The 226,837-nt window shown below is 72.4% G+C and carries 199 protein-coding genes, 1 tRNA gene, 2 pseudogenes and 1 riboswitch; of the genes and pseudogenes, 81 read left to right on the top strand and 121 right to left on the bottom strand.

Translation table 11 applies throughout. The features are described from left to right. The 12 genes from IEZ20_RS28825 to uvrC form a co-directional block, all read right to left on the bottom strand. Window positions 1-772 (bottom strand): phosphoglucose isomerase-related protein (locus tag IEZ20_RS28825; protein ID WP_506004962.1); only part of this gene is annotated, 772 nt, incomplete at its 3' end. Window positions 773-823: 51 nt separating this feature from the next. Beyond that, window positions 824-2,092, bottom strand: coding sequence for an MFS transporter (locus tag IEZ20_RS28820; RefSeq protein ID WP_189304040.1), 1,269 nt, complete (start codon window positions 2,090-2,092; stop codon window positions 824-826). 123 nt (window positions 2,093-2,215) lie between these two features. Then, a complete protein-coding gene (locus IEZ20_RS28815) occupies window positions 2,216-2,551 on the bottom strand; it encodes an RNA polymerase-binding protein RbpA (RefSeq protein ID WP_003957010.1) in 336 nt (111 codons plus the stop codon). A 203-nt stretch (window positions 2,552-2,754) separates the two neighbouring features. Further along, window positions 2,755-2,985 (bottom strand): preprotein translocase subunit SecG, encoded by a 231-nt coding sequence (gene secG / locus IEZ20_RS28810; protein ID WP_030752883.1) that lies wholly within the window; start codon window positions 2,983-2,985, stop codon window positions 2,755-2,757. A gap of 113 nt (window positions 2,986-3,098) precedes the next feature. Further along, on the bottom strand, window positions 3,099-3,875 hold the full coding sequence (tpiA, locus tag IEZ20_RS28805; RefSeq protein WP_189304038.1) for a triose-phosphate isomerase: 777 nt from the start codon (window positions 3,873-3,875) through the stop codon (window positions 3,099-3,101). 5 nt (window positions 3,876-3,880) lie between these two features. Next, the gene (locus IEZ20_RS28800) at window positions 3,881-5,092 is read right to left on the bottom strand and encodes a phosphoglycerate kinase (RefSeq protein WP_189304036.1); all 1,212 of its coding nucleotides are present in this window, start codon (window positions 5,090-5,092) and stop codon (window positions 3,881-3,883) included. A 136-nt stretch (window positions 5,093-5,228) separates the two neighbouring features. After that, window positions 5,229-6,236, bottom strand: a complete 1,008-nt coding sequence (gene gap, locus IEZ20_RS28795) for a type I glyceraldehyde-3-phosphate dehydrogenase (RefSeq protein ID WP_023551595.1) — start codon at window positions 6,234-6,236, stop codon at window positions 5,229-5,231. Between the two features lie 298 nt (window positions 6,237-6,534). Further along, entirely contained in the window at window positions 6,535-9,489 is a 2,955-nt protein-coding gene (locus IEZ20_RS28790; protein WP_189304034.1) for a M14 family metallopeptidase, read from the bottom strand. Between the two features lie 342 nt (window positions 9,490-9,831). Beyond that, the gene (gene whiA / locus IEZ20_RS28785) at window positions 9,832-10,821 is read right to left on the bottom strand and encodes a DNA-binding protein WhiA (RefSeq protein WP_030605113.1); all 990 of its coding nucleotides are present in this window, start codon (window positions 10,819-10,821) and stop codon (window positions 9,832-9,834) included. Further along, window positions 10,812-11,879: a gluconeogenesis factor YvcK family protein gene (locus tag IEZ20_RS28780; RefSeq protein ID WP_189304032.1), complete on the bottom strand. Its 1,068-nt coding sequence runs from the start codon at window positions 11,877-11,879 to the stop codon at window positions 10,812-10,814. Before IEZ20_RS28780 ends, whiA begins: the two co-directional genes overlap by 10 nt. After that, complete coding sequence (rapZ, locus tag IEZ20_RS28775) at window positions 11,876-12,919, bottom strand: RNase adapter RapZ (RefSeq protein WP_189304030.1); 1,044 nt, start codon at window positions 12,917-12,919, stop codon at window positions 11,876-11,878. Before rapZ ends, IEZ20_RS28780 begins: the two co-directional genes overlap by 4 nt. Further along, on the bottom strand, window positions 12,916-15,072 hold the full coding sequence (uvrC, locus tag IEZ20_RS28770; RefSeq protein ID WP_189304029.1) for an excinuclease ABC subunit UvrC: 2,157 nt from the start codon (window positions 15,070-15,072) through the stop codon (window positions 12,916-12,918). The genes rapZ and uvrC overlap by 4 nt, the downstream gene beginning before the upstream one ends. Window positions 15,073-15,724: 652 nt before the next feature. Between uvrC and IEZ20_RS28765 the strand changes: the two genes are divergently transcribed. Continuing rightward, window positions 15,725-16,681: a hypothetical protein gene (locus tag IEZ20_RS28765; RefSeq protein WP_189304026.1), complete on the top strand. Its 957-nt coding sequence runs from the start codon at window positions 15,725-15,727 to the stop codon at window positions 16,679-16,681. A 77-nt stretch (window positions 16,682-16,758) separates the two neighbouring features. Here the strand turns inward: IEZ20_RS28765 and IEZ20_RS28760 are convergent, their stop codons facing one another. Further along, window positions 16,759-17,187: a Rieske (2Fe-2S) protein gene (locus IEZ20_RS28760; RefSeq protein WP_189304024.1), complete on the bottom strand. Its 429-nt coding sequence runs from the start codon at window positions 17,185-17,187 to the stop codon at window positions 16,759-16,761. 354 nt (window positions 17,188-17,541) lie between these two features. Here IEZ20_RS28760 and IEZ20_RS28755 point away from each other — a divergent pair, with 354 nt between their 5' ends. Further along, on the top strand, window positions 17,542-18,672 hold the full coding sequence (locus IEZ20_RS28755) for a LacI family DNA-binding transcriptional regulator (RefSeq protein ID WP_189304022.1): 1,131 nt from the start codon (window positions 17,542-17,544) through the stop codon (window positions 18,670-18,672). After that, entirely contained in the window at window positions 18,669-19,589 is a 921-nt protein-coding gene (locus IEZ20_RS28750; protein ID WP_189304020.1) for a carbohydrate kinase family protein, read from the top strand. Before IEZ20_RS28755 ends, IEZ20_RS28750 begins: the two co-directional genes overlap by 4 nt. A gap of 148 nt (window positions 19,590-19,737) precedes the next feature. On the opposite strand, the gene uvrA is transcribed toward IEZ20_RS28750, so the two are convergent. Continuing rightward, window positions 19,738-22,764, bottom strand: coding sequence for an excinuclease ABC subunit UvrA (uvrA, locus tag IEZ20_RS28745; protein ID WP_189304018.1), 3,027 nt, complete (start codon window positions 22,762-22,764; stop codon window positions 19,738-19,740). A gap of 224 nt (window positions 22,765-22,988) precedes the next feature. Here uvrA and IEZ20_RS28740 point away from each other — a divergent pair, with 224 nt between their 5' ends. From IEZ20_RS28740 to IEZ20_RS28720, 5 genes are all read left to right on the top strand, one after another. Continuing rightward, entirely contained in the window at window positions 22,989-23,684 is a 696-nt protein-coding gene (locus tag IEZ20_RS28740) for a maleylpyruvate isomerase family mycothiol-dependent enzyme (protein ID WP_189304016.1), read from the top strand. A 69-nt stretch (window positions 23,685-23,753) separates the two neighbouring features. Continuing rightward, window positions 23,754-24,410 (top strand): MBL fold metallo-hydrolase, encoded by a 657-nt coding sequence (locus tag IEZ20_RS28735; protein ID WP_189304014.1) that lies wholly within the window; start codon window positions 23,754-23,756, stop codon window positions 24,408-24,410. Window positions 24,411-24,828: 418 nt separating this feature from the next. Beyond that, complete coding sequence (locus tag IEZ20_RS28730; protein WP_189304012.1) at window positions 24,829-25,713, top strand: ABC transporter substrate-binding protein; 885 nt, start codon at window positions 24,829-24,831, stop codon at window positions 25,711-25,713. Continuing rightward, window positions 25,710-26,639 (top strand): amino acid ABC transporter permease, encoded by a 930-nt coding sequence (locus tag IEZ20_RS28725; protein WP_189304009.1) that lies wholly within the window; start codon window positions 25,710-25,712, stop codon window positions 26,637-26,639. The genes IEZ20_RS28730 and IEZ20_RS28725 overlap by 4 nt, the downstream gene beginning before the upstream one ends. Before the next feature lie 67 nt (window positions 26,640-26,706). Then, window positions 26,707-27,435, top strand: coding sequence for an amino acid ABC transporter ATP-binding protein (locus IEZ20_RS28720; RefSeq protein WP_189304057.1), 729 nt, complete (start codon window positions 26,707-26,709; stop codon window positions 27,433-27,435). A 12-nt stretch (window positions 27,436-27,447) separates the two neighbouring features. Here IEZ20_RS28720 and aroQ read toward each other — a convergent pair whose 3' ends face one another. Next, on the bottom strand, window positions 27,448-27,921 hold the full coding sequence (gene aroQ / locus IEZ20_RS28715) for a type II 3-dehydroquinate dehydratase (RefSeq protein ID WP_189304007.1): 474 nt from the start codon (window positions 27,919-27,921) through the stop codon (window positions 27,448-27,450). Window positions 27,922-28,100: 179 nt separating this feature from the next. On the opposite strand from aroQ, the gene IEZ20_RS28710 reads away from it, so the two are divergent. After that, window positions 28,101-29,405 carry an MFS transporter gene (locus IEZ20_RS28710; RefSeq protein ID WP_373303984.1) on the top strand — a complete coding sequence of 435 codons (1,305 nt, stop codon included), beginning with the start codon at window positions 28,101-28,103 and terminating at the stop codon, window positions 29,403-29,405. A 28-nt stretch (window positions 29,406-29,433) separates the two neighbouring features. On the opposite strand, the gene IEZ20_RS28705 is transcribed toward IEZ20_RS28710, so the two are convergent. The 6 genes from IEZ20_RS28705 to IEZ20_RS28680 all read right to left on the bottom strand — a co-directional run bounded on the left by IEZ20_RS28705 (window position 29,434) and on the right by IEZ20_RS28680 (window position 37,846). Continuing rightward, window positions 29,434-30,534 carry a calcium:cation antiporter gene (locus IEZ20_RS28705; protein WP_189304005.1) on the bottom strand — a complete coding sequence of 367 codons (1,101 nt, stop codon included), beginning with the start codon at window positions 30,532-30,534 and terminating at the stop codon, window positions 29,434-29,436. A 161-nt stretch (window positions 30,535-30,695) separates the two neighbouring features. Next, window positions 30,696-31,697: a TerC family protein gene (locus IEZ20_RS28700; RefSeq protein ID WP_189304003.1), complete on the bottom strand. Its 1,002-nt coding sequence runs from the start codon at window positions 31,695-31,697 to the stop codon at window positions 30,696-30,698. 229 nt (window positions 31,698-31,926) lie between these two features. Further along, complete coding sequence (locus tag IEZ20_RS28695; RefSeq protein ID WP_189304001.1) at window positions 31,927-33,918, bottom strand: TerD family protein; 1,992 nt, start codon at window positions 33,916-33,918, stop codon at window positions 31,927-31,929. 119 nt (window positions 33,919-34,037) lie between these two features. Next, on the bottom strand, window positions 34,038-34,616 hold the full coding sequence (locus IEZ20_RS28690) for a TerD family protein (protein ID WP_189303999.1): 579 nt from the start codon (window positions 34,614-34,616) through the stop codon (window positions 34,038-34,040). Window positions 34,617-34,788: 172 nt separating this feature from the next. After that, window positions 34,789-36,927 carry an excinuclease ABC subunit UvrB gene (gene uvrB, locus IEZ20_RS28685; RefSeq protein WP_189303997.1) on the bottom strand — a complete coding sequence of 713 codons (2,139 nt, stop codon included), beginning with the start codon at window positions 36,925-36,927 and terminating at the stop codon, window positions 34,789-34,791. Between the two features lie 40 nt (window positions 36,928-36,967). Further along, window positions 36,968-37,846: an MHYT domain-containing protein gene (locus IEZ20_RS28680; protein WP_189303995.1), complete on the bottom strand. Its 879-nt coding sequence runs from the start codon at window positions 37,844-37,846 to the stop codon at window positions 36,968-36,970. Between the two features lie 278 nt (window positions 37,847-38,124). Between IEZ20_RS28680 and IEZ20_RS28675 the strand changes: the two genes are divergently transcribed. Both IEZ20_RS28675 and IEZ20_RS28670 read left to right on the top strand, forming a co-directional pair. Further along, window positions 38,125-38,997, top strand: coding sequence for a glycerophosphodiester phosphodiesterase (locus IEZ20_RS28675; RefSeq protein ID WP_189303993.1), 873 nt, complete (start codon window positions 38,125-38,127; stop codon window positions 38,995-38,997). Between the two features lie 41 nt (window positions 38,998-39,038). Continuing rightward, window positions 39,039-39,593: a methylated-DNA--[protein]-cysteine S-methyltransferase gene (locus IEZ20_RS28670; RefSeq protein WP_189303991.1), complete on the top strand. Its 555-nt coding sequence runs from the start codon at window positions 39,039-39,041 to the stop codon at window positions 39,591-39,593. Window positions 39,594-39,597: 4 nt separating this feature from the next. On the opposite strand, the gene IEZ20_RS28665 is transcribed toward IEZ20_RS28670, so the two are convergent. Continuing rightward, complete coding sequence (locus tag IEZ20_RS28665) at window positions 39,598-40,041, bottom strand: VOC family protein (protein WP_189303989.1); 444 nt, start codon at window positions 40,039-40,041, stop codon at window positions 39,598-39,600. A gap of 103 nt (window positions 40,042-40,144) precedes the next feature. On the opposite strand from IEZ20_RS28665, the gene IEZ20_RS28660 reads away from it, so the two are divergent. Together IEZ20_RS28660 and IEZ20_RS28655 are read left to right on the top strand one after the other, a co-directional pair. Continuing rightward, window positions 40,145-41,053, top strand: coding sequence for a pseudouridine-5'-phosphate glycosidase (locus tag IEZ20_RS28660; RefSeq protein ID WP_189303987.1), 909 nt, complete (start codon window positions 40,145-40,147; stop codon window positions 41,051-41,053). After that, on the top strand, window positions 41,050-41,973 hold the full coding sequence (locus IEZ20_RS28655) for a carbohydrate kinase family protein (RefSeq protein ID WP_229896295.1): 924 nt from the start codon (window positions 41,050-41,052) through the stop codon (window positions 41,971-41,973). The genes IEZ20_RS28660 and IEZ20_RS28655 overlap by 4 nt, the downstream gene beginning before the upstream one ends. Before the next feature lie 112 nt (window positions 41,974-42,085). Here the strand turns inward: IEZ20_RS28655 and IEZ20_RS28650 are convergent, their stop codons facing one another. Next, window positions 42,086-42,880: a methyltransferase gene (locus tag IEZ20_RS28650; RefSeq protein ID WP_189303983.1), complete on the bottom strand. Its 795-nt coding sequence runs from the start codon at window positions 42,878-42,880 to the stop codon at window positions 42,086-42,088. Window positions 42,881-43,163: 283 nt separating this feature from the next. Between IEZ20_RS28650 and corA the strand changes: the two genes are divergently transcribed. Further along, a complete protein-coding gene (gene corA / locus IEZ20_RS28645) occupies window positions 43,164-44,291 on the top strand; it encodes a magnesium/cobalt transporter CorA (RefSeq protein ID WP_189303982.1) in 1,128 nt (375 codons plus the stop codon). 204 nt (window positions 44,292-44,495) lie between these two features. Here corA and IEZ20_RS28640 read toward each other — a convergent pair whose 3' ends face one another. Next, entirely contained in the window at window positions 44,496-45,128 is a 633-nt protein-coding gene (locus IEZ20_RS28640; protein WP_189303980.1) for a nucleoside/nucleotide kinase family protein, read from the bottom strand. 294 nt (window positions 45,129-45,422) lie between these two features. Between IEZ20_RS28640 and IEZ20_RS28635 the strand changes: the two genes are divergently transcribed. Together IEZ20_RS28635 and IEZ20_RS28630 are read left to right on the top strand one after the other, a co-directional pair. Beyond that, window positions 45,423-46,121, top strand: a complete 699-nt coding sequence (locus IEZ20_RS28635) for a DUF2293 domain-containing protein (RefSeq protein WP_189303978.1) — start codon at window positions 45,423-45,425, stop codon at window positions 46,119-46,121. 346 nt (window positions 46,122-46,467) lie between these two features. Next, window positions 46,468-47,955 carry a glutamate synthase subunit beta gene (locus IEZ20_RS28630; RefSeq protein ID WP_189303976.1) on the top strand — a complete coding sequence of 496 codons (1,488 nt, stop codon included), beginning with the start codon at window positions 46,468-46,470 and terminating at the stop codon, window positions 47,953-47,955. A 59-nt stretch (window positions 47,956-48,014) separates the two neighbouring features. Here IEZ20_RS28630 and IEZ20_RS28625 read toward each other — a convergent pair whose 3' ends face one another. Further along, window positions 48,015-48,578, bottom strand: a complete 564-nt coding sequence (locus IEZ20_RS28625) for a carboxymuconolactone decarboxylase family protein (RefSeq protein WP_189303974.1) — start codon at window positions 48,576-48,578, stop codon at window positions 48,015-48,017. Window positions 48,579-48,625: 47 nt separating this feature from the next. Between IEZ20_RS28625 and pdxR the strand changes: the two genes are divergently transcribed. Beyond that, on the top strand, window positions 48,626-50,065 hold the full coding sequence (gene pdxR / locus IEZ20_RS28620; protein WP_189303972.1) for a MocR-like pyridoxine biosynthesis transcription factor PdxR: 1,440 nt from the start codon (window positions 48,626-48,628) through the stop codon (window positions 50,063-50,065). 107 nt (window positions 50,066-50,172) lie between these two features. Here pdxR and IEZ20_RS28615 read toward each other — a convergent pair whose 3' ends face one another. Both IEZ20_RS28615 and IEZ20_RS28610 read right to left on the bottom strand, forming a co-directional pair. Continuing rightward, window positions 50,173-50,427, bottom strand: coding sequence for a DUF397 domain-containing protein (locus tag IEZ20_RS28615; RefSeq protein ID WP_030348027.1), 255 nt, complete (start codon window positions 50,425-50,427; stop codon window positions 50,173-50,175). Then, window positions 50,428-51,288, bottom strand: coding sequence for a Sco1979 family transcriptional regulator (locus IEZ20_RS28610; RefSeq protein ID WP_189303970.1), 861 nt, complete (start codon window positions 51,286-51,288; stop codon window positions 50,428-50,430). 270 nt (window positions 51,289-51,558) lie between these two features. Between IEZ20_RS28610 and IEZ20_RS39910 the strand changes: the two are divergent. The 3 genes and pseudogenes from IEZ20_RS39910 to IEZ20_RS28595 form a co-directional block, all read left to right on the top strand. Next, window positions 51,559-52,161: pseudogene (locus IEZ20_RS39910) on the top strand (ATP-binding protein); the annotation flags it as partial. A 380-nt stretch (window positions 52,162-52,541) separates the two neighbouring features. Next, window positions 52,542-52,982 (top strand): hypothetical protein, encoded by a 441-nt coding sequence (locus IEZ20_RS28600; protein ID WP_189304052.1) that lies wholly within the window; start codon window positions 52,542-52,544, stop codon window positions 52,980-52,982. A gap of 378 nt (window positions 52,983-53,360) precedes the next feature. Beyond that, the gene (locus IEZ20_RS28595) at window positions 53,361-55,505 is read left to right on the top strand and encodes an ABC transporter ATP-binding protein (RefSeq protein ID WP_229896294.1); all 2,145 of its coding nucleotides are present in this window, start codon (window positions 53,361-53,363) and stop codon (window positions 55,503-55,505) included. A gap of 34 nt (window positions 55,506-55,539) precedes the next feature. Here the strand turns inward: IEZ20_RS28595 and IEZ20_RS28590 are convergent, their stop codons facing one another. The 5 genes from IEZ20_RS28590 to IEZ20_RS28570 all read right to left on the bottom strand — a co-directional run bounded on the left by IEZ20_RS28590 (window position 55,540) and on the right by IEZ20_RS28570 (window position 60,409). Then, complete coding sequence (locus IEZ20_RS28590) at window positions 55,540-55,716, bottom strand: DUF8839 family protein (protein ID WP_189303966.1); 177 nt, start codon at window positions 55,714-55,716, stop codon at window positions 55,540-55,542. A gap of 174 nt (window positions 55,717-55,890) precedes the next feature. Further along, window positions 55,891-56,535 carry a DUF899 domain-containing protein gene (locus IEZ20_RS28585; protein ID WP_189303963.1) on the bottom strand — a complete coding sequence of 215 codons (645 nt, stop codon included), beginning with the start codon at window positions 56,533-56,535 and terminating at the stop codon, window positions 55,891-55,893. A gap of 153 nt (window positions 56,536-56,688) precedes the next feature. Continuing rightward, complete coding sequence (locus tag IEZ20_RS28580) at window positions 56,689-58,578, bottom strand: FUSC family protein (protein WP_189303961.1); 1,890 nt, start codon at window positions 58,576-58,578, stop codon at window positions 56,689-56,691. Window positions 58,579-58,760: 182 nt separating this feature from the next. Further along, a complete protein-coding gene (locus IEZ20_RS28575) occupies window positions 58,761-59,582 on the bottom strand; it encodes a nucleotidyltransferase domain-containing protein (protein WP_189303958.1) in 822 nt (273 codons plus the stop codon). 131 nt (window positions 59,583-59,713) lie between these two features. Beyond that, entirely contained in the window at window positions 59,714-60,409 is a 696-nt protein-coding gene (locus tag IEZ20_RS28570) for a uracil-DNA glycosylase (RefSeq protein ID WP_189303956.1), read from the bottom strand. Between the two features lie 240 nt (window positions 60,410-60,649). On the opposite strand from IEZ20_RS28570, the gene IEZ20_RS28565 reads away from it, so the two are divergent. Beyond that, the gene (locus IEZ20_RS28565) at window positions 60,650-61,438 is read left to right on the top strand and encodes an RNA-binding S4 domain-containing protein (protein WP_189303954.1); all 789 of its coding nucleotides are present in this window, start codon (window positions 60,650-60,652) and stop codon (window positions 61,436-61,438) included. A gap of 63 nt (window positions 61,439-61,501) precedes the next feature. Here IEZ20_RS28565 and IEZ20_RS28560 read toward each other — a convergent pair whose 3' ends face one another. Both IEZ20_RS28560 and IEZ20_RS28555 read right to left on the bottom strand, forming a co-directional pair. Beyond that, complete coding sequence (locus tag IEZ20_RS28560; protein WP_189303952.1) at window positions 61,502-62,194, bottom strand: class I SAM-dependent methyltransferase; 693 nt, start codon at window positions 62,192-62,194, stop codon at window positions 61,502-61,504. A 62-nt stretch (window positions 62,195-62,256) separates the two neighbouring features. Further along, window positions 62,257-63,165, bottom strand: coding sequence for an acyltransferase domain-containing protein (locus IEZ20_RS28555; RefSeq protein WP_189303950.1), 909 nt, complete (start codon window positions 63,163-63,165; stop codon window positions 62,257-62,259). Between the two features lie 47 nt (window positions 63,166-63,212). On the opposite strand from IEZ20_RS28555, the gene IEZ20_RS28550 reads away from it, so the two are divergent. Then, the gene (locus IEZ20_RS28550; protein WP_189303948.1) at window positions 63,213-63,509 is read left to right on the top strand and encodes a DUF6343 family protein; all 297 of its coding nucleotides are present in this window, start codon (window positions 63,213-63,215) and stop codon (window positions 63,507-63,509) included. 305 nt (window positions 63,510-63,814) lie between these two features. On the opposite strand, the gene IEZ20_RS28545 is transcribed toward IEZ20_RS28550, so the two are convergent. The 4 genes from IEZ20_RS28545 to rpsA all read right to left on the bottom strand — a co-directional run bounded on the left by IEZ20_RS28545 (window position 63,815) and on the right by rpsA (window position 67,548). Then, the gene (locus tag IEZ20_RS28545; protein WP_189303946.1) at window positions 63,815-64,195 is read right to left on the bottom strand and encodes a tetratricopeptide repeat protein; all 381 of its coding nucleotides are present in this window, start codon (window positions 64,193-64,195) and stop codon (window positions 63,815-63,817) included. 49 nt (window positions 64,196-64,244) lie between these two features. After that, window positions 64,245-64,862, bottom strand: coding sequence for a dephospho-CoA kinase (coaE, locus tag IEZ20_RS28540; protein WP_189303944.1), 618 nt, complete (start codon window positions 64,860-64,862; stop codon window positions 64,245-64,247). 45 nt (window positions 64,863-64,907) lie between these two features. Then, complete coding sequence (locus IEZ20_RS28535) at window positions 64,908-65,846, bottom strand: PAC2 family protein (RefSeq protein ID WP_189303942.1); 939 nt, start codon at window positions 65,844-65,846, stop codon at window positions 64,908-64,910. 205 nt (window positions 65,847-66,051) lie between these two features. Next, on the bottom strand, window positions 66,052-67,548 hold the full coding sequence (gene rpsA / locus IEZ20_RS28530) for a 30S ribosomal protein S1 (RefSeq protein WP_189303940.1): 1,497 nt from the start codon (window positions 67,546-67,548) through the stop codon (window positions 66,052-66,054). Window positions 67,549-67,914: 366 nt separating this feature from the next. Here rpsA and IEZ20_RS28525 point away from each other — a divergent pair, with 366 nt between their 5' ends. Continuing rightward, the gene (locus IEZ20_RS28525) at window positions 67,915-68,751 is read left to right on the top strand and encodes a class I SAM-dependent methyltransferase (RefSeq protein ID WP_189304048.1); all 837 of its coding nucleotides are present in this window, start codon (window positions 67,915-67,917) and stop codon (window positions 68,749-68,751) included. A gap of 61 nt (window positions 68,752-68,812) precedes the next feature. Beyond that, the gene (locus IEZ20_RS28520) at window positions 68,813-71,518 is read left to right on the top strand and encodes an ATP-dependent RNA helicase (protein ID WP_189303938.1); all 2,706 of its coding nucleotides are present in this window, start codon (window positions 68,813-68,815) and stop codon (window positions 71,516-71,518) included. On the opposite strand, the gene pgfA is transcribed toward IEZ20_RS28520, so the two are convergent. From pgfA to IEZ20_RS28505, 3 genes are all read right to left on the bottom strand, one after another. Beyond that, window positions 71,508-72,500 (bottom strand): cell envelope lipid trafficking protein PgfA, encoded by a 993-nt coding sequence (gene pgfA / locus IEZ20_RS28515; protein ID WP_189303936.1) that lies wholly within the window; start codon window positions 72,498-72,500, stop codon window positions 71,508-71,510. The genes IEZ20_RS28520 and pgfA overlap by 11 nt on opposite strands. Window positions 72,501-72,526: 26 nt before the next feature. Continuing rightward, window positions 72,527-72,661, bottom strand: a complete 135-nt coding sequence (locus tag IEZ20_RS28510) for an SPW_0924 family protein (RefSeq protein WP_189303934.1) — start codon at window positions 72,659-72,661, stop codon at window positions 72,527-72,529. 184 nt (window positions 72,662-72,845) lie between these two features. After that, window positions 72,846-74,615, bottom strand: a complete 1,770-nt coding sequence (locus tag IEZ20_RS28505) for a lytic transglycosylase domain-containing protein (RefSeq protein WP_189303932.1) — start codon at window positions 74,613-74,615, stop codon at window positions 72,846-72,848. Window positions 74,616-74,932: 317 nt separating this feature from the next. On the opposite strand from IEZ20_RS28505, the gene IEZ20_RS28500 reads away from it, so the two are divergent. Next, on the top strand, window positions 74,933-75,817 hold the full coding sequence (locus tag IEZ20_RS28500) for a DUF4184 family protein (RefSeq protein WP_189303930.1): 885 nt from the start codon (window positions 74,933-74,935) through the stop codon (window positions 75,815-75,817). On the opposite strand, the gene IEZ20_RS28495 is transcribed toward IEZ20_RS28500, so the two are convergent. After that, entirely contained in the window at window positions 75,708-76,136 is a 429-nt protein-coding gene (locus IEZ20_RS28495) for a hypothetical protein (protein ID WP_189303928.1), read from the bottom strand. The genes IEZ20_RS28500 and IEZ20_RS28495 overlap by 110 nt on opposite strands. Before the next feature lie 154 nt (window positions 76,137-76,290). Next, window positions 76,291-79,017 carry a DNA polymerase I gene (gene polA / locus IEZ20_RS28490; RefSeq protein WP_189303926.1) on the bottom strand — a complete coding sequence of 909 codons (2,727 nt, stop codon included), beginning with the start codon at window positions 79,015-79,017 and terminating at the stop codon, window positions 76,291-76,293. A 275-nt stretch (window positions 79,018-79,292) separates the two neighbouring features. On the opposite strand from polA, the gene IEZ20_RS28485 reads away from it, so the two are divergent. From IEZ20_RS28485 to IEZ20_RS28445, 9 genes are all read left to right on the top strand, one after another. After that, on the top strand, window positions 79,293-81,605 hold the full coding sequence (locus IEZ20_RS28485) for an FdhF/YdeP family oxidoreductase (protein ID WP_189303924.1): 2,313 nt from the start codon (window positions 79,293-79,295) through the stop codon (window positions 81,603-81,605). Window positions 81,606-81,652: 47 nt separating this feature from the next. Continuing rightward, complete coding sequence (locus IEZ20_RS28480) at window positions 81,653-82,144, top strand: hotdog fold thioesterase (protein WP_189303922.1); 492 nt, start codon at window positions 81,653-81,655, stop codon at window positions 82,142-82,144. 300 nt (window positions 82,145-82,444) lie between these two features. Then, window positions 82,445-82,852, top strand: a complete 408-nt coding sequence (locus IEZ20_RS28475) for a hypothetical protein (RefSeq protein WP_229896293.1) — start codon at window positions 82,445-82,447, stop codon at window positions 82,850-82,852. Further along, window positions 82,849-83,466, top strand: a complete 618-nt coding sequence (locus IEZ20_RS28470; RefSeq protein ID WP_189303918.1) for a Tat pathway signal sequence domain protein — start codon at window positions 82,849-82,851, stop codon at window positions 83,464-83,466. Before IEZ20_RS28475 ends, IEZ20_RS28470 begins: the two co-directional genes overlap by 4 nt. Window positions 83,467-83,756: 290 nt before the next feature. Next, window positions 83,757-84,992 carry a branched-chain amino acid ABC transporter substrate-binding protein gene (locus IEZ20_RS28465; protein ID WP_189303916.1) on the top strand — a complete coding sequence of 412 codons (1,236 nt, stop codon included), beginning with the start codon at window positions 83,757-83,759 and terminating at the stop codon, window positions 84,990-84,992. 112 nt (window positions 84,993-85,104) lie between these two features. Continuing rightward, window positions 85,105-86,034 (top strand): branched-chain amino acid ABC transporter permease, encoded by a 930-nt coding sequence (locus tag IEZ20_RS28460; RefSeq protein ID WP_189303914.1) that lies wholly within the window; start codon window positions 85,105-85,107, stop codon window positions 86,032-86,034. Window positions 86,035-86,039: 5 nt separating this feature from the next. After that, window positions 86,040-87,866 carry a branched-chain amino acid ABC transporter permease gene (locus IEZ20_RS28455; RefSeq protein WP_189303912.1) on the top strand — a complete coding sequence of 609 codons (1,827 nt, stop codon included), beginning with the start codon at window positions 86,040-86,042 and terminating at the stop codon, window positions 87,864-87,866. A 5-nt stretch (window positions 87,867-87,871) separates the two neighbouring features. Further along, complete coding sequence (locus tag IEZ20_RS28450; protein ID WP_189303910.1) at window positions 87,872-88,933, top strand: ABC transporter ATP-binding protein; 1,062 nt, start codon at window positions 87,872-87,874, stop codon at window positions 88,931-88,933. Further along, window positions 88,930-89,646, top strand: coding sequence for an ABC transporter ATP-binding protein (locus tag IEZ20_RS28445; protein ID WP_189303907.1), 717 nt, complete (start codon window positions 88,930-88,932; stop codon window positions 89,644-89,646). Before IEZ20_RS28450 ends, IEZ20_RS28445 begins: the two co-directional genes overlap by 4 nt. A 69-nt stretch (window positions 89,647-89,715) precedes the next feature. Here the strand turns inward: IEZ20_RS28445 and IEZ20_RS28440 are convergent, their stop codons facing one another. Next, window positions 89,716-90,375, bottom strand: a complete 660-nt coding sequence (locus tag IEZ20_RS28440) for an ANTAR domain-containing response regulator (RefSeq protein ID WP_189303905.1) — start codon at window positions 90,373-90,375, stop codon at window positions 89,716-89,718. A gap of 93 nt (window positions 90,376-90,468) precedes the next feature. Here IEZ20_RS28440 and IEZ20_RS28435 point away from each other — a divergent pair. Then, window positions 90,469-90,552 (top strand) — tRNA-Leu (locus IEZ20_RS28435). An 86-nt stretch (window positions 90,553-90,638) separates the two neighbouring features. Here the strand turns inward: IEZ20_RS28435 and pyk are convergent. Next, window positions 90,639-92,075, bottom strand: a complete 1,437-nt coding sequence (gene pyk / locus IEZ20_RS28430; protein ID WP_189303903.1) for a pyruvate kinase — start codon at window positions 92,073-92,075, stop codon at window positions 90,639-90,641. A gap of 219 nt (window positions 92,076-92,294) precedes the next feature. Here pyk and IEZ20_RS28425 point away from each other — a divergent pair, with 219 nt between their 5' ends. Continuing rightward, window positions 92,295-94,100: a bifunctional metallophosphatase/5'-nucleotidase gene (locus IEZ20_RS28425; RefSeq protein WP_189303901.1), complete on the top strand. Its 1,806-nt coding sequence runs from the start codon at window positions 92,295-92,297 to the stop codon at window positions 94,098-94,100. An 86-nt stretch (window positions 94,101-94,186) separates the two neighbouring features. Here the strand turns inward: IEZ20_RS28425 and IEZ20_RS28420 are convergent, their stop codons facing one another. The 6 genes from IEZ20_RS28420 to IEZ20_RS28395 all read right to left on the bottom strand — a co-directional run bounded on the left by IEZ20_RS28420 (window position 94,187) and on the right by IEZ20_RS28395 (window position 102,045). Continuing rightward, entirely contained in the window at window positions 94,187-95,590 is a 1,404-nt protein-coding gene (locus IEZ20_RS28420; protein ID WP_189303899.1) for a lysine N(6)-hydroxylase/L-ornithine N(5)-oxygenase family protein, read from the bottom strand. Then, entirely contained in the window at window positions 95,587-96,990 is a 1,404-nt protein-coding gene (locus tag IEZ20_RS28415) for a pyridoxal phosphate-dependent decarboxylase family protein (protein WP_189303898.1), read from the bottom strand. Before IEZ20_RS28415 ends, IEZ20_RS28420 begins: the two co-directional genes overlap by 4 nt. 172 nt (window positions 96,991-97,162) lie before the next feature. Continuing rightward, window positions 97,163-97,987, bottom strand: coding sequence for an NAD(P)H-binding protein (locus IEZ20_RS28410; protein ID WP_189303896.1), 825 nt, complete (start codon window positions 97,985-97,987; stop codon window positions 97,163-97,165). Between the two features lie 107 nt (window positions 97,988-98,094). Next, on the bottom strand, window positions 98,095-100,596 hold the full coding sequence (gene pepN, locus IEZ20_RS28405) for an aminopeptidase N (protein ID WP_189303893.1): 2,502 nt from the start codon (window positions 100,594-100,596) through the stop codon (window positions 98,095-98,097). Between the two features lie 174 nt (window positions 100,597-100,770). Further along, window positions 100,771-101,121, bottom strand: coding sequence for a chorismate mutase (locus tag IEZ20_RS28400; protein WP_189303891.1), 351 nt, complete (start codon window positions 101,119-101,121; stop codon window positions 100,771-100,773). A 33-nt stretch (window positions 101,122-101,154) separates the two neighbouring features. Continuing rightward, window positions 101,155-102,045 carry a helix-turn-helix domain-containing protein gene (locus tag IEZ20_RS28395; protein WP_189303889.1) on the bottom strand — a complete coding sequence of 297 codons (891 nt, stop codon included), beginning with the start codon at window positions 102,043-102,045 and terminating at the stop codon, window positions 101,155-101,157. A 190-nt stretch (window positions 102,046-102,235) separates the two neighbouring features. On the opposite strand from IEZ20_RS28395, the gene IEZ20_RS28390 reads away from it, so the two are divergent. Both IEZ20_RS28390 and IEZ20_RS28385 read left to right on the top strand, forming a co-directional pair. After that, entirely contained in the window at window positions 102,236-103,993 is a 1,758-nt protein-coding gene (locus tag IEZ20_RS28390; protein WP_189303887.1) for a glycoside hydrolase family 35 protein, read from the top strand. Window positions 103,994-104,060: 67 nt separating this feature from the next. Beyond that, window positions 104,061-104,942 carry a hypothetical protein gene (locus IEZ20_RS28385; RefSeq protein ID WP_189303885.1) on the top strand — a complete coding sequence of 294 codons (882 nt, stop codon included), beginning with the start codon at window positions 104,061-104,063 and terminating at the stop codon, window positions 104,940-104,942. A 45-nt stretch (window positions 104,943-104,987) separates the two neighbouring features. Here IEZ20_RS28385 and IEZ20_RS28380 read toward each other — a convergent pair whose 3' ends face one another. Further along, a complete protein-coding gene (locus IEZ20_RS28380; protein ID WP_189303884.1) occupies window positions 104,988-105,893 on the bottom strand; it encodes an SDR family oxidoreductase in 906 nt (301 codons plus the stop codon). 1 nt (window position 105,894) lies between these two features. After that, window positions 105,895-106,671 (bottom strand): SDR family oxidoreductase, encoded by a 777-nt coding sequence (locus IEZ20_RS28375; protein ID WP_189303883.1) that lies wholly within the window; start codon window positions 106,669-106,671, stop codon window positions 105,895-105,897. Window positions 106,672-106,892: 221 nt separating this feature from the next. Between IEZ20_RS28375 and IEZ20_RS28370 the strand changes: the two genes are divergently transcribed. From IEZ20_RS28370 to IEZ20_RS28355, 4 genes are read left to right on the top strand one after another with little or no spacing between them, the layout of a single operon-like run. After that, the gene (locus tag IEZ20_RS28370) at window positions 106,893-107,645 is read left to right on the top strand and encodes an enoyl-CoA hydratase family protein (protein ID WP_189303882.1); all 753 of its coding nucleotides are present in this window, start codon (window positions 106,893-106,895) and stop codon (window positions 107,643-107,645) included. Further along, window positions 107,646-108,497, top strand: a complete 852-nt coding sequence (locus tag IEZ20_RS28365) for a CoA transferase subunit A (RefSeq protein ID WP_189303881.1) — start codon at window positions 107,646-107,648, stop codon at window positions 108,495-108,497. It begins immediately after the preceding gene. Continuing rightward, window positions 108,494-109,234 carry a CoA-transferase subunit beta gene (locus tag IEZ20_RS28360; protein WP_189303880.1) on the top strand — a complete coding sequence of 247 codons (741 nt, stop codon included), beginning with the start codon at window positions 108,494-108,496 and terminating at the stop codon, window positions 109,232-109,234. The genes IEZ20_RS28365 and IEZ20_RS28360 overlap by 4 nt, the downstream gene beginning before the upstream one ends. After that, on the top strand, window positions 109,234-110,292 hold the full coding sequence (locus tag IEZ20_RS28355; protein WP_189303879.1) for an NAD(P)H-dependent flavin oxidoreductase: 1,059 nt from the start codon (window positions 109,234-109,236) through the stop codon (window positions 110,290-110,292). Before IEZ20_RS28360 ends, IEZ20_RS28355 begins: the two co-directional genes overlap by 1 nt. A gap of 39 nt (window positions 110,293-110,331) precedes the next feature. Here IEZ20_RS28355 and IEZ20_RS28350 read toward each other — a convergent pair whose 3' ends face one another. The 3 genes from IEZ20_RS28350 to IEZ20_RS28340 are packed head-to-tail and all read right to left on the bottom strand — an operon-like array spanning window position 110,332 to window position 112,937. Then, complete coding sequence (locus IEZ20_RS28350) at window positions 110,332-111,489, bottom strand: acetyl-CoA C-acetyltransferase (RefSeq protein ID WP_189303878.1); 1,158 nt, start codon at window positions 111,487-111,489, stop codon at window positions 110,332-110,334. Between the two features lie 24 nt (window positions 111,490-111,513). Then, on the bottom strand, window positions 111,514-112,125 hold the full coding sequence (locus tag IEZ20_RS28345) for a TetR/AcrR family transcriptional regulator (protein ID WP_189303876.1): 612 nt from the start codon (window positions 112,123-112,125) through the stop codon (window positions 111,514-111,516). Between the two features lie 26 nt (window positions 112,126-112,151). Then, a complete protein-coding gene (locus tag IEZ20_RS28340) occupies window positions 112,152-112,937 on the bottom strand; it encodes an SDR family oxidoreductase (RefSeq protein WP_189303874.1) in 786 nt (261 codons plus the stop codon). A gap of 52 nt (window positions 112,938-112,989) precedes the next feature. Between IEZ20_RS28340 and IEZ20_RS28335 the strand changes: the two genes are divergently transcribed. Next, window positions 112,990-114,129 (top strand): acyl-CoA dehydrogenase family protein, encoded by a 1,140-nt coding sequence (locus IEZ20_RS28335; RefSeq protein WP_189303872.1) that lies wholly within the window; start codon window positions 112,990-112,992, stop codon window positions 114,127-114,129. Beyond that, window positions 114,129-115,118, top strand: a complete 990-nt coding sequence (locus IEZ20_RS28330; RefSeq protein WP_189303869.1) for an acyl-CoA dehydrogenase family protein — start codon at window positions 114,129-114,131, stop codon at window positions 115,116-115,118. Before IEZ20_RS28335 ends, IEZ20_RS28330 begins: the two co-directional genes overlap by 1 nt. A gap of 22 nt (window positions 115,119-115,140) precedes the next feature. On the opposite strand, the gene IEZ20_RS28325 is transcribed toward IEZ20_RS28330, so the two are convergent. Continuing rightward, entirely contained in the window at window positions 115,141-115,866 is a 726-nt protein-coding gene (locus IEZ20_RS28325; protein WP_189303867.1) for a vWA domain-containing protein, read from the bottom strand. 126 nt (window positions 115,867-115,992) lie between these two features. Here IEZ20_RS28325 and IEZ20_RS28320 point away from each other — a divergent pair, with 126 nt between their 5' ends. Continuing rightward, on the top strand, window positions 115,993-119,451 hold the full coding sequence (locus tag IEZ20_RS28320) for an NACHT domain-containing protein (protein WP_189303864.1): 3,459 nt from the start codon (window positions 115,993-115,995) through the stop codon (window positions 119,449-119,451). A 140-nt stretch (window positions 119,452-119,591) separates the two neighbouring features. Here IEZ20_RS28320 and IEZ20_RS28315 read toward each other — a convergent pair whose 3' ends face one another. From IEZ20_RS28315 to IEZ20_RS28305, 3 genes are all read right to left on the bottom strand, one after another. Beyond that, window positions 119,592-121,055 carry a glutamate synthase subunit beta gene (locus IEZ20_RS28315; RefSeq protein WP_189303862.1) on the bottom strand — a complete coding sequence of 488 codons (1,464 nt, stop codon included), beginning with the start codon at window positions 121,053-121,055 and terminating at the stop codon, window positions 119,592-119,594. Beyond that, a complete protein-coding gene (gene gltB / locus IEZ20_RS28310; RefSeq protein ID WP_189303860.1) occupies window positions 121,048-125,646 on the bottom strand; it encodes a glutamate synthase large subunit in 4,599 nt (1,532 codons plus the stop codon). Before gltB ends, IEZ20_RS28315 begins: the two co-directional genes overlap by 8 nt. A gap of 409 nt (window positions 125,647-126,055) precedes the next feature. Further along, entirely contained in the window at window positions 126,056-126,787 is a 732-nt protein-coding gene (locus IEZ20_RS28305; protein ID WP_189303858.1) for a VIT1/CCC1 transporter family protein, read from the bottom strand. A gap of 262 nt (window positions 126,788-127,049) precedes the next feature. Here IEZ20_RS28305 and IEZ20_RS28300 point away from each other — a divergent pair. From IEZ20_RS28300 to IEZ20_RS28270, 7 genes and pseudogenes are all read left to right on the top strand, one after another. Beyond that, window positions 127,050-128,236: pseudogene (locus IEZ20_RS28300) on the top strand (ADP-ribosylglycohydrolase family protein); the annotation flags it as partial. 228 nt (window positions 128,237-128,464) lie between these two features. Continuing rightward, on the top strand, window positions 128,465-129,583 hold the full coding sequence (locus IEZ20_RS28295; protein ID WP_189303856.1) for an ADP-ribosylglycohydrolase family protein: 1,119 nt from the start codon (window positions 128,465-128,467) through the stop codon (window positions 129,581-129,583). 8 nt (window positions 129,584-129,591) lie between these two features. Beyond that, window positions 129,592-130,797, top strand: coding sequence for an ADP-ribosylglycohydrolase family protein (locus IEZ20_RS28290; RefSeq protein ID WP_229896292.1), 1,206 nt, complete (start codon window positions 129,592-129,594; stop codon window positions 130,795-130,797). Next, entirely contained in the window at window positions 130,785-132,146 is a 1,362-nt protein-coding gene (locus IEZ20_RS28285; RefSeq protein WP_189303854.1) for an ADP-ribosylglycohydrolase family protein, read from the top strand. Before IEZ20_RS28290 ends, IEZ20_RS28285 begins: the two co-directional genes overlap by 13 nt. Next, on the top strand, window positions 132,143-133,036 hold the full coding sequence (gene rbsK, locus IEZ20_RS28280; protein ID WP_189303852.1) for a ribokinase: 894 nt from the start codon (window positions 132,143-132,145) through the stop codon (window positions 133,034-133,036). Before IEZ20_RS28285 ends, rbsK begins: the two co-directional genes overlap by 4 nt. Continuing rightward, window positions 133,033-134,238, top strand: coding sequence for a CaiB/BaiF CoA transferase family protein (locus tag IEZ20_RS28275; RefSeq protein ID WP_189303850.1), 1,206 nt, complete (start codon window positions 133,033-133,035; stop codon window positions 134,236-134,238). Before rbsK ends, IEZ20_RS28275 begins: the two co-directional genes overlap by 4 nt. Continuing rightward, on the top strand, window positions 134,235-135,047 hold the full coding sequence (locus IEZ20_RS28270; RefSeq protein ID WP_189303848.1) for an HpcH/HpaI aldolase/citrate lyase family protein: 813 nt from the start codon (window positions 134,235-134,237) through the stop codon (window positions 135,045-135,047). Before IEZ20_RS28275 ends, IEZ20_RS28270 begins: the two co-directional genes overlap by 4 nt. Window positions 135,048-135,138: 91 nt before the next feature. Here IEZ20_RS28270 and lgt read toward each other — a convergent pair whose 3' ends face one another. The 11 genes from lgt to hisI all read right to left on the bottom strand — a co-directional run bounded on the left by lgt (window position 135,139) and on the right by hisI (window position 144,031). Then, the gene (lgt, locus tag IEZ20_RS28265) at window positions 135,139-136,134 is read right to left on the bottom strand and encodes a prolipoprotein diacylglyceryl transferase (RefSeq protein WP_189303847.1); all 996 of its coding nucleotides are present in this window, start codon (window positions 136,132-136,134) and stop codon (window positions 135,139-135,141) included. Window positions 136,135-136,216: 82 nt separating this feature from the next. Next, window positions 136,217-136,990, bottom strand: a complete 774-nt coding sequence (locus tag IEZ20_RS28260) for a DsbA family protein (protein WP_189303845.1) — start codon at window positions 136,988-136,990, stop codon at window positions 136,217-136,219. A gap of 120 nt (window positions 136,991-137,110) precedes the next feature. Beyond that, window positions 137,111-137,929 carry a tryptophan synthase subunit alpha gene (gene trpA / locus IEZ20_RS28255; protein WP_189303843.1) on the bottom strand — a complete coding sequence of 273 codons (819 nt, stop codon included), beginning with the start codon at window positions 137,927-137,929 and terminating at the stop codon, window positions 137,111-137,113. Further along, window positions 137,926-139,209, bottom strand: coding sequence for a tryptophan synthase subunit beta (gene trpB / locus IEZ20_RS28250; protein WP_189303841.1), 1,284 nt, complete (start codon window positions 139,207-139,209; stop codon window positions 137,926-137,928). The genes trpA and trpB overlap by 4 nt, the downstream gene beginning before the upstream one ends. 157 nt (window positions 139,210-139,366) lie before the next feature. Then, a complete protein-coding gene (gene trpM / locus IEZ20_RS40765; RefSeq protein WP_373303982.1) occupies window positions 139,367-139,537 on the bottom strand; it encodes a tryptophan biosynthesis modulator TrpM in 171 nt (56 codons plus the stop codon). Window positions 139,538-139,558: 21 nt separating this feature from the next. Further along, window positions 139,559-140,368 carry an indole-3-glycerol phosphate synthase TrpC gene (gene trpC / locus IEZ20_RS28245; RefSeq protein ID WP_189303839.1) on the bottom strand — a complete coding sequence of 270 codons (810 nt, stop codon included), beginning with the start codon at window positions 140,366-140,368 and terminating at the stop codon, window positions 139,559-139,561. Between the two features lie 134 nt (window positions 140,369-140,502). Further along, complete coding sequence (locus IEZ20_RS28240) at window positions 140,503-140,946, bottom strand: DUF2752 domain-containing protein (protein WP_189303837.1); 444 nt, start codon at window positions 140,944-140,946, stop codon at window positions 140,503-140,505. A 109-nt stretch (window positions 140,947-141,055) separates the two neighbouring features. Beyond that, the gene (locus tag IEZ20_RS28235) at window positions 141,056-141,313 is read right to left on the bottom strand and encodes an HGxxPAAW family protein (RefSeq protein WP_189303835.1); all 258 of its coding nucleotides are present in this window, start codon (window positions 141,311-141,313) and stop codon (window positions 141,056-141,058) included. A gap of 135 nt (window positions 141,314-141,448) precedes the next feature. Beyond that, on the bottom strand, window positions 141,449-142,087 hold the full coding sequence (locus IEZ20_RS28230; protein ID WP_189303833.1) for a TIGR02234 family membrane protein: 639 nt from the start codon (window positions 142,085-142,087) through the stop codon (window positions 141,449-141,451). A 52-nt stretch (window positions 142,088-142,139) separates the two neighbouring features. Beyond that, window positions 142,140-143,618 carry an anthranilate synthase component I gene (locus IEZ20_RS28225; RefSeq protein WP_189303830.1) on the bottom strand — a complete coding sequence of 493 codons (1,479 nt, stop codon included), beginning with the start codon at window positions 143,616-143,618 and terminating at the stop codon, window positions 142,140-142,142. A gap of 11 nt (window positions 143,619-143,629) precedes the next feature. After that, complete coding sequence (hisI, locus tag IEZ20_RS28220) at window positions 143,630-144,031, bottom strand: phosphoribosyl-AMP cyclohydrolase (protein WP_189303828.1); 402 nt, start codon at window positions 144,029-144,031, stop codon at window positions 143,630-143,632. A 142-nt stretch (window positions 144,032-144,173) separates the two neighbouring features. Here hisI and IEZ20_RS28215 point away from each other — a divergent pair, with 142 nt between their 5' ends. Then, window positions 144,174-144,809 (top strand): TIGR03085 family metal-binding protein, encoded by a 636-nt coding sequence (locus IEZ20_RS28215; RefSeq protein ID WP_189303826.1) that lies wholly within the window; start codon window positions 144,174-144,176, stop codon window positions 144,807-144,809. 10 nt (window positions 144,810-144,819) lie between these two features. After that, entirely contained in the window at window positions 144,820-145,218 is a 399-nt protein-coding gene (locus IEZ20_RS28210) for a VOC family protein (RefSeq protein WP_189303824.1), read from the top strand. 6 nt (window positions 145,219-145,224) lie between these two features. On the opposite strand, the gene IEZ20_RS28205 is transcribed toward IEZ20_RS28210, so the two are convergent. The 10 genes from IEZ20_RS28205 to hisD all read right to left on the bottom strand — a co-directional run bounded on the left by IEZ20_RS28205 (window position 145,225) and on the right by hisD (window position 153,004). Beyond that, a complete protein-coding gene (locus IEZ20_RS28205) occupies window positions 145,225-146,463 on the bottom strand; it encodes an MFS transporter (protein WP_189303822.1) in 1,239 nt (412 codons plus the stop codon). A 70-nt stretch (window positions 146,464-146,533) separates the two neighbouring features. Further along, window positions 146,534-147,121, bottom strand: coding sequence for a winged helix-turn-helix domain-containing protein (locus tag IEZ20_RS28200; RefSeq protein ID WP_189303821.1), 588 nt, complete (start codon window positions 147,119-147,121; stop codon window positions 146,534-146,536). A gap of 117 nt (window positions 147,122-147,238) precedes the next feature. Continuing rightward, window positions 147,239-147,994 carry an imidazole glycerol phosphate synthase subunit HisF gene (gene hisF / locus IEZ20_RS28195; protein ID WP_189303820.1) on the bottom strand — a complete coding sequence of 252 codons (756 nt, stop codon included), beginning with the start codon at window positions 147,992-147,994 and terminating at the stop codon, window positions 147,239-147,241. Window positions 147,995-148,000: 6 nt separating this feature from the next. Beyond that, window positions 148,001-148,396 carry a RidA family protein gene (locus IEZ20_RS28190; RefSeq protein ID WP_189303819.1) on the bottom strand — a complete coding sequence of 132 codons (396 nt, stop codon included), beginning with the start codon at window positions 148,394-148,396 and terminating at the stop codon, window positions 148,001-148,003. A gap of 16 nt (window positions 148,397-148,412) precedes the next feature. Continuing rightward, on the bottom strand, window positions 148,413-149,135 hold the full coding sequence (gene priA, locus IEZ20_RS28185) for a bifunctional 1-(5-phosphoribosyl)-5-((5-phosphoribosylamino)methylideneamino)imidazole-4-carboxamide isomerase/phosphoribosylanthranilate isomerase PriA (protein ID WP_189303818.1): 723 nt from the start codon (window positions 149,133-149,135) through the stop codon (window positions 148,413-148,415). A 3-nt stretch (window positions 149,136-149,138) separates the two neighbouring features. After that, complete coding sequence (hisH, locus tag IEZ20_RS28180; RefSeq protein WP_373303981.1) at window positions 149,139-149,783, bottom strand: imidazole glycerol phosphate synthase subunit HisH; 645 nt, start codon at window positions 149,781-149,783, stop codon at window positions 149,139-149,141. After that, window positions 149,780-149,944, bottom strand: coding sequence for a CG2302 family histidine operon protein (locus IEZ20_RS28175; protein WP_189303816.1), 165 nt, complete (start codon window positions 149,942-149,944; stop codon window positions 149,780-149,782). Before IEZ20_RS28175 ends, hisH begins: the two co-directional genes overlap by 4 nt. A 4-nt stretch (window positions 149,945-149,948) precedes the next feature. After that, the gene (gene hisB, locus IEZ20_RS28170) at window positions 149,949-150,542 is read right to left on the bottom strand and encodes an imidazoleglycerol-phosphate dehydratase HisB (protein WP_030783530.1); all 594 of its coding nucleotides are present in this window, start codon (window positions 150,540-150,542) and stop codon (window positions 149,949-149,951) included. Window positions 150,543-150,545: 3 nt separating this feature from the next. Continuing rightward, on the bottom strand, window positions 150,546-151,682 hold the full coding sequence (locus tag IEZ20_RS28165; protein WP_189303815.1) for a histidinol-phosphate transaminase: 1,137 nt from the start codon (window positions 151,680-151,682) through the stop codon (window positions 150,546-150,548). Beyond that, a complete protein-coding gene (hisD, locus tag IEZ20_RS28160; RefSeq protein WP_189303813.1) occupies window positions 151,679-153,004 on the bottom strand; it encodes a histidinol dehydrogenase in 1,326 nt (441 codons plus the stop codon). The genes IEZ20_RS28165 and hisD overlap by 4 nt, the downstream gene beginning before the upstream one ends. Before the next feature lie 199 nt (window positions 153,005-153,203). Here hisD and IEZ20_RS28155 point away from each other — a divergent pair, with 199 nt between their 5' ends. The 4 genes from IEZ20_RS28155 to ybaK all read left to right on the top strand — a co-directional run bounded on the left by IEZ20_RS28155 (window position 153,204) and on the right by ybaK (window position 157,255). Further along, complete coding sequence (locus IEZ20_RS28155) at window positions 153,204-154,781, top strand: oxidoreductase (RefSeq protein ID WP_189303811.1); 1,578 nt, start codon at window positions 153,204-153,206, stop codon at window positions 154,779-154,781. A 147-nt stretch (window positions 154,782-154,928) separates the two neighbouring features. After that, window positions 154,929-155,981, top strand: a complete 1,053-nt coding sequence (locus IEZ20_RS28150) for a hypothetical protein (protein WP_189303809.1) — start codon at window positions 154,929-154,931, stop codon at window positions 155,979-155,981. A gap of 11 nt (window positions 155,982-155,992) precedes the next feature. Then, window positions 155,993-156,733 (top strand): LON peptidase substrate-binding domain-containing protein, encoded by a 741-nt coding sequence (locus IEZ20_RS28145; RefSeq protein ID WP_189303807.1) that lies wholly within the window; start codon window positions 155,993-155,995, stop codon window positions 156,731-156,733. Between the two features lie 18 nt (window positions 156,734-156,751). Then, the gene (ybaK, locus tag IEZ20_RS28140) at window positions 156,752-157,255 is read left to right on the top strand and encodes a Cys-tRNA(Pro) deacylase (RefSeq protein ID WP_189303805.1); all 504 of its coding nucleotides are present in this window, start codon (window positions 156,752-156,754) and stop codon (window positions 157,253-157,255) included. A gap of 57 nt (window positions 157,256-157,312) precedes the next feature. Here ybaK and IEZ20_RS28135 read toward each other — a convergent pair whose 3' ends face one another. The 4 genes from IEZ20_RS28135 to IEZ20_RS28120 all read right to left on the bottom strand — a co-directional run bounded on the left by IEZ20_RS28135 (window position 157,313) and on the right by IEZ20_RS28120 (window position 161,210). Further along, window positions 157,313-157,978 (bottom strand): AAA family ATPase, encoded by a 666-nt coding sequence (locus IEZ20_RS28135; RefSeq protein WP_189303803.1) that lies wholly within the window; start codon window positions 157,976-157,978, stop codon window positions 157,313-157,315. A 34-nt stretch (window positions 157,979-158,012) separates the two neighbouring features. Then, window positions 158,013-158,834, bottom strand: a complete 822-nt coding sequence (locus tag IEZ20_RS28130) for an ABC transporter permease (protein WP_189303801.1) — start codon at window positions 158,832-158,834, stop codon at window positions 158,013-158,015. An 82-nt stretch (window positions 158,835-158,916) separates the two neighbouring features. Then, window positions 158,917-159,930 (bottom strand): ABC transporter ATP-binding protein, encoded by a 1,014-nt coding sequence (locus IEZ20_RS28125; protein WP_189303799.1) that lies wholly within the window; start codon window positions 159,928-159,930, stop codon window positions 158,917-158,919. A gap of 59 nt (window positions 159,931-159,989) precedes the next feature. Beyond that, a complete protein-coding gene (locus IEZ20_RS28120; RefSeq protein ID WP_189303797.1) occupies window positions 159,990-161,210 on the bottom strand; it encodes an NYN domain-containing protein in 1,221 nt (406 codons plus the stop codon). 225 nt (window positions 161,211-161,435) lie between these two features. On the opposite strand from IEZ20_RS28120, the gene IEZ20_RS28115 reads away from it, so the two are divergent. Then, window positions 161,436-161,603 carry a hypothetical protein gene (locus IEZ20_RS28115; RefSeq protein WP_189303795.1) on the top strand — a complete coding sequence of 56 codons (168 nt, stop codon included), beginning with the start codon at window positions 161,436-161,438 and terminating at the stop codon, window positions 161,601-161,603. Between the two features lie 142 nt (window positions 161,604-161,745). Here the strand turns inward: IEZ20_RS28115 and dnaE are convergent, their stop codons facing one another. Then, window positions 161,746-165,285: a DNA polymerase III subunit alpha gene (dnaE, locus tag IEZ20_RS28110; protein ID WP_189303793.1), complete on the bottom strand. Its 3,540-nt coding sequence runs from the start codon at window positions 165,283-165,285 to the stop codon at window positions 161,746-161,748. A gap of 170 nt (window positions 165,286-165,455) precedes the next feature. On the opposite strand from dnaE, the gene IEZ20_RS28105 reads away from it, so the two are divergent. The 4 genes from IEZ20_RS28105 (at window position 165,456) to IEZ20_RS28090 (ending at window position 170,185) form a co-directional block, all read left to right on the top strand. Further along, window positions 165,456-166,781: a DUF2252 domain-containing protein gene (locus IEZ20_RS28105; RefSeq protein ID WP_189303791.1), complete on the top strand. Its 1,326-nt coding sequence runs from the start codon at window positions 165,456-165,458 to the stop codon at window positions 166,779-166,781. Between the two features lie 67 nt (window positions 166,782-166,848). After that, window positions 166,849-167,529 (top strand): hypothetical protein, encoded by a 681-nt coding sequence (locus tag IEZ20_RS28100; RefSeq protein ID WP_189303789.1) that lies wholly within the window; start codon window positions 166,849-166,851, stop codon window positions 167,527-167,529. A gap of 67 nt (window positions 167,530-167,596) precedes the next feature. Continuing rightward, on the top strand, window positions 167,597-168,409 hold the full coding sequence (locus IEZ20_RS28095) for a thioredoxin domain-containing protein (protein WP_189303787.1): 813 nt from the start codon (window positions 167,597-167,599) through the stop codon (window positions 168,407-168,409). A gap of 105 nt (window positions 168,410-168,514) precedes the next feature. After that, window positions 168,515-170,185 (top strand): alkaline phosphatase D family protein, encoded by a 1,671-nt coding sequence (locus tag IEZ20_RS28090; RefSeq protein ID WP_189303785.1) that lies wholly within the window; start codon window positions 168,515-168,517, stop codon window positions 170,183-170,185. A gap of 18 nt (window positions 170,186-170,203) precedes the next feature. Here the strand turns inward: IEZ20_RS28090 and IEZ20_RS28085 are convergent, their stop codons facing one another. Then, entirely contained in the window at window positions 170,204-170,776 is a 573-nt protein-coding gene (locus IEZ20_RS28085; protein WP_189303783.1) for a dienelactone hydrolase family protein, read from the bottom strand. 105 nt (window positions 170,777-170,881) lie between these two features. Here IEZ20_RS28085 and IEZ20_RS28080 point away from each other — a divergent pair, with 105 nt between their 5' ends. Then, a complete protein-coding gene (locus IEZ20_RS28080; RefSeq protein WP_189303780.1) occupies window positions 170,882-171,988 on the top strand; it encodes a mechanosensitive ion channel family protein in 1,107 nt (368 codons plus the stop codon). 10 nt (window positions 171,989-171,998) lie between these two features. Here the strand turns inward: IEZ20_RS28080 and IEZ20_RS28075 are convergent, their stop codons facing one another. From IEZ20_RS28075 to IEZ20_RS28050, 6 genes are all read right to left on the bottom strand, one after another. Continuing rightward, complete coding sequence (locus IEZ20_RS28075; protein WP_189303779.1) at window positions 171,999-172,739, bottom strand: SDR family NAD(P)-dependent oxidoreductase; 741 nt, start codon at window positions 172,737-172,739, stop codon at window positions 171,999-172,001. Window positions 172,740-172,857: 118 nt separating this feature from the next. Then, complete coding sequence (locus IEZ20_RS28070) at window positions 172,858-174,444, bottom strand: Na+/H+ antiporter (RefSeq protein ID WP_189303777.1); 1,587 nt, start codon at window positions 174,442-174,444, stop codon at window positions 172,858-172,860. Between the two features lie 103 nt (window positions 174,445-174,547). Further along, window positions 174,548-175,015, bottom strand: coding sequence for a GNAT family N-acetyltransferase (locus IEZ20_RS28065; protein ID WP_189303775.1), 468 nt, complete (start codon window positions 175,013-175,015; stop codon window positions 174,548-174,550). Continuing rightward, a complete protein-coding gene (locus IEZ20_RS28060) occupies window positions 175,012-175,956 on the bottom strand; it encodes an RluA family pseudouridine synthase (protein ID WP_189303773.1) in 945 nt (314 codons plus the stop codon). Before IEZ20_RS28060 ends, IEZ20_RS28065 begins: the two co-directional genes overlap by 4 nt. Before the next feature lie 59 nt (window positions 175,957-176,015). After that, on the bottom strand, window positions 176,016-176,630 hold the full coding sequence (lspA, locus tag IEZ20_RS28055; RefSeq protein WP_189303771.1) for a signal peptidase II: 615 nt from the start codon (window positions 176,628-176,630) through the stop codon (window positions 176,016-176,018). A 67-nt stretch (window positions 176,631-176,697) separates the two neighbouring features. Then, complete coding sequence (locus tag IEZ20_RS28050; RefSeq protein ID WP_189303769.1) at window positions 176,698-177,681, bottom strand: TraR/DksA C4-type zinc finger protein; 984 nt, start codon at window positions 177,679-177,681, stop codon at window positions 176,698-176,700. Window positions 177,682-178,285: 604 nt separating this feature from the next. On the opposite strand from IEZ20_RS28050, the gene ileS reads away from it, so the two are divergent. Beyond that, the gene (gene ileS, locus IEZ20_RS28045; protein ID WP_189303767.1) at window positions 178,286-181,429 is read left to right on the top strand and encodes an isoleucine--tRNA ligase; all 3,144 of its coding nucleotides are present in this window, start codon (window positions 178,286-178,288) and stop codon (window positions 181,427-181,429) included. Window positions 181,430-181,646: 217 nt separating this feature from the next. Here the strand turns inward: ileS and IEZ20_RS28040 are convergent, their stop codons facing one another. The 16 genes from IEZ20_RS28040 to rsmH form a co-directional block, all read right to left on the bottom strand. Further along, entirely contained in the window at window positions 181,647-182,798 is a 1,152-nt protein-coding gene (locus IEZ20_RS28040; protein WP_189303764.1) for a DivIVA domain-containing protein, read from the bottom strand. 54 nt (window positions 182,799-182,852) lie between these two features. Next, a complete protein-coding gene (locus IEZ20_RS28035) occupies window positions 182,853-183,143 on the bottom strand; it encodes a YggT family protein (protein WP_059248823.1) in 291 nt (96 codons plus the stop codon). A gap of 59 nt (window positions 183,144-183,202) precedes the next feature. Then, window positions 183,203-183,844, bottom strand: coding sequence for a cell division protein SepF (locus IEZ20_RS28030; protein WP_055633826.1), 642 nt, complete (start codon window positions 183,842-183,844; stop codon window positions 183,203-183,205). A 128-nt stretch (window positions 183,845-183,972) separates the two neighbouring features. Then, window positions 183,973-184,692, bottom strand: coding sequence for a YggS family pyridoxal phosphate-dependent enzyme (locus IEZ20_RS28025; RefSeq protein WP_189303762.1), 720 nt, complete (start codon window positions 184,690-184,692; stop codon window positions 183,973-183,975). Window positions 184,693-184,698: 6 nt separating this feature from the next. Then, a complete protein-coding gene (pgeF, locus tag IEZ20_RS28020) occupies window positions 184,699-185,427 on the bottom strand; it encodes a peptidoglycan editing factor PgeF (protein ID WP_189303760.1) in 729 nt (242 codons plus the stop codon). Then, window positions 185,424-186,638: a cell division protein FtsZ gene (gene ftsZ / locus IEZ20_RS28015; RefSeq protein WP_189303758.1), complete on the bottom strand. Its 1,215-nt coding sequence runs from the start codon at window positions 186,636-186,638 to the stop codon at window positions 185,424-185,426. Before ftsZ ends, pgeF begins: the two co-directional genes overlap by 4 nt. A gap of 279 nt (window positions 186,639-186,917) precedes the next feature. Next, window positions 186,918-187,712 carry a cell division protein FtsQ/DivIB gene (locus IEZ20_RS28010; RefSeq protein ID WP_189304045.1) on the bottom strand — a complete coding sequence of 265 codons (795 nt, stop codon included), beginning with the start codon at window positions 187,710-187,712 and terminating at the stop codon, window positions 186,918-186,920. Window positions 187,713-187,741: 29 nt separating this feature from the next. Beyond that, entirely contained in the window at window positions 187,742-188,830 is a 1,089-nt protein-coding gene (gene murG, locus IEZ20_RS28005; protein ID WP_189303756.1) for an undecaprenyldiphospho-muramoylpentapeptide beta-N-acetylglucosaminyltransferase, read from the bottom strand. Between the two features lie 6 nt (window positions 188,831-188,836). Further along, window positions 188,837-190,204 carry a putative lipid II flippase FtsW gene (gene ftsW / locus IEZ20_RS28000; RefSeq protein ID WP_189303754.1) on the bottom strand — a complete coding sequence of 456 codons (1,368 nt, stop codon included), beginning with the start codon at window positions 190,202-190,204 and terminating at the stop codon, window positions 188,837-188,839. 67 nt (window positions 190,205-190,271) lie between these two features. Further along, window positions 190,272-191,720 (bottom strand): UDP-N-acetylmuramoyl-L-alanine--D-glutamate ligase, encoded by a 1,449-nt coding sequence (gene murD / locus IEZ20_RS27995; RefSeq protein WP_189303751.1) that lies wholly within the window; start codon window positions 191,718-191,720, stop codon window positions 190,272-190,274. Then, window positions 191,702-192,772 carry a phospho-N-acetylmuramoyl-pentapeptide-transferase gene (gene mraY, locus IEZ20_RS27990; RefSeq protein WP_189304042.1) on the bottom strand — a complete coding sequence of 357 codons (1,071 nt, stop codon included), beginning with the start codon at window positions 192,770-192,772 and terminating at the stop codon, window positions 191,702-191,704. Before mraY ends, murD begins: the two co-directional genes overlap by 19 nt. Beyond that, the gene (locus IEZ20_RS27985; RefSeq protein ID WP_189303749.1) at window positions 192,772-194,187 is read right to left on the bottom strand and encodes a UDP-N-acetylmuramoyl-tripeptide--D-alanyl-D-alanine ligase; all 1,416 of its coding nucleotides are present in this window, start codon (window positions 194,185-194,187) and stop codon (window positions 192,772-192,774) included. The genes mraY and IEZ20_RS27985 overlap by 1 nt, the downstream gene beginning before the upstream one ends. A 28-nt stretch (window positions 194,188-194,215) precedes the next feature. After that, complete coding sequence (locus tag IEZ20_RS27980) at window positions 194,216-195,871, bottom strand: UDP-N-acetylmuramoyl-L-alanyl-D-glutamate--2,6-diaminopimelate ligase (RefSeq protein ID WP_189303747.1); 1,656 nt, start codon at window positions 195,869-195,871, stop codon at window positions 194,216-194,218. Between the two features lie 31 nt (window positions 195,872-195,902). After that, window positions 195,903-197,864 carry a peptidoglycan D,D-transpeptidase FtsI family protein gene (locus IEZ20_RS27975; RefSeq protein ID WP_308434699.1) on the bottom strand — a complete coding sequence of 654 codons (1,962 nt, stop codon included), beginning with the start codon at window positions 197,862-197,864 and terminating at the stop codon, window positions 195,903-195,905. A gap of 5 nt (window positions 197,865-197,869) precedes the next feature. Continuing rightward, window positions 197,870-198,406, bottom strand: coding sequence for a cell division protein FtsL (ftsL, locus tag IEZ20_RS27970; protein ID WP_189303743.1), 537 nt, complete (start codon window positions 198,404-198,406; stop codon window positions 197,870-197,872). Window positions 198,407-198,473: 67 nt separating this feature from the next. Next, the gene (gene rsmH / locus IEZ20_RS27965) at window positions 198,474-199,430 is read right to left on the bottom strand and encodes a 16S rRNA (cytosine(1402)-N(4))-methyltransferase RsmH (protein WP_189303740.1); all 957 of its coding nucleotides are present in this window, start codon (window positions 199,428-199,430) and stop codon (window positions 198,474-198,476) included. A 358-nt stretch (window positions 199,431-199,788) separates the two neighbouring features. Here rsmH and IEZ20_RS27960 point away from each other — a divergent pair, with 358 nt between their 5' ends. From IEZ20_RS27960 to IEZ20_RS27945, 4 genes are all read left to right on the top strand, one after another. Then, a complete protein-coding gene (locus tag IEZ20_RS27960; RefSeq protein WP_189303738.1) occupies window positions 199,789-200,337 on the top strand; it encodes a beta-class carbonic anhydrase in 549 nt (182 codons plus the stop codon). A 300-nt stretch (window positions 200,338-200,637) separates the two neighbouring features. Continuing rightward, window positions 200,638-201,714 carry an AAA family ATPase gene (locus IEZ20_RS27955; RefSeq protein WP_373303979.1) on the top strand — a complete coding sequence of 359 codons (1,077 nt, stop codon included), beginning with the start codon at window positions 200,638-200,640 and terminating at the stop codon, window positions 201,712-201,714. After that, window positions 201,714-203,075 (top strand): DUF58 domain-containing protein, encoded by a 1,362-nt coding sequence (locus IEZ20_RS27950; RefSeq protein ID WP_189303734.1) that lies wholly within the window; start codon window positions 201,714-201,716, stop codon window positions 203,073-203,075. Before IEZ20_RS27955 ends, IEZ20_RS27950 begins: the two co-directional genes overlap by 1 nt. Continuing rightward, window positions 203,072-205,456: a transglutaminase TgpA family protein gene (locus IEZ20_RS27945; protein WP_189303732.1), complete on the top strand. Its 2,385-nt coding sequence runs from the start codon at window positions 203,072-203,074 to the stop codon at window positions 205,454-205,456. The genes IEZ20_RS27950 and IEZ20_RS27945 overlap by 4 nt, the downstream gene beginning before the upstream one ends. 188 nt (window positions 205,457-205,644) lie before the next feature. On the opposite strand, the gene IEZ20_RS27940 is transcribed toward IEZ20_RS27945, so the two are convergent. The 3 genes from IEZ20_RS27940 to IEZ20_RS27930 all read right to left on the bottom strand — a co-directional run bounded on the left by IEZ20_RS27940 (window position 205,645) and on the right by IEZ20_RS27930 (window position 207,817). Beyond that, the gene (locus tag IEZ20_RS27940; protein ID WP_189303730.1) at window positions 205,645-206,028 is read right to left on the bottom strand and encodes an SCO2097 family morphological protein; all 384 of its coding nucleotides are present in this window, start codon (window positions 206,026-206,028) and stop codon (window positions 205,645-205,647) included. Between the two features lie 296 nt (window positions 206,029-206,324). After that, the gene (locus IEZ20_RS27935; protein ID WP_189303728.1) at window positions 206,325-207,095 is read right to left on the bottom strand and encodes a methyltransferase; all 771 of its coding nucleotides are present in this window, start codon (window positions 207,093-207,095) and stop codon (window positions 206,325-206,327) included. Window positions 207,096-207,220: 125 nt separating this feature from the next. Further along, window positions 207,221-207,817, bottom strand: a complete 597-nt coding sequence (locus IEZ20_RS27930; RefSeq protein WP_189303726.1) for an SAV_6107 family HEPN domain-containing protein — start codon at window positions 207,815-207,817, stop codon at window positions 207,221-207,223. A 160-nt stretch (window positions 207,818-207,977) separates the two neighbouring features. On the opposite strand from IEZ20_RS27930, the gene IEZ20_RS27925 reads away from it, so the two are divergent. The 5 genes from IEZ20_RS27925 to IEZ20_RS27905 all read left to right on the top strand — a co-directional run bounded on the left by IEZ20_RS27925 (window position 207,978) and on the right by IEZ20_RS27905 (window position 214,179). Continuing rightward, on the top strand, window positions 207,978-208,826 hold the full coding sequence (locus IEZ20_RS27925; protein ID WP_189303724.1) for an ATP-binding cassette domain-containing protein: 849 nt from the start codon (window positions 207,978-207,980) through the stop codon (window positions 208,824-208,826). Then, window positions 208,798-210,882 (top strand): YhgE/Pip family protein, encoded by a 2,085-nt coding sequence (locus IEZ20_RS27920; RefSeq protein WP_189303722.1) that lies wholly within the window; start codon window positions 208,798-208,800, stop codon window positions 210,880-210,882. The genes IEZ20_RS27925 and IEZ20_RS27920 overlap by 29 nt, the downstream gene beginning before the upstream one ends. 47 nt (window positions 210,883-210,929) lie before the next feature. Next, window positions 210,930-211,559 (top strand): TetR/AcrR family transcriptional regulator, encoded by a 630-nt coding sequence (locus IEZ20_RS27915; protein WP_189303719.1) that lies wholly within the window; start codon window positions 210,930-210,932, stop codon window positions 211,557-211,559. A 450-nt stretch (window positions 211,560-212,009) separates the two neighbouring features. Further along, window positions 212,010-212,612: a DUF4126 domain-containing protein gene (locus tag IEZ20_RS27910; protein WP_189303718.1), complete on the top strand. Its 603-nt coding sequence runs from the start codon at window positions 212,010-212,012 to the stop codon at window positions 212,610-212,612. A 58-nt stretch (window positions 212,613-212,670) separates the two neighbouring features. Further along, the gene (locus IEZ20_RS27905) at window positions 212,671-214,179 is read left to right on the top strand and encodes a phytoene desaturase family protein (protein WP_189303716.1); all 1,509 of its coding nucleotides are present in this window, start codon (window positions 212,671-212,673) and stop codon (window positions 214,177-214,179) included. Window position 214,180: 1 nt separating this feature from the next. Here IEZ20_RS27905 and IEZ20_RS27900 read toward each other — a convergent pair whose 3' ends face one another. From IEZ20_RS27900 to IEZ20_RS27875, 6 genes are all read right to left on the bottom strand, one after another. After that, on the bottom strand, window positions 214,181-215,125 hold the full coding sequence (locus IEZ20_RS27900; protein ID WP_189303714.1) for an SCO2102 family sporulation regulator: 945 nt from the start codon (window positions 215,123-215,125) through the stop codon (window positions 214,181-214,183). A gap of 56 nt (window positions 215,126-215,181) precedes the next feature. Further along, on the bottom strand, window positions 215,182-216,105 hold the full coding sequence (gene metF / locus IEZ20_RS27895; protein ID WP_189303712.1) for a methylenetetrahydrofolate reductase [NAD(P)H]: 924 nt from the start codon (window positions 216,103-216,105) through the stop codon (window positions 215,182-215,184). A 96-nt stretch (window positions 216,106-216,201) separates the two neighbouring features. Next, entirely contained in the window at window positions 216,202-216,852 is a 651-nt protein-coding gene (gene thiE, locus IEZ20_RS27890) for a thiamine phosphate synthase (RefSeq protein ID WP_189303710.1), read from the bottom strand. A gap of 94 nt (window positions 216,853-216,946) precedes the next feature. Next, window positions 216,947-217,312, bottom strand: coding sequence for an Rv2175c family DNA-binding protein (locus IEZ20_RS27885; RefSeq protein ID WP_059248849.1), 366 nt, complete (start codon window positions 217,310-217,312; stop codon window positions 216,947-216,949). A 37-nt stretch (window positions 217,313-217,349) separates the two neighbouring features. After that, window positions 217,350-218,609: an NAD(P)/FAD-dependent oxidoreductase gene (locus tag IEZ20_RS27880; RefSeq protein ID WP_189303708.1), complete on the bottom strand. Its 1,260-nt coding sequence runs from the start codon at window positions 218,607-218,609 to the stop codon at window positions 217,350-217,352. A gap of 32 nt (window positions 218,610-218,641) precedes the next feature. Beyond that, a complete protein-coding gene (locus IEZ20_RS27875) occupies window positions 218,642-218,992 on the bottom strand; it encodes an avidin-fold protein (RefSeq protein ID WP_189303706.1) in 351 nt (116 codons plus the stop codon). Between the two features lie 53 nt (window positions 218,993-219,045). Then, a riboswitch (TPP riboswitch) is annotated at window positions 219,046-219,157 on the top strand. On the opposite strand from IEZ20_RS27875, the gene thiO reads away from it, so the two are divergent. The 6 genes from thiO (at window position 219,155) to IEZ20_RS27845 (ending at window position 225,034) form a co-directional block, all read left to right on the top strand. Beyond that, window positions 219,155-220,324, top strand: coding sequence for a glycine oxidase ThiO (thiO, locus tag IEZ20_RS27870; RefSeq protein WP_189303704.1), 1,170 nt, complete (start codon window positions 219,155-219,157; stop codon window positions 220,322-220,324). Its footprint overlaps the riboswitch before it by 3 nt. Further along, window positions 220,321-220,533: a sulfur carrier protein ThiS gene (gene thiS, locus IEZ20_RS27865; protein WP_189303702.1), complete on the top strand. Its 213-nt coding sequence runs from the start codon at window positions 220,321-220,323 to the stop codon at window positions 220,531-220,533. Before thiO ends, thiS begins: the two co-directional genes overlap by 4 nt. Before the next feature lie 3 nt (window positions 220,534-220,536). Next, on the top strand, window positions 220,537-221,331 hold the full coding sequence (locus tag IEZ20_RS27860) for a thiazole synthase (RefSeq protein WP_189303700.1): 795 nt from the start codon (window positions 220,537-220,539) through the stop codon (window positions 221,329-221,331). 199 nt (window positions 221,332-221,530) lie between these two features. Then, window positions 221,531-223,468 (top strand): Stk1 family PASTA domain-containing Ser/Thr kinase, encoded by a 1,938-nt coding sequence (pknB, locus tag IEZ20_RS27855; RefSeq protein WP_189303698.1) that lies wholly within the window; start codon window positions 221,531-221,533, stop codon window positions 223,466-223,468. Between the two features lie 57 nt (window positions 223,469-223,525). Then, the gene (locus IEZ20_RS27850) at window positions 223,526-224,416 is read left to right on the top strand and encodes a deoxyribonuclease IV (RefSeq protein WP_189303696.1); all 891 of its coding nucleotides are present in this window, start codon (window positions 223,526-223,528) and stop codon (window positions 224,414-224,416) included. Between the two features lie 75 nt (window positions 224,417-224,491). Beyond that, a complete protein-coding gene (locus IEZ20_RS27845; RefSeq protein ID WP_229896296.1) occupies window positions 224,492-225,034 on the top strand; it encodes a DUF4396 domain-containing protein in 543 nt (180 codons plus the stop codon). A gap of 12 nt (window positions 225,035-225,046) precedes the next feature. Here the strand turns inward: IEZ20_RS27845 and IEZ20_RS27840 are convergent, their stop codons facing one another. Then, window positions 225,047-225,679 carry a sulfite oxidase-like oxidoreductase gene (locus IEZ20_RS27840; RefSeq protein ID WP_189303693.1) on the bottom strand — a complete coding sequence of 211 codons (633 nt, stop codon included), beginning with the start codon at window positions 225,677-225,679 and terminating at the stop codon, window positions 225,047-225,049. 174 nt (window positions 225,680-225,853) lie between these two features. Between IEZ20_RS27840 and bfr the strand changes: the two genes are divergently transcribed. Further along, complete coding sequence (gene bfr, locus IEZ20_RS27835; protein WP_189303691.1) at window positions 225,854-226,333, top strand: bacterioferritin; 480 nt, start codon at window positions 225,854-225,856, stop codon at window positions 226,331-226,333. A 22-nt stretch (window positions 226,334-226,355) separates the two neighbouring features. On the opposite strand, the gene IEZ20_RS27830 is transcribed toward bfr, so the two are convergent. Both IEZ20_RS27830 and IEZ20_RS27825 read right to left on the bottom strand, forming a co-directional pair. Then, a complete protein-coding gene (locus tag IEZ20_RS27830; RefSeq protein WP_189303689.1) occupies window positions 226,356-226,580 on the bottom strand; it encodes a (2Fe-2S)-binding protein in 225 nt (74 codons plus the stop codon). Between the two features lie 143 nt (window positions 226,581-226,723). Next, window positions 226,724-226,837: 3-deoxy-7-phosphoheptulonate synthase (locus tag IEZ20_RS27825; protein ID WP_189303687.1), on the bottom strand; the 114-nt coding region annotated here is incomplete at its 5' end.

Below are 226,837 nucleotides of genomic sequence, written 5' to 3'. Positions count from 1 at the left end.
TGCCGAACTCGGCGACCTTCTCGGCGTTCGTGGACAGCGCCACGAAGTGCTTGGCCACCGCGGACTCGTCGCCGAGCGCGGCCAGCAGCCACTTCCGGGCGGAAGTCGCGTTGGTGATGGTCTCGATGGTGGTGAAGGTCTTGGAGGCGATGACGAACAGCGTCTGCGCCGGATCCAGGTCCCGGGTGGCCTCGTGCAGGTCGGCCCCGTCCACGTTGGAGACGAAGCGGACGGTCAGGTCGCGGTCGGTGAAGCTGCGCAGCACCTCGTACGCCATCGCCGGGCCGAGGTCGGAGCCGCCGATGCCGATGTTGACGACGTTCCTGATCCGCCTGCCGGTGTGGCCGGTCCACGCGCCGGAGCGGACCCGCTCGGCGAAGTCGCTCATCCTGTCGAGCACGGCGTGCACGGCCGGGACCACGTTCTCGCCGTCGACCTCGACCACCGCGTCGCGCGGGGCGCGCAGCGCGGTGTGCAGCACCGCCCGGTTCTCGGTGACGTTGATCTTCTCGCCGCGGAACATGGCGTCCCGGAGGCCGAAGACGTCCGTCGCCGCGGCCAGGTCCCGCAGCAGCCGCAGCGTCTCGTCGGTGACCAGGTGCTTGGAGTAGTCGATGTACAGGTCGCCGACCCGGAGCGTGTATCCGGTGCCGCGCGCGGGGTCGGCGGCGAACAGCTCCCTCAGATGGGTGTCGGCCAGCTCCTCCCGGTGCTTGGCGAGAGCGGTCCATTCGGGCGTCTGGTTGAGCCTGGTACGGCCGTCTGCGTTCATTCGGACTTCAGCCTTCTTTCGTGCCTGTCCCAGCTGTTCCAACCTAATTGATCACCGTGCGGCGTGAGCCGTCGTGACGCCGTCGTCCGGCGCACCCACAGGTACGTCCTCCGCGCGGACCGGTATCAGGCAGAGGACGGACAGGACGAAGAACGCGGCCGTGAGCAGGGCCGGTGTGCCGGGGCCCCAGGCCGTGGCCGCGGCACCGCCGAGGAGCGCGCCCAGCGGGGCCCCGGCGACGGCCAGGGTGCGGAAGGCGGAGCCGACCCGGCCGAGCATGCCGGCGGGGGCGCGTTGCTGCATCAGGGTGGTGCTGCTGACGTTCCACAGCATGCCCATGAACCCGAAGACCGCGAGCGCCGCCACCAGCGCGGCCAGGCTGCGCACGGTGCCCATGACGACGAGCGCGCCGGTCTGCACGGCGCCGGCGAGCAGCACGGTCCGCAGTGCGCCGAGCGGGGCTGTGATCCACCGGTTCGCCACTCCCCCGGCCAGGCCGCCGAGGGTGTACGCGGTGATCGCCGCCGCGTATCCGCCGCTGCCCGCGTCCAGCCAGCCGGTCACGAGGACCACCAGGGTGGCGATCAGGGCGCCCATGCCGGTGTTGCACAGGGCGGTGGAGGCGCACAGGCCGCGCAGGGCCCGGTCCCGCCCCAGGGTGCGCAGCCCGTCGGTGATGTCCCGGCGCAGGGTGCCGCCCGCGGGTCCCGGCGTGCGCTCGGGTGGGGTGGTCCGCAGGGAGGCGACCAGTGCGGCGGCCACGAGGAAGGTGGCCGCGTCGGCCGCGAAGGGGACGGCGAGCCCCGCGGCGGTCAGGACCGGCACGGCAGGCGCCCCGAGCAGGCCCCCGGTGACCTTCTGCCCGGTCATCAGCCGGGCGTTCGCGCTGCCGAGGGCCTCCCGGTCCACCAGCGCCGGCAACAGGGCCGTGGCGGCGTTGTCGAACAGCGTCTGGAGCGTGGTCAGCGTGAAGGCGAGGGCGATGAGGAGGGCGATCGAGGCGTGCCCCAGGGCGACGGCCGCCGCGAAGGAGGCGACGAGCAGCCCGCGTACCGCGTCCACCGTCCACATCGCCCGCCGTTGGTCCACGCGGTCGGCGACCGCCCCGCCGAGCAGTCCGAAGACGATCCAGGGCAGGTGGCCGCAGGCGGTCACGGCGGCGATGAGCAGCGGCCGGTCGGTCAGCGAGGCGGCGAGCAGCGGCAGTGCGGCCGTCCGCAGTGCGTCACCGAAGCCGGAGAGCACGGCAGCGCTCCACAGCCGCCCGAAGCCCCCGCGCCACGCGGGCGCACGCCCGTCCCCTGCCCCGATCGACGTCACAACTCCCCCTCGCGGTTCCCGCCTTCGCGAAAACCGTAGAGGGCACCACTGACAATCGGTCGGCGGCGAACGGCGGATACGGCTCCGGCCAGGCGCCCGCGGGCACCCGGCCGGTGAGAACTCCTAGATCTCGCCCCTCAGTTTGGCGAGCGCCTCGGCGAGGATCGCCTCGCCGTCCGCGTCGCTGCGCCGCTCCCGGACGTACGCGAGGTGCGTCTTGTACGGCTCGGTGCGCGGCGGGTCCGGCGGGTTGTCCCGGTCCTGGCCGGCCGGGAATCCGCAGCGCGGGCAGTCCCAGGTGTCGGGAACCTGCGCGTCGCTGGCGAAGCTCGGCTGCGTCTCGTGCCCGTTGGAGCACCAGAAGGAGATGCGCAGACGCGGCGCGGACTCGCCGCGCTCGGCCTCGCCCATCGGCCCCGCCCCGACCCGGCTTCCTCGGATCGCGTTGCCACTTGCCACGGTCGTAACTCCCTGCGTGATGGTGCCGCGAAGCTAGTCGGCGTTTCGCTTCGCTGCGAGCGCCTCAGTCTACGTAAGGCCCAACGCGCGTCCAGTGATTGGAGTTACCGGCCCCCATATCCAGACGCAAGCCCCATGATAGGCCGCGCTCAGGAGCGCGTACCGAACATGGGGCTTTACGAGCGGAATGTGCGATTCGGGTGTCAGCTGTTCGTCTTCATCAGCATGCCGAGGACGATGATGCACGCGAACCACAGCAGGCCGATCACGATGGTGATCCGGTCGAGGTTGCGCTCGGCGACCGAGGAGCCGCCGACGGAGGACTGCATGCCACCACCGAACATGTCGGAGAGACCGCCGCCCTTTCCCTTGTGCATCAGCACCAGCAGCATCAGCAGCAGGCTGAAGACGATCAGGGCGATCGAGAACCCCAAAACCACGGCTGGACCAACTTCCTCGGATTCGGATGGACGACGGGGGCACAGCGCCTCGGCTGTGCCCCCGCAAGAGTACGACGTATCGCCGCTACCGCCTACTCACGGCAGCGTCACTGATCGCGGAAACGCACGATCTTGACGAACTCGTCGGCGTCCAGCGAGGCACCGCCGACCAGGGCGCCGTCGATGTCGGCCTGGGCCATGATCTCGGCGACGTTGCCCGACTTCACGGAGCCGCCGTACTGGATGCGGACCTTGTCGGCCACGTCCTGCGAGTACAGCTCGGCGATCTTGGCGCGGACGGCGGCGCAGACCTCCTGCGCGTCCTCGGCGCCGCAGACCTTGCCGGTGCCGATGGCCCACACGGGCTCGTAGGCGATCACGACGGTCTCGGCCTGCTCGGCCGGGATGTCCTTCAGACCGCCCTCGACCTGGGTGAGGGTGTGGGTGACGTGGTTGCCCGCCTCGCGGACGTCCAGCTCCTCACCGACGCACAGGATCGGGGTGAGGCCGTGCTTGAAGGCGGCCTTGACCTTGGCGTTGACGAGTTCGTCGCCCTCACCGTGGTACTGGCGCCGCTCGGAGTGGCCGATCACCACGTAGGTGCACTTCAGCTTGGCCAGCATGGGGCCGGAGATCTCGCCGGTGTAGGCGCCGGAGTCGTGCTGGGAGATGTCCTGGGCGCCGTACTTGATCTTGAGCTTGTCGCCGTCGACCAGGGTCTGCACCGAGCGCAGGTCGGTGAAGGGGGGCAGGACGGCGACCTCGACGGCCTCGTAGTCCTTGTCGGCCAGGGCGAAGGCGAGCTTCTGGACGTGGGCGATGGCCTCCAGGTGGTTGAGGTTCATCTTCCAGTTGCCCGCCATGATCGGCGTGCGCGTGCTCATCGAGGTCAGTCCTCCAGTGCGGCAAGGCCGGGGAGCGTCTTGCCCTCGAGGTATTCGAGGGAGGCGCCGCCACCGGTCGAGATGTGGCCGAATGCGTTCTCGTCGAAGCCGAGCGTACGCACGGCAGCGGCGGAGTCACCGCCGCCGACGACGGTGAAGCCGTTCGAGTCGACGAGTGCCTGGGCGACCGCCTTGGTGCCCTCGGCGTAGTCGGGGTGCTCGAAGACGCCCATGGGACCGTTCCAGAAGACGGTCTCGGCGTCGGCGAGCTTCGAGGCGTACAGCTCTCGGGTCTTGGGGCCGATGTCCAGGCCCTCCTGGTCGGCGGGGATCTTGTCCGCGTCGACCACGGTGTTCTCGGTGGGCGCCTTGGTCTTCAGGTCCGGGAAGGTCCGGGAGACCACGACGTCGACGGGGAGCAGCAGCTCCACGCCCTGCTTCTCGGCGCGCCGCATGTACTCGGTGACGGCCGGGACCTGGTCCTCCTGGAGGAGGGAGATGCCGACCTCGTAGCCCTTGGCCTTGAGGAAGGTGTAGGCCATGCCGCCGCCGATGAGCAGGCGGTCGGCCTTGTCGAGCAGCTGGTCGATCACGGCGAGCTTGTCGGAGACCTTGGCGCCGCCGAGCGCGACGACGTAGGGGCGCCGGACGTCGTCGGTGAGCTTCTTCAGGACGCCGACCTCGGCGGCGATGAGGTGGCCGGCGTAGTGCGGCAGCTTCTTCGCCAGGTCGTAGACAGAGGCGTGCTTGCGGTGCACGGCGCCGAAGCCGTCGCCGACGTAGACGTCGGCGAGGGCGGCGAGCCGGTCGGCGAAGTCACCCCGCTCGGCGTCGTCCTTGGACGTCTCGCCGGGGTTGAAGCGGAGGTTCTCCAGGACGGCGACCTGACCCTCGCCGAGGCCGGCGACGGTGTCCTGCGCGGACTGCCCGACGGTGTCGGTCGCGAAGGCCACGGCGGAGCCGAGGAGTTCACCCAGGCGAGAGGCGGCCGGAGCGAGGGAGAAGGCGGGGTCCGGGGCGCCCTTGGGGCGGCCCAGGTGCGAGGCGACGACCACCTTGGCGCCCGCGTCCGCGAGGGCCTTGACGGTGGGCAGGACGGCGCGGATGCGGCCGTCGTCGGTGATCGTCCCGTCGGACAGCGGCACGTTGAGGTCGGCGCGGACGAAGACCCGCTTGCCGCTCACGCCGTCGGCGAGAAGTTCGTCGATCGTCTTCATTGAGTGGACTCCTGAGGAGGGCTCGTGGTGCACCTGATCGTAAAAGGACGTGGTCCGTACGTGAGAGCAGGGCCCGGACAGCGCGGCGGTGCGCTGCACGGGCCCTGCTCTCACTTCAAAGGTCCTGCTTCAGCGATCAGAGCTGGTTGCCGACGAAGACCGTGAGGTCGACGAGGCGGTTGGAGTAGCCCCACTCGTTGTCGTACCAGCCGATGACCTTCACGTTCTTGCCCTCCTGGACCATGGTCAGGGAGGAGTCGAAGGTGCAGGACGCCGGGGCGTTGACGATGTCGGAGGAGACGATCGGGTCCTCGGTGTAGTCGAGGAGGCCCTTCAGCTCGCCCTCGGCGGCCTTCTGGAAGGCGGCGTTGACCTCTTCCTTGGTCACCTCGCGGCCCAGCTCGACGACCAGGTCGGTGACGGAGCCGGTCGGGACCGGGACGCGCATGGCGATGCCGTCCAGCTTGCCCTTGAGCTGGGGCAGGACCAGGGCGGTGGCCTTGGCGGCACCGGTGGTGGTCGGGATGATGTTCTCGGCGGCGGCACGGGCGCGGCGCAGGTCCTTGTGCGGGAAGTCCAGGATGCGCTGGTCGTTCGTGTACGCGTGCACCGTGGTCATCAGACCCTTGACGATGCCGAAGTTCTCGTCCAGGACCTTCGCCATCGGCGCCACACAGTTGGTGGTGCAGGAGGCGTTGGAGATGACGTGGTGGTTGGCCGCGTCGTACTTGTCCTGGTTGACGCCCATCACGATGGTGATGTCCTCGTCCTTGGCCGGAGCCGAGATGAGGACCTTCTTGGCGCCGCCGGCGAGGTGCTTGGCCGCGTCCTCGCGCTTGGTGAAGATGCCGGTGGACTCGATGACGATGTCGACACCCAGCTCGCCCCACGGGATGTCGGCCGGGTTGCGCTCGGAGAGCACCTTGATGGTGTGACCGTCGACGGTGATGGTGTCGGCGGTGTGGGAGACCTCCTGCTTGAGGCGGCCCAGGATCGTGTCGTACTTGAGCAGGTGCGCGGTGGTCGCGGTGTCACCCAGGTCGTTGACAGCCACAACCTCGATGTCCGCCCCCTGCTCCAGCAGGGCGCGGAAGTAGTTACGACCGATGCGGCCGAAGCCGTTGATGCCTACGCGGATCGTCACGAACCGATCTCCTCGTTGGTACGCCGGCTATGCGGTGCCGGCGAGCTCTATTTGGGATGTCCCCGACCACCACCGACCCTACCTCTCTGAGGGCCCCGGAGTGACATCGAGATGCCGCATACACGGGCAGGCAGTCCGTACCCGCCAGTAGGGGTACGGACCGCCAGGGATCGACAATGGCTTCACCCGTATTTGTTACGGAATGCCGCCCGGCAATGACGCTGTTTTCACTCGTACGTGAGCGGGTCGGCTCACCTGTCGAGTGCCGTGTCCGTGCACCGTTGAGAGGGGGCTCCGCTCACCTGTCGAGCGAGCGGAACGCCTTCCTCAGCAGAGCCGCCCGGTCGGCGGCCGACGGCACCTGTTCCAGGCCGAAACCGAGCAGCACGGTGTCGTCGGTGGTGACCGCTCCATAGGTCTGGAACAGGGTCCCGGTGCGCGTCCAGTCCTTCAGCACCGCCGGGCTGCCGGCGGGCGGTCCGGCCACCGTCCAGGCACCCAGGGACGACTCGAAGCCCTCGGTCTCCTTCGCCGCGCCGCCCACGGTCAGCGAGGCGTCGTCGACGAGGACGCCGTGCCCGCCGGTGCCGGGGTCGGTGACGTAGCTGATCGAGACCTCGACGGACCTCCCGGCGTACGCGCTCAGGTCGAAGCCCACCTGCTGCCAGCCGCCGGAGCTGCCGGTGAGGCTGTGCCAGGAACCGGTGGTGCCGGTCGCGGTGCAGGTGGTGCCCGTGAGCGTCAGATAGTGCTTCAGCCACGGGTGCTCACCGATCAGGAAACCGGCCCCGCAGTCCTCCGGCACGGCCGCCTTGGTGGCACCGCCGGTCTCCGGCAGGGTCGTCCAGTCGTCGGCGCCCACGGTGTGCGCCTCGACCACCGCGTGGTCGTAGCCGGGCTCGGTGTCCCACAGCAGGCGCGCGCTCAGGGCCGGTTTGTCGGCCGCGCTGACACCGGTGAGGTCGAGGGTGCGGGTGAGGCGTTTGTAGGCGTCGTCGGTGTGCACGGCGGCGGCCATGGCGGAGCCCCTGTACGGCCCGTACGGGTTGACCGTCCCGGCGAAGGTGCCCGCGCCCGCGCTCTTGAACTGCGGGTACGAGGCGGCCGGCAGCTCGTCGGAGGTGACGCCGTAGGTACCGGCCTTGTCGAGCGGGTTGCCGGGCGCGTCACCGAGGGCACCGGTGAAGCCGTCGAGCGCTCCGGAGCCGGTGAAGCCCGTGGCCCCCTTGGTCGAGGTACGGCTGTAGGCGCCCAGGTAGTACTGGCTGAAGTCGTCCGACAGGGTGCCGTCGCCGAGGTCGACACTGCCGCCGGCCAGCTCGCCGGCCTCGATCAGCCTGCCACCCTCGTTGAGGTAGGCGCGCAGCTGGAGCTGGGTGGCGTTGCCGGGGCCGTTCGCGCCGGAGTAGTGCACGACCGTCCGGAAGTGCTTCAGCACGCCGAGCGCGTCCGGGGCGCCCTGCGTGGCCACGTCCCACACGAGCACCCGGTGCCCGGCGGCCTTCGACGCGTCCGCGTACGTCCGTGCCCACGCGGCGGCCGTGCCCTCCTCGGCGACCACGAGGGTGTCCGCCTTCGGGCGCTCGGCGACGGTGTAGGCGAAGTGCTCGCTGGAGACCTTCTTCCCGCTCCGGGTCAGGCCGCTGAACCACACCTCGACCCTGTCGCCGGGCTCGCCGTGCCGCACCTTGGCGCGGTACTCGTCGAAGTAGAGGTTGTCGTCACCGCCGTAGGTCTTGCCGCCCTTCCAGGGCCTGAGCGCCCGGCCGACCGTACGGCCGCCGTTGACGCGGTACTTGAGCTCCTTGTCCCGGAGCGCCTTGCGGACGACGACCGAGACCTCCTGGTCCGCGCCGCGCGCGTACGACGTGGAGAACGCGGCCGGGGTGAAGTCCGCGGCGCTCAGGCCGACCGAGGAGGCCGGCTTGTCGGGGTGTACGGCGGTCTCGGCGACGGACAGCGCGAACGGGACGTTCTTGGCGAACTCCTGCTGGATCAGCTTCTCGTCGTCGGGGAAGTTGAAGACCGACTGGCAGTCCTGGCTCTTCCAGGCGTCGTCCGGTACCAGGTCCGACGCGGTCTGGCAGGTCGACATCTCCGGGGTGAACATCGCCGTCCCGTTGACGTTCGACGCGTGGCCGTCCGCCTCGCCGTTGGTGGTGTACAGCTCCGAGGAGACCTGCGGGTGGTAGCCCGGGACGGCGGAGTTGCCGGGGGTGCCGGCCAGCGCCTTGTAGAGGACGTCGTCGGGGGTCGGGGTGGCCACCTGCCAGCCGACGCCGTAGAGGAGGAGTTCGGCGGCGGAGTGGTAGTTGATGGCGTAGGTGAAGCCGATGCGCTTCTCGAAGGCGTCCAGGGCCTTGGTCTCGGGCTCGGAGGCAGGGCTCGCGCCGCGGTAGGTCTGGCTGGTGGGGTTGGGGGACGAACCCTCGTCGTCGTAGCCCCACTTGTAGGCGAAGTTGCGGTTGAGGTCGACACCGTCGCCCGTGCCGATGACGCCGTCGCCGTTGACGTCCCGCAGGTTCTTGCGCCACAGGCGGGTACCGGAGTCCTTGAAGGTGTAGTCGTAGCCGTCCGGGTTGGCCGAGAGGACGAACCACAGCTCCGTCGAGTCGACGATCTTCCTGATCCGCTGGTCGCTCGTGTACCGGTCCAGGTAGTAGTGCATCAGACGCCGGGTCATCTCCGGTGTGATCCACTCGCGCGCGTGCTGGTTCGACATGTACAGCACGGCCGGCTTGGAGCCGTCCTTGGATTTCTTCGCGTTCCTGGTCAGTTTGAGCGCGAGGATGTCCTGGCCCTTGATGGTCCTGCCGATGGACTCGACCTTGGTGAGGCCGGGGTGGGCCCGGGCGGTGCGGAGGATCTCCTCCTTGAGTCCGCCGCTCCCGCTGTACGGGCGGAACACGCCCTGGCCGGCGTCCTCGACCCTCGCCTCCGCCTTGGCCGACAGGGTGTGCTCGGTGAGGGTGACGCCCTGCTTGCGCAGGTGCGCGGCCTGCTTGTCGGTGAGGTAGACCTCGACCCGGGTCCTGCCGCCCCCGGCCGTCTGCTCACCGAGTTCGTGACCGTCCTGGCCGGCCTCGAGCAGCAGGGGTACCTGCTTCTTGGTGACCTCGGCGCGGAAGACCTTGACCTCGTCCGGCCCAGTCGGCGCCGGCGTTCCGTTCTGCGCCTGGGCGCTGGGTGCGAGGCTCGCTCCGCCGATCAGAAGCGCGCCGACAGCGAGGATCGATCTCGCTCTGTGTCTCATGAACCCCCCTAGCGGTGGTCCGCCACAGCGACGAACAGGTTGCCAGGCTCATGTCACTCGATGATCGAGTCAAGAGCGCCTCACGGACACGCGAACGCCGGTGCGAACCACCCGATGGGAGTACGGCACAGGCGAGTTGACAGGCCGTGGGGCAGGGGAGGGGAGGGAAGGGGGGAGAGAGAAGGGGGGAGAGAAGGGGCAAGGGGGAGGGGGAAAGAGGGACGCGCGTCCGGACCGCGGCGGCGGTGCGGGCGCGCGTCCTGAACGGGCGGTGCGGGCGCGCGTCCTGAACGGGCGGTGCGGGCGCGCGTCCTGAACGGGCGGTGCGGGGCGCGCGTCCGGTCAGCCGGCCAGGTTCTCGGCCAGCTCCTCGGTGAGGTTGGCCTCCGTGCCCGGGATGCCCAGGTCGGCGGCGCGCTTGTCGGCCATCGCCAGCAGCCGGCGGATACGGCCCGCGACCGCGTCCTTCGTCAGCGGCGGGTCGGCGAGCGCGCCCAGCTCCTCCAGCGAGGCCTGCTTGTGCTCCATGCGCAGCCGGCCGGCGGCGGCCAGGTGCTCGGGCACCTCGTCGCCGAGAATCTCCAGCGCACGCTGCACCCGAGCCCCGGCGGCCACGGCGGCACGGGCCGAACGGCGCAGGTTGGCGTCGTCGAAGTTGGCGAGCCGGTTGGCCGTGGCCCGCACCTCGCGGCGCATCCGGCGCTCCTCCCAGGCCAGTACCGACTCATGGGCGCCCAGCCGGGTGAGCAGGGCACCGATCGCGTCACCGTCCCGGACGACGACCCGGTCCACCCCGCGCACCTCACGGGCCTTCGCGGCGATCGACAGTCTGCGGGCTGCGCCGACCAGCGCGAGCGCCGCTTCCGGACCCGGGCAGGTCACCTCGAGCGAGGAGGAACGGCCGGGCTCGGTGAGCGAGCCGTGCGCCAGGAACGCCCCGCGCCAGGCGGCCTCCGCGTCACAGGTGGCCCCGGAGACCACCTGCGGGGGCAGCCCGCGGATCGGCCGGCCCCGGCCGTCGACCAGACCGGTCTGCCGGGCCAGCTGGTCACCGCCCGCGACGACCCGTACGACATACCGCGAGCCGCGGCGCAGCCCGCCGGGCGCCATCACGATCAGCTCGGAGCTGTGCCCGAAGATCTCCAGGATGTCCCGCTTGAGCCGGCGCGCCGCCATCGCGGTGTCCAGCTCCGCCTCGATCACGATGCGCCCGCTCACCAGGTGGAGGCCGCCGGCGAACCGCAGGATGGCGGAGACCTCCGCCTTCCTGCAGCAGGTCCGGGTGACGGGGAGCCGGGAGATCTCGTCCTTCACCGCTGCCGTCATCGCCATGGGCCGATCCTTCCATGCATCCGAAAAATACGGTCGTACGCGGCGGCCAACAGCTCCGGATCGTGCCGGGGTGATCCGTCGGTCCGGGCCACCGGGGCCAGCTCGACCGCGGCTCCCAGCCGCTTGGCGGCCTCGGTGAGCGAGTCGCGGTCGGGCACGGCGGCCTCGTCGGCCAGCACCACGTCCAGGGCGAGTTTAGGGGCGTGTCGCCCCAAAACCTCCAAATGACGCTGCGGGGAGAAGCCCTCGGTTTCTCCCGGCTGCGGCGCCAGGTTCAGCGAGAGCACCCGGCGCGCCTTGGTCTGCGTGAGGGCGTCCAGCAACTCGGGGACGAGCAGGTGCGGGATGACCGAGGAGAACCAGGAACCGGGACCCAGCACCACCCAGTCCGCGTCCAGGACCGCCGCCACCGCCTCGGGGACGGCCGGCGGGTCGTTGGGCACGAGGTGCACCGACTGCACCTCGCCGGGCGTCAGGGCGACGGTCGCCTGCCCGCGCACCGTGTCCACGTCGTCCGGCCGCTCCGGGTCGTGCCCCTTGACCAGGGCCTGCAACTCCAGCGGTACCGCCGACATGGGCAGCACGCGCCCGTGCGCGCCGAGCAGCTTGCCGACCAGGTCCAGCGCCTGCACGTGGTCACCGAGCTGCTCCCACAGGGCGACGATCAGCAGGTTGCCGACCGCGTGGTCGTGCAGGTCGCCCTGGGACTGGAAGCGGTGCTGGATGACCCGGGCCCAGGTCTGGCCCCAGTCGTCGTCGCCGCACAGCGCGGCCAGCGCCTTGCGCAGGTCGCCGGGCGGCAGCACGCCCAGCTCGTCCCGGAGCCGGCCGCTGGAGCCGCCGTCGTCGGCCACGGTGACGACGGCGGTGAGATCGCCGGTGATCCGGCGCAGCGCGGCCAGCGACGCGGACAGGCCCATGCCGCCGCCGAGGGCGACCACCTTGGGCTGGGCGCCGCGTCGCCGGGGCCGGCCCCCGCGGGCCTCGGCCGGGCGGCCGGCGCGCGCGTCGGGCACCATCCGGCGCAGCCGGCTCAGCCGCGGTGTACGTTGCGTCATTCCCGTCCCATGTCCCGGTGCACGACCACCGTCTCCACGCCCTCGGCCGCGAGGCGCGCGGCGAGCTTCTCCGACATCGCGACCGACCGGTGCTTGCCGCCGGTACAGCCGATGGCGATGGTCACGTACCGCTTGCCCTCGCGCCGGTACCCGGCGGCGATGAGCCGCAGCAGCTCGGCGTACCGGTCGAGGAACTCCTTCGCGCCGGGCTGGTTGAAGACGTAGGCGGCGACCTCCTCGTTGAGGCCGGTGTACGGGCGCAGTTCCGGGACCCAGTGCGGGTTGGGCAGGAACCGCATGTCCGCGACCAGGTCGGCGTCGACGGGGAGGCCGTACTTGAAGCCGAAGGACATCACGGTGGCCCGCAGCTCGGGCTCCTCCTCGCCGGCGAACTGGGCGTCCATCTTGGCCCGCAGCTCGTGCACGTTGAGGCTGGAGGTGTCGATCACCAGGTCGGCGTCGCCGCGCAGTTCGCGCAGCAGCTCCCGCTCGGCGGCGATGCCGTCCACGATGCGGCCGTCGCCCTGGAGCGGGTGCGGGCGGCGCACCGACTCGAAGCGGCGGACCAGGGCCTCGTCGGAGGACTCCAGGAAGACGATCCGCCGGGTGACGCCCCGGGTGTCCAGATCGGCGAGGGACTCGCGCAGGTTGTCGAAGAAGCGCCGGCCGCGTACGTCGACGACGACCGCGATCCGCGCCACGTTGCCCTGGGAGCGGGCGCCCAGCTCCACCATGGTGGGGATGAGGGCGGGCGGCAGGTTGTCCACGACGAACCAGCCGAGGTCCTCCAGGCACTTCGCGGCCGTGGACCGGCCTGCCCCGGACATGCCGGAGATGATCACCAGCTCGGGGATGGCCGCCTCGGGGACCCCGGCTGTCTCGCTGCCCGTACTCACCTGTGCTCCGTTGTCCTGACCCGGGTCCTGCCCGGCGTCCTGCCCACCGGTTTCCCGGCCGGCGTCCTGCCGGACGACATCGTCGCCCGTGGCGCTGTGCGCCTGATCTCGCTGTGCCGTGGGCTGTGCGTCGTGCTCGGTCATCTCTCCTGCCCCCGTCGTTCGTCCGGGGCGCCCGCGGTCACGGGCTCCCCCGAGGAACCCCCCGTCGTGTCGGGTTCCTCGTCCTCAATGATCTCTCCGGTAGCCGTGTTCACGGCGGGTGCGGCCGGGGCCGCCTGGGCGAGGGCCACGGCGATGGTCTCGGCCGTCTTCCGGCCTATCCCGGGCACTTCCTGGATCTGCTCGATTGTCGCCGACCGCAGCTTCTTCACCGAGCCGAAATGCTTGATGAGCGCCTGTTTGCGGGTCTCACCGAGACCCGGTACGTCGTCCAGCGGGCCCGCGCGGAAGCGCTTGGCGCGCTTGGTGCGCTGGTAGGTGATCGCGAAACGGTGGGCCTCGTCGCGGACGCGCTGGAGCAGGTAGAGGCCCTCGCTGGTGCGGGGCAGGACCACGGGGTCGTCCTCCCCGGGCACCCAGACCTCCTCCAGGCGCTTGGCGAGGCCGCAGACGGCGATGTCGTCGATGCCCAGCTCGTCCAGGGCCCGCCGGGCCGCCGCGACCTGCGGCTGACCACCGTCGACCACCACCAGCTGGGGCGGGTAGGCGAACTTCCGGGGACGGCCGTCGTCGTCCTTGAGGGAGTCGGTGATCACCTCCGTACCGGTGAACGCGTCGCCGGCGTCGGCGACGGAGCCCTCGGCGGCGGGGCCGTCCGGGGCGGAGCCGTCGGCTCGGGAGCCGACGGTGCCGGGGCTGTCGGCGGCGGAGCCGTCGGCCCACTCCCCCGTGCGCTCCTTCTCCGCGAGGTACCGCTTGAAGCGGCGGGTGATCACCTCGTGCATGGAGCGGACGTCGTCCTGGCCGGCGAAGCCCTTGATCTGGAAGCGGCGGTACTCGCTCTTGCGCTGCAGGCCGTCCTCGAAGACGACCATGGAGGCCACCACGTCGTCGCCCTGGAGATGCGAGATGTCGTAGCACTCGATGCGCAGCGGGGCGCTGTCCAGGTCGAGGGCCTCGGCGATCTCCTCCAGCGCACGCGAGCGCGTGGTCAGGTCGGAGGCGCGCCTGGTCTTGTGCAGCGCGAGGGCCTGCTGGGCGTTGCGCTGCACGGTCTCCATGAGCGCCTTCTTGTCGCCGCGCTGCGGGATGCGCAGCGACACGTTGGACCCGCGGCGGGCGGTGAGCCACTCCTGGACCGGTTCGACCGGTTCGGGCAGGGCGGGGACCAGCACCTCCTTGGGGACCGCGTCCCCGCTCTCCTCGCCGTACAGCTGCTGCAGCGCGTGCTCGACCAGGGCTCCGGTGGTGACCTCCTCGACCTTGTCGGTCACCCAGCCGCGCTGACCGCGGACCCGGCCGCCGCGCACGTGGAAGATCTGCACGGCCGCCTCCAGCTCGTCCTCGGCGACGGCGATGAGGTCGGCGTCGGTCGCGTCGGCGAGCACGACCGCGTTCTTCTCCATGGCCTTCTTCAGGGCCTCGATGTCGTCGCGCAGACGGGCCGCCCGCTCGTACTCCATCTCCTCCGCCGCCTCCCTCATCTGCTTCTCCAGACGGCGGAGGTAGGTGCCGGTACGGCCGGCCATGAAGTCGCAGAACTCCTCGGCCAGCTCCTGGTGGTCCTCGGGGGTGATCCGGCCGACACAGGGGGCCGAGCACTTGCCGATGTAGCCGAGCAGGCAGGGGCGGCCGGTGCGGGCGGCGTTCTTGAAGACGCCGGCCGAGCAGGTGCGCACCGGGAAGACCCGCAGCAGCAGGTCGACGGTGTCCCGGATGGCCCACGCGTGCGCGTACGGCCCGAAATAGCGGACGCCCTTCTTCTTGTGACCCCGCATCACCTGCACGCGAGGGAACTGCTCGTTCATCGTCACCGCGAGGTACGGGTAGCTCTTGTCGTCGCGGTACTTGACGTTGAACCGGGGGTCGTACTCCTTGATCCAGGAGTACTCCAGCTGCAGCGCCTCCACCTCGGTGGACACCACGGTCCACTCCACGGACGCGGCGGTGGTCACCATGGTCCGGGTGCGGGGGTGCAGGTTCGTCAGGTCCTGGAAGTAGTTCGCCAGGCGCTGGCGCAGGCTCTTCGCCTTTCCGACGTAGATCACCCGGCGGTGCTCGTCACGGAACCTGTACACCCCGGGAGAGTCCGGGATGTCTCCCGGCCTGGGGCGGTAGCTGGAGGGGTCGGCCATGCTTCACACCCTACTGGCGAGCACCGACACCGCGTCGTGCCTGTGGACAACGCCCCCACCCGTACGGCGCCCACCCACAACCCGCGCCGCCCCTCCCGTCCCACCGGCCCACCGGCCCACCGGCCGCACGGCATGCCCCGCGACGGACGACGCCCCCTTCCGGGTGTCCTCGGCCTCCCCGGCCCCGGAGTCTCAGGGAACTGGCAGGACTGTCAGGGCTCCGGGGCTCCGGGGCTCCGGGGCTCCGGGGCTCCGGGGCTCCGGGGCTCCGGGCGGCATGCCCGTTCGTGGAGGGTCCTCCCGTGATCCTCGGCACGACCGACGATCGCGTTCCGGCCAGACCGAGGGCGCACCGGGCGTCACCGTCCCCCCGGACAGGCCCTGGACCAGGCCCGTGGCAGCCCGCGCCGGTCCCCTCGGCCGTCCACGGAACAGCGACGTCCGGCCAGTGGTCGGCAACAGCCGGGTCAGAGGTGTTGTCGGGTTCTGGTCAACACGCTTCAATGCGGGGGAACTCGGGGCCGTGCACACGTGCATCCGGGCGCCCCATGCCCGGCGACGGGCGCCCACCGGCGCCCACGGGGGTGGCCCCGCACACCCGCACAGGCGGTCTGACCAGCCGTAGTGACACCTCACAGAAAGGCCCCTCGGCATGCGGCATGCCACAGAGCACGCGGACGTCCCCACCGCGGAACTGGACACGGCCCTGCGCGGCGGCCCGTTCCACGTGGCGCTGCGCGCCGCGATCGCCGCCCGCGGACTGCCGCTCCAGCGCGTGCAGCACCATCTATCGCGCCACGGGGTCAAGGTGGGCGTCACCAGCCTGAGTTACTGGCAACAGGGCGCCCGCCGCCCGCAGCGCCCCGAGTCGCTGCGCGCCGTCCGGGCACTGGAGGAGATCCTCCAGCTGCCGGACGAGTCCCTGATCCGGCTGCTCGCCGACTCCGACGAGTCGGGCGAGGGCGCGGGCACCGGCCGACCGACGGGCCGCTCCTACCGCTCCCTGACAGAGGCCTCCGGCGTCGTGGACCGGCTCACCGCCGACCTCGGCTGGTCCCTGGACGGCGGGCTGCACACCCTGGGCCACCACGAGTGCGTCCGGATCGGGGCCCGGCGCGAGCTGGCGAGCCGCGAGGCTCACCACATCGTGCGCGCCCACCGCGACGGCGTCGACCGCTTCGTCGCCGTCCACCAGGGCGACCCCGGCTGTGACCCGCGCCGCATCACCGTGCACGCCCTGGAGAACTGCCGCACCGGTCGCCTCCGCTGGGACCAGGGCACCGGCGTCCTGGTGGCCGAGCTGCTCTTCGGCACCCGGCTGCGCTCCGGCGACACCTTCCTCTTCCGGTACCGCATCGACGACGGCACGGCCGGGACCTCCCGCGAGTACCTCCAGCGGTTCGGCTTCCCCGGCGGCCAGTACGCGCTGCAGGTGTGCTTCGCCCCCGCCGCCCTGCCCGTACGCTGCCACCGCTTCTCCCAGCCCTCGGCGGCGGCCCCGCGCAGCGGTCGGCAGGACCTGTCGGTGACCGGCCCGCACCACTGCGCCCACGTGGTCGAGCCGCGGATCCGGGCGGGCATTCTGGGGATGGCCTGGGACTGGGAGTGAGCGGCCCCTTCCGGCCCACCCAACGAGCGGCGGGTCCCCGGACACCGGCTCCCCGGATCCCGGTCGTCGGTCGTCGGTCAGTCCGCCGGGCCGGCCACGATCCTGCCGTTCGCGGCCTTCACCGACAGCTCCGTCAGCGGCACGGTGGCCGGCGCCTGGACGACCTTTCCCGTCACCGCGTCGAACTCGCTCCCGTGGCAGGGGCAGATCAGCGTCGTCCCCTGCAGCTTGTTGATGGGGCACCCCGCGTGCGTGCAGACCGTGCTGTACGCCTTCAGCTCGCCGTCCTCGCCACGGCTGACCACGACGTTGTGGTCCCGGTAGAGCTTGGCCGCACCCTTGACGACCTCGGTCTCGGCACCGAGGTCGACCGGCGCGGTGGGGGCGGCCGCAGCCGAGCCGCTGCCGTCCGGCGCGGAGCACGCTGCCAGGCCGAGCCCGGCGACCGGGGCCGCTGCGGCCCCTCGAAGGACGGTACGGCGGCTCGCGGAGGAGCAGGCGGGCATCTGGAACTCCAGTGGTCAAGGGGTGTGCAGGGCGACCATACCCGGACAGAGGGACGGTCCCGGGGCGGGGCCGGGGGCTCGGGCCGGTAGCTCGGCTCGGGGCCGGGCGGGTCCCCGGTGAGGCGATCGGCGGACGTAAACGCTTACGTAAGCGTTTACGCGAGGCCGTGCCATGGGATAGCGTCCCGCCGGAAGACGGTGAGACCGGGAGGCCGGAAGACCGCCGGAGTGGGCGCCCGGCAGACCGGGACGCCGCAGAAGCGGGCGATCCGGAGGCCGGGAGACCGCAGGCACGGGAAGACCTGAAGGCGGGCTCCACGGCCGTGCCCGCGGCGGCTGAGGGAAGGGAACGAGATGGCCACCATGGCGGACGTCGCCCGGCACGCCGGGGTTTCCGTGGCCACCGTCTCCCACGTCCTCAACGGCACGCGTCCGGTGCTCCCCCACACCCGTCAGGCCGTGCTCGACGCCGTCGACTCCCTGGGCTACACCCCCAACACCCTGGCCCGCTCCCTGGTCACCTCGCGCACCCGCTCCATCGGCCTCGCGGTGTCGGCCATCAGCAACCCCTACTTCACCGAGATCCTCCAAGGCGTCGAGGCGGCTGCCCTGGACGCGGGCTACAGCCTGCTCATCGCCGATCCGCATGACGACCCCCGGCACGAGCGCAAGGTCGTGCAGCTCCTGCACGAGCGTCGGGTGGACGGCATGATCGTGGCCCCGTCCGCCGAACCGGCCGACCTCGTCGGCTATCTGCGCCGCCACGCGGTACCGACGGTGTTCCTGGACCGGCTTGTCGACCCACGCGTGACCGAGGACGCACCGCCGGGCGACGGCTCGGGCGCCGTCTCCGGCCCGAACGCGCCGGGCTTCGACCAGGTCTGCGCCGACAGCGCCGCGCCGACGGCCCGGCTCGTCACCCATCTCGCCGGGCTGGGCCACCGCCGGATCGCCCTGGTCGCCGGCCTGCCCGGGCTCAGCACCACCAGCGAGCGCGTCTCCGGCTACCGGGAGGGCCTCGCCGAGGCCGGTCTGGCCTACGACGACCGTCTGCTCGTATCAGGCAACTCCGAGTCCGACGGTGCCGAGCGGGCCACGGCCGCCCTGCTCGGTCTGCCCGACCCGCCCACGGCGCTCGTCACCGCCAACAACGCGATGACCATCGGCGCCCTGCGCGCGCTGCGCCGGCACGGCCGGTCCGTGCCCGGCGACATCGCCCTGTGCTGCTTCGACGACTTCGCCTGGGCCGACCTCTTCTCACCCCGGCTGACCGCCATCGCCCAGCCGAGCCGGGAGCTGGGCGCCCAAGCCGTCCGGGTGCTTCTGGACCGGCTGGCCGAGCCGGGGCGGCCGGTCCGGACGGTCCGGCTGCCGTGCACGTTCGTCCACCGCACGTCCTGCGGCTGCCCGGAGGAACCGGGCCCCGCCCAAGCGGCCGGGCACACCGCATCATCCACGCTGTCCGAGAAGGGAACCGCCACGTGATCGTCGTTGCCGGTGAGGCACTGATCGACCTGGTACCGCAGGGCCCCGGAGCCCTCGCGGACCTGAAGCCGGCGCTCGGCGGCGGCCCCTACAACACCGCCGTGGCCCTCGGCCGGCTCGGCTCCCGCACCGCCTTCTGCTCCCGGACCTCGGTCGACGCCTTCGGCGAGGCCCTGCTCGACGGGCTGCGGCGGGCCGGGGTCGACGTGTCCGGGGTGCAGCGGGGCCCGGAGCCGACGACCCTCGCCGTAGCCACGATCGACGCGGCGGGATCGGCCGCCTACTCCTTCTATGTCGACGGCACCGCCGACCGCCTGTTCACCGCTCCCACCGCGCTCCCCGCCGGTACGCGCGCGGTGTCCTTCGGCACCTGCTCGCTCGTCCTGGAACCGGGGGCGAGCGCCTACGAGGAGCTGATGCGCGCGGCTGCCGGGCAGGGGCTGTTCACCGCGCTCGACCCCAACATCCGGGCGGGACTGATTCCGGACGCGGACGCCTACCGGGCGCGTTTCAAGAGCTGGCTGCCCTCGGTGACCCTGCTGAAGCTGTCCGCGGAGGACGCGGCGTGGCTCGGCGGCAGCCCGCGTGAGTGGCTGGCCGCGGGACCGGCGGCCGTGGTGGTCACCCGGGGCGGTGACGGCCTGACCGTGTTCACCCAGGACGGCGGGGAGTACTCCGTTCCGGGCGAGAAGGTCGATGTCGTGGACACCATCGGCGCCGGTGACACGGTGAACGCGGCCCTGCTGCACGGGCTGGCCGTCCGCGATGCGCTGTCCGCGGAAGCGCTCGCCGCCCTCGGGGCGGAGGGCTGGACACGGCTGCTGCGCTTCGCGGCACGGGCGGCGGCGATCACCTGTTCGCGGGCGGGGGCCGAGCCGCCGTACGCGGCGGAGCTGGGTGAGCCGACCGCGCTGTGAGCGGCTGATCTCCCTGTGCTGTTGACAAGGTGCGACCGGGCCTGCGGCGTGCGGGGACCTGGCGGACCGCTGGACCGGGCTGGCTGATGGTGGAACGAACGGCGCCCCGCGGGGAGTTCCCACGGGGCGCCGGATCTTTGACGGGATGTCAGGCCTTGCGGGCCCGCGTGGTCTTCTTCGCGGGCGTCGCCTTCTTCGTGGCGGTGGCGGCCTTCTTGGCCGGGGTGTTGTTGGCCTTGGCCGTCACCGTCTTCTTCGCCGTCGCCGCAGCCGCGGCCGTCTTCCGGGCCGTGCCGCCGCGCTGGGCCTTGACCGGTTCGGCGTCGCTGATGCGGTCGGCGCCGAGGATCTCGCGCAGGAACTTGCCCGTGTGGCTCGCCGGAACCCCGGCGACCTCCTCCGGCGTGCCCTCGGCGACCACCAGGCCACCGCCGGCGCCGCCCTCCGGGCCCATGTCCACGATCCAGTCGGCGGTCTTGATCACGTCGAGGTTGTGCTCGATGACGATGACCGTGTTGCCCTTGTCGACCAGTCCGCCGAGGACCTTGAGCAGCTTGCTGATGTCCTCGAAGTGCAGACCGGTGGTCGGCTCGTCCAGGACGTAGACCGTGCGTCCGGTGGATCGCTTCTGCAGTTCGCTGGCGAGCTTGACGCGCTGCGCCTCACCACCGGAGAGGGTGGTGGCGGACTGGCCGAGGCGGACGTAGCCGAGACCCACGTCGTTCAGCGTCTTCAGGTGACGGGAGATCGCGGGGACGGCCTCGAAGAAGTGCATGGCCTCCTCGATCGGCATGTTCAGGACCTCGGCGATGGACTTGCCCTTGTAGTGGACCTCCAGCGTCTCCCGGTTGTACCGGGCGCCGTGGCAGACCTCGCACGGGACGTAGACGTCCGGGAGGAAGTTCATCTCGATCTTGATCGTGCCGTCGCCGGCGCAGTTCTCGCAGCGGCCGCCCTTGACGTTGAAGGAGAAGCGGCCGGGCAGGTAGCCCCGGACCTTCGCCTCGGTGGTCTCGGCGAACAGCTTGCGGATGTGGTCGAAGACGCCGGTGTACGTCGCCGGGTTGGACCGCGGGGTGCGGCCGATCGGCGACTGGTCGACGTGCACGACCTTGTCGACCAGGTCGTCACCGTCCACGCGCGTGTGCCGTCCGGGGACGGTCCGGGCGCCGTTCAGCTCGCGGGCCAGGTGCGTGTACAGGATGTCGTTGACCAGGGTCGACTTGCCGGAGCCGGAGACGCCGGTGACGGCCGTGAACACACCGAGCGGGAAGGACACGTCGATGTCCTGCAGATTGTTCTCGCGGGCGCCGTGCACGGTGAGCCGCCGGGACGGGTCGCGGGGGCGCCGTACGTCCGGGAGCGGGATCGACTTGCGGCCCGAGAGGTAGGCGCCGGTCTGCGACTCGGCGTTGGCGAGCAGTTCCTTCACGGAGCCGCTGTGCACGACCTTGCCGCCGTGCTCGCCGGCGCCGGGGCCGATGTCCACGATCCAGTCGGCGACCTTGATGGTGTCCTCGTCGTGCTCCACGACGATGAGCGTGTTGCCCATGTCGCGCAGCCGGATCAGGGTCTCGATCAGACGGTGGTTGTCCCTCTGGTGCAGGCCGATGGACGGCTCGTCCAGGACGTACAGGACGCCGACGAGGCCGGAGCCGATCTGGGTGGCCAGGCGGATGCGCTGGGCCTCGCCGCCGGAGAGGGTGCCGGCCGCGCGGTTGAGCGAGAGGTAGTCCAGGCCGACGTCGACCAGGAAGCGCAGCCGCTCGTTGACCTCCTTCAGGACCCGCTCGGCGATCTTCTTGTCGCGGGCGTTCAGCTTCAGTTCGCCCAGGAAGTCCGCGCAGTCGCTGATCGACATCGAGGAGACCTCGGCGATCGACTTCCCCATGATCGTGACCGCGAGGACGATCGGCTTCAGACGGGTGCCCTCGCAGGAGGGGCAGGGCACCTCACGCATGTAGCCCTCGAAGCGCTCGCGGCTGGCGTCGCTCTCGGCCTCGCTGTGCCGGCGCTTGACGAAGGGCACCGCGCCCTCGAAGGGGGTGGTGTAGACACGCTCCCGGCCGTACCGGTTGCGGTAGCGCACCTCGATCTGGGTCTTGTGGCCGTGGAGCAGGGCCTTCTTGGCACGCTGCGGCAGACCCGCGAAGGGGATGTCCGTGCGGAAGCCGAGGGCGTCCGCGAGGGCGCCGATCAGACGGCCGAAGTAGTCCTTGGTGTGCCCGTGCGACCAGGGGTGGATCGCACCCTCGTCCAGCGACTTGTCCTCGTCCGGGACGATCAGCTCCGGGTCGACCTCCATGCGCGTGCCGATGCCGGTGCACTCGGGGCAGGCGCCGAAGGGCGAGTTGAAGGAGAAGGAGCGGGGCTCCAGCTCCTCGAAGGACAGGTCGTCGTACGGGCAGTAGAGGTGCTCCGAGTACATGCGCTCGCGCTCGGGGTCGTCCTCGGGGAGGTCCACGAAGTCGAGCACGACCATGCCGCCGGACAGGCCGAGGGCGGTCTCCACGGAGTCGGTGAGGCGACGCTTGGCGGTCTCCTTCACCGTGAGGCGGTCCACGACCACCTCGATGGTGTGCTTCTCCTGCTTCTTCAGCGCCGGCGGATCGGACAGCTGGATGGTCTGCCCGTCGACGCGCGCGCGGGAGTAGCCCTTGGTCTGCAGGTCGGCGAAGAGGTCGACGAACTCGCCCTTGCGCTCGCGGACCAGCGGGGAGAGCACCTGGAAGCGGCTGCCCTCGGGCAGCTCCAGGACCTTGTCCACGATGGCCTGCGGCGACTGGCGCGAGATCGGGCGGCCGCACTCGGGGCAGTGCGGCTTGCCGATGCGCGCGAAGAGCAGACGCAGGTAGTCGTAGACCTCGGTGATCGTGCCGACCGTCGAGCGCGGGTTGCGCGAGGTCGACTTCTGGTCGATGGAGACCGCCGGGGAGAGGCCCTCGATGAAGTCGACGTCGGGCTTGTCCATCTGGCCGAGGAACTGCCGTGCGTACGAGGAAAGCGACTCCACGTAGCGGCGCTGGCCCTCCGCGAAGATCGTGTCGAAGGCCAGGGAGGACTTGCCCGACCCGGACAGGCCCGTGAAGACGATGAGCGAGTCACGAGGCAGGTCGAGCGAGACATTCTTCAGGTTGTGCTCGCGCGCGCCACGGACGATGAGACGGTCGGCCACGCCGGTCCGCACCTTTCTTGAGAGAAGTGACAGGGGCGGGGCCCCCGTGCTTCTTCAGACTAGGGGGAGCCACTGACAACGCCGGTCAGATTGCCCGGTTGCATAACAACCTCCGGCTCTCCAGCATGCCCGACGCCGCCATCGACCATATAGCACGTGCATTCGATTTGCGGGCGAGGTTCACCACCTTCACCCGAAGGTGTGGCCGGACTAGGGTCAGCACCATGATTGATCACGCTCATGACCTGGCCTGTGTACGGGAAGCAACCGATCGGCTGCTCAACGCGGTCGCCGAACTGGACAACGCCGCGCTCGCCGAGCCGTCACGGTTGCCGGGCTGGAGCCGCGGGCACGTCCTCGCCCACCTCGCCCGGAACGCGGACGCGCTCCTGAACGTCCTCCAGGACCGTCCCATGTACGCGAGCGCCGAAGCACGGGAAGCCGACATCGAGCGGGACGCGCCGCGGCCGCTGGAGGCCCAGCTCGCGGACGTCCGGGAGAGCGCGGCCCGCTTCCAGGCGGCCGGGGACGCGCCCGCGGACTGGACGCGGACGGTGGAGCTGCGCAACGGGGTCCTCGACTCCGCGGCCGGGGTGCCGTTCCGCCGCTGGGCCGAGGTGGAGCTGCACCACGTCGACCTCGGGATCGGGTACGAGCTGGAGGATCTTCCGGCCGAGTTCCTGGAGCGGGAGACCGACTTCCTCGCGGACCGCTTCTCCGGGCACCCGGACGTCCCCGCGACCCGCCTCACGGACGGCACGCGCGCGTGGACCACCGGGCGGGCGGCGGAGGATCCCGGGGGGCCCGAGATCACGGTCACCGGCCGGGCGGCGGACCTGGTGGGCTGGCTCGCCGGGCGCCGTGACGGTTCCGCGCTGGAGGTGCGGGGCGGGGCGCTGCCGAAGCTGCCTCCCCTGTAGGGCGAGAGCCGTCGGCGGGCCCGCGCGGGCGGCCGCCCACCGGGGGCTCCCCCGCTATAGGCTGCCGTCATGACGTACTCCGGAGAGGTCAGGGTCGGCGGACCGGCGGATGTGCACGAGCTGAAAGACCTGATGATCACCAAGATCGCGGTCGGCCCGATGGACAACAACGCCTATCTGCTGCGCTGCCGGGCCACCGACGAGCAGCTTCTGATCGACGCCGCCAACGAGGCGCAGACACTCCTCGGCATGATCGGTGACGACGGCATCGCGTCCGTCGTCACCACGCATCAGCACGGCGACCACTGGCAGGCGCTCGCCGACGTGGTCTCGGCCACGGGCGCGCGTACGTACGCCGGCCGGGACGACGCCCCCGGCATCCCGGTCCCCACCGACGTCCTCGTCGACGACGGTGACGTCATCAGGGTGGGCCGGGTGGAGCTCACCGCACGCCACCTGGTCGGGCACACGCCCGGTTCGATCGCGCTGGTCTACGACGACCCGCACGGCCACCCGCACGTCTTCACCGGCGACTGCCTCTTCCCCGGTGGTGTCGGCAACACCCGCAAGGATCCCAAGGCGTTCGCCAGCCTGATCCACGACGTGGAGACGAAGATCTTCGACGTCCTGCCGGACGAGACCTGGGTCTACCCGGGCCACGGAAACGACACCACGCTGGGCTCGGAACGGCCGCATCTGCCGGAGTGGCACGCGCGCGGGTGGTGAGCGGCGCCTGCCGATCGCATAGTTGCCGATCGCATAGTCCGGCGCGCGTGCCGTAGGCGGCCCCGCGTAAGGCCGTTGAGCACGCGCCGGGCGCACGACTCGTGCACATCCCCGGCGCGCACCACCCCTGCGCGCGCCCCGTGTGAACCTTTCGCACGCAACGAGCCCTCGTGCGCACTCGCGGACAGCCGTCGGCCGCAGTCAACTGGTAAGGGCCCCGCGCAGGATCGACGGCTCCTGAGCGGTAGGGCCGCCGGTCTCCAACCCCGCCCTCGGCCGGCGGCCCAGGCCACACCCCGGGCACGCGCGCGTGAGCTGCGCGCTCACCAGTTCACACGATGGCAACACCCGTTCCCACCATGCGGACAACTACCGCTGTGACCTGGACAGACGCGGCGTTCGCTGCCACTCTCCCGCCATGCACCCTGCTCCTCGCGCCGTGCGCCGCGCTCTCGCCGCCGTCACCGTAGCCCTGCTCGCCACCGCTGTCGGCTGTGCTCCGCAGCCCGAGGAGAAGGCATCGGCCGCCCCGTCGGGTTCCGCCGCGAAGAGCTGCGCCAAGGGCGGGCTCGCCACCAAGACGTCCGGGAAGCTGACGATCGCCACGGACGAACCGGCGTACGAGCCCTGGTTCAAGGACGACAAGCCCGCCAACGGCAAGGGCTTCGAGTCCGCGGTCGCCTATGCCGTGGCGAAGCAGCTGGGGTACGGCAAGAGCGCGGTCGTCTGGCAGAGCGTGCCGTTCAACAAGGCGTTCGCGCCGGGCGCGAAGACCTTCGACTTCGACATCAACCAGGTGTCGATCAGCGACGAACGCAAGAAGGCCGTGGACTTCTCCTCCGGCTACTACGACGTGCGCCAGGCCGTCATCGCGCTGAAGGGCAGCAAGGCCGCCGGGGCGACGAGCATCGCGGATCTCAAGAAGCTCAAGCTGGGCGCCCAAGTGGGCACCACGAGCCTCGACTACATCAGCGACGTCGTGAAGCCGGAGCAGGAGGCGGCCGTCTACGCCAAGAACGACCAGGCCAAGTCCGCGCTGAGGAACGGTCAGGTGGACGCCGTCGTCACCGACCTGCCGACCGCCTTCTACATCACCGCGGCCGAGGTGACGAACGCGAAGATCGTCGGCCAGTTCGAGAACCAGGGCGGCACGCCCGAGCAGTTCGGCCTGGTCCTGGACAAGGGCAGCGCGCTGACCCCCTGCGTGACCGCCGCCGTCGACGCGCTGCGCAAGGACGGCACGCTGGCCGGTATCGAGAAGCAGTGGCTCTCGGACGCCGTCGACGCCCCGGTGCTCAAGTGACGGTCACCAAGGACGAGTCGGCCCGGGAGGGGGCGGACGACAAGGGCGACATGACGGGCGGCGCCGGTGTGCCCGGCGACGACTACACCCCCTCCGAGCGACGGCTGGCGCGTGAACGCTACACACGCGCGCGTGCTCGCCGCGCCACGGCGATCGCGGCCCTGTCGACCCTCGTCACGGCCGCGGTGCTCTACCTGGTCGTCGTCGACGCACCGGGCTGGCCGCGCACCAAGGAGACCTTCTTCAGCGCGCACTACGCGCGCGAGGCGTTCCCGAAGGTCCTCGAAGGGCTGTGGCTGAACGTCCGCCTGCTGCTGGTCTGCGGTGCCGCCGTGCTGGTCCTCGGCATGCTGATCGCCGTCGCGCGCACGCTGCGGGGCCCGGTCTTCTTCCCGCTCCGGGTGCTGGCGGCGGCGTACACCGACTTCTTCCGCGGTCTGCCGCTGATCATCAACCTGATGATCGTGGTCCTGGGTGTGCCGGCCCTGCGGCTGCAAGGCGTCACGGTCGATCCCGTGCTGCTTGGCGGTACGGCGCTGACACTGACGTACTCGGCCTACGTGGCGGAGGTGTTCCGGGCCGGCATCGAGTCCGTCCACCCCTCGCAGCGCGCCGCGGCCCGCTCGCTGGGCCTGACCAACCGGCAGGCCCTGCGCTACGTCGTCCTGCCGCAGGCGGTCCGCCGGCAGGTACCGCCGCTCCTCAACGACCTGGTGTCGCTGCAGAAGGACACCGGTCTGGTGTCCATCGGGGGCGCGGTGGACGCCGTGCGGGCGGCCGACATCATCGTGGGCCGCAGCCTGAACTACACGCCGTACATCGTCGCGGGGCTGGTGTTCGTGGCGCTGACCATCCCGATGACCCGGTTCACCGACTGGGTGACGGCACGGATGGACCGGCGGCGGGCCCAGGGAGGATCCCTGTGAGCACCCGGGGAGGAGCCCTGTGAGCACGCCTGAGAGCACACCCGTGAGCAACGCGCCCGTCCTGCGGATGGAGTCCGTCCGCAAGACCTTCGGCGGCTCGGTCGTCCTGCGGGACGTCGATCTCGAGGTGGCCCCGCACACGGTGACCGCGCTGATCGGCGCCTCCGGGTCGGGCAAGTCGACGCTGCTGCGCTGCGCCAACCTCCTGGAGGAGATCGACGACGGCGCCATCTGGCTGGACGGTGAGGAGATCACCGACCCGCGCGTGGACCAGGACGCGGTACGGCGCCGGATCGGCGTCGTCTTCCAGGCGTACAACCTCTTCCCGCACATGACCGTGCTCGACAACATCACGCTGGCGCCGCGCCGGGTGCACGGCGTCTCCCGCGCGGAGGCCGAGGAACGGGCCAGGGCGCTGCTGGAGCGCCTCGGACTCGGCGGCAGGGCCGACGCCTACCCGGACCGGCTCAGCGGCGGTCAGCAGCAGCGTGTGGCGATCGTACGGGCCCTCGCGGTGCGGCCCCGGCTGTTGCTGCTGGACGAGATCACGGCCGCACTCGACCCGGAACTCGTGGGCGAGGTGCTGGACGTGGTCCGCGGCCTGAAGGACGAGGGTATGACCATGGTGCTCGCGACGCACGAGATGGGCTTCGCGCGGGACGTCGCCGACCAGGTGTGCTTCCTGGACGGCGGGGTCGTGCTCGAGCGTGGCTCCGCCGAGCAGGTCTTCGGCGACCCGCGGCAGGAGCGCACCCGGCGCTTCCTGCGGCGGATCGTGGAGGCGGGCCGGCTGTAGGCCCGCGCGGGGTCACGCCTGCGTCCGCGCCGCCCCGGCCAGCGCGGCGACCCGCTCCACGCCGAACACGTAGCCCTGCACTCCGCATCCGGCGATCACGCCGTCGGCGCGCAGCGAGACGTAGGAGTGGTGCCGGAACGATTCGCGCTGGTGGATGTTGGAGATGTGCACCTCCAGCACGGGCATGCCGTCGCAGGTGTTGAGCGCGTCCAGGAGGGCGACCGACGTGTGCGAGTAGGCGCCGGGGTTGATGACGATCCCGCAGTGGTTCAGCCGCGCCTCGTGGATCCAGTCGACCAGTTCGCCCTCGTGGTTGGACTGCCGGAAGTCCACCGTGCCCCCGTGCGCCGCTGCCGCCTCGGCGCACAGCGCCTCCACGTCGGCCAGCGTGTCCTTGCCGTAGATCTCGGGCTGGCGCTGGCCGAGCAGGTTCAGGTTGGGCCCGTTGAGGATCATGATCGGGGCGTTGGCCAGGGTGCGGGGCACGGTTCCTCCGGTCCGTTGGGGGCGGTGCGTCGACGACCGCTGCTCTCGCCCCCGGTCTATCACGCCGGTCAGGGCGGACACCGGGCCCCGCGCCCGGGTCGCCCGGGCGTGCGCTCCGTACCTGTGATCACCTCCGTACGCCCCCGTAACTCCCGATCACGGCGGGTAGTTGACGCGGCATGCACCGCGTACGCACCGTGAGCACCCCGTCCATGCCGCGACTCGCGGCGGCCTCCCTCGCCGGGACAGCGATCGAGTTCTACGACTTCTTCGTCTACGGCACCGCGGCGGCCCTGGTTCTCGGACCGCTGTTCTTCCCGACCTTCTCACCGGTCGCGGGAACGCTGGCGGCGTTCGCGACGTTCGGGGTCGGGTTCGTGGCCCGGCCACTGGGCTCGGTGGTGTTCGGGCACCTCGGGGACCGGCGCGGCCGGCGTCCGGTACTCGTCCTCTCGCTGCTGCTCACCGGCGCCTCGACGGTGGCGGTCGGCTGCGTGCCGTCCTACGGCACGATCGGTGTCGCCGCTCCCGTGCTGCTGCTCGTGCTGCGCTTCCTGCAGGGGCTGGGACTCGGCGGGGAGTGGGGCGGGGCGGTCCTGCTGACCGCCGAGCACGCTCCCGCCCGGCGTCGTGCCCTGTGGTCGAGCTTCCCGCAGGTGGGACCGGCGCTCGGCTTCCTCCTGGCCAACGGGGTGATGCTCGTGCTGTCCGCGGCGCTGTCCGACGCGGAGTTCGCTCGCTGGGGCTGGCGCGTGCCGTTCTGGGCGGGTGGCGCGCTGGCGCTGGCCGGTCTGTGGCTGCGCTCCTCCCTCACCGAGAGCCCGCGCTTCCTGGAGATCGACGACCACGCGCGCGTGCCGTTCTTCGAGGTCGTACGGCACCACGGGCGACTGGTGCTGCTGACGGCGGGGGCGCTGGCGGTCGGCTACGCGGTGTTCTACGCGGTGACGACCTGGTCGCTGTCGTATGCGACGGAACGGCTCGGGGTGAGCCGGACGGTCATGCTGCTGTGCGTCATGGGCGCGGTGGCCGTGAAGGGCGCCCTCACGCCGCTCATGGCACTGTTCGGCGACTGGTACGGGCGGCGGACGATGTGCCTGACGGGCTGCGGGGCCTGCGTGCTGTGGATGCTCCCGATGGTCGCGCTGCTGGCGACCGGCGAGCCGCTGCTGATGTTCCTCGCGATCCTCGGCGCCCTGCTCGCCTTCGTCATCATGTTCGCGGTGATCGCCGCCTACCTGCCCGAGCTGTACGAACCCCGGGTGCGCTGCACGGGCGCCGCCGTGGGCTACAACCTGGGCGGGGTCCTCGGCGGCGCCCTCACCCCGATCGTGGCCACGGCGCTCGCGGAGCGGGGCGGGCGGGTGCCGTGGGGTGTGGGCGTGTATCTGACGGGCATCGCACTGGTCAGCCTGGTGTGCTTCGCGCTGCTGCCGGAGACCCGGCCGGTGCCGGTACCGGCGGTGGAGCCGGTCGGCGGCTGACCGGCCCCACCGCCGGGCCGGCCGTCGGCTACGGGTTGATCGCCAGTTCCAGGTAGGCCGCGAACAGCACGAGGTGGACGCCGCCCTGCAGGGGGGTGGCCCGGCCCGGCACCACGGTGAGGGAACTGACCACCACGGTCAGCGCGAGCAGCACCATGTGGGTCGCGCCGAGGCCGAGTACGAGCGGCCCGGACAGCCAGATGGAGGCGAGCGCCACGGCGGGGATGGTCAGGCCGATGCTGGCCATCGCGGAGCCGAGCGCGAGATTGAGGCTGGTCTGCACCCGGTCACGGCGGGCGGAGCGCAGCGCGGCGATCGTCTCGGGCAGCAGGACGAGCAGGGCGATGATGACGCCGACGACGGCGTGGTGCAGGCCGGCCGCGGCCACGCCCGACTCGATCGTGGGTGACACGCCCTTGGCCAGGCCGACCACGCCGACCAGGGCCAGCGCGAGGAGGCCGAGGCTGGTCCAGGCGGTGCGCGCGGACGGGGGCTGGGCGTGGTCGTCGGCGGTGATGACCTCGCCCTGTCGGGTGATGGGCAGGAAGTAGTCGCGGTGGCGCACGGTCTGGGTGGCCACGAACAGCCCGTACAGGATCAGTGAGGACAGCGCGGCGAAGGTCAGCTGGACGCTGGAGAACTCGGGTCCGGGCTTGCTGGTGGTGAAGGTCGGCAGCACCAGGCTGAGCGTGGCCAGCGTCGCCACTGTCGCCAGCGCGGCGCCGGTGCCCTCGGGGTTGAAGACGGCCGTGCCGTGCCGCAGGGAGGCGACCAGCAGGCTCAGTCCGACGACGCCGTTGCAGGTGATCATCACGGCGGCGAAGACCGTGTCCCGGGCGAGGGTGGAACTCTTGTCCCCGCCGTCGGCCATCAGTGTGACGATCAGGGCCACTTCGATGATCGTGACGGCGAGGGCGAGCACCAGCGAACCGAAGGGCTCGCCGACCCGGTGGGCGACCACCTCGGCGTGGTGCACGGCCGCGAGGACGGACCCGGCGAGGACGACGGTGACCAGCCCGACGACCGCGCCGGGCAGGTCCCGGCCCCAGGTGAGGACGAGCAGGACGACCGCGAGCACCGGCACGAGGATCGTCCATGAACGGGTGAGCGACCGGAGCCGAGTGATCATGCGGCGATGGTCGCAGAGGCCTACAGGGTTCGCATTCCGTTCTTTTCGGATACCTTTCATCCTTTCCGGTGCGGGGCCCGTGCCGGTGGGACCGGGCCCCGCGTCGCGACGAGACCCCGCTGGGGAGCTGTGCGGGATCGCGGGCTTCCGCGTCGTCGCCGTCAGACGTCGACGCTGTCCTTCCGAGCGCCCTCGCCTCCGGCCCGCGCCGCCTCGACGGCCGCCTGCTTCCTGGAGGCCAGCAGGCTGGTGAGCGTGGTGGCGGCGAGGACCGCGCAGATCACGCCGAGCGAGACCGGGATGCTGATCTCGGGCACGTGGACCCCGGACTCGTGCAGGGCGTGCAGCACCAGCTTCACGCCGATGAAGCCGAGGATGATCGACAGGCCGTACGAGAGGTGGACCAGCTTCCTGAGCAGGCCGCCGATGAGGAAGTACAGCTGCCGCAGACCCATCAGGGCGAAGGCGTTGGCGGTGAAGACGATGTACGGGTCCTGGGTCAGTCCGAAGATCGCGGGGATGGAGTCCAGGGCGAACAGCACGTCGGTGGTGCCGATGGCGAGCATCACGACCAGCATCGGGGTCATGACGCGCTTGCCGTTCTGCTGGATCCACAGCTTGGTGCCGTGGTACCGGTCGGCCACCCCGAACCTGCGCTCCGCGGCCTTCAGCAGCTTGTTCTCCTCGTACTCCTCGTCCTCCTCGTCCGCCCGGGCCTCCTGGACGAGCTTCCAGGCGGTCCAGATCAGGAAGGCGCCGAAGAGGTAGAACACCCAGGAGAAGCTGGCGAGGATCGCGGCTCCGGCGGCGATGAAGACGGCTCGCAGTATCAGGGCTATGAGGACGCCAACGAGCAGCACGCGCTGCTGGTACTGGGTGGGCACCGCGAACTTCGCCATGATCAGGACGAAGACGAAGAGGTTGTCGACGCTCAGCGACTTCTCGGTGATGAAGCCCGCGAAGAACTCGCCGGCCGGCTGTCCGCCGCCGTAGACGAGCAGACCGAGCCCGAAGAGACCGGCCAGGGCGATCCAGACGACCGTCCAGATGCCCGCTTCCTTGATCGACACCTCGTGCGGCTTGCGGCCGATGAAGAAGTCGACCGCGATCAGGGCGGCGAGACCAACGATGGTGAGGACCCACAGGCCCATGGAGACTTCCACTGCACCTCCGGCATTACGTGACGGCAAACACATCAGCGTTGTCGCTGCCGGAGGTCTCTTCCACCCGCGATGGGCCGGCGCCCCGGGACCCTGAACGGTCCGTACTGACGGGTGCGCCGCAGTCAGGGAGTACTCCCCTCCGTACGGACGAGAGTACCCCAATCACCAAGGAAAGGTAAAGAGCAAAGTAAAAGAATCTCCAAACAAGCAGCTCAGAATGACTTTACCGTTACTTGGTGTGAGCCCTGGCCACCTCGGCGAGCACCTGTTGCAGGATCCCGCTGCCGGCCGGGACGGGTGAGGGTTCGTACGTCCAGGCGTGACCGACCCACGGATCCGCCAGGTGGTCGTCGGGCAGCGGAGTGAGTCGCAACAGCGAACGCCACAACGGATCGAGCAAGGGGCCGTAGGCGGCGGCGTCCCCGCGGTCGGCCACCAGCAGGAGGTGCACGCCGACGAGCGGGCCTTCGTCGGCGAGATAGCGCAGCCGCGTCACCGACCGGTCGTCGAACCCGTGCGGGAAGTCGTTGACGATCAGGAGTTGCTGAGCGGTGTCCACATCGGCCGGCAGCGACTCGGCCGCGCCGCCGCGCACCGCCATCTGCATCAGGTCGACCCGCCGGGTGAGCCGCTCCAGCGTCTGCGCGACCCCCACCGCCCCGGTCGCGGGCGGCGCGGCCAGCACTCCGGACCGCGTCAGCGGGAGCAACGCCGGTGACCCGCCACCGGCCGGATCGATGACCTGGACGGCGAACGCCCCGGGCGGGTGCACGGCGAGCAGACGCGCAGCGAGCGCGACCGCCGCCGTCATGGCCAGGTGCCGTAGCTCGGCGGAGTCGGGCACGCCGTCGTCGGTGGCCTCCGTCGGACCGCTGTCGATCCACAGACCACGTTCCAACGGCATCCTGACCAGCAGTGGGATACGCAGGGGCACGCTCTCGGGCAGGTGGAGATCGCCGAGCCGCAGGGCCATCGGCGGCTCGGCGGGGACGCGGTAGGCGTGCCAGACGGGGTTCTCCCAGCGGGCGAAGGCGGGTGGGAGCGCCGGTTCCACCACCTCAGCCTCGGCGGTGAGCTGGGCCAGATCGCGGTCGAGGGCCGCACGCGCCTGGTCGGCCAGCTGGGTCCGGCGAGCGTGGGCCGCGTCGCGGGCGGCACCGCCCGCGGTGCCGAGCCGTAGGCGCGGGTCGGCGAGGGCCTGGTCCAGCTCTTTCTCCAGGCGGGAGTCGGCGAACTCCACGGCACCGCGGTAGGCGGCGACGGTGCGGGCCAGGTCCTCGAACATGCCCCAGACCTGGTTGTACAGCCGCTCCTCCATCGACCAGCCCACGGCGTCTCCGGCCACGGGCCGAGCGGGCCGCCCGTCGGCCGGTGCGGGCGCCGGGGGTGGCGGTGGCGGTGGCGGTGGCGGTGGCGGTGGCGGTGGCGGTGGCGGTGAGGACGGAACGCTGTGGGTGCGGCGAGGATGTGTGTAGTCGACCGGCCCGCCGGGATGCCGGGGAACGGGGGCACCGTCGCCGTCGTCGCGGCTCTGCGGGTCGTACGGTCGCGGTGGCTGTGGGAGACCGGCAGCGGAGGCGGTCTGGGAGACGGAGCCGGTCCGGGAATCGGACCCGGCGGTCCGCGGTCCCGGGTCGGGGCGGGTCACCGGCACGGATGCCGGGCCGGGCAGGCTCTGGGCTGCCGCCTCCTGGACGGCCTTCGCGAGGTCGGTGGCGTCGGTCAGGCCCTTGTCGGCGAGGAGCGCGGGGAGACCGCCCGCGTAGCCCTGGCCCATCGCACGCACTTTCCAGGCGCCCTGCCTGCGGTACAGCTCCAGGGTGATCACGGCCGTCTCGGCGTCCAGGCCGGTGAGGGTGTAGGAGGCGATTTCGGTGCCGTCCGGGCCGTTCACCGTGGTGTGCGGGGCCGGAGCGGCGCCGAAGCGGCGCGGGCCCGCGGTGTGGGCGGGCAGGGCGAGGAACACGTCGACCCTGTGCACGGCCTCGGGCAGGGCGGCCAGGTCGACGGCCAGGCGGTGCTCAGCGGCGACCGGGCGGGGCGCCTCGACGGCGGGCGGTGGTGGGGCGCCGGGGCCGGCCGTCCCTTCCCGGCCGTGCACCCTGCCGTGCTCGTCGCCGAATGTGACCCCTGCCAGCACCGGCACCCCGGCCGAGATCCGGATCTCCAGTCGGTCCTGGGGCAGCGGGTGGTTCTGCCCCCGCACCAGCTCAGCCGCCATCGCCGTCGCCCCCCTGTGTCGTTCTGTCGTGCGTATCACCCTGATCGGCGCGCCGGCCTTCGCCACCGTGCCGTCGCCGCGGAGGCACCACCGCGCCGGCTGAGAGCGGGCGGTACGTCCTAGAGGTGCGGCACGATCGCCGGCATCAGGTCCTGGAAGGTGCGTCCGTTGGCCGGGGCGCCGATGGCGGTCATCGTCCAGCCGGTGCCCGCCCGGTGGACCTTGGCCATGATCTGGGCGGTGTACTCGCCGCCGCCGGCCAGCGTGTAGCGGGCGAGTTCCTGGCCGTTGGACTCGTCCAGGAGCCGGCAGAAGGCGTTCTGCACCTCCTGGAAGGTCTGGCCGGTGAAGGAGTTCACCGTGAAGACGATCTGGTCGATGTGGACCGGGACGCGCTGGAGGTCCACCAGGATCGCCTCGTCGTCACCGCCCTGGCCTGCTCCGCCGACGAGGTTGTCGCCGGTGTGACGCACGGAGCCGTCGTCGCTCACCAGGTGGCGGAAGAAGACGACGTCCCTGGGGTCCGCGCCGGCGAAGAGGATCGCCGAGGCGTCCAGGTCGATCTCACGGGTGCGGGAGCCGAACAGCCCGCGCCGCTTCGCCGCCTGCCAGCCGAGCCCCATACGGACCGCGGTCAGGGTGCCCCCGTCCTTCTTCTCCAGGCTGATGGCCTGACCCTTGGACAAGTTGACGGACACGGCTGAATCCCCTCTCGACGGTCCCCTGTTGCCGCGCCGAGCTGTCGCTGCGCACCGCGCGGTTGCCAAAACCCTACGCAGGGCCACTGACAGTGCCGACCCCCGACTCGCGCTTTGTGTCGGTGTTGCAACACTTGGCGCTTATGCCGAGGGCCGGCACTGCCGCGCGGGTTCAGGCGAGGCCTGCCTCCCGCATCTGGCGCAGTTCCTTCTTCATCTCGGCGACCTCGTCGCGCAGCCGGGCCGCGACCTCGAACTGCAGCTCCGCGGCGGCGGCGCGCATGCGCTCGGTCATCTCCTCGATCTGCTCGGCCAGTTCGGCCGCCGGACGGTCCGTGGGCACCGCCTTGCCCTTGGCGGTCTTGCCGGCCTTCGCTCCCTTGGCCGCCTTGTCACCGAGCGACGGGACGGGGGCCTTCGCGCCCTTGCCGTCCTTCGCGGTGCGGTAACCGGAGCCGAGGAGTTGCTCCGTGTCGACCTCCTCGCGGGCGATCTGCGCGACGATGTCGTTGATCTTCTTGCGCAGGGGCTGGGGGTCGATGCCGTTCGCCTTGTTGTAGGCGATCTGCTTCTCCCGGCGGCGGTTGGTCTCCTCGATGGCCTTCTCCATCGCCGGGGTGATCTTGTCGGCGTACATGTGGACCTGGCCGGAGACGTTGCGCGCCGCACGGCCGATGGTCTGGATCAGCGAGGTGCCCGAGCGGAGGAAGCCCTCCTTGTCGGCGTCCAGGATCGCCACCAGGGACACCTCGGGCAGGTCGAGGCCCTCACGCAGCAGGTTGATGCCGACCAGGACGTCGTACTCACCGGAGCGCAGCTCGCGCAGCAGCTCGATACGGCGCAGGGTGTCGACGTCGCTGTGCAGATAGCGGACCTGGATGCCGAGCTCCAGGAAGTAGTCGGTGAGGTCCTCGGCCATCTTCTTGGTCAGCGTGGTGACGAGGACCCGCTCGTCCTTCTCGGTGCGCTTGCGGATCTCGTGCACCAGGTCGTCGATCTGGCCCTCGGTGGGCTTGACCACGACCTCCGGGTCGACCAGGCCGGTCGGGCGGATGATCTGCTCGACCGCGCCGTCCGAGCGGGACATCTCGTAGGTGCCCGGGGTGGCCGACAGGTAGACGGTCTGACCGATGCGCTCCTGGAACTCCTCCCACTTCAGGGGGCGGTTGTCCAGGGCGGAGGGCAGGCGGAAGCCGTGGTCCACGAGGGTGCGCTTGCGGGAGGCGTCGCCCTCGTACATGGCGCCGATCTGCGGGACGGTCACGTGCGACTCGTCGATGACGAGCAGGAAGTCGTCCGGGAAGTAGTCCAGCAGGGTGTTGGGCGGGGAGCCGGGCAAGCGGCCGTCGAAGTGCATCGAGTAGTTCTCCACGCCGGAGCAGGTGCCGATCTGGCGGAGCATCTCGATGTCGTAGGTGGTGCGCATGCGAAGCCGCTGGGCCTCCAGGAGCTTGCCCTGCTTCTCCAGCTCGGCGAGGCGCTCCCCCAGCTCCTTCTCGATGTCGTTGACGGCCCGCTCCATGCGCTCGGGGCCTGCGACGTAGTGGGAGGCGGGGAAGACGTAGAGCTGCTGGTCGTCGCTGATGATCTCGCCGGTGATCGGGTGGAGCGTGGAGAGCGCCTCGATCTCGTCGCCGAACATCTCGATGCGGACGGCCAGCTCCTCGTAGACCGGGAAGATCTCGATGGTGTCGCCGCGGACCCGGAAGGTGCCGCGGGTGAAGGCCATGTCGTTGCGCGTGTACTGGATGTCGACGAAGCGGCGCAGCAGCTCGTCCCGGTCGATCTCGTCGCCGACCCGGAGGGGGACCATGCGGTCCACGTACTCCTGCGGCGTACCGAGGCCGTAGATGCAGGACACCGAGGCGACCACGACGACGTCGCGGCGGGTGAGCAGCGAGTTGGTCGCCGAGTGGCGCAGGCGCTCGACCTCCTCGTTGATCGAGGAGTCCTTCTCGATGTAGGTGTCCGACTGGGGGACGTAGGCCTCGGGCTGGTAGTAGTCGTAGTACGAGACGAAGTACTCGACCGCGTTGTTCGGCAGCAGCTCGCGGAACTCGTTCGCCAGCTGGGCGGCCAGCGTCTTGTTCGGTGCCATCACGAGGGTGGGACGCTGGAGCTTCTCGATCATCCACGCGGTGGTGGCGGACTTGCCGGTGCCGGTCGCGCCCAGGAGGACGACGTCCTTCTCACCGGCCTCGATGCGCTTGGCCAGCTCGGCGATGGCCGCCGGCTGGTCACCGCTGGGCTGGTAGGGGCTGACGACCTCGAAGGGCGCCACCGTGCGTTCGATGTGGGAAACGGGCCGCATGACATCAACCGTACGACCCCCCACTGACAACGGGCTCCGGTCAGCGGTTCTGGGGGGTGCGGGAGCCGTGGTGCTCGGGTCGGCGGGCGGGCCGGCGCCCCTCGTGCAGGGCGGGACGGCGCTCCGTGTGCGTGGCGACGGCGGCGGCCGGGACGCCCGGTTTGTGCTCGCCCTGACTCCCGTCGGGCCGGCCCATGATCATGAGCGGATCGAAGACCGCGACGACGCCCGCGAGGAGCAGGAAGGCGAGCGGGCCGATCAGCATGGGCGCGAGCACGGACGCCTCCGGCACACCGCCGGCGGTGTGGGAGGCGCCGTCGAGGTGGACGCTGAGGGCGGCCATCCCGGTGTAGTGCATGCCGCTGACCGCGAGTCCCATGACGAGACTCGCTCCGACGCTCCACAGGAAGCCCCGCACCTGTCCGGCGGCCCACAGTGCGGCGGTGGCGGCCACGACCGCTATGACGACGGAGGCGGCGACGGTGAGCGTGTTGTAGGTGAACCGGCCGTGGAAGCGGACGCCCGCCATGCCGAGGTAGTGCATGGAAGCCACACCCAGGCCGGTGATCGTGCCGCCGGTGAAGAGGGGCGTACCGGTGGCACCCCGGTAGCCGACGATGAAGATCCCTACGCCGACCATGACGACGGCCAGCCCCAGGCTCGCGTAGGTGATCGGCTTGTCGTAGTGGATCGGCGCCTCCTCGATGCTGAAGCCCATCATGGCGACGAAGTGCATGGTCCAGATGCCGGAGCCGATCGCCCCCGACCCCAGGGCCAGCCAGGCGGGGCGCCGCGATTGGGTGACCAGCAGGGAGCGTGTGGTGCAGCGCAGGCCGAGGGCGCCGCCGAGGCACGCCATCAGATAGGCCACCAACGGGGTGACGGCCCCGTAGCTGAATCCGTCGACCGTGCCTTGCATCCGCGGCTGCCCTTCCGCCTTCTTGCGTCCCGGAATACCTGAATATGCCCCCGTCCCAGGACCGCACGGGCGGTCAGGGTTGTCGCTGAGAGTATGACCCCCACCGGAATGGTCGAACGACTTTCCGGCAAAGAAACACGTCCTAGCCGCAGATGTGCGGCACCGGTGAGCGGTCCTGGACATCACCAGTCAATCTGTGGTCATGGTGCGCCCGGGTGCCGTTGACCCACTGCTGTCAGTCTTGTGCTGTCGGTATTCGCTCGACGCGAGGAGTACGCATGTACGCACGCGTGGTCGCCGCCACCGTCGCCGCGGCCCTGGGCACGGCCGTGGCCCTGCTGAGCTCCACCTCGGACGCACGCGCGCGCGAGGTCCACGTGCCCACGGTGATCGCCCACCGGGGCGCCTCCGCCTACGCCCCGGAGAACACGCTGGCCGCCATCGACAAGGCCGCCCAGCTGGGCTTCTCCTGGGTCGAGAACGACGTCCAGCGCACCAGGGACGGCGAACTGGTCGTTCTGCACGACGAGAGCCTGCAGCGGACCACGGACGTCGAGGACGTCTTCCCCGGCCGTGCGCCCTGGAAGGTGGGGGACTTCACCGCGGCCGAGATCGCCCGGCTGGACGCGGGCAGCTGGTTCTCCCCCGCGTACGCGGGCACGCGCGTGCCGACGCTGAGGCAGTACATGCGCCGGGTCGAGCACAACCACGAGAAGCTGCTCCTGGAGATCAAGAGTCCCGAGCTGTACCCGGGCATCGAGCGGCAGACGCTGAGGCTCCTCGGCAACGAGGGCTGGCTGGACCGCCCGCACCTCGGACGGCTGATCGTACAGAGCTTCAGCGCCGACAGCGTGCGGACGGTGCACGAGCTGAGGCCCGCGGTGATCACCGGCTACCTCGGTACGCCCACCGTGGCACAGCTGCACGGGTTCGCTCGTTTCACCGACATGGTCAACCCGTCGTACGGGTCGCTGTCCCCGGAGTACGTCGCGACCGTGCACGCCTTCGACGGGCCGCACGGCAGGCCGCTGGGGTTGTTCGCCTGGACGGTGGACGACGCGGCCACCGCCCGCAGGGTCGCCGGGTACGGGGGTGACGGGATCATCTCCAACAAGCCCGACGTGGTGCGGGCGGCGCTGGACGGGGACTGAGCCGGGCGGGCGTTGTCAGTGGCGGGTCGTACCGTGGGCGCATGGACAGCCATGGGCAGGATGAGCAGCGGGTCGTGTGGGCCGTCGTGGGCACGGACATCGGCCCGCTGATGCTGGCGGCGACCCGCGACGGCCTGGTCAACGTCGTCTTCCACGCCTCGGACGCGGTGCGCGAGCGGGCGCTGGAGCGGCTGGCGGCCCGGCTGGGCGGCGAGCCCGTGGAGGATCCGGGATCGCCGTTGCTGGCGGAGGCGATACGCCAGCTGCGGGCGTACTTCGCGGGCGAGCGGCACGGCTTCGACCTGCCCCTGGACTGGTCGCTGATCTCCGGGTTCAACCGGCAGGTCCTGCGCGAGCTGGCGTCCGGTGTGCCGTACGGCACCGTGGTGGGGTACGGCGATCTGGCGGGGCGGGTCGGGCAGCCCGGCGGGGCGCAGGCGGTCGGTGCGGCGATGGGGGCCAATCCGCTGCCGGTCGTGGTGCCGTGCCATCGGGTGGTGGAGAGCGACGGCGGCATCGGCGGTTTCGGGGGCGGGCTGGAGACCAAGCGGAAGCTGCTCGCGCTGGAGGGCGTGCTGCCGGAGCCGCTGTTCTGACGGGTCAGGGACGCGGCTGCTCGTCGTAGTGCCGGGCCTCGAAGACGTTGCCGTCGGGGTCGCGGAAGTAGAAGCTGCGCGTGGCGTTGCCGCGGGCGCCGGACAAGCCGTGGTCGATGTCCGACACAGGGACGTCGTGGTCCTCCAGGCGGGAGCGCAGGGCGTCGAAGGCGTCGGCCGGCAGGGACAGGCAGACGTGGTTGACCGGGTGGCCGGCGCTGTCGTCGGAGCCGGGCAGCATCCGCATCCGTTCGGCGAGGGTCTTCGGGGCGAGGTCGAGGATGGTCTCCTCGTTGACACGGGCTGAGGGGAAGGACACCGTGCCCTGCACGAACTCGGCGACGTGGATCGGTTCCAGGCCGACGGCCGTGTCGTAGAAGACCGCTGCGGCGACCGGGTCGGTCACCCACAGGACGACGTGGTCGAGGCGCGTGGTGTTGTTCGTCATGTGACCCAGGCTGGTGGCCTCCCCCACGGGCCACAAGCGTTTAGCGGCGGCCGGTGCCCGCCAGAGATGAGGAAGGACGGACCGGCGGACAGGAGGCGGGCACGTGGTGCTGGTGGTGTCGGAAGAAGTCCGGGAGGCGCTCGACGCGGGACGGCCGGTGGTGGCCCTCGAGTCCACGATCATCGCGCACGGCCTGCCCCGCCCGCGCAACCTGCAGGTGGCGCTGGAGCTGGAGGAGGCGGTGCGGCGGGAGGGCGCCGTACCGGCGACCATCGCCGTGCTCGACGGCCGGCCCCGGGTCGGCCTGGACAAGCAGCAGCTGGAGCGGGTCGCGAACGAGGACGGCATCCGCAAGCTGGGCCACCGTGACCTGCCGCTGGCGGTGGCGGCGAGGGCGAGCGGTGCGACCACCGTGTCGGCGACGGCGCAGCTGGCGGCACTGGCGGGGGTCCGGGTGTTCGCCACCGGCGGGCTGGGCGGTGTGCACCGGGAGTGGACGGTGACCCAGGACGAGTCGGCCGACCTGGGACTGCTGGCGCGCACCCGGATCACGGTGGTGTGCGCGGGCGTGAAGTCGATCCTGGACGTGCCGGCGACGCTGCAGCGGCTGGAGACGCTGGGCGTGGCCGTCGCCGGGTACGGCACGGACCGGTTCCCCGGCTTCTATCTGTCGGATTCGGGGCATCCGGTCGACTGGACGCTGGACACCCCGGAGCAGGTGGCCGCCGTCATGCATGCCCAGGACACGCTGGACGCACCGGGCTCGGCGCTGATCGTCGCCCATCCGGTACCGGAGGCGGAACAACTCGATCCCGCACTGCACGCGCGCGTGCTCGCCGACGCGCTGCGCGCCTGCGCGGAGCAGGGCGTCACCGGGCAGGCGGTGACACCGTTCCTGCTGGACTACCTGGTCCGGCACACCGACGGGGCCTCCCTGAGCGCCAACCTGGCGGCGGTGCGCGGCAACGTTCGGCTGGCGGCGCGGATCGCCACGGCGTGGACCAGGGGGTGACCGCGAGATGGAACGGAGCGCTGCTGGTCGTCGGGGACGTGGTCACCGATGTGGTGGCCCGGCACCGGGGCCCGCTCGCGGTCGGCACCGATACGGCCTCTGTGATCCGGACGCTGCCGGGCGGCGCCGGCGCCAACGTGGCCTGCTGGGCGGCTCACGCGGGCTGCGCGGACGTACGGCTGCTGGGGCGGGTGGGTGCGGACGCCGCCGCGTGGCACGAGCGTGAGCTGGTCGCGGCCGGGGTGCGGCCCCGGCTCGTGGTGGACCCGGACGCGGCGACGGGGACCGTGATCTGCCTCGTCGACACGGGTGCGGCTGCGGAGCGGACGTTTCTGACGGACAGCGGGGCGTCCCTGCGGCTGGACCCGGCCGACTGGTCGGAGGGGCTCCTCGACGGGGTGGCCCGGCTGCACCTGTCGGGGTATCTGCTGTTCACGGAGCCGAGCCGGGCGCTCGCCGAGAAGGCGCTCGCGGCGGCACGCGCGCGCGGTGTGCCGGTGAGTCTGGACCCGGCGTCGTCCGGCTTCCTGGTGGAGCTGGGGGTGGACCGTTTCCTGGCCTTCGCGGAGGGGCTGGATCTGCTGCTGCCCAGCCGGGACGAGGCGTGTCTGCTGACCGGGCTGCCGGATCCGGTGGACGCGGCGGCCAAGCTGAGCCGGCTGGTGCCGCTGGTGGTGGTCAAGGCCGGTGCGGACGGGGCGCTGGTGGCCCGCTCCGGGGCCGTGCCGGCCCGGGTCCCGGCTGTGCCGGCGGTGCCCCGGGACACCACGGGCGCGGGTGACGCCTTCACCGGCGCCTTCCTTGCCGCGCTGCTGGCGGGCGCAACCGTGGAGGAGGCGGCGGAACGGGGCTGCGGGGCGGGGGCCGAGGCGGTAGGACGGGTGGGCGGCAGGCCGCCGCATCCGGGGAACGGGGGCTAGGCCGGCGAGTGCCCGGTCTCTTCGGTGCGCGCCAGGGGCTCCAGGGGGCTCGGGGCAGCATTCGGCCACGCCCGCGGAAACGGTCCGGCGCGGCCGGCGGCCCCCGGGTCGGCTACCCCTTGCGGCCCCACGCGGAGATCATCGGGGCGGTGGTCAGGTCCATGGTGCCGGACTCCACGTTGGCGAGGTGCCGGTCGATCTCAGCGTCGGTGGCCAGGCCGGCGGAGACGAGCCGGTGCCGGATCTGACGGACCGTCGCGGCCTCCAGGGCGGTGCAGGCGGGTGAGGTCACGGGGAAGTACGCGTCGGCCTCCACGTCGTGCAGTCCCGCCTGCCGGAGCAGCCGCGGGAGTGTACGGCCGTAGGACAGGGCGGCGCCGCGGTCGGCGAGCAGCGCGCGGAACCCCTGGCGCAGCCGGTTGGCGAGCCGCTGCTCCGGGCCGTACTCGTCGGGGCAGGTGAGGGGTTGGAGGGCCGGGTCGGCGTCCTCGACCAGCAGTCGGCCGCCGGGGCGCAGGGCCTTGATCATGGACCGCAAGGCCCGCTCCCGCTCGGGTACATGGACGAGGACCAGCCGGGCGTGGACGAGGTCGAAGCCCTCGCCCGGCGGCTCCTCGGCGCCCACGTCGTGCACCCTGGCCTCCACCGGGGGGCGGGCCGCGGGGGTGAGCCGTGAGGTGTCGATGTCGGTCGCGACGACCTGACCGGCCGGCCCCACCTTCTCGGCGAGCCAGGACACGACGGAGGTCCCCCCGGCCCCGACTTCCCAGCAGCGCCAGCCGGGCCCGATCCCGAGTCCTTCGAGGTGCCGGAAGGTCGTGGGGTCGAAAAGCGCGGTGAAGGCGTCGAAGCGCTCGCCCGCCTCTTTTTGCCTGTTGTCGAGGAGGTATCCGTCCGATCGCGTCATGCCCCGATCCTCGCAGCCTCCCGGTCCTCCCGCCCGACCCTCGCGGCCTCCCGGTCCTCCCGGTCCTCCCGGTCCTCCCGCCCGATCCTCGCAGCCTCCCGGTCGTCCCGCCCGAGCCTCGGACTCTCCCGGTCGTCCGGCCTGGTCGCCGCTTCGTCCACAGGCGGGAACCAAGCGGAACTCCCTGTTCCCACAGGCTCGCCCGCGTTGTGCCGGGGACTGGCACACTTGCCGGGCAAGGCGCGAAAGCGTTGCGCAAGGAGATCCATGCGAGGAGATCCAGATGTCGATGGCAGGGAATCTGCGGAAGGTCACGGGGCTGGGCAGGGTCGGCGGCCTGCGCAAGGTGGCGCGGCTGGCCCGGCGCCGGCCGCGCGTGGACCTGAGCCATCCCGCCAGATCGCCGCTGGGCTCGTCGGTGGTGAACTGCGTGACCTATCAGGACGGGGTGCGCGTGCCCGGGTGTGCCGACCTGGTGGATGCGGTGCGGCTGGTACGCAAGGCCGGTGAGGGCTTCGTCTGGCTCGGGCTGCACGAGCCGACGGACCGCGAGTTCGCAGGTATCGCCGAGCTGTTCGACCTGCATCCGCTGGCGGTGGAGGACGCGGTCGAGGCACATCAGCGGCCGAAGCTGGAGCACTACGGGGACACGCTCTTCGCGGTGTTCAAGACGGTCTGCTATGTGGAGCACGAGCAGCTGACGGCGACCAGCGAGGTGGTGGACACCGGCGAGATCATGGTGTTCGTCGGCAAGGACTTCGTGATCACGGTGCGGCACGGCCGGCACGGCTCGCTGGGTCCGCTGCGCGAGGAGTTGGAGGCGGACCCGCATCAGCTCGCCAAGGGACCGGCCGCGGTATTGCACGCGATCGCCGACCATGTGGTCGACGACTACCTGACGGTCACGGACGCGGTGCAGGCCGACATCGACCAGGTCGAGACGGAGGTGTTCTCGGAGAACGGCGCGCGGCTCGACCCGGGCCGCATCTACCAGATGAAACGTGAACTGCTTGAGCTGAAAAGGGCGGTGGTGCCGCTGGGCCGCCCGGTGGAGGATCTCGCCACCCGGCCCATACGGGCGGTCGCCCCCGAGATACAGGCCTACTTCCGGGATGTGTTCGACCATCTGATCCGGGTCAAGGAGCAGATCGCCGCGTTCGACGAGCTGCTGAACTCCATCCTGCAGGCGCATCTCGCGCAGGTGACCGTCGCGCAGAACGAGGACATGCGGAAGATCACGGCCTGGGCCGCGGTGGTCGCCGTGCCGACGATGGTGTGCGGGGTGTACGGCATGAATTTCGACCACATGCCGGAGCTGCACTGGCGATTCGGCTACCCACTGGTCATGACGGTGATGGCAACGGCGTGTCTGGCGCTGTACCGGGGTTTCCGGCGCAACGGCTGGCTGTGAGCAACGGGGCCGCGGGACGCCGCTCCCGGCAGCCGCGCGAGCTCGGCGGTGCGTCGGTCAGGGCGAGAAGGACACGACCTGCCGCGGGACGATCCTGACGATCACGCGGACCTCGTCGTCCTTCTCGGCCGGCGGGTCGATGCCGAGTGCATACAAAAGGGGTTCGCCGGGCCGTCTCACCGGATCCCCGGAGGCGCGACCGGATCAGCCGCTCCAAGCGGGGTGGCGCGGGTCGTCGGCGCGGACCAGGACGTCCGCCGTCCCGGCGGGGTCGATCTCCGCCTCGTAGCGCTCGAAAGCGGGCAGGGTCCAGTGGTCGGCCTCCGGGGTACGGCGGCGCAACGCGCCCGGGGAGAGAAGGAGGTGCACGGTGAGGTCGAAGGGGAACCAGTGGCGCAGCAGGAGGGGGCCGTGGAGCAACAAGATGCCGTCGGGCGGGAGTTGCACGTACGGGCTGCGGGTGGCCCGGTCCGTGACCGGATCCCACAGGTCGGGCAGGATCCTCCCACTGCCCCCGGGGTCGAGCGGGCCGAAGACCTCGCGCCACAGGGCGCCCGTGTCGAACCATCCGCTGTAGTACGACTCCGTGTCCCTTCGCCCGTGCTCCAGGCGGAGCGAGGCGGGGCGCAGGAAGCCCTCGGTGCCGATCACCAGCGAGGGCCGGCCGCGCACCCGCAGCGCCTCGCCGACCCGAGCGGCGAGGGCTCCTGGATCGGCGGCCGGCGCACCGTCGAAGCCGACGCGCTGCCAGGCCCCTCCATCGGCCGGCGCCGCACCGGCCAGCCGATCGGCGAGCTGCTCGGCCAGCCGGTCCCAGGTGATCGGTTCGAGTCGCACAGGGCCCATGATGCCGGGTGGCCGGGCCGAAGGGTGGGGGTGGTGCCGGGGAGACGGTGGCGGGGGGCGATGGCGTGGTCCGGTGGAGACGGGGGCGTGGGGTGGAGAGCCGCAGCCGGAACGGCGGGGCGTAAGCAACCGGGGGGAGGGAGTGATGTACGGGAGGGAGTGACGTGTCGCGGGCCGGGCGAAGGAGGGAGAGGCGGGAGGGGAGGTGCGAAGACGTGCTCGAGGGGGTGAGGAAACGCAGGGCGGGCGTGGGAGGCCCGGACGGTGGCGGGGAAAGTACCGCGTATGGCGCTTTCCCCAACTCCCCACTCCCTTGGTCGGCTTGTCGTCGTCCAGCCGCTCAAGCGCAAGCGGTGCGCCCGCTGCCATCGTGGTCCGCTGTCGCTGCTGATGCTGGAGGACGGGGTGCCGCGGTGCCTGGACTGCGTCGACCTCGGCCACCTGGTGTTCCTGCCGCGTGGCGACACGGCGCTGACCCGCAGGGCGCGGGAGGAGAGCACGTTGTCGGCGGTGGTGGTGCGGTTCAATCGGCGCAGGAGCCGCTACGAACGCCAGGGCGTGCTCGTGGAGGAGGCCGCGCTGGCCCGGGCCGAGGCCCGCTGTCTGGCGGACGCGGAGGCGCGGCGTCGGCGGCGGGCGCGGGACGCTCGGCGCAGAGCGGCGGAGGACGAGCGGTTCGTGACGGCGTTCGCGGCCGAGATACTCCGGCTGTTCCCCGGTTGTCCGGCCGACCGGGCCCGGGCGATCGCAGCCCATGCGGCGGTGCGGGGCAGCGGTCGCGTCGGGCGCAGCGCGGCCGGGCGGGCGCTGACCGAGGGGGCGGTGATCTCGGCGGTCGTGGCGGGCGTACGGCACGTGGACACGCCGTACGACCAGCTGCTGATGAGAGGGGTGCCGCGGCACGAGGCGCGACGCCGGATCGCCCCGGCCGTGGAGGGTGTGCTGCGGGGGTGGCAGGAGACCGGGGAGGAGGGGGCGGGCTGAGATCATGACCGGTTCCGGGTGCCGAGCTCATCCCCCTCGGTGCCCGCCGCCCCCTTGCCGCCCTTCGCCCCTCGGCGCCTCCCCCTCGGTGCCCGCCACCCCCTTGCCGCCCTTCACCCCTCGACGCCCCCGCCCACTGGGTGCCCTTCGGGTGCCCTTCGCCCCCTCGATGCATCCGCCTCCTCGGCTCCCCGGCCGAGCACCGAGGCCTTCCGGAAGAAAGCGCTGTCCGCAGGTCTGCGCCGTCGCCGGTGGAGACGTATCGTGGCCGAAAGAGTGCCGCCCGATGACGAACGGCCCTTCGTACACCCGGTGCCTCCGGCGCCCGTACGCGAGGAAGACGCCCATGGCCGATCCCAAGGGGTTCATGACCACGCCGCGCCAGGAGTGGCCGCGGCGGCCCGTCGAGCAGCGGGTGCGGGACTGGGACGAGGTGTACGTCCCGGGCGCGCTGCTCCCCATCATCAGCAAGCAGGCCGACCGCTGCATGGACTGCGGCGTCCCGTTCTGCCACCAGGCCTGTCCGCTGGGCAATCTCATTCCCGAGTGGAACGACCTGGTATCGCGGGAGGACTGGCGGTCCGCGAGCGACCGGCTGCACGCGACCAACAACTTCCCGGAGTTCACCGGGCGGCTGTGTCCTGCGCCGTGCGAGGCGGGGTGTGTGCTGGCGATCAACCAGCCGGCCGTCACCATCAAGAACGTCGAGTGCGCGATCGCCGACCGGGCGTGGGAGGAGGGTTTCACTCCGCCCCGGCCGCCCGAGCGGCTGACCGGGAAGACGGTCGCCGTCATCGGCTCCGGGCCCACCGGGCTGGCCGCCGCGCAGCAGCTGACCCGGGCCGGGCACACGGTCGCGGTGTACGAGAAGGACGACCGGATCGGCGGGTTGATGCGGTACGGCATCCCCGAGTTCAAGATGGAGAAGCGGCACCTGGAGCGGCGGATCGAGCAGATGCTCGCCGAGGGGACGAAGTTCCGTACCTCGACGACGGTCGGCCGGGACGTTCCGGCGGACGAACTGCGGTCCCGGTACGACGCGGTGGTGATCGCCACAGGAGCGACGGCGTGGCGGGAACTTCCGGTGCCGGGCCGCTCGTTGAACGGGATACACCAGGCGATGGAGTATCTGCCGCTCGCCAACCGGGTGTGTGAAGGGGACCTGGAGGTTTCGCCTCTGTCTGCCGCCGGCAAGCACGTCGTGATCGTCGGCGGCGGGGACACCGGGGCGGACTGTCTGGGGACCGCGGTGCGCGAGGGGGCCGCGTCCGTGACCCAGCTGGACATCTACGCGCAGCCGGGTGCCGAGCGCGACGAGGACACCGAGCCGTGGCCGACGTACCCGAAGATCTACCGGTTGTCGGCCGCACACGAGGAGGCGCGGGAGCTGCGTACGGCGCCGGCGGCGGACGCGGACGCGCGGCTGTTCGCGGCGTCCACGCTCCGCTTCACGGGAGACGAGAGGGGGAATGTGCGCTCACTGCATCTGGTGGAGGTCGACGAACAGCGGCTTCCGGTGCCGGACACCGGACGGTCGCTCCCCGCCGACCTGGTGCTGCTCGCCCTCGGCTTCTCCGGGCCGGACCAGGAGGACGGGCTGATGGAGCAGTTGGGGCTGGCGCTGCAGCCGCGCGGCACGATCGCCCGGGACGACGGCTTCGCGACCAACGTTCCCGGGGTGTTCGCCGCCGGGGACGCGGCGCGCGGGCAGTCGCTCATCGTGTGGGCGATAGCGGAGGGGCGGGCGGTCGCGGCGGCGGTCGACCGCTATCTGACCGGGAGTTCCCGGCTCCCGGCCCCGATCAGGCCGACGGACCGGCCGATGGTGGTCTGAAGCGGCGGCGCCACCGGCTCCGCCCTGTGGGCGCCCGCCCGACGACGGGTGGGCGCGAGTCAGCCGGTGCGCTCGTCGGTGCCGGCGACCTTTCCCGTGGCCAGGGCCACGCGGTTCCACGTGTTGATCGTGAGGATCAGGGCGAGGACGTGGGCCAGTTCCTGGTCGTCGAAGTGGGCGGCGGCCTCGGCGTAGACGGCGTCGGGGACGCCGCCGTCGGCGACCAGGGTCACCGCCTCCGTCAGGGCGAGGGCGGCCTGTTCCTTCGGGGTGAAGAAGTGCCGGGCCTCGCGCCAGACGGCGACCATGTGGAGCCGGTCCTCGTTCTCGCCGGCCTTGCGGGCGTCGTTGGTGTGCATGTGCAGGCAGTAGGCGCAGTGGTTGAGATGGGAGGCGCGGATCTGGATCAGTTCGACCAGGGCCGGGTCGAGGCCCTGACGGGCGGCGGCGTCGAAGCCGATGATCGCGCGGAAGACCTTGGGTGCGGCCTTCCCGAAGTCCAGGCGGGTGCGGGCGGCCTCGGCGGCGGCGATCCCGGTGGTGAGGTCGGTCGTGAGATCGGTGGTGTGGGAGTCGGTGGCAGCGGCGTCGGTGGTGGCGGTGGTCGTGTGCGTCGTCGTCATGTGCTCCACCGTAGGAGGCGGAAAGACCGGTTGTAGGGTGCATTTCCATGACGGAATCGTGGGTCAATTCCGCCGAGCGGATCGGTGCGGACCTGCATCTGGAGCTGTCCGGGCCGGGAGGCCGGCGGGCGGCGCTGACCAGGGCGCTGCGGGAGGCGGTGCGCAGCGGCCGGCTGGCGCCGGGCACCCGGTTGCCGCCGTACCGGTCGCTCGCCGCGGACCTGGGCGTGGCACGCAACACGGTGGCGGACGCGTACGCGGAGCTGGTCGCGGAGGGCTGGCTGACCGCCCGGCAGGGTTCCGGAACCCGGGTCGCCGAGCGGGCGGAGCCGCTGCGCCGCTCCGTACGCACGCCCGTGAAGGCGCCCTCACCCGCAGGTGGGCCCCGGCACGACCTGCGGCAGGGCAGGCCGGACGCGTCGGTCTTCCCGCGCACGGCCTGGGCGGCGTCGTACCGCCGGGCGTTGCAGGCGGCGCCGAGCGAGGCGTTCGGGCCGGGCGACCCGGCCGGGCGCCGCGAGCTGCGGGAGACGCTGACGGAGTACCTGGCCCGCGCGCGGGGGGTGCGGACCGAGCCGGACCGGATCGTGGTCTGCTCGGGCTTCGCCCACGCGCTGCGGCTCCTCTTCGGCCGGAGTGCCCAGGAGGGTCCGGCCGGCGGCGGGGTGCTGCGGGGCCCGCTGGGCGTGGAGGCGTACGGGCTCGGCTTCCACCGGGAACTGCTCGCCGCGGCCGGCGTGCGCACCGTACCGCTGCCGCTGGACGAGCACGGGGCGCGGGTGGAGACGCTCGGGCGTGAGCGGGCGGTGCTGCTGACGCCCGCGCACCAGTTCCCGACCGGCGGCCCGCTGCACCCGGAACGCCGGACCGCGGTGATCGACTGGGCACGCACACAGGGAACGGTGGTGCTGGAGGACGACTACGACGGCGAGTTCCGGTACGACCGCCGGCCCGTCGGCGCGCTGCAGGGGCTCGATCCGGAGCGGGTGATCCACATCGGGTCGGTCAGCAAGAGCCTGTCACCGGCGTTGCGGCTGGGCTGGATGGTGCTGCCGCAGCGGTATGTGGAGCCGGTGCTGGCGGCGAAGGGCGAGCGGGAGGGCTGGGCGAGTGTGCTGGACCAGTTGGCGCTCGCGGACTTCGTCGCCTGCGGGTCGTACGACCGTCATGTGCGGCGGATGCGGCAGCGGTACCGGCGCCGGCGTGACCGGCTCGTCGCCGCGCTCGCCGCGCAGGCGCCGCACATCGAGGTGACGGGAATCGCGGCCGGGCTGCACGCGGTGCTGCGGCTGCCGCCGGGCACGGAGCGGTCGACGGTGAAGGCCGCCGCGTGGCAGGGCATCGCCCTCGACGGGCTCGCCGGGTTCCGGCATCCACGGAGTCCGACGGTGGCCGGCGACGGGCTGGTGGTGGGGTACGCGGCCCCGGCCGAACACGCCTACGGGGCGGCGCTGGAGGCGCTGTGCGGGGTGCTGCCGCCGGAGTGACGGACGGGGAGATCGGGCAGGGGGACCGGGCGGGGAGACCGGACGGTGAGGGCCGGGAGGGAGGGCCGAGAGGGGGATCGGGCGTGCAGTATCGGGCGGACGGGGGGTCAGGACAGCAGGAAGTCCGCCTCCCCCGCCTTGGCGCCCTCTATGAAGGCGGTCATCTCGTCCATGGTGTAGATCAGCGCCGGCCCGTCCGGGTCGGTGGACTGGCGTACGGCGATCCGGCCGTCGGCCAGCTTCATCGCTTCCAGGCAGTTCCCGCCGTTCCCGCCGCTCCAGGGCTTGTGCCACCCCTCGCTGCCCAACTCCCGCGCGGGCATGCCGTTGTAGACGCGTCCGCGCGGCTTGATGCGATCCATTCACAGCTCCTTGCGGAGATCCCGGAGGATCTCCTTCGTGCGTTGTGCCGTAGCGGCCTGGGCCGCCATGCGGTCCATGACCTCCAGGTGGGTCGCCACCTCGGTGCGCGCGTCCAGGTAGACGGCGCCGGTCAGGTACTCGCTGTAGACCATGTCCGGCAGTTCTGACATGGCAAATCGGAACAGCACGAAGGGCCCGTACGTCCCCGGGTGCGGCCCGTTGGCGAACGGGGCGACCTGAAGCGTCACATGGGGCAGCTTCGTGGCCTCAAGCAACTTGTCGATCTGCGCGCGCATCACCTCCGGGCCGCCGACCGGGCGGCGCAGGGCGGTCTCGTCCATCACCGCCCAGAAGCGGGGGGCGTCGGGACGGGCGAGCAGTTCCTGCCGTTGCATGCGCAACGCGACGTGCCGTTCGATGTCGTCCGGGCTCGTCTGGCCGACGGCGCCGGACTTCAGCACGGCGCGTGCGTAGTCCTCGGTCTGCAGCAGGCCGGGGACGAAGTGCGGCTCGTAGGAGCGGATGAGGGCGGCCGCTCCCTCCAGGCTGACGTACATCGAGAACCAGCCCGGCAGGATGTCGTGGAACCGCTGCCACCAGCCGGGCCTGTTCGCCTCCTCGGCCAGTTGGACGAAGACCTCGGCCTCGTCGTCGGGGACGCCGTAGGCCTTCAGCAGCAGTTGCAGGTACGGGATTTTGAGGGCTACCTCGGCCATCTCCATGCGGCGGACGGTGGCGGGGGCGACCCGGAGGACGCGGGCGGCCTCCTCGCGCTTCAGTCCGGCGCGTTCCCGCAGGTCCAACAGGCGCCGGCCGAGGACCACCTGGCCCACCGTCGGCGCGGACCGCGGCTCGCTCACACTCCCACCTCCACCGAATGCCGCTCATCGAAGCGTTGCGCCGAAGCCCGCCGCCGAAGCTCCTGGCAGGAGCCCCTTTTCCGAAAGTTTCCCGACAGCCCTGCGGCGCCATTCGAAGGTTCATTCGAAGACCGCCCGGGTCTCCGACGACTCTCAATTGGCGCCGCGCGAGGTGCTGTTGCGAGCAGTGTGCCACGGCCGCCGACCGAGTCACACAGCACTCTGCAATTTTCAGAGTGACTCTTGCCAAGTGTCCGCGGCGGGGAGATAGTGGCAGGCGTGATTCCGTCCGCGCCCTTAGGAACAGACGCGGCCGCAGGCCCTTCCGGGCTTGCTGCCGTGGCGGGAGCAACCCCCCAGGGGAGTCCTGCCGAGCGCAGGTTCCGTTTCGAGCTGGCCGCTCATCCGGGTTCCGTCGCCCAGGCGAGACGCCTGACGCACGCCCGGCTGTCCGGCTGGGCGGTCTGCGCGGACACCTGCGACAGCGCGGCCCTGGTCATATCCGAGCTGGTCACCAACGCGATCGTGCACACCGCGAGCAGCCGGGTCGTGTGCGAGCTGCACGACCACGACGGCATGGTGCGCATTGCCGTACACGACGAGGGCTGTGCTCCTGACGCACCCCACCCGTCCCCACAGCGGCCCGACGAGGAGCACGGGAGGGGGTTGCTCCTCGTGGACGCGCTGTGCCGGGCGTGGGGTGCCCAGGAGCACGGCCCCGGCCTGCTGGTGTGGGCCGAGCTGCCCCGGCAGACCGACACCGCCGACGAGACCGCCGAGCCGCGGGGCGACCTGGGCTGGGGCGCCCGTTCCAAGCCCGGCCGCCCGGACGGCACCGACGAGGACCGTCCGGCGGAGGCCAGCGGAGGAGCGCCGGAGGAGCGGGAGCGGGCGGAATCCGGGCAGCACAGGGACGGCGAGCCGGGGCGGCGCGGGCGCGGGGAGCCGGAACAGCGGGAGCGGGAGCGCGGGGAGCCGGAACAGCGCGGGCGCGGGGAAGGCGAGTACCGTCGGCATGTCCCCGCCGGTCAGCCGCTGCGCCGGGCGCCCGAGCAGCACCGGCACACCAGGCACCCGGACCAGCACCGGAACGTCGCGCACCCCGACCAGCACACCTACCGTGCCCCCGGGCAGCACCTTCCCGAGGAGCGCCCGTGACCGGCCCCGGTCGCCTCGGTGGGGCCGACGGTACCGGTGGGATCACTGGTACCGGTGGTGCCGCCGACGGGGTGCTCGGTGCAGGGGCTGGCGGGATCTCAGGTACTGCCGGGACCGGTGCCGGGCAGGACCACGCCCTCGGCCTCAACACGCTCGTCCGGCTGCAGCGCCGGCGGTCGGCCCCGGAGCCGGGGCGCCGGTTGTCGATCCCGGACGGCATGACGGCGCCGCTCGGCTGCGACGCCGTGGCCGTGCCCGATCGCCTCGGTCCGCTCGTCGTACCGCGGCTGCCGCGTGTGGGCTGCGTGTACACCGACGGCTCGCACTGGTGGTGGATCGTTCCGTCGGACTCCGACTACGCCCTGCCCTGGCCGTCCCCGGCCCGCTATGCCGCCGGCGCCCTGGTCGACGGGTCCGCCCGGCTGATCCACCGCCCAGAGGGCACGGTGCCGTACACCCCGCCGATCCCGCTGTACCTGGCCCTGTGCCGGGTGACGGGTACGGCCCCGGACTGGTCGCGGGCCGTCTCGGCGTAACCGCCCCGCTCACCGCCACCCCGTTCACCACCCACCGCCATCCCGCCCACCGCCATCCCGCCCACCGCCCCACCGGTCACCGCCACCCCCGCTCAGCGCCGCCACGCTCAGCGGGGGTGGCGGCGCTTGGCAGGGCGCCGCTGGGCGGGGCGGAACGCTCAGCGCCGCCTCGCTCACCCTCGCCCGCCTCCCCGCCCGCCTCCCCGCCGGCCTCCCCGCCGGCCTCCCCGCCGGTCACCCCCGCCCGTGCCCGTCGCACACCCCGCGACCGACCGCTGCCGACCGCGCTCCTTCCGCGCCCCTCGTACGTCACCTCGCGCCCTGCCGGGAAGCGGCTCCGACGGCGATAGTGGCCGTTCCGTCCGGGTCCGGGAGGTCATGGTGGGAAAGAGACGGGAGGCCGCCGAGCCCGTGGTGTCGGCGTCGGAGCGGCTGCTGTTCGGCGGCCCACTGCGGTACGACATGGGCTGGAACCAGCACGCGGACGCCTTCCTGACGCTGAGCTTCCGGGCGATGACGACGCAGCTGCCCGGCATGCTGGCGTCCAGTCTCCGGCTGGCCAGGCAGGCCGACACGCGGGCCGCCCGGGTGCTGCTGGCCGCCGAGGTGGGCCGGGGCGCGGCCCAGGCGGTGAGCCTGCTGGCCGTGAACACCGCGCTCGGCAGGCTGCTCACCGGCCCCGACATCGCCCAGCGGCTGCGTTCGGCCGCCCCGGCCCTCACCGCGCTGGCCGTCGTGATGCTGGTCGCCGCCCTGCTGCGGGCCGCCTCCACCTATGCCACCGGACGGCTGGAGCCCAAGGTGGAGCGGGTCGCGACCGAGCTGTACCTGGAGCGGGCGGCCAACGTCGAGCTGGCCGCGATCGAGGACCACGCCTTCCACAAACTGCTGGACACGGCCCAGTACGGCGCCCGGTCCGCCCGGCACATGATCGGCTACGGCGCCCGCGTGATCAACGCGATGATCTCGCTGGTGGCCGCGGCGAGCGTGCTCACCGTGCTGCACCCGGCGCTGCTGCCCCTGCTGGTCACCATGACCCTGCCCAGCGCCTGGAGCGCGCTGACCAACGCCAGGCGCCGCTACGAGTCCTTCCACACCTGGGTGCAGCACGCCCGGGCCGGCCAGCTGATCAGCAGTCTGCTCACCGAGCCGGCCGCCGCGCCCGAGATCCGGGTGCACGGGGTGGGTCCGTTCCTGCTGCGCCACTTCCGGTCCATGTCGGAGACCGCGGAGGCGGAGCAGGCCCGGCTGGCCCGGCTGGCCGCGCGGACCGGTCTGATCGCGGCGGCCTGGACGGGCGTGGCGACCCTCGCGACGTACGCGACGCTGGGCGCGCTGCTGCTGGCCGGCGCGATGGCCCTGTCGGTGGCGGGTACGGCGGTGATCGCGATCCGTACGGGTGCGGCGAACCTCGACACGCTGGTGCTGGAGATCAACCAGCTGCACGAGGAGGCACTGTTCGTGGGCGATCTGCAGCGGATGTACATCGCGGCGGCCGAGCGGGCCATCCCGGCGGGCGGGGAACCGCTGCCGGAGCATCCGAAGGAGATCCGCTTCGAGAACGTCACCTTCAGCTACCCGCACGACGTGCACCCGCCCGATGAGCAACCGCCCCGCGAAGAGACGCCCCACGAACAGCCGCCCCACGAACAGCCGACGCACGAACAGCCGACGCACGAACAGCCGACGCACGGACGGTCGACGCACGAACAGCCGACGCACGGACGGTCGACGCACGAACAGCCGAGGCCCGAGCAGTCGACGGACCGGCCCGCGGGCGGCGCCCCGCACCGCCCCGCCCTCGACAACGTCACCCTCACCCTCCCCCTCGGCCGGATCATCGCGCTCGTCGGTGAGAACGGGTCGGGGAAGACCACGCTGGTCAAGCTGCTCGCGGGGCTCTACACGCCGGACCGGGGCCGCATCCTGTGGGACGGCGTCGATGCCGCGCGCGCGGACCGGCGGCTGCTCGCGGAGCGCATCGCCATGGTGGCCCAGGACTTCAAGCGCTGGCCGTTCACCGCCCGGGTGAACGTGGCCGTCGGCCGCTCCGCCGCACCGATGACCGAGGAGCGGCTGACCGCGTCCATCGCCGAGGCCGGTGCGGAGGAGGTGGTCGCGGATCTGCCGCGCGGCCTGGACACGCTGCTGGCCCGGAACTTCAGCGGCGGACACGAGCTGTCCGGCGGCCAGTGGCAGCGGCTCGGCATCGCCCGGGCCGCCTACCGGCGCGGCAGCATCCTGATCGTGGACGAGCCGACGGCGGCGCTGGACGCGCGGGCCGAGCTGGAGGTGTTCGAGAAGATCCGGGCACTGGCGGGCGGCGGTCAGACGGTCGTCCTGATCACCCACCGGTTGGCCTCGGTCCGGCACGCCGACCTGGTGCACGTGCTGGAGCACGGGAAGCTGGTGGAGTCCGGCACTCCGGAGGAACTGCTGGCCAAGGGCGGTGTCTACGCCGACCTGTACACGCTCCAGGCGCAGCAGTTCACGACGCGGCTGCCGGCCCCCAGACCGGCCTGAGCCCAGCGGACCGGCCCCAGCGCCGCGGGCAGCCTCACTCGGCGGAGTCGCCGCCGCGGACGATCACCAGGAAGGCGTCCGTCGCGAGGTCCATGACGACCTCGGCGGGCAGGCCTTCCAGACGCCGCGCGTGCGCGAACTCCTCCGCGGGCCGGGAGCCGCGCGGGCCTCCGGCGGGAAAGCGTTCGAGCACCGTTCGCCCGTTCACCATCTCGCACCTCCAGAAAGCGTCGTCCGTGTAGGAGTTAACGCCTTGGAGACGGCGAACGCCTCGCTCGGTGACGCTACTGAGACATTGCCGACACGGGTTCGGCGCGGACGGTGAGGGTCCGTTCACCTTGTGACACGAACCGCACCGTCCGTATCACTTCCGGCACCGTATGCGTCAGGAGTCGTACTCGTCGTGCAGGCGGAGCCGGTCGCTGCCCGCCGGGCTGGGACCGAGCGCGGTGAGGTCGAGCAGGGCCGAGGTGGTGCCCAGTCCGTCCAGCCCGTCGTCGTAGACCGAGTAGGTGTGGAAGACCCGGTCGTGGTCGCGCAGGAAGCAGCTGAGGCCGGGGCGTTCGACCAGGTCGCCGCCCGAGTCGACGGTGGCTTCGAAGTCGCGGTTGAAGTCGCTGTGCGCCGAGGAGTACCAGGGCACCGCCCAGCCCATCCGCGCCTTGAAGGGCAGGATCCGGGTGAACGGCGCCCGGGAGACGGCCGCGAAGGACGTGTTCCGGGCGCGCAGGTGGGCGAGGTGGCCGACCTGGTCGAGGAAGGCCGCGCAGCAGGGGCAGCCGGTCTCCGACTCCGGGGCGAACATGAAGTGGTGGACGACGAGCTGGCTCCGCCCCTCGAAGAGGTCGAGCAGCGTCGCCTTGCCGTCGCCGCCCTCAAAGACGTACTCCGGGTCGACCTCGACCCTGGGCAGCCGCCGGCGCTCGGCGCCCAGGATCTCCTGCGCTCGTCTGACCGCCTCCTCCTTGCGCAGCAACTCCTCGCGCGCCGCGCGCCACTGCTCGCGCGAGACGATCTCCGGAAGCGACATGTGCCCTCCTGCCCGGCGGTTCTGGTCGGTTCGGAGTGGTGACCGCCGGCGTACGCGGAACTCATCGCAGGGCGCGGAGATTTTTTCGGCCAGCCTCGGCAGGGCACGGACCGGCCGGCACGGCTACGCGGCGGGGCGCACCGGCCGGTACGGCTACGCGGCGGCCGGCAACGGCACGCGCATCCCCCGCTGTTCCAGTTCCCCCAGCGCCTCGCGCAGTCGGGCGAGGTGCCGGGGGGTGAGCCGGCCGGTGTCGTCCAGGTGCACGGCGCAGGCCGTGGTGGTGTCCACGAGCCGTTCCAGCACTTCGGCGACGGCGTCCGTGCCCGCCGTGTGCCGGGCGAGGGCGGGCAGTTCGGCGGAGGCGACCGCGATGGCGGTGCGGGCCTCGGCGAGGGCGCGGTAGGCCTCGCGGCGCAGCGCCCACCGCTCGGCGCGGTCGCCGGACTCGCCGAGGACGTGCAGGAGATAGGCGTGCGCGGCGCCACCGGCAGCCGTGAGCCGGGACCGGACCCCGCCGCCCCTCTGCCCCGGTATCGGCAGATGGCCCACGACCAGGACGAGCGCGCAGGCCAGCAGGGTCTCGCCGATCCGGCTGACCGAGGCCTGCGGCTCCCCGCCGGCCATGACCAGGGCGAGGACGAGGACGGTGACGACGGCGGTGAGCGCGGCGAAGTGGCGGGTGGCGACCGGTACGAGGGCACCGCACACCGCGACCAGCGCGACCAGGCCCGCCGGGCGGGGCAGCAGCGCGGCGAGGCCGGCGAAGACCAGCGCGCCGAGCACGGTTCCGGCGGCCCGGCACAGCACGCGCGAGGCGAGCGGGCCGAGGTCGGGCTTGACGAGGAAGACGGCGGTGGCGGGCAGCCAGTACCAGTGGGTGTGCGGCCCGTACCAGCGGGTGTGGTGCAGGGCCTGGGCGATGGCTGCACTGGCGCCGAAGCAGAGGGCGACGCGCAGCCCGTACTCGCGTCCGCCGGCGCCGAACGCGGCCCGCAGCGCGTGCCGGACACCCCGGCGCCGGCCGAGGAGCCCGCGCTGGGCGCCCTCGCCGCCGTCGAAGGCCTCGGCGGCGCGCAGCAGGGCGTCGTCCAGGGCGCGCAGCGCGGGCACCATCGGCGTGCCGCCGCGGGAGCGCAGCCGGGCGTGCGGGAGGTACGGGGCGGGCAGCGGGCCGGTGCCGGTGTCACCGCGCACGGCGGCGGCGAGCCGCCGGGGCCCCTCCGCCGCCCGTGCCGGCACGGGCTCCCCGGCCCAGTACAGGGCGGTGGCGGCCTCGGCGAGGGGCAGCGCCGCCGCGAACCGGGCGTGCAGCCGTCGCTCCGCGGCCGAGCCGGCGTGGCGGCGCAGCCGGGGCCCCGCGAGGGCGTCCTGGGCGTGGTCGAGCGCGGCGGTGAGCGCGGCCCGCCGGGCGGTGGCGTGCTCCCCGCCGACGGCGGCGACGAGCGCGGCGATCGCCTCGTACACGTCGGCGACCGCCTGCCGCTCCCCGTCGAACCGGAAGTCCCCGGCGAGCGAGCCCGGCGTGGGCAGGACCAGCCGCAGCACCAGCAGCCAGCCGGCGCCGGCCAGGAAGGCCAGGGCCCGCTGCCAGCCGCTCTCGGCGGCCGGCGTCCCGGCGCCGACGGCCGCGGCGACGAGCAGCTGGATGCCGGCGGCGGAGGCGACGGGTCCGACGGCGCTGATGCCGCCGGCGACCAGTCCCAGCGCGGTGAGCACCAGGGTCAGCGGTACGGCGGCCAGTCCCTGCCCGGCGTACGTCCCCAGGAGCAGGCCCAGCGCCCCGGCCGCCGCGGGCGCCCCGAGCCGCTTCACGGAGGCCCGCCGGCTGCCGGGCCGGTCGTTGATCCCGGCGAGCATGGCGCCGATGGCGGCGAGCACCCCGAAGGCCGGCAGGCCACCGAGCAGCCCGGCCAGCAGCAACGGCCCGGCGGCCAGCGCACCCCGGCAGACCGCGTTCCAGGGAACGGGACCGCGCTGGGCACGGAAGGCATGGGCGAACCAGAGGGGTACGGCGGGCCGGGACACAGGGCTCCTGTTCATACGAGGGCGGGGTGGGCCTTCGGACGACGGTGGCCGGTGGATGTGCTTCCACGGTAGAGCGCGTTCCCCGGGCGAACGGGACGATCACGTTTCGCCCGTGTGAAAGCTGCCGTGACGGGCGGTTTCATTATGAACGCAATGCCCGGTCTCCCGATGCGACCACCTCACGGACGCGACGCCCCTCATGAACGCAATGCCCTGGCGATGATCTCCTCCGCTTCGGTCACGGCGGCGATGAGGGCGCCGGGCTCGGGCCGCAGCGCGCCCACGACCGCGTCGATCCCGCGCAGCCCGGCCCGCTCCAGCAGTCGCTTCTCGTTCGTCACCCATTCACCGCGGGCCGCGAGGACGGCGTGGGCGGACTGGGTGGCGGCTGTGGCGAGGGCTCCGGCGGTCTCGGTGAGGCGGGCGCGCGGGGCGTGGTTGGCCTTGGCGTAGGAGAGGGTGGCGTGGGCGGTGCCGGACCAGCGGTCGAAGGCGGTGCGGCGGAGTGGGGGCGGGTAGAGGGCCGGGCGCGGGAGGTCGCCGCGCAGCACCTGGTTGAGGGCCAGTTCGGCCACGATCAGGTAGGTGGGGATGCCGGCCAGGTGGAACAGCAGTGGCTCCACGCGGAAGCGGCCCTCCTCCGCCTCGGCCAGCTCGTGCTCGACGACGTCCAGGTCCCGGTAGTGCACGTCGACCCGGCGCCCGTCGATGGTCAGCCAGGCTCCGCCGTTGAAGACGCCGCCGCCCCAGCCGCCGATCTCGGACACCTCGCCCGGCCAGCCGAGGGCGCGCAGGTCGTCGGGGTCGAAGGGGCCGCGGTAGTAGACGGCCAGGTCCCAGTCGCTGTCCGGACGGTGGGTGCCCTCGGCACGGGAACCGCCGAGGGCCACGGCCCGGACGGCGGGCAGGGCGGCCAGTCGGTCGGCGGTGCCGGCGAGGAATTCGGCGTCGGAAGAGTGAGCGCCTGGGGACTGGCTGCCAGGGGACCGGGTGTCGGGATCGGAAGAGGGACGATGCATGCGCTCAGCCTCGCGCGCACACCCATGGGTCCGCTCCCGAAATTCCCTCGGAGCATTCCCGTGGAACCGAACAGGCGCCGCCGGCGCCGGGACGGACGCCGGCTGAGGTGGCCGCCCGCGTCCGCGGGGCCCTACGACAGCCCGGCCGCCTCCGCCGCCGTGCGCAGCACCTCGCGGAGCATGTCGGCGGTGAGCCGGCCGGTGAAGGTGTTGCGCTGGCTGACGTGGAAGCAGCCGAAAAGGTCCAGGCCGTCGAGCGCGACCCGGCTACCGTGGGCGAAGGCCGGGCGGGGGCGGGGCACGCGCCAGCCCGCCTCCGCGAACGCGGGCAGCGCGGCCTGCCAGCCGAAGGCGCCGAGCACGACCGCGGCCCGCAGCGTCGGCCGGAGCAGCGTCAGCTCTCGGACCAGCCAGGGGCGGCAGGTGTCGCGCTCTGCCGGGGTGGGCTTGTTCGCGGGCGGCGCGCAGTGCACGGGCGCGGTCACCCGCACGCCGTACAGCTCCAGTCCGTCGTCGACGGCGACGGAGGTGGGCTGCGAGGCGAGCCCCACGTCGTACAGCGCCTGGTATAGCACGTCTCCCGAACGGTCGCCGGTGAACATGCGGCCGGTACGGTTCCCGCCGTGCGCCGCCGGGGCAAGCCCGATGATCACCAGCCTGGCGTCGGCCGGACCGAAGCCGGGCACCGGCCGTCCCCAGTACGTCCAGTCGGCGAACGCGGCCCGCTTCGTACGGGCCACCTCCTCACGCCACTCGACCAGCCGGGGGCAGGCCCGGCAGTCGGCGACGCGCCCGTCCAGCCGGGCGAGGGCACTGCTGTCGTCCATACGGCCACGGTATGCCCCGGGGGCGGTCAACCCCTGGGCGGGAGTGGGCGGTGCGGGAATGGGCGGTGCGGGAGCCGGCCGGGTGGGAGCCGGCCGTGCGGGAGCCGACCGTGCGGCAGCCAGCCGTGCGGGAGTGGGCCGTGCGGGAGTGGGCGGTGGGCTCCGGCGGTGCCGGAGTGAGTGGTGGGGCGCCGCGAAAACGCTTCCGGGTCGGTGGCCCCGGGGCGTTAAGGTCGGGGCATGGCTTCCGAGGATGCGGACGAGAACGTGGACCGTGCGACCGGTGGGGGAACCGGCGCGCCGGATGGCACGAGCCCCGCCGCCGACCAGCCGCTCGACCCGAAGATCACCGCCGCGGTGGCCGCCGCCGAGGCCGCCGGGCCCGCCAACGGCGAGACCGTCCGCATCGACAGCTGGATCTGGGCCGTCCGCCTGATCAAGACCCGCTCCCTCGGCGCCACCGCCTGCCGGGGCGGGCATGTGCACGTGAACGGCGAGCGGGTGAAGCCCGCCTACTCCGTGCGCATCGGCGACGAGGTACGGCTCCGGCACGAGGGCCGGGAACGGGTCGTGATCGTCAAGCGCCTGATCCGCAAGCGGGTCGGCGCTCCGGTGGCCGTCCAGTGCTACATCGACAACTCCCCTCCGCCCCCGCCTCGCGAGGCCGTAGCCCCCGTTGGTCTGCGCGACCGCGGTACCGGCCGCCCCACCAAGCGGGACCGCCGCGAACTGGAACGCCTGCGCGGCCTCGCCGGCCCCGGCACCCCTACGGGCTTCGCCGGCCTCCCCGGTTCCGCCGAGTCCGACGGTGCTGATGGGGCTGGTGGGTCCGGTGGGGCTGGTGGATCTGGCGCTGGCGGGTCCCGAGATCGGGGTGGGCGCGGTAGGCCGGGGGCTTCCGGCGGCTCCCGCGGTTCCGGTGGGCGCCGTGGCTCGGGTGGTCAGGGCGGCCCGCGTGGTCACGGTGGCTTCGGACCCGGTGGTTCCGGTGGTTCCGGTGGTTCCGGTGGGCGGTCCCGCGGGCGGTGAACGGGCCGGCGGGGGCCGAGCACGCATGGCCGGCGTCGGCGCGACGGGAACGAGCGCGTGCTCCTACGCCCTCGGTACCGCCCTCACCCACATCCCGTCCGGTGTCAGATACGCGTCCACCTCCAGCCCCGCCTCCGCCAGCGCCGACTCGAACTGCTCCTTCGTCAGGGGTCTGGTCAGGAACGTCTGGGTCCAGACCGCGTCCGGGAACACGTACTCCGCGTGGACCGAGTCCACCCCCTCCCCGGCCGGCTCCACCGAGGCGATCCGCACGGTGAAACCGCTCGGGTCCACCCGCTCCCTGGGCACGTTGGTGTGGTAGTCGGGGCCCTCCCGCTGGAGGAGCACACAGCCGCCGTCCGCGACATGCCGGACGCAGGTGCGCAGCAGGCCCCTGCGCACCTCCTCGTCCCCGGCGTGCACCAGGAAGGACGCGAGCATCACCACGTCGAATTTCTCGTCCAGGTCGAGGTCTTCGATGGGGCCGCATATCGTGCGCGCTCCCCGGATCCGGGCCAGCATCTCGGCGGACTCGTCCACCGCCGTGACCGTGAAGCCCTGTTCCAGCAGGGGGTGGGTCACCCGGCCCACCCCGCTGCCCAGTTCCAGGATGTGCGCCCCGGCCGGGACCGCCGCGGCGATGATGTCCGGCTCGTCGCCCACCGGCAGCCGTGCGTACAGCTCGACCGCGCAGCCGTCCGGGGTGATCGCACCGGGTCCCGTGCCCTCGTATCCCTCACGCATCTCGACCGTCATGCCCGATCAACGGACGGCCGCGGCACACCCGTTCCCCTCCAGCCCTGGTTCACTCGTTCGAGTCATTTCTCCGGCAGCGGGAACCATCCGTGCCCGATGTACCAGTGGCCGCCCGCCCTCAGGTGGTCACCGATGGCACGCTCCACGGACGTGCGCCGGGGCAGCCGGGCGACCGGCAGGTCCGGGTCCCCGAAGACGAACCGGACGGGCTCGGTGTCGGCCGGTTCCGTGTCCTGCCGGGCGATGCGGAACCGCTCCTGGAACCGGAGGATGTTGGAGCCGGCGTCCAGGTACTCCTTGAGCTGGGGGTCGAGCAGCCAGGAGTGGCAGGTCGCGAACCCGAACCGCTCCTCCGGAAAGTGCCGGGCGAAGAAGTCCCGGGCCAGCGCCAGGGACCGGTCGCAGGCGGCCGGGGTGAGCGGCCCGAGGAAGTCGGGGATGTGCAGGGTCAGGCAGAGCGCGCCCGGCTCCGCCCCGAGCCCCGCCGCGGCGAGGGCGGCCCCCGTCCGCTGCCCGAGCCGCCTCCGCTCGAACTGCAGCCGCCCCAGCTGGTACAGCTCTCCGCAGAAGTGACGGGTGAGCCATCGCGGAGCCTTCACGCCCGCCCGGCCGTACCGCCTGCGATGCGCGGCCATGTTGCGCCCCAGATCGGCGAGGGTGCGCCGGGAGACGTCGGCCGGGATACCGCGTTCGCGGTGGTACGCGCGCGTGTAAGGCAGCGTCGCGACGAACACGTACGCGGGGAAGCAGCGCTGCAGAGGGCCCGAAGCCCAGTCCAGCTCGGGCAGCTCGACCTCGCCGCCTAGCCGGCCCACCGCGCCGGCCAGCTGCCCGACCGACGCCTCCAGGAGCTGCCGCAGCTCCGGGTCGTCCGTCACCCTGCGGCGCATCCGTACGAGGTCGTTGATGTCCTCGTGAGGTACTCCGAGGTCGAGCAGGACCTCGGCCAGCTCATCGGTGTCCGGCAGCACATGGCCCCCAGGGGAGAGTACGTTGTGAGAGAGGAGTGGTGACCCGGATGCGTACGGGCAGTGAACCGGCGACCGCGCGCAGTGCACTGCGGGCGCGGTTCTGGCTGAGCCTGTGGGGGCTGCTCTGGGCGGCCTTCGGCACAGTGGCGTTCGTACTGGTGGGCCGCCCCGGCTGGGCGGCGGCCTGCGGAGTGCTGTGGCTGCTGGTCACCGTCGACATGGCTGTGATCCTCCGGCACATCCACCAGGGCCCGCACTACCAGCCGGGCCGCGACGTACCGCCGTACCGGCCGCCGGAGGACGGTCCGCCGTATCCGGGCCCGCCCAGGCGCCGTCATCCGTGACCGGCCCGTCATCCGTGACCGGCCCGCCATCCGGGACCTGCCCACCATCCGGGACCGACCCGCCATCCGGGACGGGCCGCCCGGCCGTCCGTCCGTCGAGCACCCCGTTCGGCGTGGGGCCGTGGCGCATCCGCCGCGCGGCCGGCCCGCACGCCGTGCGCATCCGTCGGCCGGTCGACGGCCCAGACGTCATTCCACCTCCCCCGCACCGCTTGACCGCCCCCGTCCCCGCCGTCCCGCCCTCGGGCCGTCCCGCCGTCAGGCCGGCCCGCCTTCAGGCCATCCCGCCGTCAGACGTCCCGCCCTCAGCCGTCGAAGCGGGCCGCCTTGAGGTACTCCGGGTTCGGATCGAGGGCCGCCGCCAGCCGGAAGTGGCGCTTGGCCTGCTCGGGGCGGCCCTGGCGCTCGTAGGTGCGGGCCAGTGCGAAGTGGGCGAACGCGTTGTCCGGCTCGCGCTCCAGCACGATGGTGAACTCCAGCTCGGCGGGCCGCAGTTGCGCCGCGGCGAAGAAGGCGCGGGCGCGCAGCAACCGGGCGGCGGTGTTCTCGGGGTGCGCGGCGATGACTCCGTCGAGCAGTTTCACCGCGCCTCGCGGGTCCCGTGCGTTGAGCAGCTGCTCAGCCGCACGGAAGTCGATGACATGCGTTTCCGGCGTACGTCCGGTGGAACCGCTGGTCTCGGGCACGGCTGAGTCCTTCCCTTGCTGGACCGCTTCAACGCCCCGGACGGGGCAGCTATTCCGTGCCCGTGGCACCCTGCCGCGCCCGGCGGACGAGCTCGTCCCACACCTCGGCGACGCGCTTCCTCAGCGCGTCCAGGGGTACGTCGTTGTCGATCACGATGTCCGCGATCTCCCGGCGCTGCTCGCGGGTCGCCTGCGCGGCCATGCGCGCGCGTGCGTCGTCCTCGGCCATGCCGCGCAGCCGCACCAGCCGGTCGAGCTGGGTCTCGGGGGCGGCGTCGACGACGATCACGACGTCGTAGAGGGAGGCGAGACCGTTCTCGGTGAGCAGGGGCACGTCGTGGACGACGACGGCGTCCTTAGCCGCGGCGCTCTCCAGTTCGCGGGAGCGGGCGCCCACCAACGGGTGCACGATCGAGTTCAGGACGGCGAGCTTCTCGGGGTCGGCGAAGACGATCGAGCCGAGCCGGGGCCGGTCCAGGCTGCCGTCGGCGGCGAGCACCTCCGCTCCGAAGGCGTCGACCACGGCCGCGAGCCCGGGCGTGCCGGGCGCCACGACCTCGCGCGCGATGCGGTCCGCGTCGATCAGCACGGCCCCGTGCTCCACGAGCAGCCGCGACACCTCGCTCTTGCCGGCGCCGATCCCGCCGGTCAGGCCCACTGTCAGCATGAGCGGAAGCTTAGGCCCTGGCTCCGCCGGCGGAACCGGCGGAGGTCAGTTGTCGCCCTCCCGTTCCGCCAGGAAGCGCTCGAACTCCTGCCCGATCTCGTCGGCCGAGGGGATCTCCACGGGCTCCGCGAGCATGTTGCCCCGGGTCTCGGCGCCGGCCGCGGCATCGTACTGGTGCTCAAGGCCCTGGACGAGCGCGGTCAGCTCCTCGTCGCCCTCCTGGATCTGCCGGTCGATCTCGGTCTGGGTGCGGTGCGCGTCGGTGCGCAGGGAGTGGGCGACGCCGGGCAGGACCAGGCCGGTGGCGGCCGTGATGGCCTCCAGGACGGTCAGGGCGGCGTCCGGGTACGGGGAACGGGCGATGTAGTGCGGGACGTGGGCGGCGACGCCCAGGACGTCGTGTCCGGCTTCCATGAGGCGGTACTCGAGCAGCGACTCGGCGCTGCCGGGCACCTGCGCCTCCTCGAAGGGGCTGCGGTGGCCGGGGACGAGGTCGGTCCGGTTGCCGTGCGGGGTCAGGCCCACCGGGCGGGTGTGCGGGACACCCATGGGGATGCCGTGGAAGTTCACGGAGAGGCGCACGCCGAGCCGCTCCACTATCTGCCGCACCGCCGCCGCGAACCGCTCCCACTCCACGTCCGGCTCGGGCCCGGACAGCAGCAGGAAGGGGGCGCCGGTGGTGTCCTGGACGAGGCGGACCTCGATGGCCGGAATTTCGTAGTCGGTCCAGCGGTCCCGCTTGAAGGTCAGCAGGGGCCGGCGGGCCCGGTAGTCCACGAGCCGGTCGTGGTCGAACCGGGCCACGAGCTGGTGGGGCAGTGAGTCGAGCAGCCGGTCGACGATCTGGTCGCCGGTCTCACCCGCGTCGATGTATCCGTCGAAGTGGTAGAGCATGACAAGGCCGGCCGACTCCTGGGCGAGCGCCATGTCCACCACGGCGAGGCCCTTCGGCTCCCATGCGTACAAACCCTGCGGATCAAGCACTGTGACCGCTCCTCCTCGTGTTCCTCATGGACAACGCGCCCTGGAACAGCGGAATTCCCGCGACACGCCGCTGATCAGCGATCTCTTGCCGGATGTCGTGACGACCCGTCACCTGGCGGCCCTTGTCCGGGAAACACCGAGGGGCCGTACCTCGGAAGGTACGGCCCCTCGGGACCAGCTATCGGCTAAGCCTCAGCGGCAGCGATCAGCTCTGGCCGCCGGCCAGCTTCTCGCGCAGCGCGGCCAGCGCCTCGTCCGAGGCCAGCGCACCGGAGGTGTCGGCGCCCTCGGAGGAGTACGAACCGCCACCCGCGGCCGGAGCCGCACCGGCGGCGTCGCCACCCTCGGCAGCGGCCTGGGCGTCCGCCTCGCGGGACTTGATGACCTGCTGCTGGTGCTGCTCGAAGCGGGACTGCGCCTCGGCGTACTGGCGCTCCCACTCCTCGCGCTGCTTCTCGTAGCCCTCGAGCCAGTCGTTGGTCTCGGGGTCGAAGCCCTCGGGGTAGATGTAGTTGCCCTGGTCGTCGTAGGACGCGGCCATGCCGTACAGGGTCGGGTCGAACTCGACCGAGGCCGGGTCGGCACCGAAGGACTCGTTGGCCTGCTTCAGCGAGAGGCTGATGCGGCGACGCTCGAGGTCGATGTCGATGACCTTGACGAAGATCTCGTCGTTGACCTGGACGACCTGCTCCGGGATCTCCACGTGGCGCTCGGCCAGCTCGGAGATGTGGACCAGACCCTCGATGCCCTCGTCCACGCGGACGAACGCACCGAACGGCACCAGCTTCGTGACCTTGCCGGGCACGACCTGGCCGATCTGGTGGGTGCGGGCGAACTGCTGCCACGGGTCTTCCTGGGTCGCCTTCAGCGACAGGGAGACGCGCTCGCGGTCCATGTCGACGTCGAGGACCTCGACGGTGACCTCCTGGCCGACCTCGACGACCTCGGAGGGGTGGTCGATGTGCTTCCAGGACAGCTCGGAGACGTGGACCAGACCGTCGACGCCACCCAGGTCCACGAAGGCACCGAAGTTGACGATCGAGGAGACCACACCGGAGCGGACCTGACCCTTCTGGAGGGTCGTGAGGAACGTCTGGCGGACCTCGGACTGGGTCTGCTCCAGCCAGGCACGGCGGGACAGGACCACATTGTTGCGGTTCTTGTCCAGCTCGATGATCTTGGCCTCGAGCTCCTTGCCGACGTACGGCTGGAGGTCGCGGACGCGGCGCATCTCGACCAGGGAGGCCGGGAGGAAGCCACGGAGGCCGATGTCGAGGATGAGACCACCCTTGACGACCTCGATGACGGTACCGGTGACGATCCCGTCCTCTTCCTTGATCTTCTCGATGGTGCCCCAGGCACGCTCGTACTGGGCGCGCTTCTTCGAGAGGATCAGGCGGCCTTCCTTGTCCTCCTTCTGGAGGACCAGGGCCTCGATCTCGTCACCGACGGCGACGACCTCGTTGGGGTCGACGTCGTGCTTGATGGAGAGCTCGCGGCTCGGGATGACGCCTTCGGTCTTGTAACCGATGTCGAGCAGGACCTCGTCCCGGTCGACCTTCACGATGACGCCGTCGACGATGTCGCCGTCGTTGAAGTACTTGATCGTCTCGTCGATCGCGGCGAGGAAGGCTTCCTCGTTACCGATGTCGTTGACCGCTACCTGCGGGGTGGTGGCGGTGGTCTCGGTGCTGCTCGTCATGTGGGAAAGGGCTCCGGTACGGACATTGAAGTCGTAGGTACTGCTTACGCCGGGAGCCCGTTTCGCTCTGCAGAAGCCGGACAGCCAAGGAAGCGCCTCACCAGGGAACTGGTGATGGCGCCTCGACAACCGAGGGGACATACAACAGATGCGAGCGCAGCCTGCTACGTCTGAGGTGCGCAGGCCCGCAGCGCAACTTGTAGCATACGGGGACGGCCGGACATGGTCAATGCGCGAAGGCGCACACCCGGGGCGGATCACCGCATTCCCGGCAGAAGAATCGTCCCAACAGGCCACACGGGACCGTGGGATCCCCTTCGCGCGGGTCCCCGGCGGGCTGGACGGAAGAGTACGACGAGGGAGCCGATCATCCAAGAGCCGGAAGCGTACGAACCGGAGGGGTCCGAGGGGTTCGAGCCGGAAGCCACCCGGCGTGAGGCGGACGTCACGGAGAGCGCCCGGGCGAACCGGGGCTGGTGGGACCGCAACGCGGACGAGTACCAGACCGAGCACGGCATCTTCCTCGGCGACGACCGCTTCGTGTGGGGCCCGGAGGGGCTGGACGAGGTGGAGGCGGAGCTCCTCGGCCCGGCCGAGGAGCTGAAGGGCAAGGAGATCCTGGAGATCGGCGCGGGCGCGGCGCAGTGCGCGCGCTGGCTGGCCGCCCAGGGCGCGCGGCCGGTGGCGCTGGACCTCTCGCACCGCCAGCTGCAGCACGCGCTGCGGATCGGCGGATCGTTTCCGCTGGTCTGTGCCGACGCGGGCGCGCTGCCGTTCGCGGACGGCTCCTTCGACCTGGCGTGCTCCGCGTACGGGGCGCTGCCGTTCGTGGCCGACCCGCGGCTGGTCCTGCGCGAGGTGCGCCGGGTGCTCCGGCCCGGCGGCCGGTTCGTGTTCTCGGTGACGCATCCGATCCGCTGGGCGTTCCCGGACGAGCCCGGTCCGGAGGGGCTGTCGGTCTCCTCGTCGTACTTCGACCGCACGCCCTACGTCGAGCAGGACGAGCAGGGCCGTGCGGTGTACGTGGAGCACCACAGGACGCTCGGCGACCGGGTGCGGGACATCGTGGCCGCGGGTTTCCGGCTGGTGGACCTGGTGGAGCCGGAGTGGCCGGCCTGGAACGCCTCGGAGTGGGGCGGCTGGTCGCCGCTGCGCGGGAACCTGATCCCGGGCACGGCGATCTTCGTGTGCGAGCGGGACTGAGGCCTGCCGGCCGGGCACGCGCGCGTGGAGGCGGTTCTCACCGTCGTACGACACTGGTGGCGTGATCCGTTACGACGCCCTGGACGCGCTGCCCGTGCGCTCCGCCCTGCCCGCTCTGACCGACGCCCTGGAGGGTGACGGCACCGCCGTCCTGGTGGCGCCGCCCGGTACCGGCAAGACGACGCTGGTGCCGCTGGTGCTCGCGGGGCTGGTCGGGGACGGTCCCGCGCGGCGGGTCGTGGTGGCCGAGCCGCGGCGGATCGCGGCGCGGGCGGCGGCCCGGCGCATGGCGTGGCTGCTGGGCGAGCGGCCCGGCGCGAGCGTCGGCTTCACCGTGCGCGGCGAGCGGTCCGTGGGGCGGCACACGCGCGTGGAGGTCGTGACGACCGGTGTCCTGCTGCAACGGCTCCAGCGCGACCAGGAGCTGGCCGGGGTGGACGTGGTCGTCCTCGACGAGTGCCACGAGCGGCACCTGGACGCCGACACGGTGGCCGCGTTCCTGTGGGACGTACGGCAGGCGCTGCGGCCGGAGCTGCGGCTGGTGGCCGCGTCGGCGACCACGGACGCCGAGGGGTGGGCGCGGCTGCTCGGCGGGGCGCCGGTGGTCGAGGCGGCCGGTGCGGCCCATCCGGTGGAGGTCGTCTGGGCTCCCCCGGCGCGTCCGGTGCGGCCGCCGCACGGGATGCGGGTGGATCCGGCGCTGCTGGCGCATGTGGCGTCGGTGGTGCGGCGGGCGCTGGCCGAGCGGGACGGGGACGTGCTGTGCTTCCTGCCCGGCGTGGGCGAGATCGCGCGCGTGGCGGGTCTGCTGGGGGATCTCGGCGGGGTCGAGGTGCTCCAGGTGCACGGGCGGGCGCCGGCCGCCGTGCAGGACGCGGTGCTGGCGCCCGGGGCTCGGCGCCGGGTGGTGCTGGCGACGTCCGTGGCGGAGTCGTCGCTGACCGTGCCCGGGGTGCGGGTGGTGGTCGACTCCGGGCTGGCGCGGGAGCCGCGGGTGGATCACGCGCGCGGGCTGAGCGGGCTGACGACCGTACGGGCGTCGCGGGCGGCCGGGCGGCAGCGGGCGGGGCGGGCCGGGCGGGAGGCGCCGGGGGCGGTGTACCGGTGCTGGGCGGAGGCCGAGGACGGCCGGCTGCCGGCTTTTCCCGCGCCGGAGATCAAGGTGGCCGATCTGACCGCGTTCGCCCTCCAGGCGGCGTGCTGGGGCGATCCGGACGCCTCCGGGCTGGCGCTGCTGGATCCGCCGCCGGGCGGGGCGATGGCGGCGGCGCGCTCCGCGCTGACGGCGATGGGTGCGGTGGACTCCGCCGGCCGGGCCACGGAGGTCGGAGGGCGCCTGGGCCGGCTGGGAGTGCATCCTCGGCTGGGGCGTGCGTTGCTGGACACGGGCGGTCGGGGCGCGGAGGTCGTGGCTCTGCTCTCCGAGGAAGTGCCCCGGGACTACGGGGATGATCTTGCCGGTGCGTTGCGTCGGGCGCGGCGCGGCGGTGACGCCTACGGTGCGCGGTGGGCCGCGGAGGTGCGGCGGCTGCGGGCCGCGGGGGGTTCTGCGGAGCCTGCCCACCCGGCTGCCCATGACCGTCGGACAGAAGTGACCGTCCAGGCCGGCCCGGACGCCGGAGACGACGAGCCGCCCGCCCTCGGGGCCGGGTCCGGCACGGGGGCCGGCGGGGATGGCGGCCTCGCGCGCCGCGGGGCCGGGTCCGAGGGCGGGGATCGGCTCGTCGGTGGCGGTGCCGGGGCCGGGGCCGGCGGGGGTGATCGGCTCGTCGCGGTTGGCGGAGGGGGTGGCGGAGGTGACCGGCTCGTCGGGGGTGTCGCTGCTCTCGCGTTTCCCGAGCGGGTCGCCAAGCTGGACGGGGGGTCGTATCTCATGGCGTCCGGGACGCGGGCCGAGTTGTCCGAGGGGTCGGCGCTGCGGGGGGCTCCGTGGATCGTCGTCGCCGTCGCCGACCGGCCCGCGGGGAAGGGGCACGCGCGTGTGCGGCTCGGGGCGGCCGTGGACGAGGAGGTGGCGCGGGTCGCCGCCGGGGCGCTGCTCGCCGAGCGGGACGAGGTGCACTGGGCCGACGGGGACGTCGTGGCCCGGCACGTCGAGCGGCTGGGGGCGATCGAGCTGGCCGTGAAGCCGCTGAAGGACGCCGACCCCGCCCTCGTACGCGCCGCCCTGCTGGACGGGCTCCGGGAGGAAGGGCTCGGGCTGCTGCGCTGGTCGCCGGAGGCGGAGGGACTGCGGCAGCGGCTGGCGTTCCTGCGGACGCACCTGGGGGAGCCGTGGCCAAAGGTGTCGGACGAGGCGCTCCACGCGCGCGTGGACGAATGGCTGGAGCCGGAGCTGGGCAGGGCTCGGCGGCGGGCCGATCTGTCCCGGATCGACGCCGGGCAGGCACTCGCGCGGCTGCTGCCCTGGGCGAGCGGGGAGGCCGGCCGGCTGGAGGAGCTGGCGCCCGAGCGGATCACCGTGCCGAGCGGGTCCCGGGTCCGGGTCGACTACCGGGATCCCGAGCGGCCGGTCCTCGCGGTGAAGCTGCAGGAGATGTTCGGGCTGCGGGAGACACCGGCCGTCGCGGGCGTGCCGCTGCTCGTGCATCTGCTCTCGCCCGCCGGGCGGCCCGCCGCCGTCACGGCCGACCTCGCCTCCTTCTGGCAGGACGGCTACCGGGGTGTACGGGCCGAGCTGCGCGGGCGTTATCCGAAGCATCCATGGCCGGAGGACCCGGCGACCGCCGAGCCCACGCGACACACCAACGCGCGGCTCAGGCGTTGAGCGGTTCCCGCTCTCCCGGCTGCGTGGGCTCGGGGTGCTGGGGGCGGCGGGTGCGGGCCTCCAGCCAGAGGGCCAGGGCGAGGAGGAGCAGGCCGAGGGCGAGGGAGGCCCGGGGGACGTAGGAGGTGAGGGCCAGGACGAGGGTGCGGTTGTGCTTGACCAGGGCGACCGTGTGCCCGATGTAGTCCTCGCGCATCTTCACGTGCCCGGCGAACGCGGTGACCTTGGCGCGGCCTCCGAGGAGGGTGCCGCCGCGCAGTTCCTCCTGGTGGATCTCCTCGCCGTAGACGGGCGCCCCGGTGACGGGTTCGACCCAGAACCTGCGGACCGTGGTGTACCAGCGGGTCGTACCGGTCCTGGCGACCGACTCCGGGGTGATGCCCTGGACGGGCATGGTCCGGGGCATGGGGACCTTGGTCCAGGGGACGGTCTGCTCGAAGTAGTAGACCGTCAGCCCGCGGAAGGTGCGGGTGCCCCGGTAGTGGATGGGGCTGGAGGTGCGGGTCTGCGCGTCGAAGTACTCGTAGTCCCGTCTCTGCGTCAGGAAGGGCCACTTGAACTCGATGCCCTCGCGCCTGACCGGGTCGCCGTCGACCATCTCGCCGGTGGCGTGGACGGGGTCCTGGCTGTGGGCGTCGAAGATGTAGCGTTCGGGGACCTTGGAGACCATCCTGCCGTCGGGGCCCTGGACGTAGGAGAGGCTGTCCCAGACGACGACCGGCCGCCCCGCCGTCCTCCCGATCTTCCCGGCGGCCTCCACGTCGCCCTTGAGGGTCTGCACGATGGTGACCTTGGGGACCTTCTTCGCGCGCATGGTGCCGTAGTCGAGGAGGGTGGCGTCGCGGGCCTCCAAAACCATGTCCTGGTACTGGTTCGCGGGGATCCGGGCCAGGCGCGGGAAGGCGTACCAGCGCAACAGCGGGGACAGCGCCGCGCAGAACACGGCGCAGGCGAGCAGGACCAGGCTTGCCGTGCGGCGCATTCCGGCCTCCTCCCGGACGGGCGCGGCTACGGGTGCGCGGGCACCGTCGTCAGCAGCGGCTTGGGGGACGTCCGGCCCGACGGGGAGCCCAGCGCGCTGATCGTGAGGACCAGGGCGAGCGCGAGGGCGAGACCGGTCGCGGCGGCGATCAGGGCGCGCATGCGGGCCTCCCGGCGGACGGTCGGTGTCCTGACTGTGTCCTGACGGTCTCCTGATGGGTCGTCAGGTCCGGCACCGTAGCAACGGGCGGGCGAGATGAGAACAGCGGTGCACGCACGAAGAAGGGCGCCCTCCCCGCCGGGGCGGAGGGGGCGCCCTGTGCCCCGGTTCGTGTACCGGGGTGTGTCAGGAGGCGGTCTCGCTCGGGGCCGGGCTCGCCGAGGTGTCGGCCGCGGCGACCTTCAGCTCCACCGTGAGCGTCGCTCCGCCCGTGGTGGTGATGCGCAGCAGGAAGGTGCCGGTGGTGTCGTCCGCGTACAGCTTCGGCAGGGTGAGCAGGCCCTTGTCGTCGGTCTGGAGGCCGGTGAGGGTGCGGACGGGCTTGCCGTCGGCGTCCTTGAAGGAGGGGCCCTTGTCGTTCTCCGTGGCGTCGGTCGCGGACTTGATCAGGGTGGCGGTGGCCGCGACCTTGCCCGCGACGGCACCCTTGTACGTCGCCTTCACCTGGACCTGGTCGGCGAACTCCCCGCCCGGGGTGCAGGTCAGCGGGGTGTCGCTGGTGCGGACCAGGGTGTCGGCGGCGCGCGCGGTGACCGTGGCGGTGAAGTCGACTCCCTTGACCGAGCGGCCCACGACGGCCGCGGTGACCTTGAAGTCGCCGGTCTTCTCGCCCGCCTGGAGCGCCGGGGCGACCGCGAGGCCCTTGGCGTCGGTGGCGACCGTGGCGACGGTCTCGCCGCCCGCGAAAGTGGCGTCCGTGTCGCCGGTGACGGTGAACCTGATCCGGACCTTGGCGACGGACTTGCCGACCTTGGTCTCGGCGCGGACGCCGACCGGCTCGGCGAAGGCGTCGCCGGCCGCCGCGGTGAGCTTTCCGGTGCCCACGCCCTGCAGGTGGTCCACGAGGTCGGTGGGTGTCTGCGGGGGCGCCGGCGGGACGGGCGGCGTCGGCGGGACGGGCGGCGTCGGCGGCTTGGGGTCGGGCGTCCCGGTGCCCCCGCCCCCGTTGTCGCCGTTGCCGTTGCCGCCGTGGTCGCCGCCGCCGGGCTTGTGGGGCTTCGGGTCCGGCTTGCTCGGCGGGTCCGAGGGCTTCGGGGACGTGGTGTGGTGGGAACCGCCGTCGCTGCGGTGCTCGGGGACCCTGCCGGTGCCGTCGGGGATGGAGTGGCTGCCCTTGCGGTAGTACTCCAGCCAGTTCAGGACCAGGTTGAGGTAGTCCTGCGAGTTGTTGTAGCTGAGGATCGCGCTGTGCAGGCCGCTGTCGGTGGACAGGTCCCAGTCGTTGCGGCACAGGTAGTGCCCCGCGGCGAGGGCGGCGTCGTAGACGTTGTTGGGGTCCTTCTCGCCGTCCCCGTTGCCGTCGCGGCCGGCCCACGCCCAGGTGGACGGGATGAACTGCATGGGACCGACGGCCTGGTCGTAGGTGCTGTTGCCGTCGTAGGCGCCGTGGTCGGTGTCCGGGATGAGCGCGAAGCCGTTGCCGTCGAGCTGCGGGCCCAGGATCCGGCCCACGGTGGTGCCGTCGGCGTCGACCCGGCCGCCGCGGGCGTGGCCCGACTCGACCTTGCCGATGGCGGCGAGCAGTTGCCAGGGCAGGTTGCAGCCGGGCTTGGAGGAGCGCAGTTCGGCCTCGGCCTTCTTGTAGGCGTCGAGGACCGTCGCCGGGATGCCGGCCTCGGCCTCGCCCCGGGCGACGGGGGTGCCGCTGCCGGACGAGGGACTGGGGTTGGGGCTCTTCAAGGGCGGCAGGTCCGTGAAGTAGGGCGAGTTTCCGGTGGCGTTGCCGCCGGCGGGCCCGTCCGGTACGGGGGCGGTGGCGCCGGCCGCCGCCTGTCTGCCGTGGTCGTCGCCGGCCGCTCCCGGAGCCTGGGACGCGGAGAGAGCCGCGACCGCCGCCGCGGCCACGGCGGTGGTCGCCGCTCCCTTGCGCAGCCGCCTGCCGAAATGCGCCGCCATAGAGTGAAACCCCTCCCGTGGACGTCGGTGCGTCCTTCTCCGTCTGTCTGCCTCGCTCTGGTGTGACGGTTGACCCGGTGATCTGGTTGCCCCTGTTCCGCCTTTCGCTGCGTGGGACCTGGGCACGACCGTGCGCCCGTGCGGCGCCGCAGGTGACCCTACGACAACTTGCTTGGAGCGGGCACCCGTTCGCGCCCCGTTTTCACCGGTTGGCCAACTGTCGTTGTCGTGCGTGCGCCCTGACGGCGGTCACGCATACTGGGCGGAGCCGATCACCGGCGCGGGAATCCGGGCCGCCGACCGCTCCGGGGGTTCTGTTGCCGTTCACGCTCAGTCATGCGGCGGCCGTGCTGCCCGCGATCCGCCGGGACGGCGGGGGCCGGGGCCGGCTGGTGCCGGCGGTGCTCGTCGCGGGGTCCTGCGCGCCGGACATGCCGTACTACGCGGCGGGTGTTCTGCCGGGCGGCATGGAGTTCGGCACGGTCACGCACGCGTTCACCGGGGTCGTCACGGTCGACGTGCTCATCGCGTGGGCGCTCGTGGGGCTGTGGCTGCTGGTCCGGGAGCCGTTGCTCGCGCTGCTGCCGCCGGCCTGGCAGGGGCGGCCGGCCGCCCTGTTGCGCTGCGGTGCGCCACGCGCGCGCGTACGGGCCGCGTCGGCGGGGTGGTGGTACGGCTCGGCGGTGCTCGGCGCGCTCACCCATGTGGTGTGGGACGCGTTCACGCATCACGACCGGTGGGGTACGCGGCTGGTTCCGGCCATCGGGCGGGAGCGCCTCGGGGGCATGCCGCTGTTCACCTGGTTGCAGTACGGGTCGTCGGTGGCGGGTGCCGTGGTGCTCGCGGTGTTCGTGGTCCGTGCGCTGCGGCGGGCGCCGGGCGGGGTACCGGCGGGGGCGCGGATGCTGTCCGTGCGGGACCGGTGGTGGGGGCTCGCGCTGATCGGCGGCTGTGCGCTGGCCGGGGCGGCACAGCGGACGGCGCGGTGGCGGGCGCAGGGCAGGGCGGCGGGGCCGTGGGAACTGGTGCCCACGCTGTGCTTCGGTGTGGGCGCGGGGACGGTCCTGGGGCTGCTGCTGTACGCCGCCTGGTTCAGGGCCCGGCGTCCGGCCGCCGGTCCCGGGGGGCCGGGGAGTCCGGCGGGTCCGGGGAGGTCCGGTGAGCCGGCCGGTGCGGGCCGGGGGTGGCCGGTCTCTCGGTGAGGGAGGCGACGAAGACCGTCACGGTGGGCCGGGGGCGGGCGCTGGGGACCAGGGTGAGCACGAGGGCGAGATAGCCGCGGGCCAGGTCGGTCCACTGGCGCCAGTCGGGGGTGCGGGCCGTACGGCCGGTGAGTCTGCCGCGGAGCCGTTCGGTGGCGGTGCGCAGGACCGTGGCCAGGTCGGCGGGGATGCGGGCGGTGCTTGCGTCGGCCGCGAGGGCCGGGACCGGCGCGGCGGGGAGGGCCTGCGCCGAGGCGGTGTCCGCCCAGACCCCGGTGGCTGCCACGGGCGTCCGGCGGTGAAGCATGCGTATACCCATGCCCGCAGTGTTGCGGCTGCGGGGGGTGGGGGGCGTTTTGGCGGGGTCCGTTCGGGTTGTGGCGGGTGCGCCGTCCCGGCGGCGTGAGAGGACCGGGGAGGCGCGCCGGCCTCGGCCGGGCCGAGACGCCCCTCCCCGCTCACGCACCGCCCGGCTAGTGGGCCGCCGATTCCCAGTCCGGGCCCACGCCCACCGAGACGTCCAGCGGGGCCCGCAGGTCCACGGCGCCCGCCATCTCGCGGCGGACGATCTCCTCCGCGGCCGCCCGCTCGCCGGGGGCGATCTCCAGGACGATTTCGTCGTGGACCTGGAGGAGCATGCGGGACTTGAGGTCCGCCTCCCGCAGGGCGCCGTCCACCTTGAGCATGGCGATCTTCACGATGTCCGCCGCCGTGCCCTGGATGGGCGCGTTGAGGGCCATGCGCTCGGCCGCCTCGCGGCGCTGGCGGTTGTCGCTGTTGAGGTCGGGCAGGTACCGGCGGCGGCCGAAGAGCGTCGCCGTGTAGCCCGTGGCCCGGGCCTCGTCGACCGCTCGGCGCAGGTAGTCCCGCACCCCGCCGAAGCGCTCGAAGTAGGCGTCCATCAGGGCGCGGGCCTCGGCCGCCTCGATGTTCAGCTGCTGGGAGAGGCCGAACGCGGACAGGCCGTACGCAAGGCCGTAGGACATCGCCTTGATCTTGCGGCGCATCTCCGCGTCCACCGCGCCGGGCTCGACGCCGAACACCTGGGAGGCGGCGGTGGTGTGCAGGTCCTCGCCGGAGGTGAACGCCTGGATCAGGCCCTCGTCCTCGGAGAGGTGGGCCATCACGCGCAGCTCGATCTGGCTGTAGTCCGCGGTCATCAGGGACTCGAAGCCCTCGCCGACCACGAAGCCCCGGCGGATCGCCCGGCCCTCGTCCGTGCGGACCGGGATGTTCTGGAGGTTCGGGTCCGTGGAGGAGAGGCGTCCGGTCGCGGCCACCGTCTGGTTGAAGGTGGTGTGGATACGGCCGTCGCCCGCGATGGTCTTGATCAGGCCCTCGACGGTGACCCGGAGCTTGGCCTGCTCCCGGTGCCGGAGCATGATCACCGGCAGTTCGCTGTCGGTCTGGGTGGCGAGCCAGGCCAGCGCGTCGGCGTCGGTGGTGTAGCCGGTCTTGGTCTTCTTCGTCTTCGGCAGCGCCAGCTCGCCGAAGAGGACCTCCTGGAGCTGCTTGGGCGAGCCCAGGTTGAACTCGTGGCCGGCCGCGGCGTGCGCCTCCTTCACGGCCTGCTGGACCGCGCCGGCGAACATCTGCTCCATCGCTTCGAGGTGCGGCCGGTCCGCCGCGATGCCGTGCCGCTCCATGCGGGCGAGCAGCGCGGACGTGGGCAGCTCCACGTCCCGGAGCAGGTCGGCGGCGCCCACCTCCTCGAGGCGGCCCTCGAAGGCCGTGCCGAGGTCCAGGACGGCGCGGGCCTGGACCATCAGGGCCTCGGCCTCGGCGCCCTCGTCCGCGCCGAAGGCCAGCTGGCCGTCGGCCGCGGCGGCGGGGGCCAGCTCGCGGTGCAGGTACTCCATCGACAGCGCGTCGAGATCGAAGGAGCGGCGGCCGGGCTTGACCAGGTAGGCGGCGAGCGCGGTGTCCATGCGCACGCCCTCGACGCTCCAGCCGTGCTCGGCGAAGACGCGCATGGCACCCTTGGCGTTGTGGAGCACCTTGGGGCGGTCCGCGTCGGCCAGCCAGGCCGCGAAGGCGTTCTCGTCGGCCTCGTCCAGCTCGGACGGGTCGAACCAGGCCGCCGCTCCCCCGGCCTCGGCGAGGGCGACCTCGGCGACCGAGCCGGTGCCCAGCGCCCAGGTGTCGACGGTGGCCACGCCCAGGGTCGCGGCCCCGTGCTCGGCGAGCCAGGGGGCCAGCTCGCCGGTGCGCAGGATCCTGCCGTCGATCTCCACGCCGTCGGTGGTGACCGGAGTGGTCTCGGCCTCCTCCGTGCCGGGGTCGACGGCGAAGAGGCGCTCGCGCAGGGACGGGTTGCGGATCTCCAGGGTGTCCAGGATCATCGCGACGGCCTTGCGGTCGTACGGGGCCCGCTCCAGGTCGGTGACCGTCCTCGGCAGCTCGACCTGGCGCTCCAGCTCGGTGAGGACGCGGTTGAGCTTGACGGACTCCAGGTGGTCCCGGAGGTTCTGCCCGGCCTTGCCCTTGACCTCCTCGACCCGCTCGACCAGCTCGGCGAACGAGCCGAACTGGTTGATCCACTTCGCGGCGGTCTTCTCGCCGACGCCGGGGATGCCGGGGAGGTTGTCGGACGGGTCGCCGCGCAGGGCGGCGAAGTCCGGGTACTGGGCGGGCGTCAAGCCGTACTTCTCGAAAACCTTCTCCGGGGTGAACCGGGTCAGCTCCGAGACGCCCTTCGTCGGGTAGAGCACCGTGGTGTTCTCGGTGACCAGCTGGAAGGAGTCGCGGTCGCCGGTGACGATCAGCACCTCGAAGCCCTCGGCCTCGGCCTGGGTGGCGAGGGTGGCGATGACGTCGTCCGCCTCGTACCCCTCGACGGCGAAGCGCGGGGCGTGCATCGCGTCGAGCAGCTCGCCGATCAGCTCGACCTGGCCCTTGAACTCGTCCGGAGTCTTGGAGCGGTTCGCCTTGTACTCGGTGAACCGCTCGGAGCGCCAGGTCTTGCGGGACACGTCGAAGGCCACGGCGAAGTGCGTGGGCGCCTCGTCACGCAGGGTGTTGGCCAGCATCGACGCGAAGCCGTAGATCGCGTTCGTCGGCTGGCCCGTCGCGGTCGTGAAGTTCTCCGCGGGCAGCGCGAAGAACGCGCGGTAGGCCAGCGAGTGCCCGTCCATGAGCATCAGCCGGGGACGGGTACCGCCGGGGGTCTTGTCGGTCTGCTTCGATGCTGTCTCTGCCACGTCCCCGATCCTGCCACGAGCCACTGACAACCCGGGCCGCGCTACCGCGGCGCGCGTGAGCACCGCCACACGGGCCCGGCCCGGAGCAGCGGGTGACCGAGCAGGCAGGCTGAAGACAGAGGAGCGGAGGAGGCGGACAAAGGAAGGCGGCAGAGGAAGGCGGCAGAGGAAGCAGGCCGTGCTCCCGCTCCCGTCCACCCGACCGGCACCGTTGTCGGTGACCCGTGGGAGGATCGGCACCGTACTTCTCACACGCAGTCGAAGGGGACCGTGCGATGGCGACCAAGCCGCCCAAGGGTGATCCGGTTCAGGACGCGCCGCAGGTCGCGGAGCCGAAGCACGCGGCGGCGGGGCTGCCGGCCATCGGGCACACGCTGCGCATCGCCCAACAGCAGATGGGTGTGCGGCGCACCGCGCTGACGCTGCTGCGCGTGAACCAGAAGGACGGCTTCGACTGCCCGGGCTGCGCCTGGCCGGAGCCGGACCACCGGCATGCGGCGGAGTTCTGCGAGAACGGCGCGAAGGCGGTGGCGGAGGAGGCCACCCTGCGCCGGGTCACGCCCGAGTTCTTCGCCGCGCACTCCGTCGCGGACCTGTCCGGCCGCAGCGGCTACTGGCTGGGCCAGCAGGGCCGGCTCACCCATCCCATGTACCTCCCCGAGGGCGGCACGCACTACGAGCCGGTCTCCTGGGAGCGGGCCTTCGACATCGTCGCCGAGGAGATCGCCGCCCTCGGCTCCCCGGACGAGGCCGTCTTCTACACCTCGGGCCGCACCAGCAACGAGGCCGCGTTCCTGTACCAGCTCTTCGCGCGCGAGTTGGGCACGAACAACCTGCCGGACTGCTCGAACATGTGCCACGAGTCGTCCGGGTCGGCGCTCAGCGAGACCATCGGCATCGGCAAGGGCAGCGTCCTGCTGGAGGACCTGTACCAGGCCGACCTGATCATCGTCGCGGGCCAGAACCCGGGCACGAACCATCCGCGCATGCTCTCCGCCCTGGAGAAGGCCAAGGCGAACGGCGCGAAGATCATCAGCGTCAACCCGCTGCCCGAGGCGGGCCTGGAGCGCTTCAAGAACCCGCAGACCCCGCAGGGCCTGCTCAAGGGCGCCGCTCTCACCGATCTGTTCCTCCAGATCCGCATCGGCGGCGACCAGGCCCTGTTCCGGCTCCTCAACAAGCTGGTCCTGGAGGCGGACGGCGCGGTCGACGAGGAGTTCGTCCGCGCGCACACGCACGGCTTCGAGGAGTTCGCCGAGGCCGCGCGCGCCGCCGACTGGGACGAGACGCTGACCGCGACCGGCCTCACGCGCGCGGAGATCGAGCAGGCGCTCGCCATGGTCCTCGCCTCGCAGCGGACGATCGTCTGCTGGGCCATGGGCCTCACCCAGCACAAGCACGCCGTCCCGACCATCCGCGAGGTGGTCAACTTCCTGCTGCTGCGCGGCAACATCGGCCGTCCCGGGGCGGGTGTGTGCCCGGTGCGCGGGCACAGCAACGTGCAGGGCGACCGCACCATGGGCATCTTCGAGCGGCCCGCCCCGGCCTTCCTGGACGCCCTGGAGAAGGAGTTCGGCTTCGCGCCGCCGCGCGAGCACGGCTTCGACGTCGTACGGGCCATCCGCGCGTTGCGCGACGGCGAGGCGAAGGTGTTCTTCGCCATGGGCGGCAACTTCGTCTCCGCCTCCCCCGACACCGAGGTCACCGAGGCCGCGATGCGCCGCGCCCGGCTGACCGTGCACGTGTCGACCAAGCTGAACCGCTCGCACGTGGTCACGGGCGCGCGTGCGCTGATCCTGCCCACCCTGGGCCGCACCGAGCGCGACGTGCGGGAGAGCGGTGAGCAGTTCGTGACGGTCGAGGACTCCATGGGCATGGTGCACGCCTCGCGCGGGCGCCTGAAGCCCGCGAGCCCGCAGCTGCGGTCCGAGCCGGCCATCATCTGCTCCCTCGCGCGCCGGGTGCTCGGCGAGCGCAGTGTCGTGCCGTGGGAGGAGTTCGCGAAGGACTACGGCACGATCCGGGACCGCATCGCGCGCGTGATCCCCGGTTTCGAGGACTTCAACGCGCGCGTGGCCCGCCCCGGCGGCTTCGCGCTGCCGCACGCCCCGCGCGACGAACGCCGCTTCCCGACGGCCACGGGCAAGGCGAACTTCACGGCGGCCCCGGTGGAGTACCCGGCGCTGCCCGAGGGCCGGCTGCTCCTGCAGACCCTGCGCTCGCACGACCAGTACAACACCACGATCTACGGCCTCGACGACCGTTACCGGGGCATCACGGGCGGCCGCCGGGTCGTGCTGGTGCACCCCGAGGACGCCCGCGCGCTCGGCGTCGCCGAGGGGTCGTACGTCGACCTGGTCAGCGAGTGGCAGGACGGGGTGGAGCGGCGGGCACCGGGCTTCCGGGTCGTGCTGTATCCGACGGCCCGGGGCTGCGCGGCGGCCTACTACCCCGAGACGAACGTGCTGGTGCCGCTGGACGCCACCGCCGACACCAGCAACACCCCGGCCAGCAAGTCCGTCGTCGTACGACTCGAAGACCACACGGAGGCCCCGGAGCGCCGTCTGGAACAATCGGCGACCGACTGAGCGTTTGCTCAGTGAGCCGACAGCTGACGACGAACGGAGCCGGGCCCATGGGTGAGCAGCAGCAAGTGAAGTTCCCGCAGGAGGTCATCGACGAGTACGCGTCGCTCGGTGTGGACCTGCCCGCCCTGTTCTCGGCCGGGCACCTGGGCACGCGGATGGGGGTGCAGATCCTGGAGGCCGCGGCGGAGAAGGTCGTCGGGACCATGCCCGTGGAGGGCAACACCCAGCCGTACGGCCTGCTGCACGGCGGCGCCTCCGCGGTCCTGGCGGAGACCCTGGGCTCGGTCGGCTCCATGCTGCACGGCGGCGCCTCGAAGATCGCGGTCGGTGTGGACCTGAACTGCACCCACCACCGCGGGGTCCGCTCCGGCCTGGTGACGGGCGTGGCCACGCCGGTGCACCGGGGGCGGTCGACGGCGACGTACGAGATCGTGATCAGCGACGAGGAGGGCCGCCGGGTCTGCACCGCCCGGCTGACCTGCCTCCTCCGGGACGTACGGCCGGGCGACGGCGCCTCCGCGGAGCCCACCGCAAGCTGAACCCGGGCCCACCGGGAACCGGGCCCTCCGAAAGCCAGGACCGGCGCGCGGACCGGGACGCGGGACCGGGCGCGGGCGCGAGCGCGGACCGGGGCGCGCCACAAGCTGAGCCCCGATCCGCCGCGAGCCGAGTCCAGGCTCACGCGAAGCCGGTCCCGGACCCACCGCCACCCCAGCCCCGGACCCACCGCAGCCTCAGCCCGGGTCGGAACCTCACCACGGGCCCGCCGGAGCGTTGCCCCTCGCCCTCCCTCCCCTTAGCTTCGGCACATGGGACGGCGAGGAGGCCTCCGTCGAGGGGTGAGGTTCCTGGTGTTCTGGCTGGCGCTGCCGGCCGTGTGGTGCGCGACGGGCTGTGACGGGCCGAGCCACACCCCCGACCGCACGCGCTCCTCCCCCACTTCCGCCCCCACCCCCGTCTCCACCACCACCTCCGCCGCCACACCCACATCCGACGCCGACCTCTGTGCCGCCCTCGTCACCCACTGGTCGCGCAAGGCGCTCGACGGCGACACCTACGGCGACTACCAGTCGATGGGGCTGTCCCACGGCCAGTACCAGATCCTGCGAGACGTCGTGGACGCCGCCCGGTCCGTGAAGCGACGTCAAGGACGCGAAGCGGCCGATGAGTTGATCGACCGTCAGGCGCATAGGGCGTGCACCGAGCGCTACCGCCGCGGGACCCCGAGCGGAGGTCCCTGGACATGAGCGGCATCGGTCCGCCGGAGCCCGGTGAGGGCACGCGCGCGTGGGAGAGCCGGCGGGAGGAGGACGCGCCCGCACCCCTGGCGGCCCGGTACGCCCGCCGGCGGCGGATCGCCGCCGCGCTCGCCGCCGCGGCCGTCCTGCTCTCGGGCGGCGGCTATCTCTACGCCACCCGCCCGCAGCAGCCGACCGCGCACGCGAGGCGCCCGTACCCCCAAGTGCCGTACCCCGCCCAGGTGGTGGACCTGACCTATCTCGACGCCCGGCCCGCTCCGGCGGGCGCCCCGCCGCACAGTTTCAGCTTCGCCGTTCTGGTGAGCGTGGCGTCCGGGCCGCCGGTCACCGTGACCCGCGTGATCCAGCCGTACGCGGGGCTGTCCGTGACCACGGATCCGCCCGCGCCGTTCCGGATCCGGGTGGATTCGGCCCGCAAGATCACCATAACGATGCACGTGACCGAATGCGGAAAAGCCCCCAGGAACGCCGGACTGCCTTTCCTGGACGTAACTCTGCGTAATACACGCGCAATACAGGAGCAGAGCTTCATCCCGGGCCCGCACTACGCACAGGACCTCTCCCACGCCCTGGAAGTAGCCTGCAGCAACAGAAATCGGTAATCACCAAAACCGTCGAGACGCCTGGAATGATCATGGCAGGTCCTGCACATTCTCAGAATGTGGACAGCGCGAATCCACCTGAATTCCACCTACCACCCCACCCGGTACCGCTCTGCATTACGTCGTGTCATAACAAGAGCGTCACAGCCTCGGTCAGACACTCCTCCACGTTCCCCACACACGCTTAGAGTCACGGCCAGTCACCGCGCCTTCGGATTGTCCAATTCAGCGCGGCGCGCGACTCGACCGCTTCCACGGGGAAGCGGTTGTGCCTGGGGAAAGGACTGATCGTGCGTCAACGTTCGCTTATCGCCATCACCGCCGCGCTGGCGGCGGGAGCACTCACCCTCACCGCCTGCGGCTCGCGCGACAGCGGCGACAAGGGCTCGGACTCCGGCAACGGTGGCGGCTCCACCGTCGTCATCGGCGTCGACTCCCCCCTGACCGGCGACCTGTCCGCCATGGGCCTCGGCATCAAGAACTCGGCCGACCTCGCCGTCCAGAAGGCCAACAAGCAGAAGTTCGTCAAGGGCGTCACCTTCAAGATCGAGGCCCTCGACGACCAGGCGCAGCCGTCCGCCGGCCAGCAGAACGCCTCCAAATTGGTCTCCGAGCAGGAGGTTCTGGGTGTCGTAGGCCCGCTGAACTCCTCGGTCGCCGAGTCGATGCAGAAGGTCTTCGACGACGCCAAGCTGGTCGAGGTCTCCCCGGCCAACACCGGCCCGGCGCTGACCCAGGGCCAGGACTGGCAGAACAAGAAGGTCCGCCCGTACAAGGCGTACTTCCGCACCGCGACGACGGACGCCATCCAGGGTCCGTTCGCCGCCCAGTACGTCTTCAACACCGCCAAGAAGAAGAAGGTCTTCGTCATCGACGACAAGAAGACCTACGGCTCCGGCCTCGCCGCGACCTTCACCGAGGAGTTCAAGAAGCTCGGCGGCAAGGTGGTCGGCACCGAGCACATCAACCCCGACGCCAAGGACTTCTCCGCGGTCGCCACCAAGGTGAAGAACTCGGGCGCCCAGGTCGTCTACTACGGCGGCGAGTACCCGCAGGCCGGCCCGCTGAGCAAGCAGATCAAGGCCGCCGGCGCCAAGATCCCGCTGGTCGGCGGCGACGGCATCAAGGACGACACCTTCATGAAGCTGGCGGGCGCCGAGGCCACCGGCGACCTGGCCACCTCCGTCGGCGCCCCGGTCGAGGACCTGCCCTCCGCCAAGCAGTTCGTGAGCGACTACAAGGCCGCCGGCTACAAGGAGGACTACTCGGCCTACGGCGGTTACGCCTACGACTCCGCCTGGGCGATCATCGAGGCCGTGAAGAAGGTCGTCGACGCCAACGGCGGCAAGCTGCCCTCCGACGCCCGCGCCAAGGTCACCGAGGCCATGCAGAACGTGTCCTTCGACGGCGTGACCGGCAAGGTCTCCTTCGACGAGTACGGCGACGCCACCAACAAGCAGCTCACCGTGTACGCCGTGAAGAACGGTGCCTGGGTTCCCGTCAAGTCCGGTACCTACACCGGCTGATCCACGCCTGACCCACTCATGAGCCGCGCGGGGCGCTGTTCCACTGGCGCCCCGCGCGGACTCGCATCCGGCCACATCCCTCGCACTTTCCGAACGTCTCGGAGGACATGCGGTGAACGAACTGCCGCAGCAGCTGGTCAACGGCCTGCTACTAGGATCCATGTACGGGCTGGTCGCCATCGGCTACACAATGGTCTACGGCATCGTCCAGCTCATCAACTTCGCCCACGGCGAGATATTCATGACGGGAGCGTTCGGCGCTCTCACGGTCTGGCTCTGGCTCCCCGGCGGCACCAGCATGTGGATCGCGCTGCCGCTGATGATCATCGGTGCCGTCATCGTCGCCGTCGCCATCGCCGTCGGGGCGGAACGGTTCGCCTACCGGCCCCTGCGCAACGCCCCGCGCCTCGCGCCCCTGATCACCGCCATCGGTCTCTCCCTCGCCCTCCAGCAGGCGGTGTGGGCCTGGTACCCGGAGGCGAAGTCCGCGCGCACCTTCCCGCAGATCGCGGGCGGCCCCTTCGAGATCGGCAGCGTCACCATCCAGACCGGTGACATCTTCCTCGTCGTCGCGGCTCCGATCAGCATGGCGGTCCTCGCCTGGTTCGTGATGAAGACCCGCACCGGCCGCGGCATGCAGGCCACCGCGCAGGACCCGGACACCGCCAAGCTGATGGGCGTCAACACCGACCGCATCATCGTGATCGCGTTCGCGCTCGGCGCCGCGTTCGCCGCCGTCGGAGCCGTCGCCTACGGCCTGAAGTACGGCGAGATCAACTTCCGCATGGGCTTCATCCTCGGTCTGAAGGCGTTCACCGCGGCCGTCCTCGGCGGCATCGGCAACATCTACGGAGCCATGATCGGCGGCGTGGTCCTCGGCGTGGCCGAGACCCTGGCCACCGCCTACATCGCTGACATCCCGGGCATGGACAAGTTCGGCAGCCAGTCCTGGGCCGACGTCTGGGCCTTCGTACTCCTCATCCTCGTACTGCTGTTCAGGCCGCAGGGCCTGCTCGGCGAGCGCGTCGCGGACAGGGCGTGAGACCGATGACCACACAGACCACCGCACCCGAGACCCCCAGCGCCCCCAAGGCCGGCGCCCCCTCCGGCCTGCTGCCGCTGCCGGAGAAGGCCGCCCGCGCCCTCGCCCTCGGCGGCAGCGCGCTGACGATCGTCTCCACCTTCCTCGCCTGGACCTGGACCGCCGACTTCCCCGGCGACCTCACCGTCTACGGCTACCCGGGCGGCCTGCAGGTCCTCGTCCTCGTCGGCGCGGCCCTCGCCACCGTGTTCGCGCTGGCCTCCTACGGCGTGCGGGGCCTCGGCTGGCTGACGCCCGCAGGCCCCGACGCGGCCCTGAAGTTCGCCACCCTGGCCACCTTCGCCACCAGCTGGTACACGGTCCTCGCGATCAGCGTCGACCTCGGCGGACTCGTCAACCTGGAGCCCGGCGGCTTCCTCGTCGCCGTCGCCAGCCTGGCCGCCCTCGCCGGCGCCCTGTCCCTGCCTTTCCGGCGGCCCGAGCCCGAGCCGATCGACCCCGACGACACCGGCTGGGAGAAGTTCAGGCACGGCGCCGCGTACAAGTGGGAGACCACCAAGGCGGTCTTCACCGCCGGCTCGCCCCGGCCCGCGCCCGCCCTCCCCTCGTACGCCGAGATCCTGGTCATCGTCGCGATGCTCGCCCTCGGCCTGGTCGTCTTCACCTACGGCATCGGCACCGAGTACGACGAGCTGTTCATCGGCTTCCTGATCACCGCCGGCCTCGGCTTCGCCGCCCTCAACAAGGCCGGCCTGATCGCCCACGCCTCGCAGATCGCCTCCCGGCACACGAACATCACCATCTGCGGCGCCTTCGTCGCGGCGGCGCTGTTCCCCTTCACCCAGACCAACGACCAGTACGCGACCCTCGGCGTCTACATCCTCATCTTCGCCACCGTCGCCCTCGGTCTGAACATCGTCGTCGGCCTGGCCGGCCTCCTCGACCTCGGTTACGTCGCCTTCCTCGGCGTCGGCGCCTACGCGGCCGCCCTGGTCTCCGGCTCCCCCAGCTCGCCGTTCGACGTGCACTTCCCGTTCTGGGCGGCCGTACTCGTCGGCGCCGCCGCCTCCCTGGTCTTCGGTGTGCTGATCGGCGCCCCGACGCTCCGGCTGCGCGGCGACTACCTCGCCATCGTCACCCTCGGCTTCGGTGAGATCTTCCGCATCACGGCCAACAACCTCGACGGCACCTCCGGACCCGACATCACCAACGGTTCCAACGGCATCTCCTCGATCCCGAACCTCGACGTCCTCGGCTTCGACTTCGGCGCCCAGCACGACATGGGCGGCTTCACCATCGGCCGGTTCGCCAACTACTTCTTCCTCATGCTGGTCATCACCGCGGTCGTAGTGCTGGTCTTCCGCCGCAGCGGCAACTCCCGCATCGGACGCGCCTGGGTGGCCATCCGCGAGGACGAGACCGCCGCGCTCGCCATGGGCATCAACGGCTTCCGGGTCAAGCTCATCGCGTTCGCCGTCGGCGCCTCCCTCGCCGGACTCGCGGGCACCGTCCAGGCCCACGTCACCTACACCGTGACGCCCGAGCAGTACCTGTTCGCCGGCCCCATCCCGCCCAACTCCGCCTTCCTGCTCGCCGCGGTCGTCCTCGGCGGCATGGGCACCATCAGCGGCCCGCTGATCGGCGCGGCCCTGCTCTTCCTCATCCCGAACAAGCTCCAGTTCCTGGGCAACTACCAGCTCTTCGCGTTCGGACTCGCGCTCATCCTGCTGATGCGCTTCCGCCCCGAGGGCCTCATCCCCAACCGCCGCCGCCAGCTCGAATTCCACGAAGAGGCGGAAGCACCCACCCTCCTGACGAAGGCGGGGGCCTGACCACCATGACCACCGACACCACCACCAAGGACACCGCCCCCGGCACCGCCGTGCCCGGCGAGACCGTCCTCGACGCCCGCGGCGTGACCATGCGCTTCGGCGGCCTGACCGCCGTACGCGGCGTCGACCTCACCGTCGGCGCCGGCGAGATCGTCGGTCTCATCGGCCCCAACGGCGCCGGAAAGACCACCTTCTTCAACTGCCTGACCGGCCTGTACGTCCCCACCGAGGGCGAGGTCCGCTACAAGGGCGCCGTCCTGCCGCCGAAGTCCTTCAAGGTCACCGCGGCCGGTATCGCGCGCACCTTTCAGAACATCCGGCTGTTCGCCAACATGACCGTCCTGGAGAACGTGCTCGTCGGCCGGCACACCCGCACCAAGGAGGGCTTCTGGTCGGCCGTCCTGCGCGGCCCCGGCTTCCACAGGGCCGAGAAGGCCTCCAGGGACCGGGCCATGGAACTGCTCCGGTTCGTCGGCCTGGACCACAAGGCCGAGCACCTCGCCCGCAACCTCCCCTACGGCGAGCAGCGCAAACTGGAGATCGCCCGCGCCCTGGCCAGTGAGCCCGGTCTGCTGCTGCTCGACGAGCCGACGGCCGGCATGAACCCGCAAGAGACGCGGACCACCGAGGAACTGGTCTTCGCCATCCGGGACATGGGCATCGCCGTCCTCGTCATCGAGCACGACATGCGCTTCATCTTCAACCTGTGCGACCGCGTGGCCGTGCTCGTGCAGGGCGAGAAGCTGATCGAGGGCGACAGCGCGACCGTCCAGGGCGACGACCGCGTGGTCGCGGCCTACCTCGGCGAGCCCTTCGAGGACGCGCCCGGCGCCGAGGAGGTGGCCGAGGTGGAGGCCGCCGAGGCACACGCCGAGGCCACGGCCCAGGCAGCCGCCGACACCCCGGCCGAGGACTCCGACACCACGGCCGAGGACTCCGACACCACGGCCGCGGACTCCGACACCACGGCCGCGGACGCCGAGACCACGGCCGAGGACTCCGGCACCACGGCCGAAGGCACGGACACCACGACCGACGCCGCGCCCGGCAAGGAGAACGACCGATGACCGCACTGCTCGAAGTCGAGGACCTGAGGGTCGCCTACGGCAAGATCGAGGCCGTCAAGGGCATCTCCTTCAAGGTCGAGGCCGGTCAGGTCGTCACCCTCATCGGCACCAACGGCGCCGGCAAGACCACCACCCTGCGCACGCTGTCCGGGCTGCTCAAGCCGGTCGGCGGACAGATCAGGTTCAACGGCAGATCGCTGAAGAAGATCCCCGCCCACCAGGTGGTCTCCCTGGGCCTCGCCCACTCCCCCGAAGGGCGGCACATCTTCCCGCGCATGAGCATCGAGGACAACCTGCGCCTCGGCGCGTTCCTGCGCAACGACAAGCCCGGCATCGAGAAGGACATCCAGCGCGCCTACGACCTCTTCCCCATCCTCGGGGAACGGCGCAAGCAGGCCGCGGGCACCCTCTCGGGCGGGGAGCAGCAGATGCTGGCGATGGGCAGGGCGCTGATGTCCCAGCCGAAGCTGCTGATGCTGGACGAGCCGTCGATGGGCCTGTCGCCGATCATGATGCAGAAGATCATGGCGACGATCGCCGAGCTGAAGGCCCAGGGCACCACGATCCTGCTGGTCGAGCAGAACGCCCAGGCGGCGCTCTCCCTCGCCGACCAGGGGCATGTCATGGAGATCGGCAACATCGTCCTGTCGGGAACGGGACGCGACCTGCTGCACGACGAGTCGGTCCGCAAGGCGTACCTCGGCGAGGACTGATCCGCCCGTGAACGACGACGAGGCCCGCGCCCCCTTCTCCGGGACGCGGGCCTCGTCGTACGAGAGGTCTCAGCCCTTCTTGGCCGCCTTCTTCTCCTGGTTGTCCGCGATGACCGCCTCCGCGACCTGCTGCATCGACAGGCGGCGGTCCATCGAGGTCTTCTGGATCCAGCGGAACGCCGCCGGCTCGGTCAGGCCGTACTCGGTCTGCAGGATGGACTTCGCGCGGTCGACCAGCTTGCGGGTCTCCAGCCGCTGGGTGAGGTCGGCGACCTCCTTCTCCAGCTGCTTCAGCTCGGTGAACCGCGAGACGGCCATCTCGATCGCCGGGACGACGTCGCTCTTGCTGAACGGCTTCACCAGGTACGCCATGGCACCGGCGTCCCGGGCCCGCTCCACGAGGTCGCGCTGCGAGAAGGCGGTGAGCATCAGGACCGGCGCGATGGACTCCTCGGCGATCTTCTCGGCCGCGGAGATACCGTCCAGCTTGGGCATCTTCACGTCCAGGATGACCAGGTCCGGCTTGTGCTCACGGGCCAGCTCGACGGCCTGCTCACCGTCCCCGGCCTCGCCGACGACGGTGTACCCCTCCTCCTCCAGCATCTCTTTCAGGTCGAGCCGGATCAGGGCCTCGTCCTCGGCGATGACGACACGGGTCGTCAGCGGAGGCACGTGCGACTTGTCGTCGTCGGGCACGTCTACGGGCTGGGGCGACTCGGGGGCGGTCACGGAGGCTCCTTGGTCCAGGGCAGGGCACTGCTTCCAGCAGGGTACCTAGCTGCGGTGGGAGGCGGTGAACCGGTACACTCCCGGAAGTGCCTCGCCGGGTTGGCGGAACAGGCAGACGCTGATGTCTCAAACACATCTGTCCGAAAGGACGTGCGGGTTCGAGTCCCGCACCCGGCACTCTCCGAAGCGGAGGATCACGCGCGCGTGATCTTCCGCTTTTCGCTGTTCAGGGCCACGATCGGCTACGCAGGGCGTGCGCACCGTCACTGGGGGCTGTCGTCCTCCCCGATGTGGTGGACCCGGACCATGTTGGTCGAGCCGGAGACGCCGGGCGGGGAGCCGGCCGTGATCACCACGATGTCGCCCTTCCGGCAGCGGCCGTACTTCAGGAGCAGCTCGTCCACCTGGTCGACCATGGCGTCCGTGGAGTCCACGTGCGGGCCCAGGAAGGTCTCCGCGCCCCAGGTGAGGCTGAGCTGGGAGCGGGTGGCCGGTTCGGGGGTGAAGGCGAGGAGCGGGATCGGCGAGCGGTAGCGGGAGAGCCGGCGGGCGGTGTCTCCGGACTGGGTGAACGCGACGAGGAACCTCGCGCCGAGGAAGTCGCCCATCTCGGCGGCGGCCCGGGCGACCGCACCGCCCTGGGTGCGCGGCTTGCTGCGCTCGGTCAGCGGGGGCAGTCCCTTGGCCAGCATGTCCTCCTCCGCCGCCGCGACGATCTTCGCCATGGTGCGTACGGTCTCGACGGGGTACTTGCCGACGCTGGTCTCGCCGGAGAGCATCACCGCGTCGGTGCCGTCGAGGACCGCGTTGGCGACGTCGGAGGCCTCGGCGCGGGTGGGCCGCGAGTTCTCGATCATCGAGTCGAGCATCTGGGTGGCGACGATCACGGGCTTGGCGTTGCGCTTGGCGAGCTTGACCGCGCGTTTCTGGACGATCGGGACCTGCTCCAGCGGCATCTCGACGCCCAGGTCTCCGCGCGCGACCATCAGCCCGTCGAAGGCGGCGACGATGCCGTCGAGGTTCTGCACGGCCTGTGGCTTCTCGATCTTGGCGATCACCGGGAGGCGACGGCCCTGCTCGGCCATGATCCGGTGCACGTCGGCGGCGTCGTCGCCGCTGCGGACGAAGGAGAGGGCGATCACGTCGAAGCCGGTGCGCAGCGCCCAGCGCAGGTCGTCCTCGTCCTTCTTGGAGAGGGCGGGGACGGAGACGGCGACACCGGGGAGGTTCAGGCCCTTGTGGTCGGAGACGACTCCGCCTTCGAGGACCCGGGTGTGGACGCGGGGGCCGTCGACGGCGGTGACCTCCAGGCAGACCTTGCCGTCGTCGACGAGGATGCGTTCGCCGGGCGTGACGTCGGCGGCGAGGCCGGCGTAGGTGGTGCCACACTGGTGGCGGTCGCCCTCGGCGCCGTCCTCCACGGTGATGGTGAAGGTGTCGTCGCGTTCAAGGAGTACGGGTCCTTCGGTGAAGCGGCCGAGCCGGATCTTCGGGCCCTGAAGGTCGGCGAGGATTCCGACGCTGCGGCCGGTTTCGTCGGCCGCCTTTCGCACGCGCTGGTACCGCTCCTCGTGCTCGGCGTGGGTGCCGTGGCTGAGGTTGAACCGGGCGACGTCCATTCCGGCCTCGACCAGTGCCTTGATCTGGTCGTACGAGTCGGTGGCGGGCCCCAGAGTGCAGACGATCTTTGCTCGGCGCATGGGTCGAGCCTATGGCTTACCCACGGGTAGAGAATCGGCCTCGTATGACTACTCAACAGACTTTGGGCAAAGGCCAATTGACAACTGTTGAATTGTGCGGTGGTTCGCTCTTCTGAGCGATGGTCACCAGATCGCAACCTCCCGGACCTGTTGCCGGAAGTCATGCTCAGGTCAGAATCTACGCGCGTTGTTGACCATTCGCCAAGGAGACCGAGAGACATGCCGCTGAACCGCCGGAAGTTCCTGAAGAAGTCCGCCGCCACCGGAGCGGGAGTGGCGGTCGCCGGCGCGGCGGCGGCCCCGGCGGCCGAGGCGGCCGAGGCGAAGAAGCCCGGGCACCCCGTGAAGCGGTACGCGCTGACCGTCATGGGCACCACCGACCTGCACGGTCACGTCTTCAACTGGGACTACTTCAAGGACGCGGAGTACGCCGACAAGGCGGGCAACGCCATGGGCCTCGCCCGCATCTCCACCCTGGTGGAGCAGGTGCGCAAGGAGAAGGGCCGGTGCAACACGCTGCTGCTGGACGCCGGTGACACCATCCAGGGCACCCCGCTCACCTACTACTACGCCAAGGTCGACCCGATCACCGCCAAGGGCGGCCCGGTGCACCCGATGGCGCAGGCGATGAACGCGATCGGCTACGACGCGGCGGCCCTCGGCAACCACGAGTTCAACTACGGCATCGAGACCCTGCGGAAGTTCGAGGACCAGCTCGACTTCCCGCTGCTCGGCGCCAACGCGGTGGACGCGAAGACGCTGAAGCCCGCCTTCCCGCCGTACTTCATGAAGACGTTCCACGTGCCGGGCGCCAAGCCGGTCAAGGTCGCCGTCCTCGGTCTGACCAACCCGGGCATCGCCATCTGGGACAAGGCCTACGTCCAGGGCAAGCTGGCCTTCCCGGGCCTGGAGGAACAGGCCGCGAAGTGGGTGCCGAAGCTGAAGTCCATGGGCGCCGACGTGGTCGTCGTCTCGGCGCACTCGGGTACGTCGGGCACCTCGTCCTACGGCGACCAGGTGCCGTACGTGGAGAACGCGGCGGCCAACGTGGCCCGGCAGGTGCCGGGCATCGACGCGATCCTGGTCGGGCACGCGCACGTGGAGATCCCGGAGCTGAAGGTCGTCAACGAGCAGACCGGCAGGACGGTCGTGCTGTCCGAGCCGCTGTGCTACGCCGAGCGGCTCACCCTCTTCGACATCCAGCTGGTGTTCGGCAAGGGCCGCTGGGAGGTCGAGTCGGTCTCCGCCTCGCTGCGCAACTCCAACGCGGTCGCCGACGACCCGAAGATCACCAAGCTGCTCACCGACGAGCACAAGAAGGTCGTCGCGTACGTCAACCAGGTCGTGGGCCGGGCGACACAGACCCTGACGACCGTCGAGGCCCGCTACAAGGACGCCCCGATCATCGACCTGATCACCAAGGTCCAGGAGGACGTGGTCAAGGCGGCGCTCGCGGGCACCGCGTACGCCTCGCTGCCGGTGATCGCCCAGGCCTCGCCGTTCTCCCGGACCTCGCAGATCCCGGCCGGCGACGTGACCATCCGGGACCTGTCGAGCCTGTACGTCTACGACAACACGCTGGTCGCCAAGCTGCTGACGGGCGCCCAGGTGCGCGCCTACCTGGAGTACTCGGCGGAGTACTACGTCCAGACGGCGGCCGACGCCACGGTGGACGTGGAGAAGCTGACCAACGCCGGCGGCCGCCCGGACTACAACTACGACTACGTCTCGGGTCTGTCGTACGACATCGACATCGCCCAGCCGGCCGGTTCGCGGATCAGGAACCTGACCTTCAACGGGGCCGCGCTGGACGACGCTCAGCAGTTCGTGCTCGCGGTGAACAACTACCGCGCGAACGGCGGCGGTGCCTTCCCGCACGTCGCCACCGCGAAGGAGCTGTGGTCGGAGTCGACGGAGATCCGCACCCGGATCGCGGAGTGGGTGACCGCGAAGGGTGTCCTGGACCCGAAGGACTTCGCCTCGGTGGACTGGAAGCTGGTCCGCGACGGCAAGCCGGTCTTCTAGCGCCCGGCAGGTCCTCTACCGCCGCAGGAGCGACAGGTCGACGGCGCCGGCGATCGCCTTCGCGTCGGCGTCATCGACGTGCAGGCTCACCTTCCGTCGACGAGCGGGGTGAGCTGTCGGGCCTGCGGCACCCTGGCCGGGGGGTCCTCCAGGCCGAAGGAGGTGAACGCCGTTCGGGACGGCAGCGGGTACGGGGCCTTGCCGGTGAGGGAGTTGAGGATGGTGGCGCTGCGCCAGGCGGCCAGGCCCAGGTCGGGGGCGCCGACGCCGTGCGTGTGCAGTTCGGCGTTCTGGACGTAGACCGAGCCGGTGACCGAGGGGTCGAGGACCAGGCGGTACTCCTGGTCGATGCGGGGGCGCTCGCTGCTGTCGCGGCGGATGTAGGGGTCGAGCCCGGCGAGGATACGGCCGAGGGGGCGGTCCCGGTAGCCGGTGGCGAGGACGACGGCGTCGGTGGTGAGCCGGGAGCGGCTGCCCTGCTGGAGGTGTTCCAGGTGCAGCTCGATCCGGCTGGTGGCGATCCGGCCCGCGGTGCGGACGCGGACGCCGGGGGTGAGGACGGCGTCGGGCCAGCCGCCGTGCAGGGTGCGCCGGTACAGCTCGTCGTGGATGGCGGCGAGGGTGCCGGCGTCGATGCCCTTGTGCAGCTGCCACTGGGCGGCGACCAGCCGGTCGCGGACGGCCTCGGGGAGGGCGTGGAAGTAGCGCGTGTAGTCCGGGGTGAAGTGCTCCAGGCCCAGCTTGGAGTACTCCATCGGCGCGAACGCCTCGGTGCGGCCGATCCAGTGCAGCTTCTCCCGGCCGGCCGGGCGGCGCCGGAGCAGGTCCAGGAAGACCTCGGCACCGGACTGTCCGGAGCCGACGACGGTGACGTGTCCGGCGGCGAGGAGGCTGTCGCGGTGGCCGAGGTAGTCGGCGGCGTGGACGACGGGCACGCCGGGGGCGTCCACCAGGGGCTGCAGGGGGTCGGGCACGTAGGGGACGCTGCCGATGCCGAGGACGATGTTGCGGGTGTGGGTGCGGCCGAGGGCCTCGGCCTCGCCGTCGGCGTCGAGCTGGGTGAAGTCGACCTCGAAGACGTCCCGTTCGGGGTTCCAGCGGACGGCGTCGACCTGGTGGCGGAAGCGCAGCCCGGGGAGTGCTTCGGCGACCCAGCGGCAGTAGGCGTCGTACTCGGCGCGCTGGATGTGGAAGTGCTCGGCGAAGTAGAAGGGGAAGAGCCGCTCGCGGTCCTTGAGGTAGTTGAGGAAGCTCCAGGGGCTGGTGGGGTCGACGAGGGTCACCAGGTCGGCGAGGAAGGGCACTTGGACGGTGGCGCCCTCGATGAGCAGCCCGGGGTGCCAGTCGAAGGCGGGGCGCTGTTCGTAGAACACGGCGTCGAGTTCGGGCAGCGGGTGGGCGAGGGCGGCGAGGGAGAGGTTGCAGGGGCCGATGCCGATGCCGACCAGGTCGCGTGGGGAGGCCGGCTCGTGGCTTGGGGGGTGGGTCATCCGGGGGTGTTTCCTTCGGCGAGTTCGGCGAGTTTGAGCAGCTGGGACAGGTCGTCCGGCCGGGTGTGGGGGTTGAGGACGGTGGCCTTGAGCCAGAGCCGGCCGTCGAGCCGGGCGCGGCCGAGGACGGCCCGGCCCTCGTGCAGCAGTCCGCGGCGGACGGCGGCCACGGTGTCGTCGTCGGCTCCGGCCGGGCGGAACAGGACGGTGCTGATGACGGGCCGGTCGTACAGCTCGAAGCCGGGGTGCTCGCGGATGAGGGAGGCGAACTCGCGGGCCCGGGCGCAGACCTGGTCGACCAGGGTGCCGAGGCCGCCGCGGCCCAGGGTCTTCAGGGTGACGGCGATCTTCAGGATGTCGGGGCGGCGGGTGGTGCGCAGCGAGCGGCCGAGCAGGTCGGGGAGGCCGGCCTCGGTGTCGTCGTCGGCGTTGAGGTAGTCGGCGCGCTGGTGGAGTGCGGCGAGTTCGTGCGGGCGGGCGACGGCGAGGAGTCCGGCGGCGACGGGCTGCCAGCCGAGTTTGTGCAGGTCGAGGGTGACGGTGTGGGCGGCTTCGAGGCCGGCGAGTTTGTCGCGGTGGCGGTCGCTGAACAGGAGGCCGCCGCCGTAGGCCGCGTCGATGTGCAGCCGGGCGCCGTGGGCGGTGCACAGGCCGGCGATCTCGGGCAGCGGGTCGATGAGGCCGGCGTCGGTGGTGCCGGCGGTGGCGGCGACCAACAGGGGGCCGGGGATCGCGGTGAGGGCCTCGTCGAGGGCGGCCGGGTCCAGGGTGCCGTTGGGCGTCGGGAGGACGACCGGGTCGGGCAGGCCGAGCAGCCAGGCGGCGCGCGGCAGCGAGTGGTGGGCGTTCGCGCCGCAGACGAGGCGCACGCCGCCGTGCGCCTCGCGGGCGAGGAGCAGGGCGAGTTGGTTGGACTCGGTGCCGCCGGTGGTGACGAGGGCGTCGGCGAGGCCGGCGGTGCGGGCGAGGGTGCGGGCGACGGCGGCCTCCAGGGCGGAGGCGGCCGGGGCCTGGTCCCATGAGTCCAGGGAGGGGTTGAGGGCGCTCGCGGCGAGGTCGGCGGCGGTGGCCACGGCGAGCGGCGGGCAGTGCAGATGGGCCGCGCACAAGGGGTCGGCGGGGTCGGCGGCGCCCGCGGCGAGGAGGTGCACGAGGGAGCGCAGGGCGTCCGGGTCGCCGGTGTCCGGCAGGACGTCGCCGAGGGCGTCGGCGACGCGTTCGGCGACGGCCTCCGGTCCCCCGGCGGGCAGGGGGCCGCCGCGCTCGGCGCCGCCGGCCGCGAGCGCGTCGAGGACGGTGCCGATCAGGGGCCGCAGGGCGGTGTGGCCGGACGGGCCGGAGGCGAGGGGCGGCAGGGCGGTGTGGCCCGACGGGCCGGAGGCGAGGGGTGGCAGGCTCATGGGCTCTCCTCCGGGCAGGGGACGTCCGGCGGGCTTCCGGGCCCGGGCTTCCGGCTGTGGGTGGAGTTCCAGCTTGTACCGGAAGGGAGCCCTGTGTCCCGGAAGCCAGGCGAACGGAACCCGAAAGTGTGTACTGCCGGGCCGGGAGGAGCCGTTGGGCGGTGCTCGGGGCCTATCCGCGGAAGTCGCCGGCGTGGTCCCGGGCCCACTGCGCGAACGTGCGGGCCGGGGTGCCGGTGAGCCGCTCCACCGTGTCGGTGATCTCCGGGGGCACGCCGACGGTCTCCGCGAAGCTCTGCAGCAGCCGTTCGAGCATCTGCGGCGGCACGTGCGGGAAGAGTTCCGGGCCCGCCTCGGCCGGGTCGGTCTCCTCGAACGTCAGCCTGCGGCCGAGGGCCTCGCCGATCGCCGCGACCTGGTCGGCGTTGCTGAGCGCGCCGGGCCCGGTCAGCCGGTGCACGGCGCCCTCGTGGCCGCCGTCGAGCAGGACGCGTTCGGCGACGGCCGCGATGTCGTCCTCGTGGACGGGCGCGGAGAGCCCGTCGGCGAAGACGCCGCGGACGGTGTCGCCGGCGCGGATCTGCGGGGCGTACTGGAGGGCGTTGGTGGCGAAGGCACCCGGCCGCAGGAAGGTCCAGGCGAGTCCGCTCTCGCGGATCTGCCGCTCGGCGGTGGCGTGCATGACGTGGATGGGGTGGGTCTCGTCGGCGCCCTCCCGGACGATGGCGCTGGAGAGCAGGACGACGTGCCGGACGCCCTGCTCGCGGGCCGCGGCGAGCAGCGGGGCCGCGTCGGGCAGCGCGTACAGGAAGAGCCGGGTGGCGCCGGTGAACAGGGCGGCGGGGGCGTCCGGCCGGAACCGCACCACCTCGGCCCCTGCGGGCAGCGCGGCCCGCTCGGGGTCGCGGGTCAGTGCCCGGACGGGCTGTCCCGCGGCGAGGAGACGGTCGACGAGGGCTCGGCCGACGTTGCCGGTCGCGCCGGTCACTACGATCACGGTGCCGCCTTTCGGGGCTGGGTCGACAACTGACCGTCCGAGCCTGGGAACGGCGGCCGGTCCGCCGCGTCGTCGGCGGGGACCGGCCGCGTCCCAGGTCACCGGACCTACTCCGTCCGCTGTCCCGCCCGTACCCGCAGGGCTCGGGACAGGTCGTCCAGACGGTCGGCGAGGGTGCGGCGCAGCGCCGGGGTGAGGTCGCCGTCGCGCAGGCAGGCCTCGCCGAGCGCCAGGTTCTCGGCGTCGACGGCGTGGGCCGGGAAGCACCAGCGGCCGGCGGCGACGGCGATGGCGGGGCCGCGGCGGGCGGCGAGCGCGACCGCGTCCGGGTAGAAGCGCGGCACGTACTCCCGTACGAGATCGGCCTGTTCGAGCTGCCAGAAGCCCTGGGCGGTGGCCGTGAAGAGGTAGTTGGACAGGTCGTCGCCGGCGAACATCGCCTCCCAGGCGGCGCGCTTGGCCTCCGGGTCGGGCAGGGCGGCGCGGCAGCGGGCGGCGCCCTCCTGGCCGGTGGCGCTCGGGTCGCGCGCCAGCTCGGCGGCGATGGCGTCCTCGTCGGTGGCGCCGAGCGCGGCGAGCCGGGCGAGCACGCGCCAGCGCAGCTCGGGGTCGAGTTCCGGCCCGCCGGGCACCGTGCCGTCGGCGAGCCAGGCGGCGATGGTCTCCGGGTGGGCGGCCACGGAGATCAGGTGGCGTACGGCGATCAGCCGCAGGCCGGGGTGGTCGCCGTCCTCGGTGCGCCGCAGCAGGTCGCGGCAGAGCGAGGTGAGGGTGGCCAGGGCGGCCGGGCGGTCCCCGGGCGTCAGGTACTGCTCGGTGAGCTGGCCGGCGGCGAAGGCGAGGACGCCCTGGGCGACGGCCAGGTCGGTCTCGTACGGCAGGTGGGCTCGGGCCGCGTCCAGGTAGGCGGCGGGCGGGAGTTCGCCGTCGCGGACGGCGTCCCGCAGGGCGTTCCAGACGACCGCGCGGGTGAGCGGGTCGGGCAGTCCGGACAGGCTGGTGCGGACCGTCTCGAAGGAGGCGGCGTCGAAGCGGAGCTTGGCGTAGGTGATGTCGCCGTCGTTGAGGAGGACCAGCGCGGGGCGCTTGCCGATGGGCTGCGGTGCGCTCTGCGGGACGTCCAGGCCGACGCGCTCGCGCAGCACCAGGCGGCCCTCGTCGGCGACGTCGTGGTCGTACAGGCCGGCGCTGAGGCGGTGCGGGCGGCTGCCCGCGCGGTCGGCGGTCAGGGTGCAGGTGCCGCCGGCCGAGGCGATCACCGGGGTGAGCGTGTCGACGCCGGTGGTGCGCAGCCAGCTGTCGGCCCAGGCGTGCACGTCGCGGTCGGTGGCGGAGGCGAGGGAGTCGATGAAGTCGGCGAGGGTGGCGTTGGAGAACTTGTGCCGCTCGAAGTGGGTGTTGATGCCGGCGAGGAAGTCCTTCTCACCGAGCCAGGCGGCCAGCTGGCGCAGCGCGGAGGCGCCCTTGGCGTAGGAGATGCCGTCGAAGTTGAGCAGGGCGGAGGCCGTGTCGTCGACGTTCTCGGGGGCGACCGGGTGGGTGGTGGGGCGCTGGTCGGCGTCGTAGCCCCAGGCCTTGCGGGTGACGCCGAACTCGGTCCACGGGTCGGTGAAGCGGGTGGCCTCGGCGGTGGTCTGGTAGCCCATGTACTCCGCGAAGGACTCGTTCAGCCAGATGTCGTCCCACCACTTGAGGGTGACGAGGTCGCCGAACCACATGTGGGCCATCTCGTGCGCGATGACCATGGCGCGGGTCTGCCGCTCGGTGTCGGTGACGGCGGAGCGGTAGACGAAGTCGTCGCGGAAGGTGACCAGGCCCGGGTTCTCCATGGCGCCCGCGTTGAACTCGGGCACGAACGCCTGGTCGTAGGAGTCGAAGGGGTACGGCTCCTGGAACTTCTCGTGGTAGCGGTCGAAGCACGCGCGCGTGACGTCGAGGATCTCGTCGGCGTCGGTGTCGAGGTGGGGCGCGAGCGAGCGGCGGCAGTGGAGGGCGAAGGGCAGTCCGCGGTGTTCGGTGCGCACCGAGTGCCAGGGGCCTGCGGCGACGGCGACCAGGTAGGTGGAGATCAGCGGGGTGGGCGCGGCCTGCCAGGCGCCGTCGTCGCGGCGGGCGGTGACGCCGTTGGCGAGGACGGTCCAGCCCGCGGGCGCCTTGACCGAGACCTCGAAGACGGCCTTGAGGTCGGGCTGGTCGAAGGCGGCGAAGACGCGCTGGACGTCGTCCATGAACAGCTGCGTGTAGACGTACGTCTCGCCGTCGCTGGGGTCGGTGAAGCGGTGCATGCCCTCGCCGGTGCGGGAGTAGCGCATGGCCGCGTCGACGCGCAGCTCGTGCTCCCCGGCGGTGAGGTTCTTCAGCGGCAGCCGGTTCTCGCTGAGCGACTCCGGGTCGAGGGGCTGTCCGTCGAGCGTGACGCTGCGCAGCTCGGCGGGCTTCAGCTCGACGAACGTGTCCCCGTCGGCCCGCGCGGTGAAGCGGATCGCGGTACGGGAGTCGAAGGTCTCCGCACCGGTCGTGAGGTCCAGATCGACCGTGTACCGGTGGACGTCGAGGAACTGTGCTCGGAGCTGCGCTTCGTCGCGCGTGAGTACGGACATGCACGCCATGCTGCCTGATGGGACCGACAGCGCACAGAGGCGGATCGGTACACGGCTTTTGTCCCCCGTGCGCGCCCCGGCCGCCCGCCCGGCCGGTCCCCCGGTGAGCTACCGGCCTTCCCGGGGTCAGCCGCTGGTCAGCCGCGTGCCGGGAGGCTGGTCGGCCGTGTGCCGGTCCGTTGTTCAGGCGTCGTGCGCCCGGTGCCCGTTGTGGGTGTCCTCGGCGATCCGCTCGTGGTGCCGGATCACCTCGGCGATGATGAAGTTCAGGAACTTCTCGGCGAACGCCGGATCGAGCTTGGCGTTCTCGGCGAGGGTGCGCAGCCGGTCGATCTGCCGGGCCTCGCGGGCCGGGTCGGCGGGCGGCAGCTGGTGCAGCGCCTTGAGGCGGCCGACCTGCTGGGTGGCCTTGAAGCGCTCGGCGAGCATGTGGACGACGGCGGCGTCGATGTTGTCGATGCTGTCGCGCAGCCGCTCCAGTTCCTGGCGGACCTCGGGATCGACGGCACCGGGGCCGGTGTTGCTGGTGGTCATGAGGGCCAACCTTATGCGCTGGACGGACCTGCCTCAGGGGGTGTCCGGGGAGTGGATCACCGGCGGGTCGGCGGGGTCCGGGACGCGGTCGCTCCAGCCGCCGGGGACGGTACGGCCCTGCTGGGCGCGGAACCGGACGGGGGCGAGGCCGACGCGCCGGGTGAACAGCCGGGAGAAGTAGGCGGGGTCGTCGTAGCCGACGCGGCGGGCGACGGCCGCGACGGGCAGCTCGGTGGCGGCGAGGAGTTCCTTGGCCCGGGCGAGCCGGACACCGAGCAGGTAGTCCTTCGGGGTGCACCCGGCCGCCCGGCGGACCGCACCGCGCAGCTCGGCGGTGGTCATCCCGTGCCGCGCGGCGTGGTCGGCGACGCTCAGCGGGGTGCAGGCGTCCCGGGCCAGGGCGGCCAGCACCTGCTCGCCGTCGGGGGCGAGGTCGGCGCGGGCGCGGCGCAGGGCGACGAGGAGTTCGTGGACGGCGGCGGCGGTCTCCACCTCCAGCAGGGGGTTGCCGCGGCGGGCGGCCCGGACGATGCGGGCGATGACCGCGCGGGGGCCGGAGGCGTCGGAGAGCGGGACGACGGGCCGGTCGGGTTCGATGTAGCCGAGTTCGCCGTAGGCGGCGGTGGCGGGACCGGCGAAGTCGACGAAGCCCTCGTCCCAGCCGGTGTCCGGGTCGGGCGCGTAGTGGTGGGGCACGCCGGGGGTGAGCCACAGCAGGGCGGGCGCGGTGACGGTCGTACGGCGGTCGTCGGCGCCGCGGTACCAGCCGCCGCCCGAGCTGACCACGACGGCCACGTGGTGGTCGAGGGTGCGCGGGCCGACCGCGGGCAGCGCGCCGTGCTGCAGGCCGACGCCGAGACAGACCAGACCGAGGCGGTGGTGGGCGGGGCCGGGGCTGAAGAACCGCATCCAGGTCTGGTACATCGGCGCTCCTCCCGGTGTTCCGTGCGGCGTGTTGACGTGCGGGCGACGGAGTGTCGTGCGGGCGGCGCGTTTCGTCCGGGCGGTGCCGTCCTCCTTTTGTCCAAGCAGCGCCGATCTTCGTCCATGGCGCCGGCCACCGGAAGGGGGCGAGGCTGGAACGCATGGTCGGGATCACGGTGGGGGCGGGCGTATGAGCGCGTTTTCGGTGGGGGACTCGGACTTCCTGCTGGACGGGCGGCCGGTGCGGCTGCTGTCGGGTGCGCTGCACTACTTCCGGGTGCACGAGGCCCAGTGGGGGCACCGGCTGGCGATGCTGCGGGCGATGGGCCTGAACTGCGTGGAGACGTACGTCCCGTGGAACCTGCACCAGCCCCGTCCGGGGACCTTCCGGGACGTGCAGGCGGTGGGCCGGTTCCTGGACGCGGTCCGGGAGGCGGGCCTGTGGGCGATCGTGCGGCCGGGTCCCTACATCTGCGCCGAGTGGGAGAACGGCGGGCTGCCGGCGTGGCTGACGGGCGAGCCGGGCACGCGCGCGCGTACGCGGGACGAGCGCTACATGTCCCGTGTCCGGAGCTGGTTCCACCAGCTGCTGCACGAGATCGTGCCCCGCCAGCTGGACCGCGGCGGCCCCGTGGTCATGGTCCAGGTGGAGAACGAGTACGGCAGCTACGGCAGCGACACCGGCTATCTGGAGGAGCTGGCCGGCCTGCTGTGCGCGAAGGGGGTCACGGCCGCGCTGTGCACCTCGGACGGGCCCGAGGACCACATGGTGACCGGGGGCTCGCTGCCCGGGGTGCTCGCCACGGTGAACTTCGGCTCCCACGCGCGCGAGGCGTTCGAGACACTGCGCCGCCACCGCCCCGACGGCCCGCTGATGTGCATGGAGTTCTGGTGCGGCTGGTTCGACCACTGGGCCGGCGAGCACGTCGTACGGGATCCCGACGACGCCGCCGGGGCGCTGCGGGAGATCCTGGAGTGCGGGGCGTCGGTGAACCTGTACATGGCGCACGGCGGCACGAGTTTCGGGGGCTGGGCGGGCGCCAACCGGGGCGGCGGCGCACTGCACGAGGGCCCCCTGGAGCCGGACGTGACCTCGTACGACTACGACGCGCCGGTGGACGAGTACGGGCGCCCCACCGAGAAGTTCTGGCGCTTGCGCGAAGTGCTGTCCGCGTACCACCCCGGCCCGCTGCCCGGCCTGCCGCCGCCGCCCGCCGCGCTCGGCACCCCGGCCGAGGCCGTGCTCACCGGGTGGGCGCCCCTGGCGGACGTACTGGAGGCACTGGGCGGCCCCGAGACGGCAGCCCCGGTGCCGCCCACGTTCGAGGAGCTGGGCGTCACCCGGGGCCTGGTGCGCTACGCGGTGGACGTGCCCGGGCCGCGCCGGCCGTACCCGCTGACCGTACGCGGGCTGCGGGACCTCGCCGTGGTGTACGTCGACGGGGAGCGGGCCGGGGTGCTCACCGAGGAGGAGCCGGTGCTGGAGGAGCCCGTCGCGGGCCCCGCGCGCGTGGAGCTGTGGGTGGAGTCGCTGGGGCGGGTGAACTACGGGCCGCGGCTCGGCGAGACGAAGGGCGTGACCGGCGGCGTCCTGCACGAGCGGCAGTACCTGCACGGGGTACGCGCGCGTGGGCTGGATCTAGACGCGTTCGCGGGCGGTGTGGCCGCGGTGCCCTTCGGCGGGCCGCCCGGGGAGGGGGCGCCGGGGCTGTACCGGGGCACGGTCACGGTCCGCGGGGCCGGGGACGCCCGGCTGGAGCTGCCGGGCCACACGCGCGGCTTCGCCTGGGTCAACGGCTTCGAGCTGGGCCGTTACTGGTCGGTGGGCCCCCAGCGGTCGCTGTACGTGCCCGGGCCGGTGCTGCGGGAGGGCGCGAACGAGGTGTGGCTGCTGGAGCTGGACGGGGGCCGGGCGGACCGGTCGGCGCCGCGTCTGCTGCCCGTGTGACCGGGCGTCCGCCGCGGGCCCGCGGCCTACAGTGGAGAGGAGTTCCGGCGTCTTTGGGGGTGCCGAGGTGGCGAACGGCGGACCGGTCGAGCACGGCTACCCGCACCTGGAGACGGTGCGGGCCGCCGTCACCGCCCTGTACCGGCGGCTCTCGCGGGACACCATCGAGACGTTCTCGGCCAGCGTGGCCCCCGCCGACGTGGCCTTCTGCGACACCGACGACCTGCATCTGGGCGCGCAGCGCGTGGCCCGGGAGATCGTGCGGCACTTCCGGCTGCCGGACGCGCGGCTGATCGTCGGCTTCCGGGAGATGACCCACGCGGCGAACGTGGAACTGGCGGCGGGCCCCGAGTACTTCGTCGAGCTGAACGACCGGTTCCGCACCCACCGCAGGGACATCGGCGCGGCCCTCGCCCACGAGGTGGCGCACGTCTACCTGCACCGCCTGGACCTCTCCTTCCCCACCACGGCGGAGAACGAGATCCTGACGGACACGGCGACGACCTACCTGGGCGCGGGCTGGCTGCTGCTGGACGCCTACCGGGAGGACGGGGTCTCCTCGCAGAAGCTCGGCTACCTCACCCCGGAGGAGTTCGGGTACGTCCTGGCCAAGCGGGCCCTGCTCTTCGGTGAGGACCCGTCCGTGTGGTTCACCAGCCCGCAGGCCTGTACGGCCTACGCCAAGGGGATGGACCGGGCCCGCCGGGACGGGCAGCAGCCGCCGCTGACCGGGGCCGGCTGGGCGGGCCGCCGCCGCTACGCCCACGACCGCCGGCACGCCTCGCCCGCCCCGCCCTCCGCCGTGTACTCCTTCACCCCCGACAGCGGTGGCCGGCTCCGGGTGAGCTTCCCGTGCCCGACCTGCCACCAGCGGATCAGGGTGCCGGTGCGGGGGCGGGTACGGGCGCGGTGCGGGTTGTGCCGGACGGTGCTGGAGTGCGACACGTAGCGCCGCTGCCGCCGCCCGGCTCACCTCGCCGGAGGACCGCCGGGCCTACACCCCGTACACCCGCCCCGGCGGCTCCGCCTCCGCCAGCAGTCCCCGGGCTGCCTCGCCCGCCTCGGCCGGGGTCCAGCGGGCCCCCTTGTCCAGGGTGGGGCCGGGGCGCCAGCCCTCCATGACGGTGATCCGGCCGCCCTCCGCCTCGAACACCCGCCCGGTCACCCCGGCGCTGCCGGCCGAGCCGAGCCAGACCACGAGCGGGGAGACGTTCTCGGGCGCCATGGCGTCGAAACCGGCGGCCGGTGCCGCCATGGTCGCGGCGAAGGTACGTTCCGTCATGCGGGTCCGGGCGGCCGGCGCGACGGCGTTGACCTGGACGCCGTACCGGGCCAGTTCGGCCGCCGCGACCAGGGTGAGGCCGATGATCCCGGCCTTCGCCGCGCTGTAGTTGGCCTGCCCGACCGAGCCCAGCAGGCCCGCTCCGCTGCTGGTGTGGACGACCCGGGCCTTCGGGGTACGCCCGGCCCTGGCCTCGGCCCGCCAGTGCGCGGCGGCGTGCTTCAACGGCAGGAAGTGGCCCTTGAGATGCACCCGGACCACGGCGTCCCAGTCGTCCTCACCGAGGTTGACCAGCATGCGGTCGCGGAGGAACCCGGCGTTGCTGACGAGGGTGTCGAGCCGGCCGTAGGTCTCCACGGCGGTGCGGATCAGGTCCGCCGCCCCCGCGCTGGTGGCGATGTCCCCACCGTGCGCGGACGCCTCGCCGCCCGCCGCCCGGATCTCCGCCACGACGGCCGCCGCCGGACTGTCCGCGTCCGGCGCCCCGTCCAGCCCCACGCCGAGGTCGTTGACGACGACCCGGGCGCCCTCGGCCGCGAAGGCGAGGGCGTGGGCCCGGCCCAGTCCCCGGCCGGCGCCGGTGACGACGACGACCCGGCCCGCGCAGATTCCGCTCATCTCAGCTCTCCTTGTCGGCGGTCGCGGCATCGAGGAAGGCGGGCCGTTCCCCGCCGCCGTGCACGTGCAGGCTCGCCCCGCTGATGTAGGCGGCGGCGTCGGAGGCGAGGAAGACGGCGGCGGCGCCGACGTCGGCCGGGAGGGCCAGCCGGCCCAGCGGGACGGTGCGGGCGACGGCGGCGACGCCGTCGGGGCCGCCGTAGTGGAGGTGGGCCAGATCCGTGTGGACCATGCCGACGACGAGGGTGTTGACGCGGACCTCCGGCGCCCACTCCACCGCCATGGAGGCGGCCAGGTGGGCGAGCCCGGCCTTGGCCGCGCCGTAGGCGGCCGAGCCGGGTGAGGGGCGGGCCCCGCTGACGCTGCCGACCATCACGATCGAGCCCCGGCTGCGCCGGAGGTGGTCGTAGGCGGCGAGGGACGCGGTCAGCGGGGTGATCAGGTTCAGTTCGACGACTTTGGCGTGCCGTTCGGCGTCGGCGTCGGTGAGGCGCCGGTACGGGGTGCCGCCGGCGTTGTTGACGAGCACGTCCAGCCGGGGCAGTCCCGCGAAGAAGGCCCGGACGGCGGGCGGATCGCGCAGGTCGAGGGGGGTGAACTCGACGCCGGGCACGGGCCGTTCGGGAGGGCGGCGGGCGCAGGTCAGGACGCGTGCGCCCGCCTCGGCGAAGGCCCGGGCGATCCCGGCGCCCACTCCCCTGGTGCCGCCGGTGACGACGACGGTGCTGCCGCGCGGCGAGGTACCCGCAGGGCCGTCGCCGACAGCACCGTTGCCCACGGCACCCCGGCCCGTGGCGCCGTTGCCCCCAGCGCCCCTGCCCGTAGCGCCGTTGTCCACCGCGCCGCTGCCCGTCGGTCCGTCATCCGTCGGTCCGTTGTCCGTCGGTCCGTTGTCCACAGGGCGGTTATCCACAGGGCCTCCCGCTTGTCCGCGCCGGCTGCTAGCTTCGAAGCCTCGTCACCTAACAAATGTTTGGTGGAAAGGTAGCTGATGCGCCCATGGGTGTCTCCCGTTCGTCCCCGGAAAAGGGGATTTCCGTGGTCACCGTCGACTATCCGCCGGTCAACGCGCTGCCGGTGCGCGGCTGGTTCGCGCTGGCCGAGGCCGTGCGCGCGGCCGGACGGGACCCCGGGATCCGGTGCGTGGTCCTGGCCGCCGAGGGCCGGGGGTTCAACGCGGGCGTGGACATCAAGGAGATACAGGCGGCCGGGCACGAGGCCCTGATCGGTGCCAACCAGGGCTGCGCGGAGGCCTTCGCGGCGGTCTACGAGTGCGAGACCCCGGTGGTCGCCGCGGTGCACGGCTTCTGCCTGGGCGGCGGGATCGGACTGGCGGGCAACGCGGACGCGGTGGTGGCGAGCGAGGACGCGACCTTCGGGCTGCCCGAGCTGGACCGGGGCGCCCTGGGCGCGGCGACCCATCTGGCCCGGCTGGTCCCGCAGCACCTGATGCGCGCGCTGTACTACACCGGGCGCACGGCGAGCGCCGCCGAGCTGCACGGGCACGGCTCGGTGTGGGCGGTGGTGCCGCGCGCGGAGCTGCCGGGGGCGGCGCTGGACCTGGCCCGGCAGATCGCCGCCAAGGACGGACGGCTGCTGCGCATGGCCAAGTCCGCCCTCAACGGCATCGATCCGGTCGACGTGCGCCGCAGCTACCGCTTCGAGCAGGGCTTCACCTTCGAAGCGAACCTGAGCGGACTGGCCGGCCGGGTCCGCGACACGTTCGGCGGGTCCGGGACGGAGGGGGTGTAGATGACCGACAAGACGATGACCGCCGAGGAGGCGGTGTCCCGGCTGGCGAGCGGGATGACCCTCGGCATCGGCGGCTGGGGCTCGCGCCGCAAGCCGATGGCGCTGGTCCGGGCGCTGCTGCGGTCCGGCATCGGCGATCTGACGGTCGTCTCCTACGGCGGCCCGGACGTCGGCATGCTGGCCGCCGCCGGCCGGATCCGCAGGCTGGTCACCGCGTTCGTCACCCTCGACTCCATCCCCCTGGAGCCGCACTACCGGGCGGCGCGCGAGGGCGGCGGCTTCGAGCTGACGGAGGTGGACGAGGGGATGTTCCAGTGCGGGCTGCGCGCGGCGGCGCAGCGCCTGCCCTTCCTGCCGGTGCGGGCGGGGATCGGCTCGGACGTCCTGCGGGCCGACCCGCGGCTGAGGACGGTGACCTCGCCGTACGCGGACGGGGAGACGCTCGTGGCCATGCCCGCGCTGCGGCTGGACGCGGCCCTGGTGCACGTCAACCGCGCCGACCGGCTGGGCAACGGCCAGTACCTGGGCCCGGACCCGTACTTCGACGACCTGTTCTGCGAGGCGGCGGACGCGGCCTACGTCTCCTGCGAACGGATCGTGGAGACGGCGGAGCTGACCAAGGAGGCCGCCCCGCAGACGCTGCTGCTGAAACGGCTCGCGGTGACCGGGGTGGTGGAGGCGCCCCACGGCGCGCACTTCACCTCCTGCGCACCGGAGTACGGCCGGGACGAGGAGTTCCAGCGGCGGTACGCGACCACGCCCTGGCCCGAGTTCGCCGCACGCTTCCTCGGCGCCGACGAGACCGCCTACCGGACGGCGGTCCGGGAGTGGCGGAAGGAGCAGGAGCGATGAGGGCCACCCGCGCCGAGTACTGCGTGATCGCCTGCGCCGAGGCCTGGCGGGGCGCCGGGGAGGTACTGGCGAGCCCGATGGGCCTGATCCCGTCGCTGGGCGCGCGGCTGGCCCGGCTCACCTTCGCGCCGGACCTGCTGCTGACGGACGGCGAGGCCCTCCTGGTGCGTCCGGACGGCACCCCGGAGGGCTGGCTGCCCTACCGGCAGCACCTGGAGCTGGTGGCGGGCGGCCGGAGGCACGTGATGATGGGCGCGAGCCAGCTGGACCGGTACGGCAACCAGAACATCTCCTGCGTCGGCGACTGGGCGCGCCCCCGCAGACAGCTGCTCGGGGTGCGCGGGGCCCCGCTCAACACGCTGAACAACCCGACGAGTTACTGGGTCCCCAGGCACTCGCGGCGGGTGTTCGTGGAGCGGGTGGACATGGTGTGCGGGGTGGGGTACGACCGGGCGGCGGAGCTGGGCGGCGCGGCACGTTACCACCACGTCGAGCGGGTCGTCACCGACCTCGCCGTGCTGGACTTCGCCACGCCCGGCCACACCATGCGGCTGGTCTCGGTGCATCCGGGGGTGACTGTGGAGGAGGTGCGGGAGGCGACGGGGTTCCCGCTGGCCGGGCCGGACGAGGTGCCGTGCACCCGGGAGCCGGAGGCGGGGGAGCTGCGGTTGATCCGTGAGGTGCTGGACCCGCGGGGGGCGCGCACCCGCGAGGTGCCGGACCGGGAGGGGGGCTGATGGAGACCGCGCTCACCCGGCTGGTCGGGGTCCGCCATCCGATCGTGCAGACCGGGATGGGCTGGGTGGCCGGGCCGCGCCTGGTCTCGGCGGCGGCGAACGCCGGCGCCCTCGGCATCCTGGCCTCCGCGACGATGACGCCGGACCGGCTGCGCGACGCGATACGGGAGGTGCGGTCCCGTACGGACGCGCCGTTCGGGGTGAACCTCCGGGCCGACGCGGGCGACGCACCGGACCGGGTGCGGATCCTGCTGGAGGAGGGAGTGCGGGTGGCCTCCTTCGCGCTGGCCCCGTCCGCCGAGCTGATCGCCGAACTGAAGGCGGCCGGGGTGGTGGTGATCCCGTCCGTCGGGGCGCGGCGGCACGCCGAGAAGGTGGCGGCCTGGGGCGCGGACGCGGTGCTGGTGCAGGGCGGGGAGGGCGGCGGCCACACCGGCGAGGTGGCGACGAGCGTGCTGCTGCCTCAGGTGGTGGACGCGGTGCGGATACCGGTGGTGGCGGCGGGCGGTTTCCGCGACGGGCGGGGCCTGGTGGCGGCGCTGGCGTACGGGGCGGCCGGGGTGGCGATGGGCACGCGGTTCCTGCTCACCTCCGACTCGACGGTGCCGGACGCGGTGAAGGCCCGGTATCTGGCGGCGACGGTCCGGGACGTCACGGTGACCCGGGCGGTGGACGGCCTGCCGCACCGGATGCTGCGCACCGACCTGGTGGCGGCGCTGGAGCGGTCGGGGCGGATACGGACCTTCGGGCACGCAGTGCGGCGGGCGGCGGGCTTCCGGCGGCTGTCCGGGCTCACCTGGCGGCAGCTGGTCCGCGACGGTCTCGCCCTCCGGCACGGCAAGCAGCTGTCCTGGAGTCAGGTGCTGCTCGCCGCGAACACGCCGATGCTGCTGAGGTCGGCGATGGTGGACGGGCGTACGGACCTGGGGGTGATGGCGGCCGGGCAGGTCGCCGGAGTGATCGACGACCTGCCCTCGTGCGCGGAGCTGGTGGAACGGATCATGGGCGAGGCGGAGGAGGTGCTGACCGGGCTGTCGGGACTCGGGGCGGCCCGGTGAGCGTCGCCCGGTACCCGGTCACGCGCTCCCGATGCCCGGTCACAGCCGTTCGATGATCGTCACGTTGGCCTGGCCGCCGCCCTCGCACATGGTCTGGAGGCCGTAGCGGCCGCCGGTGCGTTCCAGTTCGTGGAGCAGGGTCGTCATCAGCCGGGCGCCGGTCGCGCCGAGCGGGTGGCCGAGGGCGATCGCGCCGCCGTTGACGTTGACCTTGCCGGGGTCGGCGCCGGTCTCCTTCAGCCAGGCGAGGACGACCGGCGCGAAGGCCTCGTTGATCTCCACGAGGTCGATGGCGTCGAGGGTGAGGCCGGTCTTCTTCAGGGCGTGCGCGGTGGCCGGGATGGGCGCGGTGAGCATGCGGATGGGGTCCTCGCCGCGCGCGGAGAGGTGGTGGACGCGGGCGCGCGGGCGCAGTCCGTGGTCGCGTACCGCCCGCTCGGAGGCGAGCAGCAGGGCCGCGGCTCCGTCGGAGACCTGGGAGGAGCAGGCCGCGGTGACGGTACCGCCGTCGAGAACGGATCTGAGCGCGGCCATCTTCTCGGGGGAGGTGTCCCGGCGCGGGCCCTCGTCCACGGTGGTCCCGCCGCAGGGGACCGTCTCGCGGTCGAAGCGGCCGGTGTCGAGCGCCCAGATCGCGCGCCGGTGCGAGCGCAGGGCGAACTCCTCCTGTTCCTCGCGGGAGATGCCCCACTGGGCGGCGATCATCTCGGCGCCGGCGAACTGGTTGACGGGCCGGTCGCCGTACCGGGCGCGCCAGCCGGTGCTGCCGAGGAAGGGTCCCTCGGTCAGGCCGAGGGGGACGGCGGCCTGCCGGGAGGCGAAGGCGATGGGGACCTGGGACATGTTCTGCACGCCGCCCGCGACCACCAGGTCCTGGGTGCCGGAGAGCACGGCCTGCGCGGCGAAGTGGACGGCCTGCTGGGAGGAGCCGCACTGCCGGTCGACGGTCACGCCGGGGACCTCCTCGGGCAGGCCCGCGGCCAGCCAGCAGGTGCGGGCGATGTCGCCGGCCTGCGGCCCGACCGTGTCGAGGCAGCCGAAGACCACGTCGTCCACGGCCGCCGGGTCGATCCCGGAGCGCTCCACCAGCGCGGTCAGCACCCGCGCGCCCAGGTCGGCCGGGTGGACGGCGCTGAGTCCTCCTCCGCGCCGTCCGACCGGTGTGCGGACCGCTTCGACGATGTAGGCCTCGGCCATGGCAACTCCCTCGCGTGGAAAGGGCTATTCGCGTACGGCGATCCCGTCCAGCACCATCGACAGGTACTGGCGGGCGATCTCCTCGGGGCTGTGCTTGCCGCCGGGCCGGTACCAGGAGGCGGCGACCCACACGGTGTCGCGGACGAACCGGTAGGTGAGCCGGACGTCCAGGTCGGCGCGGAAGACCTGCTCGGCGACACCGCGTTCCAACGTGCTGAGCCACGCCTTCTCGAACCGGCGCTGGGACTCGGCGAGGAAGGCGAAGCGGTCCTGGGTGACGAGCTGCTTGCTCTCCTTCTGGTAGATCGCGACGGCCGCGCGGTGCCGGTCGATCTCCCGGAAGGACTCGGTGACCAGCGCCTGAAGCGTTTCGCGGGGCCCGAGTCCGGAGGCGAGGACCGTGTCGTAGCCGTCCCACAGCTCGTCGAGGAAGGTCCGGAGGATCTCCTCCAGCATCGACTCCTTGGAGTCGAAGTGGTAGTAGAGGCTGCCCGCGAGCATGCCAGCGTGGTCGGCGATCCTGCGGACGGTGGTGGCGTTGTAGCCGTGCTCGGCGAAGACCTCGGCGGCGGTGCTCAGGAGTTCTCCGCGCCGGGCTGCTGCCGCGGTCACCTGGGGCTTTTTCTTGGTCGGCACGCACCCATTGTGGTCTGCCCTGCTGCTCAGGGGTGCTGGCTGCTGACGGCGACGACCTCGCCGGTCATGTAGGAGGAGTAGCCGGAGGCGAGGAAGACGATGACGTTGGCCACCTCCCAGGGCTCCGCGTACCGGCCGTAGGCCTCCCGTTGCGTCAGTTCGGCGAGCAGTTCGGCGGAGGTGACCTTCTCCAGGTGCGGGTGCATGGCGAGGCTGGGGGCGACGGCGTTGACGCGGACGCCGTAGGCGGCGGCCTCGATCGCCGCGCACCGGGTCAGTGCCATCACGCCGGCCTTGGCCGCGGCGTAGTGGGCCTGCCCGGCCTGGGCGCGCCAGCCGGCGACGGAGGCGTTGTTGACGATCACCCCGCCGCCGGTCCGGCGCATGGCGCGCAGGGCGGCCCGGGTGCAGCGGAAGGTGCCGTTCAGGGTGACGTCCAGTACCCGGGACCACTGCTCGTCGGTCATGTCGACCAGGTCCGCCGTGCCGCCGAGGCCGGCGTTGTTGACGACGACGTCCAGCCGTCCGTGCGCGGCCACGGCCGCCTCGAACAGGGCGCGCACCTGGTCCTCGTCGGTGACGTCGCACGGCACCGCGGCGACCGCGCCGGGGAACTCCCGGCCCAGTCCGGCCTCGTGTTCCTTCAGCCGGCGCGGGTGGGCGTCGCTGATCAGCACGCGTGCGCCCTCCTCCAGGAACCGGCGGGCGGTGGCTCCGCCGATGCCGGTACCGGCCGCCGCGGTGACGACGGCGGTGCGGCCGCGCAGCAGTCCGTGCCCGGGGACGTGGACCGGGCTCTCGACGCCTGTCATAGGACCACGCTAACCTACCAAACACTTGTTAGGGAAGGGCGGTGACGTCACCGTGGATCTGACCCACTCCCCGGCCGACGAGGAGTTCCGCGGCCAGGCCCGGGCCTGGCTCGACGCGCACGTCCCGCGCACGCCGCTGCCGTCCCTGGAGACGGAGGAGGGCTTCGCGGCGCACCGCGCGTGGGAGGCCGAACTGGCCGCGGACCGCTGGTCGGTGGTGTCGTGGCCGGAGCGGTACGGCGGGCGGGACGCCGGCCTGCTGCGCTGGCTGGTGTTCGAGGAGGAGTACTGGGCGGCGGGCGCGCCGGGCCGGGTCGGCCAGAACGGCATCGGCCTGCTCGCGCCGACGCTCTTCGCCTACGGCACGGAGGAGCAACGCGCGCGCGTGCTGCCGCCGATGGCCACCGGCGAGGTGGTCTGGGCGCAGGCCTGGTCCGAGCCGGAGGCGGGCTCGGACCTCGCCGCGCTCGGCTCCCGGGCGGTGCGCACGGACGGCGGCTGGCGGCTGCGCGGTCACAAGACCTGGTCGTCGCGCGCCGCTTTCGCCGACCGGGCCTTCGGCCTGTTCCGCAGCGACCCGGAGACCGAGAGGCCGCACCAGGGACTCACCTACCTGATGTTCGACCTGCGGGCCCCCGGTGTCACCGTCCGCCCGATCGGGCGGCTCGACGGCAGGCCGGCCTTCGCGGAGCTGTTCCTGGACGACGTGTTCGTCCCGGACGAGGACGTGATCGGCGAGCCGGGCCAGGGCTGGCGGATCGCGATGTCCACGACGGCCGACGAGCGCGGGCTCACCCTGCGCTCCCCGGGCCGCTTCCTCGCCTCCGCCGCCCGGCTGCGGCACCTGTGGCGGGCCCAGGGGTCGCCCGGGCACGCCCGGGACCGGGTGGCCGACGCCCTGATCGCGGCCCGCGCCTACCAGCTGTTCACGTACGCCGCCGCCTCCCGGGTCCTGGACGGCGCCCGGCTCGGCCCGGAGTCCAGCATGAACAAGGTGTTCTGGTCCGAGCTGGACCTCGCGCTGCACGAGACGGCCCTCGACCTGCTGGGCGCGGAGGGCGAACGCGCCGACGGCGCCTGGGCGGAGGGGTACGTCTTCTCCCTGGCCGGACCCATCTACGCGGGCACGAACGAGATCCAGCGGGACATCGTCGCCGAGCGGCTGCTCGGCCTGCCGAAGGGGCGCCGCTGATGCGCTTCCTCCTCGACTCCGGCCAGCGCGCCTTCGCCGACGCGCTGCACGCGATGCTCACCGCCGCCGACACGCCCGCGGTGATCCGCTCCTGGAGCCGCGGCGACCACGCGCGCGGGCGCGCGCTGTGGTCGCGGATCGCCGAGGCGGGGGTGTTCGGCCTCGCGGTGCCGGAGGAGTACGGCGGGGCGGGACCGCACCCGGTGGAGCTGGCGGTGGCCTTCGTGGAGCTGGGCCGGCACGCGGTGCCCGGTCCGCTCGCGGAGACGGTCGGGGCGGCCGTACTCCTCGGCGACCCGCCACTGGCGGAACGCTTCCTGCCCGCTCTCGCGTCCGGCGAGCGACCGGCGACGGTGGCGGCGCCCGGCGGATACGCGCTCGACGGCGACGCGGTCTCGCTGTGCCTGTCCCCCGCCCCCGAGGGCCTCTACCTGTCCACAGTGACCCCCGGCCCGGTGCGCCGCTCCCTGGACCCCGCCCGCCGGCTGGCCCGGTCCGCCCCCGGCGGTGAACTCCTCGCCCGCGAGGCGCCGTACGACCGGGCGCTCACCTGGATCCGCCTTGCCACCGCCGCGCAGGCCCTCGGCGTCGGCCTCGCCCTGCTCGACCGGACCGTCACCCATGTGCGGCGGCGCACCCAGTTCGGGGTGCCGATCGGCTCCTTCCAGGCCGTCAAACACCGGCTGGCCGACGCCAAGACCGCCCTGGAGTTCGCCCGCCCCCTGCTCTTCGGCGCGGCGACGACCCTGCGCCCGGCGGAGGTGGCCGCCGCCAAGCTCACGGCGTGCGAGGCGGCGTACCGGACGGCCCGGACGGCGCTGCACCTGCACGGCGCGATCGGGTACACCGCGGAGTACGACCTGTCGCTGTGGCTCACCAAGGCGCGGGCGCTGCGCTCGGCGTGGGGGGCACCGGAGGAGTGCCGGGACCTGGTGCTCACGGACGGGCTCCAGGAGACGGACGGGCAACCGGAGGCGGACGCGTGGTAGGAGAGGGTGGCGGACCGCCGCGTCAGTCCGGCCGTACGACGCCCGCCGCCCGTGCCGCCACGAGCCACTTCGGGAACTCGCCGACGAGCCGGTCGTACAGCTCGGCGTCGGAGACCCGGCGCGGGTCCTGGCCGGCGTGGAAGAAACCGGCGTTGTCCACGATCCGCTTGGCCGGGACGGCCAGTTCGTCCAGCTTGCGCAGGAACTCGAACTGGCGGCTGCCCGGGTCGCCGAAGCCGACGAACTGCCAGAACAGCGGCAGCCGCGCGGCCTTGCAGAGGTAGCGTTCGGCGGCGAGCTTGTTGATCGGGCCGCCGTCGGTCTGGAAGACGACCAGGGCGGGCGCGGTGGCGCCGCTGTCCAGGTAGTGGTCGATGACCGCGTCCATCGCCAGGTGGTAGCTGGTTTTCCCCATGTGCCCGAGCCCGGCCACGATCCGCTCGACACGGCCCTCGTGTCCGGCGAGGGCGATGTCGGTGACCGCGTCGACGTCCGTGGAGAAGAACACCACGGGCACCCGGCCGTCGTCGTCCAGGTGCGCGGACAGGCCCAGCACCCGGTCGGCGAGCGCCTGCACGCTGCCGTCCCGGTAGTAGGGCTTCATGGAGCCCGAGTAGTCGACCACGAGGTACACGGCGGCCCGCAGCCCGTCCAGGCCGTGCTTGCGCAGGGACACCCCCGCCGACCGGTAGGCGCCGACCAGCGCGGGCGCGGTCTCCTCCACCTTGGTCAGGCTGATCGCGGCCATGCGGGCTCCTTCGGGATGGTCACCGGGCAGGAGTGCCGAGGTTACGGCACCGCGCCGGCCTGCCCGACGGACGGCCCGTCGTCGCCAACACCGGCGCGCACACCGGGTTTTCAGTACGCTGGCGTGGTGGGGGACAACCGGATCTACGACGGTCGGTTCGAGAACGTGGTGCAGGCCCACCACATCGACCACGTCCACTTCCACGTCCCGCCGCCGCGCACCCGGACGCCGGTGTCGAAGCTGCGCCACGCCGTCGCGGCGGCACTCGCGGCCGCCGGGGCCGGGCTCCTCCTCCTGGACCGCTACCGTCTCCCCGTTCCCGCAGACGCGCTTCCCGGTCCCGCGCGGACCACGGTGGTGTTCGCAGGAGCCTCCTGCCTGGTCCTGGCGGTCTTCGCGGAGCTGTCGGCGCTGTGGGAACCGCGCTCGCGAAGACGCCCCGAGCCCGAACCCTCCCGCGCGGACCTCGACCGGGCCGCGGAGGAGCTCGCGGAGACGCTGAAGACCCGCTACGACCGGGACGAGCGGCTGTCGCGCATCCACGACCCCTTCCCCATCCCCGTGCGCTGGACGGCGGCGGACCCGCTGCTCACCGACCACTGGCGGAACATCCGCCGGGCGGGGTCCGCGCCGCCGGAGGACACCGGCGCCGACCGGCCCCTGGAGGTGGACGGCCACTTCGACGAGATCGCCGGCCTGTTCACCTCCCTGCCCGCCCAGCGGCTCGTGGTCCTGGGCAGGCCCGGTGCCGGGAAGTCCGTGCTCGCCCTGCACCTCGCCCACCGGCTCGTGGAGGCCCGCGGCCCCGCCTCCGGGGACCCGGTGCCCGTCGTCTTCCCTCTCGCGTCCTGGGACCCGAAGCGCAGCGGGCTGTGGACCTGGGCGGCCCGCAGGATCGTCGAGGGCCATCCCGGGGCGCTGGCCGGAGGCGGTGGCCGCGCCCACGCCCTCGCCCTGGCGCTGATCACCTCCGGGCGGGTGCTGCCCGTGCTCGACGGCTTCGACGAACTCCCCCGCCCGTCGCAGGCGGACGCCCTGCGGGAGCTGCGGGCCAGTCTCGCGGGGCCCGCCCGCTTCCTGCTGACCAGCAGGACGGAGGAGTACACGGCGGCCGTCGAGGCCGAGAACACCGTGCTTCCGGCGACCGCCGTGGTGGAACTGCAGCCCCTGACCGCCGGCGAGGTGGCGGCCTACCTCCCCCGCACCGCCCGCAGGACGAGCCGCGACGACGGCTCCCGCACCGTCTGGGAGCCCGTGCTGCGGCGGCTGGAGGACCCCGCGGACCAGAGCCGTGAGGTGCGGGTGCTCCGGGCCGTCCTCGGTACTCCGCTGATGATCGGCCTGGCCCGTGTCGTCTACAGCGACGGCGGGGCCGGCGCCGATCCGGCCGAGTTGCTCTCCGCGGGCCGCTTCACCACCAGGGCCGCCGTCGAGCAACACCTCTTCGACGCCTTCCTGTCGGCGGCCTACGGCGGCGCGCTGGACGACCGTGCCGGGCGGCCTCCCTGGAGCGCCGACGACGCCCGGCGCTGGACCGGTTTCCTCGCCCGGTACCTGCGCGCCTCCGGGACGCAGGACCTGGAGTGGTGGCGCCTCGACGAGGCGGTACCGCGCGCCGTCCGCGCCCTGGTGGCCCTGCCGGCGTTCCTGCTGCTCCTGCTCGGCGTCCTGGTCTCCGGGTTCGGCACGCCGTGGTGGCACAAATGGGTGGGACTGCCGTACGGCGCGGCCCTCGTCCTCGGCATCGTCGCCGTCCTGGTCTCCGACTGGGCCGAGCCCGATCCGCTCCCCGGCCCGTACCAGCTGCACGGGCCGTCGGGCGCGCGGCTCCGGGCGGCCCTGCGCAGCCGCCCGCAGTGGATGAGGGGGGCGTTCTGCGTGGGCGCTCTCGCCCTGGGGGTGGTGGCCTCGGCACAGTTCTCACCGGGACTGATCCGCTCGCTGACCGTCATGGCCACGGTCTGCCTGGCCGTGTACTGGACGGCCGATCTCGCCCAGGCCCTGCGCAGACCCGCCGATCCCGCGGAGGCCAGGGAACCGTCGGCTCTGCTGACCGCCGACCGGAAGGCCACGGCCACCGTGGCCCTCTTCGACCTGTTCGGCCCGGCACCCCACGCCGATTTCCCCGCGACGCTGTTCAAGTCCGCCGTGCTGTACGCGGCCTGGTGGCAGTGGGCGGAGACCCCGGACAGCCAGGGGCCCGCGGACTGGGCCCGCGCGGGGGCCTGTTTCGCGGCGGCCTCGCTGTGCCACGGCATCGCCGTCTCCGCCTGGGGCCGGTACACGGTGGCCCGGTGCTGGCTGGCGCTGACCGGCAGGCTGCCCTGGCGGCTCATGGCGTTCCTGCGGGACGCGCACGCACGGGGCATCCTGCGGCAGGCGGGCGGTGTCTACCGGTTCCGCCACATCGAGCTGCGCAACCGGCTGGCGGGCACGAGCGGACTCCCCTCGGCACACGAGCGGCCGGTGCGTGTCGCCCCGCGGGTGACAGCGGTCGCCACGGCGGTCGCGGTGGTCGCCATGTTCCTTCAGATGACGGCCGTGGGTTCCATGGCCCCGCCCCCTCCCTACACGGCCGTGCCCCCAGCGTGCGCGCTGCTCGACGAACACCTGCTGGCCGGGTTGATGGCCGACCCGATGAAGGTCGCGGACGGCGGCACCGCCTGCGGGGCCGGCGAGCAGTCGCCGTTCCACCGCGATGTCAGCCTCACCCTGCGGACCTTCGTGACCGGCACCCAGGCCGGAATGGACCCCGACGTCACCTATATGCACGCGAGCACCGCGCTGCGGGCCCCCCTCTCCGCCAACGAGGAGTTGAAGGGCCTCGGCGACGAGGCGCGCCAGGGGACCCAGGACGGCTTCTCACCACCGATGGAGGGTCTCCAGCACACGGCCGTACTGGCCACCAGGGTGGCCAACGTGGTCCTGAAACTCACCTACACCGAGGAGTTCGCCTCCGCGTCCCGCGCCCGGGAAGTCGCCCGCATCCTCATGCGGGCGGCGCTGCGGCACGCGCACCTCTCGCCGAGGCACCGGCAGTCCGCCGAGCGCCGGCTCGCCGACGTGCCACCCGCCCGGACCCCCGCCGGCACGCGCTTCGCCTACTACCAGCGCCGCGAGCCCAGGACCCTGGTGGGCGCCCACTGGAGGAAGGAGGAGCGGTCCCGTCTCTGGTCGCTGCCCAACTTCGCCTACGTTCTCCGCGCCCCGAAGTACATGAGCTGCAAGACCTCTGCCGACGTGACAGTGACCTGCACCTCCGACGGACCGGACGGCCTGCGTCTCCCCCGCCTCCGTCTGCGGCTCGCCTCCCGCCACTGCGTCAGGGCCTGCGCGGAAGCCACCCGGTTCTGGCTCTCCCGTCCCGGCTTCTCCTCCACGCCCTGGAAGCGGGTCACCTCGTCGCTCTGGTACGCCGAGACCACGCCCGACGCCCGCACGTACCGCATGCTGCTGGCCCGCACCGTCACGTACCCGAAGAGCAAGGACATCTACCTCGTCTGGGCCGAGGCGGAGACCGACGCCTCCCACCGGGCGCCGGCCCAGAAGATCATCAATGATCTGTACACGGGCACCGGCGGGTGAGCGCACCGGACCGGGTGGCCGGGACATGCGACGACGCCTGCCCAGTCGTCCGGTCGGGGACAGGCGGGCAGGCGCCGTTCATGTTCCGTACGCCTTTGTACGGGACGTCTGTGAGGGACCTGGGGTCCCTTGTGGGGGCGTCAGACCGCGAGCGCGCGGTCCGTCGGGCGGATCGGGGCCGGCAGGTCGCTGGCTCCGGTCAGGAAGCGGTCGACCCCGCGGGCGGCCGAGCGGCCCTCCGCGATCGCCCACACGATGAGGGACTGTCCGCGGCCGGCGTCACCGGCGACGAACACACCCGGCACGTTGGTCTGGAAGTCGGCGTCGCGGGCGATGTTACCGCGCTCGTCGAGGTCCAGACCAAACTGCTCGACCAGGCCGTTCTCCCGGTCGGTGCCGGTGAAGCCCATGGCGAGGGTGACCAGCTGGGCCGGGATCTTGCGCTCGGTGCCCGGCTTCGGGGTCAGCCTGCCGTCCACGAACTCGACCTCGGTGAGGTGCAGCCACTGGACGTTGCCGTCCTCGTCGCCCTCGAAGTGGGTGGTGGAGACCGAGTAGACCCGGTCGCCGCCCTCCTCGTGGGCGCTGGTGACCTTGTAGAGCATCGGGAAGGTCGGCCAGGGCTGGTTGGTCGGGTGCCGCTCGTCGCTCGGGCGGGGCATGATCTCCAGCTGGGTGACGGAGGCCGCGCCCTGGCGGTGGGCGGTGCCCACGCAGTCCGCGCCGGTGTCACCGCCGCCGATCACGACGACGTGCTTGCCCTCGGCCGAGATCGGCGCGGTGACGTAGTCGCCCTCCTGGACCTTGTTGGCCAGGGGCAGGTACTCCATCGCCTGGTAGACGCCCGTCAGCTCCCGGCCGGGGACCGGCAGGTCACGGGCGGTCGTCGCGCCGGCGGCGATGACGATCGCGTCGTACCGCTTCTTCAGGTCGCGGGCGTTGATGTCGCGGCCGATCTCCACACCGGTGCGGAAGCGGGTGCCCTCCGCGCGCATCTGCTCGATACGGCGGTTGATGTGCCGCTTCTCCATCTTGAACTCGGGGATGCCGTACCGGAGGAGGCCTCCGATGCGGTCCGCGCGCTCGTAGACGGCGACCGTGTGGCCGGCCCGGGTCAGCTGCTGGGCGGCGGCGAGACCCGCGGGGCCCGAGCCGATGACCGCGACCGTCTTGCCGGACAGGCGCTCGGGGATCTGCGGGGCGACGTCCCCGGTCTCCCACGCCTTGTCGATGATCGAGACCTCGACGTTCTTGATGGTGACCGGCGGCTGGTTGATGCCGAGCACGCACGCCGACTCGCAGGGGGCCGGGCAGAGACGACCGGTGAACTCCGGAAAGTTGTTGGTCGCGTGCAGGCGCTCCTGCGCGGCCGACCAGTCCTCGCGGTAGGCGTAGTCGTTCCACTCGGGGATCAGGTTCCCCAGCGGACAGCCGTTGTGGCAGAACGGGATGCCGCAGTCCATGCAGCGGCTGGCCTGCTTGCTGATGATCGGCAGCAGGGAGCCGGGGACGTAGACCTCGTTCCAGTCCTTGACCCGCTCGGCGACGGGGCGGGTCTTGGCGACCTCACGGCCGTGGTTCAGGAAGCCCTTCGGGTCAGCCATTGATCGCCGCCTCCATCATCTTCTCGGTGATCTCGGTCTCGGAGAGACCGGCTCGCTCGGCGGCGTCCTTGGCGGCGAGCACTGCCTTGTACGTGCTGGGGATGATCTTGCTGAACCGCTCCACGGCCGTGTCCCAGTCGGCGAGCAGCTTCTCGGCGACCGTCGAGCCGGTCTCCTCGGCGTGGCGGCGCACCACGTCGTGCAGCCACTGCCTGTCCGTCTCGTCCAGCGCCTCGACGGACCCGGCGTTGCCGGCGTTGACGTTGTCGCGGTCGAGGTCGATGACGTAGGCGACACCGCCGGACATGCCCGCCGCGAAGTTGCGGCCGGTCGGGCCGAGGACGACCGCGTGACCGCCGGTCATGTACTCGCAGCCGTGGTCGCCCACGCCCTCGGAGACGACCAGCGCGCCGGAGTTGCGGACGCAGAACCGCTCACCGGTACGGCCGCGCAGGAACAGTTCGCCGCCGGTGGCGCCGTAGGCGATGGTGTTGCCGGCGATGGTCGAGTACTCGGCGAGGTGGTCGGCGGCCCGGTCCGGGCGGACGACGATCCGGCCGCCGGAGAGGCCCTTGCCCACGTAGTCGTTGGCGTCGCCCTCCAGGCGCAGCGTGACGCCGCGCGGCAGGAACGCGCCGAAGGACTGGCCCGCGGAGCCGGTGAAGGTGATGTCGATGGTGTCGTCGGGCAGGCCCGCGCCGCCGAACTTCTTCGTCACCTCGTGGCCGAGCATGGTGCCGACCGTGCGGTTGATGTTGCGGATGGCGACCTGGGCGCGCACGGGCTGGGCCTCGGTCGCGTCGCCCGCGGCCAGGGCGTCGGCGGCGAGCTTGATCAGCTCGTTGTCCAGGGCCTTCTCCAGACCGTGGTCCTGGGCGACGATCCGGTGGCGGACGGCGCCCTCGGGCAGGTCCGGGACGTGGAACAGCGGCTCCAGGTCCAGGCCCTGCGCCTTCCAGTGGTCGACGGCGCGCTCGACGTCCAGCACCTCGGCGTGGCCGACGGCCTCCTCGATGGAGCGGAAGCCCAGCTCGGCCAGCAGCTCGCGGACCTCCTCGGCGATGAACCGGAAGAAGTTCACCACGTGCTCGGCCTTGCCGGCGAAGCGGTCGCGCAGGGTCGGGTTCTGGGTGGCGATGCCGACCGGGCAGGTGTCCAGGTGGCAGACGCGCATCATCACGCAGCCGGAGACGACGAGCGGGGCGGTCGCGAAACCGAACTCCTCGGCACCGAGCAGCGCGGCGATGATCACGTCACGGCCGGTCTTCAGCTGGCCGTCGGTCTGGACGACGATGCGGTCGCGCAGGCCGTTGAGCAGCAGGGTCTGCTGGGTCTCGGCGAGGCCCAGCTCCCAGGGGCCGCCCGCGTGCTTCAGCGAGGTGAGCGGGGAGGCGCCCGTACCGCCGTCGTGACCGGAGATGAGCACGACGTCCGCGTGCGCCTTGGACACACCGGCGGCGACCGTGCCGACACCGACCTCGGAGACCAGCTTCACGTGGATCCGCGCCTGCGGATTCGCGTTCTTCAGGTCGTGGATCAGCTGGGCCAGGTCCTCGATGGAGTAGATGTCGTGGTGCGGCGGCGGCGAGATCAGGCCGACGCCCGGCGTCGAGTGCCGGGTCTTGGCGACCCACGGGTAGACCTTGTGGCCGGGCAGCTGGCCGCCCTCGCCGGGCTTGGCGCCCTGGGCCATCTTGATCTGGATGTCGTCCGCGTTGACCAGGTACTCCGAGGTCACGCCGAAGCGGCCGGAGGCGACCTGCTTGATCGCCGAGCGGCGCGCCGGGTCGTACAGGCGCTCCGGGTCCTCGCCGCCCTCACCGGTGTTGGACTTGCCGCCCAGCTGGTTCATGGCGATGGCGAGGGTCTCGTGCGCCTCCTTGGAGATGGAGCCGTACGACATCGCGCCCGTCGAGAACCGCTTGACGATCTCGGAGACCGGCTCGACCTCGTCGACCGGGATCGGCTGACGGTCGGACTTGAAGCCGAACAGGCCGCGCAGCGTCATCAGGCGCTCGGACTGCTCGTTCACCCGCTCGGTGTACTTCTTGAAGATGTCGAAGCGGCCGGTGCGCGTGGAGTGCTGGAGGCGGAAGACCGTCTCCGGGTCGAACAGGTGCGGCTCGCCCTCGCGGCGCCACTGGTACTCGCCGCCGATCTCCAGCGCGCGGTGCGCGGGAGCGATGCCGGAGGCCGGGTAGGCCTTGGCGTGGCGGGCGGCGACCTCCTGGGCGATGACGTCGATGCCGACGCCGCCGATCTTGGTGGCGGTGCCGTCGAAGTACTTCTCCACGAAGGCCTCGTCGAGGCCGACGGCCTCGAAGACCTGGGCGCCGCGGTAGGAGGCGACGGTGGAGATGCCCATCTTGGACATGACCTTCAGGACGCCCTTGCCGAGGGCGTAGATCAGGTTCTTGATGGCCTTCTCGGGCTCCAGGCCATTGAGGAAGGTGCCCGCGCGCAGCAGGTCCTCGACGGACTCCATCGCCAGGTACGGGTTGACGGCGGCGGCGCCGTAGCCGATGAGCAGGGCGACGTGGTGGACCTCGCGGACGTCGCCGGCCTCGACCAGCAGGCCCACCTGGGTGCGCTGCTTGGTGCGGATGAGGTGGTGGTGGACGGCCGCGGTGAGCAGCAGCGACGGGATCGGCGCGTGCTCGGCGTCGGAGTGGCGGTCCGACAGGACGATCAGGCGGGCGCCGTTCTCGATCGCCGCGTCGGCCTCGGCGCAGATCTCCTCGATGCGGGCGGCGAGCGCGTCACCGCCGCCGGAGACCCGGTACAGGCCGGACAGGGTCGCGGCCTTGAAGCCGGGCATGTCGCCGTCGGCGTTGATGTGGATGAGCTTGGCAAGCTCGTCGTTGTCGATCACCGGGAAGGGCAGGGTGACCGAGCGGCAGGAGGCGGCCGTCGGGTCCAGCAGGTTGCCCTCCGGGCCCAGCGACGAGCGCAGGGAGGTGACCAGCTCCTCGCGGATCGCGTCCAGCGGCGGGTTGGTGACCTGCGCGAACAGCTGGGTGAAGTAGTCGAAGAGCAGCCGCGGGCGCTCGGACAGGGCCGCGATCGGCGAGTCCGTGCCCATGGAGCCGATCGGCTCGGCAGCGGTGCGGGCCATCGGGGCGAGGATGACGCGCAGCTCCTCCTCGGTGTACCCGAAGGTCTGCTGGCGGCGGGTGACCGAGGCGTGGGTGTGGACGATGTGCTCGCGCTCGGGCAGGTCGCCCAGCTCGATCTCGCCGGCCTCCAGCCACTCGGCGTACGGCTTCTCGGCGGCCAGGGCCGCCTTGATCTCGTCGTCCTCGACGATGCGGTGCTCGGCGGTGTCGACGAGGAACATGCGGCCGGGCTGCAGGCGGCCCTTGCGGACGACCTTGGCCGGGTCGATGTCGAGGACGCCGACCTCGGAGCCGAGGACGACGAGGCCGTCGTCGGTGACCCAGTAGCGGCCGGGGCGCAGACCGTTGCGGTCGAGCACGGCGCCGACCTGGGTGCCGTCGGTGAAGGTGACGCAGGCGGGGCCGTCCCAGGGCTCCATCATCGTGGAGTGGAACTGGTAGAAGGCGCGCCGGGCCGGGTCCATGGAGTCGTGGTTCTCCCACGCCTCCGGGATCATCATCAGCACGGAGTGCGGCAGCGAACGGCCGCCCAGGTGCAGCAGCTCCAGGACCTCGTCGAAGGAGGCGGAGTCGGAGGCGTCCGGCGTACAGACCGGGAAGATGCGCTCCAGCCCCTTCTCGGAGGAACCGAACAGGTCGGAGACCAGCTGCGACTCGCGGGCGCGCATCCAGTTGCGGTTGCCCTTGACGGTGTTGATCTCACCGTTGTGCGCGACGAAGCGGTACGGGTGCGCGAGCGGCCACGACGGGAAGGTGTTCGTGGAGAACCGGGAGTGCACGAGCGCGATCGCGGAGGCGAAGCGGCGGTCGGACAGGTCCGGGAAGAAGGGCTCCAGCTGGCCGGTGGTCAGCATGCCCTTGTAGACGATCGTCCGGGCGGACAGGGACGGGAAGTACACCCCGGCCTCGCGCTCGGCGCGCTTGCGCAGCACGAACGCCCTGCGGTCCAGCGCGATGCCCTCGCTGGCGCGGTCGGTCACGAAGATCTGCCGGAACAGCGGCATGGTGGAGCGGGCGGTGGCACCCAGCAGCTCGGGGGCGACCGGGACCTCGCGCCAGCCGAGGACGGTCAGGCCCTCTTCGCTCGCGATCGTCTCGATACGTGAGACGGCGTCCTCGGCACCCTCCTCCGGCAGGAACGCGATGCCTACCGCATAGGCACCGGCCGCGGGAAGGTCGAATCCGGCCACCTCGCGCAGGAAGGCGTCCGGCACCTGGGAGAGGATGCCCGCGCCGTCACCGGAGTCGGGCTCGGAGCCGGTGGCGCCACGGTGCTCCAGGTTGCGCAGGACGGTGAGGGCCTGCTCGACCAGGGTGTGGGACGCCTCGCCGGTGAGGGTGGCGACGAAACCGACGCCGCACGCGTCGTGTTCGTTGCGGGGGTCGTACATACCCTGCGCAGCAGGGCGAGCATCCATGAACGACCAGTTCTGGCCGTTCTCGGAATGCTGGGACGGCTGGCGCGGCGTACGCATCGGCTCTCCCGTCGTCGTCATGTGGCATGTGGCAGGTGCCGAGGGACGACGTTGGCCCTCTGCGTGAGATCTGCTAGGAGATCGCGCGAGATCTACTAGGAGATCAAAATTTCGTGCAGGTTACATGATGGAGCGATTCTCGGGAAGCGGATACACCGTTCCAGCATGCGGACGCCGCGGGGTGCGCGGGCGGGGGTGGCGCGCGGCCTCGTGGCAAGAAGTATGAGGGACCAAATCAGGACAGATCAATGCCTGTCGGTCCGCAATTCGGGGCGGGCGTCCTCGCTCGCCCCAGGGGTGCGGCAGGCGTCATTGCCCACAGCGCTTACGGCTCATGCCCGGTGGTCGAGGATTCGAAACCAGCGAGTAACGGGTACGTATGCGGCCCATCGCATAGGTACCGGTCGGGCTATCCTACGGCCGTTCCGAACAACGTGCCCAGGGCGTACGTCACACCGGCCGCCGCACCACCGAGCGCCAGCTGCCGCAGACCGCTGAACCACCAGGTCCGCGCGGTCACCTTGGCCACGACGGCACCGCAGGCGAAGAGCCCGACCAGGGCGAGGAGCACGGCGGGCCACAGCACACTGGCGCCGAGCAGGTACGGCAGGACGGGCAGCAGGGCGCCGAGGGCGAACGCACCGAAGGACGACACGGCGGCGACCAGCGGCGAGGGCAGATCCCCGGGGTCGATGCCCAGCTCCTCACGGGCGTGGATCTCCAGGGCCTGCTCGGGGTCCTTGGACAGCTGCCGGGCCACCTGACGGGCCAGCTCCGGCTCGACCCCGCGCGCCATGTACAGCGCGGCCAGCTCGTCCTCCTCGTCCTGCGGGTGCCGGCGCAGCTCACGGCGTTCGACGTCGAGCTCGGCCTCGACGAGTTCCCGCTGGGAGGCGACGGAGGTGTACTCGCCGGCCGCCATGGAGAAGGCGCCCGCGGCGAGGCCGGCGAGGCCGGTGAGGACAATGGTCTGCTGACCCACGGATCCGCCGGCCACGCCCGTCATCAGGGCGAGGTTGGAGACCAGGCCGTCCATCGCGCCGAAGACGGCGGGCCGCAGCCAGCCGCCGTTCACATCCCGGTGGGTGTGGTTGTCGCGGTGCGCCTCGTGCAGCGCGGCCTCGGTTTCGATGATGGCCATGCGGGCCCCCCAGGGAAGCTTAGCCAAAGCTAACTTTGGACGAGTTCTACTTTTCGACAACGCTGAACTTACGCCTTTCCTTCCCTCCGCGCCAGCAAGGAAAGGCTGGGCTAACCTGCGCTTTTCCTTGCAGGCGCTCACATGCGCGAGAGATGGCTCAGTTGCCGAGCGGGTGACAGAAGAGGTCCTGACGCTCACCCTGCCCCCTCCCGGGGGACACATCCGCAAAGGGTCCCCGCGACCCCGCCGAAGGAGGCCGTCCATGGCATCGATCGCCTGCACTCCCCCGGTCCCGGCGCCCGAGGAGGCCGCCGGACTCCGTGAGCGGGCCCGCGGCGCGCTGCTCGGCCTGGCCGTCGGGGACGCGCTCGGGGCCCCGGCGGAGAACCTCAAACCCTCCGAGATCCGCGCCCGCTGGGGCCGGATCACCGGGTACGTCGCCGAGCGCCCCCAGGGCACGGACGACACCGAGTACGCGATCTTCTCGGGACTGCTGCTGGCCCGGCACGGCTCGGCGCTCACCCCGGCGGATGCGGAGGCGGCCTGGCACGAGTGGATCGCCGACCGGGCCGAGGGTCCCTTCCGCGGCGCGGGCTTCAGCGAGCGGGGCACCCTGGAGAACCTCCGCCGCGGCCTCGCCGCCCCCATCTCCGCCCAGCACCGGCACGCCTGGAGCGACGGCCTCGCCATGCGGGCGGCGCCCTTCGGCGTCTTCGCGGCCGGACGCCCCGCCGAGGCGGCCCGGCTGGTGGCCGTCGACGGCTCGGTCAGCCACGAGGGCGAGGGCATCTACGGCGGCCAGGCGGTCGCGGCGGGGGTGGCGGCGGCGATGACCGGCGCCACGGTACCGGTGGTGATCGCCGCCGCCCTCGCGGTCGTCCCGGACGACTCCTGGACGGCCCGCTCCCTGCGGCGTGCGGTGGCGGTGGCCCACCGCGGCGAACGCGCGGTCCGGTCCGCCGTCGTCATCGGCGGCTACCCGTGGACCGACCTGGCCCCCGAAGCGGTCGCCCTCGCCTTCGGCGCGTACGCGGCGGCCGACGGCGACTTCCGGGAGTCGGTCCTGACCGCCGTCAACATGGGCCGCGACGCGGACACCACGGCGGCCGTGGCGGGTGCCCTCTCCGGTGCGACGCTCGGCCTCTGCGCGATCCCCGCCGCCTGGGCCTCCGCCATCGGCCCGGCCCGGGGGCGCTGCCTACCGTCGATGGCCGGCCACCACGTGCTGGAGGTGGCGGACCTGCTGGTGGAGGCGGCGGAGAGGGAGACCGGGGAGACGGTGGCGGCGGCCGGTCCCCGCCCGTCCCTGCCGGCCACCCCCCAGCCCACCGAACTCCCCCCACCCCCCGCCTCCGCCTCCCGGTCCGCGGACCCGCCGGCGGGAGCGGCGGACAACGAATCCGGGAAGGCGGTGACGCACCCCCTTCCGCCCCCGGTCACCACCCAGCCGAGCGAACCCCTCCCGCCCCCGGTCACCACCCAGCCGGCCGAGCCGCTCCCCCTCCCGGCCGCCACCCCGCCCACGGAACTCCCCCCAGCCCCAGCCCAAGCCCCGGCCCCGGGCCCGGCCCCCGCCTCCCGGTCCCCCGAGCCCCGGGTGGAGGGCCGGGGGGCCGGGAAGCGGAGCCCCCTGGTCGGGGCCGGTAACGCGGGGCAGGGCGACGGTGAGGGGCGGGTATGAGCGCGCGCCGCATCGAGGGACTCCTGCTCGGCCTCGCCGCGGGAGACGCCGCCGGCTGGCCCGCGGCACGCCACCGCGCCGTCCGGATGCCCGAGTGGACCCGCCGCCTCACACGGGAACTGGACACCTTCGCCGAGCAGAACGCCACCACCACCCTCCCGGTGCCGATCGCCCTCAACCAGCCCCCCGAACCCCTCCGCCTCGGCCCCTCCGACGACGCCGAGTGGGCGGCTTTCGCCGCGGAGGCGGTCCTCAGGGCCGGCGACGACGACGTCCTCGGCGACCTCAGCCGGGCCCGCCGTATGCGCGCCGCCATCGACCTCACCTGGACCGCCGTCGCCTCCGAGGTCGCCGCCGCCGCGGACCGCGCCCCGGAGATCGAGTCCGCCGTCCTCCCCCTGCGCGCCCGCATCTCCGTCCGGGCCGGCCTCGGCAACCTCGCCACCGGCCTGCGCCCGCCCGCCACCGGACACGACAACCCGCACTACTTCGACGACGCGGCCTGCGTCCGCGCCTGCGTCCTCGCCGTGGCCCACCCCGGCGACCCGCGACAGGCCGCCGGCCTCGCCGAGTTCGACGCCCGCTACACCCAGGACGGCGACGGTGTGCACGGCGCCCGCGCCATGGCGGCGGCCCTCTCCCTCGCCCTCGCCGACGCGGACACCGACACCTGTGTGACCGCCGCCCTCGCCGAGCTGCCCGCCGACACGGAGATCGGCCGCAACACCCGTCACGCCCTCGCCCTGGCCGAGGACAGCGAGTCCGCCTTCGCCCTCGTCCCCCTCCTGGAACACCAGATCGTCGACCACGTCTACAGCTACGGCATCGCCGCCGCCGAGACCGTCCCCGTCGCGCTCGCCCTGGCCACCGCCGCCCGGGGCCGCATCGCCGAGGCGGTACCGGCCGCCGCCTGCCTGTCCCGGGTCGCCGACTCCGCCCCCGCCCTGGCGGGCGCCCTCACCGGTGCCCTCGGCGGTGGCGCGGCCGTCCCGGAGACCTGGCGGGACGCCTGCCGCGTCCTGCCCGGCTGCACCCTGCCCCGCCTCACCGGCACCGACCTGGTGGAACTCGCCGGACTCCTGGAAGCCGTACAACCGGCCCGCCCAGGAGGATGATTCGGGGCATGGCACCCGAAGAGCCCGCACAAGCCCGACCTCCGAAGAAACTCGGCCAAACCTCCTCGTACACCCTCGCCGACCGCATCACCGCCGCCCTGGTCGGAGCCGCCGTCGGCGACGCCCTCGGCGGTCCGGTCGAGGGCTACACCCCCGAGCAGATCACCGAGCGCCACGGCGGCCGCGTACGCGGCATCGTCGGCCCCTGGCACGGCGACGCCTGGCGCACCGCCCGCCCCATCGCGCCGTACCACAAGGGCGACGGCCACGTCACCGACGACACCCTGATGACGCACGCGCTGATCCGGGTCTACGACCGCGTCCGCGACCACCTCGACGCCTACGCGGTCGCCGACCACCTGGTCCCGGACCTGATGACCAACCCGCGCTGGATCCCCGAGCTGGAGGCGGAGGCCCTGCCCCTGCACCGGCTCTTCCTCGCCGAGAAGTGGCTGGTGGCACGGCTCGCCTACGGTCACACCGACCCCCGGGAGGCGGGCGTCGGCAACATCGTCAACTGCGGCGCCGCGATGTACATGGCCCCGGTCGGCCTGGTCAACGCGGCCAACCCGGCCGGCGCCTACGCCGAGGCGCTGGACATCGCGGGCGCGCACCAGTCGTCGTACGGCCGTGAGGCGGCCGGGGTCCTCGCCGCCGCCGTGGCCGCCGCGGCCGGACCCGGCGCGACCCCGGACTCGGTGGTGGCCGCCTGCCTGTCCCTGGCCAGGGACGGCACCCGCACGGCGATCGAGAAGGTCTGCGAAGTCGCCGCCCGGCACCGGGACTTCGAGTCGGCGCTCGGCCCGCTGCGCGCGGCGGTGGCCCCGTACGACACCGTCGGCCCGGACTACCGCGCCCCCTCCCTCGCCGCCCGCCGCCCCTCCCGGCTGCACTCCGTCGAGGAACTCCCCGTCGCCCTGGGCATGCTGGTCGTCTCCGGCGGCGACTACCGGCACGCCGTGCTCGGCTCGGTCAACTACGGCCGTGACTGCGACTCGATCGCCACGATGGCCGGTGCCCTCGCGGGCGCGCTCGGCTCGCCCCCTCCCGAGGAGTGGGCGAAGACGGTCGCCGACGCCAGCCGCCTGGACCTGTGGGCGCCGGCCCGGACGCTCACCGAGGTCACGCACGAGATCTTCGACCGGGACGTCCGCCGCCGACGCGCCCACGAGGAGGCGTTCACCGCACTCGGAGGCCGCCCGTGCTCCGACTGACCTGGGTCCAGCCGGAGGACCTGCTGGGCCACGAGCTGCGCCAGGCCCGGCTGGACGGGCGCGAGCCGAAGGCGATCGAGGCGCGCTGGCGTGCGGCGGGCGGCCCGGACGCCCCCGAGCGGGCGGGCGCGTCCGCGCACCGGGCGTCCCGCTATCTGCGGCTGCTGGCCGAGGACCTGCTGGACGAACTCGCCGACCTGCCCAGCCGCTTCGCCGAGGACGAACCGACGGACCTGGCCCGCATCCGGTCCCAGTGCCCGCACTGGCCCACCGGACGGTCCGCCACCGCACCGGACCCGCGCGCCCTGGAGGCCGCCTGGCTCGGCCGGGCCGTCGGCTGCCTCCTCGGCAAACCGGTGGAGAAGCTCCCCCTGGACGGCATCCGCGCCCTCGCCCGGGCCGCCGGCAACTGGCCCCTCACCACCTACTTCACCGGCAGAGGAGTCCCCGAAGAGCTGCTGCGCGCACACCCCTGGAACCGCCGATCCGCCGCCACCTCCCTCGCCGAGAACATCGACGGCATGCCCCAGGACGACGACCTCGACTACCCCCTGCTCAACCTCCTCCTGCTGCAGCGCCACGGCAGGGACTTCACCACCGACGACGTCGCCCGGCTCTGGCTCGAGGAACTCCCGCCCGGCCGCGCCTTCACCGCCGAACGCGTCGCGTACCGCAACCTCCTCGCCGGTGTCGAACCCCCGCACACGGCCCGCCACCGCAACCCGTTCCGCGAGTGGATCGGCGCCCTGATCCGCGCGGACATGCACGGCTGGACCAACCCCGGCGACCCGGCCGCCGCCGCCGGACAGGCGCACCGCGACGCGGTGCTCACCCACACCGCCAACGGCGTCTACGCGGCGATGTTCACGGCCGCCGTCATCGCCGCGGCCGCCACCGGCACCCATGACGTCCACGCCTGCCTGCGCACCGGCCGCACGGTGGTCCCGGCCCGCTCCCGCCTGGCGAAGGCGATCGACCACGCCGTCCGCCTGGCCACGACGACCGGTGACTTCGACGACGTGGTGGACGAACTCCACGCCGCCCACGGGCCCGGCCACCACTGGGTCCACGCCGTCCCCAACACCGCGCTGACCGTCGCCGCCCTCACCCACGCCGACGGCGACTTCACCGGCTCCGTCTGCCGTGCCGTGTCGGGCGGCTGGGACACCGACTCCAACGGCGCGACCGCCGGCAGCATCGCCGGTCTCCTCGCCGGCACCCCCGACGCGCTCCCCGACCGCTGGCGGGTCCCGCTGAAGAACCGGCTCGCCACCACCGTCGCCGACTTCGACGGCACCGGCTTCGACACCCTCGCCCACCTCACCCACCTGGAGGCGGTCCGCCCATGACCCACATCGCCGTCCTCGGCAGCACCAACATGGACCTCGTCACCTACGTCGCCAAGGCCCCGCAGCGCGGGGAGACCGTGACCGGACGGGAGTTCCGGACGATCCCCGGCGGCAAGGGTGCCAACCAGGCGATCGCCGCGGCCCGCGCCGGCGCCACCGTCTCGATGATCGGCGCGGTCGGCAACGACGCCTACGGCGCGCGGCTGCGCGACACCCTCGAACACTCCGGTGTGGACACCGACTTCCTGCGCACCGTGGAAGGGCCGTCCGGCACCGCGCACATCGTGGTGGACGACGAGGGCGGCAACGCGATCGTCGTCATCCCCGGCGCGAACGGCACCGTCGACCACCTCTCCCCCGGCGACGAGCGGGTGATCGCCACCGCCGACGCCCTGCTGCTGCAACTGGAGATCCCGCTGGCCGCCGTCGTCGCGGGCGCGGAGGCGGCCCGCCGGCACGGCGTCCGTACGGTCCTCACCCCGGCCCCGGCCCAGCCGCTTCCGCCCGAACTCCTGCGCGTCACCGACCTGCTGCTGCCGAACGAGTACGAGGCCGTCACCCTCACCGGCCGCACCGACCCGCGCGAGGCGGCGGCCGCCCTGCTGGAGGAGGTGCCGGAGGTCGTCGTCACCCTGGGCGCCACGGGCTGCCTGTACCTGGCCCGGGGCACCGAACCGCTCGTCGTTCCCGCGCCCCGGGTGACCGCCGTGGACTCCACGGGCGCGGGCGACACCTTCGCCGGCGCGCTCGCCGTGGCCTTCGCCGAGGAGAAACCGGTACGGGAGGCCCTGTCCTGGGCGGCCGCCGCGGCGGCGATCTCCGTCCAGCGGGAGGGCGCCTCCGCGTCGATGCCGTACCGTCCGGAGATCGAGGCCCAGTACAGCGCATGAGGACGACGACACGGACCCCCCTCGCCCTGGACGGCCTGCGCGTGCTGGACCTGGCGACCCTCTTCGCCGGGCCGATGGCCGCCACCCTGCTCGGGGACTTCGGCGCCGAGGTGATCAAGGTCGAGCACCCCCGCCGGCCCGACCCGTCCCGGGGCCACGGCCCGGCCAGGGACGGCGTCGGCCTGTGGTGGAAAGTGCTCGGCCGCAACAAGCGGACCCTCACCCTCGACCTGTCCAGGCCCGGCGGCCGGACGACCCTGCTGCGGCTCGCCGCCGGCGCCGACGTGGTGATCGAGAACTTCCGCCCCGGCACCCTGGAGAAATGGGACCTGGGCTGGGCCGAGCTGTCCGCGGCCAACCCCCGGCTGGTGCTCGCCCGGGTCACCGCCTTCGGCCAGTTCGGCCCGTACGCGCGCCGCCCCGGCTTCGGCACCCTCGCGGAGGCGATGAGCGGCTTCGCCGCCGTCACCGGCGAACCGGACGCGCCCCCGACGCTGCCCCCGTTCGGCCTCGCCGACTCCGTCGCGGGCCTCGCGACCGCGTACGCCGTGCTGACGGCACTCGCGGCGCGCGAGCGCACCGGCGCCGGGCAGGTGGTCGACATGGCGATCATCGAACCGATCCTGTCCGTCCTCGGACCCCACCCCACCTGGTACGACCAGCTCGGCTACGTCCAGGAACGCACCGGCAACCGGTCCGCGAACAACGCCCCCCGCAACACGTACCGCACCGCCGACGGCTCCTGGGTCGCCGTCTCCACCTCCGCGCAGTCGGTCGCCGAGCGGGTGCTGCGGCTGGTGGGCCGCCCGGAGCTGACCGAGGAGCCGTGGTTCGCCACCGGCACGGGCCGGGCCGCCCACGCCGGCGTCCTGGACGAGGCGGTCGGCTCCTGGATCGCCGGCCGCACCCGCACCGAGGTGCTCGCCGCCTTCGAGAAGGCGGAGGCCGCGGCGGCACCGGTCCAGGACGTCCGGGACGTGCTGGCGGACCCGCAGTACCAGGCCCTGGACACGGTCACCACCGTGGACGACCCGGAGCTGGGCCCGCTGCGCATGCAGAACGTGCTGTTCCGCCTCTCCGCCACGCCCGGCGCGATCCGCTGGGCCGGCCGTCCGCACGGCGCCGACACGGAGGCCGTGCTCACCGAGCTGGGCCTCGCCCCGGCCGAGATCGCGGCCCTGCGCGCGGAGGGCGCCCTGTGACCGGCTTCCCGCTCACCTGGCTGTACGCCCCCGGCGACCGCCCGCACGTCGTGGCCAAGGCCCTGGCCGCGGGCGCCGACGTGGTGGTGGTCGACCTGGAGGACGCGGTCGCCCCGGACCGCAAGGGGTACGCCCGCGCGGCCACCGCGGAACTCCTCTCGGAGCGCCAGCCGGTTCCGGTGCACGTCCGCGTCAACGCCCCGGACACCCCCTGGGCCGTCGCCGACCTCACCGCCGTGGCCGGCCTGCCGGGGCTGTCCGGGCTACGGCTGCCGAAGGTGACGACCCCGGCCCAGGTACGGCAGGCCGCCGTGGCCACTCCGGTCCCCCTCTACGCGCTGCTGGAGTCGGCCCTCGGCGTGGAGCACGCCTACGCCATCGCCACCGCCCACCCGGCCCTGCGGGGCATCGCCCTGGGCGAGGCGGACCTCCGGGCCGACCTGGGGGTACGGGCCGACGCGGGCCTGGACTGGCCGCGCTCCCGGGTGATCGTCGCCGCGCGTGCGGCGGGGCTGGCCCCGCCGTCCCAGACCGTCCACCCGGACATCCGCGACCTCGACGGCCTGTCCGCCTCCTGCGCCCACGGCCGCGCCCTGGGCTTCCTGGGCCGTGCCGCGATCCACCCCCGCCAGCTGCCGGTGATCGAGCGGGCCTATCTGCCCACGGCGGCGGAGATCGAACACGCCGAGACGGTCGTCAAGGCGGCCTCGGCCGAAGCGGGCGCCCAGGCCCTCCCGGACGGCCGCTTCATCGATGCGGCGGTGGTGGCGATGGCCCGGCGCACGCTGTCCCTGGCGGGCAGGGCGTAGCAGTCGACGGATGGGTGTGCGGGCGCCCGGCCGGTTCGCTGTGCGGCCACCGCCGCCTGGCCGGGCGTCCTCGGTGTCGTGGACCGGGCGGTCAGCTCTTCCGGGCCGACTCCGCCTCGTCCTTCGGCGACTCCTCGGGGTCGCCGGCCTTCTCCTCGCCCGAGGCGACAGCCTGCGCACCCCCGGCCGAACCGGCGGAGGCACCGTCGGCCGGACCATCGGAGGCGACGTCGGCCGGACCGCCGGAGGCATCCTCCGCCGAACCGCCGGAGGCACCCGGTTCCACCACTGCTTCCCGGCCCGGCCGCTTCTTCGCCGACATGACGAAGTACGTCACCGCGAGCAGGAGCACGATCACCGCGGTCCAGACGTTGAGGCGCACGCCGAGGATGTGGTGGGCGTCGTCCACCCGCATGTACTCGATCCAGCCGCGGCCCGCGCAGTACGCGGCGACGTACAGGGCGAACGCCCGGCCATGACCCAGCTTGAAGCGGCGGTCCGCCCAGATGACCAGCAGGCCGACGCCGACACACCACAGGGACTCGTAGAGGAAGGTCGGGTGGTAGTAGCCCGGGACCCGGCCGCCCTCGGAGGAGGTGATGTGCAGCGCCCAGGGCAGATGCGTCTCGTGGCCGTACAGCTCCTGGTTGAACCAGTTGCCCCAGCGGCCGATGGCCTGTGCGAAGGCGATTCCGGGCGCGACGGCGTCGGCGTACGCGGGCATCGGCACGCCCCGGCGCCGCGCGCCGATCCACGCGCCGAGCGCGCCGAGGGCGATCGCGCCCCAGATGCCCAGGCCGCCCTCCCACACCTTGAAGGCGTCCACCCAGTCGCGGCCCTCGCTGAAGTACAGCTCGTAGTCCGTGATCACGTGGTAGAGCCGGCCGCCGACCAGGCCGAACGGCACCGCCCACACGGCGATGTCGGCGACCGTGCCGGGCTGCCCGCCACGGGCGATCCAGCGCTTGTTGCCCAACCAGACGGCGACGAAGACGCCGATGATGATGCAGAAGGCGTAGCCGCGCAGCGGGATGGGGCCGAGGTACAGCACCCCGTGCGACGGGCTGGGGATATAGGCAAGGTTCATGGCAGGTCCGACGCTACCGTGCCGGGCCGTGGGGACGGCAAGCAGCCCGGCTACGGGTCCATAACGGGGGCGTGAGAAACGCTTACCCTCGGTCGGCGGCCTCCACCATCTGCTTGAGCTTGGCCGGGGTCATCGTCTGGTCCTGGTAGATGTTCTTGCCGCCGAGCAGGACCGTGGGCGTGCCGGTGAGGCCGCTGGTCCGGAAGGCCTGGTTGGACTTGTCCACCCAGGCGTCGTGGGTGCCGTTCTTGACGCACGCGCGGAAGGCGGGGGTGTCGAGGCCCTTCACCTTGCCGGCCAGTTCGATCAGCTTGTCGTTGTTGGCGAAGGCGTCGTCGGTCTCCTTCGGCTGGTTCGCGTACAGCACGTCGTGGTAGTCGCGGAACCTGCCGGCGTCCTGGGCGCAGGCCGCGGCGTTGGCGGCGCGCAGCGAGCCGCTGCCGCCGAGGTTGCCGTCGATCAGCCGGACCAGGTGGTACTCGGTTCTGAGCTTGCCGGCGTCGGTCAGTTCGTGGAGTGTCGGGCGGTACGCCACCTCGAAGGCCTGGCAGGCCGGGCAGCGGAAGTCCTCCCAGACGGTGAGCGTCGACTTGGCGCCGTCCTTGCCGACCGGGATGGCGAGGCTGTCCTTGCCCTGCGCGCCCGAGGGTGCCACGGCCGGGCCCGCGCCGGTCTCCTTCTTCTTGCCGGCGTTCGCGGCGAGCACGCCGATCACCGCCGCGAGGCCCAGGACGCAGACGACGCTCGCGCCCACGATCAGCGCGCGCCGTCGCCTCTCCGCGGACTTCTGCTTCTCGCGCTCGACCGCCAGCCGCTCCCGGGCGGTGCGCTTTCCGTCACGGTTCTTCTCGCTCACACCCCCAGAACGAACCGGGGAGGCGCAGCGCGCCTCCCCGGCCCGAGGTCCACCCGTTCGAGTGACCGAACCACCCGGAACAGGACGTTCGCGGACGGTGACGCCCGTCCGCCGCAGCGTCTACGCCTGTCCGCGCACGCCCTTCGCCAGTTCCCCGGCCAGCTCGCGGACCGCCGCGATGCCGGAGGCGTGGTCGGGGGCGTCCAGCATCCGCTTCACGAACGCCGAACCGACGATCACGCCGTCGGCGAAGCCGGCGACCTCGGCGGCCTGGGCCTGGCTGGAGACGCCGAGACCGACGCAGACGGGCAGCTCGGTGCCCGTGCCGCGGGTGCGCCGGACCAGGTCCTGGGCCTGCTCCCCGACCGACTCACGGGTGCCGGTGACGCCCATCAGCGAGGCCGCGTAGACGAAGCCGCTGCCCGCCGCGGTGATCTCGGCGAGCCGCTCGTCCCTGCTGCTCGGCGCCACGACGAAGACCGTCGCCAGGCCGTGCTTCTCGGCGTGCTCGCGCCACAGCGCCGACTCCTGCACCGGCAGGTCGGGCAGGATGCAGCCCGCGCCGCCCGCCTCGGCCAGCTCGGCGGTGAAGCGCTCGACGCCGTAGCGGTCGATGGGGTTCCAGTACGTCATGACGAGCACCGGCTTCCCGGTGGCCTCGTACGCCTCCCGGACCGTGCGCATGACGTCGGCGATCTTCACTCCGCCCCGCAGGGCGAGATCGTCGGCGGTCTGGATGACCGGGCCGTCGAGGACCGGGTCGCTGTGCGGCAGGCCCACCTCGACGACGTCGGCGCCGCCGTCCAGGACGGCCTTGATCGCGTCGATGCCGCCGTCCACGGTCGGGAAGCCCGCCGGGAGGTAGGCGATGAGCGCGGAGCGTCCCTCGGCCTTGGCGGCGGCGAGGGTGTCGGTCAGCAGCTGGATGGTCCCGCTCACTTGGCGTCCCCCTCGATCTCGGCGGTGTCGGCCGCGTTGGCGGCCACCTCGGCGTCGGTGTCGTACAGGCCGAAGTAGCGGGCGGCGGTGTCCATGTCCTTGTCGCCGCGGCCGGACAGGTTGACGACGATGAGGCCGTCCCCGCCCAGCTCCTTCCCGACCTCCAGGGCGCCGGCCAGCGCGTGGGCGCTCTCGATGGCCGGGATGATGCCCTCGGTCCGCGACAGCAGGCGCAGGGCCCGCATGGCGGCGTCGTCGGTGACCGCCCGGTACTCGGCGCGACCGCTGTCCTTGAGGTAGGAGTGCTCGGGGCCGATCCCCGGGTAGTCCAGACCGGCCGAGATCGAGTACGGCTCGGTGATCTGACCCTCGTCGTCCTGCAGGACGTACGACCGGGAGCCGTGCAGGATGCCGGGCTCGCCGGCGGTAAGGGTGGCCGCGTGCTCGCCGGTCTCGATGCCGTGGCCGGCGGGCTCGCAGCCGATGAGGCGGACGCCCTCGTCGGGGATGAAGGCGTGGAAGAGGCCGATGGCGTTGGAGCCGCCGCCGACGCAGGCGATGGCCGCGTCCGGGAGGCGCCCGGCGCGCTCCAGGAGCTGGCGGCGCGCCTCGACGCCGATGACCCGGTGGAAGTCGCGGACCATGGCCGGGAAGGGGTGCGGGCCGGCGACCGTGCCGAACAGGTAGTGGGTGTGGTCGACGTTGGCGACCCAGTCCCGGAACGCCTCGTTGATGGCGTCCTTGAGGGTGCGGCTGCCGGACTTCACGGCGACGACCTCGGCGCCGAGCATGCGCATCCGGGCCACGTTGAGGGCCTGGCGCCGGGTGTCGACCTCGCCCATGTAGATGGTGCAGTCGAGGCCGAACAGGGCGCAGGCGGTGGCCGTGGCGACGCCGTGCTGGCCGGCGCCGGTCTCGGCGATGACCCGGGTCTTGCCCATGCGCTTGGTCAGCAGGGCCTGGCCGAGCACGTTGTTGATCTTGTGGGAGCCGGTGTGGTTGAGGTCCTCGCGCTTGAGGAACACGCGGGCGCCGCCGGCGTGTTCGGCGAAGCGGGGCACCTCGGTGAGCGCCGACGGGCGGCCGGTGTAGTTGACCAGCAGATCGTCCAGCTCGCGGGCGAACGCGGGGTCGTTCTTGGCCTTGTCGTACTCGACGGCGACCTCGTCCACGGCGGCGACGAGGGCCTCCGGGATGAACTTGCCGCCGAACGCGCCGAAGTAGCCCTCGGCACTGGGGATGTGACCCTCGGGGTCGGGAATGAAGTAGTCGCTGGGCATGCGGAAACCTCACGGTGAGTGTGGTGGAAAGACACTGATCGCCGTGGGGGCTCGGGTTGTCTGTCGGCCGTCGGCCGAAGGCGGCTCGTCTGCCGGTCGAAGGTGGCTCGTCGCGCTCACGCGGCGGTGGCCGCTGGTCGGACACAGGCCCGCGCCCCTATAGGGCGCGCTGCCATCGACGGCCGTTCACCTGCCCGGGTTCGTCACCGATGACGTACCGCACCCGCCGCCCGTGCACACGCCTCGCGGGCGCACGGCAACCACGGGGCCGGCAGCCGCGCGCGAGGCGGGCGTACGGGTCCCTGGCCGGGTGGGTGTCCGTGGTCATCGTCGGTCAGCCTACCGGGGTTCAGTCCCGTCCGTGGCGCAAAGCGGGATGTTCGCCGGCCGCCACCAGGTCGGCGACCGCCGCCTTCGGGTCGCGACCGGTCACCAGGGACTCGCCGACCAGCACCGCGTCGGCGCCGGCGTTGGCGTAGGCGATCAGGTCGTGCGGGCCGCGCACGCCGGACTCGGCGACCTTGACGATGTGGTCCGGGATCTCCGGGGCGACCCGCTCGAAGGTGCCGCGGTCGACCTCCAGCGTCTTCAGGTTGCGCGCGTTGACACCGATGATCTTGGCGCCCGCGTCCACCGCGCGCTCGACCTCGTCCTCGTCGTGCACCTCGACCAGGGGGGTCAGGCCGATGGACACCGCCCGCTCGATCAGCGACTCCAGGGCCGGCTGGTCCAGGGCGGCCACGATCAGCAGCGCGAGGTCGGCGCCGTACGCCCGGGCCTCCCAGAGCTGGTACGACGTGACGATGAAGTCCTTGCGCAGGACGGGGATGTCCACGCGCGCGCGGACGGCCTCCAGGTCGGCGAGCGAACCGCCGAAGCGGCGCTGTTCGGTGAGGACGGAGATGACGGCGGCGCCGCCCGCCTCGTAGTCCGCGGCGAGTCCGGCTGGGTCGGCGATCGCGGCCAGCGCGCCCTTGGAGGGGCTGGAGCGCTTGACCTCGCAGATCACCTTGACGCCGTCGCCCCTGAGTGCGGCCACCCCGTCCTTGGCGGCGGGGGCCTTCGCCGCACGCTGCTTGAGCTCGTCGAGGGTGACGCGTGCCTGCCGCTCCGCGAGGTCGGCACGGACTCCGTCGATGATCTCGTCGAGCACACTCACGCGAGCGGCCCCCTTCCAGACGGTGGTTCCTTCAGGTTCTGAAAACCCGTGGTCAATGCGATGGTATCCGCACGAACGCCGAGGCTTCGCATCCGGCGGAGGCCGGTCCCACTACCTGGACGTTCGCGGTTCGATCAAGGGTGCAGCCAGCCACCGAACGGCAGGTTCCGGACGACGGTGAACACCAGCAGTGCCGCGCCGAGGGCCCACGCCTGGGCCGTTCCGAGCCCGATCCGCACCGGCCGGCCGCGCGCCGCGCGGGCCAGCCAGAAGGTCCACAGCACGCCGAAGCCCAGGTAGGCCAGTACGGCGGGCGCGTTGTCGCGCAGCGCGCCGGGCAGGTCGCCGTGCACGAAGGCGTGCGCGCTGCGCAGTCCCCCGCAGCCCGGGCAGTACAGCCCGGTGAGCTGGTACAGGGGGCAGACGGGGTAGTGCCCGGGTTCGTTCGGGTCCACGGCCCCCACGTACGCGAAGGCCCCGGCCACGGCCGCGAGCAGCCCCACCGGCACGGCGATCCGCCGCCGCAGGGGGACGGGGACCGGGACGGGGGACGCGGCCGGCCGGCTGGAGACGTTCACGCGGGCATTCTCCCCCGCCGATCGAGACCCCGCCTCACGGGGCGAACGCGAGGGGCGGTCCGCAGCACCCCTCCGGATGCCGGACCGCCCCTCGCGAGAAGGCCGGGACTCAGCCCTCGGCGGCCGCCGGCTCGCGCGTCGCCGCGGGCGCGGTGTGCGGCAGGGCGCGGGTCTGCTTCGGCTGGCCGAGGCCCATGGCGCGCATGACGGCGCCGACCACACCGCCGAGGAGGGTCAGGGCCATGCCGGCCCAGAAGCCGACGGGCTGGGCCATCACCATGAAGGCACCCGCGACGCAGAAACCGATGAAGGCGATGATGACACCGGTCCAGGCGGCCGGGGTGTGACCGTGGCTGCTGCCCGCCATGACTTGCTCCTCGTTGCTGTCTGTGTGTCGTACGAGCCGGACGCTCGCCGTCCATTGTCCCGTACGCGTGCGTGTGCCGGACGCGGGGGTGGCGTCTGGTTCACCACATCCTTCACCACGTCCCGGGTCCCGGGTTCAGGCCCCCGTCGGGTCCTCGCCCCGGTCCAGGGCCTTCCAGATCTCCTCGGGCCGCTCCGGGTCGGCCGGGCGGGAGCCGCGCCGGGGGCGGGCGGTGCCGCGCTCGTAGCGCCCGGACATCGCGGGCCACAGGCCGCCGTAGCGCAGGGCGAGCAGGCCGGCGAGCAGGATCAGCAGGCCTCCGGCGGCCGCGACGTAGGGCCAGCCGGTGTGGGTGAGCGCGTCGACCGTGGCGGAGGTGTCGCCGCTGGCCTTGGCGGCCTGCTCGTCCAGGGCGGAGCCGTCGGCGGCGGCCGCCAGGGCCGCGGCGACGATCCCGGCGCCGGACAGCGTGAGCAGCCCGGAGACGAGGAGCCGGCCGGCGCGGCGGACGGCGAAGACGGCGACGAGGGCGGCGAGGCCCACTATGGCGAGGGCCGCGGGGACGCCCGTGACGTCGCTGCCCTTGGCGGTCAGCGGGAACGCGCCGCCGGCCACCGTCGCGGTGCCCTCCGCCCAGCGCTGCCGGGTCGCGAGCAGCGCCACGGCCGCGCCGAGCGCACCGCACAGGAGGGCCACGGCGAGGCTCCGCCGGCCGGACCGGGCGGTCGCGGCGGCCTGGGAACGGGGGTGAGGTACAGCAGTCACGTACTCCACTATCGCCTGAACCCCGGGCGAACCGTCACCCGGGGTTGGTATGAGAAGCGCCCTACCGCCCCAGGCGGTTCGCCGTGTGCACCGCCCGCAGCACCGCCGCCGCCTTGTTGCGGCACTCCTGGTCCTCCGCGACCGGGTCGGAGTCGGCGACGACGCCGGCGCCCGCCTGGACGTAGGCGGTGCCGTCGCGGAGCAGGGCCGTACGGATGGCGATCGCGGTGTCGGAGTCCCCGGCGAAGTCCAGGTAGCCGACGCAGCCGCCGTACAGACCGCGGCGGGACGGCTCCAGTTCGTCGATGATCTGCATCGCGCGGGGCTTGGGGGCGCCGGAGAGGGTGCCGGCCGGGAAGCAGGCGGTGAGCACGTCGAAGGCCGTGCGGCCGGGGGCCACCCTGCCGGTGACGGTGGAGACGATGTGCATCACGTGCGAGTACCGCTCGATGGACATGAAGTCGACCACCTCGACCGAGCCGGGCTCGCAGACCCGGCCGAGGTCGTTGCGCCCGAGGTCGACCAGCATCAGGTGCTCGGCGCGCTCCTTGGGGTCGGCGAGCAGCTCCTCGGCGAGGGCCTGGTCCTCCTGCGGGGTGGCCCCGCGGTGCCGGGTGCCGGCGATGGGGTGGACCATCGCGCGCCCGTCCTCGACCTTGACCAGCGCCTCGGGGGAGGAGCCGACGACGTCGAAGCCCTCGAAGCGGAACAGGTACATGTACGGGGAGGGGTTGGTCGCCCGCAGGACCCGGTAGACGTCCAGGGCGCTCGCCGTGCACGGGGTCTCGAAGCGCTGGGAGGGCACCACCTGGAAGGCCTCACCGGCGCGGATGCGCTCCTTGACGTCCTCGACGGCCCGCTGGAAGTCGGGGCCGCCCCACCGGGCGGTGTACTCGGGCAGCTCGGAGGGCGGGAGGTGGGCCGGGGGCTGGGCGACCGGGCGGGTCAGGTCCGCCTCCATGGCGTCCAGGCGGGCCACGGCGTCCGCGTAGGCCTCGTCGACGCCGGTGTCCAGGTCGTTGTGGTTGATCGCGTTGGCGATCAGCAGGACCGAGCCCTCCCAGTGGTCCATCACCGCGAGGTCGCTGGTCAGCAGCATGGTCAGCTCGGGCAGCCGCAGGTCGTCGTGGTCGCCGGGGCCGATCTTCTCCAGGCGGCGGACGATGTCGTAGCCCAGGTAGCCGACCATGCCGCCGGTGAAGGGGGGCAGGTCCTCCTGGTGCGGGGTGTGCAGGGCCTGGAGGGTGGCGCGCAGGGCCTGGAGGGGGTCGCCGTCCGTGGGGACGCCGACGGGCGGGACGCCGAGCCAGTGGGCCTGGCCGTCGCGGACGGTGAGCGTGGCGGCGCTGCGGACGCCGACGAAGGAGTAGCGCGACCAGGAACGGCCGTTCTCCGCGGACTCCAGCAGGAAGGTGCCGGGGCGCTCGGCGGCGAGCTTGCGGTAGAGCGCGACCGGGGTGTCGCCGTCGGCGAGGAGCTTGCGCGTGACCGGGATGACACGCCGGTCGGTGGCGAGCTTGCGGAAGGTCTCCAGTTCCATGGCGGCTGTCCTTACTGACCGGATCCGGGTACGCCGGAACCGGCGTCCTTCAGGAGCACGTCGGCGTCGAAGCAGGTGCGCGCGCCGGTGTGGCAGGCGGCGCCGACCTGGTCGACCTTGACCAGCAGGGTGTCGGCGTCACAGTCCAGCGCGACCGACTTCACCCACTGGAAGTGGCCGGAGGTGTCGCCCTTGACCCAGTACTCCCGGCGGCTGCGCGACCAGTAGGTGCAGCGGCCGGTGGTCAGCGTCCGGTGCAGCGCCTCGTCGTCCATCCAGCCGAGCATGAGCACCTCGCCGGTGTCGTACTGCTGGGCGATGGCGGGGACGAGCCCGTCGGCGCTGCGCTTGAGCCGCGCGGCGATCTCCGGGTCGAGGCTGCTGGGCCGGGGTGCACCGGTCGTACTGGTCATGGGTCACATTCTGCCGCGCGGGAACGGCGGCGGGGGCGCGGCGTCCAGGGAATGGTCACGGCGGCGGCGCGAGGCGTCCCCCTGGGGGGTGGTGGCCGGGTGGCGGGTGGGCGGGGCGTATACGTGGTCGTAGGCTGACAGCATGTCGACCTTTGCCAAGCGTGAACGGCTTCTGCTCGCCGACCTCTTGGAAACCGTCGGGCCGGATGCCGGCACCCTCTGCGAGGGCTGGCGCACGCGGGACCTGGCCGCGCACGTCGTCGTGCGCGAGCGCCGCCCGGACGCGGCCGGGGGCGCGCTGGTCAAGCAGCTCGCGCCGCGTCTGGAGAAGGTGATGGCCGAGTACACCGCGAAGCCGTACGAGGAGCTGATCCAGCTGATCCGTACGGGCCCGCCGCGGTTCTCGCCCTTCCAGCTCAAGCAGGTCGACGAGGCGGCCAACATCGTGGAGTTCTACGTCCACACGGAGGACGTCCGCCGCGCCCAGCCGGACTGGGGGCCGCGGGAGCTGGACCCTGTCTTCCAGGACGCGCTGTGGTCCCGGCTCGAACGCATGGCACGGCTGATGGGCCGGGGTGTGCCGACGGGTCTCGTGCTGCGCCGGCCGGACGGCCAGACGGCGGTGGCGCACCGGGGCACGCCGGTGGTCACGGTGACCGGTGAGCCGTCGGAGCTGCTGATGTTCGCGTACGGCCGGCAGCGCGCGGCCAGGGTGGACCTGGACGGCGACGCCGAGGCGATCGACCGGCTGCACGAGTCGAGGCAGCTGGGCATCTGAGAGGACCGGCATGATCAAGGTGGCGATGACCGGCGTGTACGTGGACGACGTGACGAAGGCGCACGCCTTCTACACCGGCGTCCTCGGCTTCGAGACCCGCACCCGCGTGGACCTCGGCGACGGCACGCCCTTCGTGACGGTCGGGGCACGGGAGGGGGCCCAGCCGGATCTGGAGCTGCTGCTGGAGCCGGGCCAGGGGCCGATCGCGGAGCCGTACCGCCGGGCGCTGCACGAGGCGGGACTGCCGTGCATCGTCTTCTCCGTGGACGACCTCCGGGGCGAGTACGAGCGGCTGAGCGGCCTCGGTGTCCGGTTCACGCATCCGCCGCAGGAGCAGGGACCGGTGCTGGCGGCGGTGTTCGACGACACGGTGGGCAACCTGGTGCAGCTGGTTCAGCCGAAGGGGTGACGGCGGTCAGCCGGGGAGTTCCGCGCGGCGCAGTCCCGGTACGGCGAGGGCGACGATCCCGCCGAGCCCGCAGACGGCCGCGCTGACGGCGAACACCGGGCCGAGGCCCCACGCCCCGATCGCCGCGGCGGCGAACGGCATGCTCAGCGGGGTGAGGCCGAGGCTGACCAGGCTGGAGACGGAGGTGACCCGGCCGAGGTAGGCGGGGTCGGCCTGGGTCTGGAGCAGGGCGCCGCACATCGCGCCGCTGAGACCGGTGAGCAGTCCGACGACCGCGGCGGTGCCGACGGCGGCCGGGAGGGCCGGGACGTGGGCGAGGGTGCCGATGGCCACCGAGCCGGCGATGACGGCGCACCCGGCGACCAGTCCGGCCCGCGGCAGCCGTCCGCGGACGGCGAGCAGCAGCGAGGCGGCGCCCGCGCCGGCGCCGAACCCGGCCAGCACCCAGCCCATGCCGGAGGCGCCCCAGCCGCGCCGGTCGGCGAGCAGGGTCAGTCCGACGTTCAGGGGGCCGACGAAACCCAGGTCGCCGAGGGCGATGGCGAGCATCAGCGGTCCGAGGACCGGATGCCGCCGGACGTACCGCAGGCCCTCGCCGAGGTCGCTCCAGGGGGTCCGCGCAGCGCGGGGGGTGCCGTCGTCGGGCAGGTCCCGTACGCGTACCGAGACCAGCAGCGGCACCGAGACGGCGATGAGCGCGCCGGCCAGGGCGAAGGCGGCCGGGGCGCCGCCGAGCGCCACGCCGAGGCCGCCGAGGGGGGCGCCCACGACGCCGGCGCAGCGGATGGCGAGGCCGCGCATGCCCTGGACGCGGGCGAGCTGGTCCTTCCCGGTGATCCTGGCCGGCAGGGCCCCCACGGCGGGCATGAAGACGGCGTCGACGGCACCGAAGACCACCGCCAGCAGGGCGAGCGGCCACAGCCCGGGGCTGGTGAGGAACAGCAGGAGGGCCACGGCGAGGACGGCGCCGCACCGGACGGCGTCGCTGCCGATGACGACGCGTCTCGGTCCCAGCCGGTCGGCGATCACGCCCCCGCCGAGCATCAGCACGGCCCTGGGGACGGCGCTCGCGGACATCACGAGCCCGGCCTGGGCGGGGGTGCCGGCCTGGACGGCGGCCCAGGACAGGGCGAGGTAGTAGACGCTGTCGCCGAGCATCGAGGCGGTGTAGGCGCCGAGCCAGCGCAGGACGTTGGGGTCGCGGTGGGCCTGCGCGGTCGCCGGCGGTACGAGTGTGGCGGTCACGGGAGGGTGTCCTCTCAGACGCTCGAACGTCGAACGTCGAACGTCGAACGTCGACGGCGGGCGTCGGATGTCAGACGCGGAACGGGAAGCCGTACACGTGCAGCGCGACGTGTTCGCGCCCCTCGGTGTCGCCGGCCTCCGCGCGGGCGCGGCCCTGCTCGTCGTACCGCCTGAGCAGCTCGTCCAGGTCCTTCTTCAGCTCGGCGAGTTCGCCGGCGGTGAGCCGCAGCAGGGACTCGGAGTCGTGTGCCGCGGTGTTCCACTCGGGCCCCCAGTGGGCGCGCTCGTCGAGGTACCTGAGGTACATCTCGGTGCGCTGCTCCAGGAACAGCCGCGACGCCGCCAGGTGCGCGGCCACCTTCTCGGGGGCGCCCTGGAAGTCCGCGTCGCGGATGGAGACACCCTCGGACGCCGGCTGCCACCACCGCTCGCGCGCGTCCGAGCTGCGCGGTTCGGCCTCCTCCACCAGTCCGTGCGCGGCCAGCTTGCGCAGGTGGTAGCTGACGAGGGAGACCGCCTCGTCCACCTGCTCGGCCAGCTGGGAGGCCGTGGCGACCTCGGCGACGAACAGCAGGCGGTACAGCTTCATGCGCAGGGGGTGGGCGAGCGCCTTGAGCGTGCCGATGTCCGTGATCCGGCGGTTCTCCTCGCGTGGCATGCCACCGACCCTAGATAGGAAAGAGAAACTGCGCAATATGCGTTGCGCAACTTTTCTTGTGCGTCCGGCCGAAGAGAAGGCCCCGGCCCTCACCGGCCGGGGCCCGCACGGGGCGGTTCACCTCACGGGGTGCCCCGCCCTCCGCAGCGTCTCCTTCACCTCGCCGATCCTCAGGTCGCCGAAGTGGAACACCGACGCGGCCAGGACCGCGTCCGCGCCCGCCTCGACGGCCGGGGGGAAGTCGGCGAGCCTGCCGGCTCCGCCGGAGGCGATCACGGGGACGGTGACGTGCTTGCGCACCGCCGCGATCATCTCCAGGTCGTAGCCGTCCTTGGTGCCGTCCGCGTCCATGGAGTTCAGCAGGATCTCCCCCGCGCCCAGTTCGGCCGCCCGGTGCGCCCACTCCACCGCGTCGATGCCGGTGCCGCGCCGCCCGCCGTGGGTGGTGACCTCGAAGGTGCCCTCAGGGGTGCGGCGGGCGTCCACCGACAGCACGAGGACCTGGCGGCCGAACCGCTCGGCGATCTCGCGGATCAGGTCGGGACGGGCGATCGCGGCGGTGTTCACGCCCACCTTGTCGGCGCCGGCCCGCAGCAGCTTGTCCACGTCCTCGGCCGTGCGGACGCCGCCGCCGACCGTCAGCGGGATGAACACCTGCTCGGCGGTGCGGCGCACCACGTCGTACGTCGTCTCCCGGTTGCCGGAGGACGCGGTGATGTCCAGGAACGTCAGCTCGTCGGCGCCCTCGGCGTCGTACACCTTGGCCATCTCGACGGGGTCGCCCGCGTCGCGCAGGTTCTGGAAGTTGACGCCCTTGACGACCCGGCCGTTGTCCACGTCCAGGCAGGGGATGACTCGGACCGCCAGGGTCATGACTGCTCAGGCTCCTCTGAATGCTTCAAGTTCTACTTCGACCAGGATGCGCGGGTCGACGAAGCCCTCCACGACCAGCAGGGTCGAGGCCGGGCGGACGGTGTCGAACAGCTCCTTGTGGGCGCGGCCCACCGCGTCCACGTCCCGCACATGGGTCAGGTACATCCGCGTACGGATCACGGACTCGACGCCGAGCCCGAACTCGCCGATCGCCTCGATCGCGCTGGTGAAGGCCACCTTGGCCTGTTCGTACGGGTCGCCCTCGCCGTAGAGCACGGTGCCCTTGAAGGACGTCGTGCCCGCCACCAGCACACGGTCGCCCGCCGCGACGGCGCGTGCGAAACCGAAGGACTCTTCCCAGGGACTTCCGCTCTGCACCCGCCGCACGGCTTCGGACGTCATGACGCTGTGTCCCCTCTCACGACGTGGCCTCCAGGGCCTCTTCCAGGGTGAACGCCTTCGCGTACAGCGCCTTCCCCACGATGGCGCCCTCGACACCGAGGGGTACCAGCTCGGCGATGGCACGGAGGTCGTCCAGGGACGACACGCCGCCGGAGGCCACGACCGGGCGGTCCGTCGCCGCACACACGTTCCTCAGCAGCTCCAGGTTCGGGCCCTGGAGCGTGCCGTCCTTGGCGATGTCGGTGACGACGTACCGCGCGCAGCCCTCCTTGTCGAGGCGCTCCAGCGTCTCGTACAGGTCGCCGCCGTCCCGGGTCCAGCCGCGGCCGCGCAGGGTGGTGCCGCGCACGTCCAGGCCGACGGCGATCTTGTCGCCGTGCTCGGCGATGACCTTGGCGACCCACTCGGGTGTCTCCAGGGCCGCGGTGCCGAGGTTGACCCGGGTGCAGCCGGTGGCGAGGGCCGCGGCGAGGGTGTCGTCGTCCCGGATGCCGCCGGACAGCTCCACCTTGATGTCCATGGCCTTCGCGACCTCGGCGATCAGGGCGCGGTTGTCACCGGTGCCGAACGCGGCGTCCAGGTCGACCAGGTGCAGCCACTCGGCGCCGGAGCGCTGCCAGGCGAGGGCGGCCTCCAGCGGGGAGCCGTAGGAGGTCTCGGTCCCGGACTCGCCGTGCACGAGGCGCACGGCCTGGCCGTCGCGGACGTCGACGGCGGGGAGGAGTTCGAGCTTGGCCATGGTCTACAGGGTTCCGATCCAGTTGGTGAGGAGCTGGGCGCCGGCGTCGCCGGACTTCTCGGGGTGGAACTGGGTGGCCCACAGGGCGCCGTTCTCCACGGCGGCGACGAACGGCTTGCCGTGCGTCGCCCAGGTGACCTTGGGGGCCTCGATCACGGGGTTGTGGGTCTCCAGCCGCCACTCGTGGACGGCGTAGGAGTGCACGAAGTAGAAGCGGGCGTCCGCGTCCAGGCCGGCGAACAGCCGCGAGCCGGCCGGGGCGTCGACGGTGTTCCAGCCCATGTGGGGCACGACGTCCGCCTGGAGCGGCTCGACCGTGCCGGGCCACTCGTCCAGGCCCTCGGCCTCGACGCCGTGCTCGATGCCGCGGGCGAAGAGGATCTGCATGCCGACGCAGATCCCCATGACCGGGCGCCCGCCGGACAGCCGGCGGTCCACGACCCAGTCGCCGCGCGCCTCGCGCAGGCCCTTCATGCAGGCGGCGAACGCGCCGACGCCGGGCACCAGCAGGCCGTCGGCGTTCATCGCCCGGTCGAAGTCACGGGTGATCTCGACGTCGGCGCCCACGCGCGCGAGGGCGCGTTCGGCGGAGCGGACGTTGCCGAAGCCGTAGTCGAAGACGACGACCTTCTTCGAAGCGGTGCTCAATTCCACACCTCCAGCCGCATGACGCCCGCCACCAGGCACAGGCCCGCGCCGATCGAGAGCAGCACGATCAGGCTGGTGGGCATCTTCTGCTTGACGAAGGAGATGATGCCGCCGACCAGGAAGAGGCCGACGACGATCAGGAGGGTCGACAGACCGTTCATGGGGTTACAGCGCGCCCTTCGTGGAGGGGAGGATGCCGGCCGCGCGCGGGTCGCGCTCGGAGGCGTAACGCAGCGCCCGGGCCAGCGCCTTGAACTGGCACTCCACGATGTGGTGCGCGTTGCGCCCGTACGGCACGTGCACGTGCAGCGCGATCTGCGCCTGGGCGACGAAGGACTCCAGGATGTGCCGGGTCATCGTCGTGTCGTACTCGCCGATCATCGGCGCCATGTTCTCGGGCTCGGTGTGCACGAGGTAGGGCCGGCCGCTCAGGTCGACCGTCACCTGCGCCAGCGACTCGTCCAGCGGGACCGTGCAGTTGCCGAAGCGGTAAATGCCGACCTTGTCGCCGAGGGCCTGCTTGAAGGCGGCGCCGAGGGCGAGGGCGGTGTCCTCGATGGTGTGGTGCGAGTCGATGTGCAGGTCGCCGTCGGTCTTCACGGTCAGGTCGAACAGACCGTGCCGGCCGAGCTGGTCGAGCATGTGGTCGTAGAAGCCGACACCGGTGGCGATGTCGGTCCGGCCGGTGCCGTCGAGGTCTATCTCGACCAGCACCGAGGTCTCCTTGGTGGTGCGCTCCACGCGTCCTACGCGGCTCATCGCTCAAGCTCCTTCGGGGGCGTGGGGGGTGTCCCCCACCAAACACAGCACTTCACGGACCGCGTCGAGGAACGCGTCGTTCTCCTCCGGGGTGCCGGCGGACACCCGCAGCCATCCCGGTACGCCGTTGTCCCGGACCAGGACGCCCCGGTCGAGGATCTTCTGCCAGGCCTCGTGGGCGCTGGCGAACCGGCCGAACTGGACGAAGTTCGCGTCGGACTCGACGACCTCGAAGCCGATCGCGCGCAGCTCGGCGACCAGCCGGTCCCGCTCGGCCTTCAGCTGCTCGACGTAGCCCAGCAGCGTGTCGGTGTGCTCCAGCGCGGCCAGCGCGGTCGCCTGGGTGATCGCCGACAGGTGGTACGGCAGCCGGACCAGCTGCACGGCGTCCACGACCGCCGGGTCGGCGGCGAGGTAGCCGAGCCGCAGGCCGGCCGCGCCGAACGCCTTGGACATCGTCCGGGAGACGACCAGGTGGGGGCGGCCCTGGAGCAGCGGCAGCAGCGAGGCGCCGTGGCTGAACTCGACGTACGCCTCGTCCACGACCACCATCGACGGCTTGGCCGCCTGCGCCGCCTCGTACAGCGCGAGGACCGTCTCCGGCGGGACCGCGTTGCCGGTGGGGTTGTTGGGGGTGGTGATGAAGACGACGTCCGGCTTGTGCTCGGCGATGGCACGCTCGGCGGCGGGCAGGTCGATCCCGAAGTCCTCGCCGCGCGGGCCGGAGATCCAGCCGGTGCCCGTCCCGCGCGCGATGAGCGCGTGCATCGAGTACGACGGCTCGAAGCCGAGCGCGGTACGGCCCGGTCCGCCGAAGGTCTGCAGCAGCTGCTGGATGACCTCGTTGGAGCCGTTGGCGGCCCACACGTTCTCGACGCCGAGGGGGTGACCGCCGGTCCTGGTCAGGTACGCGGCCAGCTCCGTGCGCAGCTGGACCGCGTCCCGGTCGGGGTAGCGGTTCAGGTCGCGGGCGGCCTCCCGCACCCGCTCCGCGATCCGCTCGACCAGCGGCTCGGGCAGCGGGTAGGGGTTCTCGTTGGTGTTCAGCCGTACGGGGACGTCCAGCTGGGGGGCGCCGTAGGGGGACTTGCCCCGCAGCTCGTCCCGTACGGGGAGATCATCGATCCGCACGTCGCTCACTTGCTCTCGGGTACCTTCCAGCCGAACCTCGCCTTGATCGCCGCGCCGTGCGCCGGGAGGTCCTCCGCCTCCGCCAGCGTCACCACGTGATGCGCGACCTCGGCCAGCGCGTCCTTGGTGTAGTCGACGATGTGGATGCCGCGCAGGAAGGACTGCACGGACAGGCCCGAGGAGTGGCAGGCGCAGCCGCCGGTGGGCAGGACGTGGTTGGACCCGGCCGCGTAGTCGCCGAGCGAGACGGGGGCCCAGGGGCCGATGAAGATCGCGCCCGCGTTCCTGACCCGGTCGGCGACCGCGGCGGCGTCGGCGGTCTGGATCTCCAGGTGCTCGGCGCCGTAGGCGTCGACCACCTTCAGGCCCTCCTCGACGCCGTCCACGAGGACGATCGCGGACTGCCTGCCCCGGAGGGCGGGCACGATCCGGTCCTCGACGTGCCGGGTGGCCGCGACCTGCGGCTCCAGCTCCTTCTCCACCGCGTCCGCCAGCTCGACGGAGTCGGTGACCAGGACGGCCGCCGCGAGCGGGTCGTGCTCGGCCTGGCTGATCAGGTCCGCGGCGACGTGCACCGGGTCGGCGCCGGCGTCCGCGAGGATCGCGATCTCGGTCGGGCCGGCCTCGGCGTCGATGCCGATCCTGCCGGTGAAGTAGCGCTTGGCCGCGGCGACCCAGATGTTGCCGGGGCCGGTGACCATGTTCGCGGGCGGGCAGGACTCGGTGCCGTACGCGAACATCGCGACGGCGGTGGCGCCGCCCGCGGCGTACACCTCGTCCACGCCGAGCAGGGCACAGGCGGCGAGGATCGTCGGGTGCGGCAGGCCCCCGAACGCGGCCTGGGCGGGCGAGGCCAGCGCGATGGACTCGACCCCGGCCTCCTGGGCGGGGACCACGTTCATCACCACGGAGGACGGGTAGACCGAGCGGCCGCCGGGCGCGTAGAGGCCGACGCGGTCGACCGGCACCCACTTCTCGGTCACCGAGCCGCCGGGCACCACCTGCGTGGTGTGCGTCGTACGGCGCTGCTCGCGGTGGACCAGCCGGGCGCGGCGGATGGACTCCTCCAGGGCGGCGCGCACGGCCGGGTCGAGACCGGCGAGCGCGTCGGTGAGCGCCTCGGCCGGGACACGGACGGTTTCCAGCCGTACTCCGTCGAACTTCTCGGCGAAGTCGATCAGCGCCGCGTCGCCGCGATGATGCACGGCCTCGCAGATCGGGCGCACCTTCTCCAGGGCGGCCTGAACGTCGAAGTCGGCTCGGGGCAGCAGGTCGCGCAGGGCGGGGCCCTCGGGAAGGGCGTCGCCGCGCAGATCGATTCGGGAGATCACAGTCCCAATTCTCTCAGACCGGTGTCCGGAGCCGTCCGCGCGTATCAATGGCTGATACAGAACGTGGACCAATGCCTGGTACATAGGCTGGCCGGAACGCGGAAGATCACCTTCACGTGTGGTGTTCCGGGGGTCACGCAGCGGGCATGAACGGCTGTACGAAAACCGCTGGAAAACCACTGGACCGGAGAGGTGAACGGTGACCGAGGGGGCCGGCATCCGCACCGGGGATCTGCCGGACGACCTGACCGCGGCCGAGGCGGGCATGTGGCAGGCCTTCCGCAACGGCAGCGTGTACGACCTGAGCTGCGGCGACTTCACGGTGGACGATCCGCACGGCGGACAGCCCTGGGGTCCGGAGCGGTCCGTGCGGGCCCGCATCGTCTGCTGGCTGCTGCTGGACGGCCCGCCGGCGCTGGCCGGCCGGGTGTCCGCGCTGAAGCTCGTCGGCGTCCGCATCACCGGCCCGCTGGACCTGTCGGGCGGCCACGTCACGCCGTACGTGGAGCTGACCGGCTGCCGCTTCGACGAGGAGGTCCGGCTGCCGGAGGCCCGGTTCACCACCGTGCGCCTGGTGGACTGCTCGGTGCCGCGCCTGGAGGCGGCCCGCGTGCACACCGAGGGCGACCTGCATCTGCCGCGCTGCCGGTTCCTCGGCGGGGTCCGACTGACGGACGCGCACATCGGCACCGACCTGCTGCTCAACCAGGCGATCGCGCACCGTGACCGCAGCGGACGGTCGATCGCGGCGGACGGCCTGACCGTCGGCCAGGACCTCCAGGCGGAGATGCTGGAGTCGAACGGCGAGTTCAGCCTGCGGGGTGCCCAGATCGGTGTCTCGCTCAGCCTGCGCGGCGCGAGGCTCGCCAACCCCTACGCCCGCTTCGCCCTGAACGCCCCGCAGCTGACGGTCGAGCGCACCCTGTACCTGACCCCGGCCGGGGTGGGCAGCCCGCTGCTGAGCGGGACGACGCCCGCGCGCGGGACCCGCATCCAGCGGTTCGACTGCCGGGGCGGGGTGCGTCTGGACGACGGGCGGTTCGGGGACGCCGTCGACCTGGAGCGGGCCCGGTTCGACCTCACCGACGACCAGGAGGTGTCGCTGCGCCGGGTGCAGACGCCGGAGCTGCGCTTCCTCGGGGACAAGCCGCAGCGGGGCAAGGTCGTGCTGTCCGGCGCGCGCGTGGTGAACCTGGTGGACCGGGCGAGCAGCTGGCCGGACGCGGGCCGGCTGCACATGGGCGGGTTCGCCTACGAGAACCTCGTGCCGCAGGGCCCGTTCCCGCTGACCGAGCGCCTGGACTGGGTGTCGGCGGCCACCGCCGAGTACGCGCCGGAGCCGTACGAGCGGCTGGCCGCGGTGCTGCGCGCCGCCGGCGAGGACGAGGACGCCCGCGAGGTGCTGCTCGCCAAGCAGCGCCGGCGGCGCGAGACGCTGCCGCTGGCCGCCAAGTTCTGGGGGTACGTCCAGGACTGGGCGGTCGCCTACGGCTACCGCCCGGGACGGGCCCTGGTGTGGATGGCGGTGCTCTGGGCGGCGGGCACGCTCGCGTTCACGCACGCGGACCATCCGCCGCTGAACTCCGGCGGGCATCCGGTCTGGAGCCCGGCCCTGTTCACGCTGGACCTGCTGCTGCCGGTGATCGACCTGGGCCAGGCCGGCCAGTGGCAGCTGAGCGGCGGCTGGCAGTGGCTGGCGACCGTGCTGGTCCTGGTCGGCTGGATCCTGGCGACGACGGTGGCGGCGGGGGCGACGAGGCTGCTGCGGCGCAGCTGACGCGGTTGCCGCTGGGACTGTGGTGACGGAACACACAATTCCCTCACCACTTGAACCTTCACCTTTTACCGGTCCTTGACCGCCGGGCATACAACTTTCCCCAACTTGTCCAGGCCCACTGGCGCGGCCCCGACCTGCGGACTTTCAATGGTCGACACCATGGCTCTGCTGCCCTCCTTCATCCGCCCCACCCGGATGACCAAACGCACCGCGCGCCCGGCCGGCCGGTCACCGGCCGGGGACGAGGCCGTGCTCGACGCGCCCGACGACCGCCTCTCCCCCGCGCTGGTCGCGGCCGGCCGGGGCGAGTACGGCGCCGCCGCCGGCCTGCTCGCCGCCACCCGCGCCGCGGCCGAGTGGGAGAACCGGGACCGGTACGTGCGACGCCTGACCGCTTTCGCCCGCTCACGCCCCGAGTGGTACGAGGAGTGGCGCGCCGCCGCCCCGGACGACCCCGGAGTGCTGGTGGTCGGGGCCCAGCTGGCGGTGGACCGCGCCTGGCCCTCGCCGGCCCGCGCCGAGCTGCTGCGCGAGGTGAGCCCGCTCATCACCGCCGCCGCCCGCGCCGACGACCGGGACCCGGTGCCCTGGCGGATCGCCCTCGACCACGCCCGCGGCTCACGGGCCGGGCACCGCTACTTCGAGGAGCTGTGGGAGGCGGCGGTCCGCCGCGCCCCGCACCACTACGGCTGCCATGTGGCCGCCCTGCGCTACCTCGCCACCTTCGGGGACGGCTGCCACCGCGCGTGCTTCGACTTCGCAGACCGGGCCGCGCAGGACGCCCCGGCCGGCTCGCTCGTGCAGGCCCTGCCCGCCCGGGCCGCGTTCGGCTGGCTGACCGACGGCCGCGGACCCGAGGTGCCGCGCGCCCGGCTGGACGCGGCGGCCGACCGCGCCATCGAGCTGTCCGGAAGCTTCCCGGCGGCCGACCCGTGGCCCGCCGAGGTCCGCAACAAGCTCCTGTACGTGCTGCTGCGGCTGGACCGCTACGACGACGCCCGCACCCAGCTGCGCCTCATCGGCCCGTACGCCACCTCCTTCCCCTGGGACCGGTTCTCGGACGACCCCCTCGGCCACTTCCTGCGGCTGCGCGAGCACCTGGAGGCGGCGGGCCCGCGGCCCGCGCCGGCCGGGCTGCTGACGGCGCCCGCGGGACGCCTCGGCGGCGGGGGCGGACACGTGTGCGCCGACGACCACTAGGCTGGGGCGCCGTGACCACCGTCCGTCTCCCGCTCTTTCCGCTGAACTCGGTGCTGTTCCCGGGTCTCGTGCTGCCGCTGAACGTCTTCGAGGAGCGGTATCGCGCCATGATGCGCGAGCTGATGAAGACCCCCGAGGACGAGCCGCGCCGGTTCGCCGTCGTCGCCATCCGTGACGGCCACGAGGTCGCCCCGAGCGCCCCGGGCATGCCGGATCCCACGGCCCGGCCCGAGCGCGGTCCGGCCGCCGGCTTCGGCCCCGACCCCGTCAGGGCCTTTCATGGGGTGGGCTGTGTGGCGGACGCGGCGACCATCCGGGAACGGCCCGACGGCACGTTCGAGGTGCTGGCCACGGGCACGACCCGGGTCCGGCTGCTGTCCGTGGACACGTCGGGGCCGTTCCTGACCGCGGAGCTGGAGGAGCTGCCGGAGGAGCCCGGGGACGAGGCCGGCGCGCTGGCCGAGGGCGTCCTGCGCTCCTTCCGCCAGTACCAGAAGCGGCTCGCCGGCGCCCGCGAGCGCTCGCTGTCCACCGGCACCGACCTGCCGGACGACCCCGGCGTGGTGTCGTACCTGGTGGCCGCGGCCATGGTGCACGACACGCCGACCAAGCAACGGCTGCTCCAGGCCCCGGACACCGCGTCCCGGCTGCGGGACGAGCTGAAACTCCTTCGCGCGGAGACGGCCATCATCCGTAATCTGCCCTCGTTGCCCATGTTCGAGCTGACGCGGACGCCGACGAGTCTGAACTGAGGGAAGCCCGACCACCTGATGGCGAAGAAACCGAAGAAGCAGCAGCAGTCCGGGGGCACACCCGCGACGGTCGCCCTGACGGCGGCGGGCGTGGACTTCACGGTCCACGCCTACGACCACGACCCCTCGCACCCCTCCTACGGCGAGGAGGCGGCCGAGGCGATGGGCGTCTCCCCCGAGCGCGTCTTCAAGACACTGGTCGCCGACGTGGACGGCTCCCTGGTGGTCGGCGTGGTCCCGGTGGCCGGGTCCCTGGACCTCAAGGCCCTCGCGGCGGCGGTGGGCGGCAAGCGGGCGACCATGGCCGACCCGACCCTCGCCGAACGCACCACGGGCTACGTCCGCGGCGGCATCTCCCCCCTCGGCCAGCGCAGGAAGCTCCCCACGGTCCTCGACGACTCGGCCGGGGCCCACCCGACGATCTGCGTCTCGGCGGGCCGGCGGGGTCTTGAGGTGGAGCTGGCACCGGAGGATCTGGCGAAGCTGACGGACGCGGTGCTGGCACCGATCGGCCGGGACTGACGCGGGGGCCGCGTCCCCGACCACGGCGCGCCGGGCTCCGGGGCTCCGGACCCCTGACTACGGCGCCTCAGGCTCCCAGGACCCCGAACCCCCTGACTGCGGTGCCTCGGGGTCCCGGGGTCCGAACAGCGCGGTCAGGCCGAGGTGCGCCAGCAGTCCGGCGAGCGGCCACGCCAGGAGCGCGCCCTTGGCCGACAGCTTCAGCGGGGCCGGGAACGTCACGCCCTTGCCGACGGCGCGCGCGTGGGCGAGCACGTCGGACTCGGGGCCCAGCCACACCCCGAGCCGCCAGGCCAGCAGGGAGCCCAGCAGCCCGCCGAGGCCCAGGGCCACGACGAGCGGCACGCCCCCACGCCGCCGCAGCAGGAACACCGCGACCGCGCTGACCAGCCCGAAGGCGAGCCCCAGCAGGATGAACGTGCCGTCCACCCCGACCGCCTGCTCGCCCTCGCTGTCCTTGAGGTAGACGACCCAGTTCTTGTCGATCTCGTCACCGACCAGCGGCACGTGCGGCGCCAGCCACCACCACAGCAGCCCCAGCAGCACCCCGCCCAGCGCCACCGCGACCGTGACCACGGCGGCCTCGCGCAGTTCCGTCTTCATTCCGGGGCCGTCCTGTTCGTACGCGCCCGCGCCCGGCGCCCCGGCGGGCGGCGGCGCCTGCCGGACCTGGTGCGGGGAGTTGTCGTGCGGCGGCGGAGGCGGAGTCAGCGGTGCGGTCACCTGAACATCGTGCCAGGTCGCGCTGTGCGCCGCGTCACCGGACGGCGGCCCTGCGGTACGCCCAGGTCGCCACCGCCAGCGAGACCACTCCGACACCCGCGCACACCCCCAGGTCAACAAGGACGACGGCCCAGTCGGGGTGTGCCCCGAAGGTCCGCGCGTACGCCTCCACGCCGTAGGTCGACGGCAGCAGATCGCGGGCCAGCCGTACGGCCTCCGGCATCCGGTCGGCCGGCAGCACCCCCAGCAGCAGCGCCGCCGACATGCCCAGCTGACCGAGGAGCGTGGCCAGCTCCGGCCGGGGCGCGAGCAGCCCGCAGGCGGCGCCGAGCCCCGCCAGCGCGGCCCCGGCGAGCGGGACGACGGCCACCAGGATCCACAGGTTGGACAGCGGCAGGCCGAAGAGCACGCAGCCGAAGACGGCGGTCACCAGGGTGCCCGGCACGGTGAAGGAGGCGTACGCCGCCGCCGCGCCCAGCACCACCGCCGCCGGCGGCACCGGCAGCGTGGCGTAGTGGTCGAGTCCGCCGCTGGCCCGCAGCTGCCCGAAGTACTGCGAGAGCAGGTTCAGCGCGACGTACGCGACGACCAGCACGGAGGAGCCGGCCACGACGGACTGCGCCTCGTGACCGCTGTCGACGACGCCGCGCATCATCACGGCGATGCCGACGGACTGGAAGGTCGCCACGAACAGCAGGGGGATCCGCGCCACCCGGGCCCGGGACAGCTGCGCCCGGTAGACGGCCGCCAGCGACGGCCACAGCCGCGCGGGCGGCCCCAGCTCGGCCGGGCCGGGCGCCGTCTCCGGCACGGCCCGGGCGCCGCCCGGCAGAACCTCGGCGGGTACGACACTCACGACGAGCTGCTCCTCTTTCCCACGGCAGTCGCGCTCCCTACGGCAGTCGCGCAGTCCCTTACGCATTCCGCGGCCGGTGCGCTCACGCCTTCACCAGCCCCTGCCGGGCCGCGCCGCCCAGCGCCAGGTAGACGTCCTCCAGGCTGGGCGTGGTGAGCGTGAAGTCGTCCAGGGCGGCGAACGCGGCCCCGCCGGTCACCGTGGCGACGACGGCGCGGGCCTCCTCGGGCGCGAGCCGCAGCGTCCAGCGCCGCCCGGAGGCCACGGCCCGCTCGCGCAGCACGGCGATCTCCGGCACGTCCAGCGGCGCCCGCTCCCGCCACACCAGCTCCACCCGTACCTCGTCGGCGACCTGGGCCTTGAGCCCGGCGGGGGTGTCGCAGGCGATGACCCGGCCCTGGTCGAGGACGGCGACCCGGTCCAGGACCGTCTCGGCCTCGATGACGTTGTGGGTGACCAGCAGCACGGTCGTACCGTGCTCGGCCCGCCGCCGGTCCACGGCCGCCCAGACGGCGCGCCGGGCCACCGGGTCCATACCGGTGGTCGGCTCGTCCAGCACGAGCAGCGGCCGCTCGCCGACGAGGGCGGCGGCGAAACAGGCGAGCCGCCGCTGCCCGCCGGACAGCTTCTTCAGCGCCCGCCCGGCGATGGGGGTCAGCCCCAGCTCCTCCAGTACGGCGTCCCGTTCGGCCCGCGCCCTGCGGACGTCCAGGCCGCGCAGGCGTCCGGTGGTCTCGGCGGCGAGGGAGACGGTCAGCTCGTCCAGGGCGGTGGACTCCTGGCCGAGGTAGGCGAGGATCCGGGCGGCCCGCTCGGGGTGGCGCACGATGTCGTGGCCGAGGATCTCGACGCTGCCCGTGTCCGGCCGGAGCAGGCCGGTGAGCTGTCGTACGAGGGTGGACTTGCCGGCGCCGTTCGGGCCGAGCAGCCCGAAGACCTCGCCGCGCCGCACGTCCAGCTCCACGCCGTCGGTGGCCCGCACCTCGGGGGTGCCCGGCGCTCCCCGCCGGCCCTTCACGGCCGGGTAGGTCTTGCCGAGCCCACGCACGCGTACGACCTCGTCGTACCGAAGTGCCTCTCCCGCGCGCGTACTCACAAGGGACGAGAGTACGGGGTCGGGGGGCTTTACTCGCCTTTGGGGGCGGCTCCGCGGATTCAGTCGGCGGTGGGCGCCTGCTGCTCGGCCGCCGCCGGCACGTCGATCTCGCGCCAGAAACCCGCCCGGATGGCGTAACGGTCGTGCTCGTCGATCTGGTCGTCCTTGTGCGCGAGCAGTCCGAACCGGGCCGCGTAGCGCAGCAGCTCCCCGTCGATGCGGTGCGGGATGCGCGGGTACATCTGCGACAGCCGCTGCAGATGGCCCTGGTCGCCGAGGCGGGAGATCCAGCGGCGGGCGAAGACCTGCCCCACCTCGTAGGGGTCGCCGCCTACGGTGGTGATGTCCTCCTCCCGGTCGGCCCACCGCTGCTCGGCGGTGGTGAGCTGGGCCAGCGTCGGCATGGAGGCGACCTCGGGGGGCTCGGCGACCACGCCCGGCCGGTCGACCCAGCCCTTGTCGGAGGACCAGCGCAGGGTCGCGGTCGCCGGGTGCTGCACGGGCTGGGTGCCGTGCGCGCGCAGCGCGGCCAGGTCCTTCGGGGTGGGGACGCCCTTGGAGGCCGGGCCCCGCCCCGAGGCGCCGTTCTCCGCGGCCGCGGGGGCCGGCGGGTGCACGGGCTGTTCCGCGGACCGCTCGGCGCCGGCGAGCGCCGACTCGGGCAGCGGCGCGGAGAGGATCGCGGCGATCTCAGGGCGGGGCGCGGGCGGCGGGGCGCAGACGCCGGTCAGCTCCTTGGCGCGGACGGCCTGGGTGATCCAGGCCCGGTCCAGCACGCGCCGCTCGTCGGCCTCGGCGACCAGGTCCTCGGACTGGTTGTAGTCGCCGTCGGCGGCCTGGACGGCCCACAGGTGGACGGCGACGCCGTGCTCCTTGGCGGCCATCATGCCGGGCAGCAGGTCCCCGTCGCCGGTGACGAGGACCACGTCGGAGCAGGCGCGGTTGCGGGCCAGCTCGGTCAGCTCGGCGTGCATGGCGGCGTCCACGCCCTTCTGGGCCCAGCGTCCGTCGCTGCGGGTGAGGGCGCCCAGCCGGACGGTCACCCGGGGCATCACCCGCAGCCGGCGGTGCTCCGGCTGGGGGACCCGGTCGGGGGCGCCGTCGAACCAGTAGATGCGCAGCAGGGGGCGCTCGGTGTCGGACTCCGCGCGCTCCCGCAGGGCCTGGATCAGCGCGGCGTGATCGACGGTGATCCGCGATCGCGAGGGCTCGCCGGCGAGGAGGCTGGCGGCGGCGCCCAGCAGATATCCGGCGTCCACCAGGACGATGCAGCGGTCCACGCGACTCACCCTCTTCCCGGGAGGTTTTGCTTCGGACTTCCTTCGAGTCTGCCCGACCGCGCGGGGGTTAACGGCCCGAACTCGATCTTCGGCGTGGCGTTTCCGGTTCTCGTGCGCCCAGCTGCCCTGTCACAGACGGTAATTATCCGACATGCGCCTGATGTCAGGCTATGTGAATCTGGTCCCGGCCCTGGCCCCTAGATCCCCCACAGGAGGCAGATCACCATGGCCAAGAACAAGAACCGCAAGCAGGCCGGCCCGCAGAACCGCGAGCGGCAGAGCGAGCACGCACAGCGTCCTCCGGCGGAGGAGAACGAGTCGCCGGTGTCGCACATCCAGGGCGGCCCGTCGGATGCCGCCCGCAAGAAGCAGAAGAGCTTCGGCCACAACTAAAGGGCAGTTGAAGCCCGGTAAAGGGCAGTTGAAGCCCGGTAAAGGGCAGTTGAAGCCCGGGTACACGGGTTGAAGCCCAGGCACAGGGAAGGGGCGCACTCCTCACGGGTGCGCCCCTTCGTGCTGTGGGCCGGTGCGGGGCTCAGCCGGCCAGGCAGGACGGGCCGAGGAGCACCTTGAGGTCGCCGAACAGGGCGGGGTCGGGCTTGACCCGGTGCCGGTCCAGGCGGAGCACGGTGGTCTTGCGCGGGCCCTGGAGCCTGATCCGGACCTCGCTGTCGCCCTTGTGGTGGCTGAGGATCTCACCGAGGCGGCTGACCATCGGCGGGGTCACCTTCACGGCCGGGATGGTGAGCACCACGGGGGCGTTGGTACCCGCGTTGGACAGGTCGGGGACCATCAGCTCCATGGCGACGAGCCGGGGCACGTCCTCGCGCTTGTCGAGCCGGCCCTTGACGAACACCACGGCGTCCTCGACCAGTTGGGTCGACACCAGCTGGTAGGTGGCCGGGAAGAACATGCACTCGATGGAGCCCGCGAGGTCCTCCACGGTGGCGATCGCCCAGGCGTTGCCCTGCTTGGTCATCTTGCGCTGGAGGCCGGAGATGATGCCGCCGATGGTGACGACCGCGCCGTCGGCGTGCTCTCCGCCGGTGAGCTGGGAGATGCCCGCGTCGGCCTTGTCGGCGAGGACGTGCTCCAGGCCGAAGAGGGGGTGGTCGGAGACGTACAGACCGAGCATCTCCCGCTCCTGGGCGAGCAGATAGGTCTTGTCCCACTCGTCGGTGGAGAACTCCACGTCGAGACCGAAGCCGGGCTCGCTGCTGGTCTCCTCGCCCATGCCGCCGAAGAGGTCGAACTGGCCCTCGGCCTCCTTGCGCTTGACCGCGACCACGTTGTCGATCATCGGCTCGTACTGCGCCATGAGGCCCTTGCGGGTGTGGCCCATCGAGTCGAAGGCGCCGGCCTTGATCAGCGACTCGGTGGTGCGCTTGTTGCAGACCACCGCCTCGACCTTGTCGAGGTAGTCGGGGAAGGAGGTGTACTTCCCCTTCGCCTTGCGGCACTTGATGATCGACTCGACCACGTTGGTGCCGACGTTGCGGACGGCGGAGAGGCCGAAGAGGATCACCTCGTCGCCCTGGGCGGCGAAGTTCGCCTCGGACTCGTTGACGTTGGGCGGGAGCACACGGATGCCCATGCGGCGGCACTCGTTGAGGTAGACCGCCGACTTGTCCTTGTCGTCCTTGACGGAGGTGAGCAGGGCGGCCATGTACTCGGCGGGGTGGTTCGCCTTCAGGTACGCCGTCCAGTACGACACCAGGCCGTACGCGGCCGAGTGCGCCTTGTTGAAGGCGTAGCCGGCGAAGGGGACCAGCACGTCCCAGAGCGCCTGGATGGCTTCGTCGCTGTAGCCGTTCTTGCGGGCGCCGGCCTGGAAGATGACGAAGTTCTTCTCCAGCTCCTCCGGCTTCTTCTTGCCCATCACGCGGCGGAGGATGTCGGCCTCGCCGAGCGAGTAGCCCGCGATGATCTGGGCGGCCTTCTGCACCTGCTCCTGGTAGACGATCAGGCCGTAGGTGACGTCCAGGACCTCCTTGAGCGGCGCCTCCAGCTCGGGGTGGATCGGCGTGATCTCCTGCTGCCCGTTCTTGCGCAGCGCGTAGTTCGTGTGGGAGTTCATGCCCATCGGGCCCGGCCGGTACAGGGCCGACACGGCGGAGATGTCCTCGAAGTTGTCCGGCTTCATCAGCCGGAGCAGGGACCGCATGGGGCCGCCGTCGAACTGGAAGACGCCGAGGGTGTCGCCGCGCTGGAGCAGCTCGAAGGTCGTGGGGTCGTCGAGCGGCAGGGAGAGCAGGTCGATGTCGAGGCCCTTGTTGGCCTTCACCATCTTGACCGCGTCGTCCATGATCGTGAGGTTGCGCAGGCCCAGGAAGTCCATCTTCAGCAGGCCGAGCGACTCACAGCTCGGGTAGTCCCACTGGGTGATGGTCACGCCGTCGGTGTGCCTCACCCACACCGGGACGTGCTCGGTGATGGTCTCGCTGGACATGATCACGCCGGCGGCGTGCACACCCATCTGCCGGACCAGGCCCTCCACGCCGCGCGCGGTGTCGATGACCTTCTTCACGTCCGGCTCGTTCTCGTACATCGAGCGGACCTCGCCGGCCTCCGAGTAGCGGGGGTGGCTGGGGTCGGTGATGCCGGACAGCGGAATGCCCTTGCCGAGGACGTCGGCGGGCATGGCCTTGGTGATGCGGTCGCCCATCGCGTACGGGTAGCCCAGCACGCGCGCGGAGTCCTTGATCGCGTTCTTGGCCTTGATGGTGCCGTAGGTGCCGATCATGGCGACCTTGTCGGCGCCGTACTTCTCGGTGACGTACCGGATCACCTCGACGCGCCGGCGCTCGTCGAAGTCGATGTCGACATCGGGCATCGAGATGCGCTCGGGGTTGAGGAACCGCTCGAAGATCAGACCGTGCGGGATGGGGTCGAGGTCGGTGATGCCGAGGGCGTAGGCGACGATGGAGCCGGCCGCGGAGCCTCGGCCGGGGCCGACCGCGATGCCCTGCTTCTTGGCCCACATGATGAAGTCGGCGACCACGAGGAAGTAGCCCGGGAAGCCCATCGAGATGATCGTGTCCATCTCGTACTCGGCCTGCTTCTGGCGGTCCTCGGGGACGCCGCCCGGGTAGCGGCGCTCCATGCCGCGGCGGACCTCCTCCTTGAACCAGGTGACCTCGGTGTAGCCCTCGGGGATGTCGAACTTGGGCATGAGGTCGCGCTTCTCGAACATGCCGGTGGTGTCCACCATCTCGGCGATCAGGAGCGTGTTGGCGCAGCCCTCCTGCCAGGCGTCCGAGGAGTCGATGGCGTACATCTCGTCCGTGGACTTCAGGTAGTAGCCGGTGCCGTCGAACTTGAAGCGGTCGGGGTCGGAGAGGTTCTTGCCGGTCTGGATGCACAGCAGGGCGTCGTGGGCGCCCGCCTCGTGCGCGTACGTGTAGTGCGAGTCGTTGGTGACCAGCGGGGGGATGCCGAGCTTCCTGCCGATCTCCAGCAGACCGTCGCGGACCCGGCGCTCGATCTCGATGCCGTGGTCCATCAGCTCCAGGAAGTACTTGTCCTTGCCGAAGATGTCCTGGTAGTCGGCGGCGGCCTTCAGGGCCTCGTCGAAGTGGCCGAGGCGCAGTCGGGTCTGCACCTCGCCGGAGGGGCAGCCGGTGGAGGCGACGATGCCCTCGGACCACTTCGCGATGGTCTCCTTGTCCATCCGGGGCCACTTCTGCAGCCAGCCCTCGGCGTAGGCGTCGGAGGAGAGCCGGAAGAGGTTGTGCAGTCCGGTCCTGTTCACCGCCCACATCGTCTTGTGGGTGTAACCACCGGAACCGGAGATGTCGTCGCGCTTCTGGTGCGGCTGGCCCCAAAGGATCTTGCGCTTGTTGCGCCGGGACTCGGGGGCGACATAGGCCTCGATCCCGATGATCGGGGTGATTCCGGCCTTCTTCGCGGAGTGGAAGAAGTCGTACGCCCCGTGGAGGTTGCCGTGGTCGGACATGGCGATGTGCGTCATGCCCATCTCGTTGCACGCGTTGAACATGTCCTTCAGCCGCGCGGCACCGTCCAGCAGCGAGTACTGGGTATGGACGTGCAGGTGCGTGAAGGGCGGCTTCGACACGGTTTGGCCTCCAACGGAAACACTCGGCGACGGGTGGGCGGACACTCTGGGGGACAGCGTCGAAGTCTATGCCCCGGGAGTGACACCCGACGGGCACCTCCACGTACCTTCATGCGTTGGGTACGGCAGAAACGCTGTCGTACAGGCAATGCACCAGGAGGCACCCAGCGATGTCGGTCCCCCAGCTCGACGAGGAGCAGCGCGGCGAGGAGATCCTCGCCGTCTTCGACACCGCCTTCGGCCGGCTCCTGGCCGCCGACCCGGCGGCGTTCCGGGTGAAGTTCCGGAAGATGGCGGCCTCGGCGTTCGCCTTCTACCGGGGCACGGCGGCCCTCTTCTACCACGACCTCGACGCCGACAAGCGTGGCGGCCCGTACCTGGACGACCGCACCTCGCGCGTGTGGATCCACGGCGATCTGCACGCGGAGAACTTCGGCACGTACATGGACTCCAACGGCCGGCTGGTCTTCAACGTCAACGACTTCGACGAGGCCTACGTCGGCCCGTTCACCTGGGACCTCAAGCGCTTCGCGGCCTCCGTCGCGCTCATCGGCTACGCGAAGGCGCTCAGTGACGCGCAGATCACCGAGCTGGTGACGGTCTACGCCGCCGCCTACCGGGAGCGCGTCCACGCCCTGGCCACGGGCGCGAAGCGGGACGAGGTGCCGCCGTTCACGCTGGACACCGCGCAGGGTCCGCTGCTGGACGCGCTGCGTGACGCCCGCTCGCTGACCCGGTTCGGGCTGCTGGAGTCGATGACGGAGATCCGCGACTTCGAGCGCCGCTTCGCCGCGGGCGGCGGCTCCGTCGAGCTGGACGCGGCGACCCGCTACAAGGTCCTGGCGGCCTTCGACGGCTATCTGGAGACCCTGCCGGACTCCTCCCTGGCCCGCCCCGACTCCTACCGGGTGAAGGACGTCGTGGGCCGCCGGGGCATCGGCATCGGCTCGGCGGGCCTGCCGTCGTACAACATCCTCCTGGAGGGCCACAGCGACGCCCTGGAGAACGACGTCGTGATCTACATCAAGCAGGCCCAGACCCCGGCCGTCTCCCGCCACATCACGGATCCGGCCATCGCGGAGTACTTCCGGCACGAGGGCCACCGCACGGTGATCTCCCAGCGCGCCCTGCAGGCGCACGCCGACCCGTGGCTCGGCTGGACCGAGCTGGACGGCGCCGGCCAGCTGGTCGCCGAGGTCTCTCCGTACGCCGTGGACCTGGACTGGGACGACATCGACGACCCGGAGGAGATCGCCGCCGTCGTCGCCGACCTGGGCCGGGCCACCGCCACGATGCACGCGGCGGCGGACGACACCTCCGGCGAGTCCCTGGTGCCGTTCTCCACCGAGCGGGCCATCGACGCGGCGATCGCGGCCGACGAGGAGGGCTTCGCGCCCCTGCTGGTGGACTTCGCGCACGCCTACGGTTCACGCGCGCGTGCCGACCACCAGATCTTCGTCGACCTGTTCCGCAACGGCCGGATTCCGGGGCTGTAGCCCCGCGGATTCACAGGCACCCTTTAGGGGTCCCTTACTCGCGTACGTGACAGACTCTTCTCTCGCTATGGACATATCCGGGACCCAGCTCAGAGCCGTGCGCGCGGCGCTGTTCACGGCCTTCGTCGTGACGCTCAGCACCGCGTCGCACGTGCTGCTGTCCCGTGCTCCGCTGCCGCTGGCGACCGTGGGCACGGTCGCCGCCGGGGTGTTCGTCACCGCGTACGCGCTGGCGGGCCGCGAGCGCGGCTTCGGCCGGATCGCGGCCCTGCTGATCCCGCTGGAGCTGGCCGCCGACACGGTGTTCACCACCGGCCAGCACGCCTGCTACGGCCGGGCGGGCGGCCCGGTCGCGGGCCCGCTGCGGGCGGTCGGCCTGGACGTGCTGTGCGAGGGCCGGGTGGGCACCCCGCTGGCCCGCATGACCGGCGGCGCCGACGGGGCCGCAGCGCTGCTCGCGCACGCCAGCCCGGCCGCCGCCTGGCTGCTGCTCGCCGCGCACGTCGGCGTGGGCCTGCTGGCCGCCGCCTGGCTGCGCCGGGGCGAGCGGGCGCTGACCCAGCTGCTGCGCGCGGCCGCCGCCACCACCTTCCGGCCGCTGCTGCTGGCGGTGGCCGCGGTCGCCGTACGGCCGCTCCCGGCCCGCCGGCTGCCCCGCCCGGCCCCGCGCCGGGCCGCGGCCCGTGACCGGCTCCTCGTGCACTCCCTGGGACGGCGTGGACCGCCGTGCTCACCGGCCTTCGCCTGAGCACGACCAGTCCCCCCTTACGTATCCCGCGTACGACGTGTGCGCGTCCCCCATGGAGATCACCGACATGAGCAAGCGGAACAGCCAGACGGCGAAGACGGCGGCCCGGGAGCGGCTGCGCCAGGAACGCGAGCGGCAGGCCAAGCGCGACAAGGTCAGGCGGCAGCTGATCGTGGCCGCCTCCGTGGTCGGCGTCCTGGCCGCGGCCGGCGGCATAGGCTGGGCCGTCGTCCAGGCCAACAAGCCCGCCTACTGGGAGGCCGCGAAGGACGACAGGCTCGTCAAGCCGGCCCACACCACGGGCAAGGACGGCACGACGATCGTCATCGGCAAGGACAGCGCCGAGAAGACCCTGGTGATGTACGAGGACCCGCGCTGCCCGGTCTGCGCCGACTTCGAGCAGGTGATCGGCCCGACCGTCAAGAAGGACCTCGACGCCGGCAAGTTCAGGATCCAGTACGTCGGCGCCACCTTCCTCGACAGGAACCTGACCGGCGAGGGCTCCAAGAACGCGCTCAGCGCCCTGGGCGCCGCGCTCAACGTCAGCCCGGAGGCGTTCCTCGAGTACAAGTCGGCGATGTACTCGAAGAAGTGGCACCCCGCGGAGACCACCGACGAGTTCAAGGACGACGCCTACCTCATCAAGATCGCCGACACGGTCCCCGCCCTGAAGGGCAACGCGGCCTTCCAGAAGGACGTGAAGCAGGGCACCTACGACCGGTGGGCGCTGGAGGAGTCGAAGATCTTCGACAAGGACGGCATCTCGGGCACCCCGACCCTGAAGATGGACGGCAAGACGCTGACGGGCGCCGACGGAAAGAACGCGCCCCGTACAGTCGCCGAGTTCAACACCGCGCTGGCCGGGGCCCTCAAGGGCTGAGCCGCCCGGCCGCGGGACCGCCCGAGCCGACATCGAGCCGAAGGGTGGGCGAACTTTTGCGCGTTCGCCCACCGCTGCGCGTACCGATCAGTAACCTGATCGCCTGTGACCAGTCGATACAGATCGTCCGAGGCCTCTCAGGGCCTCGGCTCGTTTTCGCCCCGCCGCCGTACGGTCGTCAAGGCCGCGGCGGCGACCGCTGTCCTGGCCGGCCCGCTGGCCGCCGCCCTGCCGGCCCGCGCCGCCACGGACGCCCCCGCCTTCCTGCACGGCGTCGCCTCCGGTGACCCGCTGCCCGACGGCGTCCTGCTGTGGACCCGTGTGACCCCCACCCCGGAGGCCATACCGGGCTCCGGGCTCGGCCCGGACACCGAGGTCAGCTGGGTCGTCGCCCGGGACAAGGCGTTCACCAGCATCGTCGCCAGGGGCTCCACCACCGCGACCGCCGCCTCCGACCACACCGTGAAGGCCGACATCCGCGGCCTGGAGCCGGCCACCGACTACTGGTTCCGGTTCTCGTCCGGCGGCGCCGACTCCCCGGCGGCGCGCACCCGCACCGCGCCGGCGGCGGACGCGGACGTCTCCGGTCTGCGGTTCGGCGTCGTCTCCTGCGCCAACTGGGAGGCGGGCCACTTCTCCGCCTACCGCCACCTCGCCGCCCGCAACGACCTCGACGCCTGGCTGCACCTCGGCGACTACATCTACGAGTACAAGTCCGGCGAGTACGCGGCCCGGGGCAAGGTGGTGCGCCCGCACGCGCCCGCGGGCGAGATCCTCACCCTCGCCGACTACCGGATCCGGCACGCCAGGTACAAGACCGACCCCGACCTCCAGGCCCTGCACCTGAAGGCGCCGGTCGTCGCGATCTGGGACGACCACGAGTTCGCCGACAACGCCTGGTCGGGCGGCGCGGTCAACCACACCGAGGGCGCCGAGGGCACCTGGTCGGCCCGTCAGGCCGCCGCCAAGCAGGCCTACTTCGAGTGGATGCCGGTCCGCCCGGCCATCGCCGGCACCACCTACCGCCGGCTGCGCTTCGGCAAGCTCGCCGACCTGTCCCTGCTGGACCTGCGCTCCTTCCGCTCCCAGCAGGCCTCCACGGCGAGCGGTTCGGTGGACGACCCGGACCGCACGCTCACCGGGCGCGCCCAGCTCGACTGGCTCAAGGCCGGGCTGAAGGCCTCCGACACCAGGTGGCGGCTGGTCGGCAACTCGGTGATGATCTCGCCGTTCTCCTTCGGCTCCCTCTCCGCCGACCTGCTCAAGCCGCTCGCCAAGCTGCTCGGGCTGCCGCAGGAGGGCATCGCCGCCAACACCGACCAGTGGGACGGCTACACCGACGACCGGCGCGAACTCCTGGCCCACCTGCGCTCCAACGCCATCGGCAACACCGTCTTCCTGACCGGTGACATCCACATGGCGTGGGCCAACGACGTGCCGGTGGACGCGGGTACCTACCCGCTGTCGGCGTCCGCGGCCACCGAGTTCGTGGTGACCTCGGTGACCTCCGACAACCTGGACGACATCGTGAAGGTGCCCGAGGGCACGGTCTCCGCGGTCGCCGCGCCGGTCATCCGGGCCGCCAACCGGCACGTCCACTGGGTGGACACCGACCGGCACGGCTACGGCGTGCTGGACATCACGGCCGAGCGCGCGCAGATGGACTACTACGTCCTGTCCGACCGCACCGACCCGGACGCCACCACCAGCTGGGCGCGCTCCTACCGCACCCGCAGCGGCACGCAGAAGGTCGAGCGGACCTACGACCCGGTGTGACCGTCCCGAGGTGACCGCTCAGCCGAGCGTTTCGAGGAAGCCGAGCGCCACCCGCCAGGTGGCCTCGGCGGCCTCGGCGTCGTAGTCCGGCAGGGCGGGATCGGTGTAGAGGTGGCCGGCCCCGGCGTACCGGTAGATCTCCACGTCGGCGCCCACCCGGCCCATCTGCAGGTACCAGGCGCTCAGCCAGTCGTCCGTCTCGAACGGGTCCGGCTCGGCCACGTGCAGCTGCACCGGCAGCTCGTCCACGTGCGCGTTCGGCGCGATGTCCGACGTGCCGTGCAGGAGCAGCAGCCCGCGCGCCTTGTCGTCGCCCAGGGCGAGGGTCTGCGCGACGGAGGCACCGAGCGAGAACCCGGCGTACACCAGCCCCCGGTCCGAGTACGGCGCCGCCGCCAGCACGGCCCGCTTCAGCAGCTCCTCCTTGCCGAGCCCCTCGTTGAACTCCATGCCCTCCTCGACGGTGTCGAACGTGCGCCCCTCGAAGAGGTCCGGCGTCCACACCTCGTGGCCCGCCGCGCGCAGCCGGGCCGCGGCCTCCCGCACCGCGGGCCTGAGCCCGTAGGTCGAGTGAAAAAGCATGATGTTCATGAGGCCATGGTGCCAGCCGGGTCCGACAGTGCCGGTGCCGCCGTACCCAGGAACGCGCCGAACTCACATGTTCATGCCCTGCGCGCGCCGGTTAGGAGCGGAGGCATGGAGAACGTACTCCGCCCCCTGATCGTGCTCGGCGGCACGGTGCTGCTGACCCTGGCCATCGGCTGGGGCACGGACCGGCTGCTGGGCAAGGCCGACGAACGCGACCACGACACCCCTCTGTGGGGGCTGCTGCGCCGCGCCCGCATCCCCTACCAGCTCGTGCTGTGCACCGCCATGCTGCGCGGGTCGTACGACCAGACGAAGCTGCTGGAGCGGCACCAGGTCGGCATCGGCCGGACGCTGACGCTGGTGCTGATCGGATCGGCCGCCTGGCTGGTGATCCGGATCGCCGCGGCGATCGTCGAGACCACCTACACCCGCTATGCGCGCGCCCACCGAGACGCGGCCCGGGTACGCCGGGTACGCACGCAGGTGGAGCTGATCATGCGGGTGGTGTCCGCGATCGTCATCGTGGTGGCCGCCTCGTCGATGCTGCTGACGTTCCCGGCGATGCGCGCGGCGGGCGCCTCCCTGCTGGCCTCGGCGGGCATCATCGCCGCCATCGCCGGTGTCGCCGCCCAGTCGACGCTCTCGAACATGTTCGCCGGGCTCCAGATCGCCTTCGGCGACATGGTGCGCATAGGCGACACCGTCGTGGTCGACGGCGAGTGGGGCACCGTCGAGGAGATCACCCTCACCTTCCTGACGGTCCGGACCTGGGACGAGCGCCGGATCACCATGCCCGTGTCGTACTTCACCTCCAAGCCCTTCGAGAACTGGTCCCGCGGCACCCCGCAGATGACGGGCATCGTCTACTGGCACCTGGACCACAGCGCGCCCATCGAGGCCATGCGCGAGAAGCTCCGCGACATCCTGCGCCACTGCCCGGCCTGGGACGGCCGCGCCTACGGCCTGGTGGTGACGGACACCACGCCGAACACCATCCAGGTGCGGGCCCTGGTGACGGCGAAGGACGCGGACGACATCTGGACGGTCCGGGTCGCGGTCCGCGAGCAGATGATCACCTGGCTGTCCGCCGAGCACCCCTACGCGCTGCCCCGGGTGAACACCGCCGACTCGGTGCTCCCGCCGTACCGCGTCCCGTCCCCCGACCGCGCCTCGCTCCGCAAGGCCTACGACTTCCCGCGCACCGGCCGCGGCTGACGGCCGGTGCTCAGTGCCCGCGCTCGGCGCCGCCGTTCACCTGGATCACCTGCGAGGTGATGTGGCCGGCGGCCGGCGATGCCAGCCAGTGCAGGGTCTCGGCCACGTCCCCCGGTATGCCGGCGCGGCCGGTCGAGGTGTCGGCGACGAGCCTGCCGCGCCGGTCCTCGTCCATCGTGTCCCCGAAGAACTCGGTGTCCTCCACGTATCCGGGTGCGACCACGTTCACGGTGATGCCGCGCGGTCCCAGCTGGCGGGCCAGGTCGTGGGCGTAGGGGTGCAGCCCGGCCTTGGCCGCCGCGTAGGCGCCCGTGCCGGAGCCGCGGTAGGCGGCGATGGAACTCAGGAACAGCACCCGTCCGCCGGGCTCGGCGAGCCGGTGCCTCAGCGCTTCGGTGAGGAGGGCGGCGGTCAGGGTGTTCTGCCGGAAGTTGAGGGTCCAGTCATGGGCGACCCGGTCGAGGGGGTCGTCGCTGCCGGCCGGGGGCTCCAGGTATCCGGCGCCTCCGGCGCTGTTCACCAGTACGTCGACGGTGCCCAGCTCCTCGGCGACGAAGCGGGCGACGCCGCGCACCTGGGCGGGTTCGGAGAGGTCCGCGGCGTAGGTGAGGGCCCCGGCCACCCCGGCCTTCTCCAGCACCTCGGCGCGCCGCCCGAGCAACAGCACCCTGTCCCCGTCCGCCGCGAAGGCGTGCGCCGTCGCCAGGCCGATGCCCGTACCCCCGCCGCTGATCACGATGTTGCGAGTCATGATCCGAGCGTACGAGCCGGACAGCGGCGGTGCCGGGAGTTGTCCACAGGGTCGGCACATTTGTATGACCGGCAGGGCACATCCGGCCCCACGGTCGGCCGCACCTCCCGCCCGCCGCTCAGCGCAGGCTGCGGACGTCGAGGTGGCGCAGCACCCGGTCCACGATCTCCGGGTCCGCGCCGGGCTCGCTCCGCGCCGCCAGCACCTCGTGGCGGGCGGCACTCAGCATCTCGTTCTGGATGCGCCGCACCCGCTTGAGCCGCCTGGCCCGCTGGTGCTGCGCCTCGCGCCGCTCCTCCTCCCCCATGTCCGGGCTGATCCGGATGCCGATGTCGAAGGCCCGCCGCAGCATCTGCTCGGACAGGTCCTCGGGCAGCTCCTCCACCTGCTCGATCTCCCGCAGCCGGCGCTTCGCCGCCTTCGCGGCCCGCACCGCCAGCTCCTTCTCGAACTCCTTCTCCCGCTCCGAGTCGGCCCGCACCCCGAGCCGCCGCACCAGCCAGGGCAGCGTCAGTCCCTGCACCACCAGGGTGACGATGATCACCCCGAAGGCGATGAAGACGATCTCGTCGCGGTCGGGGAACGGAGAGCCGTCCTTTGTCCTGAGCGGCACGGCCAGCGCCAGCGCCACCGAGGCCACCCCACGCATTCCGGACCACCACATCACGACGGTCTCCCGCAGGCTCACCGGGATCTCCTCGTCGTAGTCCCGGCGGGCGTGCAGCCGCTTGGTCAGCCAGGTCGCCGGCAGCAGCCACAGCAGCCGCACGACGACCACCACGCCCACGACGGCAGCGGCCCAGCCGAGCATCTCGCCCCAGCGTCCCTGGGCCGTGTGGATGGCGTTGTGCAGTTCGAGCCCGATGAGTCCGAAGGCGACGCCCGTGACGAGGGTGTCGATGATGTCCCAGAAGGTGTGCCCGGCGAGCCGGGTCATCACGTCGTCGGCGTCGGTGGCGTACTCGGCGAGGAAGAGGGCCGTGGTGAGCACGGCGAGCACCCCGGAGCCGTGCAGTTTCTCCGCGAGCACGTAGGAGGCGTACGGCACCAGCAGGGTCATGCCGATCTGCAGGGTCGGATCGCCCAGCAGGTCCATCAGCCTGTTCGCGCCCCAGCCCAGCACCAGGCCGACGGCCACCGCGACGACGGCGGACAGCACCAGGTCGAGCCCGGCCTGCCAGGGGGAGAACGCGCCGCTCACGGCGGCTGCGATCGCCACGTGGTACAGCACGATGGCGGTCACGTCGTTGAAGAGTCCCTCGCCCTCCAGGATCGACACCAGGCGGCGCGGCAGCCCCAGCTGTCCGGCGACGCTGGTCGCGGCGACCGGGTCGGGCGGCGCCACCAGGGCGCCCAGCGCCACGGCGGCGGCGATCGGCAGCCCGGGCACGATCGCGCCCGCGACGAAGGCCACGCACACCGTCGTCACGAAGACCAGGGCGACGGCCAGCAGGAGGATCGGGCGGACGTTGGCCGCGAACTGCCGCCACGACGTGCGGCGCACGGCGGCGTAGAGCAGCGGCGGCAGCAGCCCGGGCAGGATCAGCTCGGGCGGGATGTCCACGTTGGGCACGAAGTCGGCCACCGCCAGGGCCCCGCCGAACAGGGTCATCAGCACCGGCGCCGGCACCCCGAACCGGTCCCCCACCGGGACACTCACCAGGGCCCCGAGCAGCAGGACGAACAACAGAGCCAGCTGATCCACGGACGGCGCTCCGGGGGTCGACGATCACACGGCAGGTCTCCAGCCTGCCATGACGCCTGCCCACCGGCCCCCGTTCAACGCCTCCCCCAGGGACGCCGGGCCGCTACAGGGGCCGGCGCATCGCCCGGTGCGGAATCCCTGCGTCCGGGAACTGTGGGCCGTACGCCGCGTAGCCGAGCCGTTCGTAGAAGCCCAGGGCGTGGGTCTGGGCGTGCAGGTCCACGGCCGTCAGGCCACGCGCGCGTGCCGCGTCCTCGATGGCGCGCACCAGGGCGGCGCCGACGCCGAGCCCGCGCGCCTCGCGGGAGACGGCGAGCCGGCCCAGGGAGCCCACCGTCGGGTCCCCGCCGGTCTTGGCGGCCGCCGCCTCGCCGTACAGCAGCCGTCCGGTGCCCAGCGGCACCCCGTCCGCGCGCACCGCCAGCACGTGCACGGCCACGGCGTCGTAGGCGTCGTACTCGATGTCCTCGGCGACGCCCTGTTCGACCACGAAGACCTCCTTGCGGACCGCGAAGCAGGCCTCGCGGTCGGCGGGGTCCTCGGCGACCCGGACGGTGTACGGCCGGCTCACGCGTACGTCTCCTCCCTGACCTGGTCGAGGGCCTTCTGGAGGTCCTCGGGGTAGTCGCTCTCGAACTCCACCCAGCTGCCGTCCCCCGGGTGCTCGAAACCGAGGCGTACCGCGTGCAGCCACTGGCGGGTCAGGCGCAGCCGCTTGGCGAGGGTCGGGTCGGCGCCGTAGGTGAGGTCGCCGACGCAGGGGTGGCGGTGAGCGGCCATGTGGACGCGGATCTGGTGGGTGCGGCCCGTCTCCAGCTTCACGTCCAGCAGAGAGGCGGCGCGGAAGGCCTCGATGAGGTCGTAGTGGGTCACGGACGGCTTGCCCTCGGCCGTGACCGCCCACTTGTAGTCGTGGTTCGGGTGGCGGCCGATCGGGGCGTCGATGGTGCCGCTCGTCGGGTCCGGGTGGCCCTGGACCAGCGTGTGGTAGCGCTTGTCGACCGTGCGCTCCTTGAACTGGCGCTTGAGCGACGTGTACGCGTACTCCGACTTGGCGACGACCATCAGGCCGGAGGTGCCGACGTCGAGCCGGTGCACGATGCCCTGGCGCTCGGCGGCGCCGGAGGTGGAGATCCGGTAGCCCGCGGCGGCGAGGCCGCCGATGACGGTGGGGCCGGACCAGCCCGGTGACGGGTGCGCGGCCACGCCGACCGGCTTGACGATCACGACCACGTCATCGTCGTCGTGCACGATCTCCATGCCCTCGACCGGTTCGGCGACCACCTGCACCGGCGCGGGCGCCTGCGGCATCTCGACCTCCAGCCAGGCGCCGCCGCGCACCCGCTCGGACTTGCCGACCACCGCGCCGTCGACCTGGACCTTGCCGGCCGCGGCCAGCTCGGCCGCCTTCGTGCGGGAGAAGCCGAACATGCGCGAGATGGCGGCGTCGACGCGCTCGCCCTCCAGGCCGTCGGGCACGGGCAGGGTACGGATCTCGGGAATCGTGCTCACCCGTCGAGTATGCCGGACGGGCCGGACACCCCCGAACGGGCCTGTGGAAAACCCCGGGCTCAGTCCTTGTGGACGGTGCCGTCGGGGTCCAGGCCGCGGAAGGACAGCAGCACGATCAGGATGCCGCCGCACACGATCGCCGAGTCGGCGAGGTTGAACACCGCGAAGCCCTTGGGCGCGATGAAGTCCACGACCTCGCCCTCGAAGACGCCCGGCGCCCGGAAGATCCGGTCGGTGAGGTTGCCGAGCGCGCCGCCGAGCAGCAGGCCGAGCGCGACCGCCCAGGGGAAGCTGTAGAGCTTGCGGGCCAGCCGGATGATCACCACGATCACGGCGGCGGCGATCAGCGTGAAGATCACCGTGAAGGCCGCGCCGAACCCGAAGGCGGCGCCGGGGTTGCGGATCGCGTGCAGCTCCAGCAGGTCCCCGACGACCCGGATCGGCGCGCGGCCCTCCAGCCGGGACACCACGAGCATCTTGCTGATCAGGTCGAGGGCGTACGCGAACGCGGCCACCGCGAACAGCACGGCGATCCGGCGCCCGCGGCCGGGCCGCCGCGCGGGGGCCTGCTCGCCGGGCGCGCCGGAGCCGGCGGGTGCTCCGGCCGCCGCCGTCTGTCCGCCGCCGTCGTCCGGGGTGTCCGGCGTACCGATGATGCGCTCCGCCTCTGCCACGTGAGTCCCTCAACCTAGGTGCCTGACTGGGGACGAGACTACGGCACGCCCCAGTGGCCCCTCACGCTCAGGAGCGGCGTTCCTGCTTCTGCTTGCACTCCACGCACAGGGTGGCCCTCGGGAACGCCTGCATACGGGCCTTGCCGATGGGCCGGCCGCAGTTCTCGCACAGGCCGTAGGTGCCCGCATCCAGCCGTTCCAGGGCGCGCTCGGTCTGGATCAGCATCTCGCGCGCGTTGGCGGCCAGCGCCAGCTCGTGCTCGCGCGTGATGTTCTTGGTGCCGGTGTCGGCCTGGTCGTCGCCGGCGCCGTCCCCGGAGTCCCGCATCAGGCCGGCCAGGGCCGCCTCGGACGAGCTGATCTCCTCCTGCAGCCGTTCCACCTCGGACTGCAGCTCCGCGCGGGCCCCGGCGACCTCGTCCGGGGTCCAGGGGTCCTCGCCGGGGCGCACCGCCAGCTCGCCGGGCTCCGCCGCGGCGATGCGTGCCTTCGGAACGGCGGTCTGTGCCGCCGTGGCCGTGCCAGGAGTCTTCTTCGCAACCACCGTCGTGGCTCCCGTCTGCTTCGCGGCCCGCGCCGCGCCCGCCTTCTTGGCCGTGCTCTTCTCGGCGACGGTCTTCTTGCCGACCGTTTCCCCGCTGACCGTCTTCTTCGCGACCGCGTTCCCGACGGCCGCCTTCTTCGCAGCCGCCGGTTTCGCGTCCGCGTGCTTCGTGTCCGCGCGCTCCGTGGCGGCCTGCTTCATGTCCGCATGCTTCGTGTTCGCCTGCTTCGTGGCCGTCTTCTTCGCTCCGGTCTTCACCACTGCGGCCGTCTTCTTCGGGGCCGCCTCCTTGGCGGCCGTCTTCCTGGCGGCGGCCTTCTTGGCCGCCGCCCTCGCGTCCGCCGTCTTCGCGTCCGCCGTCGTCGTCCCGGCCGCCTTCCTGGCAGCCGTCTTCTCGGCTGCCTCCTTCTCGGCGGCCGTCTTGCCGGGAGCCGTCTTCTTGGTGGCAGGCCTCGCGCCGGTCTTCCCGGTCGCCGGCTGCTGTACGGCGGTCTTCTTCGCCACCATGCCGCGGCCCCTTCACATATTGTGATCTTGCTCGCGAATCGTGCTGGGACGATAAATCGACTTGAGTCCCGCGGCAACGGGGCACACCGCCCGATTCGCCCGCCCGCACCCCCCGAGCCGCGAGCCTGCATCCGTTGTGCCCAGCTCCCCGCCGGGTAATCCGCCGGACCGGGCCCCGCCCGGCCCCGGACGGCCGCCCCTCGCCATTCGGGTCATCCGCCCCGGTCGCCCGGCGGCCGCCGGCGCCGCGCGGAAAACCGGTCCGCCGCTGTCCGCGGGGCGCCGTACACTGGGCGGAGCGAGAAGCGTGGATGGGGACGAGTAGCGGCGTACGCAGCCCAGAGCGACCCGGGGACGGTGTGAGCCCGGGGGCGAGCGCGACGTGAAGATCACCCCGGAGCCGCCGGAAGAAAGCCGCAGCCTCAGGGCGACGGCGAGTAGAACCGGTTTCGCGATCCCAATGAGGGGGCTCACCGGCGCGTACGGCGCGGCGGAGGGCCAAGGAGGGTGGTACCGCGGGAGCGCGCCGCACACGGCGTAGACAGGAACGAAGGCTCTCGTCCCTCCGACGGAAGGCAGCAAGTCCGTTGGAGGATGCTCGCAGATGACAGCGCCGACGTACCGCCAGGTGCCCGCACAGGTCGACCTGCCCGCTCTTGAGCACGCCGTGCTCGACTTCTGGCGCGAGCAGAAGATCTTCGCCAAGAGCCTGGAGCAGTCCGAGGGCCGCCCGGAGTGGGTGTTCTACGAGGGCCCGCCCACCGCGAACGGCATGCCCGGCGCCCACCACATCGAGGCCCGCGTCTTCAAGGACGTCTTCCCCCGCTTCCGCACCATGCGCGGCTACCACGTGGCCCGCAAGGCCGGCTGGGACTGCCACGGCCTCCCCGTCGAGCTGGCCGTCGAGAAGGAGCTGGGCTTCTCCGGCAAGAAGGACATCGAGGCGTACGGCATCGCCGAGTTCAACGCCAAGTGCCGGGAGTCCGTGCTCCGCCACACCGACGCCTTCTCCGACCTGACGACCCGCATGGGCTACTGGGTCGACCTGGACGACGCCTACGTCACGATGGACCCCGAGTACATCGAGTCGGTCTGGTGGTCGCTGAAGGAGATCTTCAACAAGGGCCTGCTGGTCCAGGACCACCGCGTCGCCCCCTGGTGCCCGCGCTGCGGCACCGGCCTGTCCGACCACGAGCTGGCGCAGGGCTACGAGACGGTCGTGGACCCGTCCGTGTACGTCCGCTTCCCGCTCACCTCCGGTCCGCTCGCCGGCGAGGCCGCGCTCCTGGTGTGGACGACGACCCCCTGGACCCTGGTGTCCAACACGGCGGTCGCCGCGCACCCGGACGTCACCTACGTCGTCGCGACCAACGGCGAGGAGAAGCTCGTCGTCGCCGAGCCGCTCGTCGCCAAGGCGCTCGGCGAGGGCTGGGAGACCACGGGCCGGACCTTCACCGGCGCCGAGATGGAGCGCTGGACGTACCAGCGTCCGTTCGAGCTGGTGGAGTTCCCGGAGCCCGCCCACTTCGTGGTCAACGCCGAGTACGTGACCACCGAGGACGGCACGGGTCTGGTCCACCAGTCCCCCGCCTTCGGTGAGGACGACCTCAAGGTCTGCCGCTCCTACGGCCTGCCCGTGGTGAACCCGGTCCGCCCGGACGGCACCTTCGAGGAGGACGTCCCGCTGGTCGGCGGCGTCTTCTTCAAGAAGGCGGACGAACAGCTCACCGCGGACCTCCAGCAGCGCGGCCTCCTCTTCAAGCACCTGCCGTACGAGCACAGCTACCCGCACTGCTGGCGCTGCCACACCGCGCTGCTCTACTACGCGCAGCCCTCCTGGTACATCCGCACGACGGCCGTCAAGGACCGGCTGATCCAGGAGAACGAGAAGACCAACTGGTTCCCGGAGACCGTCAAGCACGGCCGCTTCGGCGACTGGCTGAACAACAACATCGACTGGGCGCTGTCCCGCAACCGCTACTGGGGCACCCCGCTGCCGATCTGGCGCTGCGAGGACGACCACCTCACCTGCGTCGGCTCCCGCGCGGAGCTGACCGAGCTGACCGGCGCCGACCAGTCGGGCCTGGACCCGCACCGCCCGTACATCGACGAGGTCACCTTCGCCTGCCCGCACGAGGGCTGCGGCAGCACGGCCACGCGCGTGCCGGAGGTCATCGACGCCTGGTACGACTCGGGCTCGATGCCGTTCGCGCAGTGGGGCTACCCGTACAAGAACAAGGAGCTGTTCGAGAGCCGCTACCCGGCGCAGTTCATCTCCGAGGCGATCGACCAGACCCGCGGCTGGTTCTACACGCTGATGGCCGTCGGCACCCTCGTCTTCGACAGGTCGTCGTACGAGAACGTCGTCTGCCTCGGCCACATCCTGGCCGAGGACGGCCGCAAGATGTCCAAGCACCTGGGCAACATCCTGCAGCCGATCCCGCTCATGGACCAGCACGGCGCGGACGCGGTGCGCTGGTTCATGGCGGCCGGCGGCTCCCCGTGGGCCGCGCGCCGGGTCGGCCACGGCACGATCCAGGAGGTCGTCCGCAAGACCCTGCTGACGTACTGGAACACGGTCGCCTTCCAGGCGCTGTACGCCCGTACGTCGGACTGGGCCCCGTCCGCGGCGGACCCGGCCCCGGCCGAGCGCCCCGTGCTGGACCGCTGGCTGCTCTCCGAGCTGCACGCACTGACCGACCAGGTCACCCAGGCGCTGGAGGCGTACGACACCCAGCGCGCCGGCAAGCTGCTGTCCGCGTTCGTGGACGACCTCTCGAACTGGTACGTCCGCCGGTCCCGCCGCCGGTTCTGGCAGGGCGACAAGGCCGCGCTGCGCACGCTGCACGAGGTGCTGGAGACGGTCACCAGGCTGATGGCGCCGATCACCCCGTTCATCACCGAGCGGGTGTGGCAGGACCTGGTCGTTCCGGTCACCCCGGGCGCGCCGGAGTCCGTGCACCTGGCCGGCTGGCCGGAGGCGGACCTGTCGGCGATCGACCCGGAGCTGTCGAAGCAGATGGTCCTGGTCCGCCGGCTGGTGGAGCTGGGCCGCGCCACGCGCGCGGAGTCGGGCGTCAAGACCCGTCAGCCGCTGTCCCGCGCGCTCATCGCGGCCACCGGGTTCGAGGCCCTGGACCCGGAGCTGCACACGCAGATCACCGAGGAGCTGAACGTCTCGTCCCTCGCCTCCCTGTCCGAGGTCGGCGGCAGCCTGGTCGACACGACGGCGAAGGCGAACTTCCGGGCGCTCGGCAAGCGGTTCGGCAAGCGGGTGCAGGACGTGGCGAAGGCGATCGCCGCCGCGGACGCCGCCGCGCTGTCCCTGGCCCTGCGCGAGGGCACGGCCTCCGTGGAGGTCGACGGTGAGACGGTCGCCCTCGCCCCGGACGAGGTGATCATCACGGAGACCCCGCGCGAGGGCTGGTCGGTGGCCTCCGACTCCGGTGCCACGGTGGCGCTGGACCTGGAGATCACCGAGGAGCTGCGGCAGGCGGGCCTGGCCCGTGACGCGATCCGGCTGATCCAGGAGGCCCGCAAGAACAGCGGGCTGGACGTGGCCGACCGGATCGCCCTGCGGTGGACGTCGACCGACCCGGCCGTGGTCGCCGCGCTGGCCGAGCACGGTGAGCTGATCGCCGACGAGGTGCTGGCCACCGACTTCGGCCAGGGCGAGGCCGACGACAGCTACGGCGCCGCGTTCACCGACGAGGGGCTGTCCCTCACGTTCCGGCTGCGCAAGGCGTAAACGCCGGCTCTCCCGGGAAGGGCCCCGGTCTCCGTGGAGGAGGCCGGGGCCCTTCTTCATGAGGCGGTCCGTCCCGTTGCCGTGCGCCGGTTTCCCCGCGCCCCTCAGCCACCTCACGCAACCCGCGTAAAAAGGGCGGGCCCCCGGGACCGAAGTCCGGGGGGCCCGCCCTATCAGACGCTGCCGACGCCGTTGTCGTACCGGTCTCAGTGACCCGTCAGTTGTCGTCCTCGTCGATCAGGAACCCACGCATCGGCGAGGGAGCCTGGCCCATCGGGGACGGACCCTGCGGACGGACCGGGGCCATCGGCTGGGTCATGGCCGGGGTCATCTGCTGCTGACCGCCGTAGGACGGCGCGGACGGGGCGGGCGAGCCGCCCATCGTCTGGTTGCCGCCGTAGGACGGGGCGCTCGCGCCGGCCGGGGCCATGGAGGGCGCCGGGGACGGCGGCAGGGACGCGGTGGCCGGGGTGCGCGGCGGCGCCAGCGAGTCGTCGGCCTGGGTCTCCAGCTGACGCAGCTGCGACTCCAGGTACGACTTCAGGCGGGTGCGGTACTCGCGCTCGAAGCCGCGCAGGTCCTCGACCTTGCGCTCCAGCGTGGCGCGGGCGGACTCCAGGGAGCCCATGGCGACGCGGTGCTTCTCCTGCGCGTCCCGCTCCAGGGCGTCGGCCTTGGCACGGGCGTCACGCTCCAGACCCTCGGCGCGGCTGCGGGCCTCGCCGACGATCTTGTTGGCCTCGGAGCGGGCCTCGGCGATCGCCTGGTCGGCGGTCTGCTGGGCCAGCGAGAGGACACGGGCGGCGCTGTCGCCACCGGGGCCCTGACCGGGGCCGCCCATCGGACCGCCCATGGGACCACCCATGGGACCGCCCATCGGGCCGCCCATCTGCTGCTGCATGGGCGGCTGGCCGCCCATCGGGCCCTGGCCCATCGGACCCTGGCCCATGGGGCCGGGACCCTGCGGGCCGCCCTGACCGCCGGGGCCGGCGGGCAGCTGCGGGGCACCGCTCGGCAGCTGGGGCGGACCACCCATGGGGCCGCCCATCTGCTGCTGCGGCGGGCCCGATATGCCGGCGGGCACCGGCGCGCCGGGACCTCGCATGCCCTGCTGCTGGTGCTGCTGGTGCTGCTGCTGGTGCTGCTGCTGGTCCTGCTCCGGGGGCTTGCGCGCGTTCTGCTGGTTCTGCGCGGCGGCCCGCGTGGCCGCGGCCAGTTTGGCGCGCAGGTCCTCGTTCTCGCGGAGCAGACGGGTCAGTTCGGCTTCGACCTCGTCGAGGAAGGCATCGACCTCGTCCTCGTCATAGCCTTCTCGGAGGCGGACGGTCGTGAACTGCTTGTTCCGCACGTCCTCGGGGGTCAACGGCATCTCTTCACCTCAACGTAGTCATCGGCAGTCGGCAAGACCGGATCGTCCCCACGCTCACCTCACGAAGCTCTGCGCGATGGAGATGAGAATGTAGACGATGATCATCAGTACGAAGAAGGACAGGTCGAGCGCCACGCCCCCGAGACGCAGCGGCGGAATGAACCGCCGCAGAAGCTTCAGCGGTGGATCGGTGACAGTGTAGGTGGCCTCCAGTACGACCACCATCGCCTTGCCGGGTTGCCACGAGCGGGCGAACTGGAAGACGTAGTCCATGACCAGCCGGAAGATGAGCACGACGAGGAACACCATCAGCGCGATGTAGATCACCTGCGCGAACACGCTCATGGCCTGTGGTTCCCTCTCCCCTGTCCATGCTCTTCCGTGCTTCAGTCCGGTCGTACGTCTCAGCTCTGGTTGAAGAACCCGCCCTCTGCGATGCGGGCCTTGTCCTCCGCCGTGACATCGACGTTAGCAGGAGACAACAGGAACACCTTCTGCGTCACCCGCTCGATGCTGCCGTGAAGACCAAACACCAAACCGGCCGCAAAGTCGACAAGTCGCTTCGCGTCTGTGTCATCCATCTCAGTCAGATTCATGATCACCGGGGTGCCCTCACGGAAGTGTTCCCCGATGGTACGGGCCTCGTTGTAGGTCCGCGGGTGAAGCGTGGTGATCCGGTAAGGCTCTCGTTCGGACACGACCTTGGGCATGATCACCGGTGCGTTCTTCTCCAGGGACTGACGTTCTTGTGTGATGGATGCCACGGGCGCGATGCGCGCCGGGCGTCCGGATTCCGCGGCGAGCGAAGCCGAACGGGCCACCGGCTCGCGAGGCGCGGGCGGTTGCACGATTCGCACCTCTTCGTCCCTTTGGGACTGATGTGCGCCGTGCGACTGGTGTGACGGTTCGTGCCGTCGGTGGTCCCGCTCCGGCTCCGGGTCCAGTTCGGGCTCGAAGTCGTCGTCGGGGTCGAATCCGCGGCCGTCGTACCCATCGTCCTCCACGAGGCCGAGGTAGACCGCCATCTTGCGCATCGCGCCGGCCATGCTCTGAGTCCTCCGCTCTGTGGTGGATCGACTGACGACTGCCAAGTGCCCGCGATCCACGTGGTCCTTGCGCCCGCCTTGGCGCGCATTGACCATATTTTCTGCTGTGGTCCGACTTCCTGGCGACGTTACCCGAGCCTGGGGCGGACTCCGAGTACCGCGGTGCCGACGCGCACATGTGTCGCCCCGGCTGCCACGGCCTGTTCGAGGTCCGCGCTCATCCCTGCCGACACCATGGTTGCAGCCGGATGAGTTCGGCGCAGGTCGGTCGACAAATCCATGAGCCGCTCGAACGCCGCCTGTTCGCGCCCCGCGTACTCCCCGGTGAGCGGAGCGACGGTCATCAGCCCGTCGAGCCGCAGTCCGGGCGCCCCGGCGACGAGGTCGGCCAACTCTTCGATTCCTTCCGGGGCCACGCCACCGCGCTCGCCCCTGCCGCCCGCACCGGCGTCGAGCGCGACCTGGACGAGGCAGCCCACCTCCCGCTCCGCCCGCACCGCCTCCTTCGACAGCGCGGTGACGAGCCGGGACCGGTCGACGGACTGCACGACATCGGCGTAACCGACCACGGAACGCACCTTGTTGGTCTGCAACTGACCGACAAAGTGCCACACAAGGGGCAGATCCGCGCAGGCGGCGGCCTTCGGGGCCGCGTCCTGGTCCCGGTTCTCGGCGACATGGCGCACACCGAGTTCCGACAGGATCCGCACATCGCTCGCCGGGTAGGTCTTGGTGACCACGATGAGGGTCACCTCCTCACGTGCGCGCCCGGCCGCCGCGCACGCGGCGGTGATGCGCTCCTCCACCTTCGCCAGGTTCGCGGCGAGTTCGGTCTTACGGTCCGTCATGCCCCATCAGTCCAGCCAGACGTAGCCCGCGAGCCGACCGGTGGTGCGGTCGCGGCGGTACGAGAAGTGGTCGTCCGACTCCAGCGTGCACACCGGCGCCTGCGCCCGGTCGCACACCCCGAGCCGGTCGAGCTGCGCGTGCACCCCGGCGCTCACGTCGACCGCCGGCGTGCCCCAGCTCGTTTCGGCGTGCGCCGCCGGCTCCACCGCGGCCACCTCGGCGCGCATCGCCTCCGGCACCTCGTAGCACCGGCCGCAGACGGCCGGTCCGGTGCGGGCGACGATCCGGGCCGGCTCGGCCCCGAGTTCGGTCATGGCCCGTACGGCGGCGGGAACGACTCCCTGCACCAGGCCGGGCCGGCCCGCGTGGACCGCGGCGGCGACCCCGGCGACGGGGTCCGCCAGCAGCACCGGCACGCAGTCGGCGGTGAGGACGGCGAGGGCGAGTCCGCGGCGGGCGGTGACGATCGCGTCGACCTCCGGCACGGGCCGGTCACCCCACGGCTCGTCCACCACGGCGACGTCGGCGCCGTGCACCTGGTTCATCCAGACGACGCGGGCGGGGTCCAGGCCCAGCGACTCGGCCGCCAGCTCCCGGTTGCCCCGCACCGCCTCGGGCGCGTCGCCGACCGCGCCGCCGAGGTTCAGCTCCTCATACGGAGCGGCGCTCACCCCGCCCCACCGGTCGGTGAAGGCGAAGTGCGCGCCGCTCACGCTCTCGTGCTGTCCTATCACTTGAGGAAGTCCGGGACGTCCAGTTCCTCGGCCGCGCTGTCCGAGTAGGCGGGCCGCGGGGCCGGCGTGATCGGCGGGGTGACCGGGATGTCGGCCACCGGCTCGGGCGCCGGCTCCGGCTCCTCCTTGGGCTTGACGCTGCCCAGCGAGCCGAAGGACGGGCGGCTGGGCTCGCTCGGGCGGGCCGGGGCGGGCTCCTCGCGGCGGGCGGAGGCCGAGCCGGAGGAGGCCGAGCCGAGCACGTTGTCCCGGCGGGCCGGCGGCTGGCCGCCGTCGAAGCCGGCCGCGATCACGGTGACCCGGACCTCGTCGCCGAGGGCGTCGTCGATGACCGCGCCGAAGATGATGTTGGCCTCGGGGTGGGCGGCCTCGCTGACCAGCTGGGCGGCCTCGTTGATCTCGAAGAGGCCGAGGTCGGAGCCGCCGGAGATGGAGAGCAGCACGCCCCGGGCGCCGTCGATGGACGCCTCCAGCAGCGGCGAGGAGATCGCCATCTCGGCCGCGGCCACCGCGCGGTCGTCGCCGCGGGCCGAGCCGATGCCCATGAGGGCCGAACCGGCCTCGGACATGACCGACTTGACGTCGGCGAAGTCCAGGTTGATCAGGCCGGGCGTGGTGATGAGGTCGGTGATGCCCTGGACACCGGAGAGCAAGACCTGGTCGGCGGACTTGAAGGCGTCCAGGACCGAGACCTGGCGGTCGGAGATGGACAGCAGCCGGTCGTTCGGGATCACGATGAGGGTGTCGACCTCTTCGCGCAGTTCGGCGATGCCGTCCTCGGCCTGGTTCGCGCGCCGCCGTCCCTCGAAGGTGAACGGGCGGGTGACCACGCCGATGGTGAGGGCGCCGAGCGAGCGCGCGATGTTGGCCACGACGGGGGCCCCGCCGGTGCCGGTGCCGCCGCCTTCACCGGCCGTCACGAAGACCATGTCGGCCCCCTTGAGGACCTCCTCGATCTCCTCGCGGTGGTCCTCGGCGGCCTTGCGGCCGACGGCCGGGTTGGCTCCGGCGCCGAGTCCGCGGGTGAGTTCGCGGCCGACGTCGAGCTTGACGTCGGCGTCGCTCATCAACAGCGCCTGTGCGTCGGTGTTGATGGCGATGAACTCGACGCCCTTGAGACCGACCTCGATCATCCGGTTGATGGCATTGACACCACCGCCGCCGACACCGATGACCTTGATGACTGCGAGGTAGTTCTGCGGTGCTGCCACGTCGAAGGCCTCTCGCCTCGAATTACGTTGTCGCCGCCGGGCGGTGCCCCGCGCCGGGACGACGGATGCCGAATGGGACGGTCCGTAGCGCCGACCCGAACCCTAACCCTGAAGTTTAGGGTTACCAGTGTGTCTGTTCCCTGGAGTCTTCTGAACAGGACACTAAGTCGACAAGTGGCGCCCGTTCAACGAACACGCCGAACCTCCCGTTTTTCTTTTCACCCTATGTGATCAGCCATAGCAGTGCCCAACCAGGGTGCTGGCCTGCGCTGATGTGCGTCAACTCCCCGATGACGCAGGGGCGGTGGGAACGCTGACATCGAAGTGCCGCGCGCCGGGAGCTGCTTTCATGAGAGCCGTGAGGGCCCGCGCCTTGGCGCGGCCGTTCTCGCCGCTGCCCCATGCCACCGTGCGGCCGTCGCCCAACTCCAGCGCGATGGCGTCGTAGGAGCGGACGCGGACGGTCCGGGTGGCCCGTGACACGGCGCCGGGCAGGTCACCGGCGACCCGGACGGCCTCGCGCACCAGACGGTCCCTGCCGAAGCGCCGGAAGCTCGCGGCGCCCGAACCGGTCCGGGAGACGGACAATTCCAGCATCGGAACGCCGGTCGGCGCCTGCGAAACCGTGGCGAACCGGACGCCTTCGTCATCGACTTCGACGAAGTTCCGTCCCTTTCGGACAAGCAGAACCGGAGTGCGCTCGATCACTTTCAGGCCGATTCCATGGGGCCAGGAACGAACCACATCTACGGTGTCAATTCGGGGCAATTTCCGGCGAAGTCGGGCTTCGATGCCCTCCGTGTCGACGGAAATCATCGGCTTCCCGACGGGCACGGCCGCCGCCGCGCGCACCTCGGCGGGGGTCAGCACGCGCGTGCCCGACACCGAGACGTGCGTGACGCGCAGCCACCGCGAGCCGTACAGGGCCCAGCCGGAACCGGCCGCTAGGAGCACCAGAACGGCGGCCAGGATGACAATCGTACGAAGGCGGGGCCGTCTGGGCCCGCGGGCGGGCGGCGGGCCGGACGACTCCTGCTGGCGTTCACCGCGCTCGGCGGTGGAGGGTCCGGCCACGCTGCTCACTGCCCTTTCGTCATACGGTCCTATCGGCGTGAGGCGATCGCCTCGTACACCATGCCGACGAGCAGGTCGTCGGCGTCCCGGCGGCCGAACTCGCTTGCCGCGCGGGACATCTCGTACAGCCGGTGCGGGTCGGCGAGCACGGGCAGCACGTTCTGCTGGACCCACTCGGGCGTCAGCTCCGCGTCGTCCACGAGGAGTCCGCCGCCGGCCTTGACCACCGGCTGGGCGTTGAGCCGCTGTTCGCCGTTGCCGATGGGCAGCGGGACGTAGGCGGCCGGGAGTCCGACGGCGGAGAGCTCGGCGACGGTCATCGCGCCCGCGCGGCAGAGCATCATGTCGGCCGCGGCGTACGCGAGGTCCATCCGGTCCAGGTAACTTACCGGGATGTAGGGGGGCATCCCCGGCATCTGCTGCACCCGCGGCAGTTCGTTCTTCGGGCCGACCGCGTGCAGGATCTGGATGCCGGCCTGCTGCAGCCAGGGGGCGACCGCCTGCGTCACCTCGTTCAGCCGGCGGGCGCCCTGCGAGCCGCCGGAGACCAGCAGCGTGGGCAGGTTCGGGTCCAGACCGAAGCGGTGGCGGGCCTCGGGCCGGACGGCGGCGCGGTCCAGCGTGGCGATGGAGCGGCGCAGCGGGATGCCGATGTACCGGGCGTCACGCAGCTTGCTGTCCGGGGTGGAGACGGCGACCCGGGCCGCGTACCGCGAGCCGATCTTGTTGGCCAGACCCGGGCGGGCGTTGGCCTCGTGGATCACGATGGGCACGCCGAGGCGCTTGGCGGCCAGGTAGCCGGGCAGCGCGACGTAGCCGCCGAAGCCGACCACGCAGTCCGCCTTGGTGCGCTCCAGGATCTGCTCGGCGGCCTTGATCGTGCCGCGCAGCCGGCCCGGGACGGTGATCAGCTCGGGGGTGGGCTTGCGCGGCAGCGGGACCGCCGGGATCAGCGCCAGCTCGTAGCCGCGCTCCGGGACGAGCCGGGTCTCCAGGCCGCGCTCCGTGCCCAGGGCCGTGATCCCCACGCTCGGGTCCTGCCTGCGCAGGGCGTCCGCGAGGGCGAGCGCGGGCTCGATGTGGCCGGCGGTCCCCCCACCGGCGAGTACGACATGCACCGAAATTCACCGCTCTCCGGACGAACGCGCCGTTTGGGCACGCCGTCGCATCGTGTTCCATCTCCGAGGCCCCCGCTCGGCACCGGAGCCTCCCGCCCGCTTTCTACCAAAGCGAGGTTGCCGCATCGCAAGCGCCGCCCGCGCAGCGGGCTCGTCGCGCGCGAAGGCGATCAGCAGCCCGATGGCGAACATGGTCGGCAGCAGGGCGGACCCTCCGTAGGAGAACAGCGGGAGCGGGACGCCGGCGATCGGCAGCAGGCCGAGCACCGCACCGATGTTGATCACCGCCTGGGCGGTGATCCAGGTGGTCACGCCTCCCGCGGCGTACCTCACGAAGGGGTCCTCCGTGCGTCCGGCCACGCGGATACCCGCATAGCCTAGAGCCGCGAACAGGGCGAGCACCGACAGCGTCCCCGCGAGGCCCAGTTCCTCACCGGTGACGGCGAAGATGAAGTCGGTGTGGGCTTCCGGGAGTTGGCCCCATTTTTCCACACTCGCGCCGAGTCCGGAGCCGAAGAGTCCGCCGGAGGCGAGGGCGTAGATCCCGTGCACGGCCTGCCAGCAGTCGGCGACCCCGGTCTTCGGCTCGGTGGCGCCGATGCAGGCGAGCCGGGCCATCCGGTTGGGGCTGGTCTTGATGAGGGTCACACCGATCAGGCCGGCCACGGACAGCACGCCCGCGAACAGCCGGGTCGGCGCCCCCGCGAGCCACAGCAGGCCGAACAGGATCGCCGTGAGGATGATCGCGGTGCCCATGTCGCCGCCGAGCATGATCAGCCCGAGCAGCAGGAAGGCGACCGGGACCAGCGGCACCAGCATGTGCTTCCACTGGGTCAGCAGCTTCCGCTCCTGCTTGCGGGCGATCAGGTCCGCGCCCCACAGCACCAGGGCGAGCTTGCCGAACTCGCTCGGCTGGATCTGGAAGGAGCCGCCGAGGGAGATCCAGTTCTGGTTGCCGTTGACCGCCATCCCTATCCCGGGAACCTGCACCAGGGCCATCAGGAAGACGGCGCCGGCGAGGATCGGGTAGGCCAGCGCCCGGTGCAGTTTCACCGGCATGCGGGAGGCGACGAACAGCAGTGCGCCGCCGATCAGCGCGGCGAGGGCCTGCTTGCGGAAGAAGTACGACCCGGGCAGCGAGAGCTGGAGCGCGGTGATCTGGGAGGCCGAGTAGACCATCACCAGGCCCAGCACGGTGATCAGCACGCTGCCGCCGACGATCAGGTAGTAGGCGGTCAGCGGCCGGTCCCAGGCCCTGCGCGCACGCGTGGAGAGCCGTTGGACCGGGTTCTCCCGCGGGGGCCGGGGAACGGCGGGACGGGGGCGCCGGGACGCCCGCTGCACGGGCGGCTTCCCGGTACGGCTACTGGGCATCGGCGCCTCCGCTGAACGTCGACCGTCCCACGCGTCCCTCCCAAGATCCGCCCGGCGGGCGGCCGGGTCAGGCTCCGGCTTCGAGTTCGCGGACCGCCGCCGCGAACGCGTCACCGCGCTGGTTGTAGTTGGTGAACATGTCCATGGAGGCGCAGGCCGGGGCCAGCAGCACCGTGTCGCCGGGCTGAGCCAGCCGCTTCGCTTCCGTCACCGCCTGGAGCATCGCCCCAGTGTCGGTCCGGTCGAGGTCGACCACGGGTACTTCCGGCGCGTGTCGCGCGAGGGCGTCCCGGATCAGGGCGCGATCGGCACCGATCAGGACGACTCCGCGCAGCCGCTTCGCCGCCCCGGCGACCAGCTCGTCGAAGGTCGCGCCCTTCGCCAGACCGCCCCCGATCCACACGATCGACTCGTACGCCGCCAAGGAGGCTTCCGCGGCGTGGGTGTTGGTCGCCTTGGAGTCGTCCACGTACGCGACGCCGTCGATGCCGGCGACGAGCGCGATGCGGTGGGCGTCCGGGCGGAAGGCCCGCAGACCGTCCCGTACGGCCGTGGCGGGCACCCCGAAGGCGCGCGCGAGGGCCGCCGCGGCAAGGGCGTTGGCGATGTTGTGCGGGGCCGGCGGGTGGACGTCGGAGACCTCGGCCAGCTCCTGGGCGTTCCTGTGCCGGTCCGCCACGAAGGCCCGGTCGACCAGGATGCCCTCGACCACGCCGAGTTCGGAGGGCCCGGGCGTGCCCAGGGTGAACCCGACGGCCCGGCAGCCCTCCTCGACGTCGGCCTCGCGCACCAGGTCCTCGGTGGCCTTGTCGGCGGTGTTGTAGACGCAGGCGACCTTGTTGCCCTCGTAGATACGGCCCTTGTCGCGCGCGTACGCCTCCATGGAGCCGTGCCAGTCCAGGTGGTCCGGGGCGATGTTGAGGACCGCCGCGGAGTGCGCCCGCAGGGAGGGCGCCCAGTGGAGCTGGTAGCTGGACAGCTCCACGGCGAGGACGTCGTAGCGCTCCTCGCCGAGGACCGCGTCCAGCAGGGAGACGCCGATGTTGCCGACGGCGGCCGTGCGCAGGCCCGCCGCCTTCAGGATGGAGGCGAGCATCTGGACGGTCGTGGTCTTGCCGTTGGTGCCCGTGACGGCCAGCCAGGGGGCCGCGTCGGGGCCCCGCAGCCGCCAGGCCAGCTCCACGTCGCCCCAGACGGGTACGCCCGCCTCCTCGGCCGCCAGGAACAGCGGCTTGTCGGGCTTCCAGCCGGGCGCGGTGACGATCAGCTCGGTGCCCTCCGGCAGGGTGGCCCCGTCGCCGAGGCGCACGGTGATGCCGAGCGCCTGGAGTTCCGCGGCCTGTTCGCGCGCGCGTGCGTCGTCGCCGTCGTTGACGACCGTGACGATCGCCCCGCGCGCGTGCAGCGCCTTGGCCGCCGGGATGCCGGAGACACCGAGTCCGGCGACGGTGATGCGCTTGCCCTGGAAGTCGGAAGGCCCAGAAGGCACCGAGGAGGTCACTTGTCCGCTGCCCATCCCGCGTAGAAGAGGCCCAGTCCGACGATCACACAGATGCCCTGGATGATCCAGAAGCGGACCACCACCAGGACCTCGGACCAGCCCTTGAGTTCGAAGTGGTGCTGGAGCGGTGCCATCCGGAAGACGCGCTTGCCGGTGAGCCGGAAGGAGCCGACCTGGATGACGACCGACATGGTGATGAGGACGAACAGGCCGCCCATGATGGCCACCAGCAGCTCCGTGCGGGAGAGGATGGCCAGGCCCGTCAGCACACCGCCGAGGGCGAGCGAACCGGTGTCGCCCATGAAGATCTTGGCGGGCGAGGTGTTCCACCACAGGAAGCCGAGGCAGGCGCCCATCAGCGCGGAGGCGACGACCGCGAGGTCGAGCGGGTCGCGGACCTCGTAGCAGGCGCCCGGGTTGGTCAGGGTGCCCGCGTTGGCGCAGGACTCCTGGAACTGCCACACCCCGATGAAGGTGTAGGCGCCGAAGACGAGGACGGAGGCGCCGGTGGCGAGGCCGTCCAGACCGTCGGTGAGGTTCACGCCGTTCGACATCGCGAGGATCATGAACAGCGCCCAGACCACGAACAGCACCGGGCCGATCGACCAGCCGAAGTCGGTGATGAACGACAGCTTCGTGGAGGCGGGGGTGTTGCCGCGGGCGTCGGAGAACTGCAGCGACAGCACCGCGAAGGCGATGCCGACGATCAGCTGGCCGGCCATCTTGGCCTTGGCCCGCAGACCCAGCGAACGCCGCTTGACGATCTTGATGTAGTCGTCGAGGAAGCCGACCAGGCCCATGCCGAACATCAGGCCGAGGACCAGCAGACCGGAGTAGGTCGGCGCGTAACCGGTGATGAGCTTGCTCAGGAAGTACGCGGCGATCGTCGCCAGGATGAAGGCGATACCGCCCATGGTCGGCGTACCGCGCTTGCTGGCGTGCTCGCGCGGGCCGTCGTCACGGATGTACTGGCCGTAGCCCTTGCGGGCGAGAAGCTTGATCAGCAGCGGGGTGCCGACCAGCGTCAGGAAGAGGCCAATGACTCCCGAGAACAGGATCTGCTTCATCATCGGGCGGCAACCTCACCCTCGGCGCCGGTCTCGACGAGCGCCTGGGCGACACTCTCCAGACCCACCGACCGGGACGCCTTCACGAGTACGACGTCCCCCGGGCGCAACTCGCTGCGCAACAGGTCGATCGCCGCCTGTGCGTCGGACACGTGCACCGACTCCTCACCCCACGAACCCTCGTTATATGCGCCCAATTGCAGCCAGGAGGCCTCAATCCCCCCGACGGCGACGAGCTTGCTGACGTTGAGCCGGACGGCGAGCCGTCCGACGGCGTCGTGCTCGGCGAGCGCCTCGTCCCCCAGCTCGGCCATCTTGCCGAGCACCGCCCACGTGCGGCGCCCCTTGCCCATGGCCGCGAGTGCCCTGAGGGCGGCCCGCATGGACTCGGGGTTGGCGTTGTAGGCGTCGTTGACGATGGTCACGCCGTCCGGGCGCTCGGTGACCTCCATGCGCCAGCGGGAGAGGGAGCCCGCCTCGGAGAGCGCGGTGGCGATCTCTTCCGCGGACATGCCCAGCTCATGGGCGACGGCGGCCGCGGCGAGCGCGTTCGACACGTGGTGCTCACCGTACAGGCGCATGGTCACATCGGCTGCACCGGAGGGTGTGTGAAGCCTGAAGGCGGGCTGTCCGCTGTCCGTGAGTCGTACGTTCTCGGCGCGTACGTCCGCTTCGGCCGACTCTCCGAAAAGGACCACCTTCGCCTTGGTACGGGAGGCCATGGCGCGCACCAGCGGGTCGTCGGCGTTGAGGAGGGCGGCACCGCCCTCGTCCGCCGGCGGCAGCGCCTCGACGAGTTCCCCCTTGGCCTGGGCGATCTGCTCGCGGCCGCCGAACTCGCCGATGTGGGCGGTGCCGACGTTGAGCACCAGGCCGATCCTCGGCGGGGTGAGGCCGGTGAGGTAGCGGATGTGCCCGATGCCGCGGGCGCCCATCTCCAGCACGAGGAACTTCGTCTCCTCGGTGGCGGACAGGGCGGTCAGCGGCAGCCCGATCTCGTTGTTGAGCGAGCCGGGCGTGAACACCGTCGGCGCCTTGCGCCGGAGCACCTGCGCGATGAGGTCCTTGGTGCTGGTCTTGCCGGCCGAGCCGGTCAGGGCGACGAGGGTCGCGCCGAGCCGGTGTACGACGTGCCGGGCGAGGGCGCCGAGGGCCGTCTGGACGTCCTCCACGACGATCGCGGGGACGCCGACCGGGCGGGACGCCAGCACGGCGGCCGCACCGGCCGCGACGACCTGCGCGGCGTAGTCGTGGCCGTCCACGCGCTCGCCGACGAAGGCGGCGAACAGGCTGCCGGGCACCACCTCGCGGGAGTCCCGGACGACCGGACCCGTGACCTGGACGGACGGATCCGGTATGTCGTGCGTCTGCCCGCCGACGACTGCTGCGATCTCGGCGAGGGAGAGGGCGATCACAAGTTCATCCCCTGGGTCTTCTGGATTTTCATCCCTGGGTGTTCTGGATGGCTTCGCGGAGCACCTGGCGGTCGTCGAAGGGACGGATCACGCCGGCGATGTCCTGGCCCTGCTCGTGGCCCTTGCCCGCGACCAGCACGGTGTCGCCGGCCTGGGCACGGCCCACGGCGGCGGCGATGGCGGCGGCCCGGTCCTCGAAGAGGAGCACCTCGCCGCGCTCGTGCGCGGGCACGGAGGCCGCGCCCCGGAGCATGGTGGCGAGGATCGCGAGGGGGTCCTCGGAGCGGGGGTTGTCGGAGGTCAGTACGGCCGTGTCGGCGAGCCGGGCCACGGCGGCGCCCATCGGGGCGCGCTTGGTCTCGTCGCGGTCGCCGCCGCAGCCGAGGACGACGTGCAGCCGGCCCTTGGTGACCTTGCGCAGCGCCTTGAGCACCGACTCGACGGCGTCGGTCTTGTGGGCGTAGTCGACCACCGCGAGGTAGGGCTGGCCTGCGTCGACGCGCTCCAGACGGCCCGGGACGCCGGGTACGGCGGCGATGCCGTCGGCGGCGGCCTGCGGGTCGAGGCCGGCCGCGGCGAGGGCGACGACGGCGGCGAGGGTGTTCGCCACGTTGAAGGGGCCCGGCAGCGGCGACCTGGCGTGCACGCGCACGCCGTCGGGGCCGAGCACGGTGAACGTCGAGTCCATGGGGCCGATCTGGACGTCCTGGGCGCGCCAGTCGGCGTCGGGGTGGCCCTCGGCGGAGAAGGTGACGACCGGCACGGTCGCCTCGCGCGCGAGGCGGCGGCCGTAGTCGTCGTCCACGTTGACCACGCCGAGTTTGCTGCGCCGCGGCGTGAAGAGCTGTGCCTTGGCCCGGAAGTAGTCCTCCATGTCGGAGTGGAACTCCATGTGTTCCGGGCTGAGGTTGGTGAAGACGGCGATGTCGAAGACGCAGCCGTCGACCCGGCCGAGGACCAGGGCGTGGCTGGAGACCTCCATGGCGACCGCCTCGACGCCGTCTTCGCGCATGACGGCGAACAGGGCCTGCAGGTCGGTGGCTTCGGGGGTGGTGCGCTCGGACTTGATCCGCTCGTCGCCGATGCGGATCTCCACCGTGCCGATGAGTCCGGCGGGCCGGGACGCGTCCAGGCCGCCCTTGACGAGATAGGCGGTGGTGGTCTTGCCGGAGGTGCCGGTGATGCCGATCTGGAGCAGGTCGCGGCCCGGGTGGCCGTAGATGGTGGCGGCCAGCTCCCCCATCCGCGCGCGCGGGTCCGCGAGGACCAGGACGGGCAGTCCGGTCGCGGCGGCGCGCTCGGCGCCCGTGGGGTCGGTGAGCACGGCGACGGCGCCGAGGCCCGCGGCCTGGGCGACGAAGTCCGCGCCGTGCAGACGGGCGCCCGGGAGGGCGGCGTACAGGTCGCCGGGGCGGACGGCGCGCGAGTCGTGGGTGATCCCCGTGATCGCGGCGGCGCCCTCCGGCGCGGTGACACCCAGCTGGTCGGCGAGCTCCGCGAGAGGGATGGCGGGGAGCCGCGTCGGCCTGGGCAGTCCCGGATAGGTCACGGGTTGGCTCTTCTGGGTGGTTTGGGACTGATCAGCGTGTGGCACGGCGGTGAGCGTACCGGGCGCACCCGCTCCGGAGCGAAGTGAGGGGCTCTCGGACCTGTGGTTCCCGGGGTCGGGAGTGATCGTTGTCACGAGCTGGTTCCTGGTGTTTCCGTGGTGCCGATCAGGGCTTGTACTCGACGGGCAGGCTGGCGGCCTTGGCCCCGGTCGGCGGGATCTGGAGGGTCTTCAGGGCGAACTCCATCACCTGCTTGTAGATGGGGCCGCAGATCTGGCCACCGAAGTAGTTGCCCGAGGTGGCGTTCTGGATGGCGCAGTAGACGGTGATCCGCGGGTTGTCGGCGGGGGCGAAACCGGCGAACGACGAGGTGTAGCCGCGGTAGCGGCCGGTGGCCGGATCCACGCGGTTGGCCGTGCCGGTCTTGCCCGCGACCCGGTACCCCGGGATGCGGGCCTTCACGCCGGTGCCCTGCTCGTCGTCGACGACGGACTCCAGCATCTGGGCGAGGCTCTTGGCGGTCTTCTCGCTGACGACCCGTGTCTGCCGGGGCTTGGGGGCCGGGGTGAAGCGCCCGTCGGCGCCCTTGGTGCCGCGCACCAGAGTGGGTTCGACACGGACGCCGCCGTTGGCGATGGTCGAGTACACGGAGGCGGCCTGCATGGCGTTGATGGAGAAGCCCTGGCCGAAAGGGATCGTGTACTGCTGAGAGGTGGACCACTTCTGCGGCGGCGCGAGGATGCCGGGCGTCTCGCCGGGGAAGCCGAGGCCGGTGTAGCCGCCGATGCCGAACTTGCGCAGGTACGTGTAGAGGACCTTGTTGGCCTCGGGCTGGCTCTTGGCGAGTTCGCCGGCGGCCAGGATGGTGCCGATGTTGCTGGACTTGGCGAGCACGCCGTTGAGCGTGAGGTACCAGGTGCGGTGGTCGATGTCGTCCTGGAAGAGGCGGTCGCCGCGGTGCAGCCGGTTGGGTACGACGACGTGGGTGAGCGGGGTCGCCACGTTCCGCTCCAGCACGGCCGCCATCGACATCACCTTGGCGGTGGAGCCGGGCTCGTAGGCGTCCTGGAGGGCCGCGTTGCCCATGGCGTCGCCGTCGGCCTTCGCCAGGTCGTTCGGGTCGAAGCCGGGCGAGTTGGCCATGGCCAGGATCTGGCCGGTGCGGGTGTCCTGGACGATGACGTAGCCGCGGTCCGCCTTGGAGTTCTTCACCTGCTCGGTGATGGCGTTCTGCGCCGCCCACTGGATGTCGCGGTCGATGGTCAGCTCGACGTCGGCGCCGGGCACGGCGGGTGTCTCGGTGGACCCGGCCGTCGGCACCTCGCGCCCGCCGGCCTGGGCGTACCGGACCTTGCCGTCCTTGCCGGAGAGCTGCTTGTCCAGCTGCTGCTCGATGCCGCCGCCGCCCTGGCCGTCGGCGTTGACCCAGCCCAGTATCCCGGCGGCCAGGTCGCCGTTGGGGTACACGCGCTGGCTGCTGGGGTCGGCGAAGACGCCGGCCAGCACGTTGACGGTGGTGTGGTCCGTCCCGGCCTTGTTGGCGAGCGCGGTCTTCAGGTCCTTGATCTGCTTCCAGACCTGGGGGGTCTGCCGGTTGGCGAGCCGGGTGTAGCGGGAGTTCCTGTTCTCCGGGCGCAGCTTCCTGACGAGCGCGGCCTGGTCCTGGCCGAGGATCGGGGCCAGCAGCGCGGCGGCCCGCTCCGGGCCGTCGGCGATCTTCAGCTGCCTGGGGCCGAACATGGTCGGGTCGGCCGTGATGTCGTAGGCGTCCTCGCTGACGGCGAGCGCGACCCCGTTGCGGTCGGTGATCTCGCCGCGCTCGGCGGCCAGGGTGTGCACCACGTACCGGTTCTGCTCGGCCCGCGCCGTGTAGGAACTGGCGTCGACGGCCTGGACCTGGAGCAGCCGGACGACGAAGGCGAGCAGCACCAGGGTCAGGGCGAGGCTGACCAGGCGCAGCCGGGGCCGGGGGCTGCCGAGCCGGAGGGGAGGCGAGACCGGGGGCCGGGTCCCGCCGGGGCGGCGCACCGGCCGGGCACCGGGCCCGGCCTGCCGCCGGACGGCACCCCGCGGCCGCGGAGGCTTGGCGGGCGCGGGCACACGGCGGCGCGGTTCCCTGTCGGACACTTCCGTCACCTGCCGGGGGTCGGGGTCGGGATGGGCTGGGAGAGGGCGGGCGGGGCCGGTGGGGCGGCGGCCGGGGCGGGGGCGCCCTGGGGCGGGGACGGCGGAGGGGAGGGCTGCGGGGTGGCGGCGAGGGGAGCGGCCGGGGGCAGCTGGGCGGGGGCGGTGAGGGCCGCGGGCTCGGGGGCGGCGGCGGGGACGCCCTTGACGGTGCCGTCGGGACCGAGGAAGGCCGGGTCGCCGCCGGGGACCATGCCGAGTTCGCGGGCGCGGCGCTGGAGGGCGTCGGGGGACGAGTAGGCGTCGATGTCCCGCTGGAGCGCCTGTTCCTGGTCGGTGAGGTTCTTCGTCTGCTTCTGCAGGTCGTCGAGTTCGAAGGAGCCCTCGCTGAGCGCGGAGTTCAGCACCAGCAGCCCGATCAGACCACCGCCGAGGAGCACGACGACGAGCAGGACGAACGGGGTACGGGCCGCCCGGGCCCGGCCGGCCGGGAGGAGCCGGGCGAGCCGGGCGGCCCTCCCCTTCAGCTCGGGTTTCCTGCTCACTGCTCCCCCGGTGCGTGGGGGCAGCCGCTTCCCCGGTGCGCGGGGGAGACCTTCCGACCCGTCTCGCTCACTCCACGTCCTCCCTGATGCGCTCGGCACCCCGCAGCCTGGCCGGCGCGGCGCGGCGGTTCTCGGCGATCTCTTCCTCGGTGGGAAGTTCGGCACCACGGGTGAGCAGCTTGAGCCGCGGCTGGTAGCGCTCGGGTACGACGGGCAGGCCGGGCGGCGCGGTGGAGGCGGCCCCGGCGGCGAACACGTGTTTGACCAGCCGGTCTTCGAGCGAGTGGTACGACAGCACGGCGATCCGCCCGCCGACGTCCAGCGCCTTCACGGCGGCCGGGATCGCCCGCTCCAGGACCGACAGTTCGCCGTTGACCTCGATGCGCAGCGCCTGGAAGGTGCGCTTGGCCGGGTTTCCGCCGGTGCGCTTGGCGGCCTGCGGCAGCGCGTCCCGGATGAGTTCCACGAGCCGCGCGCTGTTGCTGAACGGCTCCTTCTCCCGCTCCCGCACGATCGCGGCGACGATCCGCTTGGCCTGCTTCTCCTCGCCGTACGCGCGCAGGATCCGCACCAGTTCCCCGGCCGGGTAGGTGTTGAGCACCTCGGCGGCGCTGATCCCGGTCGTCTGGTCCATGCGCATGTCCAGCGGTGCGTCCTGCGCGTAGGCGAAGCCGCGGTCGGCCTCGTCCAGCTGCATGGAGGAGACCCCGAGGTCGAACAGCACGCCCTGCACGCGCGCGGTGCCGAGCCGGTGCAGTACGCCGGGCAGCTCGTCGTAGACGGCGTGCACGAGGGTGGCGCGGTCCCCGAACGGGGCCAGCCGCTCGCCGGACAGGCGCAGCGCCTCCTTGTCCCGGTCGAGGCCGATCAGCCGGGCCTCGGGGAACCGGGTGAGCAGTGCCTCGCTGTGCCCGCCGAGGCCGAGGGTGCAGTCGACGACCACCGCTCCGGGACGCTCCAGGGCGGGTGCCAGCAGGTCCAGGCACCGCTGGAGCATCACCGGGACGTGTCGACTCTGGCTCAAGGGGGCCTCTCAGTTCCGGCGGGCCCGTACGCACCGTCGGTCCCCCGAGCCGTACGTACGCGCCGCGCGCGCGGGGAGACCGGTCCGGGCGGCTGCCGGGGTCTCCGGGGGTTTCGTCAGCGGGAAGAGACCGACTCGTCTCCCGCTTTCGCGTCACTTTAGTCCACGCTGTCCCATGGTCAATCAACCGGCCTGCGCGTCGTGCACCGCGACACAGCGGGAACCGCGATTCGGGCCGGTCCACCCGTTCGGACCGGCTTTGCCCACCCTGTGGGTTAGCTCACAACAAGCCGCACTGACGTCCTTTGTCCCCTCTCGCAGCAGGCCGGAACGCTACGTGACCAGTAACGTCGTCGGTATGACGACTTCTGCGGCAGTACCCACTGGATCCGAAGGCGCCATACCTCCCGGCGATGCCGTGACCGACCGCCTCGTGGAGGCCAACCGGCACTACGCCGAGGCCTTCACCGACCCCGGCATGGACGCCCGTCCGGTGCTCCACGTCGCCGTCGTCGCCTGCATGGACGCCCGCCTCGACCTGCACAAGGCCCTCGGCCTGCAGCTCGGCGACTGCCACACCATCCGCAACGCGGGCGGTGTGGTCACCGACGACGTCATCCGGTCCCTGACCATCAGCCAGCGCAAGCTGGGCACGCGCAGCATCGTGCTGATCCACCACACGGGCTGCGGCCTGGAGTCCCTCACCGAGGACTTCCGCAACGAGCTGGAGATGGAGGTCGGCCAGCGTCCGGCCTGGGCGGTGGAGTCCTTCCGGGACGTGGACCAGGACGTGCGCCAGTCCATGCAGCGGGTGCGCACCTCGCCCTTCCTGCTGTACAAGGACGACGTCCGGGGCTTCGTCTTCGACGTGCGCACGGGCCTGCTGCGCGAGGTCGACCCGGCCTGACCCGGACGCAGGAGCGAACCGGCCGGCCGCCCCGCCCCCTGTCCCGCTCCGTGTCCGTCCGCTCCGCGTCCCGCCGTGCCCTGCCCTGCCGTCGCGTGTCGAAAATACGGCCGAAACTCCGTAAGACCGACATCGCGCGGGCAGTTGTCCACAGGCGAGTGACACGAATCGGTAACGGCAGCAAGAATGCGGGGTGTGACGTCACGCGGAACCGTTCCGGTGTGGTGTCCGTGTTTCGGGGTGGGCCGGTTTCGCAACGACAGAGCGTCGGCCCGGAATGAACGGGCCGAGGAGGGCCGGGTGACGACCTATGACGATCGAGCGAGCCATGGGGGTACCCCCACCGGAGTGAGTTCGAGGGTGGGGGATGATCTGACCGCGACGGTGGAGCGGGTACGGGGGTCGGTGGAGGGCGTGATCGAGGGGAAGCCCGAGGTCGTACGGCTCGCGCTGACCGTGCTGCTCGCCGAGGGCCACCTGCTGATCGAGGACGTCCCCGGAGTGGGCAAGACGATGCTCGCCAAGGCGCTGGCGCGGTCCATCGACTGCTCGGTGCGGCGCATCCAGTTCACCCCGGACCTGCTGCCCTCGGACATCACCGGTGTGTCCATCTGGGACCAGCAGCGCAGGGACTTCGAGTTCAAGCCGGGCGCCATCTTCGCGCAGATCGTGATCGGCGACGAGATCAACCGCGCCTCGCCCAAGACCCAGTCCGCGCTGCTGGAGTCCATGGAGGAACGGCAGGTCACCATCGACGGGCAGACGTACGAACTGCCCAGCCCCTTCATGGTGGTGGCCACCCAGAACCCGGTCGAGATGGAGGGCACCTACCCGCTGCCGGAGGCCCAGCGCGACCGCTTCATGGCCCGGGTCTCCGTCGGCTACCCGAGCGTCGAGGCCGAGCTGCAGATGCTCGACATCCACGGCGGGGTCAGCCCGCTGGAGGACCTCCAGCCGGTGGCGCACGCGCACGAGATCGTGAAGCTGGTCGAGGCCGTGCGCGGGGTGCACGTCTCCGAGCCGGTCCGGCGGTACGCGGTCGAGCTGGTCGCCGCCACCCGCACCCACCCCGACCTCAGACTCGGCGCCTCCCCGCGCGCGACGCTGCACCTGCTGCGCGCGGCCAAGGCGTCCGCGGCCCTGGCCGGCCGGGAGTACGCGCTGCCGGACGACGTCCAGGCGCTCGCCGTCGCCGTCCTCGCCCACCGCCTGCTGCCCACCGCCCAGGCCCAGCTCAACCGCCGTACGGCCGAGCAGGTCGTGCTGGAGATCCTGCAGCACACCCCGGTGCCCGCGGCCCCGGGCCAGCAGGGCGGCCTCGGCGGCCTGGGCCGGACCATCCCGGCCTATCCCCAGCAGCCGCCGCGGGGTCTGTGATGAGTTCCGGGGGGCCCGCGCCGGCCGAGGCCGACCGCGGGGAGACGAGCGGGGTGCGTACGGCCCTGGCGGGTCTCACCACCCGGGGCCGCTCCTTCCTCGCGGCCGGGATCGCCGCCGCCGTCTGTTCGTTCGTGCTGGGTCTGAGCGAACTGCTGCGGGTCGGCCTGCTGCTCGCCGTGCTGCCCCTGATCTGCGCCGCCGTGCTGTACCGCACCCGTTACCGGGTGGCCGCGAGCCGCCGTCTCGCCCCCGCGCGCGTCCCGGCCGGCAGCGAGGCCCGGGTGCACCTGCGCATGGACAACGTCTCCCGGCTGCCGACCGGTCTGCTGATGCTCCAGGACCGGGTGCCCTACGTCCTCGGCCCCCGGCCCCGGTTCGTACTGGACCGGGTCGAGCCGGGCGGTCGCCGCGAGGTCTCCTACCGGGTCCGCTCGGACCTGCGGGGCCGCTACCCGCTGGGCCCGCTCCAGCTGCGGCTGACGGACCCCTTCGGCATGTGCGAGCTGACCCGCTCCTTCTCGACGTACGACACCCTGACGGTGATCCCGCGCGTGGAGCCGCTGGCCCCGGTCCGCTTCGGCGGGGAGGCGCAGGGGTACGGCGACGGGCGGCAGCGCTCGCTGGCCCTGGCCGGCGAGGACGACGTGATCCCGCGCGGATACCGCTACGGCGACGATCTGCGCCGGGTGCACTGGCGGTCCACCGCCCGCTACGGCGAGCTGATGGTGCGCCGCGAGGAGCAGCCCCGGCGGTCCCGTTGCACGGTGCTCCTGGACACCCGGGGCGGTGCCTACGAGGGCGCGGGCCCGGACGCGGCCTTCGAGTGGGCCGTCTCCGGCGCCGCCTCGGTGCTGGTGCACATGCTGGAACGCGGCTTCTCGGTACGGCTGCTGACCGACAGCGGCAGCGCGGTGCCCGGCGAGTCCGGCGACGGCTTCGCCGGCAGCAGCCAGGAGACGGCGGACGCGGCCGGGCTGTTGACGGACACCCTCGCGGTGATCGACCACTCCGACGGCACCGGGCTGTCCCGGGCCTACGACGTGCTGCGCGGCGGCAACGAGGGGCTGCTGATCGCCTTCCTCGGCGACCTGGACGAGGAGCAGGCGACGACGGTCGCCAAGATGAGCCGGCGCAGCGGTGGCGCCGTCGCCTTCGTGCTGGACCCGGACGTCTGGACGCGGGAGGCGACCGACGTGCCCCGGCCGGGCGACCGGCACACGGAGCGGCTGCGGATGCTGCGCGAGGCGGGCTGGACGGCGCTGAGCGTGCCGCGCGGCGCCTCGCTGGACGAACTGTGGCGGCAGGCGGACCGGGAGCGCTCGGGCCTGGCCGCGGTGAACGGGGAGGCACGGGGATGAGCGGGCGGGCACGACTGGCGCTGTGCGCGGCGGCGGCCACGCTGATGGCCTCCTGCGCGCTGCTGCCCCTGGTCGCCGAGCCGACCTGGCTGCTGCAGCTGGTGCCGCTGGTGGCCGTGCAGACCGGGGTGGGCGCGGCGGCCCGCCGGGTGCCGCTGGGCCGGCCGCTGACCGTGGCGGCGCAGGCCCTGGTGACCCTGGTGCTGCTGACCCTGGTCTTCGCCCGGCAGCACGCGATCGCCGGGCTGGTCCCCGGCCCGGACACCTTCCGGTACTTCGCCGCGCTGCTCCAGCAGGGCGCGGACGACGTCAGCCGGTACGCGATACCGGCGCCGGTCACCGACGGCATCAAGCTGATGCTGATCGGCGGGGTGCTGGTCATCGGGCTGCTGGTCGACACGCTCGCGGTGACCTTCCGCAGCGCCGCCCCGGCCGGACTGCCGCTGCTCGCGCTGTACTCGGTGGCCGCGGGGCTGTCCGACGGCGGCGCCGACTGGCTGTGGTTCCTGGTGGCGGCGGGCGGCTACCTGATGCTGCTGCTCGCGGAGGGCCGGGAGCGGCTCGCCCAGTGGGGCCGGGTCTTCGGCGGCGCACCGCGCGCCCCGGGCGCCCCGGAGGCCGGTGCCGTGGCACCGGTGCGCACGGGACGGCGGATCGGCGCGGTCGCACTCGGCGTGGCCCTGATGGTGCCGCTCGCCCTGCCCGCGATGCACGGCGGCCTGCTGGACGCCGCCGGGACCGGCGTGGGGGCGGGAGGCGGCAACGGGGGCACGGTCTCGGCGGTCAACCCGCTGGTGTCGCTGCGCGACAACCTGAACACGAACGACGACCGCCAGGTGCTGTCCCTGCGCACCGACACGAACGACATCTCCGACCTGTACCTGCGGATCGTCTCCCTGGACGAGTTCGACGGCACCACCTGGACCCCGGCCCAGCGTCACATCGTCGGTGTGCCGGACCGGCTGCCCACGCCCGTCGGCCTCGGCGGCGACGTCAAGCGCGGCACCGTGCGCACCACGGTCCGGGCCGCGGACTGGTACGCCCAGAACTGGCTGCCGATGCCCTACCCGCCGAGCGGGGTGAAGGCCGGCGGCCGGTGGCGGTACGAACCCGTGGGGATGACCCTGGTCGGCGACCGGGGCCAGACCACCCGCGGCGAGACCTACGAGGTGACCAGCCTGGACGTGCGGCCGACCGCGCAGCAGCTGGCCGCCGCGCCCGAGCCGCCGGCCGCGCTGCAGAGCGAGTACACCAGGGTGCCGTCGTCACTGCCGAAGGTGGTGGAGCGCACCGCGAAGGAGATCACCGCGGGCGCCGACAACCACTACGAGGAGGCCGTCAAGCTCCAGGACTGGTTCGCCGTCACCGGGGGCTTCCAGTACGACACCTCGGTGAAGGTGGGCCGCGGTCCCGGTGCCATAGCGAACTTCCTGAAGCAGAAGGAGGGCTTCTGCGTCCACTTCTCCTTCGCGATGGCGGCGATGGCCCGCACTCTCGGCATCCCGGCCCGGGTGGCGGTGGGCTTCGCGCCCGGCACCCCGCAGGCCGACGGCACGATCGCGGTGAACCAGAAGGACGCGCACGCCTGGCCCGAGCTGTACTTCGAGGGCGTGGGCTGGACCCGGTTCGAGCCGACCCCGACCCGCGGCACCACCCCGTCGTACACGCAGCCGGACACGCCCGGCAGCTCGCTGCCGGAGGAGGTGCTGCCGTCCAAGGGCGCGTCCTCGGCGCCCTCGGCGGCGGCCTCGCCGAGCGAGAGCTGCGCCGGTGGGCTGCACCGGCTGGAGGCCTGCGACAGCCCGTCCGCGGCGGCGGTCCCGCACCGCGAGGACGGCGGTACGGACTGGTGGGGCTGGCTGCTGATCGGGCTGGGCGCGCTGGTGGTGCCGGCCCTGCCCCTGTCGCCGCTGCTGTGGCGGCGGCGGGTGCGCGCGCTGCGACTGGGCGGGCACGCCCGGACGGCGGAAGGTGCGGCGGCGCACACCCTGGCGGCCTGGCAGGAGCTGACGGACAGCGCCTGGGACCACGGCATCGCACCGGACGAGTCGCTGACCCCGCGCAGGGCCGCCGACCGGATCGTCCGGCTCGGGCGGCTCGACCCGGCCGCCGGCGGCGCCGTGCACCGGGTGGCGGGCGCGGTGGAGCAGGTGCTCTACGCGCCCCGGCCGCGCCCGGCGGCGGGAGCCGCTGAGGATGTGCGCCGGGCGGTCGAGGGGCTGCGGGCCACGGTGGGCACCGGGACGCGGCTGCGGGCGCTGTTCCTGCCCCGCTCCTCGGTCCGGGTGCTGTGGGCGGTGTCGGCCCGCTGGTCGGCGCTGCGGACCCGGGTCGCGGCGGCCCGGCCGACACTGCGCCGGCCGTCGAGGCAGCAGGGCTGAGCGTCGAGGCGGCGGCTCCGAGCGCGAGACGGCTGGGCTGGGCGTCGAGGCGGCGGCGCCGGGCGTCGGGGCCGCTGGGCCGACGGCACGCGTGAGGGGCGGCCACCGGATGGTGGCCGCCCCTCACGCGTGTCTGCTGTGGCGTAGGAGGTCCGCCGCTGTGGCCGGCGCGGGAAGGCGCCGTGCGGTCAGTGCCCCTGCTCGTCCCGGCGGCGCTGCCAGCGCTGCTCGATGCGGTCCATCACGGAGCGCTTGGGACGCGGCTGGTGACGCACCGCGCCCGGGGGCTGCTCCCCCGGCTTGGGGGCCTTGCGCCAGCCGGTGACGGCGAGCACGGCACAGCCCAGCATGACGAGGAAACCGACCACGCTGACCCAGATCAGCTGCGCGACCATTCCGGCCATGAGGAGCGCGATACCCGCGAGGAAGCCTGCGACCGCCTGGTAGACCCGCCGCCGGGTGTACGTCCGCAGCCCGTTACCCTCAAGCGCCGACGCGAACTTGGGGTCTTCGGCGTACAGCGCTCGCTCCATCTGCTCAAGCATTCGCTGCTCGTGCTCAGAGAGCGGCACGGAGTCCTCCTCATCGTGCAGTCGCCGGGGGCGACCCGGGGGGTCCCTTCAGGATAGGCAGGGAATCGCCCCCGTGAAACCCGCCCCTCTACGCCAATCGGCCAACCGGAATCCGTCATGGCCGTCCCGGCTCGCTGAGGCTTCCATTCCCCGGCAGCCGACCCGTCATGCCGGGTGGTGTACCTCGATCATACGGCGCAAACCCCTCGATCGGGGGGCTTGTGGCGTACTCCATCCGCGGCCGAGGCGCTGATCAGGGGCTTGCCCCCTGGTGCGCTCAGGTGGCGGTGAGGCGCTCAGGCCTCGCCGGCACCCGCCGTCTCACCGAGCACGTGCAGCTGGGTGGCGACGGAGTGGAACGCGGACAGCTCGGCCGCCGCGGCCTCCAGCTTCAGCAGGGCGTCGAGTGCGCCGGGCTCGGTGTCCACCAGGACGCCGGGCACCAGGTCGGCGAAGACCCGCACGCCGTGCACCGCGCCGACCCGCAGACCGGCGCCCTCGACGAGCGCGGTGAGCTGCTCGGCGGTGAAGCGGCGGGGCATCGGGTCGCCGGCGCCCCAGCGGCCGTCGGGGTCCTGCAGCGCCTGCCGGGCCTCGGTGAAGTGGCCGGCGAGGGCGCGGGCGAGCACGGCACCGCCGAGACCGGCGGCGAGCAGGCTCAGGACGCCTTCGGAGCGCAGTGCGGCGACGGCGTTGCGGATGCCCTCGGCCGGGTCGTCCACGTACTCCAGGACGCCGTGGCACAGCACGGCGTCGTAGCCACCGCGCTCGACCACGTCGAACAGGCCGTGCGCGTCGCCCTGGACGCCCTTGACCCGGTCGGCGACGCCGGCCTCGGCGGCGCGGCGCTCCAGCGCGAACAGGGCGTTGGGGCTGGGGTCGACCACGGTGACCCGGTGGCCGAGGCGGGCGACGGGCACGGCGAAGTTGCCGCTGCCGCCTCCGGTGTCGAGGACGTCCAGCGAGTCCCGGCCCGTGGCCTTGACCCGGCGGTCGAGGGCGTCCTGCAGGACATCCCAGACCACGGCGGTACGGAGTGAGGCGCGGGGGCGCGTCGGGTCCGACACGGTAGTTGACTCCTCGGCAGGGTGGAACGTCAGGCGATGCCCACCCTATTGCCTCCGTGCCCCGCCCGGTCACCGAGACGGCGCACCGGGGACGGTTCCGCGGCCGGCCCGTGTGCCCTGCCCGGTCAGCCCGCGTCCGGCAGGTCGCCTCCCGTCCCCGGACGGGCACCGTCCGTGTCGGGGCCGGGGCGCGTGCCGGGGCCGACGGCGGCGTCCTGGCGGGGCTGGGGCAGGACCGGCTGGAGGACGAGCATCCGCTCCACGATGCGCAGGAACATCGCGACGTCCCGTATCAGGTCGTCGGCGTCCCGGTGTCCGGCCGCGCCCTGGATGCCCGCCTCGGCGCGGGCGCGGCGGGCGGCGCCGGAGGCGAACAGCGCGCTCCACTCGGTCAGCTCCGGGGCGATCTCGGGCAGCACCTCCCATGCGCTGCGGATCCGGGCCCGGCGGCGCGGGTTGGTCTCGGGCCGGCCGCGGGCGGCGAGCACGGCGGCGGCGGTGCGCAGGGCGGCCAGGTGGGCCGTCGCGTAGCGCTCGTTGGGTGTGTCCAGGACGGTGGCCTCCTCCAGTCCGGCGCGCGCCTGGGCGAGCAGGTCGAGGGCGGCGGGCGGGGCCGTGGCCCGGCGGAGGACGGGGTGCACGTCGCTCGCCGGGCCGGTCAGTGAGGGGGCAGGGCCGGTGGCGCGGCGCCGGCGGGCGGCGGCTGCGGAGGAGTGGGCCATGACGAACCTCCTGTCGTCTGGGTGACGGCATGAATGCCGTATGTGCCCATCGTGCGGTATGCCACTGACAATCCGTTCTGACCTGGCCCTTTGCCTCGATCGTGGGTTCGGGCGTATTTTTGCACTGACCAGTCAGTTCAAATAGCGCGCAGGGGGCTCAGTGGACGGCACGGGCGGGGCGGACGCCGCGGTCGGCGCGGACGTCAGGGCCGAGGGCCTCGGGCTCAGGGGGCCACGGGGGTGGGCCTTCCGCGGGGTGACCGTGGACGCGGAGCCCGGCTCACTGATAGCGATCGAGGGACCGTCCGGCTCCGGCCGCACGTGTCTGCTGCTCGCACTCACGGGACGGATGAAGCCCACCGAAGGAGTGGCCGCTGTCGGCGGGTTGAAACTCCCCCGGCACATGGCGGCCCTGCGCCGCGTCAGCGCGGTGGCCAACGTGACCGGCGTGACCGACCTGGAGCCGGCCCTGACCGTCGGCGAGCACCTGCGCGAACGGGCCCTGCTGCAACGCCGGTTCGGCGACTCCCTGCGCGAGCTGCTGCGGCCCCGCACCCAGCGCGTGCACGAGGCACGCCTGCGCGTCGACGCGGCCCTGGCCGCCGCGGGTCTCGACCTGGAGACGCTCCCGAAGGGCTCCCGGACGGCCGTACGCGATCTGGAGCGGCCGCAGGAGCTGCGGCTGTCCCTCGCGCTGGCCCTGCTCGGCCGGCCCCGGCTGCTCGGTGTCGACGACGTCGACATGAAGCTCTCGGACGACGAACGCGCCCGGACCTGGGACGTGTTGCGCTCCCTCTCGCGCGCGGGGACGACGGTCGTGGCCGTCTGCCGCACCGCGCCCGAGGACTGCGTCGCCGTGGCGACGACGGGAGGGAGACCCGAGCCGGGGCAGGAGAAGGAACCACGGAAGCACCGCGGGAAGCACGACCGAAAGCACGACGGCAAGCAGCAGGAGCAGGAGAAGGAGGAGGAGACCGGCGATGCGCTCACCGAGGCTGGCCGCGCTTGAGCTGAGGCGCTTCGGGCGCGGCAGGCTGCCGCGCGCCGCCCTGGTCGCGCTGCTGGTGCTGCCCCTGCTGTACGGCGCCCTGTACCTGTGGTCCTTCTGGGACCCCTACGGCCGTCTGGACCGGATCCCGGTCGCCCTGGTGAACGACGACCAGGGCGCCACGGCGGGCGGGAAGAAGATCACCGCCGGGGACGACATCGTCGAGGGGCTGCGCGACAGCCGGACCTTCGCCTGGCACGAGGTGAGTGACGAGGAGGCCCGCGAGGGCGTCGAGGACGGCACCTACTACCTGTCGCTGACCATGCCGGCCGACTTCAGCCGCCGTATCGCGTCCAGCTCGGGCGACTCCCCGGAGACCGGCGCCCTCCGGGTGCGCACCAACGACGCGAACAACTACATCGTCGGCCAGATATCCCGCACCGTCTTCAACGAGGTGCGCTCGGCCGCGTCCACGAAAGCCTCCCGGACCTTCCTGGACAAGATCTTCGTGTCCTTCTCCGACATCCACGACAAGACCGTCACGGCGGCCCGGGGTGCCGACAGGCTCAACAGCGGCATCGGGAAGGCGGAGAAGGGCTCCAAGGACCTCGCGGACGGGCTGAAGGAGGCCAAGGGCGGCAGCGGCAAGCTGGCCAAGGGCCTGAAGAAGCTCGACACCGGTTCCGGTGACCTCCAGGAGGGCTCGCGGCAGGTCGCCGACGGCACCCAGGCGCTCGCCGACAAGGTCAACGGCGTCTACGCCGAGGCCGGCCCGTTCATCCGGACCAACGAGAAGACCATCGGCGACACCGCCAGGCTGGTCTCCGACTCGGCCAAGGCGGTCAAGGACAACCTCGACGTGCTGGTGAAGGTGGCGCCGGGCGCCGCCAGGACCGCCCACACGTCCGCCGCCGTCCTGGACGAGGTGTACCGGAAGCGGTGCGAGCCCGCGACCCTCCCCGACCCGGTCTGCCCGGACCTGAAGCGGGCCAGGACCGCCGCCGAGGAGGTCGCCACCGTCGCCGACGACCTCAACACGCTCATCGCCGACCAGGACGGCGACCTGAAGACGATGCGGGACAACCTCGGCACGCTCCAGAAGCAGGCCGACGCCCTCGCCGAGCGCGCACCGCACCTGTCCGAGGACGTCGACGACGCCGTCAAGAAGATCAACAAGCTGAACACCGGAGCGCACAAGGTCGCCGCCGGCGCCGAGAAGCTGCACACCGGACTCGGCACCGCCCACACCGGCGCGGTCACGCTCGACAAGGGCATCGGCACCGCGAAGTCGGGCGCCGAGACGCTGAACGGCGGCCTGTACAAGCTCTCCGACGGTTCCGGGAAGCTGGCCGGCGGGCTGCACTCCGGCGCGAGGAAGATCCCGGACTACGACAAGCAGGACCGCGACCGGCGCACCGGCGTGATGGCCGACCCGGTCCAGCTGGCCTCCCACGACCTGCACAAGGCGCCGAACTACGGCACCGGGTTCGCCCCCTACTTCATCCCGCTGTCCCTCTGGGTCGGCGCGATGGTGGCCTACATGCTGATCCCGCCGCTCAACCGGCGCGCCCTCGCGGCCGGCTCCCCGGCCTGGCGGATCGCGTTCGCCGGCTGGCTGCCGGTGGTCGCCGTGGGCGTGCTCCAGGTGGCCGCGCTGATGGCCGTCCTGCACTGGGCGATCGGTCTGCAGATGGTCCGGGCGGCCGGCACGCTGGGCTTCCTGTTCCTGGTCACGGCGTGTTTCGCGGCGATCGTGCAGTGGCTGAACGCCCGCTTCGGCGCGGCCGGCCGGATCCTGGTGCTCGCGCTGCTGATGCTCCAGCTGACCTCGGCGGGCGGCACCTACCCGGTACAGACCAGCCCCGGCTTCTTCAACGCGATCCACCCGTACCTGCCGATGAGCTACATCGTGGAGGCGCTGCGCCGGCTGATCACGGGCGGCGGGCTCGGCCCGGTGTGGCAGGCGTGCGGGGTGCTCGCCGCGTTCACCGCCGGCGCCCTCGCGCTGACCGCCCTCGCGGCCCGCCGCCGCCAGGTGTGGACGCTGGACCGGCTGCACCCGGAGCTGAGCCTGTGATCCCCGGGCCGCGTCCGCACGCGCGCGTACCTGTGAGAATCGGGGTCATGGAAAGCAGCAGCGCCAAGGCCGGCGGCAGCACGCGCCGCGAGGCCACCCGGCAGAAGCTCTACGAGGCGGCCGTCACACTCATCGCCGAGCAGGGTTTCTCCGCGACCACGGTGGACGAGATCGCCGAGCGGGCCGGGGTCGCGAAGGGCACGGTCTACTACAACTTCGCGAGCAAGTCCGTTCTCTTCGAGGAGCTGCTGAGGCACGGCGTCGGCCTGCTCACCGCCTCCCTGAAGGAGGCGGCCGAGGGAACGGCACGCGAGGGCGGCAGCAAGGTGGACGCGCTGGACGCGATGATCCGCGCGGGCCTGGTCTTCATCGACCGCTATCCGGCGTTCACCCAGCTGTACGTCGCCGAGCTGTGGCGCACCAACCGGGCCTGGCAGTCCACGCTGATGGTGGTGCGGCAGGAGGCGGTCGCGGTGGTCGAGGGGGTGCTGCGGGACGGCGTGGCGGCCGGCGAGTTCAGCGACGAGATCGACATCCAGCTGACGGCGGCGGCGCTGGTCGGCATGGTCCTGGTGGCCGCGCTGGACTGGAAGTCCTTCCAGCCCGAGCGCTCCCTGGACGACGTCCACGCGGCCCTGTCCCGGCTGCTCCAGGGGCGGGTCAGCGGCGCGGTCTGAGGCGGGCCGCGGGAGGTACGCGGAAGGCGCCGGTCCACTGCCGGACCGGCGCCTTCCGTTCCCCCGTACCCACCGGGATTCCCCCGTGCTCCCCCGTGGTTCCCGCTCCTCCCGGTGGGTCCCCCGTTGTTCCCCCATCGCCCCCGTACTTCCTTCCCGTACTCCCCCGTACGGGCCCCCGTGCGGACCCCCGTGGTGGTCTTCCCCCGAGGCCCCCGTGTCTCGCTTCCGCCGACGGATCGGCGGAAGGAGCGGCCGGCGGGCGGGCCCTGTTCCGCCGCCCCGTGTCGGCGGTGCCGGGCCGCGCCCCCTTGCCGTGCCTCCACTCTCTCGTTCCGGCGGCCGCCGCCCCATCCGCGCACCTACTCATCTCGCCGTCTGAGTACGCGTACTCAGCCGTACGCGCGCGTGCCCACGACGGCGGCCCGCCGCCTGGCTACGATCGCGTCCGTGTCCGTACTCCCCCTGGTCTTCACCAGCGGCTGGGCCAGCGGCGTCAACGCCTACGCGGTGGTGCTGCTGCTCGGTCTCTTCGGCATGACGGGGGTCGGCGACGACATCCCGCAGACCCTCCAGCGCCCCGAGGTGCTGATCGTGGCGGGGGTGCTGTTCCTGTGCGAGGCGGTCGCCGACAAGATCCCGTACGTCGACTCGCTGTGGGACTCCGTGCACACGGTGGTCCGTCCGCTCGCCGGGGCGTGGGTGGGGGCGCTGCTCGCGGGGCACAGCGGCTCGCTCTCCGAGGTGGCGGCCGGCCTGGTCGGCGGGTCGACGGCGCTGGCCAGCCACACCGTGAAGGCCGGGACGAGGATGGCCGTCAACACCTCGCCGGAGCCGTTCAGCAACTTCGTGCTGAGCGTCGCCGAGGACCTCGGGGTCGGCGGTGTCGTCGCGTTCGCGATGTTCCATCCGCTGGCGGCGGCGGTCATCGCGGCCGTGCTGCTGGCCGGCGGGCTGCTGGCGCTGCTGTTCCTGGCCTCGCGCATCCGGCGCTTCCTGCGCCGCCGCGCCCAGCGCCGGGAGGAGCGGCGCCTGGCCTCACGGGGCTCCTGACCTGCGCCGCGGCCGCCCGGCCGCCGGGTTGTCAGCGGCGGTCGATAAAGTCGCAGGCATGGCACGGATTGCGGTGATCGGCGCCGGGATGGGCGCGATGGCGGCTGCCGCCCGGCTGGCCGTCGCGGGCCACCGGGTGGTGGTGTACGAGCGTACGGAGACGTACGGCGGTGCGGTGCGCCGGTTCGAGCGGGAGGGCTTCCGCTTCGACACGGGCCCGGGACTGCTGACGCTGCCCGCGGTGTACCGCGATCTGTTCGTCAAGACCGGCAAGGAGCCGCTGGAGGACTGCGTCGAGCTGGTCCAGGTCGACCCGTCCTCGCGGCACGTCTTCGCGGACGGCACGGAGGTGCGCCTGCCCAACGCCTCCCGCGCGGGGGTCGTCGCGGCGCTGGACGAGGCGCTGGGCGCGGGGGCGGGCGAGCGCTGGGGCGACTTCCTGGTGCGGGCCCGGGAGGCCTGGGACCGCACCCGCCGGCCGCTGCTGGAGGAGCCCCTGTGGCCCAACTGGGAGGTGCTGGTCGGGAAGGAGCCGTATCCGGGCACCTCGTACAAGCGGCTGCTGCGCACGCACCGCGTGGTCAAGCTGTTCGAGATCGGCAGGCGAGAGCTGCGCGACGACCGGCTGGCCCAGCTGCTCGACGGGTACGCGCTCGCGTACGGCGTCGATCCCGGGATCGCTCCGGCGAGCGCGGCCGTGCTGCCGTACATGGAGCACGCCTTCGGCACCTGGTACGTGCGCGGCGGAGTCCGGGAGCTGGCGCGCGCGGTGTACGAGCGCTGCCTGAAGCGCCGGGTCGAGTTCGTCTTCGGCGCCGAGGTCGCCCGGATCCTGGAGAAGGACGGCCGGGCGGCGGGGGTGGAGCTCGGCGACGGGACGGTGGCCGAGGCGGACTTCGTCGTCGGCACGGGGCCGTGGCGGCTGGGCGGCCTGGTCCCGGGCAGGGAGGTGTACGGCGCGCGGGACGTGCCCCTGGACCCGGAGGACCGCTACCCCGGCCGGGCGGTCGTGTGCCTGGCGCTGCGCGGTGCCCGGGAGCCGGGTGCCGTGCACCGCACGGTGGTGCACACGGCCGACGCCGACGGGGATCTGGACCTGTTCCGGCACGGGGTGGTGCCCGACGTCCCGCAGGTCGTCGTGGACCGCCCGGACGACCCTTCGCTGTGGCCCAACGAGGACCACGAGTCCCTGGTGCTGACGGCCACCGTGCCGTCGGCCACGGAGTTCGACTGGGCGGCCGCGGGGGCCGCCGACGCCTTCGCGGACCGGATGGTCGCCGCCGCCGAGCGCGCCGTGCCGGGGCTGCGCGAGCGGGTGCTGTGGCGCGAGGTCCGCACCCCGCTGGACACCGAGCGGGAGACGGGCGCCACGGGAGGCGCGGTGCCGCCGCCCGCGCTGGCGGGGGCGGAGGGTGTGCTGCATCCGGCCAACACCACGGCGGTTCCGGGCCTGTTCACGGTCGGCGGCTGGTCCCACCCCGGTGGCGGCCTCCCGCACGCCGGTATGTCGGGCGCGCTGGTGGCCGGGCTGATCGTGGAGGGCCCGGAGTTCCGCGGCTCGCGGTGACTCAGAAGCGGTACTGCTCGTCGTACCCGGCCCCGGGCTGCGGCTGCGCCCCGCCCGGCTGGTGCGGGTACGGCTGCTCCTGCGGGAGTTCGCCGCCGTAGGTCTCGTCGGTGCGCTGCTGCGGCACCCACGCCCCGCCGGCCGGGGTCTCGCCGTAACCGCCGGTGGCGTACGGGTCCTGGGCGTAGCCCTGCTGCTGCCCGTACTGCTGGCCGTACGCCGGCTCGTAGGAGCCGTAGGACTGGCTGCCGATGTACGGGTCGGAGTAGTTGGCGTAGCTCTGCTGGCCCGCGCTGTCGTAGCCGTAGCCCTGCTGGCCGTAGCCCGAGTAGTCGTAGGCGTGGCTCTGCTGGGCGGGGTTCGCGTGGGCGGCGGTGTCGCCGTAGACGCCGTAGGAGCCGGTGTCCTCGGGGAGGGGCTGCGGCTCGTAGACGGCGGTGGTCTCGGCGGCGGTCGGCTCGGCGGTGCGGGCGGCGGCCGGGGTGAAGACGTCGTCGCGGTCGTAGTCGTCGTAGTCGCCGTCGTAGTCGCCGTGCGTCCGGACGGGGCCGTAGCCGCCGCGGTCACCGGCCTGGTCGCCGCCCTGGTCGCCGTCGGGCCCGGCGTACTCGGGGGCGGGGCCCTGCCGGTCGGGGTCGTGGCGGTCGGCCCGGCCGCGGCGGCGCTTGGTGCCGCCGGCGGCCTCGGGACCGGGCCTCTTGACCGCCCAGCCGGACGCGAAGCCACGGCGGAACGAGAGCGTGACGTAGGTCTGGCCGACCGCGAAGGCGATCGCGCCCAGCCCGATCACGATGACGGACGGCATCAGCACGCCCAGCACCACGCCGAGGAAACCGGCGAAGGCGAGGAGCCGCCAGCGCAGCCGCGCCTTGTACTGCAGCAGTACCTCGCCCAGCAACCACAGCGCGACGACACCGAACGCGATGTAGAGGACCGTCCAGCCCATGTACGCCCCTCTCCCAGTGGCCGCTACGCAGTGTGTCGTATCGCGGTGCGGCCGGTCTAGGCCTGCGGGGGGTGGTGCAGGCCCAGGTTCTCGTAGATTTCCAGGGTCGCCGTGGAGTTGTTGAGCGTGATGAAGTGCAGTCCGGGCACTCCCTCGGCCAGCAGCCGAGCGCAGAACTCCGTGGCGAACTCGATACCGATGGAGCGTACCGCCGCCGGATCGTCCTTCGCTGTGAGGATCCGCTCTTTCAGGGCGTCCGGGACATGGGCGTTGCTGAGCTTCGGCAACCGTTCCAGCATCTTCACGCTGGTGACCGGCAGGATCTCCGGGATGACGGGGGTGTCACAGCCCGCGGCGGCCACGCGGTCGCGCAGCCGCAGATACGACTCCGGCCGGAAGAACATCTGTGTGATGGCGTAGTCGGCGCCCGCACGGCACTTGTCCACGAAGTGGGCGACGTCGGTGTCCCAGTCCGAGGAGCGCGGGTGCATCTCCGGGAACGCGGCGACGCCCACGCAGAAGTCGCCCGACTCCTTGATGAGCCGGACGAGTTCGGCCGCGTAGGTCAGGCCCCGGGGGTGCGGCACCCACTCACCCATCGGGTCGCCGGGCGGGTCGCCGCGCACGGCGAGCATGTTGCGGATGCCGGCGTCCGCGTACTGGCCGATGATGTTGCGCAGCTCGGCGATGGAGTGGTCGACCGCGGTGAGGTGGGCGACCGGGGTGAGCGTGGTGTCCGCGACGATCTGCTCGGTCTCCTTGACCGTGCCCGCGCGGGTCGAGCCGCCGGCGCCGTAGGTCACGGAGACGAAGTCGGGGGCGACCGCCTCGACCCGCCGGAGCGCGCTCCACAGGTTCCGCTCGCCCTTGGGGGTCTTCGGCGCCGAGAACTCGAAGGAGTACGTCGTCTTGCCGGTGGCGAGGATGTCGCGCACGGTGCGTGCGCGATCAGTCCTGGTGGATGCGGTTCCGAGGGCCATACCGGCAGGTTAGCCAGGGGCGGGCGGTCCCCCAACCGCACATCGGAAATTTGCCCGAATTGTCGGCTTCCTGTCCAGTAGGTGGACAGAACGGCGCTAGCGGGCGTCGCGCAGCCGCTTCGCGAACTCGGCCGCCGCGGCGGCCGGGTCCTCCGCCTCGGTGATCGCGCGGACCACGACCACCCGGCGTGCACCCGCGTCCAGCACCTGGTCCAGATTGCCGAGGTCGATGCCGCCGATGGCGAACCAGGGGCGGTCGGTACCGAGGCCCGCCGTGTGGCGGACCAGGTCCAGGCCGGGGGCGTGGCGGCCGGGCTTGGTGGGGGTCGGCCAGCAGGGGCCGGTGCAGAAGTAGTCCACGCCCTCCTGGACGGCGGCGGCCTCGGCCTCGGCCACGGAGTGCGTGGAGCGGCCTATCAGGACGCTCTCGCCGAGGATGGCGCGGGCCGCGGGGACCGGGAGGTCGCCCTGGCCCAGGTGGAGCACGTCGGCGCGGGCGGCGTGCGCGACATCGGCCCGGTCGTTGACCGCGAGCAGCTTGCCGTGCCGGGCGCAGGCGTCGGCGAGGACCGCCAGGTGCTCCAGCTCCTCGGCGGCCTCCATGCCCTTGTCGCGCAGCTGCACGATGTCGACACCGCCGGCCAGGACCGCGTCCAGGAACTCGGGCAGGTCGCCCTGGCGCCGGCGGGCGTCCGTGCAGAGGTACAGGCGGGCGCCGTCGAGCGCGGCGCGGGCGGTGTCGGGCATGGGCGGGTCCCCCCGTGGTCGGTGTCCCTGGCGGTGGTCGGCGGTGGCGTGCGGGCGTCCGGCCCGCACGCCACCTCCTGCTTGCGGAGTCGGCTCAGACGGCGAGCGCCTGGGCGCGGCGCTTCACCTCCGTGCCGCGATTCTCACTCAGGGCCTGCGCGGGGGTGCCGGGCAGGGTGGGGTCGGGGGTGAAGAGCCACTCGATCATCTCTTCGACCGTGAAGCCGTCGTCCCGCAGGAGCGTCAGGGTCCCGGACAGGCCCTTGACGACCTTGTCCCCGTCGATGAAGGCGGCGGGGACGTGCAGCGCCTTGTTCTCACCACGGCGTACGGCGATCAGCTGGCCCTCCTTGACCAGCTGCCGGACGCGCGTCACCTCGACGCCGAGCTGTTCGGCGATGTCGGGGAGGGTGAGCCAGGCGGGGACGAGAGCATCAATCTTTGCGTCAATCTCGGTCACGGAGACAAGCCTGCCATCCCCCACTGACAGTCGGAAGTCAGGCAGGTCCAGGTGGGAGGGTGCCCTGGTCCGCCGTGGCGTTCTTCAGGGGGCGGGCCGGGTCCGCCAGGGCCCCGGGATCCATCGTCCGGCCCGCCTCGATCAGGCGGCGGCCCTGGGCCAGGTCGCGGGGTCGGCCCACCGCCAGGAGGGCCACCAGGCGGTTCTCGCGCAGCCAGCACACCGACCAGGAGGGACCCGCCGGGTCGCCGCGCCAGACCAGGCGGTCGGCCGCGGCATGGTGGCCGGCGTACTGCACGAACCGGCCGAACTGCTCGGACCAGAAGTACGGCACCGGGTCGTAGACCGCCGGGGTCTCGCCGAGGATGTTCGCGGCGACGGCGCGCGGGCCCTGCAGGGCGTTGTCCCAGTGGTGGACGAGCAGCCGCTCGCCGTAGCGGGCGGAGGGGAAGGAGGCGCAGTCGCCGACGGCGTACACGTCCGGCACGGAGGTGCGCAGGCGGTCGTCGGTGAGGACCTCGCCGTGCGCGCCCAGCTCGATGCCGGAGCCGGCCAGCCAGGCGGTGGCGGGGCGGGCGCCGATGCCGACGACGACGGCGCCCGCGGGCAGCCGGGTGCCGTCGGCGAGCACGACCTCGCCGGGCTCGACGCGCTCCACGCGCGCGTGGGTGCGCAGCTCCGCGCCCGCGTCCGCGTACCAGCCGGCCATGGGCGCGGCGACCTCGGCGGGCAGGGCACCGGCGAGCGGATGCTCGGCGGCCTCCACGACGGTCACCGCGCAGCCCGCCTCCCGGGCGGCGGTGGCGAACTCGGCGCCGATCCAGCCGGCGCCCACCACCACGATGTCGTGCTGCCGTTCGAGCACCGGCCGCAGCCGCTCGGCGTCGTCCAGGGTGCGCAGCAGATGCACCCCGGGGACGCCCTCGGTGCCCGGCAGCCGCACCGGTTCGGCGCCGGTGGCGAGGACCAGGACGTCGTACGGCACCGGGCCCGTCTCGGTGTCCAGCTCGTGGTCGGCGGGGCGCACCCCGCGCACCTCGCAGCCCAGTCGCAGCTCCACGCCGAGGGAGTCGAAGTCCACCTCGAAGGCCGAGTCCTCGGCCTTGCCGAGCAGGACCGCCTTCGACAGCGGCGGCCGGTCGTACGGCTGGTGCGGCTCGGCGCCGATGACGGTCACCCCGCCCCGGAAACCCTGCTCGCGCAGGGCGACCGCGGTTTGCACCCCGGCCATGCCCGCGCCCACGACGACCACGCGCCGCGCCTGTGACGTGCCCTCTTCCGCTGTCTGCTCGCTCACCCGGCCACCATAGACAATTGATGATCCGTCAGTCACCGGGCGTGCTCGGTGACCTGTTCCACAACGCTGGTGCCGGAGCCCGGCTGGGACTCCCACTCCCAGGTCTCCTCCAGCCGCACCCGGCCGTCCGGCAGCTCCACGACCGTGGACACACAGTGCCCGGAGGCGGTCGTCCCGTCGGTCTTCAGCTGCACGTACCGGAAGTCCAGCCGGTCCCCCTCGCGGGTACCCACCAGGTGGCCGCGTACGACGTCACCGCCCGCGTACTCGGCCCAGATCCCGCCGTCCCGCTCGTGGTACGCGAACCGGGTGCGCGTGCCCACCTGACCTGGGGCCTGGTCCGCCACGGGGGCGAGGATGAGTCCGTCCAGCGAGCGGGCCATGAAGCGGGGCTCCCTTACGAGTGCGAAGGTCGGCGGGCTAGGGTGGCCACCGTACAAGCACTCGCGGGAGCCCGGACGCACCGGGCTGAGAGGGAGGCTGGCGGCCTCCGACCGTACGAACCTGATCCGGGTCATGCCGGCGAAGGGAGGGGCTGGACGCCCATGTCGTCACGTACGTCCGACGTCCTCGTCATCGGGGGCGGAGTCATCGGCCTGGTCACGGCCTGGCGCGCCGCGCAGCGCGGGCTCGCCACGGCCGTGGTGGACCCCGAGCCCGGCGGCGGGGCCGCGCAGGTCGCGGCCGGGATGCTGGCCGCGGTCACCGAACTGCACTACGGCGAGGAGACCCTGCTCGCCCTCAACCTGGAATCGGCCCGCCGCTACCCCGGCTTCGCGGCCGAGCTGACCGAACTGACCGGCCATGACCTCGGTTACCGCCGCTGCGGCACCCTCGCCGTCGCGCTGGACGCCGACGACCGTGCCCACCTGCGGGACCTGCACGCGCTCCAGCAGCGCTCGGGGCTCGCCTCGGAGTGGCTGTCCGGGCGGGAGTGCCGGCGCCTGGAGCCGATGCTGGCGCCGGGGGTGCGCGGCGGGCTGCGGGTCGACGGCGACCACCAGATCGACCCGCGCCGGCTGGCGGCGGCCCTCGTGGCCGCGTGCGAGCGGACCGGGGTGGTGTTCCACCGCGCCTGGGCGGAGCGGCTGGACGTGGCGGGCGACCGGGCCACCGGGGTCACCACCGCGGACGGCACCGCGCTGCGGGCCGGCCAGGTGGTGCTCGCGGCCGGCAGCCTGAGCGGGCGGCTCGCGGGCGTACCCGGCGAACTGCTGCCTCCGGTACGGCCGGTCAAGGGACAGGTGCTGCGGCTGGCCGTGCCGCCTCGGTACGCGCCGTTCCTGAGCCGCACCGTGCGGGCCGTGGTCCGTGGCGGCCAGGTGTACCTGGTGCCCCGGGAGAACGGCGAACTGGTCGTCGGTGCCACCAGCGAGGAGCTGGGCTGGGACACGACGGTCACCGCCGGGGGCGTGTACGAGCTGCTGCGCGACGCCCATGAGCTGGTGCCCGGCATCACCGAGCTGCCGCTCACCGAGACCCGGGCCGGGCTGCGCCCCTGCTCCCCCGACAACGCGCCGCTGCTCGGCCCGTCCGGACTGGCCGGGCTGCTGCTGGCCACCGGGCACCACCGCAACGGGGTGCTGCTCACACCGGTCACCGGGGATGTGCTGGCGCACGCCCTGGCCACCGGCGAACTGCCTCAGGAGGCACGTCCGTTCACACCGCGGCGCTTCGGTGCCGCACTCGGGGAGAAGCTGGAGCAGCCCGCATGAGCGGTCCGGTCGTGATTTCCGTCAACGGTGAGCGCCGGGAGGTCCCCCCGGGCACCGCCCTGGACGCCCTCGTCCACACCCTCACCGCGGCCCCGCGCGGGGTGGCGGCCGCCGTCAACGAGACCGTCGTCCCGCGCGCGCAGTGGGCGGCGACCGCCCTCGCCGACGGCGACCGGGTCGAGGTCCTCACCGCCGTGCAGGGAGGCTGAGCCATGGCCGACGATCCCCTGGTCCTCGGTGACCTGACCCTGTCCTCCCGGCTGATCATGGGCACGGGCGGGGCGCCCAGCCTGGAGGTGCTGGAGCGGGCGCTGGTCGCCTCCGGCACGGAACTGACCACGGTCGCGATGCGCCGGGTGGACCCCTCCGTGCACGGCTCCGTGCTGTCGGTGCTGGAGAGGCTCGGTATCCGGGTGCTGCCGAACACGGCCGGCTGCTTCACCGCCGGCGAGGCCGTGCTGACCGCCCGGCTGGCCCGGGAGGCGCTGGGTACGGACCTGGTCAAGCTGGAGGTCATCGCCGACGAGCGGACGCTGCTGCCGGATCCGGTGGAGCTGCTGGAGGCGGCGGAGACACTCGTCGACGACGGGTTCACGGTGCTGCCGTACACCAACGACGATCCGGTGCTCGCGCGGAAGCTGGAGGACGTCGGGTGCGCCGCCGTCATGCCGCTCGGGTCGCCGATCGGGTCCGGGCTGGGCATTCGCAACCCGCACAACTTCCAGCTGATCGTGGAGCACGCGCGGGTGCCGGTGATCCTGGACGCGGGGGCCGGTACGGCGTCGGACGTGGCGCTGGCGATGGAGCTGGGGTGCGCGGGGGTGATGCTCGCCTCGGCGGTGACGCGGGCGCAGGAGCCCGAGCGGATGGCCGCCGCGATGAGGCTCGCCGTGGAGGGGGGCCGGCTGGCCCGGTCGGCGGGGCGGATTCCGCGGCGGTACCTCGCCGAGGCGTCGTCTCCCGCGGAGGGCCTGGCCGTGCTCGATCCCGAGCGTCCCGCGTTCTGAGCCCGTGCCGCGGCCGGCCTTCCTTCCCCGCCCGCCCGCGCACAGCCCGCCGGAGGGCCGGACCTCCCCGTGGGGCGGGGGCGCGGGGGCGCGGGGTCGCGGTGTCCTGCGTGTGTCGCGTCACAGGTCGGCTTCAGTACCGGTGCTGTCAGGGACGAGCGGGCGGGGGTGCCGGTCGCTCCTCGTAGACTCCCCTCTCGTGGATACGACCCTTCAGGACCCCCTCGTCGGGCAGGTGCTCGACGGCCGGTACCGCGTGGACGCGCGGATCGCGGCCGGCGGGATGGCCACGGTCTACCGGGCCCTGGACACCCGACTGGACCGCGTTCTCGCGCTGAAGGTGATGCACCCGACGCTCGCGGTCGACGGAACGTTCGTCGAGCGGTTCATCCGGGAGGCGAAGTCCGTCGCCCGGCTCGACCACCCGAACGTGGTGCAGGTCTTCGACCAGGGGACCGACGGGTCGTACGTCTACCTGGCGATGGAGTACATCGCCGGCTGCACCCTGCGGGACGTGCTGCGCGAGCGGGGCGCGGTGCAGCCGCGGGCCGCGCTGGACATCCTGGAGCCGGTGCTCGCCGCGCTGGGCGCCGCGCACCGGGCCGGGTTCGTGCACCGGGACATGAAGCCGGAGAACGTGCTGATAGGCGACGACGGCCGGGTCAAGGTCGCCGACTTCGGGCTGGTGCGCTCCGTGGACACGGTGACCAGCACGACGGGTGCCGTGCTCGGGACCGTCTCCTATCTCGCCCCCGAGCAGATCGAGCAGGGCACCGCCGACCCGCGCGTCGACGTGTACGCGTGCGGTGTGGTGCTGTACGAGATGCTGACGGGCGGCAAGCCGCACTCCGGGGACTCCCCGGCCCAGGTGCTCTACAAGCACATCCACGAGGACGTGCCGCCGCCCTCGGCGCTGGTGCCCGGGCTGCCGTACGAGCTGGACGAGCTGGTCGCGTCGGCCACCGCGCGCACCCCGGACGTCCGGCCGCACGACGCCGTGGCGCTGCTCGCCCAGGTGCGCGAGGCCCGCCTGGCGCTGACCGACGAGCAGCTGGACGCGCTGCCGCCGCAGGCGCTGACCGCGGAGCACGACAACGCCGAGGACCGCACGAGCGTGATCCCGCGCTCGCTCACCCTGCCCCGCCCGCTGCCCGTCGACGAGGACGTCCCGGCGGAGGCCGCCGGCGACGGCATCGACCGGACCGCCCGCTTCCACAGCCCGCCCGTACCGCCCCGCCGGCGTCCGGCGCGGCCCCCGCGCACGGTGCTGCTGGTGATCGCGGCCGTCCTGCTGGTGTTCGGCGTGGGCGCCGGGATCTGGTACATCAACTCGGGCCAGTTCACCAAGGTGCCCCCGCTGCTGTCGCAGACCGAGGCGCGGGCGAAGGAGCGGCTGGAGACGGCCGGCCTGGAGGTCGGCCAGGTCAAGCGCGCGTACAGCGACACCGTCGAGCGCGGCACGGTGATCGGCTCCGACCCGGCGCCCGGCGCCCGGATCCGGGACCACGACTCGGTGACGCTGACCGTGTCGCTCGGCCCGGAGACGGTGAACGTGCCGAACGTGGCGGGGCAGCCGCTCGCGAAGGCGCAGGCGCGGCTGAAGGCGGACGGCCTGGAGCCGGGCATGGTGACCCGCGAGGTCAGCGAGGACGTGCCGAGGGGCTCGGTGATCCGTACGGCCCCGGAGGCGGGCACCAAGCGGCACGCCGGCTCGGCGATCGCGCTGGTCGTCAGCAAGGGCCGCCCGGTCGACGTGCCGGACGTCACCGGCGACGACCTGGACAGCGCCAGGCAGGAGCTCACGGACGCCGGGCTGAAGGTGAGGATCGCCGCCAAGCGGATCAACTCCGAGTACGACGCGGGCGAGGTGGCCGCGCAGAGCCCGGACGAGGGGCACCGGGCCGCCGAGGGCGACACGGTGACACTGACCCTGTCCAAGGGCCCGGAGATGATCGAGGTCCCGGACGTGACCGGCGACAGCGTGGACGAGGCGCACAAGGCGCTGGAGGGCGCCGGCTTCGAGGTGGACGAGGACCGGGGGCTGCTCGGACTGTTCGGCGACACCGTGAAGAAGCAGTCGGTCGAGGGCGGCGACCGGGCGCCCAAGGGGTCCACGATAACGATCACCATCCGGTGACCGGTCTCACCGGCGGCCGCGGCCCGGGCGCGGGGGCGGACATGACACCCTGAACGGGTGAGTCCCGTTCAGTCCTCCCGTGCCCGGGAGATCCCCCGCAACCCCGTCGGCGGCCATGTACCCGTGGCCGGCGGCCTGCACTCCGTCGGGCTGTCGTACGCCCGTGACCTGAAGGCGGAGACGGTGCAGGTGTTCGTCGCCAACCCGCGCGGCTGGGCCACGCCCGCCGGGAATCCCCGGCAGGACGAGGCGTTCCGCCGGGCCTGCGCCGAGGAGTCGATCCCGGCGTACGTCCACGCGCCGTACCTGATCAACTTCGGCTCGCACACCGAGGCGACCGTGGAGCGGTCGGTGGAGTCGCTGCGGCACTCGCTGCGGCGCGGGCGGGAGATCGGCGCGCGGGGCGTGGTGGTGCACACCGGGAGCGCGACCGGCGGGCGGGCGCGGGAGGTGGCGCTGAAGCAGGTCCGCGCGCACATGCTGCCGCTGCTGGACGAGCTGACCCACGACGACGACCCGTTCCTGCTGCTGGAGTCCACCGCCGGGCAGGGCGCCTCGCTGTGCTCGCGGACCTGGGACTTCGGGCCGTACTTCGAGGCGCTCGACGCCCATCCCAAGCTGGGCGTGTGCCTGGACACCTGCCACATCTTCGCCGCCGGGCACGATCTGACCGGGCCGAGCGGGATGCACCAGACCCTGGACCTGCTGGTGGAGACCGTCGGCGAGGGCCGGCTGAAGCTGATCCACGCCAACGACTCCAAGGACGTGGTGGGCGCGCACAAGGACCGGCACGAGAACATCGGCGCCGGCCACATCGGCGAGGACCCGTTCCGGGCGCTGATGACCCACCCCGCGACCGAGGGCGTCCCCCTGGTCATCGAGACGCCCGGCGGCAAGGAGGGGCACGCGGCGGACGTGGAGCGGCTGAAGAAACTGCGGGATTCCTGACCCGTTGAGGAATACCCCCAGGGGGTATACGGTTCCTACGAGTCGCAGGAACCGCCACTCGGCATGGGGGAAACCATGGAGCACTCCGCGCACACCGGCCACCAGCACCACGGGCACCAGCAGCACGAGCACGAGCACCACGGGCACGACGAGCACGGGCACGGGCACCACCCCGCATCCGCCGCCACCTGGCCCATGGCCGCGCAGGCCACCCTGCACTGCCTCACCGGCTGCGCCATCGGCGAGGTGCTCGGCATGGTCATCGGTACGGCGCTGGGCTGGGGCAACCTGCCGACCACCCTGGTCGCGATCCTGCTGGCCTTCTTCTTCGGCTACTCGCTCACCCTGCGCGGGGTCCTGCGGGCCGGCGTCGGCTTCCGTACGGCCTTCCGGGTGGCGCTGGCCGCGGACACCCTGTCCATCGCCGTGATGGAGCTGATCGACAACGGGGTGATCCTGGTCTGGCCGTCCGCGCGGGACGCCATGCTGGGCGACGCGCTGTTCTGGATCTCGCTCGCGGTCTCGCTGGTGATCGCCTTCGCGGTGACCACGCCGGTCAACAAGTGGACGATCGGCCGGGGCAAGGGGCACGCGGTGGTGCACCGGTACCACCACTGACCCGGCCGGGGGTCACAGCTCGGGGCCGTCCCCGGGCTGCTCCTGGTAGGAGTAGCGCTGTTCCTTCCAGGGGTCGCCGATGTTGTGGTAGCCGCGCTCCTCCCAGAACCCGCGGCGGTCGGCCGTCATGTACTCCACGCCCCGGACCCACTTCGGGCCCTTCCAGGCGTACAGGTGGGGCACGATCAGGCGGACCGGGAAGCCGTGCTCGGCGGTGAGCAGCTCGCCGTCCTTGTGGGTGGCGAAGATCGTGCGGTCGGAGACGAAGTCCGCGAGGCGCAGGTTGGAGCTGAAGCCGTACTCCGCCCAGACCATCACATGAGTGACGTCCGGGGCCGGCGGCGCCAGGTCCAGGATCGCGCGGGCCGGGACGCCGCCCCACTCCGCGCCGGTCATGCTGAACTTCGTCACGCAGTGCAGGTCGGCCACCACCGTGGTGTACGGCAGGGCCGTGAACTCCTCGTGGTTCCAGGTGTGCTTGTCGCCGTCGGCGGTGGCACCGAAGACCCGGAACTCCCAGCGCTCGGGCCGGAACTTCGGGACCGGCCCGTAGTGCGTGACCGGCCAGCCCCGCTGGAGCCGCTGACCCGGCGGAAGCTCGGACCCTGCCGCTGCCCCAGACTCTCGCTCCACCGGATGACCCATGTATCCATCCTGACAGACCTCGGGCGGTGCCCTTGACCACCCACCCCCGAACCGGACAACTACGACGAACTCAGGGCGTACTCACTAAGTACGCACTTACTGGACGATCTTCCCCTCCGGTGCAATCATGCGGCGCACACCTGCCCCGTCCCCCGTGTGGAAGGAGCCGCTGCGATGCAGGGCGATCCCGAGGTCATCGAGTTCCTCAACGAGCAGCTCACCGGTGAGCTGACCGCGATCAACCAGTACTTCCTGCACGCGAAGATGCAGGAGAACTTCGGCTGGACGAAGCTGGCGAAGTACACGCGGCACGAGTCGTTCGACGAGATGAAGCACGCCGAGGTGCTGACCGACCGGATCCTGTTCCTGGAGGGGCTGCCCAACTACCAGCGGCTGTTCCACGTCCGCGTGGGGCAGACCGTCCGGGAGATGTTCGAGGCGGACCGGCAGATCGAGGTGGAGGCGATCGACCGGCTCAAGCGGGGCATCAAGGTGATGCGGGAGAAGGGCGACATCACGTCCGCGAACATCTTCGAGGACATCCTCGCCGACGAGGAGCACCACATCGACTACCTGGACACCCAGCTGGAGCTGGTGGACAAGCTCGGCGAGGCGCTCTACCTCGCCCAGGTGATCGAGCAGCCGGAGAGCTAGCCCCGGTCGGGCGGCCGGAGGGCTAGGCGGCCTCGTCCAGCCCGGAGAGAACGGGCCGGCCCTGGTCGGCCAGCTCACGGCGCGGACAGGCGCCACGGCCCAGGAGGGCCTGGATCCGGCGCACGCACGACCCGCAGTCCGTACCCGCCTTGCAGGCGGAGGCTATCTGGCGGGGGGTGCAGGCACCGTCCTCCGCGTGCTGCTTGACCTGCGCCTCGGTGATGCCGAAGCAGCTGCAGACGTACACGCGGTACACCTCCCGACGGGATCGCTGTCTCTGTGCCGTCCCCTTGATCGGTGAGGCAAACCTAACCTTACCTGCCGGGGCGGAGCCCGCGAAAGAGCAGAGGGGCGCGGATCGGATGTGATCCGCGCCCCAACCGCGTACGGCTACTGGTCCCGGTACATCTCCGCCACGAGGAACGCGAGGTCCAGCGACTGGCTGCGGTTCAGCCGCGGGTCGCAGGCGGTCTCGTAGCGCTGGTGCAGGTCGTCCACGAAGAT

This window comes from Streptomyces cinerochromogenes (assembly GCF_014648635.1).
GTDB lineage: Bacteria > Actinomycetota > Actinomycetes > Streptomycetales > Streptomycetaceae > Streptomyces > Streptomyces cinerochromogenes.
This window is presented reverse-complemented; position numbering and strand designations above follow the sequence as displayed.

Bases quoted from the DNA above. Each gene is read 5' to 3' on its own strand.
- tpiA (WP_189304038.1), bottom strand. From the start codon at position 3,875: ATGAGCACGCGCACGCCGATCATGGCGGGCAACTGGAAGATGAACCTC.
- IEZ20_RS28800 (WP_189304036.1), bottom strand. From the start codon at position 5,092: ATGAAGACGATCGACGAACTTCTCGCCGACGGCGTGAGCGGCAAGCGG.
- IEZ20_RS28790 (WP_189304034.1), bottom strand. From the start codon at position 9,489: ATGAGACACAGAGCGAGATCGATCCTCGCTGTCGGCGCGCTTCTGATC.
- whiA (WP_030605113.1), bottom strand. From the start codon at position 10,821: ATGGCGATGACGGCAGCGGTGAAGGACGAGATCTCCCGGCTCCCCGTC.
- IEZ20_RS28780 (WP_189304032.1), bottom strand. From the start codon at position 11,879: ATGACGCAACGTACACCGCGGCTGAGCCGGCTGCGCCGGATGGTGCCC.
- rapZ (WP_189304030.1), bottom strand. From the start codon at position 12,919: ATGACCGAGCACGACGCACAGCCCACGGCACAGCGAGATCAGGCGCAC.
- uvrC (WP_189304029.1), bottom strand. From the start codon at position 15,072: ATGGCCGACCCCTCCAGCTACCGCCCCAGGCCGGGAGACATCCCGGAC.
- IEZ20_RS28765 (WP_189304026.1), top strand. From the start codon at position 15,725: ATGCGGCATGCCACAGAGCACGCGGACGTCCCCACCGCGGAACTGGAC.
- IEZ20_RS28760 (WP_189304024.1), bottom strand. From the start codon at position 17,187: ATGCCCGCCTGCTCCTCCGCGAGCCGCCGTACCGTCCTTCGAGGGGCC.
- IEZ20_RS28755 (WP_189304022.1), top strand. From the start codon at position 17,542: ATGGCCACCATGGCGGACGTCGCCCGGCACGCCGGGGTTTCCGTGGCC.
- IEZ20_RS28740 (WP_189304016.1), top strand. From the start codon at position 22,989: ATGATTGATCACGCTCATGACCTGGCCTGTGTACGGGAAGCAACCGAT.
- IEZ20_RS28735 (WP_189304014.1), top strand. From the start codon at position 23,754: ATGACGTACTCCGGAGAGGTCAGGGTCGGCGGACCGGCGGATGTGCAC.
- IEZ20_RS28730 (WP_189304012.1), top strand. From the start codon at position 24,829: ATGCACCCTGCTCCTCGCGCCGTGCGCCGCGCTCTCGCCGCCGTCACC.
- IEZ20_RS28720 (WP_189304057.1), top strand. From the start codon at position 26,707: ATGGAGTCCGTCCGCAAGACCTTCGGCGGCTCGGTCGTCCTGCGGGAC.
- IEZ20_RS28710 (WP_373303984.1), top strand. From the start codon at position 28,101: ATGCACCGCGTACGCACCGTGAGCACCCCGTCCATGCCGCGACTCGCG.
- IEZ20_RS28705 (WP_189304005.1), bottom strand. From the start codon at position 30,534: ATGATCACTCGGCTCCGGTCGCTCACCCGTTCATGGACGATCCTCGTG.
- IEZ20_RS28695 (WP_189304001.1), bottom strand. From the start codon at position 33,918: ATGGCGGCTGAGCTGGTGCGGGGGCAGAACCACCCGCTGCCCCAGGAC.
- uvrB (WP_189303997.1), bottom strand. From the start codon at position 36,927: ATGCGGCCCGTTTCCCACATCGAACGCACGGTGGCGCCCTTCGAGGTC.
- IEZ20_RS28680 (WP_189303995.1), bottom strand. From the start codon at position 37,846: ATGCAAGGCACGGTCGACGGATTCAGCTACGGGGCCGTCACCCCGTTG.
- IEZ20_RS28675 (WP_189303993.1), top strand. From the start codon at position 38,125: ATGTACGCACGCGTGGTCGCCGCCACCGTCGCCGCGGCCCTGGGCACG.
- IEZ20_RS28670 (WP_189303991.1), top strand. From the start codon at position 39,039: ATGGACAGCCATGGGCAGGATGAGCAGCGGGTCGTGTGGGCCGTCGTG.
- IEZ20_RS28665 (WP_189303989.1), bottom strand. From the start codon at position 40,041: ATGACGAACAACACCACGCGCCTCGACCACGTCGTCCTGTGGGTGACC.
- IEZ20_RS28650 (WP_189303983.1), bottom strand. From the start codon at position 42,880: ATGACGCGATCGGACGGATACCTCCTCGACAACAGGCAAAAAGAGGCG.
- corA (WP_189303982.1), top strand. From the start codon at position 43,164: ATGTCGATGGCAGGGAATCTGCGGAAGGTCACGGGGCTGGGCAGGGTC.
- IEZ20_RS28635 (WP_189303978.1), top strand. From the start codon at position 45,423: ATGGCGCTTTCCCCAACTCCCCACTCCCTTGGTCGGCTTGTCGTCGTC.
- IEZ20_RS28630 (WP_189303976.1), top strand. From the start codon at position 46,468: ATGGCCGATCCCAAGGGGTTCATGACCACGCCGCGCCAGGAGTGGCCG.
- IEZ20_RS28625 (WP_189303974.1), bottom strand. From the start codon at position 48,578: ATGACGACGACGCACACGACCACCGCCACCACCGACGCCGCTGCCACC.
- pdxR (WP_189303972.1), top strand. From the start codon at position 48,626: ATGACGGAATCGTGGGTCAATTCCGCCGAGCGGATCGGTGCGGACCTG.
- IEZ20_RS28615 (WP_030348027.1), bottom strand. From the start codon at position 50,427: ATGGATCGCATCAAGCCGCGCGGACGCGTCTACAACGGCATGCCCGCG.
- IEZ20_RS28595 (WP_229896294.1), top strand. From the start codon at position 53,361: ATGGTGGGAAAGAGACGGGAGGCCGCCGAGCCCGTGGTGTCGGCGTCG.
- IEZ20_RS28590 (WP_189303966.1), bottom strand. From the start codon at position 55,716: ATGGTGAACGGGCGAACGGTGCTCGAACGCTTTCCCGCCGGAGGCCCG.
- IEZ20_RS28585 (WP_189303963.1), bottom strand. From the start codon at position 56,535: ATGTCGCTTCCGGAGATCGTCTCGCGCGAGCAGTGGCGCGCGGCGCGC.
- IEZ20_RS28580 (WP_189303961.1), bottom strand. From the start codon at position 58,578: ATGAACAGGAGCCCTGTGTCCCGGCCCGCCGTACCCCTCTGGTTCGCC.
- IEZ20_RS28575 (WP_189303958.1), bottom strand. From the start codon at position 59,582: ATGCATCGTCCCTCTTCCGATCCCGACACCCGGTCCCCTGGCAGCCAG.
- IEZ20_RS28570 (WP_189303956.1), bottom strand. From the start codon at position 60,409: ATGGACGACAGCAGTGCCCTCGCCCGGCTGGACGGGCGCGTCGCCGAC.
- IEZ20_RS28565 (WP_189303954.1), top strand. From the start codon at position 60,650: ATGGCTTCCGAGGATGCGGACGAGAACGTGGACCGTGCGACCGGTGGG.
- IEZ20_RS28560 (WP_189303952.1), bottom strand. From the start codon at position 62,194: ATGACGGTCGAGATGCGTGAGGGATACGAGGGCACGGGACCCGGTGCG.
- IEZ20_RS28550 (WP_189303948.1), top strand. From the start codon at position 63,213: ATGCGTACGGGCAGTGAACCGGCGACCGCGCGCAGTGCACTGCGGGCG.
- coaE (WP_189303944.1), bottom strand. From the start codon at position 64,862: ATGCTGACAGTGGGCCTGACCGGCGGGATCGGCGCCGGCAAGAGCGAG.
- rpsA (WP_189303940.1), bottom strand. From the start codon at position 67,548: ATGACGAGCAGCACCGAGACCACCGCCACCACCCCGCAGGTAGCGGTC.
- pgfA (WP_189303936.1), bottom strand. From the start codon at position 72,500: ATGCGCCGCACGGCAAGCCTGGTCCTGCTCGCCTGCGCCGTGTTCTGC.
- IEZ20_RS28510 (WP_189303934.1), bottom strand. From the start codon at position 72,661: ATGCGCGCCCTGATCGCCGCCGCGACCGGTCTCGCCCTCGCGCTCGCC.
- IEZ20_RS28505 (WP_189303932.1), bottom strand. From the start codon at position 74,615: ATGGCGGCGCATTTCGGCAGGCGGCTGCGCAAGGGAGCGGCGACCACC.
- IEZ20_RS28495 (WP_189303928.1), bottom strand. From the start codon at position 76,136: ATGGGTATACGCATGCTTCACCGCCGGACGCCCGTGGCAGCCACCGGG.
- IEZ20_RS28485 (WP_189303924.1), top strand. From the start codon at position 79,293: ATGGCGACCAAGCCGCCCAAGGGTGATCCGGTTCAGGACGCGCCGCAG.
- IEZ20_RS28480 (WP_189303922.1), top strand. From the start codon at position 81,653: ATGGGTGAGCAGCAGCAAGTGAAGTTCCCGCAGGAGGTCATCGACGAG.
- IEZ20_RS28470 (WP_189303918.1), top strand. From the start codon at position 82,849: ATGAGCGGCATCGGTCCGCCGGAGCCCGGTGAGGGCACGCGCGCGTGG.
- IEZ20_RS28455 (WP_189303912.1), top strand. From the start codon at position 86,040: ATGACCACACAGACCACCGCACCCGAGACCCCCAGCGCCCCCAAGGCC.
- IEZ20_RS28450 (WP_189303910.1), top strand. From the start codon at position 87,872: ATGACCACCGACACCACCACCAAGGACACCGCCCCCGGCACCGCCGTG.
- IEZ20_RS28445 (WP_189303907.1), top strand. From the start codon at position 88,930: ATGACCGCACTGCTCGAAGTCGAGGACCTGAGGGTCGCCTACGGCAAG.
- pyk (WP_189303903.1), bottom strand. From the start codon at position 92,075: ATGCGCCGAGCAAAGATCGTCTGCACTCTGGGGCCCGCCACCGACTCG.
- IEZ20_RS28425 (WP_189303901.1), top strand. From the start codon at position 92,295: ATGCCGCTGAACCGCCGGAAGTTCCTGAAGAAGTCCGCCGCCACCGGA.
- IEZ20_RS28420 (WP_189303899.1), bottom strand. From the start codon at position 95,590: ATGACCCACCCCCCAAGCCACGAGCCGGCCTCCCCACGCGACCTGGTC.
- IEZ20_RS28415 (WP_189303898.1), bottom strand. From the start codon at position 96,990: ATGAGCCTGCCACCCCTCGCCTCCGGCCCGTCGGGCCACACCGCCCTG.
- pepN (WP_189303893.1), bottom strand. From the start codon at position 100,596: ATGGCGTGCATGTCCGTACTCACGCGCGACGAAGCGCAGCTCCGAGCA.
- IEZ20_RS28400 (WP_189303891.1), bottom strand. From the start codon at position 101,121: ATGACCACCAGCAACACCGGCCCCGGTGCCGTCGATCCCGAGGTCCGC.
- IEZ20_RS28395 (WP_189303889.1), bottom strand. From the start codon at position 102,045: ATGTACCAGACCTGGATGCGGTTCTTCAGCCCCGGCCCCGCCCACCAC.
- IEZ20_RS28390 (WP_189303887.1), top strand. From the start codon at position 102,236: ATGAGCGCGTTTTCGGTGGGGGACTCGGACTTCCTGCTGGACGGGCGG.
- IEZ20_RS28380 (WP_189303884.1), bottom strand. From the start codon at position 105,893: ATGAGCGGAATCTGCGCGGGCCGGGTCGTCGTCGTCACCGGCGCCGGC.
- IEZ20_RS28370 (WP_189303882.1), top strand. From the start codon at position 106,893: ATGGGTGTCTCCCGTTCGTCCCCGGAAAAGGGGATTTCCGTGGTCACC.
- IEZ20_RS28365 (WP_189303881.1), top strand. From the start codon at position 107,646: ATGACCGACAAGACGATGACCGCCGAGGAGGCGGTGTCCCGGCTGGCG.
- IEZ20_RS28360 (WP_189303880.1), top strand. From the start codon at position 108,494: ATGAGGGCCACCCGCGCCGAGTACTGCGTGATCGCCTGCGCCGAGGCC.
- IEZ20_RS28355 (WP_189303879.1), top strand. From the start codon at position 109,234: ATGGAGACCGCGCTCACCCGGCTGGTCGGGGTCCGCCATCCGATCGTG.
- IEZ20_RS28350 (WP_189303878.1), bottom strand. From the start codon at position 111,489: ATGGCCGAGGCCTACATCGTCGAAGCGGTCCGCACACCGGTCGGACGG.
- IEZ20_RS28340 (WP_189303874.1), bottom strand. From the start codon at position 112,937: ATGACAGGCGTCGAGAGCCCGGTCCACGTCCCCGGGCACGGACTGCTG.
- IEZ20_RS28330 (WP_189303869.1), top strand. From the start codon at position 114,129: ATGCGCTTCCTCCTCGACTCCGGCCAGCGCGCCTTCGCCGACGCGCTG.
- IEZ20_RS28325 (WP_189303867.1), bottom strand. From the start codon at position 115,866: ATGGCCGCGATCAGCCTGACCAAGGTGGAGGAGACCGCGCCCGCGCTG.
- IEZ20_RS28315 (WP_189303862.1), bottom strand. From the start codon at position 121,055: ATGGCTGACCCGAAGGGCTTCCTGAACCACGGCCGTGAGGTCGCCAAG.
- gltB (WP_189303860.1), bottom strand. From the start codon at position 125,646: ATGCGTACGCCGCGCCAGCCGTCCCAGCATTCCGAGAACGGCCAGAAC.
- IEZ20_RS28305 (WP_189303858.1), bottom strand. From the start codon at position 126,787: ATGGCCATCATCGAAACCGAGGCCGCGCTGCACGAGGCGCACCGCGAC.
- IEZ20_RS28295 (WP_189303856.1), top strand. From the start codon at position 128,465: ATGAGCGCGCGCCGCATCGAGGGACTCCTGCTCGGCCTCGCCGCGGGA.
- IEZ20_RS28290 (WP_229896292.1), top strand. From the start codon at position 129,592: ATGGCACCCGAAGAGCCCGCACAAGCCCGACCTCCGAAGAAACTCGGC.
- rbsK (WP_189303852.1), top strand. From the start codon at position 132,143: ATGACCCACATCGCCGTCCTCGGCAGCACCAACATGGACCTCGTCACC.
- IEZ20_RS28275 (WP_189303850.1), top strand. From the start codon at position 133,033: ATGAGGACGACGACACGGACCCCCCTCGCCCTGGACGGCCTGCGCGTG.
- lgt (WP_189303847.1), bottom strand. From the start codon at position 136,134: ATGAACCTTGCCTATATCCCCAGCCCGTCGCACGGGGTGCTGTACCTC.
- trpB (WP_189303841.1), bottom strand. From the start codon at position 139,209: ATGCCCAGCGACTACTTCATTCCCGACCCCGAGGGTCACATCCCCAGT.
- trpM (WP_373303982.1), bottom strand. From the start codon at position 139,537: ATGACCACGGACACCCACCCGGCCAGGGACCCGTACGCCCGCCTCGCG.
- IEZ20_RS28235 (WP_189303835.1), bottom strand. From the start codon at position 141,313: ATGGCGGGCAGCAGCCACGGTCACACCCCGGCCGCCTGGACCGGTGTC.
- IEZ20_RS28225 (WP_189303830.1), bottom strand. From the start codon at position 143,618: ATGGAACTGGAGACCTTCCGCAAGCTCGCCACCGACCGGCGTGTCATC.
- hisI (WP_189303828.1), bottom strand. From the start codon at position 144,031: ATGACCAGTACGACCGGTGCACCCCGGCCCAGCAGCCTCGACCCGGAG.
- IEZ20_RS28215 (WP_189303826.1), top strand. From the start codon at position 144,174: ATGTCGACCTTTGCCAAGCGTGAACGGCTTCTGCTCGCCGACCTCTTG.
- IEZ20_RS28210 (WP_189303824.1), top strand. From the start codon at position 144,820: ATGATCAAGGTGGCGATGACCGGCGTGTACGTGGACGACGTGACGAAG.
- IEZ20_RS28200 (WP_189303821.1), bottom strand. From the start codon at position 147,121: ATGCCACGCGAGGAGAACCGCCGGATCACGGACATCGGCACGCTCAAG.
- hisF (WP_189303820.1), bottom strand. From the start codon at position 147,994: ATGACCCTGGCGGTCCGAGTCATCCCCTGCCTGGACGTGGACAACGGC.
- IEZ20_RS28190 (WP_189303819.1), bottom strand. From the start codon at position 148,396: ATGACGTCCGAAGCCGTGCGGCGGGTGCAGAGCGGAAGTCCCTGGGAA.
- priA (WP_189303818.1), bottom strand. From the start codon at position 149,135: ATGGCCAAGCTCGAACTCCTCCCCGCCGTCGACGTCCGCGACGGCCAG.
- IEZ20_RS28175 (WP_189303816.1), bottom strand. From the start codon at position 149,944: ATGAACGGTCTGTCGACCCTCCTGATCGTCGTCGGCCTCTTCCTGGTC.
- hisB (WP_030783530.1), bottom strand. From the start codon at position 150,542: ATGAGCCGCGTAGGACGCGTGGAGCGCACCACCAAGGAGACCTCGGTG.
- IEZ20_RS28150 (WP_189303809.1), top strand. From the start codon at position 154,929: ATGGTCGACACCATGGCTCTGCTGCCCTCCTTCATCCGCCCCACCCGG.
- ybaK (WP_189303805.1), top strand. From the start codon at position 156,752: ATGGCGAAGAAACCGAAGAAGCAGCAGCAGTCCGGGGGCACACCCGCG.
- IEZ20_RS28115 (WP_189303795.1), top strand. From the start codon at position 161,436: ATGGCCAAGAACAAGAACCGCAAGCAGGCCGGCCCGCAGAACCGCGAG.
- IEZ20_RS28105 (WP_189303791.1), top strand. From the start codon at position 165,456: ATGTCGGTCCCCCAGCTCGACGAGGAGCAGCGCGGCGAGGAGATCCTC.
- IEZ20_RS28100 (WP_189303789.1), top strand. From the start codon at position 166,849: ATGGACATATCCGGGACCCAGCTCAGAGCCGTGCGCGCGGCGCTGTTC.
- IEZ20_RS28095 (WP_189303787.1), top strand. From the start codon at position 167,597: ATGAGCAAGCGGAACAGCCAGACGGCGAAGACGGCGGCCCGGGAGCGG.
- IEZ20_RS28085 (WP_189303783.1), bottom strand. From the start codon at position 170,776: ATGAACATCATGCTTTTTCACTCGACCTACGGGCTCAGGCCCGCGGTG.
- IEZ20_RS28080 (WP_189303780.1), top strand. From the start codon at position 170,882: ATGGAGAACGTACTCCGCCCCCTGATCGTGCTCGGCGGCACGGTGCTG.
- IEZ20_RS28075 (WP_189303779.1), bottom strand. From the start codon at position 172,739: ATGACTCGCAACATCGTGATCAGCGGCGGGGGTACGGGCATCGGCCTG.
- IEZ20_RS28050 (WP_189303769.1), bottom strand. From the start codon at position 177,681: ATGGTGGCGAAGAAGACCGCCGTACAGCAGCCGGCGACCGGGAAGACC.
- ileS (WP_189303767.1), top strand. From the start codon at position 178,286: ATGACAGCGCCGACGTACCGCCAGGTGCCCGCACAGGTCGACCTGCCC.
- IEZ20_RS28040 (WP_189303764.1), bottom strand. From the start codon at position 182,798: ATGCCGTTGACCCCCGAGGACGTGCGGAACAAGCAGTTCACGACCGTC.
- IEZ20_RS28035 (WP_059248823.1), bottom strand. From the start codon at position 183,143: ATGAGCGTGTTCGCGCAGGTGATCTACATCGCGCTGATGGTGTTCCTC.
- IEZ20_RS28030 (WP_055633826.1), bottom strand. From the start codon at position 183,844: ATGGCCGGCGCGATGCGCAAGATGGCGGTCTACCTCGGCCTCGTGGAG.
- IEZ20_RS28025 (WP_189303762.1), bottom strand. From the start codon at position 184,692: ATGACGGACCGTAAGACCGAACTCGCCGCGAACCTGGCGAAGGTGGAG.
- ftsW (WP_189303754.1), bottom strand. From the start codon at position 190,204: ATGCCCAGTAGCCGTACCGGGAAGCCGCCCGTGCAGCGGGCGTCCCGG.
- murD (WP_189303751.1), bottom strand. From the start codon at position 191,720: ATGGGCAGCGGACAAGTGACCTCCTCGGTGCCTTCTGGGCCTTCCGAC.
- mraY (WP_189304042.1), bottom strand. From the start codon at position 192,772: ATGAAGCAGATCCTGTTCTCGGGAGTCATTGGCCTCTTCCTGACGCTG.
- IEZ20_RS27960 (WP_189303738.1), top strand. From the start codon at position 199,789: ATGACGACTTCTGCGGCAGTACCCACTGGATCCGAAGGCGCCATACCT.
- IEZ20_RS27950 (WP_189303734.1), top strand. From the start codon at position 201,714: ATGAGTTCCGGGGGGCCCGCGCCGGCCGAGGCCGACCGCGGGGAGACG.
- IEZ20_RS27945 (WP_189303732.1), top strand. From the start codon at position 203,072: ATGAGCGGGCGGGCACGACTGGCGCTGTGCGCGGCGGCGGCCACGCTG.
- IEZ20_RS27930 (WP_189303726.1), bottom strand. From the start codon at position 207,817: ATGGCCCACTCCTCCGCAGCCGCCGCCCGCCGGCGCCGCGCCACCGGC.
- IEZ20_RS27920 (WP_189303722.1), top strand. From the start codon at position 208,798: ATGCGCTCACCGAGGCTGGCCGCGCTTGAGCTGAGGCGCTTCGGGCGC.
- IEZ20_RS27915 (WP_189303719.1), top strand. From the start codon at position 210,930: ATGGAAAGCAGCAGCGCCAAGGCCGGCGGCAGCACGCGCCGCGAGGCC.
- IEZ20_RS27905 (WP_189303716.1), top strand. From the start codon at position 212,671: ATGGCACGGATTGCGGTGATCGGCGCCGGGATGGGCGCGATGGCGGCT.
- IEZ20_RS27900 (WP_189303714.1), bottom strand. From the start codon at position 215,125: ATGGGCTGGACGGTCCTCTACATCGCGTTCGGTGTCGTCGCGCTGTGG.
- metF (WP_189303712.1), bottom strand. From the start codon at position 216,105: ATGGCCCTCGGAACCGCATCCACCAGGACTGATCGCGCACGCACCGTG.
- thiE (WP_189303710.1), bottom strand. From the start codon at position 216,852: ATGCCCGACACCGCCCGCGCCGCGCTCGACGGCGCCCGCCTGTACCTC.
- IEZ20_RS27875 (WP_189303706.1), bottom strand. From the start codon at position 218,992: ATGGCCCGCTCGCTGGACGGACTCATCCTCGCCCCCGTGGCGGACCAG.
- thiO (WP_189303704.1), top strand. From the start codon at position 219,155: ATGTCGTCACGTACGTCCGACGTCCTCGTCATCGGGGGCGGAGTCATC.
- thiS (WP_189303702.1), top strand. From the start codon at position 220,321: ATGAGCGGTCCGGTCGTGATTTCCGTCAACGGTGAGCGCCGGGAGGTC.
- IEZ20_RS27860 (WP_189303700.1), top strand. From the start codon at position 220,537: ATGGCCGACGATCCCCTGGTCCTCGGTGACCTGACCCTGTCCTCCCGG.
- IEZ20_RS27845 (WP_229896296.1), top strand. From the start codon at position 224,492: ATGGAGCACTCCGCGCACACCGGCCACCAGCACCACGGGCACCAGCAG.
- IEZ20_RS27840 (WP_189303693.1), bottom strand. From the start codon at position 225,679: ATGGGTCATCCGGTGGAGCGAGAGTCTGGGGCAGCGGCAGGGTCCGAG.
- bfr (WP_189303691.1), top strand. From the start codon at position 225,854: ATGCAGGGCGATCCCGAGGTCATCGAGTTCCTCAACGAGCAGCTCACC.